The sequence below is a fragment of the Mesorhizobium sp. B2-5-13 genome (assembly GCF_006440535.1).
GTDB lineage: Bacteria > Pseudomonadota > Alphaproteobacteria > Rhizobiales > Rhizobiaceae > Mesorhizobium > Mesorhizobium salmacidum.
Genome location: NZ_VFUI01000002.1, coordinates 393,165 through 622,888, shown reverse-complemented (window position 1 = coordinate 622,888; position 229,724 = coordinate 393,165). Strand labels below are relative to the sequence as shown.

The following is a 229,724-nucleotide window of genomic DNA, read 5'->3' as shown; positions in this document are numbered from 1 at the left end:
GCAGGCGGGCGACCGGCTCGGGATAGTCGTGGCGGCCAAGGATAGCGTCGAGCATCGGCCCGAGCTGGACCGTGCGGCCACGCACGTCGAGCGGACCGACTTCGAAGGGAACGACGTGATCGTCGCCGGCGTAGCCGAACTCGCCGAGTTTGGGGTGATGTTCAGTCACTTGATGGCTTTCCAACATGACAAAGCTCCAGGGCGCGGCCATGGGGCCCTGGTGGGCACATGCGTCCAAACGCGCTTGATTTGCGTGATGCGGCGCAGATAAGCATCGCGCCTCCGTAGATCAAGCGCCTGGGCATTTCAGGCGCCCAGGCATTTCGGGCGCCCAAGACACTTCAAGCACCGAGGCACCAGGCGAGTACGGCCTTCTGGGCGTGGAGCCGGTTCTCGGCCTCGTCGAACACCACCGAATGCGGCCCGTCAATGACCTCGTCGGTCACCTCCTCGCCGCGGTGGGCCGGCAGGCAATGCATGAACAGGGCATCGGGCTTTGCCCTGGCCATCAGCGCTGCGTTGACCTGATAGGGCGAGAAGACATTGTGGCCGCGAGCACGGTGTTCCTGGCCCATCGACACCCAGCAGTCGGTGACGATGCAGTCGGCCTGGTCGACGGCTTCCTCGGGCGAGCGGGTGAAATGCAGCTTGCCGCCATGCGCCTTGGACCAGTCGATATGCTTCTGCGCCGGTTCGCTGCCTTCGGGCACGGCGACGTTGAGGTTGAAGCGGAACCGTGCCGAGGCCTCGAGCAGCGAGTGCAGCACATTGTTGCCGTCGCCGGTCCAGGCGATCGTCTTGCCAGCCACCGGCCCGCGATGCTCCTCGAAAGTCATGATGTCGGCCATCAGCTGGCAGGGATGGGTGTCGTCGGTCAGGCCGTTGATCACCGGAACGGTGGCGTTCTCGGTCAGCTCCAGCAGCCGCTCATGCGAGGTGGTGCGGATCATGATCGCATCGACGTAGCGCGACAGCACCTTGGCGGTATCGGCGATGGTCTCGGAGCGGCCTAGCTGCATCTCGGTGCCGGTCAACATGATGGTCTCGCCGCCAAGCTGGCGCATGCCGACGTCGAAAGAAACGCGCGTGCGCGTCGATGGTTTGTCGAAGATCATCGCGAGCACCTTGCCTTCGAGCGGCTTGGTCCGTTCACCGGCCTTGAGACGCGCCTTTCGCGTCACCGCGTCATCCAGCATGAAGCGCAAATCGCCTTCGGAAACGGTGGAAAGATCAGTGAAATGGCGGACTGACATCAGGAATGGTTCCGGATTACTTCGCGGCGGCGGAGGCCATGGCCTCCGACAGGCCCTTGGCGCCAGCGCGGATGCGATTGAGCGCTTCGTGAATCTCGGCATCGATGACGGTGAGCGGTGGCAGCAGTCGGATGACGTTGTCGCCGGCCGGAACGGCCAGCAAATGCTGGTCGCGCAGCGCCATGTTCACCTTGCCGTTGGGCATCGCGCATTTGAGGCCGAGCATCAGCCCGGTGCCCCTGATATCCTCGACTATTTCGGGGAATTCGTCAGCTATTGACGCAAGCCCCTGCTTCATCAGCAGCGCCTTGCGCTGGACATCCTCGAGAAAGCCATCTTCCAGCACCACGTCGAGCACGGCGTTGCCGACCGCCATTGCCAGCGGATTGCCGCCGAATGTGGTGCCGTGCACGCCGGCGGTCATGCCGACGGCGGCCTCGTCGGTGGCAAGGCAGGCGCCCATCGGGAAACCGCCGCCAATGCCCTTGGCGATGGCCATGATGTCGGGCGTCACACCCGACCACTCATGCGCGAACAGCTTGCCGGTACGGCCGATGCCGCACTGGACCTCGTCATAGATCAACAACAGGCCGTGCTGTTCGCAGAGCTGCCGCAGCCGCTTCAGCGACTGTGTCGGCACCGGACGGATACCGCCCTCGCCTTGCACCGGCTCGATCAGGATCGCGGCGGTCTCCGGCGTGATCGCCTTTTCAGCGGCGTCGATGTCGTCGAAACCGACCTGGTCGAAGCCTTCGACCTTGGGTCCGAAGCCTTCGAGGTATTTGTACTGGCCGCCAGCCGCGATGGTCGCCAGCGTGCGGCCATGGAAGGCGCCTTCGAAGGTGATGACGCGGAAGCGCTCGGGATGGCCCTTGACGAAATGGTAGCGCCGCGCCGTCTTGATCGCGCATTCCAGCGCCTCGGCGCCGGAATTGGTGAAGAACACCTTGTCGGCGAAGGTGGCATCAGCCAGCCGCTCGCCAAGCCTGCTCTGCCCCGGGATTTCATAGAGATTGGAGACGTGCCAGAGTTTCGCCGCCTGTTCGGTGAGGGCCGCGACCAGATGCGGATGGCCGTGGCCAAGCGAATTGACCGCGATACCGCCGGCGAAATCGAGATATCGCTCGCCCTTGTCGGTAACCAGCCAAGTGCCTTCCCCATGGTCGAAGGCCAGGGGTGCGCGAGCAAAGGTCTCGTAAAGCGCCGAACCGCTCATTATATGCGTCTCCGGTACCGGAAAATCAAAAAAGCCGCCAAAGCGGCGGCCTTCTGCGGCTTATCGTGTTTTTCGGCCATGAAGTCAACGAAAACGTCGCGTAGTGGCGCGCGGCAAGCCCCCTGACGCAACGCCGGCTCATGAGCGACCGGGCAAGTTGGGGAAAACCGAAAAAACCGATTCGTGTTGCACTTGGGACTCTTGTCACCGAGTCAGCGCATAGAGTAGTTGTAGTCGAGAAATAACTAGATTTCGTGCGGCGGACCTAATCACCAGATATATGTGGTGTCTGCCCCAGCAGTTGTGCTGGGTCGGGAGTGGATTCTGATTGCCGCACGCTTATGAGGAGCGCGGTCATGAACTGGACTGACGAGCGGGTAGAACTCTTGAGAAAACTGTGGTCGGAGGGTCTGAGCGCAAGCCAGATTGCTGCGCAGCTTGGAGGGGTCAGCCGCAACGCGGTCATCGGCAAGGTGCACCGGCTGAAACTGTCGGGCCGCGGTCGCGCGACGGCGTCGCCGGCACGCCAGAAGAAGGCGACGCAGGGATCGACCGTCCAGAAGTCGGTGGCGCGCGCCGCGAGCACGGCACGCCATGTCACGACTTCGATCGGCGCGACGGCCCTTCAGACGCAATTCGATGCCGAACCCGTGGCGCGGCACTACATCCGCCCGGTCGAGAACGTCGTGGTGCCGATCTCACGGCATCTGCAGCTCGTCGAACTGACAGAGCGCACCTGCAAATGGCCGAACGGCGATCCGCTTTCGGAGGACTTCAATTTCTGCGGCAACGAAGCCGCTGAAACCGGTCCCTACTGCAAATACCATGCCCGCGTGGCGTTCCAGCCAGCGGCGGAGCGGCGGCGGAATCGCTGAGCGAATAGCGAATAGCGAATAGCGAATAGCGAATAGCGAATAGCGAATAGCGAATAGCGAATAGCGAATAGACAGTGATTGAGCTTCCGCGAGGGGGCAATGCGGTTTTTCCCCTAATCGCTACTCCCTATTCGCTATTCGCTCTTTTACAGCCACCCATTCTTCCTGAACCGCCAATACAGGAAGCAGCAGATCAGCGCGATCATGGCCAGCACCATCGGGTAGCCATATTCCATCTTCAGCTCCGGCATGTCGGTAAAGTTCATGCCGTAGATGCCCGCGAATGCGGTTGGCACCGCCAGGATGGCCGCCCAGGAGGCGAGTTTCTTGGAGATCGCCGTTTCCTGGCTTTGACCGACCAGAAGACTGGCCTCGAAGGCGAAGGCCAGCACCTCGCGCAGGCTGTCGATCTTCTCCTGGACGGTACGGATGTGATCCGTCACGTCGCGGAACAGCGGGTGCATGGCCGAATGGATCTGTGGCAGGTCGGCGCTGGTCAGCCGGCGGCAGACTTCCACCAGGGGCAATGCCGCGTTGCGCAGACGCAGGAGGTCGCGGCGCAGCATGTAGAGGCGTTCGATGTCGGGGCCGGTCATCGGCTTCAGCAGGACCTTGTCCTCGATCGCCTCGACCTCGTCCTCGATCTGCTCGAGCACGGGCATGTAGTTGTCGACGATGAAGTCGAGAATGGCATAGAGGACGAAATCCTCGCCCTTGGCCAGCGAATGCGGGCAGCTTTCCCAGTGCTGGCGTACGGCGGCATAAGATGTGGAAGGACCGTGCCTGACGCTGACGATGTAGCCTGAGCCGACAAACAGATGTGTCTCGCCGAAGGTGACGCGCCCTTCGATCAATTGCGCCGTGCGAGCGACGATGAACAATGCATCGCCATATTGCTCGATCTTTGGCCGCTGGTGGGGGTGCTCGGCATCTTCGATCGCCAGCTCATGCAGATGAAACTGCGCCTTGACGCGCAACAGAAGTTCGCGGTCGGGTTCAAGCAGCCCGATCCAGACGACATGTCCCGATTTCTTGGCCCAATCGCCGGCTTCCTCGATGGGAATATCGGCGATACGGTGCCCGGCGGTGTAGACACTACAGGCGATGATGCCCGATGTCAGCGGCGAGGGCTTGAATTCCCGGACATATTCCATCGCGGCCTCCCGAAAGCGTTGCCTTCCCTAGGGAACCGGCAAGCTTATCTCGGGATAGTTTAGCGCAATATGATCAAGCGTTCGAGAGGAGGTGCGTTCACTTCACCGGCAGCGCCGCGGGGAGGCCGATCTTGTCCGTCTTGTCGCTCTTCGGCCGCTCGGCCGGCATCTGGTCGCCGGTGACGATGTAGTAGATGGTCTCGGCGATGTTGGTGGCGTGATCGCCGATACGCTCGATGTTCTTGGCGCAGAACAGCAGATGCGTACAGGGCGTGATGTTGCGCGGATCTTCCATCATGTAGGTCAGCAATTCGCGAAACAGCGACGTGTACATGGCATCGATCTGGTCGTCACGGTCGCGCACGAAGCCGATCTTGTCGACCGAACGCGACGCATAGACGTCGAGGACTTCCTTCAGCTGGGTCAGCGCCAGGTTGGCCAACGCCTCCAGGCCGCGGAAAAGGCTGGTCGGCTGACGGCCGTCGGTGACGGCGACCACCCGTTTGGCAACGTTCTTTCCGAGGTCGCCGACCCGCTCGAGGTCGGCCGAGATGCGGATGGCGCCGACGATCTCGCGCAGGTCCGTCGCCATCGGCTGGCGCTTGGCGATGATGATGATCGCCTTGTCGTCGATCTCACGCTGCCCCTCATCCAGCACGATGTCGTCGCGAATGACCTTCTGGGCCAATCCCGGATCGGCATTGACCAAGGCGGCGACCGCCTGCTCGACCATGCGCTCGGCATGGCCGCCCATCGCTGCGATGCGCTTGGCGAGATATTTCAGTTCCTCGTCAAAGGCGCTCATTGTGTGAACGGACTGCATGGACGAAATGCCTTCCCACGGGGTGTCTTGATCTTGAGTCGTTTCCTCGAATCCCCGCTGATACGCTAACCGGATGACAGAAAAAAGAAACGGTCCAGTGGGAAACTAGGGCAGTATCAGTGCGCCGGCAAATGGACCGAGAAGGCGGCGCCCTTGCCGACCTCGGACTTGATCGTCAGCCTGGCATTGTGACGCGTCAGGATGTGCTTGACGATCGACAAGCCAAGTCCCGTGCCTTTCTGGGTCCGGCTGGTCTCGACATCGATGCGATAGAAGCGCTCGGTGATGCGCGGGATATGCTCCTCGGGAATGCCGGGGCCAAAATCCCTGATCGTCACGTCGATGCCTGGTTCGGAACCATCATCGCCACGCGCGATCGACACCACGACGCGGCCGCCCGACCGGCCGTATTTGCAGGCATTTTCCAAAAGGTTCTCGAAGACCTGGAACAACTCGTCGCGATCACCCGGCACATCGAGCGACCCCTCGGCGAAATCGCGTTCGATGGCGACATTGTTTTCTCGGGCAAGCGGTCCGAGCGAATCGATGACGCTGTCGACGGTCTGGCGCAGATCGACTTCGGTTCCCGGCTTCAGATAGGGCTTCATCTCCAGCCGCGACAGCGACAGGAGATCATCGATCAGTCGCGCCATGCGGCCGGTCTGGTTCTGCATGATCTGGAGGAACTGCTCGCGCGCCGCCGGATCGTTGCGGGCCGGTCCGCGCAGCGTTTCGATGAAGCCAGCGATCGAGGCCAGCGGGGTGCGCAACTCGTGACTGGCATTGGCGATGAAGTCGGCGCGCATGCGGTCTATGCGCCGTGCCTCGCTCTGGTCCTTGAAGACCAGCACATAGAGGTCGGTGCCATGCCCGACCGAGGACGCGCTGACCCGGTAGGCCCGTTCGACGGGAAGTTTCTCGGTATAGTCGACAACATCCGAGGCAACGGTGCCCGACAGAACACTGTCCAGCAGCGCCTGCATTTCCGGCGCCCGGAATTTCAGCGGCAGCGATATGCCGGGCGCGATGCCTCCAAAGGCGGCAAAAGCGGCGGCGTTGGCGTGGACGATGGTGGCGGCCTGGTCGAAGATGATGAGCGGATCGGCGACGGCGGCCGCGAGATATTCGCCGGACAGGCGCTGCAAGCCCATCGCTTCGATTGCCCCGGCGCTCTCGGCGGAATGGCGCGCAGCTGTAACCGGCAATAGTGCCGCCGTCAGCAGCAGGAGCAGTGCCGGTACCAGCACGTAGGCGGAAATACCCGCGAAGCCATAGGCGATCAGGACCGCCACGACACCGGCCGCGAGCAGCCAGCGGCTGGTCCACAGCCGGGCGGCGATCGCTTGCCCCATGCCTTTCTGCTCTGCGCCCAGGTCAGTCATTCGCGCGCCCAGCCTCCACCGGTCACACGGCGGCGAAAACTTCCGCTGGACCGCAAATCAAAAGTGCTACAGCGTCCTTTGCGCGCCCAAATGGACGCGCGGCGCTGTAGTGGCTCCCAATAGCATGAGTCCAGACACTTAAAAGGGTTCGTCTGCATGAATAAGGCCAAGGAAAATTCCGCCTCGCCAACTTCAGGTCCGCTGAAAATCCGGATCGGCGGCAAGGAACGGGAGTTCGATATCGAGAATCCCGAGCTTCCGGACTGGGTCGAGGAGAACAAGCTGACCGCGGGCGGGTATCCCTACGACAAGAAGATGAAAGCCGAGGAGTACGACGATACGCTCGAGCAGTTGCAGATCGAGCTGGTCAAAGCGCAAGCATGGCTGCAGGCGACCGGCAAGCGGGCGATGGCGCTGTTTGAGGGGCGTGACGCCGCCGGCAAGGGCGGCACGATCTTCGTGCTGCGCCAGTACCTCAACCCGCGCACGGCGCGCAACGTCGCGCTGACCAAGCCAACCCCGACGGAGCTGGGGCAATGGTATTATCAGCGCTATACCGACCATTTCCCGACGTCGGGCGAATTCGTCACCTTCGACCGCTCATGGTACAACCGCGCCGGCGTCGAGCCGGTGATGGGTTTTTGCACCCCAGAACAGCACCAGAAGTTTCTCGACGAGACGCCGCATTTCGAACGAATGATCGTCAATGACGGCATCCATTTCTTCAAATTCTGGCTGAACATCGGCCAGGAGACGCAGCTCGAGCGCTTTCACGATCGCCGCTACAGCCCCCTCAAGAGCTGGAAGTTCTCGCCGATCGACATTGCCGGCATCACCAAGTGGGACGACTACACCAAGGCGCGCGACAGTATGTTCGAGCGCACCCACAAGGAGTTCGCGCCATGGATCATCGTGCGGGCCAACGACAAGCGCCGCGCGCGGCTGGCAGTGATGCGTCGCATCCTCCTGTCGCTGCCCTATGAGGGACGCGATCTCGATATCATCGGCAAGGAAGACAGGAAGATCATCGGCGAAGGGCCGTCATTCCTGGGTAAGCAGGACTGACGCTTTTTTTGGCGCCGCGCAGCCAAAGGCGGCGCGGCGCAATTGATGAGGGCCCTTGATCCGGCTCTACAGCATGTCGCGGCGAATGGGATTCGCCCGACCTGCTGTAAGCTTCTGACTTATGCATGTCGTTATCCCGGAACCGAGGACACTTCCGGGCGACATGCATTAGGCCGCCAGGCGTGCGATCCGCTGCAACCGTCGCAGCGTGGCGTCGTCCTGCAGCGCCTGCTGGAACAGCGATATCTCCTCATCGATGCGCTCGCAAAGCGCGGTGGTGTTGCCCTTGAGCAGGCCGCGCGTCTGCAACAACGCCGCAACCGGCTTCTTGGCGAGCTGCCTGGCCCGGCCGAGCGTCGCCTCCTCGACGCTGCCTTCCGGGACGATCTCGGCGACTAGGCCGAGCGCCCTGGCATCTTCGGCACGAAGCGTGTCGCCGAGGCAGAAGAAGCGGAAGGCACCGGCATAGCCGAGCTTCTGCGGCGCCAGGATGCTGGTCGCCGCGTCGGGCACCAGGCCGAAATCGACGAACGGCACCCGGAACGTGCTTTTTTCTGACGCGATCACCATGTCGCAATGGAACAGGATGGTGCAGCCGACGCCGACGGCATCGCCGTCGACACAGGCCAGGATGGGCTTTGGAAACGTTGCCAGCATGCGGAACATGTCGGTGACGGCGGCGATCAGCTTCTGATGCTTGGTGGCGTCCAGGAATTCGGAAAAGTCGCCGCCAAGACAGAAGCAGCCCGCCAGGCCGCGCAGCACGACGACCCGCACCTCTTCGTTCTCGGCGGCTTCCTGAAACGTCCTGGCAAGGCTCTCATAGGCCCTCCTGTCGAGCACCGGCCGGCCGTCATTCGACGACACGGTGACGATCAGCGCATGGTTGCGCAGTTCGGGTTGTGGGTGCGCGTTCATGACGCCCTCCTTTGGCCGAGCATGTCGGGATATCCCCTGGCCAGGACGGGTGCATGGTGATTGCGGCGCGAACGCACCACGTCCAGCGTGTGCTCGTTGAAGGTGAGCAGCGTCGCCACGACCTGCTGGTTGCCATAGGTGCGCTGATAGCCCAGCGGCGTCGCCAGGAAGTGCAGTTGCAATGCGCGCAGCACCCACATCGGCTCGAACTCGATGATGACCTTGTCGACGCCGCGCTTGAGACCCCACTCGACGAAACCGGCTATCAATTCCGTGCCGACCGTCGAGACGCCGCGCCGGCCATCGCGAAAACCCGGAGCCACCGCATAGCGGGTCAACTCCCAGATGTTGGGGCCCGCCGGCGGCGTTCCTTCGGAGAGATCGGTCAACACCTCGGTCAGCAGATGCGGCCGTGTGGTCGGCAACATCCTCTGATAGCCCGCGACTTCATCGCCCCTGATGACGATCTGATGCACCGCCTCGTCATGATCGAACTGGTCGACCTCAAAACCGTCGGGGCGCCGCAGGTCCTCCCATCCCATTTCCTCGACGAATATCCGGTAGCGCAGCCGATGGACGGCCTCCCAGAGGTCGGGGCGTTCCATCAATTCCTTGGTCGAAAGACAAAAAAGCATTCCGTAGTCTCCTGTGTTTCAGGGGAAGATACGGCCGTGCTTCGATGCGAAAATTGCGTGATCACGTAGGCAAGAAGTTCTAGGCCTGCACGGCCGACCTAGCTAATGTATCCGCGCCTTATCGCCTCGGCGACTGCCTGCACCCGGTTGACGGCACCGAGTTTGCTTTTGGCGTTAAGAAGATGTTTCTCCGACGTGTGTTCGGAGATCCCGAGGATTTGCGAGATCTCCCATTCGGACTTGCCGACCGCGGCCCATTGCAGGCACTCGCGTTCGCGCGGCGTCAGTTCGATGTGATCGATGGTCGTGGCCGCCATGGTGTGAAGCTGCATGGCGCGGCCAATGGCATAGGTCGAGACCAGCGAGACCAGGCCGAATTCGGCCGCCGACAGTTCCACGGCCTCGCCACCCAGCGACACCATGACGATTTCGCCATCGAGCGTGATCAGCGGGAAGGCCAGCCCGTCGCGCAGCTTGAAGGCGCCGGCGTCGCCCATTACTTCGCCACTGCTCTTGTCGATGCGAACGCCCTGGGCGGCTTCCCGCCACTGGAACGGCGCCTGCAGCTGTTTCATGTGACTGACGACGGGATCGTGATCGACATAGTTGCGCGTCACATAGCGCTCGAGCCATTCGACCGGCCAGTCGCAAAGCAGCACATGCTGCTTTTGCTGCCCCGTCGGCGTGCCCGGCCGCGGAACGGTTCCGGCCATCAGCGCGGTCAGGCCGAACTCCGATGTTACGCCTAACAGTTTCTCGCATACCGCGGCCGCCGTTGCGGCGTGCTGCAGCTGGTCTATGTATTCCAGCGTCCGATCGAACTGACTCATCGCAACATCAACCCCATGTTGCCTTATGCATTGAAGCCCATGGTCCACGCCATGCCGGCGCTTCGCCACCGACCAGGAATTGCAAAGCGCCCCCTTCCGGTTGTGGTTCTCGACCCTGGTACCCCCACCAGGGCAGCCACCGCTGTTTGCAAACCCACCAAATCATATCCCGAAATCGAAGCGTTGAAATCAAAAAGCATTGTGCCTGTACCATTTTCATACCAAAACCGGCACGAGCACGGTGCGGGGAGTTCTATCGTGGCGTTCCAATGGAGGTTCCAGGTCCTGGCAGCGGCGCTCATCGCGGCACTGGTTTTGGTTCCCGGAGCGCGCGCGGCGGAGCCGCAGGTACCGGTGCTCTGGGACGCCAAGGAGCGGCTGCCCAAGCCGGACCTTTCGGCACTGCCGCGGCTGCGGTTCCTGACGACCACGGATTTTCCGCCCTTCAATTTCCTCGATGGTTCGGGAAAGCTGTCCGGTTTCCACATCGACCTGGCGCGGGCCATCTGCGCGGAACTCGATATCGTCGACAGGTGCCAGATCCAGGCCTTGCCCTGGGCGGAGCTTCAAGGCGCGCTCGAGAAAGGCGAGGGCGAGGCGATCATCGCCGGCATTGCCGCAACGCCACAGTCACGACAGACATACGCCTTCTCGCGCGCCTACCTGCAATTCCCGGCGCGCTTCATTATGCCGAAGAACAAGGCGCTGGCGGAACCGATCTTCGACAAGTTACACGGCAAGCGCGTCGGCGTGATATCAGGCTCGGCGCATGAACGCATGCTGCGTGACTATTTCGGCACGGTCCAGGTCGTCCCCTTCGACAGACCGGAAGCCCTCTACGGCGACCTCAAGGCCGGCAAGATCGACGCTGCCTTCGGCGATGGCATGCGATTCGCCTTCTGGCTGGGCGGCTCCGATGCCGCCGGCTGCTGCCGCTTTGCCGGCGGCCCCTACCTGGCGCCCGAATATCTGGGCACCGGCATGGCCATTGCCACGCGAGCGGACAATCCGGCGCTGGCCGCGGCGCTCGATTACGCGCTGCAGGAGATTTCGATGAAAGGCACCTTCGCCGAATTCTACCTGCGCTATTTCCCGGTCAGTTTCTTCTGATCCGGTCCGTCAGTTTCTTCTAAGCACAGCCGATGTTCAGGTGACTTGAACCCCAACAGTCCTTGTTCAGACCGATGTCAGGTGAGCGTGCGAAGCCTTGCCTTCGCCGCACGGCCGATCGCAGCGACGGTCAACGTGTCGAGATCGAGCTGACGACGGATCAGCTGCAGCACGCGCACCTCTTCCAGCCGCATCTCCAGATCGACGGCGGCGACCTCGAAGGCGGCTGCGTAGGCAGTGTCGCGCAACCGCTCCGGCAGCGCCTCCGCAACCTGGGTCAGGACACCTTCCAGCCCATCCTTCTCATGCAGCATCTTCTGGCAGGCTTGGGCCACGGCAACCAGCCGGTCCTGCCTGAAATCCTCGAACACCGGCCACGAGCGGACGACATCGCCGATCCTGGCCAGTTCGACGTCGGTCATGTCCCGGTCGGAGGCCGAAGTGATGACCATAAGATAGATCAGGGCTTCGTGAGGGGTGGGCGACGGCATTCTTTACTCCTTGAACGGGTTCCGAAGGTAGGAAGGTGAGCCCGAGGCCGCAAGGAAAAAGCGCCCCACGCGTTGACGCTCCGGCCACGCGCGCCTAGAGACCGGTTGAAAATCGACACTTGCAGCCAGAGCGGCGAATAATTTTGGAAAATAGGACCATGGCGGGATCAAACATCATCGATCTCAATCCCGAACTGCTGACGGCCGCGGTCGAGAGCAAGGCATGGCCGTTCGAGGAAGCCAAAAAGATCATCGAACGCTACAAGGGCGCCGACTTTCCAGAATCGATCCTGTTCGAAACCGGCTATGGGCCGTCGGGCCTGCCGCATATCGGCACGTTCGGCGAAGTGGCGCGCACATCGATGGTGCGTCATGCGTTCCGCGTGCTGACGCAGGACAAGGTCGCGACCAAGCTGCTGTGTTTTTCGGACGACATGGACGGCATGCGCAAGATACCCGACAGCGTGCCGGATCGCGCAGCGCTCGAGCCGTATCTGCACAAGCCGCTGTCGTCGGTGCCCAATCCGTTTGACGGCGACTATGCGAGCTTCGCCGACCACAACAATGCGATGCTCTGCCGCTTCCTCGACACGTTCGGCTTCGACTACGAATTCGCCAGCGCGACGCAGTACTACAAGGCCGGCCGTTTCGATGCGATGCTGTTGCGCGCCGCCGAACGCTACGACCAGATCATGGCGGTCATGCTGCCGACGCTTGGGCCGGAGCGGCAGGCGACCTACAGCCCCTTCCTGCCCATCTCGCCGAAGAGCGGGCGCGTGCTCTACGTTCCCATGAAGCATGTGGACGCCAAGGCCGGCACCATCACCTTCGACGATGAAGGCACCGAAACCACGCTGCCGGTCACCGGCGGCAGGGTGAAGCTGCAGTGGAAGCCGGATTTCGGCATGCGCTGGGCGGCCCTCGGCGTCGACTTCGAGATGTTCGGCAAGGATCACCAGACCAATGCGGTGGTCTATGACCGCATCTGCAACATCCTGGGCGGGCGGGCGCCGGAGCATTTCGTCTACGAGCTGTTCCTCGACGAGAACGGCCAGAAGATCTCCAAGTCGAAGGGCAATGGCCTGACGATCGACGAATGGCTGACCTATGCGCCGACCGAGAGCCTGGGGCTCTACATGTACCAGCGGCCGCGGCAGGCCAAGAAGCTCTATTTCGACGTCATCCCGCGGGCCGTGGACGAATATTACACCTTCCTCGCCGCATACTCGCGTCAGGACTGGAAGGAGCGGCTGGGCAACCCGGTCTGGCATATGCATGACGGCAATCCGCCCGCCATCGACATGCCGGTGCCCTTCTCGTTGCTGCTCAACCTGGTCAGCGCCTCCAATGCGCAGAACAAGGATGTGCTGTGGGGCTTCATCTCGCGCCACGTGCAGGGCGTGACGCCTGCCACCCATCCCGAGCTCGACCGGCTGACGGGCTATGCGATCCGCTATTTCGACGATTTCGTGAAGCCGACGAAGACCTTTCGACCGGCCGACGAGGTCGAGCGCGAAGCGCTGCTGGCTCTCGAAAAGGCTCTTGGCGACTTGCCGGCGGGCGCCAGCGGCGAGGCGATCCAGAACGCTTCGCTCAACGTGGCGCGCAAGATCGAACGCTACCAGGATCATTCCAAGCAGAGCCCGGAAGGCGGCCCCGGCGTTTCAGGCGCCTTCTTCCAGATGATCTATCAGGTGCTGATCGGCCAGGAACGCGGCCCACGCTTCGGATCCTTCGCCGCCCTCTATGGCGTCACCGAGACCCGCTCGCTCATTCAGAAGGCGTTGGCTGGTCAGCTGGCTTGAGGACGCCGTGGTCCTCTTCCAGGATCGAACCCGGCGCCTGAGGCGCCGGGGCGGGTGCGCCCGGCGCCGCTGAGATGCCGGCAAGGTTCGGCGCCGATCCGAAAATGCCTTTCTTCGCGCTTTGTGCTTTGTCACCCGCTTCCACATAGGGCCCGCCCTTGGCGGCGCGCGCCCAGCCGTTTTCGACCAGCCATTGACCGACATCCTGCTTGCCGATCCGGCACTCCGCCGCGATCCGGTCGCGACCACCTTCCGGCGGCACCGTGCAGACCACGGCGCGACCGCGCAGGAAGGCCCGGAACGCCGTGCGGGCACGGACACCGCACGGCCAGGATTTGCCATCGGTGGTGCAGGTCTCGTCCTGCCCGACGACATCGATGCCGGAAACGGCGACCGAATAGCCTTTCGCCTCGATCAGGCCGGCGGCCGGGGCGACCGGCTGGAACAGCTTTGTGCCGTTCCAGTCGTCGGGCATCTTCGGCTCGGGCGGCACGGCGAGCGCCAGCTTGCTCAACGGCTCGCGCGGCTCGACCCGCTCGAGCTCTCCGGCGGGCAGTTCCGGCGGCGCGACGACCTGCGGATCGATCGCCCGCGAATGCGCCGCCGGTTTTGGCGGCTGCGGAGCAGGTATGGCTGAGGTGGCAGGTTCTTCTGGTACCGTCCCGGTGTCAGCCCGCGGGATCGTATCGGCGCCGGGATCGATCTGATCCACCGCAACAGTGCTTGCGCTGCCTTTCAGCGTGCGTCCGCCGGCAACGACCAGCGCCGCCATTACCGGAACCATCAGAACCGCCAGGACAAGATGAGGAAGTCGCACCCGCTGCACCTATTGGCTTGCCCAGACGATCCGCGCCACCCATTCGACCTCGCGCATGGGGATGTCGCGATCCGGATGCTCCGGATTGAGCGAGACCAGCTCGATCGACTTGACGGTCTGGCGTTCGAGCACCTTGGCCATCACCTCGCCTGATGTGGTCTTGACGACGACGCGATCGCCCTTGCGGGTGGCGGCGCCCGGCTCGACGATGAGCACGTCACCGTTGCGGTAGAGCGGCAGCATGGAATCCCCTTGCACCTGCAGCGCATAGGAATTCTCGGTCGATTGCGCAGGCAATTCGACGAGATCCCAGCCCTGCCCGGCGGGAAAGCCGGCATCGTCGAAGAAGCCGCCGGCGCCTGCCTGGGCAAAGCCGAGCAACGGCACGGCGCGCCGGCTGGCGGGCGATGCGCCCCGGCCTTCGATCAGTCCCGTGAATTCGTCCAGCGAAGCGCCCGTGGCCTCGATGATCTTGGCCAGCGATTCGGTCGAAGGCCAGCGCGGCCGGCCGTCGGACGAGAGGCGTTTCGATTTGTTGAAGGCGGTCGAATCAAGTCCCGCGCGCCTTGCCAGACCCGAAGCCGAAAGCGAATAGCGCTCGGCAAGAGCATCGATGGCAGCCCAGACGCGGTCGTGCGAGAGCATGACGTGCTCTCCTTCGAAACAGGAAAAAATGCCTCTTCCTGTCTAACGCGCAACCGCTGCGTTGTCCACCAGCGCGGCCGGTGGATCACGAACAAAGCTGTGTGCCGCAACGACGGCACAGTGTCATGGCCGAAGCCGCTATCCGGCCAATGCCGCCATCGCCCTCGGCAAACCCTTCTTGAGCTCGTCGACGTTCATCACCGGGATCAAATCGACGGTGGCATTGAAGGCGAAGAAGAACCGCTCGGCGACATAGGGCATATCCGAACTGTCCTTTACCTCTAGGAAAAGGTAGGCCGTCCGCCAACCACCGTCAGCGGTAAAATAAGCAGCCTCCGGCTTGAGATCGGACAGGGTGTGCTCGATGAACTTGCCCATGCTGCCGTCCTTGATCGCCTTGTTGCCTTCCTCGGCCGGGATGGAAACTCTCAGCATCATACGCATGATGATTAATCCTCCGCCAACTCCACGTTAGCGATACCTAATGTACCATCCGCGCCTGGCTTGGGAAAGTCGATCGAACCCTGCCCGCCGACGGGTTGATCAGCCGGACGATTTGGCCAGGCCGCGCAGTCCCTGGTGCGACGTCATGAAAATCCGTTCCGCCTCTGTCGGTGGCCGCGGGTTCACCGCACGGCCAAGTGCGGCGACAACCTCGTCAATGTCGAGGAAGCGGCGCGCCTTGCGGTCATAGACGCCGGCCGTCGTCAGGATCAGGGCGGCCGTCTCGCCATTGTCGAGGACGAAGCGGTGCTTGCCGATGACCTGGGTGCCTTCCCAAGTCTCGATCGAGGACACCACTTCGAAGCGGCGCCACAGCCGTATCTCGCGGGCGTAGACGGCCTGCAACCCGCCCATCATCGGCGCCCAGCCATTCTTCCTCGCCAGCGTGATGAGGCCGGCACGGACAAACAGATCGATGCGGCCAAGGTCGGCCAGCATCATGTAACGCGCATTGTTGAGATGGATGTTGAAGTCGATGTCGGTCGGCAGGCAGCGAAAGGCCAGCCGGCCTTCGCCGCCCATGAGATAGGGACCACGCCTGCGCGCCGTGGCCAGCATGCGCGCCATGCGCGCCCAGACGTACATGACGCTATGTCAGGCTGCCTGCTTCACATCGCCCTTCGCATGGGGATCAAAGCGTTCGTAGAAGGTCTTACCTTTCTCGGCCATGTCGATGAGCAGCTTGGGCGCCTTGAACTCGGCGCCATACTTCTTCTGCAGGCCCTTGGCGATCTTGAGGAATTGCTTGGTGCCGATCCCGTCAATGTAGGACAGCGCGCCACCGGTATAGGGTGCGAAGCCGAAGGCAAGGATCGAGCCGACATCGGCCTCGCGCGGGTCGGTGACGATACCCTCTTCCATCACCCGCGCCGCTTCGAGCGCGATGGTGACCAGCAGGCGCTGCTGCAGCTCCTCATAGTCGACCTTCTCGGCCGCGAGCTGCGGATAGAGGTCCTTCAACCCCGGCCACAGCTTCTTCTTCGCGGGCTTGGCTGGATAGTCGTAAAAACCCTTGCCGTTCTTGCGGCCGAAGCGGCCGTGGTCGTCGACCATGGTGTTGATCAGCGCCATCTGCCTGGGGTCGACGGCCTTGTCGCCGAGATCCCTGATGGTCTGCTTCATGATCTTCTGGGCGAGGTCGATGGCCGTCTCGTCGGTCAGCGCCAAGGGACCGACCGGCATGCCGGCGGCCTTCGCTGCATTCTCGATCATCGGCGCGGGCACGCCTTCGATCAGCATCTTGTAGGCTTCCGACATGTAGCGCAGCACGCAGCGGTTGACATAGAAGCCGCGCGTGTCGTTGACGACGATCGGCGTCTTCTTGATGGCGCGCACGAAGTCGATCGCGGTCGCCAGCGCCTTGTCGCCGGTCTTCTTGCCGAGGATGATCTCGACCAGCATCATCTTGTCGACCGGTGAGAAGAAGTGGATGCCGATGAAATTCTTCGGCCGCGCCGAATTCTTGGCCAGGCCGGTGATCGGAATGGTCGAGGTGTTGGAGGCAAAGATCGCCGACGACTTCAGCACGGCCTCCGCCTGTTCGGTGGCGTTCTTCTTGACGGCGGAATCCTCGAACACGGCTTCCACCACGAGATCGCAGCCGGCGAGGTCTGCATAGTCTGCCGTCGGCGTGATCAGCGACAGGAGCTTGTCCTTCTCCTCGGGCCTGGCGCGACCCTTCTTGACCTGATCCGAGATCAGGCTGTCGGAATGCGCCTTGCCCTTTGCGGCCGCCTCCATATCCCGGTCGAGCAGCACCACCGGAATGCCGGCCTTGGCGGTGACATAGGCGATGCCCGCGCCCATGAAGCCGGCGCCGAGGATACCGATCTTCTTGAACCTGGTGTCCGGCACGCCGGCCGGGCGGCGCGCGCCCTTGTTCAGCTCCTGCAGCGACACGAACAGCGAGCGGATCATCGCCGCCGCCTCCTTGCTCTGCATGATCTCGGTGAAATAGCGCTGCTCGATCCTGAGCGCGGTGTCGAAGGGCACCAGCAGGCCCTCATAGACGCATTTCAGGATCGCGGCGGCGGCCGGGTAATTGCCATGGGTCTCGCGGCGCAGGATGGCGATGGCCGGCGGCCACAGATTGGCGCCGGCCGCCGAATAGATCGGCCCGCCGGGCAGCTTGAAACCCTTCTCGTCCCACGGCGCCACCGGCTTGAGGCCGTTCCTGATCATCGCCTTCGCGGTCTCGATCAGCTTCGCCGGTTCGGCGATCTCGTGGATCAGGCCCATCGCCTTCGCCTTCTGCGGCGACAGGGTCTGGCCGGAGGTCAGCATCTGCAACGCCTGTTGCTGGTCGGTCAGCCGCGGCACGCGCTGGGTGCCGCCGGCACCGGGGAAGATGCCGATCTTGACCTCGGGGAGCGCCATCTTGACCTTGTCGGAGTCGGCGGCGACGCGGCCATGGCAGGCGAGCGACATTTCGAAGGCGCCGCCCATGCATGTGCCGTTGATCGCCGAGACCCATGGCTTGCCGCAGGTTTCCAGCTTGCGGAACAGGCCGGTCATGATGCCGGCATTGTCGAACAGCGCCCTGGTCGCCTTCTCGCTGACCTTGTCAGTGGCGAAGCTGGTCAGCATCCTCTGCAGCAAGGTGATGTCGGCGCCACCGGAGAAAGTGTCCTTGCCGGAGGTGATCACCGCGCCTTTGATGGCGGCATCGCCGGCCACCTTGTCCACGATGGCGTTCAACTCGCGCATCACCTCTTCGGTGAAGACGTTCATCGAGCGGTCCGGGCTGTTCCAGGTGACCAGCGCGATGCCATCGGCGTCGATGTCGAGGGTGAAATTGGCGTAGCTCATCGTTCTCTCCCCGTCAGACGCGTTCGATGATGGTTGCGGTACCCATGCCGGCACCGATGCACAGTGTCACCAGCGCGGTGTTCAAGTCGCGGCGCTCGAGTTCGTCCAGCACCGTGCCGAAGATCATCGCGCCGGTGGCCCCGAGCGGATGGCCCATGGCGATGGCGCCGCCATTGACGTTGATCTTGTCGTGCGGGATCTCGAAAGCCTGCATGTAGCGCAGCACCACCGAGGCGAAGGCCTCGTTGAGCTCGAACAGGTCGATGTCCGACAGCTTCATCTTGGCACGCCTCAACAGTTTCTCGGTGACGTCGACCGGGCCGGTCAGCATCAGCACCGGCTCGGAGCCGATGTTGGCGAAGGTGCGGATGCAGGCGCGGGGCTTGAGGCCCATCGCCTTACCGGCCTTCTTCGAGCCAAGCAGCACGGCCGCCGCGCCATCGACAATGCCGGACGAGTTGCCGGCGTGATGGACGTGGTTGACCTCCTCGACCTCGGGATGCTTCTGCACCGCCACCGCGTCGAAGCCGCCCATTTCGCCGGGCATGACAAAGGACGGATTGAGCGAGGCGAGCGACTGCATGTCGGTCGACGGCCGCATATGCTCGTCATGGTCGAGAATGGTCAGTCCATTCTGGTCCTTGATCGGTATGACCGAGTTCTTGAAGCGGCCATCGGCCCAGGATCTTGCGGCGCGCTTCTGGCTCTCGACCGCGTAGGCGTCGACGTCGTCGCGCGAGAAGCCGTATTTGGTGGCTATCAGGTCGGCCGAAATGCCTTGCGGCACGAACCAGCCGGGCAGGCCGACCGAAGGATCCATGAACCAGGCGCCGCCGGACATGCCCATGCCGACGCGCGACATCGATTCGACGCCGCCGGCGATGACGATTTCATCGGCGCCCTGCGCGATCTTGGCGGCGCCGAAATTGATGGCGTCCAATCCGGAGGCGCAGAAGCGCGAGATCTGCATGCCGGGTGCCTTGGTGTCGTAGCCAGCCTCGAAAGCGGCGGCACGGGGAATGACGGAGCCCGCCTCGCCGACCGGGTCGACGCAGCCGAAGATGATGTCGTCGACCGTGCCGGTGTCCAGCCCGTTGCGGTCGCGCAGTGCCTCGAGCGTCCTGGCGGCGAGCCGCACCGCCGGCACCTCGTGCAGCGATCCGTCCTTCTTGCCCTTGCCGCGCGGCGTGCGAACGGCGTCATAGACATAAGCTTCGGCCATTTTCATGCTCCTTGGGTTCGCTGAAGAGAGCTGCTCAGAGCGAGCGTCCGATCAGCAATTTCATGATCTCGTTGGTGCCGCCGTAGATGCGCTGGACGCGGGCGTCGCGGAACATGCGGGCGATCGGATATTCATTCATGTAGCCATAGCCGCCGTGCAATTGAAGGCATTCGTCGACGACTTTACCCTGCAGGTCGGAGAGCCAGTACTTGGCCATCGAGGCCGTTACCGGATCCAGCCCGCCATTGATGTGGCGGGTGACGCAGTCATTGTAGAAGACACGGCCGATGGTGGCCTCTGTCTTCAATTCAGCCAGCTTGAACTGGGTGTTCTGGAAGTCGATGATCGCCTTGCCGAAGGCCCTGCGCTCCTTGACGTAGTCGATGGTCAACGCCAGCGCCCGCTCGATCATGGCAATCGCCCCGGTGCCGATCTGCAATCGTTCCTGCGGCAATTGCTGCATCAGCTGGACGAAGCCCTGTCCCTCTTCATGGCCGAGCAGGTTGGAGGTCTGCACACGCACGTCGTTGAAGAACAGCTCCGACGTGTCGTTGGCCTTCAGCCCGATCTTGTCGAGGTTGCGGCCGCGCTGGAAGCCTTCGACCTCATCGGTCTCAATAACGATCAGCGAGGTGCCCTTGGCGCCCTTCTCCGGATCGGTCTTGGTGACGACGATGATGAAGTTGGCCAGCTGGCCGTTGGTGATGAAGGTCTTGGAGCCATTGATCTTGTACTGGTTGCCATCCTTCTCGGCACGCGTCTTGACACCTTGCAGGTCGGAACCGGCGCCGGGCTCCGTCATGGCAATGGCGCCGATCAGTTCGCCGGTGGCGAGCCTGGGCAACCATTTCTTCTTCTGCTCTTCCGAACCGTAATGGAGGATGTAGGGGGCGACGATCGAATTGTGCAGGCCGATGCCGAAACCATCGACGCCGACATGGCCGATCGCCTCGATGATGGCGCTCTCATGCGCGAAGGTGCCGCCGGAGCCGCCATATTTCTCCGGCATTGACGCGCAGAGCAGCCCGGCGGAACCAGCCTTCAGCCAGCTTTCGCGGTCGACCATCTCGTTCTTCTCGAACTCGTCGTAGCGCGGCGCGATCTCCTCCGACATGAAACGGGTAGCCATGTCGTAGAGCATGCCGACCTCGTCGGCCGCCCAGGCTGGCTTCGGCAAAGAGAGCACTTCGGCGGGATTTGTCGCCACGATTTCCTCCGCGTATCGACAGACAGACAGACAGGCCAGCGAGGTTGAGTTTAGAACGCTTCCGCCGACAGGGCCATCAGCGTATCGGCGCCACTAGAAATACGGGCGAGGTGGGCCGAGGTCTCCGGCATGATCCGTTCCATGAAGAAGCGCGCCGTCACGACCTTGTTGTCATAGAACGCCCCCTTGTTTTCAAGGAAAGAGTGGGAACCGTTGGCGCCGGTCTTGCCCTGTGCCGCCTTGGCCATCCGCGCCCACATGTAACCCAGCGCCACGAGGCCGAAGAGATGCATGTAGTCGGTCGAGGCTGCACCGGCATTGTCGGGCTTGGCCATGCCGTTCTGCAGCAGCCACATGGTCGCCGCCTGCAAATCGTTGAGGCCCTTCTTCAGACCCTTGGTAAACGGCGCCATCTTCTCGTCCGCGCGGTTTTCCTCGCAGAATTCGCCGACCTCCTTGAAGAAGGCCTGTATGGCGCGGCCGCCGTTCAAGCCGAGCTTGCGGCCGACGAGGTCGAGCGCCTGGATGCCATTGGCGCCTTCATAGATCATGGCAATGCGGGCATCGCGCACGAACTGGCTCATGCCGTGCTCTTCGATGTAGCCGTGGCCGCCGAACACCTGCTGCGCCATCACGGCGTGGTCGAACCCCTTGTCGGTCAGCACGCCCTTGACCACCGGCGTCATCAGGCCGGTGTAGTCGTCGGCCGCCTGGCGGTCCTTGTCGTCGGCGGAGCGGTGCGCGATGTCGGACTTGATCGCCGTCCACAGCGCCAGCGCGCGGCCGGCCTCGTTGAAAGCCTTCATGGTCATCAGCGAGCGGCGGATGTCGGGATGGACGATGATCGGGTCGGCCTTTTTCTCCGGCGACTTAGGGCCCGACAGCGAGCGGCCCTGCAAACGGTCCTTGGCGTAGGCGACGGCGTTCTGGTAGGCGATCTCCGACAGCGACAGCCCCTGCAGGCCGACGCCGAGCCGCGCCTCGTTCATCATCGTGAACATCGCCTTCAGGCCGCCATTGGCCTCGCCCAGCAGCGTGCCTTCAGCCTCATCATAGTTCATGACGCAGGTCGAATTGCCGTGGATGCCCATCTTCTCCTCGATGGAACCGCAGGAAACGGTGTTCCTTGTCCCCGGATTGCCCGACGCATCGAGCTTGAACTTCGGCACGATGAACAGCGAGATTCCCTTGACGCCTTCGGGGGCGCCTTCGATACGGGCCAGCACCAGATGGACGATGTTGTCCGACATGTCGTGCTCACCGGCCGAGATGAAAATCTTCTGGCCTGAAATCTTGTAGGTGCCATCGCCGTTCGGCACTGCCTTGGTGCGCAGCAAGCCGAGATCGGTGCCGCAATGCGGCTCGGTCAGGTTCATGGTGCCGGTCCAGGTGCCCTCGACCATCCTGGGCAGCCAGGTCGCCTTCTGCTCGTCGGTGCCGTGGGTGATGATGGCCGCGATCGCACCCTGGGTCAGGCCGGGATACATCATCAACGACATGTTGGCCGACACCATGTATTCGGCCACCGCCGTGTGCACGGCATAGGGCAGGCCCTGGCCGCCGAACTCGACCGGAGCCGCCAGGCCCATCCAGCCGCCTTCGCGATACTGGTCGAACGCTTCCTTGAAGCCCCTGGGCGTGGTCACCGAGCCATCGTCGTGGCGCACGCAGCCTTCCATGTCGCCGACACGGTTCAGCGGATGCATGACGTTCTCGGCGAGCTTGGCCCCTTCGGCGAGAATTGCCTCCAGTATGTCGGGCGTTGCGTCGGCGAATCCGGCAAGGTTCGAATAGCGCTGATAGCCCAGCACCTCGTTGAGCACGAACAGCGTGTCCTGGACCGGGGCCCTGTAGATCGGCATGCTTTCCTCCACCATGCGGATAAAGGCCCCGAAATCAAGCCGTGCGCGGCAAGCGGGCCAATGTCGAAGTGGCAATAGCAAATATTGACGTTTGCGTAAACGTCAATATTTTCGATGCGACAAGATTCCGTCGCCACGCGCGCGGAGCCTGGCGTTGCGGCATTGCGCAAGCCAGCGCGAAACAGCAGGCCATGACAGCGAAAAGCCGCGCAGCATGGCCACGCGGCTTTGATGGTGAAAGTCCGACAGTGTCGGAGAGTGGCTTAGCTCGCGACGCTCGCCTGCGGCGTCGAACGCTCGGCCAACATCTGGCGCACCGCCGACATCGAGCCGCCGAGCTCATTGATGGCGTCGTCGATCAGTGCCCGCTGCTTCTGCAGGCGAGCGAGCTGCTTCTCCGACTTGTCCAGCGCCAACCGCAACTGCTTGGTGTTGGAACCGGTCGGATCGTAGAGGTCCATCATCTGCTTGACGTCGCGCAGCGAGAACCCAACCTTTCGGCCGAGCAGGATCAGCTTCAGCCTGGCCTTGTCGCGGCGCGTATAGAGACGGGTCGAACCGTCGCGCTGCGGGTGGAGCAGGCCTTTGTCTTCATAGAAGCGCAGCGTGCGCAGCGTCACGCCATACTTTTTGGCCATTTCGCCGATGCGGGAGAGATCCTCGCCGACTTCTACGGATGCATTATTGGTATTGGCCGCGGTCTCGCCGGCCGAGATAAGTTTCATGGTCACTGGCTTCCCCGTCTGGTGGCGTCGCGGTCCCGGACCATGCGTCGCCTGACTGGAAGCGGGGGCGTGCTTCCAGCCGTGGTTTCAACAAACAAATCGCAAAACAGCACAGTTGATGCGCCATTTACGTTTACGTCAATTCTATACCGATAGCCGCCTCATGACGCAAGGGCGTTCTGAGAACGGTGCCTTATGCCGCACCGGAAATCGCGACAGCCAACTTCCTTGCAACTTCTTAAGCTTGGTTAACGCGTTGTTTACCACGTTGGGCGAAATGTGCGCGTGTCGGCTATCCGTGGTTATCCTGTATCGAATTTTCACGGTTTTTCGGAGCGCGGGTGAAACCCGGGAAGCTTGTCTTCCACCGTGGCATGGAAGCGCGGTCGCCTCGTTCCGGCAGGGACTTGGGGAGCTGGTCGCAAGCCGGCCAATCTGAAAGACGGACGCACCGATGAACAGCAAGCGGTCCTATCTCGATACACTCAATGCCGGCAGGCAGCGCAAGCCGCAGACAACGCTCGAGCAGCTGAACCGCTCGCTGGAGACCCTGGAACAGCGCCTGGGGCAGACGCGTGAGGACGCGACGGCACGGCCCGTTCCTCGCCAATATGGCGCCGACCCGCGTTACCCCGCCGCGGAACCGCGTTATCCCGCCGCGCAGCCGACGGCCCAGCAGCGCTGGTATGAGGATCCGCAGCCGGCACCGCGTGCGCACAACCCGGCGCCCTCGCCTGCCTTCGACCAGAATTACCAGGCAATCGCGCGCGACATCGACCGCGTGCGCGGCCAGGAAGACAGCGTCGCCATGGTCGGCAAGATCGCGGGCGAGCTGCGCGGCATGCGCGAGGAACTGCGCCACCAGGTGACTTCAGGCCTGCAGCGCGAATTCGACGCGCTGCGCAAGGACATCGACCGCGCCTTCCAGGCGAACGCCAAGCCCGGCGCGACAGGCAAGGGCAGCGCCGAACTCGGCGTGGAATTCGAGCGGCTGTCCGGCGCCATCAAATCGCTGTCGGAGAAGAGTGACGACAGGAGCGTCAACCTGCTGCGACTGGAACTCGAGCAGGTCAAGGCCGCGCTCGACACGCTGGCGCGCGAGGAGAGCGTGCAGAAGGTCGACCGCCGCTGGGACGATTTCGATCGCCGCTGGACTGCCTTCGAGGACCGCGTCGACGCCGATCAGCGCAAGCGCTCCGACGATCCCGCCCTTGCGGCCCTGACCGATCGGCTGGAGCAGATCAGCAACGCCGTCAACAACCTGCCGGAATCGCTGTCGCTGCGTTCGCTGGAGGAAAAGGTCCGCACACTGGCTGGGGCGGTCGACCATTTCGCCAACCAGCAGGACAATCGCGGCGGCGGCACGCTGGCCATGATCGACGAGCGGCTGGACGAGATTTCCCGCGCCATCGTAGCCTCGACAGTCGCCGCCCAGGCGAATTCAATCGACCACGAAGCCTTCGAGCGCATCGAGAAGCGGATCGACTCCCTCGCCCAGCAGATCGAGGAAGTGGCGCAGGACCGTCCCGGCAATATCGTGGTCGACCGGTTGAACACGCTGTCGAGCCGGGTCGATGACCTCGCCGGCCGCGCCAACCTGCCCGAGCAGGCGATGGAACGGCTCGCAAAGCAGATCGCGCTGATCGCCGACAAGATCGATCAGGCGCCGGCCATGCCCGACGCCGACTACATCTTCCAGGGGCTTGAGCAGCGTTTCGACGTGCTGTCCGGCATGATGGAGCGTCGCCAGGGCGACGCCATCGAACAGGGCAACATGCTGTTTCGCGATCTCGAGCGCCGGCTGGACGAGGTTGCCGACCGGCTGGACCAGCGCAGCATGGCGCAGGTCGACAGCGCCGGCATCATGGACGCCATCGACGCCCGCTTCACCGCACTGGCCAAGCGCATGGAAACGCGCGCTCCCGATCCCGCCGGCGAGGCGGCGATCCGCGGGCTGGAAAGCAGGCTCGAGGATATTTCAAGCCGCCTGGACGCTTCGGCGGCCCAAGTCGCCGGCATCGATCCGGCGCTGATCCGCAGCCTGGAGGCGCAGGTCGCCGGCCTGTCTGCGCATCTTTCCAAGCCGAGCACGCCGCTGCCGGATTTCGAGGACATCAGCCCGCGGCTCAACGAAATCGAAAAAGCGCTGGCCGGGACCCGCGATTCCATCCTCGGCGCCGCACGCGAGGCGGCTGAGAACGCGGTGCGCTCGCTGGCCGGAACGAGCACCAATACGGCCGCGGTATCTGGCCTCGCCCAGGACCTGAAGACGCTGGAGACATTGACGCGGCGTTCCGACGAGCGCAATTCGCGCACCTTCGAGGCCATTCACGATACATTGCTCAAGATCGTCGACAGGCTGGGTTCGCTGGAAACCAGCGACCCGTCCGAAGCGGTAAGCGAACTCCTCGACGCGGCTCCGATCGAACCGAGTGGTTGGCGGGGCGCACGGCGGCCCAAGATGGCCGTGAACGCACCGTCGATGACGATGGACGAGCCGCAGCCGCTGACCGGCATGGCCGATCTGGACGCGCGTGCCGCGGCCATATTGCGCGCCGAGCCCGGCGAGCCGGCACCGCACGTTGAAACGGGCTTGTCTGCCCGGCCGGGCGCGCGCTCGCCCGCGGAAGCAGCAGCCGCCGCCGCAATGGCCGCACTCGGTTCCGACGCCACCGCCGGAGAGGGCCAGCCTGCTGGCCGCAAGTCGATGTTCGGCGGCCTGGCGCGCGCCTTCAAGGGCAAGAAGGCGGCGGATGTTCCGCCGCTGGCCGGCTCGGCGCCGAGCGCCGATATCCCGAGTGTCGATCTCGACGAGCCGCTCGACCCGAAAGTCGCCAACCGCCCGCTGGAGCCTGGCTCCGGCGCGCCCGACCTCAATGCCATCATGAAGCGCGTGCGCGACGAGCGCGGACAACCGGCAAAGCCCGGCGACAGCGACGCGGCGAAATCGGATTTCATCGCCGCTGCCCGGCGCGCGGCGCAGGCGGCCGCGGCCGAAGCCGACGCCCTGAAGCGCCAGTCGACGATGAAAGGCCCGGTCAAGGCGCTCAGGATAGGCGACCTGCTCAAGGCGCGGCGCAAGCCGATCCTGATGGCTGCGGCAGCGATCATGCTGGCGCTTGCCGGCCTGCAGCTCGGCAAGGCGTTTCTTTCGGATCCCGCCGCCCAGGTGGCAAATAACGACACGGCCCCGATCGTCGCCTCGCAGCCGGTGAAGACGGCATCTGTCGATGCCGCCAGCCAGCCGAAGACCGAAGTCCAGCCGGCGACGACAGACAGCGCGCCGGCCCCTGCCGTCAGGCAGGCCGAACAATCCGCGCTGGCAAGCAAGGACGACATGGCGGCGCAGACCGTCATGGCCACGCCGTCTGATACGGACGCGATGCCGGATACCGCACCTGCCGCCGGGGCCGCTCCGGCATCGGTCGCGTCGGCCATGGCTTCCGGCCCGAGCACAACCGCTCCCGACGCGATAGCATCGGCCGCGCAGGCGCCTGTTGCTCCGATGACCGCTGCTCCTACCATGACGGATCCGGCACCGGCCGCCATCGCCGGCGGTACGCAGACGGATGCCGATGCCCAACCGGCCCCTGCTACGCCAGTCGCGACCGAGGCAACGGCCAACGACACGACTGGCGCCGTTGCGCCCATGGACAAGGCGGCAGCGACTGCCGCGACCAAATTCGACGTCCCGGCCGATGCGGGCCCGGCCGCCTTGCGTGACGCCGCCGCCGGTGGCGACGCCAAGGCACTGTTCGAGGTCGGCTCGCGCTACGCCGAGTCGCGCGGCGTCAAGGAAGACATGGCGGCGGCCGCCAGATGGTATGAGAAGTCGGCGGAACTCGGCTTCGCGCCGGCCGAATACCGCATCGGCAATTTCTACGAGAAGGGCATCGGCGTCGCGCGCGACATCAAGAAGTCAAAGACCTGGTACCAGCTCGCCGCCGCGCAGGGCAACGCCAGCGCCATGCACAATCTGGCGGTGCTGTTCGCCATGGCCGCCGATGGCGTGACCGACAATCAATCGGCCGCGCACTGGTTCCAGGAGGCCGCCGACCTCGGCGTCAAGGACAGCCAGTTCAATCTCGGCATCCTCGCCGCCAAGGGCGTCGGCATGAAGCAGAACCTGGAAGAATCCTACAAATGGTTCGCGCTCGTCGCCAAGACCGGTGACAAGGATGCCGCGGCCAAGCGCGACGAGATCGCCAATGCGCTGCGGCCCGAGCAGCTCGAGCGGGCGCGCGCAGCGACAGAATTGTGGAAGGCCAAGCCGCTCAACGCGACAGCCAATTCGGTGGACATTCCTGAATCCTGGCAGGAAGGCACGCCGCAGACGACCGCCGGCATCGACATGAAGAAGGCGGTCAAGAACATCCAGCTCATCCTCAACAAGAACGGCTATGACGCCGGCGGCGCCGACGGCGTGATGGGCGGGAAGACCAAGAACGCCATCATCGCTTTCCAGACCGCCAACAAGCTGCCGGCGACCGGCGCGGTCGACGAGAAACTGGTCAAGGCATTGCTGGCGCGCAAATAACGGCAGAAGCGTCGTTTCCACGACGCCCTTGCCATATATTTGCCTGTTAACTGATTGAGTTGTCTTTTTGTTTCGGCGCGGTGGCGGGATTTGATCCCGCTGCCGCGTCGTCGCAAGAGAAAATTGGCTTTTCGATGCGATACTGTCCGAAACGGCTTTATTCGCCGACAGGCAAACTGATCGAGACTGACGGGTGGGCATCTATCTCCCGATCGCGGAAATTTCCGTCAACGTCTTCGTGCTGCTGGCCATGGGCGCCGCGGTGGGCTTTCTGTCGGGCATGTTCGGGGTGGGTGGCGGCTTCCTCATTACACCGCTCTTGATCTTCTACAACATCCCCCCGGCGATCGCGGTCGCCACCGGCGCCAACCAAGTCATCGCTTCTTCCGTCTCCGGCGTCCTTTCGCACATGAAGCGAGGCACGCTCGACTTCAAGCTCGGCGGCGTGCTCCTGGCCGGCGGCATCGTCGGGTCCACCGCCGGCATCTACGTGTTCGGCTTCCTGCGCAGGCTCGGCCAGCTCGACCTGTTCATCTCGCTGCTCTACGTCGTGCTGCTCGGCAGCGTCGGCGGGCTGATGCTGGTCGAAAGCATCAACGCGCTGCGCGCCACGCGCAGCGGGGCGGCACCGGTGTTGAAGAAATCCGGCCAGCACAACTGGATCCACCGTTTGCCGCTGAAGATGCGCTTCCGCGCGTCGAAACTGTTCGTCAGCGTCATTCCGGTGCTCGGGCTTGGCGCCGGCATCGGCTTCCTGTCGTCGATCATGGGCGTCGGCGGCGGCTTCATCATGGTGCCGGCGCTGATCTATCTCTTGAAAGTGCCGACCAACGTCGTCATCGGCACCTCGCTGTTCCAGATCATCTTCACCTCCGCCTACACGACGCTGGTTCACGCCACCACCAACCAGACCGTCGATGTGATGCTGGCCTTCCTCTTGATGGCCGGCGGCGTGGCCGGGGCACAATATGGCGCCAAGGCCGGCCAGCGGCTGCGTGGCGAGCAATTGAGAGCCCTGCTGGCGCTGCTGGTGCTGGCGGTGGCGATCCGGCTCGCAACCGATCTGTTCGTCACGCCGCCCAACCTTTATTCGCTGTCCGGCGCGGGCCTCAACTGATGAATGGCCTGAAAGCGTTCGCAACCGTCGCTCTCCTGTCCCTGACCGCCGCGGCGCCGGCGAAGGCGCAGACGCCGCTGACGGAAGGCATCCAGATCGGCCTCTCCACCGACACCGTGTCGATCACCGCCGGTTTTTCCGGCGCCGACCTGACCATTTTCGGTTCGCTGGAAAATCCCGACCCGCTGGTGGCACGCCAGGGCCGTTACGACGTCATCGTCGTGCTCGAAGGGCCACCAAAACCGGTGGTAGTGCGCCGCAAGGACCGGGTGCTGGGCGTCTGGGTCAATCTGGATTCCGAGACCTTCGAGAACGTGCCGGTGTCTTATTCGGTGGCGACGACGCGGCCGTTGCAGGACATCACCGAACCCAACAGCTACAAGCAACTGTCGCTCGGCGCCTCCAACCTCTATATGCAGCCCGCCGATGCCGGTGACAGTCCGGCGACGATCGAGGAGTTCACGGCGGCGCTGCGCGAGCGCAAGGCCGCCGCCGGCCTCTACAGCGAGAATGTCGGCGGCGTGCAATTCCTGTCGCAGAACCTGTTTCGCGCCACCGTCAGGCTGGCGCCTAATGTGTCGGTCGGCACGCACAAGGCGCGCGCGTTCCTATTCAAGAGCGGCCTCTTCGTGAAGGAGAGTTCGGCGCAACTCGAAATCCGCAAATCAGGCTTCGAACAATCGATCTTCCGCGTCGCCCACGACTATTCGTTCCTCTACGGCGTGTTCGCCATATCGCTGGCCATGGTGACGGGCTGGCTCGGTCGGCTGGTGTTCCGCAAAGATTGATGTTGCGGGAAAAGAGGGGTTCCCCTTTTTCCCGCCATGCGATAAACCGCCGCCTCCCAGCCCAGGGGCAAACACGCACATACAATTCGCAAGAGCGGTCCCGGATGACAGCGCGATGCGCCGCCGCTGTTTTGCCGCCGTGAAACAATGACAGGAGGCTGCAATGCATCGGGCATTCGGCGGCATCGACTTCGGCACGTCCAATTCCACGGTGGGCGTGATCCGGAACGGCAAGGCGCGGCTGGTCGCGCTGGAGGGCGAACAACCCACTCTGCCAAGTGCGGTGTTCTTCAACTTCGAGGACGGCCACACCTATTTCGGCCGTCGCGCGATCGGCGATTATACCGACAGTATCGAAGGCCGCCTGATGCGCTCGTTAAAGAGCGTGCTCGGCAGTTCGCTCGCCCACGAGAAGACGCGTATCAAGGCGCGCCAGATCGGCTTCATCGACATTATCGGCCTGTTCATCGGTCATCTGAGGACGCGGCTGGAGGCGGACGCCGGCGGCGTGGTGGAGAGCGTGGTGCTCGGCCGCCCGGTGCAGTTCGTCGATGACGATGCGCAAGCCGACGCGGAGGCGCAAGGCGAACTCGAGAAGGCTGCCCGTGCCCAGGGCTTCAAGCATATCGCCTTCCAGTTCGAGCCGATCGCGGCGGCGCTCGACTACGAGCAGAAGGTGACGCGCGAGGAACTGGCGCTGATCATCGACATGGGCGGCGGCACGTCGGACTTCTCGATCGTGCGGGTCTCGCCGGAGCGCTCGCGATCGATCGACCGCAAGGACGACATCCTGGCCAGCCGCGGCATCCATATCGGCGGCACCGATTTCGACCGGCTGCTGAGCATCGCCCATGTCATGCCGCAGCTCGGCTATCTCTCCGCGACCAAGGACGGCAAACGCAATCTGCCGGCCAGCTACTTCATCGATCTCGCCACATGGCAGCGCATCAACCTGGTCTACACCGCCAAGGCGATGACGCATCTGCGCCAGATCCGCTACGAGGCCGCGCGCGCCGATCTGGTCGACCGCTTCATCCATATCGTCGAGCACCGCTACGGGCACGCGCTGGCGGCGCTGGTCGAGAAAGCCAAGATAGAGCTGACCGACAGGTCATCGGCGGACGTGGCGGTGAAGCTGCCGGACGCGAGTTTCGCCGCGGAAATCACGCGCGACGGACTGGAGGCCACGATCGCCCGGGATATCGAGCGGGTCACCGAAACGGTGGCGCAGACCATCCGCGACGCCGGAGTCAAGCCGTCCGACATCACCGCGGTGTTCCTGACCGGCGGATCGACGGCGATCCCGCTGGCAAGGCGGGAAATCCTGTCGCTGGTGCCGCAGGCTTCCGTCATCGACGGCGACATGTTCGGATCGGTCGGGCTTGGCCTGGCGCTCGACGCGCAGAGGAAGTTCGGCTGACCCTACCCTGACCCGTTCATCTCCGCAGCCAGATGCGCCTTCAGCGCCATCTGGGCCAGGCTTGCCTGACGGTCGCGATGGGTGATCATGGCGAAGTCGCGCTTCGGCAATTCGATCGGCACGGCTCTCAGGCTCCCCTCGGCGACCGCGCGCCCGACGACGAGCTCCGAAATGATGGTCGCGCCGGCGCCGGCCTCGACGGCCTGACGAACCGCCTCGTTGCTGGGCAGCACCAGGAATATCCTGAGGTCGGCAAGCGAAATCCCCTCGCGGCGCGCCAGATCCTCCAGCACCTCGCGCGTGCCGGAGCCGCCCTCGCGGATGATCCAGCGCAGGCCGGTGATGTCGGGGCGGCCCGGCGCGATTTCGACGATCTTGGGATGAGAGCTGGCAACGACCAGCATCAACCGGTCGGTATCGACTTTGGCGCGGCGCAATATATCGGATTCGGTGCGCCCTTCGACCAGGCCGAGATCGGCGGTTCCATCGAGCACGCTGGCCTCGACCTGCCTTGTGTTGCCGATGGTGACGCTAAGCCTGACGGCCGGATGCGCCTCGTGGAAGGAGGCCAGCCGGCGCGGCAGCCAGTAGCTGGCGATGGTCAGGCTGGCGGCGATGGAGAGGCTGCCGGCGACCGTCTGCGAAACATGTTCCAGCACATTGCGGGCGGCAGCGGCCCGCTCCAGCACGGCCTTGGCCTCGGGCAGGAACCGGTGGCCGGTCTGGGCCAGCTCGATGTTGCGGCCGACGCGGTTGAACAGATGGACGCCGTGCTGCTCTTCCAGCGCGCGAATAGCCGCCGACGCGGCCGATTGGGAAATGCCCAGGAGTTCGGCCGCCTTGGTCATGTGGCCGCGCTCGGCGACGGCGACGAAAATGCGCAACTGATCCAGAGTCATGCGCGCATTAAGAACCAATATCGATCGAATTTACAAGAACAACTGATTAGACGGATCGATAGCTTTATTCTACTTTTTCGGAAGAAGTTAGAAAAAATTCGCCAGTGGATCGCGAAGGATAAAATGATCGGGCGGTTCAGATCCCTGCTTGCGCATTGGACCCGCGGCATCCGACGGCGGTTGGCCGGTGATCGATACCACCCGGAAGAGCAGTACATGCGCGGCCCCGGGCCGAAGACGCGAGCCAAATCCGCCGGCCGCGCGAGCAGCACGGGATGATGATGCAAGGACCGCCGCGCGGCGCCAATTCAGCCCCCTCGCAACGCCAGCTTGCCGACACGCGCGCGCCCGATGAGGGCGATGGCGTCGACACCTCGCCTGACGTTTCCGACAGCATCGCCAAGACGACCTGCTACATGTGTGCCTGCCGCTGCGGCATCGACGTGCATATCAAGAACGGCAAGGTCCGCTACATCAACGGCAACAAGGATCATCCGGTCAATCGCGGCGTGATCTGCGGCAAGGGCAGCTCCGGCATCATGCAGCACTACAGCCCGGCCAGACTGAAGAAGCCATTGCTGCGCATCGGCCCACGCGGCTCGGGCGAGTTCCGCGAGATCGAATGGGAGGAAGCCTTCTCGATCGTCACCGGGCGGCTGTCGGATATCCGCCGCACCGATCCTAAAAAACTCGCCTTCTTCACCGGGCGTGACCAGTCGCAATCCTTGACAGGCTGGTGGGCGAGCCAGTTCGGCACGCCGAACTTCGCCGCCCATGGCGGCTTTTGTTCGGTGAACATGGCGGCCGGAGGCCTTTACACGATCGGCGGCTCGTTCTGGGAGTTCGGCGAGCCCGATTGGGACAACACGAAATACTTCATGCTGTTCGGCGTCGCCGAGGACCATGATTCCAACCCGATCAAGATCGGGCTGGGCAAGCTCAAGGCGCGCGGCGCCAAGGTGGTCTCGATCAATCCGTGCCGGACCGGCTACAATGCGATCGCCGACGACTGGATCGGCATCCGGCCCGGCACGGACGGCCTGTTCGTGTTCGCGCTGATCCACGAACTCTTGAAAGCCGGCCGCGTCGATCTCGATTATTTGCTGCGCTACACCAACGCGCATGTCCTGGTTATTCAGGAGCCGGGTGCGGCCGATGACGGGCTGTTCGTGCGCGACAGCGACGGCAATCCGCTGGCATGGGACAGAGTGGCGAAGCGTGCGGTGAACGCCACCGATGCCGACGCCAAACCGGCACTGACCGGCAGCTGCGATGTCGATGGCCGCCGCTGCGTGCCGGTGTTCCAGCTCATTGCAGACCGCTATCTCGACGAGAGCTACGCACCCGATGCGGTCGCGGAGCGTTGCGGCGTCTCCGCCGGAACGATCCGCCGGATCGCGGCCGAACTGGCCCACGTCGCCTTCGAACAGGCAATCGAATTGCCGGTCGCGTGGACCGACTGGGCGGGGCGCCGGCATGAGACGATCAAGGGACGCCCCGTTTCGATGCACGCGATGCGCGGCATCTCGGCCCATTCCAACGGCTTTCATACCTGCCGCGCCATCCACCTGCTGCAGGTTCTGCTGGGTACGGTGGACGTACCGGGCGGCTTCCGCTTCAAGCCGCCCTACCCCAGATCCGCCCCGCCGGGTCCGAAGCCGTGCGGCAAGGACGTGAGGCCGATGACGCCGCTCGACGGCATGCCGCTCGGTTTCGTTTGCGGGCCCGATGATCTGCTGGTCGACGAAGCGGGCACGCCGCTGCGCATCGACAAAGCCTATTCCTGGGATTCGCCGCTTGCGGCGCATGGCCTGATGCACACCGTCATCCGCAACGCCTGGGCCGGCGATCCTTACCCGATCGACACGCTGATGATGTACATGTCGAACATGGCCTGGAATTCCTCGATGAACACGGTCGAGACCATGGCCATGCTCACCGATCATGATGAAGCGGGCAACTACAGGATCCCCTTCATCATCTATTCCGACGCCTACTACTCCGAGACCGTGCCGTTCGCGGACCTCGTCCTGCCCGACACCACCTATCTCGAGCGTCATGACTGTATCAGCCTGCTCGACCGGCCGATCAGCCATGCCGACGGGCCGGGCGACGCCATCCGCCATCCGGTCGTCGAGCCCGACCGCGACGTCAGGCCGTTCCAGTCGGTGCTGATCGAACTCGGCGCGCGGCTTGGCTTGCCCGGCTTCGTCGAAAACGATGGCTCGGCGAAGTACCGCGACTACGCCGACTACATCGTCAATCATGAACGCACGCCCGGCATCGGCCCGCTCGCCGGCTGGCGCGGCAAGGATGAAACCTCGATCGGCAAGGGCGAAGTCAACCCCAACCAGTTGCAACGTTACATCGACAATGGCGGTTTCTGGCACCACGACTTCACCGACGACCAGCGCTACTACAAGATGGCCAACCGCTCCTATCTCGACTTCGCGGTGCAACTGGGCTTCATCCCGAAGGCCGAGCCGATCGTCTTCCAGCTCTATTCCGAACCGATGCAGCGTTTTCGGCTGGCCGCGCGCGGTCATGGCCTGGTGGTGCCGCCCGAGAGCGAACGCGAGCGCGTCGAGACCTACATGGACCCGCTGCCGTTCTGGTACATGCCATTCGAGGAAGCGGCCGTCGACCTTGGAAAATATCCGCTGCACGCGCTGACGCAGCGGCCCATGCACATGTACCATTCCTGGGGTTCGCAAAACGCGTGGTTGCGGCAGATCACCAGCCAGAACCGGCTGTTCGTACATCACCGGACCGCGGCCGGCCTCGGCCTCGCCGACGACGACTGGGTGTGGATCGAGAGCATCAACGGCAAGGTGAAGGGGCAGATAAAGCTGGTCGACGGAGTGAACGAGAGCACGGTCTGGACCTGGAATGCGATCGGCAAAAGGCGCGGCAGCTGGGGGCTGAAGGACGATGCCGCCGAGAGCAATCGCGGCTTCCTGCTCAACCACATTATCGGTGACCAGACTTCTGCTGACGTCAGCGGCAAACGCTATTCGAATTCCGATCCGGTCACGGGACAAGCTGCGTGGTTCGATCTGCGCGTCCGCATCGTGAAATGCAGGGCCGAAGAGATCGGCTTCACCGAACCGCAATTCGAGCGTTTTCATCAGCCACCGCATTTCGGATTCTCGCCGGACAAGCTCACTTTCGGCACCGGGTTCCGGCAGGCAAGAGAGGCAGCCGAATGACCTGTCTTCCGCATCCAGGCGGCAAGAAGCTTGGCCTCGTCATCGACCTCGACACCTGTGTCGGTTGCCAGGCCTGCGTCACCGCCTGCAAAGAGTGGAATACCGGCGGCCACATGGCGCCGCTGACCGACATCGACCCCTATGGCGGCCATGTCGACGGGGTCTGGTTCAACCGCGTACACAGTTACGAGCACATCACCGAGATGGGGGGGCGCACTGTGAACTTCCCGCGCTCCTGCCTGCATTGCGAGACGCCGGCCTGCATCACCGTCTGCCCGACGGGCGCCTCTTACAAGCGGGCCTCCGATGGCATCGTACTGATCGATGAGGACAAGTGCATCGGCTGCAAATTGTGCAGCTGGGCCTGCCCCTATGGCGCGCGCGAATTCGACACGGATGTCGGCGTGATGAAGAAATGCACGCTCTGCGTCGACCGCATCTACAACGACAACCTGGCCGAAGGAGACCGCGTGCCGGCCTGCGTCGCCGCCTGCCCGACCAGCGCCCGGCATTTCGGCGACCTCGGCGATCCCCAATCCCCTGTTTCGCAACTGGTGGCGGAGCGGGGCGGTGTCGACCTGATGCCGGAACTCGGCTATCGCCCGACCAACAAATACCTGCCGCCGCGCGCTCACACGCAACGCGCCGCATCGGTGGCCGCTCCCGCGCTGGAGCAGGTACGGGCCGAGGGCGGTTTCCTTGGCTGGGTCGACCGCATGCTTTCAAGCTGACCATCCATGCATCCAGCTTTTTCGGTCGTCTTCTTCACCACCGCCACGGGTGCCGGCTATGGGCTGCTCGCGCTGCTCGGCGTGCTCGGTCCGCTCGGCTTCATCGCACCCGATTTCTGGCCGGGCTTCGTCGGCATGGGACTGGCGCTCGGCCTGATCGCCGCCGGCCTGTTGTCATCGACCGGTCATCTCGGCAGGCCCGAACGTGCCTGGCGGGCGTTCTCGCAATGGCGCAGTTCATGGCTGTCACGCGAGGGCGTTGCCTCGGTAACCACCTTCGTCCCGGCGGGACTGTTCGGCATCGGCTGGGTCCTTCTTGGCCGGGTCGATGGATGCGTCGCTGCTGCCGGACTTCTTGCCGCGATTGGCGCCATCGTCACCGTCTGCATGACCGGCATGATCTATGCCTCGCTGAAACCCATCGCCCAGTGGCACAGCCCCTACACCTTGCCCGGCTATCTCATCTACTCGGCGATGAGCGGCAGCGTGCTTCTGAACGCTGTGCTGCAAGCATTTTCTCTCGACTCGAAAATGCTTCTGACGGCTTCCGCGCTGCTCACCTTGCTCGGCTGGGGCTGGAAGCTGGCGACCTGGCGCCACAACGACCGGCTTGAAATCCCGACCAACGCCAACACCGCGACGGGGCTGACCGGTGGCACGGTGCAATCCCTGGAATGGCCGCATACAGAAGAAAACTACCTGCTCAAGGAAATGGGCTTTCGCATCGCGCGCAAGCACAGCGCGAAGCTGCGCCGGATCACGCAAATACTGGCCTTCGCTTTGCCCATCCTGCTGCTGATCGTCACCTTCGCGCTGCCTTGGCCCTTCGCGACGGCGTTCTCGGCGCTGGCCGCGATCGTCCAGTTCGCCGGCATGCTGGTCGAGCGCTGGCTGTTCTTCGCCGAGGCCAAGCACACGGTCATGCTCTACTACGGGCGATAGATCTCAGCCTGGCCGCAGCATCGAGTGCGAGATGGCGAAGATGCGCTCGGTGCCAAGCATGTAAGCCATCAACGACTCCAGGCGAAACAGCCCGGCATAGGCGCGGTCGAGCACATTGAGCGAGCCGGTATAGGCACCGAAGGCAGGCATGATCATGCGGCCGCCGTCGCCGGCAAAGCAGCGCCGCCGCACCGAGCGGCCTTGCTGCACAATACGGGCGCAGGGGTGGAGGTGGCCGGATATTTCGCCCTCGACCCGCACCTTCGATGGCTCGTGCCGGAACAGCAGCGAGCCTATGGCCAGTTCCCGCACGGTTTCGCCGGGCAGGTCGGCGGGCGCTTCCGGATCGTGATTGCCGGCGACCCAGAACCAATCGCGGCCTGCCATCAGCGCTTCCAGCCGTTCGCGAAAACTTTGATGCATGCGTTTGGCGCCGCCGCCGTCGTGAAAGGAGTCACCCAGGCTGATGACGATCGACGGCTGGTAATCCGATATCACCGCCTGCAGCCGCAGCAGGGTCGCGCCGGTATCGTAGGGCGGGATCAGCGTGCCGCGCCTTGCCAGCGACGACCCCTTTTCCAGATGCAGGTCCGATACTGTCAGCAGCCTGAGCTCGGGAAAATAGAGCACGCCGCGCGGATCGCAGACCGCACGTTCGCCGGCGATGCCTATCATGTCGGCCTCGGCGATCAGCGATGCGCGCGCCAGCGAAAAGTTCATTCGTCAACCATCCCAGGCCCCATGGCCTCTTCGACCAGCGTCGCCGCATCCATCAGCAGCGTTTCATCGGCCTCGCCGTTCACCGGCATCTTGCCGATCTCAAGCATGATCGGCACGGCCAGCGGCGAAATCTGTTCGAGCGCCTTATGCATGATTCTACCCTGGATGCGCGAGAGCATGTCGGCAAGTCTGCTGACATCGAGCAGGCCGGTCGCCGCGTCGGCACGGGTCGCCTGAAGCAGGATGTGGTCCGGCTCATGGCTGCGCAGCACATCGTAAATCAGGTCGGTCGAAACGGTGACCTGCCTGCCGCTCTTCTCCTGGCCGGGGTGGCGTTTTTCGATCAGGCCCGAGATCAGCGCGCAATTGCGGAAAGTGCGCTTGAGAAGCCAACTGTCGGCCAGCCAGGCTTCGAGGTCGTCGCCCAGCATATCCTGGTCGAACAGCGCGCCGAGTGAAGGTTTCCTGGCTTTGAACATGGCGCCCATGTCGCCCAGCGACCATATAGCGAGCGCATAGTCGGTGGCGACAAAGCCGAGCGGCCTGGCGCCCGCCCTGTCGAGGCGACGGGTGAGCAGCATGCCAAGCGTCTGGTGCGCCAGCCTGCCCTCGAAGGGATAGGCGACCAGATAGTCGCGGTTGCCGCGCGGAAAGGTCTCGATCAGCAAATCGTCGCGCTTGGGCAGCATCGATTTGTCCGACTGGAACCGCAGCCAGTCGGCCACTTGCTCCGGCAGCTTCTTCCAGCGCTGCGGATCGTCCAGCATGATGCGGACCTGCTCGGCCAGATAGGTCGAGAGCGGGAACTTGCCGCCGCCATAATAGGGTACCTTGGCGTCGCTGCCGGGCGCGTTCGAGACGAAGCATTCATTCTCGCGGATACCTTCGAAGCGCAGTACCTTGCCGGCGAACATGAAGGTATCGCCATGGATCAAGGTCTCGAGGAACGCCTCCTCGATCTTGCCGAGCACGCGGCCGCCGTGCGACGCCGAGCCTTTGCTGCCGGCCTTGACGTAACGCACGTTGAGCGCGGGCACCTCGATGATGGTGCCGACATTCAGCCTGTATTGCTGGGCAACGCGCGGATTGGATACGCGCCACAGTCCATCCTTGTTCAGGCGGATGCGGGCGTAGCGCTCATAATTCTTCAGCGCATAGCCACCGGTGGCGACGAAATCGATGACGCGGTCAAATCTCGGACGATCGAGGCCTGAATAGGGTGCCGCCGTTCGCACCTCTTCATACAGGTCATCGGCGCGGAACGGTGCGCCGCAAGCGCAGCCGAGCACATGCTGCGCCAGCACGTCGAGCCCGCCATCGACCAGCGGCGGCGTATCCTGCGCGCCGAGATAATTGGCGTCGAGTGCTGCCCGGCATTCCAGCACCTCGAAACGGTTGGCGGGAATCAGGATCGCCTTCGACGGCTCATCCATGCGGTGGTTGGCACGGCCGATGCGCTGCGCCAGCCGGCTGGCGCCCTTCGGCGCACCGACATGCACGACCAGATCGACATCGCCCCAGTCGATGCCGAGATCGAGCGTCGAGGTGGCGACGATGGCGCGCAGCGCGTTCTCGCCCATCGCCTTCTCCACGCGCCGGCGCTGGGCGACGTCGAGCGAACCATGGTGAAGCGCGATCGGCAAGGTGTCCTCGTTGACGCGCCACAACTCCTGGAACAGCAGCTCCGCCTGGCTGCGCGTGTTGACGAACAGCAGGGTCGTCTTGTGGCGCTTGATCTCGCGGTAGATTTCCGGCGTGGCGTAGCGCGCCGAGTGGCCCGCCCACGGCACGCGCTCCTCGGAATCGAGGATCGAGATTTCGGGCTTCGCACCGCCCGTCACAGTGATCAATTCCGCCATGTCACCCCGCGGGTTCTGACTGACCAGCCAGCGCCGCAATTCGTCCGGCTCGGCCACCGTCGCCGACAGGCCGATCGTCTGCAGGCTTGGGACAAAGCTGCGCAGCCGCGCCAGCCCAAGCGCCAGCAGATGGCCGCGCTTGGACGTCACCAGCGAATGCAATTCGTCGAGCACGACATAGCGCAGATCCTCGAAGAAGCGCCTCGCATCGCCTGCCGCGATCAGCAGCGCCAGTTGCTCCGGCGTGGTGAGCAGGATATCGGGCGGCGCAAGCTTCTGGCGCTGGCGCTTGTGGGCGGGGGTGTCGCCGGTGCGCGTTTCGATGGTGACGGGCAGACCGATCTCCTCGACCGGCTTGCCGAGATTGCGCTCGATGTCGACGGCCAATGCCTTCAGCGGCGAGATATACAGCGTGTGGATACCGCGCCGCGCCTGGCCTGGTTTTCGCCTCGGCCTGACGGCCAGTTCGGTCAGCGACGGCAGGAAGCCGGCCAGCGTCTTGCCGGCGCCGGTCGGCGCGATCAACAGCACAGATTGCCCGGCTTGGGCCTTCGCCAGGAGTTCGATCTGATGCGCGCGCGGCGACCAGCCTTTCTCGCCGAACCATTCTACGAATGGCTCGGGCAAGACGACGGCGGCATTCTGGTCTGCGAGGCGCGGCAGCTCGGTCACCCGCCAGAGGTAGCGCGGCGGCGCGCAATCGCCAAGCAGAATCGGAACAAAAGGGGATCGAAAGCCTTACGGCCGCCGGAACCCTGTCGGCGCGCCATAGAGATAACCGATGCGGGCGATGGCTTCCTTCAGCCCTTCGCGCGACGCCAGCATGGTGTGGCCGTTGGCGTGGATCATGGTCTCGGCGCCGGTCATGATGGCGACATGGCCTTTCCAGAACACAAGGTCACCACGTCGCAGCCCCGTATAATCGGGGCCGGGCTGAAGCGGCTCGCCGACCGAATTGGCCTGCATGTCGGAATCGCGCAGCACCTCCCTGCCGGCCATGCGCATTGCCAGTTGCACCAGGCCGGAGCAATCGATGCCGAAGCCGGAAACACCGCCCCAGAGATAGGGCGTGCCGAGAAACGTCTCGGCCACGGACACATAGTCGCCGGCCACTTCGCCGATCGGCTGCAGATGGCCAGCGATCAAGGCTTCACCGGAGGGCAGCAGTGCATAGTGCGTGCCGCGCGTTTCGGCGGCACCCGTCACGGTTACCGTCGATCCCATCGACAATTGCCCGGAAATCGGAAAGCGCAGATCGGGACCGGGATATAGGAACGTGCGCGGCACCGAGATGATGTGGGTGGGCGCATGGTCCCGCTCGCCCAGCATGGCGTCGGCGACATAGCCGACATAGCCGTCTCGCTCGGCCTGGATCCAGGCCCAGCCCTCTCTATTCTCGAAAACCAGGACATCGTCGCCGAACAGAGCTTGCGTGTTGACGCCCGAATCCAGCGCCGGCGCCTTGCGGATATCGGCCACCGATACCGAAATCCGCGCCGGCCGGCCCGCTACGAAACGGTCGGCAGCGACCTCTCCTTTCAACCTGGCATCGGCGAGATCGGAGCGGAAGGCGTGCAGGCGGGGGTCGTGGGCGGTCAAATCGGCAATCCAGTTAGATAGGAAAATTGTTCAGATCGGCAGGTCGTGGGCCTTGGCAATGATACCATCGCCGAAGCGCTCGACAAAGAGCGCGCCTTCGACGGTGCGCTTGATCAGGACGTTGCGCTTGTCGAGCTCGTCGCGATGACGCGACACCAGCTTCAGCGCGCCCATCGTGTCGAGGGCGCGCGTGATGACCGGCTTGGTGACGTTGAGGCGGGCGGCAAGACCGCGCACCGTATGCGGCGGCGGATCGAGATAGATGGTGAACAGAATTGCCGTCTGCCGCATGGTGAGATCAGGCGCATCCTCGCGCACCTGCGACAGCATCACTTGCTGCCACAGTCGCAAGGCTTGGCTCGGGCGCATCGCAATCGACATCGCGCCAGCATGACGGCAAATTGTTTCGGTTCCGTTTCAGTTTCTGCAATTTGCCGGCCCTGCTTGCGCATCAGCCATAGCGCGTCGACATGATCCGCTCCAACGCCCGGATGCCTTGCGCCTCGCCACCGGCAGGGCCGTAGGGGCGATCGGCGGGGTTCCAGGCGAAGATGTCGAAGTGGGCCCAGCTTGCCGTCTTCTCGACAAAGCGCTTGAGGAACAGCGCCGCCGTGATCGACCCGGCGAAACCGTCCGTGGTGACGTTGTTGATGTCGGCGATCTTCGACGACAGTTTCGCGTCGTAGGGCCGCCACAGCGGCATGCGCCACAGCGGGTCCTCGACCGCGATGGAGGCGGCCGCCAGCTCCGCGGCAAACGCCCCGTCATCGGTGTAGAAGGGCGGCAGGTCGGGACCCAGCGCAACGCGGGCTGCTCCGGTCAGGGTCGCCATGTCGACCAGGAGCTGCGGCTCCTCTTCGTCGGCAAGCGCCAGCGCATCGCCCAGCACCAGCCTCCCTTCCGCGTCCGTATTTCCGATCTCGACTGATATGCCCTTGCGGCTCGCCAGCACGTCACCGGGGCGGAAGGCATTGCCGGCAATCGAATTCTCGACCGCGGGGATCAGCACCCGCAGCCGTACGTTGAGCCCGGCAGCCATGATCATCGAAGCCAGGCCCAGCACATTGGCCGCGCCGCCCATGTCCTTCTTCATCAGGAGCATGCCCGAAGAAGGCTTGATATCGAGGCCGCCCGTATCGAAGCAGACACCCTTGCCAACCAAAGTCACCTTCGGCGCGCCTTGCTGCCCCCATGTCATGTCGATCAGGCGCGGCGCATCGGACGACGCACGACCGACGGCGTGGATCATAGGGAAATTCTGTGTGAGCAGGTCGTCGCCCTTGATGGCGGAGACTTCGGCCTTGTGGGTCCCAGCCAGGACCCGCACTGCCCTCTCCAGATCGTCCGGCCCCATATCGTTGGTCGGTGTGTTGACGAGGTCACGCGTCAGGAAAACGCCGTCGGCGATGCGGCGAACGCGCTGCGCATTGACGCCGGCCGGCAATTCGAAGCGCAGCGCCTTGCCCGGCTTCTTGCCGTAGCGGGTAAAGACATAGCCGCCGAGCGCCAGCGCGACCGCCGCGAGTTCAGGCTCGGCCGGCACCGAGGCGAAGTGCCAGTCGCCTTCCGGCAGGGTTTTCGACAGCGCGCCCAGACCGAGCGCGCCCTCACCGTCGCCAAGACCGAACACGGCGCCGCCGAGCACTCCGTTCTCGCCCGGCACGACCAGCGTCCTGCCGGCCTCGCCGGAAAAACCGTTTGCCTTGGCCCAAGCGACAATAGATGGCGACAGACCGGCCGCGTCCAGCCCGTCCCTGGCGACCAGATGGATCGGCAGCGGGTTCTTCAGCTTGTTCTCGACCAGTTCCACGGACATCAGACGTTTCTCCTGCCGAACTCGCCCGAGTCGGCGTTTCTTAACCCTCCGTTAGGGTTAACAGAATATTTCTGCTGGAGGGAAGATGGCCACGCAATGGCCACGCGCATGAATGGAGGCCCAGGGTGCCGATGCCGACCAACCGCACGATAAACATCCGGGGAAAGCGGCTCATCACCACGGCATTCATGCTGGCGCTCGCGGCAGGTGTCGCGGGATGCGCAACCGACAAGCTCACCACCGGCTCCATCGGACGCACCAGCGGCAAGCCGCTGGAGACGATGTCGGCGGGAGAATTGCACAACGCCAGTGCCGCTCTTGGCCAGTCCTATGCGAGGAACCCCACCGACAAGCGAATCGCCACCAATTTCGCGGCGGCGCTGCAGATGGATGGGGATGCCGACCAGTCGCTTGCCGTGATGCGCAAGCTGGCGATCGCCTATCCCAAGGACCGCGACGTACTCGCCGCCTATGGCAAGGCGCTGGCCGCCAACGGCCAGTTCGAGGCGGCGCTCGATGCGGTGCGCCGCGCACAGACGCCCGAATATCCCGACTGGAGGCTGGTGTCGGCGGAGGCGGCCATCCTCGATCAGACCGGCCAGAAGGACGAGGCGCGCCAACTCTACCGCAAAGCCCTCGAACTCAAGCCGAACGAGCCCTCGATCCTTTCCAATCTCGGCATGTCCTATGTGCTGGAAGGGGATCTGCGTACCGCCGAGACCTATATGCGGTCGGCCGCCCAGCAGTCGAACGCCGACAGCCGGGTGCGCCAGAACCTGGCGCTCGTCGTCGGCCTGCAGGGCCGTTTCGACGAAGCCGAGAAGATCGCCTCGCAAGAACTTTCCCCCGAACAGGCACAGGCCAACGTCGCTTACCTCAGGCAAATGCTGGCCCAGCAGAACGCCTGGAGCCAGCTCAAGGACCAGGACAAGGCGAAACCGGCGAAAACCGCCACCAACTGATCGCCGCGAGCTTACCGCAAATCGTAAAAGCCGCGCTCGATTACAGCGCGGCTTTTTGTTTTCGCAGGCGGATTCTGCGTTGGCTACTGGCTGCTCGACGCGGCCGCCCCGGGATGATCGCCGAAGATACCGCGCTGGCTGACCTGGATGCCCGCCGGCCCCAGGATGATGGCGAACAGCACCGGCAGGAAGAACAAGATCATCGGCACGGTGAGTTTGGGCGGCAGGGCGGCCGCCTTTTTCTCGGCGGCGTTCATGCGCATGTCGCGGCTTTCGGCGGCGAGCACGCGCAGCGCGTGCGCTACCGGCGTACCGTAGCGTTCGGCCTGGACAAGCGCCTGCGACACAGACTTGACCGATTCCAGCCCCGTGCGGCTGGCCAGGTTCTCGTAAGCCTGCTTGCGCTCCTGCAGATAGGAGAGTTCGGCGTTGGTCAGGATGAATTCTTCCGCCAGGGCCACCGACTGCGCGCCGATCTCGTCGGCGACCTTGCGCAGCGCGGCTTCCACCGACATGCCGGACTCCACGCAGATGAGCATCAGGTCGAGCGCATCCGGCCACGCCATCTGGATCGACTGCTTGCGCTTGGTCGCGCGATTGTTGACGTAGAGGACCGGCGCGTAGAAGCCGCCATAGGCAACCAGGACGCAGACGAACAGCCGGACCACCAATGGCTTGTCGGGCAATCCTCCGAGCACGAAAATATAGACCAGACCGAGCGCGAAGCCGACAAAAGGAAGCACCAGGCGGAAGAACAGAAAACGCGTTAGTGGATTCTGCCCGCGAAAACCGGCAACCTTGAGCTTTTGCAAGGTGGCCTCGTCGGCCAACGCACGCCGCAGATCGAGCCGGTCGACAATGTTGCGCATGCCGACCGACTGTTGCTCGCGCAGACCCTTGCGGCGGCGATCGGCCTCGGTCGCAAGCCGCGCGCGCTGCTTGGCGCGAAGCTCATCACGCTCCAGCGCGACCGATTTCATGCGCGCCTTGAGCTGGTTTCCGCCAAGCGCCGGGAGCAGCGTAAAGACAGTTGCGAACACGGCGATAGCGACCAGCAGCGCAATCAGGAAGCTGGGATCCGTCAGTGATTTGATGGCTTGTTCGGTCATGCCGCGGCCCTAGACTTCAAAGTTCATCATCTTGCGCATCACGAAGATGCCGATCGACATCCAGACGGCGGCGAAACCGAGTATCAAATGGCCGACGCTGGTCGTGAACAGCGGCATCAGATAGTTGGGACTGGAGAGATAGACGAGAAAGGCGACGATGAAAGGCAAGGCGCCGATGATGGCGGCGGATGCTTTCGCTTCCATCGACAGTGCCGCGACCTTGGCCTTCATCTTCTTGCGGTCGCGCAACACGCGCGAAAGGTTACCCAGCGCCTCGGAGAGATTGCCACCGGCCTGCGACTGGATCTGGATGACGATACCGAAGAAACTCGCCTCGGTGCACGGCATGGTTTCGGGCATGCGCAAGGTCGCGTCGGGGATCGACAGGCCCATCTGCTGCGAATCGACTATCCGGCGAAACTCGGCCTTCACGGGTTCAGGCGATTCATTGGCGATCAGGCGTATGGCGTCGTTCAGCGGCAGGCCGGACTTGACCGCCCGCACGATGATGTCGAGCGCGTTTGGAAATTCGTTGAGGAATGCCTTGACGCGGCGGGTACGACGAAAGGAGACGAACCAACGCGGCAGGCCGAGCGCTCCGGCGAGCAGCACACCGGGCAAGACAATCATCGGCGCTCCGGCCATGAACGCGACGATTGTCAGCGCGAGGCCGAATATGGCCGAATAGATATAGAAACGCTCGATCGGCACCTTCATCCCAGCCTGGCGAAGCTGGGCTTTCAGCGGCGGCTTCTTGACGGCGGTGTCCTTGGTCTTCTGCTTCTCGTCGAGTTCCTTCAGTGAATCCTGCACCGATTTGCGGCGCTTGGCGGCGTCCGCCGCGCGGTCACGGGTCGCCTTGACAACAGAACGGTCCGTCTCGGCGGCCTTGATCGTTTCAAGCCGCTTTCCGGCCTGTTTCTCATTGCTAATCTGGGTGAACAGGAATGCATAGGCGACCGCGCCGGCGCTGAAGCCGGCGAGCACGACAAACGCCAATACGGTGCCGTCAATTCCAAACATCGACCAGAACCTTCACGCCCGCGGATGCGTCAGTCAGCACGTTTCTCCATAGCCTCGAGCGCTGTGGCGAGACGCTGCTCCTCGCCATAGTATCGGGCCCGCTCCCAGAAATGGGGGCGGCCGATGCCGGTCGAGACGTGTTCACCCAACAGCCTGCCGTTGGCGTCCTCGCCCTTGATGTTATAGAGGACAATATCCTGCGTGATGATGACGTCGCCCTCCATCCCGATTACTTCGGTGATGTGGGTGATGCGGCGCGATCCATCGCGCAGGCGCGCCGCCTGGATGATCACGTCGATGGAGCCGACGACGATTTCGCGCACGGTTTTCTGCGGCAGCGAATAGCCGCCCATGGCGATCATGGACTCGATACGGTTCAGGCATTCGCGCGGGCTGTTGGAGTGGATCGTTCCCATCGAGCCGTCATGGCCGGTATTCATCGCCTGCAGGAGATCGAAGACCTCGGGTCCGCGCACTTCGCCGACGATGATGCGTTCGGGCCGCATGCGCAGGCAGTTCTTGACCAGGTCGCGCATCGTCACCTCGCCCTCGCCCTCAAGGTTGGGCGGACGCGTTTCCAGGCGCACGACATGCGGCTGCTGCAGTTGCAATTCGGCCGAGTCCTCGCAGGTGATGACGCGCTCATCACGGTCGATGTAGTTGGTCAGGCAGTTGAGCAATGTCGTCTTGCCGGAGCCGGTGCCGCCCGAGATGACGATGTTGCAGCGGACACGGCCGATGATCTTGAGAACTTCGGCCCCTTGCGGAGAGATGGCGCCGAACTTGACCAGTTGGTCGAGCGTCAGCTTGTCCTTCTTGAATTTGCGGATGGTGAGCGCGGTGCCGTCGATGGCCAGCGGCGGCGCAATGACGTTGACGCGCGACCCGTCGGGAAGACGGGCGTCGCAGATCGGGCTGGATTCGTCGACGCGGCGGCCGACCTGGCTGACGATGCGCTGGCAGATGTTGAGCAGCTGCTGGTTGTCGCGGAAGCGGATGTTGGTCTGTTCGACCTTGCCGTTGACTTCGATGTAGACGTTCTTGGACCCGTTGACCATGATGTCGGCGATGTCGTCGCGCGCGAGCAACGGCTCGAGCGGCCCATAGCCGAGCACGTCATTGCAGATGTCCTCGAGCAGTTCTTCCTGCTCAGCGATCGACATCGCGAAGTTTTTGATCGCGATGATATCGTTGACGATGTCGCGGATTTCCTCGCGGGCGCTTTCGGGATCGAGCTTGGCGAGTTGCGACAGGTCGATCGTATCGATGAGGGCCGAGAAAACCTGGCTCTTGGTATCGTAGTAGGTTTCGCTCTTTTCGCGGCCTCTCCTCGGTTCCGGCGCCATCGGCGGCGCCTCGACCGCGCGCCTGGCCGGTGGCGCGACAGGCGCGCTCGGCTGAGGCGTGGCCGCGGGCCGGGCAAGAACCGCGGTGTCCGCCGAGACCGCGGCGGCCGGCGCGACCGGTGCCGGCTGGCGAAATTCCGGCGTGAACCGATTGCCGTCGTCGTTGCCTCTTTTACCGAACATGACCGACTACCGACCCCATTGCGTCACTTTTTGTTGCGCGAGAGCTTGCCGAGCAGACTGCCCAGGCCAGCCTTCTTTTTCGCTCTGATTTCGCTGCGGCCGGTCAGCACATGAGCAATCTCGTTGATGGTGGCCACAACCGGGTTCTTGGCATCCATCTCGCCCAGCATGCGTCCGTTGTTTGCGGCATTGCCGAACAGCAAGGGATCAAAGCCGATGACCGACATCGGTGTCAGGCCGAGCGGCTCGGCGAAATCGGATGACGATATCTCCGGCCGCTTCGGCACGCCGGCCTGGTTGATGATCAATTTCGGCGGCGGGTCGTTCGGGCGAAGCCGCTTCAACATGTCGACCAGGTTCTTGGTGTTGCGCAGATTGGCCAGTTCCGGCGTTGCCGTGATGACGATCTCGTCGGCCTTGACCAGCGTGTTCTTGGCCCATCCCGTCCAGACATGGGGAACGTCGAGCACAAGGATCGGCACGCTGCGCTGCGCGGTATCGACAAGCTGCGCGAAGGCATCGGGATCGAAGTCGTAGACGCGTTCCAGCGTCGAGGGCGCCGCGAGTAGCGACAGATGCTCGGCGCATTGGGTCAGCAGCCGGTCGAGATAGACTTCGTCGATACGCTCGGGCGAGAACACGGCCTCGGCGATGCCCTGGGCAGGATCCTGATCGAAATTGATGTTGGCGGTGCCGAAGGCGAGATCGAGGTCAGCGACAACGACCTCGGATTTGAACAGGGAGGACATTGCCCAGGCAACATTGTGGGCGATCGTGGAAGAGCCGACGCCGCCCTTGGCGCCGACGAAGGCGACCGAGCGGCCAAGCGGTTCAGCTTCCGGATCGACGAAGATCGACGACACGACGCTGACGACGTCGGCCATCGACACCGGCGCGATGACGTATTCGGAGATGCCGGAACGGATGAGTTCGCGATAGAGGCCAACATCATTGTAGTGACCGATCACCACCACTTTCGAGGATGGATCGCAGTATTCCGAGAGCTGGGCGAGTTGCTCCAGCAGTTGCTTGGGTTCGCTGCGCGATTCCAGCAGGATCAGGTTCGGTGTCGGCGCCGACTGGTAGAACTCGATGGCGGTGGGAACGCCGCCCATATGGACTTTGAGGTGCGCCTTGGTCATGCGGCGGTCCTCGCCGGCGCGCTGGACCGGATTGGCAACGCCCTCCGTCTCGCAGAATGCCTGGATCGAAATACGCGGAACCGGCCGCAACGCCTGCATCGCGGCAACGTCCTGCGGCGAGGTGTCACCGCCCTCCACGGTGGCGTCATAGGCAAGGTTGCTCATGGTCATGCTCTTTCCGTTGCCTGGTCGTGGCGTCGCTTCTTTCCGAGGGCGGCTTAGTAAGTCACTTCCGAGTTGCCGAGTAATTCATCCGAAATGCCCCTGTCTTGGTAGACACCGATGGCTTTGCTGCGATTTGCCGCATCAATAGTGGTAGATTTGCGCGGCCCGAGAAGATCGCCTGGATTGGCCATCTGGGCGGCAAGATTGTTCTGATAGGAGCAGCCGAAATCGGCGTAGTGCTTGTTCTCCGACGTTTCCACCAGGTCGGCGGGCCAACGTCCGCATTTGTCGGTCTGTGCCCTCACCGCGATGTAGGAGACGCGAACCGGGGCTGATGCCTCGCTCGATCCAGCCTGATAGGAGACCACGACGACCCGGTCGCGTTTGATGCCGGCGGCGACCGCGAGCCGGGCGAAATCGCGGCCGGCCGCCGTCGCGGCGACTTCGTTGGCCGATCCGCTTGGAATCTGGATCGTCAATGCCGGAGCGGCACTCTTGTCATAGCCGTCGAGGAAACCCAGGAGCGTGTCGCGCTGCGAGCCGGTCATGCCGCGGTCGCCGGCGCCGACAGGAAGATCGATCTTCTGGTTCTTCTCCGCGATGACGATTGGATGATTGGTGCGATAGTCGTCGGGGATGGCGCCGACGGTAATGCTGTCGCGGTGGGCACAACCGGCCAGCAGAGCCGATACCGCCACCGCCATGATCGGAAGGACCCGCAGGCTTATCCGAGAACGGCCGGAGCGCATCGCCATGGTCCTTGCCTTCAATGCTGACTGAGACATGTCTGCTTTCCCGTTCACTTGTAGATGAAGCCGACAACGCCGTGATAGCGGCCATTGGGCCTGTCGGTCTGCATGGTGCCGTAGACGCGATTGACACGCCCAAGGAACATGCCCGCCCCGTCGCTCGGAGGGTTGAAATTGTCGTCCGGCTTGGCGAGATCGTTGCGTGCCACGGGTTTCACCAGATAGGGCGTGATGATGATGACGAGCTCGGTCTCGTTGCGCACGAAATCCCTGCTGCGGAAGAGCGCGCCGAGCACAGGAATCTTTGTCAGTCCAGGCAAGCCGTTGACCGCTTGCCTGACATCGTCGCGAACCAGGCCGGCGATCATCATGGAGCCGCCCGAGGGCAGTTCGACGGTCGTATCAGCAAGGCGCTTGCGCAGTGACAGGGCATTCATGCCGATACTCCGATTGTCCGTGGATGCCGAGACGGACCCCTCGGTTGTCGGCTCGGAAACCGAGGTCCTGACTTTCAGGCTTATCCGGCCGGGCGATAAAACCACCGGCTGAAATTCCAATCCGATTCCGTACTCGATCTTATCGACGGAATAGGTCTTCAAGCCGGTCTGGTTGTCTTGCGATACATTCGCGGAGACGTTGGTCACCATGTTGTATTCGCCACCCACCTTGAACGTCGCCTTCTCACCAGATACGGCGGTCAGGGTCGGTTCGGCCAACGTCTTCATGACCCCCGACTGCTCCATCGCGTTTATATATGCCTGGAGTGCGGAGGAGCCGATGCTTAGGCCAGCGTTCGACAACGGCTTTCCGAGACCAGTGAAAGGGTCACTGAGCGCGCCATAGCTGATGCCGTTGCTGCCGCCGCTGCCGACCATATTGACACCGAGCTGCTTCATCACGGAGCGGCTGACTTCGGCCACCGTCACCTTCAGCGTGACCTGATCGTCTCCGATGATCTGCAGCAGATTGACGATTTGGCTGACGCGGCGCTCCTGGTCCGGGTTGTTGATGTCGACACCGCTCTGGGCCGAGCCGCCGGCGGCGGTCTGCGAATATTGTCCCGTCGTCGCTTCACCGCCGGATACAAACATATTTGCCAGCTGTTCGGCGCGCTTAGCATCCAAGGGAGTATCCACGGTGCCGGTCAGAACCACGTTGTCGTTGAGCAGTTCCACCTTGACGGCCGAGGTCGGAATGAAGCGCCTGATATAGTCCTCCAGGCCGGCGACGTCGCGCTCGATGGCCAGGTCCAGGCTGGCGATCTGTTCGCCGTTCGGCCCAAAGACGAAGATGTTGGTTTCGCCGACCGCCTTGCCGAAGAGGTAGATACGCCTTGCGGTGCGGGTCACCGCATCGGCAACGGAGGGATTGGCGACAAGAATGTCGTAGGCATCGCTCGGCAGGTCTATAACCACCGATTTGTTGAGGCCAAGCTTGACGCGCTGGGTGGCTGTCGTGGCCGACACCTTAGTGCTCTTCGCCTCGACGCCCTGCACATTCGCTCCGACGAGCAAAAGGCCGAGTGCCATGGCCACGATTGCCGGCAGTTTAGCGCTTAGCCTCATTTCCTTGCCCCTACTTCGGAGACTTCGCCCGACTTGATCAGCCTCACCGTTCCCCGGCGGCCATTGCCGGAAACGAGATAGTCGGCCTCGTCCACATTCTTTTCCTTGGTGTCCGTGATCGCCCGCAGCGCCAGCGTCAGGCGATCCGCCATCTGTTGGGCGACGGTGATGATCTCGGCCTGTTTGGGTGTCAGCTCCAGCGTGGCGGTCTGGCCCACCCTGGTCTTCTTGCCTTCCTCGTCTTCCTGGATGGTCTGGTCGATTGCCAGGACGCGGATATTCTTCAGGATGGTCTCGGTGCTGAATCCGGCCCCGGTGTTGGCATCGGCCCTGCGGGTCATGATGACGTCGACGAAATCGTTGGGAAGGATGAAGCCGCCGGCCGAAGTGTCCGCCGATATTGTCGTTGCGACCGCCCGCATGCCGGACGGCAGGATGGACGACATGAAGCTTTGTCCCTCGCCGATCAGCTTGGAGCGCCGCACGGGCTCGCCGGCATACATCGGCACACGGGCAATCGACCCTTTCAGCTTCTCCAGGGCATCGGGGGCTGTGGCCTTGGTGATGAAATTCGCGTTGATGCCGTCAGCAGGCCAGGATTGCCAGCCTATGTTGTTCTCGAGCGCGTTGCCCATTGCGACATCGCCCGAGAGCACAAGCACGTCCTGCAGGGCCACCGCGGGGGCCTGGGGGCCAGAATCGACGACGACCTGAGGCGGCGGAGCGACCATGTTTTTCGCGACATAGCCAGCACCGCCCGCCGCGGCCACCGCCACGCTCAGAATAATCAATCGGGATGCTGGCATCTGTCCGAACCCTCGCCCTTGGCAAACCAACCTAGCCAAGCCGGACTTTGCAGCGGCAATCGTCAAAACAAGGTTAATGCAATGCTTACGATCGTGATTAATTTAAGGTTTATATAAATTAGAAAAGATTACGCCGTGAGGCGCGGAAATGCTGGGCCGCCGCTCCGCAAAGCTGGCGTGCAAGGCATATCGGCCGACGAAAATTTAATGAATTCAGCTCGCCAGCCTTGCCAGCGCCCACACCATCAAGGGGGAATCGGGATAGGTCAGCAGGCCACCCAGGCCGAGCGCGATCCCGTAGGGAACACCGGCTGATTCTTCCGCAAAATGACGCAGGAATGGATTGCGTCCGGTGAACATCGCCAGAGGCGATTTCCGGTAAAACAGGATCGCGATTGTCAGAAGGCCGCCGATGATTGTCGAAGCGACAAGATATTCGACGAGGTGGACGTTGAGTCCCATCCACACGGCCGTGGCGGCCAGCAGCTTGGCGTCGCCACCGCCCATGCCACCCAAGGCGAACAGACCGAATGTCACGGCCAGGACAATGGCGCCGGCGGCGAAATGCCAGCCGTAAGCCGCCCATTCCATGCCCGTCAGCGGCGCCACCAGCGCGAAGACGGCGACAAGCAGCACCGGCACGCGATTGGCGATCGTCATCGACAGCATGTCGGAGATCGCTGCAAACAGCATGCAGAACGGAAAGACGACGAAGATCAGGGCTTCAAGCATCGGGGCTATGCCTATTGTCGGATTCCACGGGGCTCAATCTAGGCATGTTCGATTAACGATTGATGAGGCCCGAACGAAAAGACGACTGGTATTGGCAGCGGCATAGAACAAGGGCCGCAACGCGGCGGCCCTTGTTCAGAATGCAGTCCGAGTGTTTAGCAAACGGCAGATTAGCTGCCGCTGCCTGCGGTGTTCATCGCGGTACCGATAGTGGTAAACTTAGCATTGATTGCATTGCCGAGGGCGCCGGCGCCGGTGATGATGGCGAGCGCGATGAGAGCGGCGATCAGACCATATTCGATAGCGGTCGCGCCGGATTCGTCCTTCACGAAACGTGCGATGAGATTAGACATTCGAGAGCTCCTACTCCACGTGTTACAGCACTTCCGTCAACTTCTGTGATGGTTGATCGGATGCTGGCAATCTAGGGAGAAGCTCTTTCAATCGGCTTAATAAACAGCCTTACCGATTCCTTTCCCGGCTCGAACCGAGTGCGTGGTTAACTCCACACTAAGCGCTGGCAAATATTCCGTTTCGCGGGTCAACGCCGTAAAAGGCAAGGGCTTGGGGAAGCTTGCGAGCCCTGCGCGCATCGGGCCATGCGGTAGCCATGTCGACCGCTACATCCGGCGGCGGCAAGCCGACTTAACCGTTGGTTCACCAATCTCGTTCATGTTCCGTTGAACAGTCCGCTTGCGTGGAGCGCCTTGATGGCCGTGCCGAAATCCTCAATCCTGATTGCCGCGCTTCTTGTCGCCGCCAGCTTGATTACGCCCGCCAGGGCTGGCGCCGACATCGAGGTCACCATGAATCAGGCCAAGATCGTGAAACTGTCGCGCCCCGCCGATACGATCGTCGTGGGCAACCCGGCAATTGCCGACGCTTCCGTCCAGGATGCCTCGACGATCGTGCTCACCGGCAAGGGTTTCGGTGTCACCAATCTCGTCGTTCTCGACCCGGACGGCAGCCCGATCGTCGACGCACAGGTTACCGTGGTCCGCCAGGCAGCCTCGTCGGTTCGCATTTACCGGCGCGCGGATGTCCAGACCATGTCGTGCACACCCTATTGCGAAAGCTCCTACAAGAGCGAGGCGGAGAAATCGTCCGAAGCCGAGATGAACCTCAGCAAATAGGCTGCACGGAGTGCGCCATGGCCCAGGTTACCGCCTGGTTAAAACGCCCGCGCCGACTTTAACGATCATTCAAACCGGACCTCAATTGGTTTGCGCTAGTGGACCTGTCAGCACCGTCCAGGGATGGCAGGAACATCGCATGAGCATGGAATTCAGCTCGACAGGTCAGCACAAGATGGAGCGCACCAGATTTTTCAGGCGCTTCGTGCGCGACCGGCGCGGCAGCACTGCGCTGGAGTTCGCGCTGCTTGCAATGCCGTTCGCACTCCTGGTGTTCGCCATCCTCGAAAGCTGCATCTCGTTTGCCAGCCAGGAGGTGATGGCCAACATCACGGACGATGTCGCACGCCGGCTGCGCACCGGCCAGTTGAGGGCTGCCGACATCGCCGGAGATAGTTTGAAGAACATGATCTGCGACAAGCTGGAAATCATCGTTTCCCAGGATTGTCCCAATCAGTTGAGCGTCGATCTTCGCCAGTACACGGCGTTCGCCGACGCGGCTTTGGCCGGCTTCAGGATTCAGGGCGGTGACATCAAGCTGACGAACAGCGGCGCCGATGTGCCCTTTACCGTCACGGCGGGTGCGGCGGAATCAAAGAACATGCTGCGGGTCTTTTACAAATGGCCGATCATGACCGACCTGATGGCGCAATCGATGGGGGGTAACAAAACCCTGCATTTCGCTTCAGTGACCTGGCAGAACGAGCCGTTCGACAATTGAGACTATCACGCAAGCACCAACAAGAAAAAAGGCAATGAGTATGATGCGTGCGGGGGCACATCTGGGAATTGCAGGGCTCTGGGCCAAATCGGTCAGGTTCTGGTCCAATCGCCGCGGCGTCGCGGCGGTCGAGTTCGCGCTTATCGCGCCTATCCTGCTGGTCATGTATTTCATGACCTTGGAGGCTTCGCAGGCCATCGAGACAAGCAAGAAGGTCAGCCGTGTCGGCAGCATGGTCGCCGACCTCGTGACGCAACAGCCGAGCATCGTCAAGGCGGACCTCGATGCCATCATGAAGATCGGCAGCGTAACCCTTCAACCCTACAACCGCTCGACGCCCAACATCACCATCACGGCCATACAGATCACCACCGAAGCCACGCCGAGGGTGCTGGTGGTGTGGTCGCGCAAGGTGGTCAACGGTGTGAACGGCGTCGGAGCCACCGCTGGCACCGCGACCACGGTTCCGGCAACGCTCAGGGTCGCCGGCACCTTCCTCATCCGCGTCGAGAGCAATCTCAACTATTTGCCGATCATCGGCTGGACGACGGACAGCCAGCAGAAGCTTGGAATGACCCCATCTCTCACAACGACGATCCCGATGGGCGAAACCTATTTTCTGCGCCCCCGCAGGAGCGTCACGATTCCTTGCGGCGACTGCTGAAGACCTTATCGCCGCCCACCATCGACCGAGACCAGGCGCACGATGGCCTCCGCCGTGGCATAATCTTTTGAAACCACGGGCATAAAGCCGCCGGCATGCTTCGATTCCAGAAGATCGTAGACATCCGGCGTCGTCGATTTGAGGTTGGTGAGGAACACGGTCAGCCGACGCTTGGCTTCCGGATCGAGATCGCTGCGCACCGCATGGGGACCGTATCTCAGCAGACCCGACGTCCACGCCACCTGGAGGGCCGACGCCGAAAGGCCTGATGCCTCGAGCCTTGCCTGCGTGCCCCCTGACAGCTGCGGCTGGCCGTCGGCCGCTGCCCTCACCCAGCCGAACATGGCGTCGGTCTCGCCGTCGACGAGCATGGTTTCGGCCGCCGACGCCGAAGGGGCATGGACAAGAAACCGTGCATCTTCGGCGATCTCGACGTGTTCGGCAGCCAACCCCGCCAAGGGCAAAAGAGAACCGCCGACGCTATCCGGCGGCGATATGGCGACCCGGTGGGTCTCCATATCGGCCAAGCCGCGCAGTTTGCCATCCCTGGTCAGCAGTACCGAGCGGATGCCGGCCACACCGTCGGAATCGACCGGAGCCACGAGCGGCTCGATGCATCCGCAGCGTTGCAGCGCCGTGGCGTAGGCGGTCGCCGAATAGATGGCGTATTCGATCCGTGCATTGGCCTGTCCCTCGATCAGTGCCGCATAATCGCGGGCAACGACGAACTCGATCTTCATGCCGAGCGCATTGGTAAAGGCTTGCGTCAACACCGCCAGCCCCGGAACGGTGTTGCCGGCGCCGGGCTCGGCGACGATGCCGATGCGAAATGTGCCTATATCATCGCGCCAGTCTGCCCACGCCGGTCCGCACCAGAACGCGTTCACCGCCATGAAGGCGGTCCATGCCTTGAGCGCAGTCGACAGGACCGTCCCGCCTCTTGTTCCGTCCATGGATCCCTCGTCACAACACCCGATCGTTGTGTGAATCTCGTTGCCAAGACCGCCGGGCACATTGGGGCGACATGGAATTGACTATCGCGCCAAGCCGTTGCCGTTTGGTTTCCGAATTGCCAAGGCCGCCGCGGAACCCTATGTCTGGGTGTCCACACTGGCAACAAATAACCCGATGGCGCGTGCTTTCCTCTTCGTCCTGGATTCCTTCGGCATCGGCGGCGCGGCCGACGCTGAAAGCTATGGCGATGCCGGCGCCAACACGCTGGCGCACATCGCCGAAGCCTGCGCCGAAGGGCGCGCGGATCGCGAAGGGCTTCGTCAGGGACCGCTGTTCGTCCCCCATATGGCATCGCTGGGACTTGGCAAGGCGGCCGAGACCGCGACAGGACTGGGGTTTACGCATTTCGGGACGGACCTGCTCGCCAATGCCTTCCACGGCGCGGCGCAAGAGATTTCGCGCGGCAAGGACACGCCTTCCGGCCATTGGGAGATCGCAGGCCTGCCGGTGCGCTTCGACTGGGGTTATTTCCCGGACACGGTTCCCGCCTTCCCGGCCGACCTGACCGAGGCGATCATCCGCGAGGGCAAGGTGCCCGGCATTCTCGGCAATTGCCATGCGCCGGGTACCGAGATCATCGAGCGGCTCGGCGAGGAACATATCCGCACCGGCAAGCCGATTTGCTACACGTCGGTCGATTCGGTCCTGCAGATCGCCGCGCATGAGGTCCATTTCGGCCTGGAGCGGCTCTATGAATTGTGTCAGGTGGTGCGCCGGCTGGTCGACCCGCTGAGGATCGGACGGGTGATCGCGCGCCCCTTCGTCGGCGAGACATCAGCCACGTTCGAGCGAACCTACAATCGCCACGACTACGCCGTGCCGCCACCCGAGCCGACATTGCTCGACCGGCTGACGGCGCGCGGCAGCCGCGTCGTCGCCGTCGGCAAGATCGGCGACATCTTCGCCCATCGCGGGATCTCGCAAGTCCGCAAGGCCGCGGGCAACATGGCCATGTTCGACCAGGCGCTGGTCGCGATGGACGAGGCCACCGACGGCGACCTCGTCTTCGCCAATTTCGTCGATTTCGATACCGAATTCGGCCATCGCCGCGACGTCGCCGGTTATGCCGCCGCGCTCGAGGCTTTCGACCGGAGACTGCCGGAGGCCTTCGCGAAGCTGAAGCAGGGCGACCTTCTCATCCTGACCGCCGATCACGGCAACGATCCGACCTGGCGCGGCACCGACCATACGCGTGAACGCATTCCGGTCATCGGCACTGGACCCGGCCTCAAAGGCGGCGACATAGGGCTTAGGGCGACATTTGCCGATATCGGCGAGACCGTTGCCGAACATCTCGCGCTGACGCGCGGCCGCAACGGCATATCCTTTTATGCCTCGATTGGCGGCCATGCCTGAATTACCCGAAGTCGAAACGGTCCGGCGCGGTCTGCGGCCGGTCCTGGAAGGTGCCCACCTGGCCGAGGTCGAGATGAGACGGCCCGACCTGCGGTTCCCCTTCCCCGAACGGTTTTCGGAGCGGCTGACCGGCAGGACGATCACGGCGCTTGGACGGCGGGCCAAATATCTGACCATGCATATGCTGGGCGGTCCGGTGCTGATCTGCCATCTCGGCATGTCCGGCTCCTTTCGCATCGAGACCGGCGACGACGACGAGACACCTGGCGTGTTCCACCATGAGCGCTCGAAAAGCGCGGCACACGATCATGTCGTGTTCCATGTCGTTTCCGCGGCCGGCAGGCGGTCACGTGTGATCTTCAACGATCCGCGTCGCTTCGGTTTCATGCTGTTTGCGCAAGAGCCGCCGGAGACGCATCCGATGCTCGCCGGACTGGGCGTCGAACCGACCGGCAATGCACTGGACGGCGTTCTGCTTGCCTCGTTGCTGAAAGGCCGCAGCTCGCCGCTCAAGGCAGCGCTTCTCGACCAGAGGCTGATCGCCGGCTTAGGCAATATATATGTCTCGGAGGCGCTCTGGCGCGCCGGCCTGTCACCGCTACGTGAGGCGGGCACCATCGCCAGGCCAGGCAAGAAGGCCAGGGAACAAAGCGAACGCCTCGCCGAGGCGATCCGCTCGGTCATATCAGATGCCATCGCGGCCGGCGGGTCTTCACTGCGCGACTATATGCACACCGATGGATCGCTGGGTTATTTCCAGCATTCCTTCGCCGTCTACGACCGCGAGGGTGAGCCTTGCCCCAGGCCTGGCTGCGGCGGCCATGTCGAACGTATCGTGCAGGGCGGTCGCTCGACCTTCTATTGCCGGACCTGTCAGACGTGAGCTAGACCGGTGTCGAGCAAAGGAGGAACAGCCATGGCCTATGAGACGATCATCACCGAGAGGCGCGGTAAGGTCGGACTGATCACGCTGAACCGGCCAAAGGCGCTCAACGCATTGAATTCCCAGATCCTCGCCGAACTCGTCGCAGCCGTGAATGTTTTCTGCGCCGATCCTGGCATCGGCGCCATGGTTGTTACCGGCTCCGACAAGGCCTTTGCCGCGGGTGCCGATATCAAGGAGATGCAGGCAATCTCCTATGCGGATGCCTACAGCCAGGACTTCTTCGTCGGCTGGGAAGAGTTCACGCGGGCGCGAAAGCCGATCATAGCGGCGGTGGCCGGCTATGCGCTCGGTGGCGGGTGCGAACTGGCGATGATGTGCGATTTCATCATTGCCGCCGACACGGCCAAATTCGGCCAGCCGGAGATTACGCTCGGTGTCATTCCCGGCATGGGCGGGTCGCAACGCCTGACCCGGTTCGTCGGTAAATCGAAAGCGATGGACATGTGCCTGACCGGACGGATGATGGATGCCGCCGAGGCCGAACGTTCGGGCCTTGTGTCGCGGGTCGTTCCGGCCGGCGAGCTGGTCGAGGAGGCCGTCAAGGCGGCGGCCAAAATCGCCGATTTCTCACTGCCGTCGGTGATGATGGCCAAGGAAGCCGTCAACCGGGCTTATGAGACGACGCTTGCCGAAGGATTGCGCTTCGAACGCCGCCTGTTCCATTCGCTTTTCGCGCTCGAAGACCAGAAGGAAGGCATGGCGGCGTTCGCCGAAAAGCGGAAGCCGAATTTCACCAACCGGTAGGGCGTCGGGGGTCAGCGACCGAAACCCGTGGCATCGGCCAAAAAGAACGCCAGGCGGCGTTGACGCGCCGGAAAAGCTGAACTATAAGCCGCACCAACCGAGGCGGCCCCGTGGCTGCCCGTTTGTTTTTTGCGCCCTGCGGCACGCCGCGTGCGCCGACCAGACCAGAAGAGAGGCATCATGGCCAACACATCCTCGGCCAAAAAGGCAACGCGCAAGATCGCCCGCCGCGCGGCGATCAACAAGAACCGCCGCTCGCGCGTCCGCACCTACGTCCGCCAGGTCGAGGAGGCACTCGCCTCGGGCGACAAGGCCGCAGCACAGGCCGCCTTCAAGGCTGCCGAGCCGGAATTGATGCGCGCCGCGACCAAAGGCGTGATCCACAAGAACACGGCGTCCCGCAAGGTGTCGCGCCTCGCCCAGCGCCTCAAGGTGCTGTCGGCCTGACATCGCCTTCTCAGGACGATCTTCTTCGAACCCGGCCGATCACGCCGGGTTTTTTCGTTTGCCGGCAAGTACTTAAAAAGAATAGCCGGAACAACTGCAAATGCAGCGTCCACAGTTTGAAATGGTTTGCCGGCACATTCATGCCCGCTGATGATCGGAACGCTTGAAAAGCGTCGACTTTAAAAACCATGTCCATCAGAAATAACCGATACTTTTCAAATATTTAGCGATGGTCATCCACAGCTTGTCCACAACGCGCCGAAGGGACGGGAGGACAACTGGCTGTCAAGTGAATTATTTCAGAAAATTTCGCGCCGGTCCGGCTTTTTCATATTCGTCGGAAAAGGGTTTGAATCACAATGGCTTTGTTAAAATACAGCACTGCGGCATGGCGCTCCAACCCGCCCGAGGTAACCAGATTCCTTAAAAATCCGTTAGACGTGGCCTTGCCCTATCCACAGCGATTTCGGTAATGTCCGATCTATCGAAGGAGACGGGCCTCTGGCCCTTAACCCAGCCTGACGCGGCCAGCTTAAATTGGCGGGATTTGCGACGCGGATCAAATCCGCGGACGGGTATGGTTTGCTCTTTTTCGATACGGTAGGGGACTGGCGTAACTAGACATGGCAGGTAGGACGGCGCGCCGGCGCTCTTTCGCCGGACGGTGTTGTATTGCCCTGACATACCCAACGCGGGCTGGCTTCCATGAGCCGGCACCGGTTCCCTTGGATGGTGGGCGACGTTCATTGCCGGCGGCGGCAACGGGCATCGTAGCGAAGACACGGTCGCTGGAAAAAGGGTGCAGGAGGCGCATCCCCAGCGAAAAACGGGTACAGAAAGGCAAGGAACTCGATCATGCAGAGCGGCATCGAAAGGGAGCTTACGGGCGACCTCCCATTTCCTGGAACTTTGATCGGAGCAAACGAGATGGCGGTCTCCAGCGACGCGGAACAGAAGTTCGACCGGGTCAAGGCCCAGTTGAAGGCGCGCCTGGGAACCGAAGTCTATTCCAGCTGGTTCGGCCGCATGAAGGTCGCGGAAGCTTCCAAGGGCATTGTCCGCATCTCCGTGCCCACCGCGTTCCTGCGCTCGTGGATCAACGGCCACTATCACGATCTCATTTCCGAGCTGTGGAAGCACGAGGATCCCGAGCTTCTCAAGATCGAGATCATCGTGCGCACCGCGACCCGTCAGGGGCGCAGCCAGCCCGAACCGGAATTGGCGCCGGCGCGCAAGATGACGCGGCAGACGCAGACGGCGCTGGCCGCCGGCACGGTCAGCCCAGGCAGGGTGGAGCGGTCTCCCGTGCCGCGTCCGGGTGTGCCGGTCGAGAGCGAGTTCCGCCACAATGTGCTGGGATCACCGCTTGATCCGCGTTACACGTTCGGCTCCTTCATCGAAGGGCCCTCGAACCGCGTCGCCTTCGCCGCCGCCAAGGCCGTGGCGGAATCTCAGTCGAGCGCAGTGCGCTTCAATCCGCTTTTCCTGCATGCCACCGTCGGGCTCGGCAAGACGCACCTCTTGCAAGCCATCGCCGCGGAATCGCTGAAGCAGAACCCGAAGTCGCGCGTCGTCTATCTCACCGCGGAGTATTTCATGTGGCGCTTCGCCACGGCGATCCGCGACAACAACGCATTGACGCTCAAGGAGCAGCTGCGCGACATCGACCTCCTGATCATCGACGACATGCAGTTCCTGCAGGGCAAGTCGATCCAGCATGAATTCTGCCATCTGATCAACATGCTGCTCGACAGCGCCAAGCAGGTCGTCGTCGCGGCCGACCGGCCACCGTCGGAGCTGGAATCGCTCGAGCCGCGGGTCCGTTCGCGCCTCAATGGCGGCGTCGCGCTCGAAATGTCGGCACCCGATTTCGCCATGCGGCTCGGCATGCTCAAACTGCGCCTAGCCACAGCCAGGATCGACGATGCATCGCTCGACATTTCCGAAGAGATCCTCAACCACGTTGCCCGCACCGTGACCGGTAGCGGACGTGAACTGGAAGGCGCCTTCAACCAGCTCTTGTTTCGCCAGTCGTTCGAGCCGCAGATCACCATCGACCGCATCGACGAGATCCTCGGCCATATCTATCGCACGGGCGAGCCGAAGCGGGTCCGCATCGAGGACATCCAGCGCATCGTCGCGCGCCACTACAACGTCTCGAAGACGGAATTGCTGTCCAACCGGCGCACGCGCACCATCGTCAAGCCGCGGCAGGTCGCCATGTACCTGTCGAAGGTGATGACGCCGCGCTCGCTGCCGGAGATCGGGCGGCGTTTCGGCGGCCGCGACCACACGACGGTGCTGCACGCCGTGCGCAAGATCGAGGACCTGTCCGGCAATGACAACACGCTGGCGCAGGAACTGGAATTGCTGAGAAGGCTGATCAACGACCAGGCCTGACCGGCCCAGAACGGCCGGCTTGCAGGGTTGGCCAGCTTTATCCCCAGAAAGCCCGCGTAACCGGCCCGAACCGGTGGCGCGGGCTTGCGCTCACTGGTTTTTTCCTGTCAGTTTGCGTAGATTCTGAAGCCTGTTCAGACCTTTTGCGGGGCGCCGGTAGCCGGAGACCCGTTCATTCATTCAAGCGAGCCTGTTTCGTCATGCGTGTTATCCTGGAACGGTCAAATCTCCTGAAGTCGCTCAACCACGTCCACCGCGTGGTCGAACGGCGCAACACCATACCGATCCTGTCCAACGTGCTGCTCAGCGCCGAAGGCGCCAGCCTCGAAATGAAGGCCACCGACCTCGACCTGGAGGTGACGGAAGCGACGCCCGCCAAGGTCGAGCGCGGCGGCGCGACGACCGTCCCCGCGCACTTGCTCTATGACATCGTGCGCAAGCTTTCAGACGGCGCCGAGGTGATGCTGAAGACGGATGAGGACGGCAACGCCATGACGGTTACGTCGGGCCGCTCCAGCTTCCGCCTGCAGTGCCTGCCGCAATCCGACTTTCCCGAGCTTTCGGCGGGATCCTTCTCGCATATTTTCCGTCTCGATGCGGTGGCGTTGAAGGGCCTGATCGAGAAGACGCAGTTCGCCATCTCCACCGAGGAGACGCGCTACTATCTCAATGGTATCTACCTGCACACGCATGAAGTCGGTGGCAAGCTGAAGCTGCGCTCGGTGGCAACCGACGGCCATCGCCTGGCGCGCGCCGAGATCGACGCCCCGGCGGGTTCGGAGGGCATGCCGGGCATTATCATTCCGCGCAAGACGGTGAGTGAGTTGCAGAAGCTGGTCGATGATCCGGATGTCGCCGTGACCACCGAACTGTCCGACACCAAGATCCGCTTCACCATCGGCAGCGTCGTCCTGACCTCGAAGCTGATCGACGGCACCTTCCCGGACTATCAGCGCGTCATTCCGACCGGCAACGACAAGAAGCTGATCCTCGACCGCCAGAGCTTCGCTGCCGCGGTCGACCGCGTCTCGACCATCTCTTCCGAACGCGGCCGTGCGGTGAAGCTCTCGATCAGCGAAGGCCAGGTGACGCTTGCCGTCAACAATCCGGATTCAGGCAGCGCCACGGAAGAACTGGCTGCAGACTATTCATCCGACCCGATCGAGATCGGCTTCAACGCGAAATATCTGCTCGATGTCGCCGCGCAGCTGACCGGCACGGAAGCCAAATTCATGCTGGCCGATGCCGGTTCGCCAACACTGATCCACGACATGGCCGACGAGACCGCGCTTTACGTGCTGATGCCGATGCGAGTATAGCCGGACCGGCGTCGCCTGACGATACGATCGGCGGAGGATATTGGTTGCGGTGACTTCCACAGGCGGATAGCGGTTGCCGGTACAAACCCACATAAGTAAGCTTACGCTTACCAATTTTCGCAACTATGCAAGCCTGGCGATAGATGTTGCTCCTGGCGCCGTGATCTTTTCCGGCGACAATGGTGCCGGCAAGACCAATCTCCTCGAAGCGATCTCTTTTTTGACCCCGGGGCGCGGCTTGCGCCGCGCGCCTTACGCGGATGTCGCACGTGAGGGTGGCGATGGCGGCTTTGCCCTGCATGCCCGGCTCCACGGACCTGACGGCGAGGTCGAGATCGGCACCGGCATTTCCGGAGGCGACGCGGCGGAGAGCGGCAGGCGGGTGCGCATAAACGGAGCCGCCGCCCGGGCCGAGGACATGCTGGAGTGGCTGCGGGTCGTGTGGCTGACGCCGGCGATGGATTCGTTGTTCACCGGACCGGCCGCGGATCGCCGGCGCTTTCTCGACCGGCTGGTGCTGGCGATCGATCCCGGACACGGCCAGCGTGCGCTCGACTACGAGAAGGCGATGCGGGGCCGTAACCGTTTGCTGACGGAAGGCTCACGCGATGCCGGCTGGTTCGAGGCGATAGAGACGCAGATGGCGGAGACCGGCGTGGCGATCGCCGCGGCGCGCGCCGAAATGGTGCGGCTGCTGGCCGCCATGATCGGCAGGCTGCCCGACACGGGGCCATTTCCGCAGGCCGATATCGGCCTTTCGGGTGACCTGGAGGCCGGGATTGCCAATGCACCAGCGGTCGATGTCGAGGAGCGGTTCCGACGGGCGCTTGCCGATGGCCGTGACCGTGACCGTGCCGCCGGACGCACCCTCGAGGGCCCGCACCGCTCGGACCTCGTGGTCCGGCACCGGCCCAAGGCCATGCCGGCCGAACTTTGCTCGACCGGCGAACAGAAGGCACTGCTGGTCGGTATCGTGCTGTCGCATGCCCGGCTGACCGGCGAAATGTCCGGCCTGACGCCGATCCTTTTGCTCGACGAGATCGCGGCGCACCTCGATGGCGGTCGCCGCGCGGCACTGTTCTCGATCCTGGAGGAACTGAACTGCCAGGCTTTCATGACAGGAACCGATGCGGCGCTGTTTTCCAGCCTGCATGGCCGCGCGCAGTTCCTGACGGTCGACCATGGCACGATTGGGCCAACCGAAGACCCCTGACAAGGTTTTTCGGCCGCTATATGGTCCTGATATGACCACTGCGCTCACCGCCGACGAGATCGAACGTTATGCCCGCCACATCGTGCTGCCGGAGGTCGGCGGCGCGGGCCAGCAGAAGCTCAAGCAGGCGCGGGTCCTGGTGATCGGCGCCGGCGGGCTCGGTGCGCCGGTGCTTGAATATCTCGCCGCGGCCGGCGTCGGCACGCTCGGCGTGATCGACGACGACACAGTTTCGCTCTCCAACTTGCAACGTCAGGTCATCCATGGCACCGATACGATCGGCATGCTGAAAACCCAGAGCGCCGAGGCGGCAATCGCCCGTATCAATCCCAACATATCAACCGAAACGCACACATTCCGGCTGACCGCGGAGAACGCACCTGCCCTCGTGGCCAAGTACGATATGGTCGTCGATGGGTCCGACAATTTCGAGACACGTTATGTGGTGGCTGATGCCTGCGCGGCCGAAGGGAAGCCGCTTGTGCATGCGGCCGTCGGACGTTTCGACGGCTCGGTGACCGTGCTGAAGCCTTTCGAAAACGGCAGCGACGGCAAGCCAAACCCGAGCTATCGGGATCTGTTTCCCGAAGCCCCGCCGCCGGGCCTGGTGCCGTCCTGTGCCGAAGCCGGAGTGCTCGGCGCACTGACGGGGGTCATCGGCACGCTGCAGGCAATGGAGGCGATCAAGCTGCTGACCGGCATAGGCGAGCCGCTCATCGGCCGGCTGCTGCTCTATGATGCGCTGGCCGCGCGTTTCGAGACGATCCGCTACAAGAGACGCTGATCTTGGAACAATCCCGTATTTCGATCACGCAGATCCCGGCCGATTTCGGCCGCTGGGGTGATGTGCTTGCCCTCATCATGCGTGCCTTCGCCTTCATGGACGGCATCATCGACCCGCCGTCGTCGGCTCACCTGCTCACAGTCGATGCGCTACGCGCCAAGGCCCTGCGGGAGACGGGCTTTCTGGCACTCGACGGCGATGACAGAATCGTGGGCTGCGTTTTTGCCCTTGAAAGGGCTGACGGTTTTTATGTCGGCAAGCTCGCCGTCGCCCCGGACCGCCAAGGGCAAGGCATTGGCCGGCGGCTGATGCAAGCGGCCGAGGATCTGGCCCGCAGCCGCGGCAAGTCCGCCATCGATCTCGAGACGAGGATCGAACTCACCGCAAATCATGCCGCCTTTGCCCGGCTCGGCTTTCGCGAGACCGAACGGACGGCGCATGAGGGTTATGACAGGCCGACGTCCATCACCATGCGCAAAACGATCTCATAAACGGCGAGCCTACGCCTGGAGGGTTTTCAGGTTCTGAGCGGCAGCACGCGGTCTGGCGGGCGATGGCCATCGACGAAGGCGCGGATATTGATGATGACCTTCTCGCCCATGTCGATACGGCCCTCGAGCGTGGCCGAGCCCATATGCGGCAGAAGCACGACCTTGTTCCTGGCGGCGAGCTTCAAGAGCTTGCCGTTCAGGGCCGGCTCGTGCTCGTAAACGTCGAGGCCGGCGCCGGCGATCTTGCCGTCCTGGATCAGCTTGACCAGCGCTTCTTCGTCGATGATGTCGCCGCGGGCGGTGTTGACGATGTAGGCGGTGGGCTGCAGCAACGCCAGCCGCCGTGCTGACAGAAGATGGAAGGTCGCCGGCGTCGACGGACAATTGACCGAGATGATGTCCATGCGGGCGAGCATCTGGTCGAGACTCTCCCAATAGGTCGCCTCCAGTCCATCTTCGACCGCCGGCAGCACGCGATGCCGGTTGTGATAGTGGATGGACAAGCCGAAAGCCTTGGCCCGCTTGGCAACGGCGGTGCCGATGCGGCCCATGCCGACAATGCCGAGCCGTTTCCCCCAAATGCGCCGGCCAAGCATCCAGGTCGGCGACCAGCCGGCCCATTTCTTGTCGCCGGTAAGCACGCTGGCGCCTTCCGCCAGCCGGCGCGGTACGGCCAGCATCAGCGCCATCGTCATGTCGGCGGTATCTTCGGTGAGCACATTGGGCGTGTTGGTGACGGTGATGCCTCTCTTGGCCGCCGCCGCCACGTCGATCTTGTCGACGCCATTGCCGAAATTGGCGATCAGCTTGAGGTTGTCGCCGGCCTGGGCGATCAGTGCGGCATCGATCTGGTCGGTCACGGTCGGTACCAGCACGTCGGCTTCCTTGACCGCGGCGACTAGTTCCGGCTGCGTCATCGGCCTGTCCTCGACATTCAGCCTTGCGTCGAACAGTTCGCGCATGCGGGTCTCGACCGGGTCGGGCAGCTTTCGCGTGATGACCACGAGAGGCTTCTTTTTGCCTGGCATTGTTTCCCTCGTTGAGACCTCTTTAACCAAGACCGGCGAAACTGAAAGCTGGTCGCGGTAGCCGATTTACCCATGTAACAAGCGGTGCCGCCGAAGACAAAGAAAAAGGGGTGCCGCAGCCGTCGGGCCGGCGCCGAAAGGAACGAAAGTGTCTGGTTTCGCGTCGCTTCGCCTGGCCCTCAGCGCAGCATTTCTCGGCGCTCTCCTCTATTCTCCGCTTGCCGGCGCGCAGAGCGCGGCCGCCCCAGCCCAGAGCGCCATCACGCTCGGACCGAGCGGGCTGCCGCTGCCGCGATTCGTCAGCCTGAAATCCGGCCGCGTCAACTCGCGCGTCGGCCCCGGCGCCAACTATTCGGTCGACTGGATGTATATGAAGGCTGGCCTGCCGATGGAGATCATCCAGGAGTTCGATACGTGGCGGCGGGTGCGCGACGCCGACGGCTCGGAAGGATGGATCAACCAGTCGCTGCTTTCGGGCCGGCGCACAGCGATCATCGCGCCCTGGCAGCGCGGCAAGGGCGGCCAGATCAATCTTCTGAAAGGTCCCGACAAGGATGCCAGGGTGGTGGCGATCGTCGAACCCGGCGTGATGGGCATGATCAAGTCCTGCGACGGCCAGTGGTGCGAAATGACGCTCGACGGCCACACCGGCTGGCTTGCCCAGTCGGTCGTCTGGGGCGCTTATCCGGGCGAGCGGGTCAAGGACTGAACGTCTCGCGTTTGCGCCCGATGGGGCCAAGATGGGTGTCCTGAAATCCTGTCGACAGCTTCAAGCCGTAACCCAGTGCACGGTCGATCGCGATATGGGCGATCCAGATCAGTGCGATGGCGCTGCCGACCGCACTGCCGGCGAAATGCCCAGCAAGCAGCAGAAGCACCGGTACGATCAGGGTGTGCAAGGCGTTGTAGGCGATGGCGCCGATGCGCGGGCCACCGAGATAACCCAGCATCGAGAGGTCCGGCGCCAGGATGAGCAACGCTAAGAGCCACCAGGAGACGCCTGTCGCGCCATAGAAGACGACCGCAACCGCCGCCACGACAGCCCATTCGAGCCGGACTATCCAATCGAGGGGCTTCATCCCAGACCGATTATTTGGGCCAGACCGATTATTCGGGCCAGACCGATTATTCGGGCCAGACGGATTGTTCCGGCCCTGGCCCATTATTCCGGCCTCGCCGGTCATACCGGACGCTTGGGACGCAGCCTCACCACGATATCGACATTGGCGATTTCCATGCCTTCGGGCGGGTCCGGCAGATTGGTGACCGTGACCGGGCCGTTGGCGATGTCGAATATCCTGTTTTCGCCTTCGATGTAGAAATGGTGGTGGTCGGAGGTATTGGTGTCGAAATAGGTCTTGGAACCCTCGACGGCGAGGATGCGCAGCAGCCCCGCCTGGGTAAACTGGTGAAGCGCGTTGTAGACGGTGGCCAGCGACACCGGCACGCCGGCGGCCTGCGCCTCCTCGTGCAGTTCCTCAGCCGACAAATGGCGGTCGCCCTTGGCGAAAAGCAGGTCGGCCAGCGCAATCCGCTGACGCGTCGGCCTCAGGCCGGCTTCACGTACCCGCTTGTCCACAGCGACATTTTCCTTCCGGCAGCCCCGGTCCATCTGGTCTTCCAAGCTCACAGTCCCGCTTCAAGACACGCCCAGAATGGCAAAAAAATGAATGTCTGCCGAAACCGGACCCCTGTTGACATATATTCTGTCGCCCGAATGCGATCAATAGCGCGCATTGACCCGGGCGGACTGGCGGGTTAAGCGCAAACGCCGGTTTCCGGCCTGAAACAGATTGTGTTAGGACACCAACGACAAGGGCACGCTACCGCCCGGACGATATGGGGACGAAATTGATGGCGGGTTCGAAATCCAGCTACGACTACGAAGAATTGCTGGCCTGCGCCCGCGGCGAGCTGTTCGGAGAGGGCAATGCCCAGCTGCCCTACCCGCCGATGCTGATGTTCGATCGTATCACCGAGGTCAGCGAGACCGGCGGCGGCTTCGATAAGGGTTTTATCCGCGCGGAATTCGATATCAAGCCGGACCTGTGGTTCTTTGCCTGTCATTTCATCGGCAATCCGATCATGCCTGGGTGTCTCGGCCTGGACGCCCTGTGGCAATTGACGGGTTTTTACCTCGGCTGGCTTGGCGAACCCGGCAGGGGAATGGCGCTGTCGACCGGAGAGGTCAAGTTCAAGGGCATGGTCACGCCATCGGTCAAGAAGGTCGAGTATGGCGTGGATTTCAAGCGTGTGATGCGCGGCCGGCTGGTGCTCGGCATCGCTGATGGCTGGATGAAGGCGGATGGCGAGCCCATATATGCGGCGACGGACCTGAAGGTCGGCCTGTCAAAGCAGTCGGCGGTCGCTTGACCGCAGCCCTGGCCCGCCCATTGGCCAGCATCCCTGGAAGGAGTTGCGAATGAGACGTGTCGTAGTCACAGGCCTCGGCATCGTGTCGTCGATCGGCAACAATGCCAACGAGGTGCAGACCTCGCTGCATGATGCCAGATCCGGCATCAGCTTTTCCGATTCCTTTGCCGAGCATGGCTTCCGCTGCCAGGTCTGGGGCGCGCCGACGCTCGACCCTTCCGCCATGATCGACCGCCGCGCGATGCGCTTCCTGAGCCAGGGCGCGGCCTGGAATCACGTCGCCATGGACCAGGCGATCGCGGATGCCGGTCTCGGCGAGAGCGACATCACCAATGAGCGCACCGGCATCGTCATGGGTTCGGGCGGCCCCTCCACCCGCACCATCGTCGAGGCGGCCGAAACCACGCTCAAGAACGGCAGTCCCAAGCGCATCGGTCCCTTCGCGGTGCCGAAGGCGATGTCGTCGACCGCGTCGGCGACGCTGGCCACGTGGTTCAAAATCCATGGCGTCAACTATTCGATCTCCTCGGCCTGCTCGACCTCGGCGCATTGCATCGGCAATGGTTACGAGCTGATCCAGTGGGGCAAGCAGGACATGGTCTTTGCCGGCGGCCACGAGGATCTCGACTGGACGATGTCGGACCTGTTCGACGCCATGGGCGCCATGTCATCGAAGTTCAACGACAGGGCCTCGACCGCATCGCGCGCCTATGACGCCAATCGCGACGGCTTCGTCATTGCCGGCGGCGCCGGCGTGCTGGTGCTGGAAGAGTTGGAACATGCCAAGGCGCGCGGCGCCAAGATCTACGCAGAGATCGTCGGCTATGGCGCGACCTCGGACGGTTTCGACATGGTCGCGCCCTCGGGCGAAGGCGCGGTCCGCTGCATGCGCCAGGCGCTGGCGACGGTTTCCACGCCGGTCGACTACATCAACACCCACGGCACCTCGACGCCGGTCGGGGATTCCAAGGAAATGGGCGCGATCCGTGAAGTGTTCGGCGAGAAGATGCCGTTCATCACGTCGACGAAGTCGCTGACCGGCCATTCGCTGGGCGCGGCAGGCGTGCAGGAATCCATCTATTCGATCCTGATGATGCAAGGCGGCTTCATCGGCGAAAGCGCCCATATCGAGACGCTCGATCCGGAATTCGAGGGCATGCCGATCGTGCGCAAGCGCATCGACAACGCAGGGATCGACACCGTTCTGTCGAATTCCTTCGGTTTCGGCGGCACCAACGCAACGCTCGTTTTCCAGCGCTATTCCGCATAAGGCCAAGTTTTTTATATAAGGATTTGCCGGCCATGGACGGATTGATGAAGGGCAAGCGTGGGCTTGTCATGGGTGTGGCCAACGATCATTCGATTGCTTGGGGCATCGCCCGGAAATTGTCCGAACATGGGGCGGAACTCGCCTTCACCTATCAGGGCGAGGCTTTCGGCCGCCGCGTCAAGCCGCTCGCCGACAAGCTCGGCGCTTCGCTGGTCGTTCCCTGCGACGTCGAGGACAGCGCTTCGGTCGCCGCCACGTTCGAGACGCTCGGCAAGGCGTGGGGCGGACTGGACTTCGTCGTCCATGCCATCGGCTTTTCAGACAAGAACGAATTGAAAGGCCTCTATGCCGACACCAGCCGGGACAATTTCGTCCGCACCATGGTGATCTCCTGCTATTCCTTCACCGAAGTGGCGCGCAACGCCGCGCCGCTGATGACTGCCGGCGGCTCGATGATCACGCTGACTTATGCCGGCTCGGTCCGCGTCATGCCGAACTACAATGTCATGGGGGTCGCCAAGGCTGGGCTCGAGGCCAGCGTGCGCTACCTCGCCAACGACTACGGCCCACGCGGCATCCGGGTCAACGGCATCTCGGCCGGTCCGGTGCGCACACTGGCCGGCGCCGGCATTTCTGACGCGCGCCACATGTTCTCCTACCAGCAGCGCAACTCGCCGTTGCGCCGGACGGTGACGATCGACGAGGTCGGCGGCTCCTCGCTCTATCTCCTGTCCGACCTTGCGTCCGGTGTCACCGGCGAGATCCACTATGTCGATTCCGGCTATCATATCGTCTCGATGCCGACACTCGATGAGTTGAAGCAGACGGATGGCGGGCGTGACTGAAGCGTCCCCAAGTGGGGTCCTTTGCCAGTAAAGAAAATAATCCTCTCCAGTAAAATTGGAATCATTCGCGGAAACTCATTTTAAGAGGATTTCCGCTATAGAGCTCCCCATCTGGGGACCTTCATGCCTGGCATCAGCAACCCGAAGCGAACACCCGTGTTCCGACTGCTCACGATAGCAAGTTCGGGCATTGGCAGTTTCGTCCTCGGCATCTGGGGCCTGAAGCACGGCCTCGGCGACGGGTTTGCCGGCATATCGGCTGATATGATGGTCTCGGTGATGGCCGCGCTTTGCGCGCTGGCGGCATCGGTGGCGGCAATGTCCTTCTTCGCCGGCATCGATGAATCGGCCGATTTCGTCTTCAACGAAACCCATTTCGACAAGCTGACCGGACTGCTGGCGCGCTCGGCCATGGTCGGCAAGATCGCCGAGGCGGCATGCGCGACAAGCCGCACCGGGGAACCGGTGTTCCTGATCGACATCGACATTGACCGGTTCAAGCAGATCAACGACGCTATCGGCTACACCCAGGGCGATGAACTGATCCGCGCCTTCACCAGGCGGCTGCACGACTGCGTGCCCGCGCGCGCCCTAATCGGCCGCATCGGGGCCGGCGAGTTCGCGGTGCTGCTCCCGGACCATCTGATCCGGGGAACCCTGGAAAGCATGGTCGAGAGGCTCATCGACGAGATGATGGAGCCGTATGAACTCGGCAGTCATCAGCAATCGGTGAGCCTGTCGGTCGGCATCGTGGCGATGCCCAAGGACGGTATCGATCCGGTCCTTATCCTGCGGCGCTCCAACCTGGCGCTGCAGAATGCGCGTGCCAGAGGGGTTGGCAACTGGTCGGTCTTCGACAGCGAGATGGGACGCGTGGCCGACCATCGCCAATGGGTCGAATCCGAGCTGCATAGCGCCTTTGAACGCGGCGATTTCGACCTGCACTATCAGCCGCAGCTCGACCTCCCGACTGGCCGCATCGTCGGCTACGAGGCATTGATCCGCTGGAAGCATCCCGAACGCGGCATGATCCCGCCGATGGAGTTCATCCAGATCGCCGAGGAGACCGGCATGATCAACCCGATCGGCGAATGGGTTCTGCGCAAGGCCTGCAGCGATGCCCGCCATCTGCCTGACGACTGTTTCGTCGCCGTCAACATCTCGCCGGTCCAGTTCATGACCAAGGACTTCGTCGGCATTGTGCGCGACACGATGCGGGCCACCGGCATCAAGCCGTCACGGCTGGAACTGGAAGTCACCGAGACGGCGATGATGCAGGACCGCGACCGCGCGGCCATCATCTTGAAAGAACTTGCCGAGATGGGAATCTCGGTCGCCGTCGATGATTTCGGCACCGGCTATTCCAATCTCAGCTATCTGATCGACTTCTCATTCGGCAAGCTGAAGATCGATCGTTCCTTCGTCAGCCGCATCGATACGGATGCCAGCTCCGGCGCGGTCGTGTCGACCATTGTCGGGCTGTCGCGGGCGCTCGGCGTCAGCATCATCGCCGAAGGCGTCGAGACCGAAAGCCAGGCGACGCTGCTGCGGGCCGCCGGCTGCGAGGTGGTGCAAGGCTACCTGTTCGGCCGGCCAGCACCGCTCAAGATCAGCGTTGGCGACGGGCATGTCGCCGACGACATGAGGCGCGTCGCCAACCTGCATTGATAACCCGCCGCTCCGCATTACCTGCGCGCGGCAAACACCTTGAACATGCCGTCGCGGGCAAGCTCCGCATGACTGGCAAAGGCGGCCGACAGCACCGGCTCGTAAGGAAGCTGCCGGTTGGCGACCATGAACAGGCGTCCACCGGGCTTCAAGGCCTTGGCTGCCGCGCGGATCATGCCGGCACCAATCTCCGGCTCCGCCGCACGGCTGCGATGGAAGGGCGGGTTCATGGCGATGACGTCGTAACGGCGCTCGACAGGCTCGGCGAGCAGATCCATCCAGAAGAAGCCCTGCGCCACGGTGTTGCCGAGATTGCCCCTGGCCGCCTCCAGCGCATCGAAATCGGCCTCGTAAAGGTCGAGGGCCGACAAGCCCGGCGAGCGGGCAGCCATCTCCGCCGCCACGTAGCCCCAGCCGGCGCAGAAATCGGCCGCACTGCCACGCAGATCGCCGGGCAAGTTCTCGACCAGCAGTTTCGAACCGGCATCGACGCGATCGAAGGAGAACATGCCGGGTGCGGTGTGGAACCGCTCGCCAACCAGCAAGGCGGGATTGGCAGCGCGTAGCGCGGCGGCGGCTTGCGTGTCGGCCGGGCGGCGCAGCCAGAAGGCAATGCCGTGATATTTCGGCATGTGGCCATCAAGCGGCGCAAGATCGCCGACGCGCTTGCGCAGGCTGGCGATGCCATCCTCCTTGCCACCGGCAATGACGATCAATCCACCCTCGTCCACGCGCTCGAAAGCCTCGGCGATGCGCAGTTCGTTCTGACCGCGATGGCGGCCGGCGAGCACGAGCGCGGCATCAAAACGGTCGCCGGTCGATTGCGGCGTGACTGTGAAGCCCGCCGCCTGCAACGCACGGAAATACGGCCGGAAGCCCTGTACGAGATTGAGCGTAGCCTCGAAAGCCGGCGGCAAGCGCAGGCCAGGTTCGGCGCCAATGAAGAGGATGTGCTCGCCCTTGCGCGGTGGGGAAAGAGCCTCGGCAGCGAACGGATGAAAAAGCGTCTTCAGCGCTTCAGCGGACATAGCCGTGCTCCATAAACAAAAACGGGCGCGACCTAAGCCGCGCCCGCCTCATTTGCCGTCAGATCGCTCAGGCGGCGTCTTCTTCGCCTTCTGTCTTCTTCTCGCGCGCGATTTCCTTGCCGGTGGCCTGGTCGACGACTTTCATCGACAGGCGGACCTTGCCGCGCTCGTCGAAGCCCATCAGCTTGACCCACACCTTGTCGCCTTCCTTGACGACGTCCGAGGTCTTGGCGACCCGGTCGTTGGCAAGCTGCGAGATGTGGACGAGGCCGTCACGCGGACCGAAGAAGTTGACGAAGGCGCCGAAGTCGGCGGTCTTGACGACCGTGCCTTCATAGATTTCGCCGACTTCCGGCTCGGCAACGATAGTGTGAATCCACTTCTTCGCCGCCTCGATCTCCTTGGCGTTCGAGGAAGCGATCTTGACCGTGCCGTCGTCCTCGATGTTGATCTTGGCGCCGGTCTTCTCGACGATCTCGCGGATGACCTTGCCGCCCGAACCGATGACGTCGCGGATCTTGTCGGTCGGGATGTGCATGACCTCGATGCGCGGCGCGAACTCGCCGAGTTCGGGGCGGGCGCCGGTCAGAGCATGGGCCATCTCGCCGAGGATATGCAGGCGGCCGTCCTTGGCCTGGCCGAGGGCGATCTTCATGATCTCTTCGGTGATGCCATCGATCTTGATGTCCATCTGCAGCGAGGTGATGCCGCCTTCGGTGCCGGCAACCTTGAAGTCCATGTCGCCGAGATGATCCTCGTCGCCAAGGATATCGGAGAGCACGGCGAAGCGCTCGCCTTCCTTGATCAGGCCCATGGCGATGCCGGCAACCGGCTTGGCCAGCGGCACGCCGGCATCCATCAGCGCCAGCGAGGTACCGCAGACGGTAGCCATCGACGACGAACCGTTGGACTCGGTGATCTCCGAGACGACGCGCAGCGTGTAGGGGAACTGGTCAGCGCTCGGCAGCATTGGACGGATGGCGCGCCAGGCGAGCTTGCCGTGACCGATTTCGCGGCGGCCGGGCGACCCCATGCGGCCGGTCTCACCGACTGAGTAGGGAGGGAAGTTGTAGTGAAGGAGGAACTTCTCTTTGTACATGCCGGTCAAGGAATCGACATACTGCTCGTCCTCGCCGGTGCCGAGCGTGGCAACGACCAGCGCCTGGGTCTCGCCCCGGGTGAACAGCGCCGAGCCGTGGGTGCGCGGCAGGACGCCGACTTCGGAGACGATCTTGCGCACGGTCTTGAGGTCGCGGCCATCGATGCGCGAGCCGGTGTCGAGAATGTTCCAGCGCACGACCTTGGCCTGGAGCTCCTTGAACACCGAGCCGATCTGTTCGGAGGTGTACTTGGCGTCTTCGCCTTCGGCGGGGGCAAACGCTGCCTTGACCTTCGCCTTGACGGCGTCGACGGCGGCATAACGCTTCTGCTTGTCGACGTTCTTGTAGGCATCGCTGAGCTCGTCGCCGACGATCTTCAGCATCGCGGCCTCAAGCGCGGAATAATCCGGCGCGGTGAAGTCGCGCGGCTCCTTGGCGGCAACTTCGGCCAGCTTGATGATGGCGTCGATGACCGGCTGGAAACCCTTGTGGCCGAACATGACGGCGCCGAGCATCAGCTCTTCGCCAAGTTCCCTGGCTTCCGACTCGACCATCAGCACGGCGTCGGCGGTGCCGGCGACAACGAGGTCGAGCTTGGATTCCTGCATCTCGTCGACATGCGGGTTCAGCACATATTCGCCGTTGATGTAACCGACGCGGGCGCCGCCGACCGGGCCCATGAAAGGAACGCCGGAGAGCGTCAGAGCGGCCGAGGTGGCAACAATCGACAGGATGTCCGGATCGTTTTCGAGGTCATGCTGGACGACGGTGACGACGATCTGGGTGTCGTTCTTGTAACCGGCGGCGAAGAGCGGGCGGATCGGGCGGTCGATGAGTCGGGAAACCAGCGTTTCCTTTTCGCTCGGACGGCCTTCCCGCTTGAAATAGCCGCCCGGGATCTTGCCGGCGGCATAGGTCTTTTCCTGGTAGTTGACGGTCAGCGGAAAGAAGTCGAGGCCGGGCTTCGGCTCCTTCATCGAAACGACGGTGGCGAGAACCTTGGTCTCGCCGTAGGTGGCGAGCACCGCGCCGTCAGCCTGGCGCGCGATCTTGCCGGTTTCCAGGATGAGCGGACGGCCGCCCCATTCGATTTCTACTTTGTGGTGATTGAACATGTCTTGTCCTTAATAAGCGGAAAGGGGCGCGCCGTTTCACGGTGCGCGGATGCCCTTTCCCTGGCTTCCTTTCTCGGGCAGCCACGGGCAAGACAACGGGAAGCTCGGATGATTTAAGCGCGACGAGCGCGCACGAGCGTCCTGCAATCCTGCCCCATGACCGTCCATGGGCGGTTTCGAGTGGCCCTCTGCACGCTCGAAACCGGGTCTGGCCAGCCGATACGACTGGCAGAATGCGTGACCGGCGGACTTCCCTGGGAAAGTCCGCCGGTCAATTCGTCAACGGCGCAGACCGAGCTTCTCGATCAGTGTCTGATAGCGCGTGTCGTCCTTACGCTTGAGATAATCAAGCAGGCTGCGGCGCTGGGACACGAGAGCGAGCAGACCACGGCGGGAATGGTTATCCTTCTTGTGGTCCTTGAAATGGTCGGTCAGGTTCTTGATGCGCTCGGAAAGGATGGCTACCTGGACTTCCGGAGAACCGGTATCGCCCTTGGCGGTTGCGAATTCACCCATCAATTCCTGTTTGCGCTCGGCAGTAATCGACATCGTGTTTTTCCTTATCTGTTTGAGGAAACGGGTCGCCCACAGCCGGGATGTCGTCCAGCAGGGGCCGTGCATGCAAGGCGTCAAGGCGCTATGCTGCGGCGCATATAGTGCAATTTCCCGAAAAACACCAGCCCAATTCACAAGCCGGCTTTTGACGCTCAAATGGCAGGTTTAATCCCAGTCAAAGCCATTTCTTCCATTTGAAGAATGCAATCAGCCCGACAGCGACGGCAGCCATGAACAGCAGCGACAACGGATATCCGTAGTACGCCTTCAGCTCCGGCATGTTCCATGGCGAGCTCGCGGGGTCGAAATTCATGCCCCAGATGCCAACCAGGAAGGTGAGTGGCATGAAGATGACCGAGACGATGGTGAGATAGGAGATGACGTCGTTGGTGCGGGCCTGGCTCAGCGACAGGTGCATTTCGATCAGGCCGGTCAGCATGTCGCGCTGGGTCTCGACCAGTTCAATCAGCCTGAGCGAATGGTCGAGCGTGTCGTTGAGGAAGACCTTGGTCTCGGCTCCGACATAGGCCACGTTGTTACGGATCAGGGTGGCCAGCGCATCGCGCATGGGCCACAGCACGCCTTTCAGGACGTTGGCATCGCGCCGCAATTCGTGCAACTGCCGCATTTGGTGCTTGTGCGTCGAATGCAACATCTGGTCCTCGATGCTGTCGACAAGGTCGCCGGCAGCCTCGATCGGCGGAAAATAGCTGTCGACGATGGCGTCGATCAGCGCGTAGGCGAGATAGTCGGCGCCGCGTGTGCGCAACCGGTTGGGCGCCGAGCTCTCGATGCGCTTGCGCACTGGATTAAACGGATCGCCCTCGCGTTCCTGGAAGGTGACGACGAAGTTCTCGCCGAGGAAGAGAGCGATCTGTTCGTAGCGATGCGACGTGACATCGTCGATCATGCGCATGACGACGAAGGCGTGATCCTCGAAGAAGTCGACTTTCGGCCGCTGGCCGGTATTGACGACATCCTCCAGCGCCAGCGGATGAAGGCTGAAGATGCGGCCGATCTCCTCGATCAACTGGATGTTGGCGAGGCCGGTGCAGTCAAGCCAGATGACCGGCCATTTCCGGCAATTGGCCCCGACATCGTCGATGCTGGCATTGTCGATCGTCTTGAACTTCTGCGGCGAGATCAGGGTCAGCCGCAATTCGGAGCGCCGCGCCGCTGGATCGGCGATCAATGTGCCCGGCGAGGCGCCGACAGGCGGCCGCCTCGTCTTCACCGGCGCGCGCTTCTTGACCGTGTCAGCCTTTGCCATGGAGCCCCCTGCCGCGATGTCGCACCGACATTAGATGTGTGGCATCACCCGGCAAAGACCCGCTTGGGCTTGAACATGCCTTGCTCGATGGCGCCGATGGCGACCAGCTTGCCACGTGACGTCGCGCAGGCCTCTTCCGCCTCCACTGGTGCGTCACGGCCACGGATGATGACCGGATTGCCGAGGCGGATCTTTGTCGCCGCGTCATCGCTGATGGCGATCTGCGGCAGACAGTCGAGCGCCGCTGACGTGTCGACGAGAAGCCCGTCAATGGCGCCGAAGTCGATCGGCACTTCCACCGCGCCAGCAGAATCTGCTTCTGGGTCCGATTTGTCCTCGCCTTGCGCGCCGAAGCGGGCGGCCTCGAGTTCGGCGATGGTGACGAAGTCCTCCGGCGTGAACGGCTCAACCTCGACCCGGCGCAGCTCGCTGATATGGCCGAAGCAGCCGAGGTCGCGGCCCATGTCGCGGGCCAGCGAACGCACATACGTGCCCTTGCCGCATTCGACTTCGAAAATCGTCTGGTCCGGCTTATGCTCGACAATATCGAGCCGGCCTATCTCGATCTCGCGCGCGGGTATGTCGACCGTCCCGCCTTCGCGGGCGAGGTCGTAGGCGCGCTCGCCCGCAATCTTGATGGCCGAGAATTGCGGCGGCGTCTGCATGATGACGCCGGTGTATTTCGGCAGCAGCGCCCGCACCTCGGCTTCCGCCGGACGCAGCTCGGAGCTCTTCGTCACCGGCCCTTCAAGATCGTCGGTGGAACGCTCATCGCCCCAGGCAACGGTGAAACGATAGACCTTGGCGCCATCCTGCACGTAGGGCACGGTCTTGGTGGCTTCGCCGAGCGCGATCGGCAGCATGCCGGAGGCAAGAGGGTCGAGCGTGCCGGCATGGCCGGCCTTTTCGGCCTGGAACAGCCATTTGATCTTGGACACGGCCTCGGTCGAGCCCATACCGACCGGCTTGTCCAGGACCACCCAGCCGGAGACCGGCCGGCCCTTTTTCTTGCCGCGACGCGCCATTATTCTTCTTCCTTATTGTCGTCGCTATCCAGATCGCGCGCCACTTCGGGCGATTTCAGCAGATCGTTGATCCTGGCGAAATTGTCGAAGGACGTATCCAGCCGGAAGCGGAATTCCGGCATGTACTTCATCTGCCTGAGCGCGCCGGAGACGCGGCCGCGCACGAACTTGGCATGCTTGTTCAGCGCCTCGATCACCGCGTCGGCGTCCTTGGCGCCGAGCGGAGAAACAAAGGCGGTGGCGATCTTGAGATCGGGCGACATGCGCACTTCGGAGACCGAAACAACCGAGTTTTCAATCAACGGGTCGATGATCTCGCCACGCTGCAGAGTTTCGGAGAGCGCATGGCGCACCTGCTCGCCGACGCGCAGCATGCGCTGGGATGGACTTGATGTCGTGGAACGGGGCATTTTTCTCAATCCTGAAAGCGTGAGGCGCGGGATGGGACCGTGCCGCATGTCTCAAACGGTCATTCTCAATAGCACTGAGGCGGCGGTCTTTCGACCACCGCCCGGTATCGACGAGCCACTCGAACTCAGAGTGTGCGGGTCACCATCTCGACGCGGAAGCACTCGATGACGTCGCCGACGCGCATGTCCTCGTAGTTCTGGAAGGCCATACCGCACTCCTGGCCGCCAGGGACTTCCGAAACCTCGTCCTTGAAGCGCTTCAGGGTCTTCAGCGTGCCTTCGTGGATGACGACGTTGTCGCGGATCAGGCGTACGCCCGCGCCACGTTCGACCTTGCCTTCGGTGACACGGCAGCCGGCGATCTTGCCGACCTTGGTGATGTCGAAGATTTCGAGGATCTCGGCATTACCGATGAAGGTCTCGCGACGCTCCGGCGACAACAGGCCCGACAGAGCCGCTTTCACATCATCCACCAGGTTGTAGATGATCGAGTAGTAGCGGATCTCGATGCCCGCGGCCGCGGCCGCGGCACGCGCCTGCACATTGGCGCGCACGTTGAAGCCGATGATCGCCGCGCCCGATGTTTCCGCCAGCGAGACGTCGCTTTCGGTGATGGCGCCGGCGCCGGAATGAACGATGCGCGCACGCACTTCATCGGTGCCGAGCTTGTCCAGGGCAGCATTGATCGCTTCGATCGAACCCTGCACGTCGCCCTTGATGACCAGCGGGAATTCCTTCAACCCGCTCGTCTGCAGCTGCGACATCATCTGTTCGAGCGAGCCGCGCTGGCCGGCATGCCTGGCCACCGCCTTCTCGCGCGCCAGACGCTGGCGATATTCGGTGATCTCGCGGGCACGGGCTTCGTTGTTGACCACGGCGAAGCGGTCGCCGGCCTGCGGGGTTCCCTGAAGGCCGAGCACCTCGACCGGCATTGCCGGCGGCGCTTCCTTGATCTGATCGCCGCGATCGTTGACCAGCGCGCGCACGCGACCCCATTCGTTGCCGGCGACAAGGATGTCGCCCGGCATCAAGGTGCCGGTCTGCACCAGCACGGTGGCGACGGGACCACGGCCCTTGTCGAGCTGCGCTTCGATGACGACACCCTCGGCGGTGCGGTCGGGGTTGGCCTTGAGGTCGAGGATTTCGGCCTGCAGCAGGATCGCTTCGAGCAACTTGTCGAGATTGGTGCCCTTGGTCGCCGACACCTCGACGTCCAGCACTTCACCGCCCATCGATTCGACGAAGACTTCATGACGCAAGAGTTCCGAGCGCACTTTCTGCGGATCGGCATCATGCTTGTCGATCTTGTTGATCGCCACGATGATCGGAACGCCGGCAGCCTTGGCATGGCTGATCGATTCGATCGTCTGCGGCATGACGCTGTCGTCGGCCGCCACCACCAGGATGGCGATGTCGGTGGCCTGGGCGCCACGGGCGCGCATCGCCGTGAAAGCGGCGTGGCCGGGCGTGTCGATGAAGGTGATCTTCTGACCGTTCTTCTCGACCTGATAGGCGCCGATATGCTGGGTGATGCCGCCGGCCTCGCCGGAAACGACATTGGCGTTGCGGATCGCATCGAGCAGCGACGTCTTGCCGTGGTCGACGTGGCCCATGATGGTGACGACCGGCGGACGCGACACGAGGTCTTCCGGACGATCGGCGATGTTGAACAGGCCTTCCTCGATATCGGACTCGGCGACGCGGCGGACCGTGTGGCCGAATTCGGTAGCCACCAGCTCGGCCGTATCGGCGTCGATGACATCGCCCGGCTTCAGAATCTGGCCCTGCTTCATGAAGTACTTGACGAGGTCGACAGCACGCTCGGACATGCGCTGCGCCAATTCCTGGATGGTGATGGTTTCGGGCAGGATCACTTCGCGCATGACCTTCTCGCGCGGCTCATTGTGCATCGCGCGCTTGAATTTTTCCTGGCGGCGACGCATCGACGACAGCGAACGGGCCCGCGCGTCCTCGTCGGACAACGCGGAATTCAGTGTCAGCTTGCCACGGCGGCGATCTTCCTCGCTCTTGGTGGGTTTGGCCGGGCGTGCCACTTCGGGCGTGACCAGGCGGCGCACCGGTGCACCGGCGGTCGCCCGCTTCGGCTTGGCCCCTTCCTCCTCGTCGGCGGTCGCCAACTCAGCGGCTTGCGGTGCGCGGCGGCGTGCTTCTTCCTCGGCGCGACGGCGCGATTCGGCCTCGGTCTGCAACCGGGCCTCTTCCTCGGCCTGGCGGCGTGCGGAGTCCTCGCGTTCGCGCTTGCGGCGCTCTTCGTCCTCGGCGCGGCGCTTGGCCTCGTCGGCTGCGCGCTGACGGTCTTCGACCTCGCGGACCTTCGAGCCCTCGAGCGCCCTGCGGCGCGCTTCCATTTCGCTGCGCGACAGTTCGTTCAGCACCATGCCGCTGCGCTCGACCGGAGGCGGCGGCGGGGGCGGTGCCTTGGGCGCTTCCTGCACGACAGGTGCCGCCACGACTGCCGGCTTCGGCGTGAAGACGGGCGCAGACGCAGGCGGAGCCGCAGCCGGCTCCGGCTTATCGCCGGGCAGCGAGAACTTGCGCTTCTTGGTCTCGACCACGACCGACTTGGTACGGCCGTGCGAGAAGTTCTGGCGCACAGTGCCCTGTTCCATGCCGGGGCGCTTCAGCGTCAAGGTCTTCTTCGGTGTAACACTCAACGTCTTGTCGTCGCCCGATTTCGTATCGCTCATTCCATATCCTCTGCGGCATCATCTTCGTCAGCAACGGCCGCAAGCATTGCAAGATCGTCCGGGGTTCCGCCCCGATATCGGTCGAGCGCAACCATGCGCTTCTGGACCGCCTTACCCGCGTCTCCCGCGAGGACGGCAGCATGTATCACATTTGTACCCCCCAATGCCAAGCTCAACTCGGCCTCGGAGAAAAGTTTGTAGGCAAGGATGGAAGGGCCGCCGATATGGACGGTCGCCCGCCGCGCCTGACTGATCTTGCGTACGCCATCGTCGGACGCTTCGGTGGCGTGGAGCACGAAAAGCGCTAGCCCACCGCGCACCGCGCTCTCGACTTTGGTAGCACCGAGCGAAATCGCGCCTGCCTTGCGGGCAAGGCCCAGCATGCCCAGAGCGGATCTGGAGAGCAACCCGTCGACCATGCCACCGAGATCGGGCGGCACGACCACCTGTGCCTTAAAGGCGCGGGCAAAAAGGTTCTTGGCCGCCGCTTTCTCGATATGTAGGCGGTCGGCACTCACCCAGCAACCACGGCCGGGTAGATTTCTCTTGAGATCGGGAACGACGGCCGAATCCGGGCCGACGACGAACCGGATCAGTTCATCCGGTTCGGCCTGTTTTCGGGTGACGATGCAGGTGCGATCGTTCATCTCGTCCAAGGGCGGGTTGTGTGCGATGCGGTTTCACCTCACGCACCAACGGCTTCGTCAGCCGTTTCTTCTTCGGCCGCAAGCTCGTCTTCGGTGATCCAGCCGGCCTTGAGGCGAGCGGCCAGAACCATCTGCTCGGCATCGGCGCGCGAAACGCCGTGATTGGCCAGCACGCCGGGATAGACCTTGGTCTCGCCGTCCTTGCGTTCCTTCCAGCCGGTGAGGTCGTCGGCGGCATAGCCGGCGAAATCCTCGATCGTCTTCACGCCGTCCTCGCCGAGCGTCACCATCATGGCGGTGGTGACCCCGGGGATTTCGCGCAGATCATCCGAAACGCCCAGCGCCTTGCGCTTCTCGTCGTGCTCGGCCTCAATCTTCTCCAGATACTCGCGGGCGCGGGTCTGGATTTCAGAGGCGGTATCCTCATCGAAACCGTCGATCGAGGCGATCTCGCCGGCATCGACATAGGCGACTTCCTCGACGCTGGTGAAGCCTTCGGAAGCCAGCACCTGGCCGACCATCTCGTCGACATCGAGCGCTTCCATGAACAGCGCCGAGCGCTCGACGAATTCCTTCTGACGGCGCTCGGATTCCTCGGCCTCGGTCAGAATGTCGATGTCCCAGCCGGTGAGCTGCGAGGCAAGGCGCACGTTCTGGCCGCGGCGGCCGATGGCCAGCGACAGCTGATCGTCGGGAACCACCACTTCGATGCGCTCCGCATCCTCGTCGAGCACGACTTTGGCGACTTCCGCCGGCTGCAATGCGTTGACGATGAAGGAGGCGGCCGAAGGCGACCACGGAATGATGTCGATCTTCTCGCCCTGCAATTCGCCGACGACGGCTTGGACGCGGCTGCCGCGCATACCGACGCAGGCGCCGACCGGGTCGATCGAGCTATCACGCGAGATGACGGCGATCTTGGCGCGCGAGCCCGGGTCGCGGGCGACCGACTTGATCTCGATGATGCCGTCATAGATCTCCGGCACTTCCATGGTGAAGAGCTTGGCCATGAACTGCGGATGGGTGCGCGACAGGAAGATCTGCGGGCCGCGCTGCTCGCGGCGCACGTCGTAGACATAGGCACGGACGCGATCGCCGTATTTGTAGTTTTCGCGTGGGATCAGCTCGTCGCGGCGGATGATCGCCTCGCCACGGCCGAGATCGACGATGACGTTGCCGTACTCGACGCGCTTGACGGTGCCGTTGACGATCTCACCGATACGGTCCTTGTACTCATCATACTGGCGGTCGCGTTCGGCCTCGCGCACCTTCTGCACGATGACCTGCTTGGCCGACTGGGCGGCGATACGGCCGAAATCCATCGGCGGCAGCTGTTCGGCGATGAAATCGCCGAGCTGGGCATCGGGATTACGCTCACGGGCCGAGGAAATGGCGATCTGGGTGGCGTAGTCGTCCACTTTCTCGACCACCTCCATCAGCCGCTGCAGCTTCATCTCGCCGGTGTTCGGGTTGATGTCGGCGCGGATGTTGGTCTCCTGGCCATAACGCGAGCGTGCCGCCTTCTGGATCGCATCGGCCATGGCGGCGATGACGATCGACTTGTCGATCGACTTTTCACGCGCGACCGCATCGGCAATCTGCAGCAGTTCAAGTCTGTTGGCGCTTACAACCATGTTCTTTCTCCCGAGCCTGTTCGCCGGACCTTTGCGCCCGGCAGCTCAATCAAATTTCCTGTTCGTGTTCTTCCGTGGCGTCCGGTTCCGCACCCTCGGACACATCGTCGTCCGGTTCACCGCGGCGTCTCTTGGCTTCCTTGCGCGCCCTGTTGTCCTTCGACAACGCTTCGCGAATGAGGTCGTCGGTCAGGATCAGCCGGACATCGGCAATGGTGTCATAGGGCACGCGCACCGTCGGCTCCTCACCATAGGCCGCCTTGTCGCGCTCGATCAGCACGTCGTTCTCACCGGCCTCGGCGATCTTGCCCTTGAAACGCTTGCGGTCAGCGACGACGACCGATGTCTCCATCTTCACCAGATGACCGGTCCAGGTCACGAAATCCGATTTGCGCACCAAGGGCCGGTCGATGCCGGGCGAGGAAACTTCGAGATGATATGCCTTTTCGATCGGATCATCGACGTCGAGCGCCGGCGACACCGCGCGGCTGACCTCTTCGCAATCCTCGACGGTCATGGTGCCGTCCTCACGCTCGGCCATGATCTGCAGCGTCAGCCCGTTCTGGCCGGACAGATGCACGCGCACGAGGCGAAAACCGATGCCGCGCAGCACCGGCTGGACGATCAGCGCAATGCGCGCATCGATGCCGCTTTCGCGGATGATGCGGTCGTCGCCTTCGCTTGCCGTTGCAGTCATCAATTGCCTGTTGTTCGTTTCGACCTATCGGCAGGTAATAAAAAAGAGCGGGACCGGGTGGACCCACTCTTCGTCATCCCGACCAAGAATTTGAGGTCGATATAAACGATCCGGGCTGGTGTTTCAAGCCCGCAGTGCCGGCCTGTCGTAAGCACATGAATTGTCCGGATTAGGTAGCACATGAGTTGTCCGGTTTTCATCCCCAGCCAATGGAGCTGGGAATGGCACGGACAGCATGGCTACAGGGCCGGAGAATGCAGAAGTTCGGGATGTATTGAGCCGCTGGGATCGCGGCGATTTATCGATGATCCCGGCTCCCGGCAGTTGCCGCAGCCGTTGCCGGTCGGGCGGGCTTACGTCCTGATGAAGGTAAGATAGGCCGGCCGGCGACCCTCGCGAATGGCCTTGGCCTCGTAGCGCGTGCCGGGCCAGCCCTCGTAGGAGCGATGCCAGTCCGCCGCCTCATCCGCCTGCCATGCGAAGGCGCCATGCGCCCGGCAATGCAGCAAGGTCCAGTTCACATAAGTGTCGATATCCGACGCAAAGCGGAATTTCGAGCCCGGCTTCAGGACGCGCGCGAAACGGTCGAGATTGACCGGGCTGACGAAACGCCGCTTCCAGTGCTTCTTCTTCGGCCAGGGATCGGGATAGAGAAGGTCGATGCCGTCGAGCGAGGCCGGCGGCAGCCAGTCAAGCAACTGGGTGGCGTCGTCGTCGTAGACCCTGAGATTGGCCAGCGGCGCTGCCCGCACCGCCATCATCATCTTGGCCATGCCGTTGACGAAGGGTTCTACGCCGATGAAGCCGATCGTCGGCGCCTCGGTCGCGCGGTGCAGAAGATGTTCACCGCCACCAAAGCCGATCTCGAGCCGAACCTCCGAAACCTCAGTTTTGAACAAGGTTCGCAATTCCGACGGCGCTTCAGCCGTCAGATCGAGCCGGTAGGCGCCGAGGCCGCTTTCCAGGGCCGCCGCCTGCTGCGGACGAACGGGCTTGCCGCGCCGACGGCCGAAGAAGGCTTCGGTCGTACGGCTTGGCCTGTCTTGCTGGCTCATCTGGGTCGCGTGGTCTGTCGTGGCGATCAGGCCGCGACAGCATCCTTGAGCGCCTTGGCGAGATCTGTCTTTTCCCAGGAGAAAGATCCGTCACGGCCGGCCTTGCGGCCGAAATGGCCATAAGACGACGTCTTGGCGTAGATCGGCTTGTTGAGATCGAGATGACGGCGAATGCCTGACGGCGACAGGTCCATCACGGTGCGCAGCGCGTCCTCGAGCTTTGCCTCATCGACCTTGCCGGTGCCGTGCAGGTCGACATAGACCGACAGCGGCTGGGCGACGCCGATGGCATAGGAAAGCTGGATGGTGCAGCGGTCGGCGAGCTTCGCCGCCACGACGTTCTTGGCCAGGTAGCGCGCCGCATAGGCGGCCGACCGGTCGACCTTGGTGGTGTCCTTGCCGGAGAAGGCGCCGCCGCCATGAGGAGCCGCGCCGCCATAGGTGTCGACGATGATCTTGCGGCCGGTCAGGCCGGCATCGCCGTCCGGACCGCCAATGACGAACTTGCCGGTCGGGTTGATGTACCACATGCAGTCGTCAGCGATCTTGAGGTCACCCAATGCCTCGCGGATATAGGGTTCCACGACCTTGCGGACCTTCTTGGAATCCCAGCTCGAATCGAGATGCTGGGTCGACAGCACGATCTGTGTCGCCTCCGCGGCCTTGCCGTCGACATAGCGGACTGTGACCTGGCTCTTGGCGTCCGGCCCGAGCTTGCCAGCCTCGCCGTTGTTTTCGTGACGGGCGGCGGCCAGAAGCTCAAGGATCTTGTGGCTGTAGTAGATCGGCGCCGGCATCAGGTCCGGCGTCTCGCGGCAGGCATAGCCGAACATGATGCCCTGGTCGCCGGCACCTTCCTCGCCCTGACGGTCGGCGGCGTTGTCCACGCCCTGGCCGATATCAGGCGACTGGCCATGCAGCAGGACCTCGATCTTGGCCGTCTTCCAGTGGAAGCCGGCCTGCTCGTAGCCGATCTCGCGGATCGCCTTGCGGGCGACGGATTTGAACTTCGCCGGATTGACGACCGGATGGCCCGCGGCGTCCTTGAGGACGTTGCCGGCCTTGTCCTTCTTCAAGAGTGTCTCGGGAACGCGCACCTCGCCGGCGATGACGACACGGTTGGTGGTCGCTAGCGTCTCGCAGGCAACACGGACTTTCCACGGGTCCATGCCGGTCTTCTTGGCTTCACGATAGACCAGATCGACAATTTCGTCGGAGATCCTATCACAGACTTTGTCGGGATGGCCCTCGGCAACGGATTCCGAGGTAAAGAAGTAGTTCTGCCGCGTCACGGGTGTCCCCTCTTGAAAAACGATCGGCAGGCTGCCGATTTTGGCGCGCCACGTGTTAGCGGGGCAAAGCGCTGCTCGTCAAGCGTTGCCGCGGGTCTGGCCTGAATGTCGGAAGCGATATCTTGTGCCACCGGCGGTGCACGCCGCCGGTGCGAAGCGCATCGCCGATCAGTCGAGATCGCCCTCGGCGAGCGATTTCACCAGATCTATGATCCTGCGGCGTACCTTGACGTCGGCGATCTTGACAAAGGCCCGGTTGAGCTGAAGCCCTTCGGGACTGCCGCAGAATTCGACGGCGAACGCCATCGAGCTATCCTCGGCAAAGCCACGGTTGGCCGTCAACTCCTGCCCCGGCGCATCCTCGAAAAAGAAGGCGACGGGCACACCGAGTATCGAGGCTATCGCCTGCAGACGGCTGGCACCGACGCGATTGGTGCCCTTTTCATATTTCTGGATTTGCTGAAACGTGATGCCGAGATTCTCGCCCAGCTTTTCCTGGCTCATTCCGAGCATATTGCGGCGAAGCCGAACCCGACTTCCAACGTGAATATCGATGGGATTGGGTTTCTTCTTGTTTTCTTCTGTCATTTTTTCCTCGCCGAATTTTTTCGGCTTTGTGTTTTTTTCCTGCCCAAACAAAGCCGGAGGCGACTGCCCCAACAGAACGATCCACCGGCTTCGAGAAATTTTCAGGCCGTACAGTATGAGTTTCTAATGTGCCAACTGTCAATTCACCCGTAGCTTTTGCCTTACGTTCAACAGCAGCCCTACCAGCGCAAACAGCAACATGATCAGCATTGCGTTAATGCGTCGCTGGTTGGGCGAAATCACCGTCTGTTCGGAAACAGGCACCTTCACATCGATGACCCCACGCGCGTCGATCGCCAGCGCATCGACGACGCGGCCATGCGTGTCGACAACGGCCGAGATGCCGTTGTTGGCAGCACGCAACAAGGGCAATCCGTTCTCCACCGCGCGAATCTGGGCCTGCCTGAAATGCTGATACGGTCCCGGCGTGTCGCCGAACCACGCATCATTGGTAACGTTCACAATAAGCTGCGCTGACGTTGCGTCAACTGCCACCAGATCGGGAAAGATCACCTCGTAACAGATAAATGGCAGGGCACGAATGCCGCCCGGCAGCGCGATGGGATGGCGCTCGTTGCCGGCCGTGAACGTCAGCGGCCCGGCGACGAGCTGTTCGATGCCGAAACGGCCGAGCAGGTCGGCAAAAGGCAGGTACTCGCCGAACGGCACCAGATGGACCTTGTCCACGGCATCTGCGATTTCGCCCTTGTCGTTGATCGCCACAACGGAGTTGTAGTAGCGGCTCTCGGCGCTGGCGGCCGAGCCGCCCTCTTCACGCACGACGCCGGCGATCAGCATCTGGCCGTCGCCCAGCATGTCGCCCAGCGCCGTCAAGGCATCGGGGCGCTCGGTGAAAAGGAACGGCACCGAGGTTTCCGGCCAGAGAATCAGTTGCGGTTTTTCGTGACCTGGGTCCGGAGCCTTGGCGGACAGGCCCAGCAAGGTGGCGAAGATGCGGTCGCGCACCGAGGCGTCCCACTTTTCCGACAGGTCGACGGCCGGCTGGACGATGCGGACATCGAGACTGCGCGTCGCCGGCTTTTCGGGGGCCGTGAGCCTGACATAGCCAAAGCCGACATGGAGTGCGGCGAGTATGACAAACAGCGTGGTGCCCAGCCGAAGATGCCGGCGCGTCGCCAGCAGCGCCGGCAGTGCGAAAAGGAAGACCGCGAGCGCGTTCATGCCGGTCATGCCGGTTACCGAGACGCTCTGCATCAAAATAGGTACCGGCATCGCCGCGTAACCGACGGCATTCCAGGGAAAGCCGGTGAACAGGAAGCCGCGCAGCCACTCCGCCAGCGCAAAACCGAAGGCAAGGGCGGCGATACGGCCGATATCGCTGCTCCACAGGAGCCGGGCGACCATCGTTGCGAAGCCATAGAAGAATGCGAGCGCGAAAGGAATGCCGATCACAGCGAAGGGAAGCGCCCAGGCAAAGTCGTCGGCCTCGACCAGCAGCGCCGAGCCGATCCACCAGAGGCCGGCGAGGAAATAGCCGAAGCCGAACCACCAGCCGACGGCGAAGGCCGGCCGCAGGCGGCGCAACAGGCTGCCGGAGGCTTCGCCAGTCGCGCCGTCGAGCAGCCAGACCAGCACCGGAAACGAAATGAAACAGGCGGCGAAGAAATCGTAGGGCGCCTGGCCCAGCACCGCCAGCGCTCCGGCGAAAAAGGCCACCAGCGCGCGGCGCCAGCCCCAGAGCAGAATTATCCGACCGGCAAGGCGCACCATGAATACTTCCGAGTCGCGAGAATCAGGACGCAAGATTTATCAGGCCGCGGCCTGCAATCCAAACGCCGGCGCCGCCACCCGGCTGCGCTCTACCGGTGCCAGCCTTCGATGCGCAAGCCACCCAACCGCTCGGCCTTCGAGCCAATCCAGCGCCGCACGCGGGTCGCGGTAGAATACGCCAGAACCCAGGACCGGATGCTTGAACGGATCCTCGACCGTCATGGCGCGGAGCTTTTCAGGCCTGTTCGGTGCGCGCCGTGGCGCGCCGGCGGCGCTCGCCCTTCTGGCTCTGCACGATGCGGACACGCTTGACGCGGCGCGGATCGGCGTCAAGCACATGGAACTCGAAGCCGGGAATGGCCTGCACCACCTCGCCGCGCGCCGGCACGCGGCCGAGCGTGTTGAAGATCATGCCGCCAATGGTGTCGACATATTCGCCATGTTCACCCGCGGCGAAATCCTCGCCGATCATCTTGGCGACCTCGTCGATCTCGGCCTTGCCGTCGACGATGAACACGCCGTCACCGGTCTGGGTGATCATCGGCTCGTCGTCGTCGTGCTCGTCCTCGATGTCGCCGACCACCATCTCGACGATGTCCTCGAGCGAGACGAGGCCGTCCGTGCCGCCATATTCATCGATGACCAGGGCCATTTGCGTGCGCGTCGTCTGCATGCGGCCCATCAGGTCGGAAGCAAGCATCGACGGCGGCACGAACAGGACCTGGCGGATCAGGTTGAGCTCCCCGATGGTGCGCGCGAGGTCGACCTGGGCAAGATCGAGAACCGTGGCGACGGGCGTTTTACGGGTCGTGCGGCCCTTCCTGACGCGCGCAATCTTGGTGATATGGGCCAGCACGTCGCGGATATGGACCATGCCGCGCGGGTCGTCGAGCGTCTCGGAATAGACCGGCATGCGGGAATGGCCGGATTGCTCGAACATGCCAAGCAAGTCACCAAGCGTCGTGGCGATCTCGACCGCCTCGATATCGGCGCGCGGCACCATGACGTCCTCGACGCGCACTTCGCGCAGGCGCAGGATGTTGTTGAGCATGGCACGTTCGCCAGGCGAGAAGGATTCGACATCGCTTGTCGTTTCGGCGAGCGCGCCGGCGATCTCCTCGCGCAAGCTGGTGCCGTTGCGTTGCCGGAACAGGCCCAGCACGCGGTTGAACAGGGAGGGACCGGCAGGCGACGGGCCGGTGGCGGCGCTGCCGGTGTTGGCAACACCAGCGGTAACGGTACTGGGACTTGATCCCTCTTCCGACGTATCGGAAGCCTTGATCGCACTGCCGGCATCGGGGCGGGCGGCAGTCTCTGGTTTGTCGTTCATCGTCGTCCGGTCAATTGATCTTTTTAGTTACGCGTAGGGATCGCGAATGGCAAGCCTTGCAAGCGCGGCGCGCTCGACGGCTTCCATCTCCTCGGCCTCGGCGTCAGTCTCGTGATCATGACCCATGAGATGCAGCAGGCCATGGATGACGAGATGGCAGATATGGTTCTCCAGCGGCTTGTCTTCCAGTGTCGCCTCGCGCGCCACGGTTTCGGCGGCAAGCACGATGTCGCCGAGCATCGGCGGCAGCGGACCACCTTTCACATGCGGAAAAGCCGGGAAAGACAAGACGTTGGTGGGCTTGTCCTTGCCGCGCCAGTCCGCATTCAAGGTACGGACATGGGCATCGTCGGAAAAAACAATGCTGAGTTCGGAACGACCCGTCACACCGGTCTCGGCGAAAGCGGCGTCAACCGCGCGATCGACCAGCCGCGTCAGGCTTGCTTCATCGGGCCAGTTGCCCGCTTCAACCGATATATCGATCTCGACGGGACCCGGAAAGCTCCCGCCGCCGGATGTGCTGTCCTCAGGCATGAGGCCGCATCGTCACATCAATTCTCGGCGCCAAGGCCACGAGCCAGCTTGGTGTCCCGGTCATAGGCCCTGACGATTTCGGCCACCAGCGGATGGCGAACGACGTCGACGTCGTTGAAGCGCACGGTTACCGCGCCTGCCACACCGTCGAGCACACGCAAGGCTTCGACCAGGCCTGATTTGGTGCTCGGGGGAAGATCGATCTGGGTGGGATCGCCGGTGACGATCATGCGCGAGTTCTCGCCGAGACGGGTGAGAAACATCTTCATCTGCATCGGCGTGGTGTTCTGCGCCTCGTCGAGAATGACGGCGGCGTGCGCCAGCGTACGGCCGCGCATGAAGGCAAGCGGCGCGATTTCGATCACTTCGGCGGCAATCGCACGCTCGACCTTGTCGGCCGGCATCATGTCGTAGAGCGCGTCATAGAGCGGGCGCAGATACGGATCGACCTTCTCCTTCATGTCACCCGGCAGGAAGCCCAGCCGTTCGCCGGCCTCGACGGCCGGTCGCGACAAAATGATGCGTTCAACCATGCCGCGCTCGAGCAGCATCGCCGCATGCGCCACCGCCAGATAGGTCTTGCCGGTGCCGGCCGGACCGATGCCGAACACCAGTTCGGACCGCTCCAGCGCCCGCATATAGGCATCCTGGTTCAGCGAGCGGGCATAGATGGTCTTCTTGCGGGTAGCGATCTGGGCGGCGGAGACCTTGCCCTTGCGCTCCAATGTCGGCAGCGTGAGCTGATCATCGGCGGCGACAGCCATGCGCACGGCGCCGTCGACATCGGACTGGCCGATATCGACGCCCTTCTGCAGGATGCCGTAGAGATTGTCCAAGGCGCGGCGCGCCTGTTCGGCGGCAGAAGCGGACCCCTTGATGGTCAACTGGTTACCGCGCGAGCGGATGTCGACGCCGAGCTTCTGCTCCAACCGGGCGAGGTTCTCGTCGAACTGGCCGTAAAGGGCGCTGGCAAGCTTGTTGTTGTCGAAAGTCAGAACGATGTGCGCCATGTCAGAAGCCCCGGATGCCGGTACCGGGGGCAGATTCTTCAGCTCCGCTGCGCTCAACCGTCTCTCCTCATCTGCCGAGACCCTCAGGCCAATTCGGCGAACAGGCTGTTGTAGCCCGTCTTCGTGATTCGCACCTTGATAATGTCACCGATTTCGCCGGCCATTTCATCAACAATAACCGGCTGCAGCCAAGGCGAGCGACCAACCTTCTGGCCGGCCTGGCGGCCGGGCTTCTCGATCAATGTATCTATGGTGCTGCCGACCAAACTCAAGCCGAAATCCTGCTGTTGTTTCAACAGCAGTGCCTGCAGGCGCTGCAGGCGCTCATCCTTGACCGCTTCCGGCACGTGGTCGGGCATGTCGGCGCCCGGCGTGCCGGGGCGCGGCGAATATTTGAACGAGAAGGCCGAGGCGTAGTTCACCTGGCGCACCAGTTCCATCGTCGCCTCGAAATCGGTTTCCGTTTCGCCGGGGAAACCGACGATGAAGTCGCCCGACAACGCGATATCGGGGCGCGCGGCACGGATGCGGTCGAGTAGCGCCAGATAGTCGTTCGCCGTATGCCTGCGGTTCATCGTCTTCAGAATGCGATCCGAGCCGGATTGCACCGGCAGATGCAGATAGGGCATCAGCGACGGCAGGTCCCGGTGCGCCGCGATCAATTCGTCGTCCATGTCGCGCGGATGGCTGGTGGTATAGCGCAGCCGCGCTAGGCCAGGGATTTCAGACAACCTGAACAGCAGGCGGCCGAGACCCCATTCCTGACCGTTCTCGCCCTCGCCATGCCAGGCGTTGACGTTCTGGCCGAGCAGCGTCACCTCGCGCACCCCGGCCTCGGCCAGGCGCCCGGCCTCCGCGACGATCTGCGCCACCGGCCGCGACACTTCCGAGCCTCTCGTATAGGGCACGACGCAGAAGGTGCAGAACTTGTCGCAGCCTTCCTGGACGGTGAGGAAGGCGGTGACGCCGCGCTTGATCACCTCGGCACGCTTGGGCTGCGGCAGATGCTCGAATTTGTCCTCGATGGCGTATTCGGTCTCGACGATCTTCTCGCCGCCGCGCACTCTCGCCAGCACGTCGGGCAGACGGTGATAGGTCTGCGGCCCGATGACCAGGTCGACGGCCGGCGACCGGCGGATGATCTCGGCGCCCTCGGCCTGCGCCACGCAGCCAGCGACGCCGATCAGCATCTCGCGGCCGGCGCTGGCGCGCTCGGCCTTCATGTCACGGATGCGGCCAAGTTCCGAATAGACCTTTTCGGCGGCTTTTTCCCTGATATGGCAGGTGTTGAGCAGCACCAGATCGGCCTCGCCGATTGCATCGGTCGCGGTATAGCCGTCGGCGACCAGCGCATCGGTCATGCGCTGTGAATCATAGACGTTCATCTGGCAGCCATAGGTCTTGATGAAGACCTTCTTCGCTGCCGTGGTGCGCACCGCCGGCTGTCCGGCCACGGTGCCGATGTCGTCGCTTTCAATCGTGTTCAAGTCCATCCGGCGGCTTCTAACGCCTTTCCGTGACAAAAAACAGACGATTCTGGCATGCGTCAGCTGGCGCATGCCGGCGGCTAACGGCTCGGGAGCGGATCGGCGAGGGCCGCCTGCATCATCTCGCGCACCCGGCCTTCCATCAGCTTGGCCGTTTCCTTGCGGTTGGAACCCTTGGCAAAGGCGATCGGTTCGCCAAAATGCACCTCCACGTCGAGCGCGCCCTCGGCCATCAGCACCTTGAGATGCGGCATCAGGTCTTCGTCGCCGATCCAGGCGGCGATCGGGCGGTGGCGGCGGCCGAGTGGCACGCCGTGCAGCCGCGTGTAGGCGATCGCCACGGGCTGGATGAACACTTCCTGCGCGGCACCTTCCGAGATCGCCATCGAGGCGGCGCCGAACAGCGTGCTCTTGAAGGGCAGGACGACATTGCCGTCACCGGTCGACCCCTCGGCGAACAGCACCATGGCATCGCCCTTGGCCATGCGGTTGGCGATCTCGCTGGCCTGGTCGCCCGAGGAGCGCTTGCGCTCGCGCTCGATGAAGACGGTGCGCTGCAGCTTCGACAGCATGCCGATCAGCGGCCAGCCTTCCATGTCGGCTCGGGCGATGAACTTCACATCGGCAAAAGAGCCCAGCACCATGATGTCGGTCCAGGAAATGTGATTGGAGGCCACCAGCAAGGGCCGCTTGGCCGACAGCGTTCCCCTGACATGAATGCGCATGCCGAGCGCCCGGATGATCAGCCGGTGCCAGATCTTGAGGACGAAGGCTTCCGGCCACCAGCCCGTCTTCATCGACAGTATCTGCAGCGGCACGAGAACCAGCGACCCGGCGACGACAAGGCCCAGCGCCAGGAAAATCCTGATTTTTCCGATCATATGTCCTGGCCCTACCCGATCCCTCGCTAGCGAAGATCGCGGCGCATGACAAGCGCGCCGGTCGGCCCGCGATCAGGCGACTTGTAGTAATCCGGGCGCTTGCCGACTTCCCGAAAACCCAGCCGACGATAGAGGGCGATCGCGGCGGCATTGGTCTCATCGACCTCGAGGAACAGGGCTTCGGCACGCTGCGAATGGAGTTCGCGCAGCACCGCGTCCATCAACTGCCAGCCCAGGCCCTGGCGGCGATGCGATCGCGCCACCGCGACGGTCAGGATTTCACCCTCGCCCGCGGCCAGCCGGGCGAGGACGAAGCCAACAGGCGGCTTGTCGCCCTGCCCGGTTTCGCGCGCGGCATAGCCAAAGACGGTGTCCTGTTCGAGCAAGGCAGCGAACTCACCGTCGGTCCATGGGCGGACAAAGTCCTCGCGGTGCAGCACCGAGACAGCGGGGCTGTCGGTGACCCTGAGCGGCTCGAGCGCGTAGTCCCGGCGACGCGATTGGAGAAAGGGTATACGCATCAATTCTCGTTTTCTCGCCTGACCATGATCTCTGGACAAACAGGGCCGTTTGTCCGCGAAAACCGGCTTCCACTTTTCGGGATCATGGTCTTTGCCTCGAAAGTATAAATCCGGCCTGTGGCTTGGCATCGGCACCGCGCAGATAAAGCGGCTTCGGCCTTTCGCCCTGTCCCTTTGCGGCAGCCAGCCGGGCGTAGGTGAGGATGTCGGCGGTTGCTGTCCGAGGCCCGATGTCGAAGGTGCGGCCGATCAGCGTCGCTGCCGTACCGGCGAGCACCGCGGAATGCTCCGACGCCATGGCTACCGCGTTCGCAAGCGTGCTCACCGCCGGACCGTAAGTCAACACTGACATTTCATCGTAGAGCGCGGCATGGATTTCCTCGCGTCCGGCATCGAGCGCCGCCAGCACGGCACGGCCTGGAAATGCGGTGGCCGCCTCGGCGGCCAGCGCCTCGAGGGTCGTCACCCCGATTGCCGGCACCTTGAGCGCCAGCGCCAGGCCGCGCGCGGTCGACACACCGACGCGCAGGCCGGTGAAGGAGCCGGGGCCAACGGAAACGGCAATGGCGCCAAGGCCGGCGTAGTCGGTCGCACCGGCCTTCAACGCTTCGGCGATGACGGCCATCAGGTGCTCGGCATGGCCTTTGCCCAGATCGAGCACCGAACGGCCGAGCTCCCGCCCGACCGCCGCGTCGTAGACGCAGGCGGCGCAGAGGCTGGCGGCACAGTCGATGGCGAGAACTTTCATGAAACGACCGGTTCGAGAAACAATTCCCTGTGCCCGCCATAGCGCGCAATCGCAAGGGTATAGTGCACAATTTGTTAAGCGGCTTCGGTTTGGCCTGGCAGAAGAGCTTATGCCGCCTGCTCTATGCGCAGCATGTGGTTGTCCCAGACATAGGCCGGTTCCGACCGCGTGCCACCATTGCCCTCGATGATCTCGCCGGCGCCCGTGGTGGCCATGAAGCCGGCCCGGTCGGGCGCCACGCCGCAGACCTCGACCAGCGCGCTGGAGGAGACGACCCGGCCCCTTCCCGCATCGATCACGACCAGCGAATTACCTTCCGGCGAGGAGACGGCGACGGTACCGGCAACAGGATTGGCGGCGACCGAGCCGATATAGTTGCGGAAACCTGACAGCACGTCCTGCGGCATGTCGAGCAGCCGCAACTCCTTGCCCCGCGCCGCCCGTCCAACCAGAAGCGGACGATCGGTGCCGGGGCCTCGGTACTGGCAACCGAACCAGACGGCGCCGGTCTGGTCGGTATCCATGTGGCGGATCGACAATTGGTGCAATGCAGCCGGCAATTCATGCTTTTCGATCAGGTCGCCGGTGACGCGGTCGACCAGCACATAGGAGGGTTTCATGGTGGCAATGTTAAGCTCGGCGCGGCCATAGTCGGGATGGGTCTCGATGCCGCCATTGGCGACCGCGATCGTCTTGCCGTCGCCCAGCAGCAGAAGTTCGTGCGGCCCCATGCCGTAGGTCGGGAATTCGCCGATGCGACTGAATTTCGCCCGCGCATCGTAGACGCCGACCACGCCGGCCGCGTTGTCGAAATCGTTCTCGGTGGCGTAGAGCAGAGCGCCGTCGGGCGAGAACACGCCGTGACCGAAGAAGTGCCGGCCGGTGATGCTGGCGATGGTTTGCGGAGCGTCGCGCCCCGTGTGATCGAAAACGACGGCGAAGGTGCCGGGCTGGCGGGCGAAGACCACCGAACGCTTCGATATGGGATCGAAGGTGACGTCATGGCCGCGATCGGGCAAGTCGATCGCATGCAGAAGCTTGCCGGCCTCGGACAGGACGGCAGCGCCAAAACTGCCGTCGCGCTTGACGAAGGCGGTGGCGAAGACCGCGTCAGCAGCAAGCGTGTTTGCCCAGACGGAGGGCGTCACGGCGGCGGCGAAGCCGATGCCGGCGGCCCTCAAGAAATCGCGGCGGTCGATGAGCAATCTCTTCATGCTCAGTCCCCATCCAGCGACGAGAAGCCGGCGGTCAGGCCGAACTCGGCGGTCAGCCTGGTGCCGATCAAGGTCGACAGGCTGGAGGTGATCAGGGCGAAATGCTCGAGTTTTTCACGCAGCGCCGGATCGGCGAGCGCCTTGTCGATCGGGCCCCGGACGGCCTTGGCGGTCGCCACGCCGTTGACCAGTTGGATGTGGATCGATTCCGCCATCCAATGCGCATCCGGCGGCAGCGCGTCGCCAAGCTTCGACAGCTGGAACAGCGCATCGACGCCGGCCAGATTTCCAGCCAGCGCATTGGCGGTGTTTTGCGAACGCCAGTAGATCGCCTGTTTTGGCTTGTCGGCATCGGGTCTAGCGCCCAGAAAACCCTTCAGGCGCACATCGCGGACCATTTCCAGCTCGTTGATGAAGACGCCGACCAGTTCGGTGACCGCCTCGTTGCCATCGCGATAGAGCGCATTTTGCGGCCCCGGATTGGCCCAGAGTGCGGCGAAACCGTCCGGTTTGCTCCAGGCCGCGCTGACGTCGGCGGCGATGATTTCGATGTTGCCGGCAACGGCCGCACCATAGGCGCAGCGATAGGGTTCGTCCTTGCCCGTCAAGACATCGGCGCCGTCGCCGTAAAGCACGAATTCCAGCGCGCCGAGCCCCTGCATGGCAACGCTCTTGCCGGCGAGCTGGACAGGGTCGGTGGCGGCTGGATCCTCGTCCGACAACGCCGCCTGAACCTGTTTCAGACCGATGCTCTTGCGGTCCGGCCAGAACAGCATGCGCTCCAGCCTGTTGTTCTCCTTGATCGGCCCAAAACCGATGATCTCGGCCGATGACCAGGCATGAATGGTGGCCGAAAATTCGGCCCGCGCCGCATCAAGCTCCCCTTGCGACGGCGCCTCGCAGAGCTTGTGCATCGCTTTCACGAGGGCTTCCGTATGCTGGTGCAGGTCCTCATAGGCCGGTCGGATAAAGCCGTCGATCGCACGCTGGATGACGTCAGAGGCTTTCACCGCGGCCGATGCGGGCAAGGCCCCCAGCAGGGCCAATGGGAGAACGAGGACCAGCGCGAAACGCTTCGGCATCAAAGTGACTCCAGGAATTTGACCAATGCATCGCGCTCGATGGCGCCGGTGGCGGCAAAGCGGTCGCGCGCCTTCTGCGCCTCGCCACCATGCCACAGGATAGCCTCGACCAAAGAGCGCGCACGGCCATCGTGCAGATAGAAGGAATTGCCGTTGACCGTTTCGGTGAGGCCGATACCCCATAGCGGCGGGGTGCGCCACTCATTGCCGGTCGCCTCGCCCACGGTCTGGCCATCGGCAAGATCCGGCCCCATGTCGTGCAGCAGGAAATCGGAATAAGGCCAGATCAACTGGAACGCCTGCGCCTTGTCAGGCGCATCGCGACGGGTGACGAATTTCGGCGTGTGACAGGCGACGCAGCCGATTTCGTAAAAGACCTTCTTGCCGGCGAGCACATCAGGCGAAGCGAGGCCGCGCCGCGCCGGCACAGCCAGGTTCTGTGAATAGAAGGTGACGAGATCCATTACCGGCGCCGGCGCCTCGGCCGGGCCGAGACGCGCCTGCACGCCGTTGGGCATTGCGAGGCATTTTTCCTGCGCGGCGGTGCAATCACCCCAGTGTTTCGGCTCTTCCGCCGTCGAGATGCCGATATCGCCGGCAAAGGCATCCGCGGCCTGCTGGCGGATCGACGCCGCCTGCGCCTTCCAGCCGAAACGGCCAAGCGTCAGCTCGCCGCTTAGGTCATCACGCACGATGTTCAACTTGCCGGAGATGCCATCGCCGTCCCTGTCGTCCGGGTCGGCATGGGCCACAATGTCGGCCGGCGCAATCTGTTCGATCAGGCCAAGGCCAATCATCGGCGGCGTCAGGCGCGGCGACAGCGTGGTGCGCGGATCGAGCGGCCCATAGGCAAGATCGTCGACCGCGTAGGTGGGTTTGCGCAGGGAAATGACGGTGCCGTCCGTCAGTTCCACCTTGCGTTCCTTATAGTCGACTCGCATCCTGCCTTCTCCCTTGAGGCCAGGGACGGCCAGTTCCTGCAACTGCGTGCCATAGACCGGGTCCGGGAGATTGAGCAGCCTGTGGTCGGCGAGCGCCGCCTTCTCTTCCGCGCTGCTTGCGTCACGCGCCAGCCGCAGGAACATCGAGGTGGTGCCGGCATCGCCTTGCGGCGGTCGGCCGCGGCCATCCTTCAGATGGCAGTTCTGGCAGGCGCGTTCGTTGAACAGGGGCCCAAGCCCATCCGAGGCCTGCGTCGAGGATGGCGACGACACCCAGTTCTTGCGGAAAAGCGCGTTGCCGAGCTTGAAGGTGCCTTCTTCCTCGAAGCTGATGTTGGCTGAGGATTGCGAGAAGGAATCACGGCTGACGTCCTTCCGCGAGGTGCCGGCGCCACCTTGCATCAGTTCGAAAGGCTCGGGTTTGGAGAAATCCGTGGTCGGCCTGCTGACGGCGGTGACGCGCGCCTGATCCTTAGCATTGAGATCGGTGCGCGTGGTGGCGAGGCCGGCCGGTTGAAGGTCGCCGGCGATCGCGGAGGGTGTCAGCGCCAGCACCAGAATAAGGCCACGCCGACCAGCCGGTATCGCTGGCGTTTTCCGAAGGCGCAGCGGACCCTTGGCCCGCCGCAAGCGGCGCAGGACGTCTAAGAGGCGCCGCATTCCCGCATATCCTTAGTCCGCCTCGTCCGCCGATGCGGCGTTGAGCTGGCCGTACTTCTCCTCGCCGATCGAGGCAAGGAGGTCGAGCTGCGTCTCGAGGAAGTCGATGTGGCCTTCCTCGTCGGTCAGCAGTTCCTCGAACAGTTTCATCGATACGTAGTCGCCCGCTTCATCGCAAATTTCGCGCGAGCGCTTGTAGGCAGTGCGCGCGTCATATTCACCGGCAAGATCGGATTCGAGCACTTCCTTGACGTTCTGGCCGATGCGCAGCGGCGCCACGGACTGAAGGTTGGGATGGCCTTCAAGGAAGATGATGCGGGCCACGAGCTTGTCGGCGTGGTGCATCTCCTCGATCGATTCCGCACGCTCCTTCTTGGCCAGCTTGGCGTATCCCCAATCCTCGAGCAGACGGAAATGCACCCAATATTGGTTGACGGCGCCGAGTTCCAGAAAAAGAGCCTCGTTAAGCCGCTCGATGACCTGTGGTTCGCCTTTCATGGGTTCTGCTCCCGTATTGAACGCGCAGGCCTCTGACGCGATCCAGATGTGAAACGATGTCCACGCCGCTCGCCTGCGAGCGGGCGTGGTAGTTCTCGGTGACCCGAATGATCGTTTCGACCACATTTGGGAAGCAGCCGCAACACCGACCCCGTTTGTGCATGGCGTGATAGACTTTTGCCGGCACGATGAGTTGCCAGGGATCCTGATCCAGCAGGCCGATGATCGTCTGCTCGATCTCCTTCTCGGTGATGATGTTGCAATGGCAGATCAGCATTTCGTCGCTCTGGCTGACGGCGCCGGTGCGGCGCCGTTTGGCTTGGGGTAGGCCTACTTGAACACCTTGTCGGGTGCGTCGAGGCTGTCGGAACCTTCGAAGGCAATGGCGTTCAACTTCAACGAACCGACCGCGCGCTCGATCGACTTGGTCTGGTCGATCAACGCGTCGATCGCCGCCTGAACGGTGGCATTGCCCGCCGTATTGCCTTCGGCGATCTGCTGGTCATAGGCCTCGCCGGCCTCGGCGCGCGCCTTGATCGCCTCCATCCTGGCGACGGTGACATCGAGTTTATCAGTCAATTCCTTGTCGATCGCCGGATCGGCGACCTTGACCATATCGGACACCGAGGGACCTGAAACGACGGTGCCATCAAGCCTGGTATAGCTGGCATGGTAAGCGGCGCGGATGCCGACTGCATCATAGAGATGTGAGTTGTAGGTGTTGTCGGAGAAGCAGTCTTGCTCCTCTTCCGGGTCATGCAGCAGCAGGCCGAGCTTCATGCGTTCACCCGCCAGTTCGCCGTAGGAGAGCGACCCCATGCCCGTGAAGATGATCGAGATCGCGGTGTTCGGCTCGCCATCGACGAGGTTCTTGCGCGCGGCGCCGTCTTCCTTCCAGTCGTTGACCATCTTCCGCAGGTCGGAAACCAGAAGGTCAGTTGCCGATTTCAGGTACTGTGCGCGGCGGGCGCAATTGCCGCCGGTGCAGTTCTTGAGGTCGTAGTCCGTATAGGGACGCTCGCCCGCGCCTGGACCGGTGCCGTGCAGATCCTGGCCCCAGAGCAGGAACTCGATGGCGTGATAGCCGGTAGCGACGTTGGCCTCGATACCACCGGCTTGCTGCAAGGTGCCGGAGAGGAATTCCGGCGAAAGCGTCGAGGCGTCGATCTTCTTGCCGTTGATCTCGATGTCCTTGTTGGCGATCACATTGGCGGTATAGAGAGAATTCGCATCGGACTCGGTGCCGTAGCTCTTGGCGACATAGTCGATCAGGCCTTCGTCCAGTGGCCAGGAATTCACCTCACCTTCCCAGTCATCGACAATCTTGTTGCCGAAGCGGTAGACCTCGGTCTGCTGGTAGGGCACGCGCGCCGCCTTCCAGGCGTCGCGGGCAGCATGGAGCGTTTCCGCCGACGGGTTGGCAAGCAGTGCGTCAACCGCCTTGTCGAGCGCCTGCGCCGTGGTCAGCGAATCCTCATATTTGGCAAGCCCGATATCCGCGTAAGTCTTGATGACCGCCTTCGCGTCGGTTTCCGCCCTGGCAGGCAGCACGAATACCGCTGCCGTCAGCAGCGCCGTGGCGCCGATCGCCGCCAGCCTGCCGCCATATCGTGCTGTCATTATCGCTCTCCAGTTCCTCGGAAATTTTCTAAGCGGCGCGCGCGCCAACCCACGCCAGGCCACATTCATGCCATTGGGCGCAAGACATGCCGCGTGATCACGCGGCTCAGGGAAGAAAGACACCAAAATGCCTCCAATCGAACGGGTTCAAGGCCCAGACATCAAAGGGATGCGCCAATGCGCGAGCTTCCTTAAAGCTTCGAGTCCGATGAAAGTCAATGGGAATTGCTGGAAAACCCAATCGAAACAATAGTTTAGAATTATTCTAAACTGCAATAGTCAACTTTATGCGCCCGTTGCGCCGACACTGCACCGAACTGTACGATTGACAGTCGCCGTCCCGGGTGCGACCCGCAAACCCTCTCTTGCGGCGGCGCCAGACAATTGCCACTTGGCAAGACGTCCTAGGATCGAGCGGGATCGGAATGCGATGAAGAACGGCGTGGTCATTGTCGGTGCGGGTCACGCGGGCGTGCAGGCGGCCGCCAGTCTGCGCGAGGATGGCTATGACGGGCCGGTGATCCTGGTCGGCGACGAGAACGAACTGCCCTACCACAAGCCGCCGCTGTCGAAGACCTTCATCAAGGAGGCCGGAGCCAAGCCTCAACCGCTTCGGGGCGAGACGTTCTACACCGGCAGCGCCATTGACTACCGGCCGGGGATGCGGATCGAGCGCATCGATGCCGGCCGCCATAGTCTCGACATTGCCGGCGGCGGCGTACTTGCCTTCGACCATCTGATCCTGGCGACCGGATCGCGCCCGCGCGCCCTGCCGCTGCCCGGCGCGGATCTGTCCGGTGTGGTGTCGCTGCGCTCGCTGGCCGATGCGCGGCTGATCCGGGAGTTGAGCGCGCGGAGCGAAGACGTCGTTATCCTCGGCGGCGGCTTCATCGGGCTGGAGATCGCCGCGACGCTGCGGGCGGCCGGCCGCACCGTGACGGTCGTCGAAGCCGTCGACCGGCTGCTCGGCCGCGCCGTGGCGCCGATGGTGGCGAGCCATGTCCGGCAAAGGCTGGAAGCGACAGGCGTGCGCATCCTCACCGGAACCTCGATTTCAAGGCTCGAAGGCGAAAACGGCCATGTCACGGCCGCGATCACCTCGTCAGGCGAAAGGCTGCCGGCGCGCATGGTCGTGGTCGGCATCGGCGCCGTGCCGAATGTCGAACTGGCGCAAGCCGCGGGCCTTGCTGTCGCCAACGGCATCCGCGTCGATCACCAGATGCGCAGCTCGGCGCCGGAGATTCTGGCCATCGGCGATGCCGCCTCCTACCGGCACTGGTTCACCGGCGGTGAGGTGCGGCTGGAATCGGTGCAGAACGCCACCGACCAGGCGCGGCTTGCCGCCCGGACAATTACCGATCACACCGACGCCTACTCGGCGGTGCCATGGTTCTGGTCCGACATCGGGGACATGAAGCTGCAGATGGTCGGCCTGACCGCCGGCGGCGACAGCCATGTCGTGCTGGGCGACCTGCCCGACAACAAATTCTCGATCTACCACTATGCCGGCGACCGGCTGCTCGGCATCGAATCCGTCAACCGCCCCGGCGACCACATGCTTGGCCGCAAGATGCTCGGCGTCGGTTTTTCGCCGACACCGCAAATGGTGGCAGTGGGTCCCGAGGGGTTGAAGGCGGCTCTGGCTGCCTTTCAGCAGAATGAGCCGGCAAGAGCTGCGGGATAGCCGCCCTCCCCTTGTGGGAGGGTCGCTGCGAAGCAGCGGCGGGGTGGGGTCGGCGCCAAGCCCCCCACCCGGACCTGCGGTCCGACCTCCCCACGAGGGGGAGGTAACGCGGTTCAGGCGGCGCAGACTTCGCGGATCGAGCTTTCCAGAATGTCGAGCGCTTCGTTCATGACCTCGTCCTGGATGGTGATCGGCGCCAGGAAGCGGATGACGTTGCCGTAGACGCCGCAGGTCAACAGGATCAGACCCTTGTCGAGCGCCTTCAGGCGGATCGCGTTGGCGATCTCGGCCGACGGCAAGCCCTTCTTGACATCGTTGAATTCGACCGCGTTCATGAAGCCCAGACCCCTGATGTCGACAATCTCGGGAACGTCGTCACGGATCGACTGCAGACGCTGCTTCAGCCGCGCGCCCAGCGTGTTGGCGCGGTCGCAGAGCTTTTCGTCCTCGATGACATCCAGGACGGCGTGTGCCGCGGCGACGCCGATCGGGCTGCCGCCATAGGTGCCGCCGAGCCCGCCGGGGCTGGGCGCATCCATGATCTCGGCGCGGCCGGTGACCGCCGACAGCGGGAAGCCGCCGGCGAGGCTCTTGGCCATGGTGGTGATGTCGGCCGCCACCTCATGGTGGTCCATGGCGAACATCCTGCCGGTGCGGGCAAAGCCGGTCTGCACTTCGTCCGCGATGAGCAGCATGCCGTGCTGGTCGCAAAGCTTGCGCAGCGCCGTAAGGAGTTCACGCGGCGCGTCGTAGAAGCCGCCCTCGCCCTGAACCGGCTCGATGATGATCGCGGCGACGCGGGCCGGATCGACATCGGCCTTGAATAGCTTGTCGAGCGCGGCCAGCGAATCGGCGACCGAGACACCATGCAGTTGCACGGGGAACGGCACGTGGTAGACGTCGCCCGGCATGGCTCCGAAGCCAACCTTGTAGGGCACGACCTTGCCGGTCAGCGCCATGCCCATGAAGGTGCGGCCGTGGAAGCCGCCGCCAAAGGCGATGACGGCCTGGCGGCCGGTGGCGTTGCGAGCGATCTTGATGGCATTCTCCACCGCCTCGGCGCCGGTGGTGACGAAGATGGTCTTCTTCTCGAACTTGCCGGGCAGCATGGCGTTCAGCCGTTCGGCCAGCCGCACATAGCTTTCATAAGGCACGACCTGGTGGCAGGTGTGGGTGAAGCGGTCGAGTTGCGCCTTGACTGCCTCGATCACCCTGGGATGGCGGTGGCCGGTGTTGACGACGGCGATGCCCGAGGAGAAGTCGATATAGCGGCGGCCCTCGACATCCCAGATTTCCGAATTTTCAGCCCGATCGGCGTAGATCTGCGTGGTCATGCCGACGCCGCGCGAGATCGACTGGTTCTTGCGTTCGGAAATGGCGGAGTTCTTCATGATATCCCTTACCGGGCCGGCGCCCGTTCTGTTTGATGTCGTTGAATTCCCCTTCTGGCCTTATTTCAGATTTTCCTCAAGTCGGCACCGTCACCGGGTCGATTGGGCCTGACCAGTCCGGCGATTCACCGGTTTCCTTTTCTTCGGGATCGATTATCCTCCTGATATCCGGGAGGGGATCGCGATCAGCGACCGGCGCGCGACCGAGGGAACCATGAGCAGGAACGCGACATCGTCCATCTCGCCGCGATCCGCCAAAACTCCCTCTTTGTCTTGTCCAGCCGCTTCGATTCTCGCCTGCACGGCCCTGGTGCTGCTCGCCGGTTGCCAGAAGCAGGAGGCGGCGGAAAAGAAGCTGCCGGTCATGGTGCGCACCGAAACGGTGGCGATGGCCGATTATGCGCCGAGAACCTCGCTGACCGGGGTGATCGCGGCGCGTACGTTGAACAATCTTTCGTTCCGGGTTGGCGGACGCGTCGCGGAGCGGCTTGTCGATGTCGGCCAGCATGTCGATCAGGGGACAGTGCTTGCCCGCATCGATCCGCAGGAGCAGGAATCCGATCTGCGTTCGGCGCAGGCCGATCTCGATGCCGCGCAGGCGCAATTGACACAGGCCGCGGCCACTTTCGAGCGGCAAAAGACGCTGCTTGCCCAGGGCTTCACCACGAGGCGCGACTATGACGTGGCCGACCAGACGCTGAAGGTGGCGCAAGGCAGCGTCGATGCCGCGCGGAGCGCGCTCACCAATGCCCAGCAGAACCTGTCCTTCACCGAACTCAAGGCCGGTGCGGCCGGCGTGATCACCGCCCGGCAGGTCGAAACCGGCCAGGTGGTGCAGGCGGCGCAGACCGTCTTCACCGTCGCCGAGGATGGCGACCGCGACGCGGTGTTCAATGTGCAGGAGACGCTGGTCGCCAGGACGCCGGCCTCTCCGGCGGTGACGATCACGCTGTTGTCCGACCCGCAGGTCAGGGCAACAGGCAAGGTGCGCGAAATCTCGCCGGCGGTCGACCCGGCTTCAGGCTCGATAAGGGTCAAGGTCGCCATTCCCGACACGCCCGCCGGCATGCCGCTCGGGGCAGCCGTGATCGGCTCGGTCGGCGCCAAGCCGGCGAAGGCGATCCTGTTGCCTTGGCAGGCCCTGACATCCAGTGCCGGCAAGCCGGCGGTCTGGATCGTCGATCCCGCGTCCAAGGCAGTCGCGACGACGCCGGTGGAGGTGCTGGCGTTTGATTCAGGTACCGTCGTCATCGCCAAGGGACTGAACGAAGGCCAGAGCGTCGTTACATCAGGCGGGCAATTGCTCAGCCCCGGCCAGACGGTCGAGATATCGGGAGCGGCGCAATGAAGCGGCTGCTACCCGTCCTGCTTGGCCTTGCCGCGCTTGCCGCCTGTTCGAAATCGGACGAGAAGCCGCCGGAGATCGTCCGGCCGGTGCTGTCGGTGGTGGTCGAGCCGCGCACCACGCAAACCTTCGGTTTCGCCGGCTCGGTCGAACCGCAGGTCAGCGCCGACCTTGCCTTCCGCCTGCTCGGTCGCGTCGTCTCGCGCGACGTCAAGGTCGGCGACATCGTCAGCAAGGGCACGACGATCGCGGCACTCGACCCAACCGCGCTGGAGTTGGCCGTCCAGGCGGCCAAGGCCGAACTCTCCAATGCCGAGGCGCAATTCGCCAATGCCGCCGCCAGCGAGGAGCGCCAGCGCCAGTTGCTCACGTCCGCCAATACGTCGCAATCGGTCTTCGATGCCGCGCAGCAGGCACGCAAAGCCGCGGAAGCCAGTGTCGAGCGGGCAAAGGCTTCGCTGGCCAAATCCCGGGAGCAACTCGGCTATGCCAGGCTGTTCTCGGATTTCGATGGCGTCGTCACCGCCGTCGGTGCCGAGGTCGGCCAGACGGTCTCACCCGGGCAGACGGTCGTCACCGTGGCGCGCTCGGACCCGCGCGAGGCAGTCGTCGACATTCCCGACCAGTTGACCGGCGATCTAACGGCCGGCACGCCGTTCCATGTCGTCCTGCAGTCGCTGCCGACAATTCAGACCGAGGCCAAGCTGCGCGAGATCGCGCCCCAGGCCGAGGGCTCGACCCGAACGCGCCGCGTCAAGCTGACGCTGACCGATCCGCCGCAGGCCTTCAGGCTCGGCTCGACGGTAACGGCGATCCGCATGACCAAGGTCGTACCAAGGATCGAGCTGCCCATCTCGGCTTTGCTCGACAAGAATGGTTCCGAAAAAGTGTGGATCGTCGACCCGCAGACCTCCAGCGTGAGCATGCGCGATATCAAGGTCGCGTCGAAGGCCGGCGGCACCTTCACTGTGGCCGAAGGGCTCGAAGCCGGGATGCGCGTCGTCACGGCGGGCGTCCACAACCTGAGCGAGGGCCAGAAGGTCAAAGTGCCCGAGGGAGGGGCCTCATGAAAGGCTTCAACCTCTCCGACTGGGCGCTCAACCACCGCTCGCTGGTCTGGTATTTCATGCTGGTCTTCGTGGTGGCTGGCGTGTTTTCCTATCTCAATCTCGGCCGCGAGGAAGATCCGGCCTTCACCATCAAGACCATGATCATCCAGGCCAACTGGCCGGGCGCATCGGTCAATGAAACGGTGCGGCAGGTGACCGACCGCATCGAGAAGAAGCTCGAGGAACTCGACAGCCTCGACTACACCAAATCAGTCACCACAGCCGGCCAGACTGTCATCTTCGTCAACCTGAAGGACACCACCAAGGCGCGCGACGTCGTGCCGAACTGGCTTCAGGTGCGCAACATGGTCAACGACATCAAGGCGCAATTTCCGCAAGGCGTGCAAGGCCCGTTCTTCAACGACCGCTTCGGCGATGTCTACGGCAACATCTATGCCTTCACCGCAGACGGGCTGACACAACGTCAATTGCGCGACTATGTGGAGGATATCAGGACAAAAATCCTGACCGTGCCCAATGCCGGCAAGGTCGATCTGGTCGGCGCGCAGGACGAGGCCATCTATCTCGAATTCTCGACGCGCCAGATAGCGGCGCTTGGCCTCAACCAGCAGCAAATCGTCGCCAGCCTGCAGGCGCAGAATGCGATCACGCCGTCCGGCGTGATCCAGTCCGGGCCGGAGCGCATCAGCGTGCGCGTCGGTGGCCAATTCACTTCCGAGGAGAGCCTGCGCGCCATCAATCTGCGCGTCAACGATCGGTTCTTCCGGCTGAGCGACGTGGCGACGATCACCCGCGGTTACGTCGACCCGCCGACGGCCTTGTTCCGCTTCAACGGCCAAAACGCGATCGGGCTTGCCATCGGCATGAAGCCCAATGCCAATCTGCTCAAATTCGGCGAGGCACTGCACGAGGAGATGAACAAGGTGCTGGCCGACTTGCCGGTCGGCGTCGGCGTGCATCTGGTCGCCGACCAGCCTGTCATCGTCGAGGAGGCGGTCTCGGGTTTCACGCGTGCGCTGTTCGAGGCGGTAGCCATCGTGCTCGCGGTGTCGTTCATCAGCCTCGGCATGCGCGCCGGCTTCGTCGTGGCGCTGTCGATCCCGCTGGTGCTGGCCATCACCTTCACGGTCATGGAGTATCTGGGGATATCGCTGCAGCGCATTTCACTGGGCGCGCTGATCATCGCGCTCGGACTGCTGGTCGACGATGCGATGATCGCGGTCGAAATGATGGTGGCGCGGCTGGAGGTTGGTGACAATCTGCGCAAGGCGGCGACCTATGTCTACACCTCGACCGCCTTCCCGATGCTGACCGGGACGCTGGTGACGGTCGCAGGCTTCATCCCGATCGGGCTCAACTCGAGTGCTGCCGGCGAATACACCTTCACGCTGTTCGTCGTCATCGCCGTATCGCTGCTGGTGTCATGGATCGTGGCGGTGCTGTTCGCGCCGCTGCTCGGCGTCACCATCCTGCCGGCGACAATGAAGACCAAGCATCACGACCGGCCGGGCCGCTTCACGTCGCTGTTCCGGCGCGTGCTTGTCGGCTCGGTGCGCCGGCATTGGCTGACGATCATCGTGACCGTGCTTCTGTTCGCTGCCTCGATCGCCGGCTTCGGCCTAGTGCAACAGCAGTTCTTCCCGCCTTCCGACCGGCCGGAGCTGATCGTCGACTGGAACCTGCCTCAGAACTCCTCGATTGCCGAAACACGCAACCAGGTGGAGCGCTTCGAACAGCGGGCGCTGGTCGGCAATCCCGACATCGACCATTTTTCCTCCTATATCGGTCAGGGCGCGGTGCGCTTCGTGCTGGCCTATGACGTGCAGCCGGCCAATCCCTATTTCGGCCAGACGGTGATTGTCACCAAGAGCATTGAGGCGCGCAACCGGGTGAAGCCGGCGCTGGAGAAGCTGCTGCGCGCGGAGTTTGTCGGCACCGACGCCTTCGTCAAGCCGCTTGAGCTCGGACCACCGGTTGGACGGCCTGTACAGTACCGCGTCGGCGGCCCTGACATCCAGACGGTTCGAGAACTGGCGCAGCAATTCGCCGGCGTGATCTCAGCCAATCCGAAGCTCGCAGCACCGACCTTCGACTGGAACGAACCGCAGCGTGTGCTGAGGGTCGACGTACTGCAGGACAAGGCGCGCCAGCTCGGCATCACCTCGTCCGACATCGCCAGCACGCTGAACAGCACGGTGGGCGGCGCGACTATCACACAGGTGCGTGACGCGACATACCTCATCAACGTCGTGGCCCGTTCGCGCGAAGCCGAGCGCGGCTCGATCGAGACGCTGCAGAACATCCAGCTGCCGACCGGCAATGGCGAGGCGATCCCCCTCGCCGCGGTCGCCAATTTTCGCTACGATCTGGAGCAGCCCACCGTCTGGCGGCGCGACCGCATCCCGACTATCACGGTGCGCGCCGGCTTGGTTGGCGACGTACTGCCGGCGACCGTCGTCAACGAGTTGAAGCCGTCGGTCGACGCCTTCATCGCCAAGCTGCCGCCTGGCTATTCGGTCGAGACCGCCGGCTCGGTCGAGGAAAGCGCCAAGAGCCAGGGACCAATCGCGGCCGTAGTGCCGCTGATGCTGTTCGTCATGGCGACCATCCTGATGGTGCAGTTGCAGAGCTTCCAGCGCCTGTTCCTGGTGGTGGCGGTGGCGCCATTGGGCCTGATTGGCGTTGTGGCGGCCCTGGTGCCAAGCGGCGCGCCGCTCGGCTTCGTCGCCATCCTCGGCGTGCTGGCGCTGATCGGCATCCTGATCCGCAACTCGGTCATCCTGATCGTCCAGATCGAGGACCTTGTCGCCGGGGGCAGGGATCGCTGGGCCGCGGTCATCGAAGCGACAGAGCACCGCATGCGGCCGATCGCGCTGACCGCCGCCGCGGCCAGCCTGGCCCTGATCCCGATCGCCCGCGAAGTGTTCTGGGGGCCGATGGCCTACGCGATGATGGGCGGCATCATTGCGGGTACCGCAATCACGCTGCTGTTCCTGCCGGCGCTTTATGTGACGTGGTTCAGGATCAAGGAGCCGAAAGACGCGGCGGAAGGCGAAGCGCAGCAGGATGAGGTCCTGCCGGAGAGCGGAGCGGCCTGAGGCGGGAAATACACTTTGCGTCGGACAACTATCGTCGCGTCGGACAACTATCGTCAAACTTGATCGGAGGCGGTTCTCACAAACCCGTCGCTCGCCCTGAGCAGGTTGCGCGTATAATCCTTCGTCACGCGGCGCTCGACGAGGTCGTTCGCCACCAGATTCTCCACCGCCTCGCCGCCCTGCATCACCATCAGCCGCTCGCACATGTGGGTGATGATGGCGAGGTCGTGGCTGACCATCAGGAAGGTCAGCTTGCGCCGCCGGCGGACTTCCTCCAGCAGGTTGAGCACTTCGGCCTGCACCGAGGCGTCGAGCGCCGAGGTCGGCTCGTCGAGCAGCAGGATCGAGGGCTCGAGGATGAGCGCGCGCGCGATCGCCACGCGCTGGCGCTGGCCGCCCGACAATTGGTGCGCATAACGGAAGCGAAAACCGTTGCCGAGGCCGACCTCGTCGAGTGCGCGTTCAATCCGCTTTTCGCCATCGGCAAAGCTGTGGATGGCAAGCGGCTCCTGCAGCAGGCGGTCGACGGTCTGGCGCGGATGCAGCGAGCCATACGGATCCTGAAAAACCATCTGCACTTCGCGGTAAAAAGCCTTGTCGCGGCGCGTGCCGAGCGTCTTGCCGTTGACGGTGATGCTGCCCGAGGCGACCGGCGCAAGGCCGGCTATGGCTCGCAGCAGTGTCGATTTGCCTGAGCCGGATTCACCGACCAGGCCGAAGGATTCACCCGGCTGCACATCGAGGCTGACGCCCTTCAACGCGCGGAAGCGGTCGAAGATCACCTCCAGCCTGTCGACGGCAATCGCGGAAGTCATGCCGCCCACTCTGGCTTGCGGTCGAGCACCGGCAGCGGGTGACGGTCGGCGCCGATCTTGGGCATGCAGTTGAGCAGGCCGCGCGTGTAGGGATGCTGCGCCTGGCTGAGTTCCGAAGCCTTGAGCTGCTCGACCACTTTGCCGGCATACATGACGATGACGCGGTCGCAGAAGGACGAGACCAGACGCAGATCGTGCGAGATGAAGATCAGCCCCATGCCGCGCTCTGCGACCAGCCTGTCGAGAATGCCGAGCACGTCGAGCTGCACCGTGACATCAAGCGCCGAGGTCGGCTCGTCGGCGATCATCATTTCCGGCCCGGCGATCAGCATCATGGCGATCATGGCACGCTGGCCCATGCCGCCGGACACTTCGTGCGGATGCAGGTCGAAGACACGTTTGGGATCGCGGATCTGTACCGCCTCCAGCATGGCCAGCGCGCGCTCGCGCGCCTCGGCCTTGCCGACCTTTTCATGGGTGCGCAAAGTCTCGACGATCTGGCGGCCGATGCTCATCACCGGGTCGAGCGAATATTTCGGATCCTGCAGGATCATGGCGATGCGGTTGCCGCGCAGCGCCCGGCGTTGGCGTGGCGAGACGCCGAGCAGGTCGATGCCGTCGAAGGTCAATTTGCTGGCTGATATCCGGGCCTGCGGCGGTGTCAGGCCCATGATGGCGCGGCCCGTCTGCGACTTGCCCGAGCCGGACTCGCCGACAATGCCGAGCCGTTCGCGGCCGAGCGAAAAGGAGACGCCGCGCACCGCCTCGATCATGCCGGTACGGGTCGGAAAGGTGACGCGCAGATCATCTACCTCAAGCAGTGTCCCCGTCTGGCGGCTCATTGGTCACTGCTCCGGGGATCGAGTGCGTCGCGCAGGCCGTCGCCAAGCAGGTTGAAGCCGAGGCTGACGATGAGGATGGCGAAGCCCGGCGCACCGGCCACCCACCATTGGTCGAGCACGAAGCGGCGCCCCGACGCGATCATCGTGCCCCATTCGGGCAGTGGCGGCTGCGCGCCAAGGCCGAGGAAGCCGAGGCCGGCGGCGGTCAGGATAATGCCGGCCATGTCGAGCGTGACGCGGATGATCAGCGAGGAGATGCAGAGCGGCATGATGTGGCGCAGCACGATACGGAAGGGCGAGGCGCCCATCAGTTGCACCGCCTTGATGTAATCCGAATTGCGCACGGTCAGCGTTTCCGCGCGGGCAATTCGGGCATAGGGCGGCCAGGAGGTGATGGCGATGGCGAGCACCGCGTTCTCGATGCCGGGACCGAGGGCGGCGACAAAGGCCAGCGCCAGGATCAGCTTGGGGAAAGCGAGGAAGATGTCGGTGATGCGCATCAGGATGGCATCGGTCCAGCCGCCGGCGTAGCCGGCGACGGTGCCGACCAGAAGACCGATGGGAGCCGCGATGATGGCGACCAGAATGACCACATAGAGGGTCCAACGCGAACCGTAGAGAATGCGCGAAAGGATGTCGCGGCCGAGGTCGTCGGTGCCGAACCAGTGTTGCGCACTCGGCGCCAGCAGCCGCGCGTTCTTCAAGTCACCGAAGGTCGGCGAATACGGCGCCAGCACACCGGCAAGGGCGGCGACGAGCAGCAGGGCGATGATGATCAGCAGACCGACAAAGGCCAGACGATTGGCGGAAAAGCGCCGCCACGCGACATAGGCGCGACCGAGCCTTGCCTGCATGCGCGATGCCGGCCGCTCCGACAGCAACCATGCGCGACGGGAGAAGGGGCGGGCGTCGGAGACGGTCATGACGATGCCCCTTGAAGCTGTCGACCCCCGCTCCGGTCTGCTTCGCAGACCACCTCTCCCCGGTTCGACGGGGGAAAGGAAAGGCGCCAAGCATGCGACCGCCTTTTCCTCTCCCCCTGGCAGGGGGAGAGGTGGCCCGAAGGGTGACTAGCCGCAGCCAAGCCCGAAATACCTCTACTCATCCTGTCTTGGTCCTCGGATCGAGCACACGGTAGAGCAGGTCGGACAGAAGGTTGATGCCGATGAACACCGAGCCGATGACGATGGTACCGCCGAGCACCGCGTTCATGTCGGCGTTCTGCAGCGAGTTGGTGATGTAGAGGCCGATGCCCGGCCAGGAGAAGACGGTCTCGGTGAGTACCGAGCCCTCGAGCAGCCCGGCATAGGACAGCGCGATCACGGTCACCATCGGCACGGCGGCATTGCGCAACGCGTGGCCCCAGATGATGCGCGTTTCCGACAGGCCCTTGGCGCGCGCCGCGACGACATATTCCTGGGCGAGCTCATTGAGCATGAACGAGCGCGTCATGCGGCTGATATAGGCGAGCGAGAAATAGCCGAGCAGCGAGGCCGGCAGGATGATGTGGCGGAAGGCATCGTAAAAGACGTCCCACTGTCCCTGCATCGCGGAGTCGAGCAGGTAGAAACCGGTGATCGGCGTGAAAGTGTATTCGTAGACGATGTCGAGCCGTGCAGGGAAGGCCACCCACTGCAGCTTGGCGTAGAACAGCACCAAACCCAGCAGACCCAGCCAGAAGATGGGTACGGAATAGCCGATCAGGCCGATGATGCGCACGATCTGATCGATGAGACTGCCGCGTTTGACCGCGGCCAGCACCCCGAGCGGCACACCGAACAGCGCGCCGATCAGTGTCCCCAATGTCGCAAGTTCCGTCGTTGCGGGAAGAGCGCGGCGGATGTCGGTCATGACGGGGTTTGTGGTCAGCACCGAGATACCGAAATCGCCGCTCAGCGCGTGTTTCACATAGATATAGAACTGCTCGATCAACGGCAGGTCGAGGCCCATCTCGCGGCGCGTGCGCTCCACGACATTGGCGGGTGCCCGGTCGCCCAGAACGGCGAGCACCGGGTCGATCGGGATGACGCGGCCAATGAAGAAGGTGACCGCGAGAAGACCAAGATAGGTGGTCACCGCAATGACCAGGAAACGGCCGAGCGATGATGCAAGGGCGACGGCGCGGGCGCTGCCGCGCCCGCCCTCGTTTTCAATCGCGCTCATGCGGCGTGTCCGCGAACACTATTCCTTGGAAACCGGCCCGACGAAGTTGGTGTCGAAGCTCGGACCGAGCGCGAAGCCCTTGAGGTTCTTGCGCAGACCCGCGACTTCCAGCTGCTGGTGGATGATGACGAAGGGGCTGGTGTCGAGAATCTTTTTCTCAAGATCCTTGTACATATCGGCGCGCTTGCCCGAATCCTTTTCCAGGAGTGCCGCTTCCGTTTCCTTGGTCAGATCCGGAATGTCCCAGCTATTGCGCCAGGCGAGCGTGTGGGACTTGCCTGCATCCGAATTGTCCGGGTTCGAGGCAAAGGTCTGCGCGTTGGAGTTCGGATCGAAATAGTCCTGGCCCCAATTGCCGATATAAATGTCGTGGTTGCGGGCGCGGTATTTGGTCAGCGTCTGCTTGCCGTCACCCGGAATGATCTCCAGCTTGATGCCAGCCTGGCCGAGCGTCTGCTGGATCGATTCCGCCATGCCGGTGGTCGGCTGGCCGGTGCGTACATCCATCGTGACGCTGAAGCCGTCGGGCAGGCCTGCCTTGGCCAGCAGTTCCTTGGCCTTGGCGACGTCGAGCTTGAACGGGTTTTCGTCCAGTTCGCCGAGCACGCCCTTGGGCAGGAAGGTCTGGTGGATTTCGCCAATGCCCTTGAGGATGGTCGAGCTCAAGGCATCATAGTCGACAAGGTATTTGAAGGCCTGACGGACCTCGGGTTTGGCGAGGTTCGGGTTCTTCTGGTTGAGGCTGATGTAGTAGACGGTGCCTTTCGGCGCGCTGGTGGTGGTGAGGTCGGCGTTCTTGGCGATGGCGTCGAGGTCATTCGGCTCGAGATTGCGGGCAACGTCGATGTCGCCGGCTTCAAGCGCCAGGCGCTGGGCCGAGCTTTCCTTCATGTTGCGGTAGATGACGCGGGCGAGCTTGGCCTTTTCGCCGTAATAATTGTCGTTGCGCTCCATGACGACCGCCTCGTTGGCACGCCATTCACGCAGCTTGTAGGCGCCCGAGCCGGCATAGCCTGTCTTCAGCCAGGCATTGCCGAAGTCATTATCCCATTTGTAGTCGGCGCTCGGCGTCACCGCCGCGACATGTTCCTTGACCAGCTTGGCGTCGACAACGGAGGCGACGGTGGCCGACAGGCAGTTCAGGACGAAACTTGGCGCGTAAGCCTTGTCGACGGTGAACTGGAAGGTGGTGTCGTCGACCGCCTTGGCCTTTTCGGTGACGTTGTCGCCGCTGATGCCGAACTGATCGATGATGAAGGCCGGGCTCTTGTCCAGCTTGACGGCACGCTCGAACGACCAGGCGACGTCGGCGGCGGTGATCGGGTTGCCGGAAGCGAATTTCAGGCCCGGCTTGAGCTTGAACGTATAGGTCAGGCCATCGTCGGAGACGGTCCAGCTTGCGGCGAGGTCGGGCTTGACCTTGGAGGTGTCGCTGAGGTCGAGGCGCACAAGAAGGTCATAGGTGTTGCCGGTGACTTCGGCGGTCGACAGCTCGAACGCCTCGCCCGGATCCATCGAGATGATGTCGTCGATGGCAAAACCTTCGACAAGCGTGTCGGCGGGCGTGACCGCGCCAGCCGGCGCGCCGGCCAGAAGCAGCGCCGACACCGCGGCGCCCGCAAGCAAGGTGCGGGATCGTAGAGCAAGCTTTTCCATCATCATGATGATTGTTCCCTGTTTTGTTGTTTGTTGACCTGAGTTCCCGGCTCAGGGTTGCGGTGTTCTTTCAAGGCTCGACGAGAGCCTCTGAGCCACCAACGTCGTGGTTTTTGTCCAGTTGGTCAATACCTTATCCGGCGACACCCGGCCCGGCAACGAGGATTTGCGAGACAGCCTCAGTGGAGCAGAATGCACGGCGGCGTGTCGACGCATGCGCGGCCAAATGACGCCGCGGATCGTGAAAAATCTGCTAAAATTTCGAAGCTATTTCAGCGCGGCGACCAGACCGGCATCAGGAAAACAGGTGGCCGCCTGACCATTCTTTTCCTGCCATCTGCCGATCGAGCGGCGGGTCTTGAAGCCCGGCAGGCCGTCGGCGCTGCCAACATCATAGCCCTTGGCTTCAAGGGTCCGCTGCAAGGCGGCGATATCGGAGCGGTGGAGATCGCCGACCGGACCCCAGTTACCGGAAAAATTCTGATCGCCATGGGCAATGCGGTCGGCGCCGTGGCCGATGAACAGCGCATAGAGGTCGCTGGTGTTGTATTCCTTCAGCACGTAGAAATTGGGGGTGGCGATGAAGGCCGGGCCGCTGCGGCCGGCCGGCATCAGCAGGAAGCCTTCCGTCTTCAGCTCGCTCGCCGGGAACGCTTTGCCGCCCACGCGCTTGATGCCCATGGCGGCCCATTGCGAAATCTTTTTGCCCTGGTCCGGGCCTTCCAGCGAGCAGGAGACGCTCTCGGGAACGGTCACCTCGAAACCCCAACCGCGTCCCCTCACCCAGCCATAATGGACAAGGTAATTTGCGATCGAGGCCAGCACGTCAGGCGTCGAATTCCAGATGTCGACGCGGCCGTCGCCGTCGAAATCCACAGCATGTTTCAGGAAAGAGGTCGGCATGAATTGCGGCTGGCCGAGCGCGCCGGCCCAGGACGATTTCATCGCGCCGACCGGGGCCAGCCCGCGTTCGACGATTTCCAGCGCCGCCAGCAGCTCGGTGCGGAAGAAATCCTTTTTCGTCGACATGAACGCCTTGGTGCCCAGCACCTCGAAGGCGTCGTAGGGCATCTTCGCCGCGCCGAATCCGGTCTCGCGGCCCCAGATCGCAAGAAGGATTTCACCCGGCACGCCGTAACGCTTTTCGATCGCGGCAAGCGTGCGGGCATTGGCGGCTTTGCGGGTGCGTCCACCCGATGTCACCGCACGAACCGTCTTCTCGGCAAAATAGGCGCCGGGCGAACCGAACTCGGCCTGGTGCTGCTTTTGCGGCGTCTTCGGCTTCTCGCCTGGCAAGACAAGGTCAGGGAGATCGAGATTGGGCTCGATGCCGGTGAACGCGGCGTCGAACGTGCTTTTGGAAATGCCTTTCGCCTTGGCGTCGGGCCAGAGGTCGGATTGGAGCCATGCGCGGAACTGGTCGTCGATCTTGGCGGCGGATGCGGGGATGGTGAGGAGGACGGCGAGGAGTGCGGCCAGAAAGGAAAGCAAAGCCAACCTGAGAGGTTGGGGGGCGTGCACCACCTGCCTCGAAAGATGCGTGACGGTCATCGTGCGCATCCTCTCCGCCGATCTGGTCAAAACGCCGTGCGCGAGCGCAGCGCGGCGGCCAGAGTACCTTCGTCGAGATAGTCGAGTTCACCGCCGACCGGCACGCCGTGCGCCAGACGCGTTATCTTGACCTCGAAGCCAGAGAGCTGATCGGTGAGATAGTGCGCGGTGGTCTGGCCCTCGACCGTCGCGTTGACGGCGAGGATGACCTCCTTGACCTCGCCGCCGGCTATGCGGTCGACCAGCGAACGGATGTTGAGCTGATCGGGGCCGATGCCGTCGAGCGGCGACAGCGTGCCGCCGAGCACATGGTAGCGCACATTCATCGCCGCCGCCCGCTCCAGCGCCCAGAGATCCGAGACGTCCTCGACGACGATCAGGGTGGCGGCATCGCGGCGTGGGTCCGTGCAGATCATGCAGGGGTCCGAGGTGTCGACATTGCCGCAGGTCGAGCAGATGCGCACCTTGTCGGCGGCCTCGCCCATGGCGGCGGCGAGCGGCGACAGCAATTGTTCCTTCTTCTTGATCAGGTGCAGCGCCGCGCGCCTAGCTGAACGGGGGCCAAGCCCCGGCACCTTGGCCAGAAGCTGGATCAGGCGTTCAATCTCGGGACCGGCGATTCGCTTGGACATCGCACTGATCTAGGATTTTTCAGAGCGGTTTGAAACATCCCTGTCGACGCACGGTCCGCCGCCATGCTGCCATGCGAGAATCAGTTGGTTTCGAGCGGGCGACCCTGGCTGACGATCATCGCGCCTATGGCGTCGGTGTTCTCAGGCGTCGACTGGAATCCCATCGATGCTTCCTGCGGAGCGTCCTGGACCGAGGAGATGACCCTTTTGTTCGAGGTTCCGCTGTTCAAGGTTCCGCCAAAACGGGCGGCGTCCGGCTCTTCCATCGGCTCCTGCATCGCAATTTCGATTGGCTTCGCCTGGACTCGCGCGGACTTTGCCGACGGCGCCGCGGATGCGGTCAGATAGGTCTGCTGCGCGGGGGCAGTGCGAGCGGGCGCCGGCTTGGCCGGTTCCGCCGCTGCGGTCATGTAGACCTGTTCTGCCGGGGCATTGCGGGCGGTCGCCTTGGCCGGGCGCACCATCTCGACGGACGCGACACGCGTCGCGGGTACTCCCGGCAACGCGGCTGGCGACTCGGCCGACGCGACCAGCGGCTCATCCGGCAGCGGCTGCCAGTTGCGGCCGCGCTTTTCGTAGAAGGCATTGCCGCCGGCAACCATGGTGTAGTGCATGTTCTTGTAGGGGAAGCGCAGGCCGGCGGTGTGGAAATACATCGTGTTCTTGAGCTTGGCCTTGCGCTCGCCCTTGAGCACGGCGTCGGCGGCCTCCTCCACATCGGGCATTGCACTTGAATTCATCGCCCTGGTCATGACGCCCGGCGCGAACTGCCCGGGCTCGCCCACCACCTGGCAGATGGTGCTGCCATGATTGCCCGAGCGCAGCCGGTTCATCACCACCGTGCCGACGGCGATCATGCCATCGCGGCTCGACCGGTTGGATTCGAAGAACATCGCCCGTTCCAGGCATTCCCTGTCCTTCGGCGTATGGCTGTAGGCGCGCGAACTCAAGAAGCTCGGCGTGATGGCGTCGGTCAGGCTGGCGACCGACATGCCGTGCGAGGTGGTCTGGCTGCAAGCGGCCAATAAAAGGGGAGACGTGACGACGCCGAGCAATAGCGGCGTCTTCCATCGCGTGGCTATCAACAGGTAACCCTCTCACTTCGATGCCCGCCCCCAGGCTGCGGCAAGAATGAGACACTTTCGGGCAAAATGATGGCCAAAACGTTATTAACGGCGGACTGTTGCCTAATTGACACAAATCGAGGCTTTCCAGATGGATCGGGCCGTCGTTTCCCACGGACGATGACCGCCTTTTCTTCGTTTTGCCGCAATTCCGCTGGGGTAAACGCCATACGCTTTTTGCCGGGAAGAGCGCGCCACGGCTTCCCAGAACAGTCTATCGCCCGGCGGCGATTGCTGCCGGCCAACCGGGTTCGATCTCTTCGATCGTGTCTGAAAACAGGCCCCGCCTGAGAAACAGCGCCCGCGCCTCCTTGGCCGTCGGCGCGATCTTGCCCGGCCAGTCGCTGTCGATGAACTCGGCCTTGGTGAAATCAGGATTTGTTTCGGAGGCCGCCTCCAGGAACTCGGCGATTTCCAGCACGATGGCGCGTTCATCCTTCGAAAGCGCCGACGTGCCGGCCTCGATCGACGGGCGGTGCACGAAATCCTCGAAGAGATTGAAGTAGCCCTTGATGCCGACGAGATCGACACCTGCATCGCAGTCGGCGAGGATCTCCAGAATCTCGTAGATCCTGTTGCGGATACGCTGCTCGATCAGTCTTTCTGACGGCTCGCCGATCATGGGCGCACCGAACGCCTAAAAAGGCAGTTTCATTCCCGGCAGGATGGGCAGGCCGGCGGTCAACGCCTTGGTTTTTTCCTGCATGATCTGCTCGACCTTGGCCTTGGCGTCATTGTGCGCGGCAAGAATCAAATCCTCGAGGATTTCGACCTCGTCTTCCCTGAACAAAGAGGGGTCGATCTTCAGCGACTTGATGTCGAACTTTCCGCTCAACGTGATGCTGACCAGGCCGCCGCCGGCCTGGCCGACGGCTTCGACCGTGGCGATCTCATCCTGCATGGCCTGGAACTTGGCCTGCATTTCCTTCGCCTTGCCCATCAGGCCGAGAAGATCTTTCATGGTCCGATCCTTTGCGGATTAGTGCTGGATATCAGGGTTCGTCGTCATCGGCCGGCGGCTCGACCGGCATTTCGGCGTCGGTCGCGTCGGCGTCCGGCGTATCGGGAATTCGCACATCGATGATCTTGGCGCCGGGAAAGCGGGCCAGGATGGCGGCCACGGTCGGGTCGTTCCTGGCGTCGAGGAAGGCGTTTTCACGCTTCGTCGATTCCATTTCGGCCAACGTCTGGCCGCCGTCTTCCTTCGACAGCGCCACCAGCCAGCTGCGGCCGGTCCAGGCGCGCAGTTTCGTCGTCAGCTCGTTGAGTAGCATCTTGGGCGCGTCATCGGTCAGGCTGACGTCGATGCGGCCGGGTTCGATGTGCACCAGACGGATGCAGCGCTTGACCAGCACCTTGAAGGCGATGTCGCGCTGCGCGTCGGCGAGGGCAACGATGTCGGCCAGCGATTTCAACGGTACGGCTTGCGTCTCCGGCGCAGGTTGCGGGGGCGCTACGAAGGCGGCCGGAGCGGGCGTGGCCTCGACCAGCCGCATGGTCTGCGCGCCGCCCGACCCGCCAGGAATGCGCGCCTGCGCCACGGCGCTGGCGCCATTGCCGCCTGCACCGCCATTGCCGGGGTTCACGGGCGCGCCGTTCGGGCGCGGCGCGGCGCCAGTCGCCGAAGCACCGCTCTCCAGCGATCTCAGCGCCTCGTCCAATGTCGGCAGGTCGGCGGCGTGCGCCAGCCGGATCAACACCATTTCGGCGGCACTGACTGGCCGGTTGGAGGACTGCACTTCGGGAATGCCCTTGAGCAGCATCTGCCAGGTCCGTGACAGCACGCGGACCGACAGCGCCCTGGCGAAATCGGCGCCGCGCTGGCGCTCGTCCTGCGACAGCGAGGCATCGTCCATGGCGGTCGGCACGAAGCGCAAACGGGTGACGAGGTGGTTGAACTCGGCCAGATCGGTGAGCACGGCGGCCGGATCGGCACCGGTGTCGTATTGCGCGCGGAATTCGCCGAGTGCTGCCGCCACATCGCCCTTCATCACATATTCGAACAGATCGACGATGCGGGCGCGGTCGGCCAGGCCAAGCATGGCGCGAACGGCCTCGGCGCTGACGGAGCCGGCGCCATGGGCGATCGCCTGGTCGAGAATGGAGAGCGAATCGCGGGCGGAACCTTCCGCAGCGCGCGCGATCATGGCCAGCGCGTCGTCGTCGACTGAAATGCCTTCCTTGCCGGCGATCGAGGAGAGATGCGCGACCAGCGCGCCGGCGTCGATGCGCCGCAGGTCGAAACGCTGGCAGCGCGACAGGACGGTGATCGGAACCTTGCGGATCTCGGTGGTGGCGAAGATGAACTTGACGTGCGGCGGCGGTTCTTCCAGCGTCTTCAGCAGGCCGTTGAAGGCCTGCGTGGACAGCATGTGCACTTCATCGATGATGTAGACTTTGTAGCGAGCCGAGACGGGCGCATAGCGCACGCGCTCGATGATGTCCCTAATGTCGTCGATACCGGTATGCGAGGCGGCGTCCATCTCGATGACGTCGACATGGCGGCCTTCCATGATCGCCTGGCAATGCTCGCCAAGCACGGCGAGGTCGACCGAGGGCTGGTCAACGGTGGCGGTTTTATAATTCAGGGCACGCGCCAGTATGCGCGCCGTCGTGGTCTTGCCGACGCCACGCACGCCGGTCAGCATCCAGGCCTGGGCAATGCGGCCAGTGGCAAAGGCGTTGGTGAGGGTGCGCACCATCGGCTCCTGGCCGACGAGCTCGGAGAAATTCGACGGACGGTATTTGCGCGCCAGCACGCGATAGGCAGCGGCCTTGCCCGTCGCCAGACTATCGGGCCCCGAATTTCCGGCTTCGCTCATTCGCCCGTTAAGCTCCAAAAGGCCGCCCAAAGGCGCCGATTCCTGCGCATAGTCTCGCCCGCGCTGCAATGCGTCGTCAATGTCGCGAGGAGGGCCGATGAGGTGGGAGGCTGGAACAATGACCCGTTCCGGGCTCGTTAGGGCTGCTTCCTTCCGGACCTGACCCGGTTGGCGAGTGGATCGTCCACCACCAACCTCCCGCTGTCCATATCGGCAATTGCGCGACGAAATGCAAGTGCGCAGGCAAATCGGCACCGCGAACCACGAGATTCGCTTGCAGCCCCGGTGCAGCCGCTTTAGCGTTCAGGGTTTGAGGAAGCCAAGAAAAGCAAGGGAAACGCCGATGCTGCCGGGCCTGAAGGCCGGATTCACGCTGGATGCCCGGCTGGAGGCTGACAGCGAGCAGTTGATGTGGCTTGGGCTGTGCGAATTGCGGGTGATGAACGACCGCCGCTGGCCATGGCTGCTCCTCGTGCCGCAGCGCCCGGGCGCGGAGGAAATCCACGACATGACGCCGCTCGACCAGGCGATGCTGACCTTCGAGACCAACATGGTGGCGCAGGCGCTGAAGAAGGTGAGCGGCTGCACCAAGATCAACACCGGCGCGCTCGGCAACATCGTGCGCCAACTGCATGTCCACATCGTCGCACGGTCCGAGGGCGACCCCGGCTGGCCCGGCCCGGTGTGGGGACATGGCCTGCGAGAGCCGTATGAGCGTTCCGACCTGCGCCGGTTTGCCGAAACGATAAGGGCAGCGCTATAAGCCTTCCCCGTGTCCATCCCAAGCATGTCCATCCCAAAGCAGCAGAGTCCCTATGAGCTTCCGCCTGTTTGACGCGCCCCTGCGCGAGCCAAGCCAGTTCGTCGGCTTTGCCGGCAACACGATCGACCGGCAATCCGAGAACCGCGCAGACGATTCGGTCGACAAGGCGCTGGCCGATCCGACGACGCGGCTGCTTTTGATGAATGGCGGCCGGCTCCACCTGAAACTGGCGGATGGCGGTTTCGACCCTTGGTACCGCGTCGCCGAGAGCGAGCCCTTCCGCCCTTCCTTCGACCAAAGTGTCCTGCTCGGGTTTTCCGAACAGGGGCCGGTGCTGGCGGTCTTGGCCGGCATCGATGCCGAACAGTTGCCTGAAACCGTCAAGGCGATCGATTACCGCTCGGTCTATATGCAAGGGCTGATCGACGAGGCCGCCGCCGGCGCGATGGCGCAAGGGGCGGCCCTGCTGGCCTGGCACGCCAGCCACCGCTTCTGCAGCAAATGCGGCACCGAATCGCAGATGCGGGCGGGTGGCTACAAACGCCATTGCCCCAATTGCGGCACCGAGCATTTTCCGCGCACCGACCCGGTGGCGATCATGCTGACGGCGACGCGGGAGAAATGCCTGCTCGGGCGCGGCCGGCATTTCGGGCCGGGCATGTATTCGGCGCTTGCCGGCTTCATCGAGCCGGGCGAGACGATCGAGGCGGCGGTGCGCCGCGAAACGCTGGAGGAAGCCGGAATACGGCTCGGCCGCGTCGTCTACCACGCCAGCCAACCCTGGCCGTTTCCCTATTCGCTGATGATCGGCTGCTTCGGCGAGCCGCTCAACGACGACATCCAGGCCGATCTCGACGAGTTGGAGGACTGCCGCTGGTTTTTGCGCGACGAGGTGCGCCTGATGCTGGACCGTGCGCACCCCCACGCCCTGGTCACGCCGCCGAAAGGCGCCATCGCGCATCACCTCATCCGTGCCTGGGTCGACAGCGAATTGTGAATATCGAAGTCATTGCAGGAGAGACAAATGATCCGTCACACCGTCGTCTTCACGCTGAAGCACCCGCCGCATTCGCTGGAGGAAAAGCGATTTCTCGTCGACGCCAGGAAAATCCTCTCGGCGATCCGGGGCGTCACGCATTTCGAGCAATTGCGGCAGATCAGCCCCAAGAACGATTATCGGTTCGGCTTCTCGATGGAGTTCGCCGACCAGGCCGCCTACACCAGGTACAACGACCATCCCGATCATGTCGCCTTCGTGCGCGACCGTTGGGTGCCGGAGGTCGGGACCTTCATGGAGATCGACTACGTGCCGCTGGGCTGGTAGCTCAATCCGCCACCTTCCACTGCTCGCGTGACTCGCTGGCCGGATAGACGCCGAGGATCCGCACTTCCCGCGAGAAGAAGCGAAGCTCGTCCAGCGCCAGCTTGACCAGCGGATCGTCGGGGTGGCCCTCGATGTCGGCGTAGAACAGCGTCGCAGTGAAGGCGCCGAGCTGATAGCTCTCCAGCTTGGTCATGTTGATGCCGTTGGTGGCAAAGCCGCCCATGGCCTTGTAGAGCGCGGCCGGCACGTTGCGGACGCGAAAGATGAAGGTCGTCATCATCTTGACGTCGGGTGCCGGGCGCTCGGCCCATTGCTTGCTCTTGGTCAGGACCACGAAGCGGGTGACGTTGCTGTCGGTGTCCTCGACATTCTCCTCGATGACGTCGAGCCCGTAGAGCGTCGCGGCCAGCGCCGGGGCCAGCGCGGCCATGGTGCGGTCCTTGACCTCGGAGACCATCTTGGCGGCGCCCGCCGTGTCCCCCGCGACTACTCCCTTCCAGCCGTTCTTGCGGATGTATTTGCGGCACTGGCCGAGGGCGTGGATGTGGGTGTGCACGGTCTTGATCTCGTCGCGCCTGACGCCGGGCAGCACCATCAGCTGGAAATGGATCGGCAGGAAATATTCGCCGACAATGTGCATCCTCGATTCCGGCAGAAGATGGTGGATGTCGGCGACGCGTCCGGCGATGGTGTTTTCGATCGGGATCATGGCGAGATCGGCCTTGCCGGTCTCGACGGCATTGAACGCGTCCTCGAAGGTCGGGCAAGGCAACGGCTCCATCGAGGGATAGACGTTGCGGCAGGCGGTGTCGGAATTGGCGCCCGGCTCGCCCTGGAAGGATATTCTGTTGGTCTTTTCAGGCATGCGGATATCTCAGTTTGAAAGAATTTCCCTGGCGCGTTCCAGGTCATGCGGCGTGTCGACGCCAAGCGGCAGCGACTGCACGATCTCGGCGTCGATGCGCATGCCGGCCTCCAGTGCCCGCAGCTGCTCCAGCCGCTCACGGCGCTCCAGCGGCGACGGCTTCAGCGCGACGAAACGCTCGAGCGCGGCGCGGCGATAGGCGTAGAGACCGACATGGTGATAGAGCGGCCCCTCGCCCCACGGTGCCGTGGCCCGGGTGAAATAGAGCGCCCGCAACCGCGTGCCGGAGAGCGGCGAGCCGACGATCTTGACGACGTTGGAATTGGTCTTTTCCTCCTCGCGGACGATCTCGACGCCGAGCGTGGCGATATCCACCGTGGCGTCCTCGAACGGCCTGAGCGAGGCGGCGATGATGGCGGGATCGATGGTTGGCAGGTCGCCCTGCACATTGACGATCGTTTCGACCTTGCCCAGGGGATCAAGAGCAACCAACGCCTCGTGGATGCGATCCGAGCCGGACTCATGATCCATGCGCGTCATCACCGCCTCGAAACCATGCGCGCGCACCGCCTCGGCCACGCTCTGCGTGTCGGTCGCCACCACCACCCGGCCAAGGCCGGCTTCGGCCGCGCGGCGGGCGACATGCACGATCATCGGCGCGCCTGATATATCGGCCAGCGGCTTGCCCGGCAGGCGGGTCGAGGCCATGCGGGCCGGTATCAGGATCAAGGTGGACATCGGTCTGGCAAGGCGTCCGAAACGAGGAGGGGAAAAGTGGCAAAAGGTCTCACTGGCAGCGTCCTTATAGGTGTTGCAACGCCCGAGCAAAAGACCTAGTTTCCGCCCGATTTGACCGGCTCTGGAGGGCAGGTCTCGATACCGACGGACGGAGTGGACGGATCAGTCCGCCGGAAAAGGGAGCAAGGGGCGAATGGATTCCAACGAAGTCAACAAACTGCTCGCCGGATTGCTCGGAACTGTCTTCGTCGTTTTCTCGGTCGGCCTGGTGTCGGACGCGCTGTTTGCCTCGCCCGCGCCGGAAAAGCCCGGCTTCGCCATCGAGGCGACCGAACCTGCCGAAGGCGGCGCGGCTGCGCCGGCAGCAGCCGAAAAGCCGATCGCCGACCTCCTGGCCAGTGCCAGCGTCGACCAGGGCGCTGCCATCTTCAAGAAGTGCCAGGCCTGCCATTCCGGCGAAAAGGGCGGCCCAAACAAGGTCGGCCCCGATCTTTGGGATCTCGTCGACCGCCCGGTCGCCGAGCATGAAGGCTTCGCGTATTCGGCCGGCATGAAGGAATTCTCCAAGGGCGGCTCCGAGAAGTGGACCTACGACAACATCAACCACTTCATCACTTCGCCGAAGAAATTCGTGAAGGGCACGGCGATGGGCTTTGCTGGCCTGCCGAAGGAAGAAGACCGCGCCAACGTCATCGCCTATCTGCGCACGCTGTCGGACAACCCCAAGCCGCTGCCGGCGCCGGGCGCCGCCGCGGACGCCTCCGCGCCCGCCAAGCCGGCCGATGGAGCCGCCCCGGCAAAGCCTGCGGCGCCTGCCGCTCCGGCAGCGCCTGCGCCGGCCGCACCGGCAAAATAACCGGAAATACCGTGGTCATCTTGAAAAAGCCGGGTTCTGCCCGGCTTTTTCGTTAGGGAAAACGCATGGTGCGGCGACAAAGCCGCGCATGGCGGTTTTCACGAGCGCCAAATCATCTAGATTGCGTCTGGATGATCCGCAGGCATGGCGAAGAGGATAGTGCATGACGGTTGGCCGAACGCTTCTAAGGTCGTTGCTGGCGGCGGCCCTGCTGGCGGCGGGGTTGCAGGCAACCCGGGCCGACGAGTGGCGGACCACCTCATCGCTGATCGGCGAATCCAAATACGGCGACAATTTCCAGCACTATGACTACGTCAATCCGAACGCGCCGAAGGGCGGCACGCTGAATTCGGTGCTGCTTGGCACCTATGACAGCTTCAATCCCTATATCGTCCAGGGATCGCCGGCGGCGGGTCTCGTCGGATACGGCGGCGGCCTGCTCTACGACACGCTGATGGAGCAGGCGACCGATGAGGGCAGCGTCAGCCATCCCCTGATCGCCGACGCCTACAAATACCCGGCTGACTATTCCTCGGCGACGTACCGGCTCGATCGGCGCGCCAAATGGCATGACGGCCAGCCGATCACCGTCGACGACGTGATCTGGTCGTTCAAGGTGCTGAAGGCGAACAGCCCGCAATACAGCCGCTATTTCGAGAACGTCACCGATGCGGTGGCAATCTCCGACCGCGAGGTCGAATTCCATTTCAACCAGAAGGGCAACCGCGAACTGCCCAAGATCATGGGCGACCTTGCCGTGCTGCCGAAACACTGGTGGGAAGGCACGGACGCCAGCGGCAAGAAGCGCGACGTCACCAGGCCGACGTTGGAAATCCCGCTCGGCTCGGCCGCCTACAAGATCGCCAGCTTCAAGCCGGGTTCGGAGATCGTCTGGCAGCGCGTACCGGACTATTGGGCGGCCAAGCTGCCGGTGAAGGTAGGCCGCGAGAATTTCGACACGCGCCGATACACCTACATCCTCGACGACAATGCCGCCTGGCTTGCCTTCACCAAGGGCGGGCTGGAAGACATCAACCGTGAATACAGTTCCCGCAAATGGGCGACGGCCTATAATTTCCCGGCCATCAAGGCCGGCGACGTCATCAAGAAGGATTTCCAAACCCACTCGCCACAGCCGATGCAGGGCTTTGCTCTCAACCAGAGGCGGCCGCTGTTCCAAGACCGGCTGGTCCGCGAAGCACTGACCATACCGTTCGATTTCGAAAGCATGAATCGTACGCTGTTCTTCGGTTTCAATACCCGAACATCAAGCTATTTCCAGGGTACCGAACTAGCATCCAGCGGATTGCCGCAGGGCAAGGAACTGGAAATCCTGGAAAAATACCGCGACAAGCTGCCGCCGGAACTCTTCACCCAGGAATTCAAGCTGCCTGTCTACGACTCTCCGCAAGCGGAGCGAAAGTACCTGAAGCAGGCCGTCGATCTCTTCGCCAAGGCCGGATGGGTCATCAAGGGCGGCAAGATGGTCAACGCCAAGACAGGCGCACCGTTCAAGTTCGAGATCCTCGGCTGGAATGACACAGACCAGGTGATCGCCAGCCCCTATATAGCCAATCTGCGCAAGATCGGCGTCGACGCTACTCTGCGCATCATCGACCAGACGCAGTACATCAACCGCGTCAACAACTTTGATTTCGATGTCGTGACGGGTCTGTTCGGCCAGTCGGATTCGCCCGGCAACGAGCAGCGCGATTTCTGGAGTTCCAAGGCGGCCGATGCGCCTGGTTCGCGCAACCTGATGGGCATCAAGGATCCAATCGTCGACGCGCTGGTCGATCGCATCATCTTCGCCACCGATCGCGATGATCTCGTCGCCGCCACACACGCACTCGACCGCGTCCTGCTGTGGAACTTCTATGTGGTGCCGCAATATTACCGTTCCGCGGTCTGGCTGGCCTATTGGAACAAGTTCAAGTTCCCCGACAAGCAGCCTGCCTATGTAGGCGCCGATATCGATTCCTGGTGGGTCGATCTCGACAAGGAAAAAGCGCTGGCGGCCAAATACAAGGGCGGCAATTGATGGGTAGAAGATCAATGGCGGTGTTGCCCCGCCGCGATTTTCTCGCCCTTGGCGCGGCTGCCACTGCCGCCGCCTTGCTGCCGCGCAAGGCTTTCGCCGATATTGCGACCGGCACCAAGCTGCACGGTCTGTCCGCCTTCGGCGATCTCAAATACAAGCCTGATTTCCCGCATTTCGACTATGTCAATGTCGACGCGCCTGTTGGCGGCATCTTCAATTTCTCGCCGCCGAATTGGGGCTACAATCAGGATACCCAGACCTTCAACACGCTGAACTCCTTCGCCAACAAGGGCGACGCGCCGCCGCGCATGGAGATGTGTTTCGACGCGCTGATGGTGCGGGCGCTCGACGAACCCGACGCGGTCTATGGCCAGATCGCGGATGGCGTGACGCTCTCCGACGACCGCAATGGCTTCACCTTCTCGCTTCGGCCCGAGGTGCGTTTCCATGACGGCACGCCGCTGACGGCGCAGGACGCAGCTTTCACCTTCAAGCTCTACAAGGAGAAGGGCCATCCCGACCTATCGCTGTCGCTGACGCATATGGTCGATGCCGTTGCCGTCGATGACCGCACGCTGCGGCTTACTTTTTCCGGCAAGCAATCCGCCCGCACCGTGCTCAACGTGGTGGAATTCCCGATCCTGTCCAAAGCCTTCTACACGGCAAATCCATTCGATTCCTCGCAATTGAACGCGCCGCTCGGCTCAGGTGCCTATAAGGTGGGGCGCCTTTCGGCCGGGGCGTGGATCGAATACGACCGGGTGGCGGACTATTGGGGCCGCGACCTTGCGGTCAATCGCGGCCAGAACAATTTCGACCGTATCCGCATCGAGTTCTACCAGAACCGCAACGCCGGATTCGAAGCCTTCAAGAAGGGTGAGATCACGTATCGCGAGGAATTCGTGTCACGCGTTTGGGCCACCGGCTATGACTTTCCGGCCTTGGCCGCCGGCAAGGTGATCAAGCACGAATTCCCGGCCGAGAAGCGGCCGTCCATGCAGGCCACGGCCGTCAACCAGCGGCGCGAGCAATTTCACGATCCCAGGGTGAGGCAGGCGATTGCGCTGTGCTTCGACTTCGAATGGACTCGCCGCAACTTCTTCTACGGCTCCTACGAGCGCTCGCAATCGTGCTTCGAGAAATCGGATTTTCGCGCCGAAGGGCTGCCCTCGCCGCAGGAACTCGCTTTGTTGGAGCCGCTGCGAAGCCATCTCCCGGCAGAGGTCTTCGGCAAGGCAGTGACCCAGCCCGCATCCGACGGCTCCGGCCGTGACCGCAAGCTGCTTGGCCAGGCGGCAAAGCTTCTGTCCGCGGCCGGCTGGAAACGGTCGGGTGACTTCGTTGTCAATGCCAAGGGTGGCAGGCTTTCGGCCGAGTTTATGGTCGACGACGATACCTTCGTTCAGGTCTATTCGCCCTGGGTCGCCAATATGAAGGCGATCGGCATCGACGCCACGATCCGGCTGGTCGATTCGGCGCAATACCAGGCGAGACAGGCGAGTTTCGACTTCGACCTCTTGTCTGCTGCTTTTTCGTTCAGCGCGACGCCAACTCGCGACGATCTCGAAGTCTTCTTCCATTCGAGCACCGCCGGCGTCTCCGGTTCCCGTAACTTGCCGGGTATCTCCGATCCCGCGGTCGACGCGCTGATCAACGCAGTGGGCGCGGCAAAGGACCGTGAAAACCTGACCGTGGCCATGCGTGCGCTCGACCGGGTCTTGCGCGCGCGATGCGATTGGATTCCTAGTTGGTTCCTGGCGAATCACCGCGTCGCCTATTGGGATATGTTCGGCTTTGTCGAGCAAAAGCCCGATTTCGGCTTTCCGGTCGAGACGCTGTGGTGGTTCGATAAGGGCAAGGCGGCAAAAATTGGCAAAGGCTGATATGTTCGCACGAGCAGGACGCATGGCCTGATGGGCGCCTATATACTGCGCCGTATCCTTTTGATGATCCCGACCCTGTTCGGCATCATGGCGATATCCTTCGCCGTCATCCAGTTCGCCCCAGGCGGCCCGGTCGAGCAGGTCATCGCCAAGCTGACCAACCAGGGCGGCAGCGACCGGCTCGGCGGTGGTGGCGGCGACGCGGGCGGCTCCAATTTCGATGCTGCCGGCGATGTCGGTTCGAAATATCGCGGTGCCCAGGGTCTCGACCCCGAATTCATCAAGAAGCTGGAGAAGCAGTTCGGCTTCGACAAGCCGCCGCTCGAACGCTTCGGCATGATGCTGTGGAATTACGCCAGGTTCGATTTCGGCAACAGCTATTTCCGCGATATTTCCGTGCTCGACCTGATACTTGAGAAGATGCCCGTTTCGATTTCGATCGGGCTCTGGATCACGTTGTTGTCCTATCTGATCTCGATCCCGCTCGGCATTCGCAAGGCTGTGAAGGACGGCAGCCCCTTCGACGTCTGGACCAGCGGCGTCGTCATTGTCGGCTATGCCATTCCGGGCTTCCTGTTCGGCATCCTTTTGATGGTGCTGTTTGCCGGCGGCTCGTTCTGGGACTGGTTCCCGTTGCGTGGCATCGTTTCCGACAATTGGGACCAGTTGTCCTGGCCGGCCAGGATTGCCGATTATTTCTGGCACATGACCTTGCCGCTGACGGCGCTGGTGCTGTCGGCCTTCGCCACGACGACGCTTTTGACCAAGAACTCGTTCCTGGAGGAAATCCGCAAGCAGTATGTGGTGACGGCGCGCGCCAAGGGCCTGTCGGAACGGCAGGTGCTTTACGGGCACGTCTTCCGCAACGCCATGCTGATCGTCATCGCCGGCTTCCCGGGCGCCTTCATCTCGGCCTTCTTCACCGGCTCGCTGCTGATCGAGAACATCTTTTCCCTCGACGGGCTCGGCCTGCTCGGCTTCCGGTCGGTGGTCGAGCGCGACTATCCCGTGGTGTTCGCCAATCTCTATATCTTCTCGCTGCTTGGACTGTTCGTCGGGCTCCTGTCCGACCTGATGTACACCTGGGTCGATCCGCGCATCGATTTCGAGCGGAGAGACGTCTGATGTCGGAGGCAAGCGTTACCGCCGGTCTCTTGCCGGAGCGGCTCCCACGCCCGTTCCTGTCGCCGCTCAACAAGCGTCGCCTGCAGAATTTCAAGGCCAACCGGCGCGGCTACTGGTCGCTGTGGATTTTCCTCGTTCTGTTCGTGCTGTCGCTGTTTGCCGAATTCATCGCCAACGACAAGCCGATCATCGCTTCCTACAAGGGCGAAATCCTTTTCCCGGTGATGGTCGCTTACCCCGAGGAAAAATTCGGCGGCTTCTATGCCGTCACTGACTATCGCGACCCGGTAATCCAGGACGAGATCAATGCCCATGGCTGGATGATCTGGCCGCCGATCCGCTATTCCTACCAGACCGTCAACAACGCCATTCCCGAAGCGGCACCCGCCAAGCCGTCGTGGGAATATGACGCCAAGACGCGCTGCAACCAATATCCACAAGGAGCCGATGACCCGGCCTGCAATGTCGGTAACTGGAACTGGCTCGGCACCGACGACCAGGCGCGCGACGTGCTGGCGCGCGTCATCTACGGTTTCCGCATTTCGGTGCTGTTCGGCCTGATCCTGACCGCGGGCTCGGCGCTGATCGGCGTCGGCGCCGGTGCGTTGCAGGGCTATTTCGGCGGCTGGACCGATCTGCTGTTCCAACGCTTCATCGAGATCTGGTCGGCGATTCCCGTGCTTTATCTGCTGCTCATCGTCGCTGCCATCCTGCCGCCGGGCTTCTTCATCCTGCTTGGCCTGATGCTGCTGTTCTCCTGGGTGGCGCTGGTAGGCGTGGTGCGAGCCGAGTTCCTGCGCGCCCGCAACTTCGAATATGTCAACGCGGCGCGCGCGCTCGGCGTGCGCAACCGCACCATCATGTTCCGGCACCTGCTGCCCAACGCGATGGTGGCGACATTGACCTTCCTGCCCTTTTTGCTGAGCGGATCGATCTCGACGCTGACCTCGCTCGACTATCTCGGCTTCGGCCTGCCGCCCGGCTCCGCCTCGCTCGGCGAACTGCTCAAGCAGGCGCAGCGCAACCTCAACGCGCCTTGGCTCGGCATATCCGGCTTCGTCGTCATCTCGCTGATGCTGTCGCTGCTGGTCTTTGTCGGCGAGGCGACGCGCGACGCCTTCGATCCGCGCAAGACGTTCAAATGAGCGACGCCCCCTTGCTCAGCGTCCAGGACCTCAGCGTCGCCTTCAGCCAGGACGGCGGCCAGTCTGTCGCCGTCGACCATATCTCGTTCGACATCGCCAGGGGCGAGACGGTGGCGCTTGTCGGCGAATCCGGCTCCGGCAAATCGGTCTCTGCGCTATCGGTGCTGAAGCTGCTGCCCTACCCCAGCGCCAGCCACCCATCGGGCAAGATCCTGTTCCAGGGCGCCGACCTGCTGGCCATGAGCGAGAAGCAATTGCGGCAGGTGCGCGGCAACAAGATCACCATGATCTTCCAGGAGCCGATGACCTCGCTCAATCCGTTGCACACGATCGAGCACCAGATCGTCGAGATCCTGAAGCTGCATCAAGGCATGAGCGACCGTCCGGCCAAGGCGCGCACGCTGGCCCTGCTGAAAGAGGTCGGCATCCGCGATCCGGAAAAACGGCTCGATGCCTATCCGCACCAGCTTTCGGGCGGCCAGCGCCAACGCGTCATGATCGCCATGGCGCTCGCCAACGAGCCGGAACTGTTGATCGCCGACGAGCCGACGACGGCGCTCGACGTCACTGTTCAGGCACAGATCCTCGAACTGCTCGCGGGCCTCAAAAGCCGCAAGGGCATGTCGATGCTGTTCATCACTCATGACCTCGGCATCGTACGCAAGATCGCCGATCGGGTCTGCGTGATGACCAAGGGCAAGATCGTCGAGACCGGACCGACCAAGGACATCTTCACTAGCCCGCAGCACCCCTATACGCGTCATCTTCTGGCCGCCGAGCCGAAAGGCAAGCCACCAGCCGCCAATGCCGAAGCCAAGGCTGTCATGACCGGCAAGGACATCAAGGTCTGGTTTCCGATCAAGCAGGGCTTCTTCCGGCGCACTGTCGATCATGTGAAGGCGGTCGACGGCATCGACGTCACGGTGCGCGCCGGCCAGACGCTGGGCGTGGTCGGAGAATCCGGCTCCGGCAAGACCACGCTCGGCCTGGCGCTGGCGCGCATGATCTCGTCGACCGGAACCATCAAGTTCAACGGCCGCGACATCAACCAGCTCACCTTCAACGCCATGCGGCCGCTCAGGCGCGAACTGCAGATCGTCTTCCAGGACCCGTTCGGTTCGCTCAGCCCGCGCATGTCGATCGCCGAGATCATCGAGGAAGGCCTGAAGATCCACGAGCCGAAGCTGTCGCCCGACGAGCGCGATGACAAGGTGGCCGCCGTGCTGAAGGAAGTCGGCCTCGACCCGGCGACCCGAAACCGCTATCCGCACGAATTTTCCGGTGGCCAGCGCCAGCGTGTCGCCATCGCGCGCGCCATGGTGCTCAACCCGCGCTTCGTCATGCTGGACGAGCCAACATCGGCGCTCGACATGAGCGTGCAGGCGCAGGTCGTCGATCTCCTGCGCAATTTGCAGGCCAAGCACGACCTCGCCTATCTCTTCATCAGCCATGACCTCAAGGTCATCCGGGCGCTGGCCAATGACGTCATCGTCATGCGCAACGGCCAGATCGTCGAAGCCGGCCCTTCCGAACAGATTTTTGGAAATCCGCAAACCGACTATACTCGGGCGCTGATCTCGGCCGCCTTCAAGATCGAGACGGCGCCGACAGGCGTGGTCAGCGAGTGATCCCTATAAGGAAGGACTGAACGAACCGCGATGGAAAAAGGCCGTATCCTGCTTGCCGTCACCGGCTTTCATCCGCAGCGCTGGCGCGACCTGTTGTCGGCCGAGCGCGAGGTGGTGCTGGAGCCGGACGGCGCCAAGGATCCCTCGATCACCTATGCGGTGGTCTGGAAGCACAAGCCCAACCTGATGTCGTCGCTGCCCAATCTGCGCGCCATCTTCTCGATCGGCGCCGGCGTCGATCATATCTTCGCCGATCCCGGCCTGCCCGACGTGCCGATCGTCAAGGTCGTCGCCCACAACCTCACGCAGTACATGACCGAGTACGTCGTCTGGCGGGTGCTCGACCATCATCGGCAGGGCCTGCTCTACAGGTCGCAGCAACTGAAGAATATCTGGCACGAACCGCAACAGAGGCCGGCCGGCGACATTTCCGTCGGCATCATGGGTCTCGGCAGTCTCGGCCGGGCCGCGGCCTCGGTACTTCTGTCGCTCGGCTTCGCGGTCAATGGCTGGTCGCGCACCGACCGGCCGATGAACGGGGTGGCCACCTATTCCGGCGAAGCAGGCCTGATCCCGTTCCTCAATGCCACCGACATTCTGGTGGTGCTTCTGCCGTTGACGCCGGATACGCAAGGCATCATCAATTACGGCGTGCTGAAGGAGTTGCGCAAGCGCAACGGGCTTGGCGGCTCGGTGCTGATCAACGCCGGGCGTGGGCGCCTGCAGAAGGACGCCGACATCGTGCGGGCATTGGACGACGGCACGCTGAAGGAAGCGAGCCTCGACGTGTTCGAGGTCGAACCGCTGCCGAAGACCAGTCCGCTGTGGCGCCATCCGAAAGTGTTCGTGACGCCGCATGCCGCGGCGACCTCCGATCCCGTGCACCTGGCGCCGATCATGCTGCGCCAGATGGACGCTTTCGAGCGCGGCGAGAAGCTCGACAATCTGGTGGACCGCAAGGCGGGATATTAACCAGGCGTGGCCACGGCGATGTGGTGGATCATGTCCCATTTGATGCTGTCGCGCCCGCCTTCCAAGCCACCGCGCCTCGCCCTCTCGAACAGGGTTCGCCTGAAATAACGCAGCAGACTTGCCGAAGTGGAGATGTCCAGCAGGATCAATCCCGTCGCGCGCTGGAAGCGTTGCGGCATGCAGACCGAGTAGTTTCCGTCCATCACCCACCGCTCACCGGCGATCGCGGCGTCATGCAAGGCAATGAACTCGTCCCTCGGACGCTGCTCCCAATCCGTGTTGGGCAGATGAAAGAGCAGATCGAGATGGATAGGCGTCAGGCCACGCTTGCGCGCGATAGCGTCGGCAAGCGTCGACTTGCCGCTGTTGGACGGCCCCAAAATGCAGATGCGATCGCCGAGGTCCGAGAGGTTCACCGGATGGATCCTAGCAAGATGGACGATTGGTCATCAGCCGGGTAGAGCGAACTTCTTCTGCTTGTCCGGCTTGCCGCAGTCGCGGCGGCCGATGGACCGGTTCATGGCATCGATTTCGCCTGACGCCTTGTCGCTGTCGCGCTGCGCCTTGGAGCGCATGTCGGGCGTGAACGGGCCGAATCCCATGGCGGGATTGGAGAAGGTCGGCTTGGCGGTGGTCGGGAGATTATATTGCTGCGCCAATCCGTTGCGCTGCGCCAGCAACTGATCGCATGGCACGCTGTCATATTGCAGCGAGGATTCGATGTTGGCGTCCTGCCGCTCGGACGCTGAATTGCCGACGCAGCCGGCGGTTGCCAGGCAAGACGCCAAGATCATCATGTTCCAGCGCATCGAAGTGCTCCTCCTGATATCCCGCCCTGATGCGACCAGATCGCAAATATCAATCGCGCACGCAAATCGGACTTTTTCGCAGCAGTACAAAGCAGTGTCGGAATCACCGCCGTGAGTATCATCAGACTTCAAGCCGCGTGCGCCTTCCGTGCCACGACGGCCAGCCCTTTGACGGACTCGCGGCGATCCTGGCGGATGCTTGTTGGCTCCAACGCCACGATCGAGAGGCCGTTGGCCTCGAGGGTCCGCCTGACATAGCCATCCGAATGGGCATAGCGCCGCGACGGCTGCAGTGCCAAGTCGCCGCCATCCGCCAGGCTCTCGACGGAAAAGGCGAACAAGCCGTCCTGGGCGAGCAGGCCGGCGACCGTTCCCACAAAACCTTCGAGCCCGCCGATGTAGATCAGCACATCGGCCGACGTCACCAGATCGGCCTTGTCGCCCGAATAAGAAAAATCCTGCAAATCCGCTTTTGTCAGCGCGTCATAGATATTTTTTGCCCGCGCTTTCCTCAGCATCCTTGCCGAAATATCGACGCCCTCCAGCCGGTCGACGATCGGCCTCAGCCTCTCGCCCATCAGTCCGGTGCCGCAGCCCAGGTCGAGCGCCAGGCGGAAGCGGCCCGGCCTTGCCTTGCGGATGGCGGCGTCGAGCACCTCGGGCAGCCGGTAGTCGAGCTTACCGACCAGCATCTCCTCGAACGTCTCGGCATAGTGGTCGAACAGCGTCTCGACAAAGGCGCTGGGCGGCGCCATTGAGGCCGGACCCTTGCCGATCAGATGCAGTTTGAGAGCCGCGCCCTGACGATCGGCCGGATCGAGTTTCATCGACGTCGTCCAGGCTTGCGCCGCCAGATCGAGCCTGCCTGACGCCTCCTGGATCTCGCCGAGCCGAAACCAGCCCATTGCCCATTGCGGCGCCAGTTCCAGCGCGCCGAGCAGCAACTCGGCTGCGGCAGTGTGATCACCGGAGGCAAAGAGCATTTCGGCATAATCTGCACGGCGATCGGCGTTCGGGTCGCCCGACGAGGTCTGAAGCGGTTTCATGATGATGGTTCCACCGGCGGGGTAGGCGGCCGACCATCTCTGTAGAGCAAAGCATGCCGAAGCTGAACCGAATTGAGCGGGCTTTGCCGGGGAGTCAGCAGTCTCGGGCAACAGGCTTCCCGCGGCGGAATTATATCCTATCTTGGCATCATGCGCGCCAGCGACCTGCTTCATCCCCGGCCCGAAGGCCTCTATTGCCCGCCGGGAGATTTCTTCATCGACCCGGTGCGACCGGTGAACCGGGCGCTGATCACGCACGGCCATTCCGACCATGCGCGTTCCGGCCACGGCTCGGTGCTTGCGACGCAGCAGACGCTCGACATCATGGGGCTGCGCTATGGCGAGGACTTTGCCGGGACGACGCAGGCAGCTGCGTTCGGCGAGACGATTGCCATCGACGGCGTCGATGTCAGCTTTCATCCGGCCGGCCATGTGCTGGGCTCAGCGCAGATATCGGTCGAGCACCAGGGCAGGCGCATCGTCGCCTCCGGCGACTACAAGCGGCAGAAGGACGCGACCTGCGCGCCGTTCGAGCCGATCGCCTGCGACATCTTCATAACCGAGGCGACTTTCGGCCTGCCGGTGTTTCGCCATCCGCCCGACACGGAAGAGATCGCCCGCCTCTTGAAATCGGCGGCGCAATTCCCGGAGCGTTCGCATCTGGTCGGGGCCTACGCACTGGGCAAGGCGCAGCGGGTGATGCGGCTGCTGCGCGACGCCGGCTACGACAAGCCGCTCTACATCCATGGCGCGCTGGCCAGGCTCAGCGAATATTATCAGAGCCAGGGTATCGATCTCGGCGAACTCGAGCCGGCGACGGTGGAGAGCGGCGGCAAGCAGGATTTCGCCGGCGCCATCGTGGTCGGCCCGCCATCGGCCTTCGCCGACCGCTGGGCGCGGCGCTTTCCCGATCCGATCTCGTGCTTCGCGTCGGGCTGGATGCGCATCCGCCAGCGCGCCAAGCAAGGCGGCGTCGAGCTGCCGCTGATCATCTCGGACCATGCCGACTGGGACGAACTGATCATCACCATCAAGGAGACCGGCGCCGAGGAAATCTGGGTCACGCACGGCCGCGAGGAAGCGCTGGTGCGCTGGTGCGAGTTGGAAGGCATCGCCGCACGGCCGCTGCATCTGGTGGGCTATGAGGACGAGGGCGATTGATGGCAATTGCTGATCCGCTAATCACCGGCGCCGCGATCCTTCCCACCCCCCTCTGGCCTGCCGGCCATCTCCCCCGCAAGGGGGGAGATTGGCAGCTTCGACGCTGCGCTCATTCCTGCGACTTTGGAGATTGGCGAAAGCTGTCAGAACATCCGATCTCCCCCTTGGAGGGGGAGATGTCCGGCAGGACAGAGGGGGGCGCCTCGCGCAGACCTCTCCCCTTCGTGCGGTCTTCATCGCCATGAACCGCTTCGCCGAACTTCTCGACCGCCTAGTGCTGACGCCGTCGCGCAACGGCAAGCTGACGCTTTTGACCGATTATTTCCGCAGCGTCGAGGATCCCGATCGCGGCCTGGCGCTGGCGGCCATCACCGGCGATCTCAGGATCGCCGCGGTCAAGCCGGCCATGCTGCGCACGCTGGTCATCGAACGCATGGACCCGGTGCTGTTCGGCTATTCCTACGACTATGTCGGCGATCTCGCCGAGACGGTGTCGCTGGTCTGGCCGCAAACGCCTGGCAGGATCGCGAACCGCGAGCCGACGCTTGGCGAGGTGGTGGCCAAGCTGCAGGCGGCAAGCCGCTCCGACGGACCGAAGGTGCTGACAGGGCTGCTCGACAGCGCCGGCATCTCGGCGCGCTTTGCCATCATCAAGCTGGTGACCGGCGGCCTGCGCATCGGCGTCTCGGCGCGGCTGGCCAAACAGGCGCTGGCCGATTTCGGCAAAGTCGACGTCGCCGAGATCGAGGAGCTCTGGCATGGGCTGTCGCCGCCCTACACGGCGCTGTTCGCCTGGCTGGAAGGCAAGGCCGAAAAACCGCGCAACACGGCGATGGCGCTATTCCGCCCGGTCATGCTATCGAATCCGATCGGCGACGGCGACCTCGAAAAGCTCGATCCGGTGGACTATGCGGCCGAGTGGAAATGGGACGGGATCCGCGTCCAGGCGGTGGCCGAAGGCGGCATCCGCAGGCTCTATTCGCGCACCGGCGACGATGTCTCGGGCGCCTTTCCAGATCTCGCCGACGCCATGCATTTTTCCGCGACGCTCGATGGCGAGTTGCTGGTCGGCGATCCGCGAGAGGCGACGGGAACCTTCTCGGACCTGCAGCAGCGGCTGAACCGCAAGACGGTGACGCCGAAGATGCAGCAGCAGTATCCGGCCTTCATGCGCTGTTACGATCTGCTGCAGATCGGCGCGGAGGACCTGCGCGGACTGTCCTTCCGCGAGCGGCGCGGCCGTCTCGAAGCCTTCATCGGGACGCTCGATCCCAGCCGCTTCGATCTCTCCCCCTTCGTCGAGTTCACGGACTGGCAGGCGCTCGAGGACCTGCGTCGTACGCCGCCGCATCCGATCATCGAAGGCGTGATGCTGAAGCGCTGGGATTCGCCCTATGTCGCGGGCCGGCCGAAGGGTCCGTGGTTCAAATGGAAGCGCGATCCGCACACGGTGGACGCCGTGCTGATGTATGCCCAGCGCGGCCACGGCAAGCGCTCGAGCTTCTATTCCGACTATACATTCGGCGTCTGGTCCGGAGCCGAGGGCGCGGAGGAACTGGTGCCGGTCGGCAAGGCCTATTTCGGTTTTACCGACGAGGAACTGAGGCAGATCGACAAATATGTCCGCGACAACACGGTCGAGCGCTTTGGGCCGGTGCGCTCGGTGCGCGCCGACCGCGACAACGGCCTGGTGCTGGAAGTCGCCTTCGAGGGGCTCAACCGCTCGACCCGGCACAAATCGGGCGTCGCCATGCGTTTCCCCAGGATTTCACGGCTGCGCTGGGACAAGCCGGCCAACGAGGCCGACCGCATAGAAACACTGCAGGCGCTGCTCGACCGCTAGGAGCGGCCGATATGTCGGTCGCAACGGTTCAGGGTTCGATCGAGACGCGGATCTCGTAGACGTTGACCGCCTTGCCCTGTTTGTCGAAATCGGAATTGATGGCGATGGTTCCGGCTGAGCCGGGATGCTTGTCGGGGAACTTCACGTCGAACAGATATTCGTTTTTCTGCTGGCCGACCGCGTAGCGCTTGCGGCCGCAGTCGCCGAGTTCGCCGAAATTGCAGTCGACGGAGATCTGCGTGTCCTTGCCGTCCTCGGCGCGGGCGATGATGTCGAACACGGCGTGCTTGCCGGCGAGCTTTTCCAGCACGCCCTGCCCGACGTCGAAGGCGATCGCCGAGCCGGAGGCGCCGGACTGGATGCGCAGGAACGGCCCGCTGTCGTCCTTCATCACCTCGGCCTTGGCGTCCGACGGGGCGGCGACATGGGTCGGGTCGGTCGGCGAAAACACATTGATCCAATCGCGCGACTGATCCGCGGCACCGGGCTTTGCCGGTGCATTGGCGCCGTCGGCCGGGGTAAAATCGTCGTCCTCGACCGTCGGCGGCGCTTCCGGCGGCGCGGTATTGAGCTGCGCGGCCGTTTTGAACACACCGGTCTGCATGGCGAAGTACAGTCCGATACCAATCGCCGCGAGCAGCGTGACCGTGAAGAAAATGGCGGTCAACGGCAGGCGCCGGCCGCGTATGCGCCGCTCATCGCGGTCGGGCGCCACTTCCGTCGCGGCTCCCGGCGCGGCGGGAGCCGACATGTCGATGGCTGGCGCGCCGGGAAGACTGGCGTCCGGCATTATGTCGGGAACCACCGGCAGCACGCGCGAGCGCGGCGCGTCGGATCCGGGCTGCACGGGGCCGTCGACGGCGACGGCGGGCGATGGCGCCCTCGGGCCGGCCTCGATCGCCGGCGCTGCGCCGCCCTCGGCCTCGCCCGCCGGCGTGTCGATCTGCGGGGCAACGCCGGGCACCGCCGGCAGATACTCGGATTCGATTTCGGTGATTTTCGCCTGGATAGCCTTGCGGCGCTTGATGGCGACTTCCACGGTCACGCCGGGATTGGCCTGGAGCGCACGGTCGAGCGCTGCGAAGGCCGCACGATAGACCCTCTCGCGGAACGCGCGGTCCTCGGCGTTGCCCTTTTCCAAGGCGTTCCGGATCGCTTTTTCGATCGCGTCCAAGCGAGGTCCCTCTGCAAATTGCCACAAGCTTTCATGATGGTTAGCGGCAGGCGACCAATCAATCAACGGGCGGGCAGCCGCATTCTGCCTCGATGGGCCGTTCAAAGTCCATCTCCGCGATGTTCCGGCAAACAAAATCGGAATCTGTCGGCGATTCCAGCATGCAGGGACGCCAGAGCCCCGGGTTCGATCGCGGCGGGCCTCCTGCATGATTTGCCAAGTCGCATCTTGAATTCGCGGCCGGTTGAGTCTATCACCCAGCCCATCTTGGAGGCCTTGGCCTCCCGGGCCGCTTTAGCTCAGTTGGTAGAGCACATCATTCGTAATGATGGGGTCAGGTGTTCGAGTCACCTAAGCGGCACCAGTTCCTCTTGTCCACCTGCATGCTGCAATCAGCACCTGCGTCACTGCCCGTGCAGTGGATCGCGACACCGGCGAAGCATATCCGCCATTGTCGAGACCGGGGTTTGATGTGAAACTCGCGGTGTCAGCATGGGAGGTCCAAATGCCCAACACTTTCAAGACCGGAGACGTCGTCAAGCTGAGGTCGGGAGGCCCGAGGATGACGGTCAGCGACGGCGCCGCTTCCGGCATGTATCTCTGCCACTGGTTCAACCGCGAGGGCGATGTGTGGACCCCGCAACATGCGGGATTCAAGCAGGAGCAGCTGGTAGCCGCCGACCAATCGACGTAATTCCCGCTTCGCCAAGGGATGGCCGGGCCGGCGCGACTCCAGACGCACCGGACGAAGTGTTCTTCCGCTTCCGGGACCGCCACGGTCCGTCATGGCCGGCAAGCGGCGTGATCGACATTGGTGACCGACGGATTTTTATGATCACGACGTTTAACGGCTGAAGCGTGACCGTGGCATTGGGCCATGGCAATGCGCCAACCGGAGACGTGAAGCATGATACGCCGTTCGATCCTTGCCACTGCCTTGAGCGTGCTGACCACCGCGGCTCTGGCTCAGACAGCGATACAGCCACCGGCCGCCGCGTCGCCCGCTGCCACATCGTCGGCTGGCACATCGTCGGCCGGCACATCGTCGGCCGCCAAGTCCGACATCACACTGGCCAAGTTCCAGAAACGGCGGGAGAAGGCGATCATGGCCGCCGACACGGACGGCGACGGCAAGATCAGCCTGCTGGAATGGGAGGCCTTTCAGGCCAAGCGCAACGTCAGGCGCGACCGGGCCAAATCCTTCGCGCGCATCGATTCCAATCATGACGGCTTCATCGACCGGGCCGAGCTCGATGCGTTCTTCGCCAAGCGCTTTGCCAGGCTCGACAAGAATGGCGACGGCATTCTGACGGCCGACGAGAGGCCGAGCCACAAATCCGCTCCCAAACCGGAGCAGTGACCAAGAGGCTATGACGTGTGATGCATATCGGGAGTGCGCCAGCCGATGAGCGCCGATCCGGACGAGGAGCTGGTTCGTCGGGTCGGTGCTGGCGATCCCGCAGCGGTGCAGGCGCTCGTCGCGCGCAAGCTGCCGCGCATCCTTTCGCTTGCCGTGCGCATGCTGGGCGATGCGGCGGAGGCCGAGGATGTCGCGCAGGAAACCTTCGTGCGCATCTGGCGTCATGCCTCGAAGTGGCGGCGTGGCAATGCACGCTTCGACACCTGGGTTCACCGAGTCACGCTCAACCTTTGCTACGACCGGCTGCGCCGGCGCCGCGAATTGGTGACCGACGAGATGCCGGACATTGTCGACCCCGCTCCGCTTCCCGATTCCCATCCTGGCGAAGAGGGGCATCGGGTCGAGCGGGCCTTACAGGCAATCGCGCCACGCCAGCGCGAGGCGATCATCCTGGTCTACTATCAGGAGATGTCCAACATCGAGGCGGCCGCGACCCTGGAGATCAGTGTCGATGCCCTGGAGAGCCTGCTGTCGCGCGGCCGGCGGTCACTGCAGACGATGCTGGCTGGGGATGGCGGCCATGACTGAGAAACGCGCGCGCCCGTATACTGTACGTTCAACCCGCCTTGCGGGCGTCCGGTTGGTCTGCGTTGTTTCCGACCCGCGTGGGCACGCGGCACCGAGGTGCAAGGGGAAAACAAATGGCTGAAGACATCGAAGACGGGCCGGCAATGGATGCCAAGCGTTTCGCGGCGCTGGCGGATGCCTATGGCGGCGATGTGCGCCGCTGGCCGGAAGCGGAACGCGAAGCCGCCGCAGCTTTTGCTTCAAGCGAAGCGGGCCAGGCCATTTCGCGACAGGCCGGCACACTTGACGCCCTGCTCGACAGCTATAGCGTCCAGCATCCCGGCAAGGCGCTGCACGGCAACATCCTGCGCGCAGCCGGCCGGCACCTCGTCCAGCGCCGGCGCCATCGGTTCTGGTGGCTGGGTCTGGGACTCGCCGGCATTGGTCTGGCGGGCGCCGTCGCCGGATTGGCCCTGGTGAGCATTGTCACGCCGGAAGCCGGATCGGATCACTATGTGCTGGATGCCAATATAACGGCGTTCGGCGATGCCGGGCCCGATGCCGAAAACGGCGAGGAGAGCCTATGAGCACGGGCCGCAATCTCATCATCGCATCGGTGGTGCTGAATGTCTTCCTGGCCGGGGCGCTTGCCGGCGGGGCCGTCTGGATAAGAAGCGGCAAGTCCGGCCAGGGCTATTCGCTGGAGGCCGCCGGCGGCCGGCTTCCAGACCAGGAGCGCATGCTGTTCCGCAAGGCACTGCGCGAAGTGCGGCGCGAATCCCGCCAGGCCATCCTCGAGGGTCAGCAGGCCAGGCGCGAGGCAGCCGACCTGCTGCGCCAGCCGGTTGTCGACACGGCGGCCCTATCGGCCGCGCTGGAGCGGGCCCGCAACGCCGACATCGCCGTGCGCACGCGGCTTGAGCAGCGCATCATCGAATTCGCGGCGGCGGGTTCGGCCGCGGATCGCGCCGTGCTGGCGGAAGGGCTGGCCAGGCGGGCCGGGCCGCAGCCGAAGGCAGAGCCAAAAAAACAACCATGACGACCGACGGAAAACGCCTGCAAGGCCGTTTAACCGGGAGAAGGGCAGACCTGCCAGACCAATCGGTGCGAACAGGTCTTCATTTCTCGGAGAACATTCGGAGTAACGTCATGAACCGCCTGACACAGTATGCGGCAGCAGCCGTCCTCGCCTTGACCGGAACCGCAGCAACCGTTGCGACCTCCGCCGCCATGCCGATGGTGGCGCAACCGGCCGCCCCGGCACTGATCGAGCATGTGGCCTGGGGTTGCGGGCCCGGCTGGCATCCCAATCCCTGGGGGCGCTGCGTTCCCAACCGTGTCGTGGTGTATCCGCGCTACCGCTATTGGCACGGCCCGGCTTATTACGGCTGGCATCCGCACCGCCACTGGCACCGCTGGAGCCGCTGGTAAGCGCGTGGGAAGGGCCGGGCGGCACCCGCCCGCCCGGCCGCCTATCCCCGGTTTAAGCTGGGGAAACAGCCCAATCGGGCGTCGCGCACCTCGCATGAGATCCAACCATGGAGCGCTGACATGGCAGCTCAGGCTAAAGATTCCGCGCCGCCGGATCCCGCCCTGATCGCCTTCAACCGCTTCGGCCTCGGAGCCCGACCCGGCGACCGCGACAGGCTGGCGAACGACCCACGCGGCTATCTCAAGGCGGAACTGCGGCGGCTCGACGCCGCCATGATATCGCTCGACGACCCCACCTATGCCGATCTCAAGGGAAGCACGCCTGCCATCCAGGCCAGCATGGCGGCGAATCTCCAACGCAAGCTGGACCGGGAGCGAACGGCGACAGGGCAGCCGGCAACGGGCACGCCAGCCTCGGCTTCGGCCATGCCACCACCCGCCGCTCCGGGCATGTCGCCGGCCGCTGCCCCGGCCGCTGCCAAGATCAAACCCGCCGTGCCGCCTGTCGAAGTCAGTTTGTTTCGGGCCGAGGCACAGGCGCGCTTCGACATGGCAATGCAGGCCGGGGCCGGCTTCGTCGAGCGCCTCGTCTATTTCTGGTCGAACCATTTCTGCGTCTCCGTGGCCAAGGCCAACATCGTGCGCGCCAGCGCCGGGGCCTTCGAACGGGAAGCGATCCGGCCCTTCGTGCTCGGCCGCTTCGCCGACATGCTCGTGGCGGTGGAGCGTCATCCGGCGATGCTGTTCTATCTCGACAACCAGCAGTCAATCGGCCCGGACTCCCGCGCCGGCAAGAACCGGCAGCGCGGCCTCAACGAGAACCTCGCCCGCGAGATCCTGGAACTGCACACGCTCGGTGTCGGCAGCGGCTATAGCCAGGCCGACGTCACCAGCTTCGCGCGCATCCTGACCGGCTGGACGATGGCCGGGCGGGAAGGACGGCTGGGCGAACCCGGCAGTTCCGTCTTCAACGCCAATGCGCACGAGCCGGGCGACGCGGTGCTGCTCGGCAAGACCTATCCGGCCGGCGGCATGGGCCAGGCCGAGACCGCGCTCAATGACATCGCCCGTCATCCGGCGGCCGCGCAACACATCGCCACGCAACTTGCCCGGCATTTCATAGCCGATGACCCGCCGCCGGCGGCGGTCGCCCGTCTCGCAAAGGTGTTCGTCAAGAACGACGGCCATCTCAGGGCACTGGCGGCGGCGCTCATCGACCTGCCGGAGGCGTGGTCGACGCCCCTGGCCAAAATGCGCTCGCCCTTCGATTATGTCGCTGCCATCAGGCGGGCGGCCGGCCCGGGACCGAACGATCCCGGCCAGTCGCTCAACTGGCTCAACGCATTGGGCGAGCCGCTCTGGCAGCCGCCGGGACCGAACGGCTTTTCCGACCGAGCGGACAGCTGGGCATCGGCCGAAGGCATGAAGATCCGCCTCGACATCGCATGGCAGGCCGCCAGGCAAGTGAAAGATATCGGCAATCCCAACGACATGCTCGACGCGGTGATCGGGCCCTCCGCCTCGCCGGAGACGCGGCAGGCGGTCGCCCGCGCCGAGTCCAAGCAGCAAGGTCTGGCGTTGCTGCTGATGGCGCCCGAATTCCAGCGCCGATAGCTCGAGCGATAGGTCCGGCGCCGACAACTCCCATGGAGACGAAGTCATGAGCCTGCTGTGTGAAACCCCTCACCCTTCCCGCCGCGCCGTCTTGGTGACCGGCGGCGCGCTGTTTGCCTGGGCGCATCTGCCCCGCTTCGCCCGCGCCGCCGACAACCGCGACCCGCGCCTGGTCGTCATCGTGCTGCGCGGCGCGCTGGACGGCCTGTCGGCGGTCGGTCCGGTCGGCGACCCCGACTATGCCGGCCTGCATGGCGACATCGCCCTGTCGCTTTCCGGTCCGCATGCGGCGCTGCCGCTCGATGCTTTCTTCGCGGTCAATCCGGCGATGCCGGTGTTTGCGCGCCTGTTCAAGGCGAGTCAGGCGGCGGTCGTGCACGCGGCGGCGACCGGCTATCGCGAGCGCTCGCATTTCGATGGGCAGGATGTGCTGGAAAGCGGTTTTGCCGGCCCCGGCCATGTCGCCACCGGCTGGCTCAACCGGGCGCTGGAGAACCTGCCGGCAGGCGACCGCGTGGCGACGCTTGGCGGCCTGGCCGTCGGACCATCGACGCCGCTGGTGATCCGTGGCGCAGCCCCCGTGCTCGGCTGGGCGCCGCAATCGCTGCCAGCGCCAGCAGGCGACCTTGCGGCGCGGGTTCTCGATCTCTATCAGCACCGCGATCCGGTGCTGGCGGTAGCGCTGCGAAAGGGCCTCGACGCCGATCGCATGGCGCTCGACGACCAGATCGGCGCTAAGGCGATGAAGCCTAGAGGCGGCCTCGACAGCGCCGCCGGCATGCGGCAGGCCGCGCAAGGTGCCGCCAGGCTGATCGCGGCCGATGACGGGCCGCGCGTCGCGGCACTCGCCTTCGACGGCTGGGACACGCATGTCAACGAGGGTGGCGCGACCGGCCGGCTCGCCACCTTGCTCGGCGGCCTCGATGGTGCGTTCGAGGAATTCGAAAAAGGTCTCGGCGAGCGCTGGAAGGATACGGCGATCGTCGCGATCACCGAATTCGGCCGCACGGCGCGGATCAACGGCACGGTCGGCACCGACCACGGCACCGGCACCGTCGTGCTGCTCGCCGGCGGCGCGATCAAGGGCGGGCGCGTCATCGCCGACTGGCCGGGGCTAAAGCCCGCGCAACTCTACCAGCAACGCGACCTTGCGCCGACCAGCGATGTCAGGGCGGTGCTGAAAGGCCTGCTCGCCGACCAGTTCGGACTTTCGGCCGCAGTGCTCGGCGAGAAGGTGTTTCCGGACTCAGGTGCGGTGAAGCCGATGATGAACCTGATTGTCTGACGTCTAGAGCGGTTCAGTGTTTGTTGGAATCGCCGAACCGCTCTAACTCTTTGTTTTCACGCAATTCCGGATGGAAAACCGCTACGCACTTTTCCTGGAATTGCTCTAGCGACGCCGCGTTTTCTGCCGCGGCACCGTCTCGCTCTTGCCGGTGATCAGGCGGCCTCGACCTTGGTGGGCGCGAAGTCTTCGCCGCGCACCAGCCTGGTCACGCCGACGAAATCGATCTTGCCCGAGCCAAGCACCGGCACATGCGCCACGACGCGCACCTCGGCCGGCACCATCAGGTCCATGGCGCCGTTTGCCTTGGCGAAGGCCAGAAACTCGGCGCGCGTCGCCTTTTCGGCTTCGGTGATGAGCACCAGCTTTTCGCCCTTGCGCAGGTCCGGCACTGTCGCGACCGCCGAGAGCGATCCTTTCCACAGCTCGCCCGCCAATGCTTCGACGGCAGCCAGCGAAATCATCTCGCCGCCGATCTTGGCAAAGCGCTTGGCGCGGCCGCGAATGCTGACAAAGCCGGCATCGTCGATGCTGACGATGTCGCCGGTGTCGTGCCAGCCGTCCTGCAGCGGCTCGAGCACACCAGGCTTTTCGGCCCTGAGATAGCCCGCCATGACGTTGGGGCCGCGCACGAACAGCCGTCCGCCACCTTCGACGCCGATCACCGGTTCCAGGCGGTATTCCATGCCGGGCATGATTTTTCCGACCGTGCCTGATTTGTTGTACATCGGCGTGTTGATGGAGATCACCGGCGCCGTCTCGGTAACGCCATAGCCTTCGAGAATGCGCAGGCCGAACTTCTCCATATAGGTTTCACGGGTCGAGGCCTTGACCGGCTCGGCACCGGAAAAGCAATAGCGCACCGAGCGGAAATCATAGGGGTGGGCGGTGCGCGCATAGCCGCTGAGGAAGGTGTCGGTGCCGAAGATGATCGTCGCGTTCGAGGCATAGACCAGTTCCGGCACGATGCGGTAGTGCAGCGGCGACGGGTAGAAATAGACGGGAACGCCGGACACCAGCGGCAGCACCGTGCCCGCCGTCAGGCCGAACGAATGGAAGATCGGCAGTACGTTGAACACTTTGTCGCCCGAATGAAAATCGATGCGCGAGGCGGCCTGCGCGGCATTGGCCAGGATGTTGCGATGGGTGAGCACCACGCCCTTCGGCGTGCCTTCGGAGCCCGAGGTGAACAGGATCACGGCCGGGTCGGTGGCCTTGCGGGCAACCCTGGGCGTAGTCTTGCGCAACAGGCCAAGCAGCTTGTCCTTGAGGCCGATGGTTGCACGCAGATCCTCGAGCCAGACGATGTTGGCCGACCGGCCGACCTCCTCGACGATTGCGCCAAGCTTGGCCTGCTCGACAAAAGCCCGAGAGGTCAGGATGGTGGTTACCTGCGCCGCCTGGCAGGCGGACAGGATGTTGGTGGCACCGGCGGTGAAGTTGATCATCGCCGGGACCTTGCCGGCGGACATGACGCCGAGCAGAGCGGCACAGGCGCCATTGGCGTTGGGCAGCATGATACCAAGCGTGTCCTGTCCGGCATAAAGCGTCTCGAACTTCTCGCCGAGCACCGCGACGCCAGTGAGCAGCTTGCCGTAACTTAGCGAGCCGGCGACCGGATCCTGCACGGCAAGTTGCTTCATGCCGCGCTCGGTCGCCGTCTCGATGATCCTTTCGAGCACGGTCTTGTCGATATGCTGGGTGCGGAAGACGAGATCTGACATCACCTGGTAGAGCGCGGCACCGGCGGCGGCCCGGCGCTTGCGTCCCTTCAGCCCGTCGTCGACCTTGAGCTTGACCGGCGGCAGTATGGTCACCCTGACCTTCGGGAACAGGCGGCGGCGCACGTGCTGCGCCGTCAGCCGCGAGAAGGGGCTTTTCTCCAGCCCCTCGATACGGATCGGCACCACCATCGAGCCGGTCTTGTCGGCCACCATGGCGGCGCCGTCATAGACCTTCATCAGCCCGCCGGTGACGGTGATGCGGCCCTCGGGAAAGATGACCAGCGGGTCGCCGTTCTGCACGATCTTGATCAGCGTGCGCGTCGACATCGGCTTGGCCGGATTGAGCGGCAGGGCGCGGGTCAATTTGAGGAACGGCTTCATCCACCATGCCTGCGCGATCGTGTAGTCGATGGCGAAGACCGGCTCTTCATCGGTCAGCGTCAGCGCCAGCGGGCCGTCGAGGAAGCTGACATGGTTGAGCGCCAGGATCGGCGCCGGGCCCGCGGCCTTGAGGTTTTCCAGGCCCTCCACTTCCAGACGATGGAAGGCACGGAAGAGAATGGAGACGAAGTCGCGGAAAGCGTTGGTCGGCAGGTATTTCAGCATCAGCCAGGCGGCGATGGCATTGGCCAGGGCGAGGCCGAACAGGATACCTCCCGTTGAGACGCCGGCGGCCTGGATGCTGGCGACGAGCAAGCCGCCGACAGTCATGAAGCCGGCGTTGACGATGCTGACCGCGGCGACGACGCGGGCGCGGCGCGCCTCGGGCGACCAGGCCTGCACGGCGGCAAAGGTCGGCACCACCAGGAAGGCGCTGGAGATGGCCATGCCGGCGAGGTCGATGGCAACACGGATCGTGTTTGGCCCGGCGAAGAAGAGGCCAAGGGCTTCGGACCTGGGCGAAGGCTGCATGCTCCAGATGGTCCATGCGAGGTCGAGGCCGAACAGCGCCAGCAGCGCCGTGCCGACCGGTGCGGGCAAAAGCACGATGCGTCCCTGCGACATCCACGCGGCGATTGCCGAGCCGATGGCGATCGAGATAGCGAACACCGCGAGATAGGCGGTGACCGCGATCTCGCCACCGCCGAGCTGATCCTTGACCAGCGTCGGCAGGATCGAAAGCACGATGGCGCCGATCAGCCAGAACCACGAGGTCATCAATCCGGCGCGCCAGATCCGCGTGTCGGTGCGCAATTCGCTGACCTGCCGCCATGTCGAGCGGAAGATGTTCCAGTCGATGGCGAGGTCGGGCGCCGCGGAGCCGGTCGAAGGGATGTAGCGGCTGACGACCCAGCAGCCGACGGCGAGGATCATCATGATCGGCCCGAAGACCGAGACGCCGATGCCATCGGCCGAGACCACGCCGCCAACAATCGTGCCGCCAAGAATGGCGGCGAAGGTCGCCGACTCGATCCAGGCGTTGGCGCGGGGCAATTCGCTGCGCTCGAGATGATCGGGCAGGATGCCGTATTTAATCGGCCCAAACAGCGCCGAGATGACGCCGAACATCAGCAACGCCGTCATCAACACCGGGATCGACGAAAGCGCGATGCCGACGACCGCGACGGCGGCGGCGCCGATCTCGGCAAATTTCAGCCGGCGGGCGATGAGCGCCTTGTCGAAGCGGTCGGCAATCTCGCCGCCCAGCGCCGACAGGAGCAGGAACGGAGCCATGAACACGGCGCCGGCCAAGGTGACCAGCGAAGCCGCCTGATCGGCGGCCAGTGTGAAGAGGATCAGGAACACCAGAGTGTTCTTGAGGAAATTGTCGTTGAAGGCGGACAGGAACTGCGTCCAGAAAAGCGGCGCGAAGCGCCGCGAAAGCATGAGGTGCGTGTTCATGGCGATTTTCCATTTGGGCGGAACCACGCGGCGATGCTCCGGTGATCCCCGCGGTTTCATGCGCTGTTTCAATCATTGTAATAATGTGAGCTGGTTAAACTTCTTGCCGCGTCTGATCTTCCCGGCGATCGCAAGTCTAGGCTCGTTTCGGCCAGCGGCCCTGCCCGGTGTCTGTTGTGGAGCCGTTCAACATTTCCGCTTCTCCCTATGAACAATGTTCACAGCCTCAACCTACCACAACGTGAACAATGTTCAAGTTAAAAATGAACGCCGTTCACAAGAGAGCGGATTGATGAGCGAGGAGATGCAGCGGTGGCGGCCAGCCGTGTTGCCGTGGCCAGAGTCACGAAGGCGGTTGGTCGGCGCGATCGGCGGAGGTCACCCGCTGAAACTCAGGTGACTGGAGATGACCCCAGCGTCGCCACGGTCTTCAGCGCGCCGTCGAGCATGTCGCCATTCTCGTCCTTCAGCGCCGCCTCGCGCAGGCGGCGTATCCAGTCGGCGGCATCGTCGCGGCCCTTGAGCAGGTCGAGAGCAGAGAGTACGCGGTCGAATTTCGACTGGGCGCGCACATGGGTGTCGCTGTAGCCTTTGATCAGCCGGCGGCAGTTGAGGATTTCGATGGCAAGCGCGTACTCTGCCGGCACGTAGCCAAGCGCCAGTGTGTACCAGCGATCGAGATGGGCAAGCTCGACCTTATGGCGCAGCAGGCCGCGGCGCCATCGCCGCAGGCCGCCGATGAGCCACAGGGCGGCAAAGCCGGCAAAGCTGTCGGTGCGGATGCGGCGGCCACGGTTGATGCGGCGGTCGAGAAAGCCGGCGAGCTTGGGCCGGTTCTCGATGTAGCCGCCGAGCCCCGCCGGCAGCGTGCCGCAGAACTCCTCGATGCGCGGATGGAAATACTCGGTCACTTGCAGGACCGAACCGTCCTTGATGCCAACCTCCTTGCGCACCCGCCTGTCGCGGGTCGAGCGCGTTTTCAGATCGGCGACGCGGATCATGTCGTCATAGCACATGGCATTGGCCAGATGCTTGGCCGCCGCGATGGACAGAACATGAGCGTGGCCGGCGCTGTCCAGCGCGACGGCCTTGTCCAGCCGATCGAGATATTCGCGGCCATAGGCGATGTCCTGATAGTCGACGACCTTTCTCAGGCCGCGAAGCGCCATGTCGCGCACGGCCAGGGGCATCAGGTCGATGCGAGCAACCAGCGCCTGCCATCCCTGCAGCAGATTTTGCGGACCGCTCACGCGCCCAGTACCCTGGGCGGATTCGACAATCGCTGGCTCCGCCGGCTTTGACGAAGGTGCTGCCGCCAAGCCCCGCGCGCGATCGAACGCCGCGCTAAAGGCGGCGAGGCTGGCCTTGACGCCACGGCCGCCGGTGCCGATCGCCTGTTCATAACTTTCACGGGTAAACGGCAGTGCGTCGGAGCCGGCCAGCGCGCCAAGCAGGCTGGCCGAGATCATCGAGCCGTTGTCGGCGGCGATCTTTTCCATGTCGAAAGCGATGAAGCGCTTCGACGCGGTTTCCGCCGTGGCGTGAACCTTGGACGACGAGGCGCGGCCGTCGCCCGGTTCGATCTTTTCCGACACGGCGGCGATGCGATGCGAGGAAGCGATCAGCGTCGTGCGGTTGGGGGTGACGAACCCCCTGATGATCGCACGGCCGGCTTCCATCAGTTCGGCGGCGATCAAGATGTCGACATCGCCCTGCGAGGGCGACAGCGCGAAGACCGGCAGGCGGCCGGTGTCGCGGGCCATTTCGATATAGTAGATGGTGGCGCCGGTGCGCTGGGCGACGCCGGCGACCGAAGTCGATTGCGCGACATAGCCATTGCGCTCGGCGACATCGGTGATCCAGTCGGCCAGCACGCCGCCGCCCTGGCCGCCAACGGCCAGCACGGCGAGCTTGATCACCGGCTCATCGGCAGCACCGGACCTGGGATGCAAGGAAGGAACGGGCTCAAGCATCGGCGAATATCAGGCGCCGGCTTTCGCGCCGCCTCTGCAGCAAGCCGATCGTCGCGCGGCGCGTCGCTTCCAGGAAACGGTCCCAGCGGCTTGGATTGTGCACGACATCGGCACGGTAGAAGGACGGGCAGAGCACGGCGGCGTCCGCCACCTCGCCGCAATTGCCGCAGCCGACGCAGTTCTGGTCGATCGATGCGACCGGATCGTCGCGCAGCGGATCGTCGAGCGATTTCACCGACAGCGACGGGCAGCCGGAGAGCCTCATGCAGGCGTGATCGCCGGTGCAGATGTCCTCGTCGACGCCGAACTTCGGCTTGACGACCCTTGTCCCACCCTTGATCGCCTTGTCGACCAGCGGCCTTTCGCGGCGCTGGCGATTGAGCATGCACTCCGACGAAGCGACGATGACTTTTGGCCCCTTCTCGTCCGTCGTCAGCGCCTCGCGCAACGTGTCCTGCATCTTGCCGACATCATAGGTGCGGTCGACATGGCGCAGCCATTTGACGCCCATGCCTTTCACCGCCTCGGTGATCGGATGCTTGGTCGACTTGGTCCTATTGCCGGCACGCGACGACAGGATGTCCTGCCCGCCGGTGGCTGCCGAATAAAAATTATCGACGATGACGATGACGCCGTCATTCTTGTTGAACACCGCATTGCCGATCGAGGAGGTCAGGCCATTGTGCCAGAAGCCGCCGTCGCCGACGAAGGAGATCGAGCGGCGCTTGGCGTCGGGTGAATTGAACGCCGAGGCCGAGGCGGGCCCCAGCCCGTAGCCCATCGTGGTGGAGCCGAGCTCGAAAGGCGGCATGATCGAGAACAAATGGCAACCGATATCGGAAGCGATGTGGTGCTTGCCGAGTTCCTGCTCGACCAGTTTTGTCGCCGCGAAGATCGGCCGCTCGGGGCAACCGATGCAGAAGCCGGGCGGACGGCCTGGCACGACGTTGATCAGGTCAGCCGTGTCGACGCCGTCGCCAACCTTGTTGGGCGCGCGCACCTCGCCCGGCAAAAGATGCGGGGCTTCTGCGCGCAGGAAGGCGCCGATGCCGTCGAGCATGACCTGGCCGGTATATTCGCCGGCCATCGGCAGATGCTCCTTGCCGACCAGCCTGGTGCCGCGCCCCGCCTTGTGCAGCATCGCGGCAAAGGCCTGCTCGATATAGTTGGGCTGGCCTTCCTCGACCGCCAGCACCGCCTGCTTGCCCTCGCAAAAGGCGAGGAACTCGTCGTCGATCAGCGGATAGACGGCGTTGAGCACGTAGAGCGGCACATCCGTGTCGCCATAGGTGTCGGCAAGGCCGAGCCGCTGCAGCGCACGGATGACCGAATTGTACATGCCACCCTGCATGACGATGCCGACCGAGCCGTGGTCCGAGCCGAAGAACTCGTTGATCTTGTTCCTGGTGATGAAATCCACCGCCGCCGGCCAGCGCTTTTGCACCTTCTCCTTTTCGTGCAGGAAGGAGGCGGGCGGCAGCACGATGCGTCCGGTGTCGCGGCGCGGCGCATCGAGTGCATCGGCAACCGTCATCGACGGACGCTTGTTGTCCTTGGCGATGAAATGGCCATGCACGTGGCAGCAGCGAATGCGCACCTGCAGCATGACAGGCGTGTTGGAGATTTCCGACAGCTCGAAACCATCCTCCACCGCCTTGACGATGGATGGCAAATTGGGGCGCGGGTCGAGCAGCCAGACCTGGCTCTTCATGGCGAAGGCATGGCTGCGCTCCTGCATGATGGAGGAGCCCTCGCCATAATCCTCGCCGACGATGATCAGCGCGCCGCCGGTAACGCCGCCGGACGCGAGATTGGCCAACGCGTCGGAAGCAACGTTCGTACCGACCGTCGACTTGAAGGTCGCGGCACCACGGATCGGATAGTGCACCGAGGCCGCCAGCATGGCTGTGGCGGTGGCTTCCGAGGCGCTCGCCTCGAAATGCACGCCGAGCTCGCCCAGAATGTCCTGCGCATCGGCCAACACATCCATCAGATGGCTGATCGGCGCGCCCTGGTAGCCTCCGACATAGCCGACGCCGCATTGCAGCAGCGCCTTGGTGATGGCGAGAATGCCCTCGCCGGCAAATTCCTCGCCGGCGCCGAGCCTCAGCTTTTCGACTTCCTTGGCAAAAGACCGTTCAGCCATCTCTGCCTCCTTCCGTTGCCGCCGACAGCCGGCGGCGCGTACATCTAGATGTCGTGCTTGCGAATGTTCTTCAGCATCTTCAAAAGCGTGGCGATAAGTGCTGCATATTCGGCGTCGTCGATATCGTCGAACATGGCCTCGAAGGCGTCATGCATGGCCGGCCAGGCGCGGGTGAACTCGGCTCGGCCCTCGTCGGTCAGGAACACGTGGCGGATGCGGCTGTCGGTGACGCCCTGCTCGCGCCGCACGAACCCTTGCCCCTCCAGCGTGTCCAGCGTGCGGCTCAAGGTCGACTGCTCGATGACAGTATAGACCGAGAGGTCGTTGACGGTGACGCCGTCGGCGACCGACAGCACGGCGAGCGTGCGCACCTGCGAAATCGTCAGGCCCTGCTTGCGGAAATCATCACGCAGGGTGGCGTTGTAGCGGCCCATGATGCGGTTCATCAGATAGGGCGCGAATTGCTGCAGGCCGATCTGACCGAGGGTCGAAATGCGCTGGCGTTTTTCGGCGACCTTCTGTTCCATCACAGCTTCCCCGCCAGCAGGAAACCGGAGCCGCCGCCGAGACCGGCACCGGGATGGGTCGAGGCCCCGATATGGTAGAGGTTCTTGATGCCGGTCTGGTGGTTGCGGCTGGTCTTGAACGGCCGCCACAGGAACGACTGGTCGATAGCAGAGGAGCCGCCATAAGGGTCGCCGCCGACCAGGTTGATGTTCATCGTTTCGAGATCGGCCGGCGAATAGGCGCGGCGCGCGATGATGCTGTCCTTGAAGCCTTCGATATGGCTGGCGAGGATCGCTTCGACGCGATCGGCATAGGCCTCGCGCAGCGCCTCGGTCCATTGCCCGTCAGCCGGTGCCTGCAGCTTGCCGGCGGCGTCGCCCTTGATGTGGCGCGGCGCCTCGGGCAGTTGCAGCCACAGGATCGCCTTGCCTTGCGGGCAGCGCGACGGGTCGAGCGCATGCGGCTGGCCGACACAGATGGTCGGCACTTCGGGCAGCATGCCGCACGCCGCCTCGTTGCAAGCCTTCGACACGCCGTCCAGTCCAGGCGTCAGATGCAGCAGCGCCACCTTGTCGAGGCCCTCGCCGCGCCAGGACGGCGGCTTGTCGAGGGCGTAGTGGATCTGGAAATTGCCTTTGCCATAGCGGTACTTCCGCGTCGCTTCGACGTCGCCCTTCGGAGCGTTCTTGCCGAGCAGGCGACCGTAAAGCTGCGTCGGCGTGACCGAGCAGATGACGCTCTTGGTGGCGTGAACCATTTCGCCCGAGGCCAGCCGCACACCCGTGGCGCGACCTCCGGCCATGAGGATGGCGGCAACGTCCGCTTCGGTGGAAATGACGCCGCCGCGTTCCTTGATGAGCGCCTCGAAAGCCGACAGCAGGTTCTGCGCCCCGCCCTTGACGATCGGCGCGCCGGCCGCCTCCAGCGCGAAGGCGATCACCTTGGCGATCTGGCTGGAAAAGGCGTCTTCGGGACCAAGCCCGGCATGCAGCACCCACGGCGCCCAGAGCGCACGGACTGTCTCCGACTGATAAGTGCTTTCCAGCCAGCTACGCGCCGGCACCAGCGCGTCGCCGAGAAAGGCGGCAAGCCCGCGGGGACCACGCCGCCAGGCGTCGCCGGCCAGCAGCTTCGCGGTCGGATAGGACCAGAGCGCGCCGCCGAGCAGGCCGAACAGCAGGCCGGCATTGCGCTCGATGCCGCCGACATCTTCCGCGTGGCGGTCGCCGTCGCCAGCAGCGATCCTGTTAAGCGCGGCGATGTTGGCGGCACGGTCGGTGGTGAGCACCGCGTGGCTGCCATCCGGCCGCAGCACTCCGGTCGGCGTGCCGGTATGGCAGAAGTCCAGCCCGTGCCGGGCGAGATCGGCGCCTAGTGCCGCGGATGCCGGAGAGGTGATGAACAGAACGAAAGTCGTCGCCATCACGTCGTGAATGAAGCCGGGCGCGGTGATCTCCTCGGTGCGCATGCAGCCGCCGATGCGGTCGTTGCGCTCCAGCACGAGCACCTTGGCGCCCTTGCCGCCGAGCATCGCCGCGCAGACCAGCGCATTGATGCCGCTGCCGACGATGATGTGATCGGGGGCATTCATTGAAGGTCGCTCCCCGCCGGGAGGCGGAGTTCAAGTGCGCGAGATTGCTTTCCTTCGCGCCCCCCTCTGTCCTGCCGGACTGTCCGGCAGGACAGAGGGGGGTGCCGTAGAGCGCCAGCGCCACGCGGCCGGCGCTCTCCCTTTGTTCCCTTTGTCACTACACCATCACCTGCAACCATGATCTTCTCCCGAAGACCGCCCTCGCCCTATTTGCCCGAAACCAGCGCCAGTGCGCGGATCGGGCTGCCGGTGCCGTGCTCGATCTTGAGCGGGGCCGCGATCAGGATCGCGCCTTTCGGCGGCAGTTGGTCGAGATTGCAGAGGCTGGCAAGGCCGTAGCGGTTGGCCTTGTGCATTAGCGTATGCGCCGGGAATGGCGGCTCCATGCCGCCGGCCTTGCCGGCATCCGTGCCGATGGTCTCCGAGCCCCAGCCCTTGATGTCCTTGCTGATCAGGAACTGGATGGCTTCCGCCGTCGGGCCGGGCGTGTGCGGGCCCGTTTCGTTGGCATTGAGGAATTCGGCTTCCGAGCCGTTGCGCTTGTACCAGTCGGTGCGCATCACCACCCACTCGCCGGCGTTGATCGCGCCATGCCTGGCTTCCCAGGCCTTGATATGGTCGACGGTGAGCAGGAAATCGTGATCGGCGGCGGCCTCCTTCGAACAGTCGATGACATTGACCGGACCGATGAAATTCTGCGCCGGAATGGTGTCGGTGGCGCCGTCCGGATAATCCTTGCCGGAGATCCAATGCTGCGGGGCGTCGAAATGCGTGCCGGAATGCTCGCCAAGCTTCAGCCAGTTCCACGCCCACCATGGACCGTTCTTGTCATAGCGGGAGATCGAATGAATCTCGATCTTCGGCGTGTCGACGGCAAGTTCCGGCGGCAGCTTGATCAGCGGTGTGTCCGGCCCGAGCGGCGCCGTCAGGTCGACCACCTTGATGGCGCCGGAAAGAAGCTGGGCGGCGACTTCGCCGAGGAGTTTTTGGCTGTCCATGGTCTCTGTTCCCTCTTGGCTGACATGATCAAGGCTCGTCTCGGCCCTTAATATCCTACTAGACGAAAACATATGCATCTGCAATTATCTTTAAGCATAAAGGAAATGGGAACGGGGCGTGAGCGAGTTCGACGCCATCTTTGTCGGGGCGGGCCATAACACTCTGGCATGCGCCGCGCATCTGGCGCTCAAGGGCTGGAAAACCGGGGTTTTCGAACGCGGCGCAACAATCGGCGGCGCCGTCCAGACTCGCGAGTTCACCCTCCCAGGCTTCCGCCACGATTTCGGCGCGATGAATCTGAGCCTGTTCGCCGGCTCGGCGTTCCACCGGAAATATGCAAATGAATTGAAAGCGCAGGGGCTGGAATTCGCCCCGGTCGCCGACTGTTTCGCCAGCGCCTTTCCGGATGGGCGCTGGTTCGGCGTCAGCAACGATCTGGAAAAGACCGCCGGCCGCATGGCTGCCTTTTCGGCCGCCGATGCCGCGACATGGCGCAGGCTGGTTGCCGCCTTCCCGGCCGAAGCCGAGCATTTGTTCAAGCTGCTGGGATCGCCAATGAGCGCCCGGGCGATTGCGGGCACCGCATGGAGCCTGTGGCGCAAGAAGGGTGTTTCGGGCGCGCTCGACACCGGCCGGCTGCTGTTGTCTTCGCCGCGTGCCTGGCTGGAGGAAAATTTCGAGTCTCCACACATCAGGGCGACGCTCGCCACCTGGGGCATGCATCTCGACTTCGCGCCCGACATCGCCGGCGGTGCCGTGTTTCCCTATCTGGAATCGATGGCCAACCAGAGTTTTGGCATGGTGCTGGGCAAGGGCGGCGCCGATACGATCATCCGGGCGCTGGCCGGCATGGTGACATCCGCCGGCGGCAGGATCATTGCCAGCGCCGAGGTGGCCGAGATCACGGTCTCCGGCGGCAAGGCGACAGGTGTGCGGCTTGCTTCCGGCGAGACGCATACGGCCACCAGGGCGGTGATTGCAGGCGTGGCGCCCAAGGCGCTGTCCGGCAAGCTGCTGCCCGGCGGTTCCGGCGACACCGGCTTCGACATGGCGATGCAGAAGTTTCGGCATGCGCCGGGCACGATGATGATCCACCTGGCGCTGGACGATCTGCCGGACTGGCGCGCCGGGGCAGAGTTGCGCCAGTTCGCCTATGTGCATCTGGCGCCGTCGCTCGACCAGATGTCGCGCACCTATCAACAGGCGGTGGCAGGCATGTTGCCTGACGAACCGGTGCTGGTCGTCGGCCAGCCGACGGCGGTCGACCCTTCCCGGGCACCTGAAGGCAAACATGTTCTGTGGGTGCAGGTGCGCATGCTGCCCGCCGAAATCGCGGGCGACGCCTCGGCCAAGATCGCGCCAGCGCATTGGGACGAGGTCAAGGAGGCCTACGCCGACCGGGTGCTCGACATCATCGAAACCTACGCGCCCGGCCTGCGCGCAAAAATCCTCGATCGCGCGGTGTTTTCGCCCATCGATCTCGAGCGCGAGAACCCGAACCTCGTCGGTGGAGACCAGCTCTGCGGCAGCCACCATCTGGCGCAGAATTTCCTGTTCCGTCCGGCGCGCGGCCATGCCGGCTGGAACACGCCGGTGACCAATCTGCATCTCACCGGCGCCGCGACATGGCCCGGTGCCGGCACGGGTGCCGCCTCGGGCTTCATGCTCGCGCAACAGCTTGGCGGGAGGTAGGCCAGACGATTTCATGAAGGCGACGAGAGGCAAGGCGCTGCTGCCGACGAAGCCGAACCAATGACCGGACGAAGCTGCGCAACGACAATAACCAACAAGGGGAACGACCATGACAATCAACAGACGCGAATTGCTGGGATACAGTGCCGCGGCACTTGGCGTGGCCGCCGTCGGCCTGCCGAAGATCGCCCGGGCTGCCGCCGGCGAACTGACCATCGCCTACAACGTCAACCTGCCGTCCTGGGATCCGACCACCGGACCGTCGGCCGTCAACCCGACCATCCAGGGCCTCTACCAGTCGGTGTTCGACCAGTTCATCCCGCAGAAGCCTGACCTGTCCTTCGCGCCTGGCCTTTTGACGGAATGGGGCTGGAACGAGGACCGCACCAAGATCATGATGACAGTGCGCGAAGGCGTGAAATGGCATGACGGCTCGCCGTTCACACCGGAAGACGTGGTCTGGTCGCTGCAGCGGGCGGGCGACGAGAAGACCGGGAACCCGATCCAGTTCGTCTGGAAGAACGTCAGCAATTTCAAGATCGACGGCAACAAGATATCAGGCGACGTCGTCCAGTTCGACCCGGTCTATTTCAAATGGATGTCGTTCCTGACCGGCTACATCATGCCGAAGGCCTATTACGAGAAGGTCGGCGCCGAAGGTTTCGAGAAGGCGCCGATCGGTACCGGCCCCTACATGGTCGAAAAATTCGAGCGCAACGCCTTCCTGCGGTTGAAAGCCAATCCCAACTACTGGGGCGGCAAGCCGGCCTTCGAGAATGTGACGATCAAGTTCGTCACCGATGCGGCGAGCCGCGTGGCAGAGATTGAATCCGGCTCCTCGCAGGTGACGCTCGAAATCCCCTACGAGGAGTATGACCGGCTGATCGCCAAGGAGGGGCTCGCCGGCTCGATCAAGAATGTTTCCGATATTGGCATGATCTTCTTCAACGACATCGAAGCCATGCTCGACAAGAACGTGCGCCAGGCAGCCGTCATGGCGGTGGACAAGGAGCTTCTGGTCAAGCGGCTGCTGCGCGGCTATGGCCAGCCGATCGCTACGCTGGAAACGCCGGAATACACGGCCTTCGATGCCTCGATCAAGGTGGAGCACAATCCGGAAAAGGCCAAGGAACTGCTGGCCGCCTCAGGCTATTCGCCGGAAAAGCCGGTCAAGTTCACCATCCAGACGACCAAGGGCTTCAAGCCCAAGGATTATGAGATGATCCAGGCGATCGTCGGCATGTGGCGCAAAGTCGGCATCGAGGCGACGATCGAGGTCTACGAGATCGCCAAGCACTACGAGCTGCGCGCCGCCGACAAGCTCGCGCCCGCGGCCTTCTACAACTGGGGCAACGCCATCGGCGATCCGACCACCTCGACCGGCTTTGCCATGTATGGACCGAGCCCGCATTCGGTCTGGGACAGCCAGGACCTGATCGACATGATCAACCCGCTGTGGGGAGAGAAGGACGAAGCCAAGCGCATCGCCGGGTGGAAGGCGGTCGACAAATACATCGCCGAGCAGGCTTATGTGCTGCCGCTGATGCAGTACGCGCAGCCGATCGTGCATGCCAAGGGCGTCAACGTGGTGCAGCATATTTCAGGCGCGCTGCTGCCGGCGCTGATGACGCCGGCCTGAGACAGACGACAAGGCACGCCGTCGCAAGACGGCGTGCAACTTGCGCAGGCCCTCTCATCCGGCCCTTCGGGCCACCTTCCCCCTCGGAGAGAAGGTGGCCGCGAGGCGTCCGGATGAGGGGCTGCTCGTTAGAACACGCTAGGCCAACGCCAGAATGCTCCTGCAACGATTCCTGATCCGTCTTGCGACGATGCTGATCACGCTGTTCGGCGTGGCCGTCGTCGTATTCGTGGTCATCCGCGTGGCACCCGGCGATCCGATTGCCATGATGCTACCGCCCGGCGCCACCAATGACGACATCGCCCGGCTGCGGGCGCTGTACGGGCTCGACAAGACGATCGTGCAACAATTCTTCATCTGGCTGTCCGGTGTCGCCAGGGGCGATTTCGGCACCTCGATCTCGCTGCGGCAAGATGTGCTCGGCCTCGTCTTCAACCGGCTGCCGGCGACGCTTGAGCTTGCCATCGTCGCGCTTGTCATGGCGGTGGCGATCGGCGGCACGACGGCGATACTCGGCGCCCGCGAACGCGGTAGGGCGGTCGAAGCCGGCATCGACATCGCCAGCGGTGCAGCGCTTTCCATTCCCGATTTCCTCTGGGGCCTGGTGCTGATCCTGCTGTTCGGCGTGCTGGTGCCGATCTTCGACATTTCGGGCCGCGTGTCGCCGCAACTCGACCTGCCCTTCGTCTCCCAGTTCTATTTGTTCGAGAGCCTGCTGCGGCTGCGCTTCGACCTCACCTGGGATCTCTTGAAGCACATGCTGATGCCGGCGATTGCCCTGGCGCTGCCGCTGGCGGCAATCATCTCGCAGCTGTTGAAACAGTCGCTGAAGGAAGTGCTCGACCTCGACTATGTGGTGCTGGCGCGGGTCAAAGGGTTTTCGGAAACGCAGGTCATCCTGCGCGAGGCGCTGAAGAACGCCGCCCTGCCGACGCTGACCCTGGTCGGCGTGCAATTCACCTTCCTCATCGGCGGCACCGTCATCGTCGAACGGCTGTTCTCCTATGAGGGGCTCGGCAACATGGCCATCGATGCCGTCATCAACCGCGACCTGCCGCTGATCCAGGGCATCGTGCTGGTCTTCGCGCTGCTGTTCGTGCTGATCAACCTTGCCGTCGACATGATGTATGCGCTGCTCAATCCGAGGCTGCGCCATGGATGAGGCACGCATCTCGCGACATGGCGCAGGCGTAAAGCTATGGCTGGCGGGAGGCTGGCTGCTGCTGGCGCTGCTGGCAGCGATCTTCGCCCCGCTGGTCGCGCCGCAGGATCCGCTGGCGCAGGACCTGATGCTGGAGCGGTTGCCGCCGTTCTGGCTCGATGGTGCCGAGCCCGGCTATTGGCTCGGCACCGACAGCCTCGGCCGCGACCTGCTCTCGCGCCTGATTTTTGGTGGCCGCATCGCCTTCATCGTTGCTTTCGCGGCGGCCATCGCCGCCTGCGTCGTCGGCTCAATGCTTGGGCTGATCGCTGGCTATTTCGGCGGCTGGGCGGATCGTATCATCTCGCGCATCGTCGACGTCTGGATGGCCTTCCCGCCGGTGCTGTTCGCCATTCTGCTGGTTGCCGTGCTCGGCACCGGCTTAAGCTCCGTCATTCTCGCCATCGCGATCATCGACTGGACGCGCTTCTGCCGCGTGATCCGCGCCGAAGCCATGGGCCAGTCGCGCATGGACTACGTCGAGAATGCCCGCATTGCCGGCTACGGCCGCATCGGCATCATGCTGCGCGAGGTGTTGCCCAATGTGGTGCCGTCGATCGTGGCGCTGCTGTCGCTTGAAATGGGTATCGCCGTCATCGTCGAGGCGATCCTGTCCTTCGTCAATCTGTCGATCTCGACCGACGATCCGACCTGGGGCGGCATCATCGCCGAGGGCCGTCTCTCGATCCATCAGGCATGGTGGGTGCTGGTTTTCCCGCTGACCACGCTGATCCTCACCGTGCTGTCTTTCAGCCAGTTCGGCGAAGCTCTGAAGACCCGTTTCGATCCGGTGCTGCGATGAGCGCCTGTCTCGACATCGCCAGTCTGAGCGCCGTGCTGGCCAACGGCCAGCGCGTGCTGCGTTCTGTTTCGCTTTCCGTGCAACCCGGCGAGGTGCGCGCGCTCGTCGGCGAAAGCGGCGCCGGCAAGACGATGATCGGCAAGGCGGTGCTCGGCGTCTTGCCATCGAGCGTGCGCATCGTCGAAGGCGATATACGGCTCGAGGGCGAAGACCTCGGCAAACTCCAGCCCAAGGCGCGGCGCACGCTGATCGGCGCGCGCACGGCGCTGATCCCGCAGGATCCGCTGACCGCGCTCAACCCCTCGCGCCGCATCGGCCCGCAGATGACCGACCGGCTGGTGCGCATCCTCGGCTGGAGCGGCGACAAGGCCGATCGGCGTATCCGGCAATTGCTGGACGAGGTGCAGATCCGCGACCCCGACCGCGTGCTGAAGACTTATCCGCACGAACTGTCCGGTGGCATGCGCCAACGCGTGCTGATTGCCGCCGCCTTCGCCGCCGAGCCACGGCTGATCGTCGCCGACGAGCCGACCACGGCGCTCGACGTCACCGTGCAGAAGCAGATCCTTCGGCTGATCGTCGCGTTGCAGCGCGAGCACGGCACCGCGATCCTGTTCGTCACCCATGATCTCGGCGTCGTCGCCAAGATCAGCCAGAAAGTGTCGGTTCTTTATGCCGGCAAGGTGGTGGAGGAAGCCGAAACCACTGATCTCTTCGCGGCACCTCGGCACCCCTACACGCGCGCGCTGATGGCCGCGACGCCGCGCTACACCGATCCCTTCGCTTCACTGAAACCCGTGGACGAGACGGTGCTGGCCGGTCTCGCCGCCGAAATCGCTTCCGCCGATCAGGCCTGGAGGTGCCCGCATGGCTGAGCCGCTGTTTTCCGTGCGCGGGCTGAAGGTCGCGCTGCCCGACATGACGCGCAAGCCGCTGATCGGCCGCGCACCTTTGGCCGAGATTCTGAAAGGCCTGAATTTCGACCTGCCCACCGGCTCGGTGACGGGCATCGTTGGCGAATCCGGTTCGGGAAAGTCGACGCTTGGCCGTGCGCTGGTGCGGCTGCTGGAGCCGAGCGCCGGCAGCATCCGTTTCGAGGGCCGTGACATCACCCATCTGCCGGAAGCGGAACTGCGGCCACTGCGCCGCGACCTGCAGATGATCTTCCAGGATCCGATGTCGTCGCTCAACCCGCGCCGCACCATCGCCAGCATCATCGCCGCACCGCTCCGTCAGAACGGGCTTGGCGACAATCTGAAAGCGCGCGTCGCGGAGGCACTGCAACGCGTCGGCCTGCCGCAAAGCTTCGCCAGCCGCTATCGCCACGAACTGTCAGGCGGCCAGCGCCAGCGCGTCGGCATTGCGCGCGCGCTGGCGCTGTCGCCGAAATTCGTGCTCGCCGACGAGATCGTCTCCGGGCTCGACGTCTCGACGCAGGCCCAGATCCTCACCTTGCTGGAGAAGCTTGCGGCGGAGATGGGTCTGACGGTCGCCTTCATCAGCCACGATCTGTCGGTCATCCGGCGGCTGTGCCGGCAGGTGATCGTCATGCGCGAAGGCAGCATCGTGGAAGCGAGCGCCACGGACGCGCTGTTCGACATGCCGCGGCAGGCCTACACGCGCGACCTCATCGCAGCCATTCCGCTGCCCGAAATCGATGCGGGCTGGCTGGACATTCCTTCCGCCGGCAAAGCGCCGACATGATGCGAACGCACGCCGGCAAGCGGGCCTCGGACGTGCGACTGGAAAAGGATCAAGTCCCGCCAAATGGAGGAGGACTGACATGAAGACCACAATCGCACTTGCAACGCTTGCTGCTGCCATCCTTGGCAGCGCCGGCATGGCCTCGGCGGATTCGATCCCCGGCATGCGCGGCCACGATCACACCGGCATCACGGTTCCCGACATGAAGCAGGCGGTCGACTTCTTCACCGAGGTCGTCGGCTGCAAGAAGGCGATGTCGTTTGGGCCGTTCGCCGACAACAAGGGCACCTTCATGCAGGACCTGCTCGGCGTCGATCCGAAGGCTGTCATCGAGCAGGTCACCATGGTGCGTTGCGGCTATGGATCGAACATCGAGCTGTTCAAATATACCGCGCCCGACCAGAAGGATCTGACACCGAAAAACAGCGACATTGGCGGCTTCCACATCGCCTTCTATGTCGACGATGTCGCCGCCGCCAAAGCCTATCTCAATGGCAAGGGCGTCAAGACCAGGATGGGGCCGCTGCCGGTCAAGGAAGGACCCGCCGCCGGCCAGACCATCCTCTATTTCCAGGCGCCGTGGGGGCTGCAACTCGAGGCGATTAGCTATCCCACGGGCATGGCCTATGAGAAGGGTGCCGAGACCGTGCTGTGGAGCCCGAAGAATCCGGAGAAGTGATCTCTCGCGGCGCGCTTGCAGGATGGCCCGGCAAGCGCGCCGCCCACACTCGCATAATCATTTCGACATAAAACTTTAAGCTTGAAATATCTTGCCTCCGGCGCGATACTGAGGCATAGCAAGCGAAGAGGAGATCGCACGGATGAAGGTTGCGGTTCTCGGCGGCGGACCAGCCGGCCTCTATTTCGCCATTTCGATGAAGCTCAGGGACGCCGCGCACGACGTGACGGTTTTCGAGCGCAACCGCGCCGACGATACGTTCGGCTGGGGTGTCGTGCTATCGGCCGAGACGCTCGACAACCTTGCTGAGAATGATCCGGTCAGCGCCGTCTGGATCAAGAAGCATTTTGCCTATTGGGACGACATCGCCGTCATCCATGACGGCGTGCGCACGGTCTCGTCGGGCCACGGCTTCTGCGGCATCGGCCGCAAGCGGCTGTTGATCCTGCTGCAGCGCCGCGCCCGCGAACTCGGCGTCAAGCTGATGTTCGAAACCGACATCGCCGACCCAAAACCCTATATGGAGACGCATGACCTGGTCGTCGCCGCCGACGGGTTGAACTCCAGGGCGCGCAACAGCTTCATCGATATCTTCAAGCCCGACATCGACACGCGCAAATGCAAGTTCGTCTGGCTCGGCACCAACCAGAAATTCGACGACGCCTTCACCTTCATCTTCGAGAAGACCGAGCATGGCTGGGTGTGGGCGCACGCTTACCAGTTCGACAGCGATACCGCGACCTTCATCGTCGAGTGCAGCGAGCAGACCTGGGCCGCCTTCGGCTTCGGCGCGATGTCGCAGCAGGAGTCCATCGCGGTGTGCGAGCGCATCTTTGCCAAACATCTTGGCGGCCACGCGCTGATGACCAACGCCAACCACATCAGGGGCTCGGCCTGGATCAATTTCCCGCGCGTGCTTTGCGAGCGCTGGTCCTACAAGAATCTGGCGCTGATGGGCGACGCCGCGGCCTCGGCGCATTTCTCGATCGGCTCCGGCACCAAACTCGCCTTGGAGAGTGCGGTGGCGCTGGCCGACTATGTCGAGACCGAGCCGGACCTCGAGGCCGCCTTCCGCAAATATGAGGACGCCCGCCGCACCGAAGTGCTGAAGCTGCAGTCGGCGGCGCGCAATTCTCTGGAATGGTTCGAAGAGGTCGAGCGCTATCTCGGCCTCGATCCGGTGCAGTTCAACTATTCGCTTTTGACCCGTTCGCAACGCATCAGCCACGAGAATCTGCGGTTGCGCGATGCCGAGTGGCTGGGCGGCGCGGAAGAATGGTTCCAGCGGCAGGCCGGTGCCGGCGGCAACAGGCTGCGCCGGGCGCCGATGTTCGCGCCCTTCAAGCTGCGCGACATGGTCCTCAACAACCGCGTCGTCGTCTCGCCGATGGCGCAGTACAAGGCCGTCGACGGCTGCCCGACCGACTGGCATTTCACGCATTATGCCGAGCGCGCCAAGGGCGGCGCCGGGCTCGTTTATATCGAGATGACCTGCGTCAGCCCGGAAGGGCGCATCACGCCCGGCTGCCCCGGTTTCTACGCGCCCGAGCACGAGGTGGCGTGGAGGCGACTGGTCGACTTCGTCCATGCCGAATCCGAAGCGAAGATCTGCGCCCAGATCGGCCATTCCGGCGCCAAGGGTTCGACCCGGGTCGGCTGGGAAGGCACCGACGTGCCGCTGGCCTCGGGCAACTGGCCTATCATGGCGGCATCGGCCGTTGCGTGGTCGCCTGAGAATCAGATGCCGAAGGCGATGGACCGCGCCGACATGGATTTGGTGCGCGATCAATTCGTGGCCTCGGCCGAAATGGCCGATCGCTGCGGCTTCGACATGCTCGAGATCCACGCCGCGCATGGCTATCTCCTGTCGTCGTTCATTACGCCGGTCACCAACCAGCGCACTGACGCCTATGGCGGCTCACTGGAAAACCGCATGCGCTATCCCCTGGAAATCTTCCACGCGGTGCGCGCCGCCTGGCCGGCGGAAAAACCGATCTCGATGCGCATTTCGGCCAATGACTGGGTCGGCATCGAAGGCGTGACGCCGGCAGACGCCGTCGAGATCGCGCGGATGCTGCATAAGGCCGGCGTCGATATATGCGACGTCTCGGCCGGCCAGACGTCGGTTGCCGCCAAGCCGGTCTATGGACGCATGTTCCAGACGCCGTTTTCCGACCGTATCCGCAACGAAGTCGGCATGGCGACGATGGCGGTCGGCAACATCTACGAGCCCGACCATGTCAATTCGATCCTGATGGCCGGCCGCGCCGATCTGGTGGCGCTGGCACGGCCGCATCTCGCCGATCCCTACTGGATGCTGCATGCGGCGGTGACGCTCGGCGACCGTGGCGTCAAATGGCCGGATCCCTATCTGCCCGGGCGCGATCAGCTCTACCGGCTGGCCGAGCGTGACGCCGCTGCGGGGCTGAAAGTATGACGGCCGCGACAACGATTCCCGGCAAGCACGCGCTGGTCACCGGCGGCGGATCCGGCGTCGGCCGGGCCATCGCGCTCACTTTGGCCGCGGCTGGTATCGACGTGACCATTTGTGGGCGCCGCGAAGCTGAGCTCACCAAGGTTGCCGGCGAAAACGGCCGCATCCATGGCATCGTCGCAGATGTCACCAGTGAGGCGGCGATGGCGGCGCTTTACGAGATGGCGGAGGCCGCGCGCGGACCGTTCGACATCGTCGTTGCCAATGCCGGCATGGCCGGCAGCACGCCGGCGCACAAGATCGCCCTGGCCGACTGGCAGCGAACGCTCGACGTCAATCTGACCGGGGCGTTCCTGACGGTGAGGCCGGCGCTGGCCGGCATGGCCGCGCGCAAGGCAGGTCGCATCGTCTTCATCGCCTCGACCGCTGGATTGAAAGGCTACGCCTATGTCGCGCCTTATGTGGCGGCCAAACATGGCGTCGTCGGGCTGATGCGGGCGCTGGCCGCCGAGACGGCGAAATCCGGCGTCGCCGTCAATGCGGTGTGTCCGGGCTTCGTCGAGACCGACATGTTGGAGGAGTCCATCCAGCGCATCATCGAAAAGACCGGCCGCTCGGCTGGCGAGGGGCGAGCCAGCCTCGTCTCGACCAACCCGCAAGGCCGCTTCATCCAGCCGCAAGAGATTGCCGAAGCAGTGCTGTGGTTGTGCGGCGACGCGGCGGCGTCGATCACCGGACAGGCGATTTCGATCTCGGGAGGTGAAACATGGTAGCCGGCCCCCTGCCCGTGCCATCGGGTCCCGGCAAGGACCGGTTGCGTCTTTGGATAAGGCTGCTGCGGGCTTCACGCACGATCGAGGCCGAATTGCGCGAGCGCCTGAAGAAGGAATTCGACACGACGCTGCCGCGTTTCGACGTGATGGCAGCGCTTTACCGGGCGCCGGAAGGCATGCTGATGAGCGACCTGTCGCGCTTCCTGCTGGTGTCCAACGGCAATGTTACCGGCATTGTCGACCGGCTGGTGTCGGAAGGACTTGTCGCCCGGGCCCGCCGCAATGGCGACCGCCGTACCTCGATGGTGCGGTTGACCGAGGAAGGCACGAAGTCCTTTGCCACCATCGCCGCGGCGCATGAGGGCTGGATCGGCGAATTGCTGGGCAAGGTCAGCGAGGAGGATGCGCACCGGCTGACCGGCATGCTGACCTCGTTCCGCAGCAACTGGGAGGGACGCGAATGACTGCAATGGCCGGCCTCAAGCCGAAGCATTTCCTGTGGGAAGTCGAGGGCCGGATCGCCAGGGTCCGGCTCGACCGGCCGGAGCGCAAGAACCCGCTGACCTTCGATAGCTATGCCGAGCTGCGCGACACGTTCCGCGATCTCGTCTATGCCGAGGACGTCGACGCCGTGGTGTTCCTCTCCAATGGCGGCAATTTCTGCTCCGGCGGCGATGTCCACGACATCATCGGTCCGCTGGTCAAGATGGACATGAAGCAGCTCTTGGCCTTTACCCGCATGACCGGCGATTTCGTCAAGGCAATGCTCAACTGCGGCAAGCCGATCATCGCGGCTGTCGACGGCGTGGCGGTCGGCGCCGGCGCCATCATCGCCATGAGCGCCGACATCCGCATCGCCACGCCGGAAGCCAAGACCGCCTTCCTGTTCACACGTGTCGGCCTTGCCGGCTGCGACATGGGCGCCTGCGCGATCCTGCCGCGCATCATCGGCCAGGGCCGCGCCGCCGAACTGCTTTACACCGGCCGAACCATGACGGCTACGGAAGGCGAGCGCTGGGGGTTCTACAACAGGCTGGTCGATGCCGCGGCTCTGCAGGCCGACGCGCTGGAGATGGCGGCCCGCATCGTCTCCGGCCCGACCTTCGCCCACGGCATCACCAAGACGCAGCTCAACCAGGAATGGTCGATGGGCCTCGACCAGGCGATCGAGGCGGAAGCGCAGGCGCAGGCGATCTGCATGCAGACGCGCGATTTCGAACGGGCGTACCTGGCTTTCGTGGCCAAGGAAAAGCCGGTGTTCGAGGGGAATTGAGGATGGGTGGATTGTTAGAGACGTGGGCGGGACAGCGCCCCCCTCTGTCCTGCCGGACAGTCCGGCAGGACAGAGGGGGGCGCCGTAGAGCACCTAGCTTGCAGAACAGCGGAGGCCCAAATGCCTGACCGTTCCTTCCTCAACTGGCCGTTCTTCGAGGACCGGCATCGCGAGCTCGCCGAGCACCTGGACACCTGGTGCGCCAAAAACCTTCCCGTCGATCATCATGACGTCGACGCCGCCTGCCGCGAGCTGGTGGCGAAGCTCGGCAAGGATGGCTGGCTGAAGCCGACGGCGCTCGATACAGACAATCCTGGACCGCTCGACGTACGCACCTTGTGCATCACGCGCGAGACGCTGGCTCGCCACGATGGGTTGGCCGACTTCGCCTTTGCCATGCAGGGGCTGGGCACCGGTGCACTCAGCCTGTTCGGGACGCCGGACCAGCAGCAATGGCTTTCGAAGACCCGCGCCGGCAAGGCGATCTCCGCCTTCGCGCTGTCGGAGCCGCGCTCCGGCTCGGATGTCGCCAACACCGAAATGACGGCGACACGCGACGGCGACAGCTACGTTCTCACCGGCGAGAAGACCTGGATCTCCAATGGCGGCATCGCCGACCTCTATGTCGTCTTTGCCCGCACCGGAGAGGCACCGGGTGCCAAGGGGCTTTCCGCCTTCCTGGTGCCGGGCGACGCCATGGGCCTCGGTATTGCCGAACGGCTGGAAGTGATCGCGCCGCATCCGCTGGCGCGGCTTTCGTTCGACCAGGTCCGGCTGCCTGCCTCGGCGCTGATCGGCAAGCCGGGCGACGGCTTCCGCATCGCCATGTCGGTGCTCGACGTGTTCCGCTCGACGGTCGGCGCGGCAGCGCTCGGCTTTGCCCGCCGCGCGCTCGATGAAAGCATCAAGCGCGTGGCCGAGCGCAAATTGTTTGGCGCACCGATGGCCGAGTTGCAGATGGTGCAGGGCCATATCGCCGACATGGCGCTCGACGTCGATGCGGCGGCCCTTCTGGTCTATCGCGCCGCCTGGACCAAGGACATGGGTGCGGCGCGGGTGACGCGCGAGGCGGCGATGGCCAAGCTGTTCGCCACCGACAAGGCGCAGGAGGTGATCGACAAAGCGGTGCAACTGCATGGCGGCGACGGTGTCCGCAAAGGCCACATCGTCGAGAGCCTGTACCGCGAAATCCGCGCGCTGCGCATCTATGAGGGCGCATCGGACGTGCAGAAGGTGGTGATCGCGCGGCAAGTGATGGGCGCGGCCTGAACAGGTCGCGTTGATGGATTGTCTTGAGACGCGGATATTGCGGACCCGATATTGGACAGGCGGAGAGACGACATGCACGAGATCCTGCAGCCGGAAGGCTGGGCAAAACCGGTCGGCTACGCCAACGGCGTGGCGGCGCGCGGCAGGCTCGTCTTCGTCGGCGGACAGGTCGGCTGGAACGGGCAATGCCAGTTCGAGACCGACGATTTCGCCGGCCAGGTGCGGCAGACGCTCCAGAACATCGTCGCGGTGCTGGCCGAGGCCGGCGCGGAGCCACGGCACATCACCTCGATGACCTGGTATTTCACCGACAAGGCCGAATATCTCGGTAATCTCAAGGGGATCGGCGAGGCTTATCGCGAGGTGATCGGCCGGCATTTTCCGGCGATGGCCGCCATGCAGGTGGTGGCGCTGGTGGAGGACCGCGCCAAGGTGGAGATCCAGGCGACCGCCGTCGTTCCGGAATAAAGAATTCGTCTCTCCGGAATATTTTATTCGCGAAGCCCAGCCTGCCTCAGCAACGGCAGCACGTGGTCGCAAAAATAGGGCAATTCCCTGGTGTAGTTGACGAAGGATAGCGCAATGCCCTGATAGCCGTGCGCGGCAATGGCGGCCATCTCGGCGGCAATCGTCTGCGGCGTTCCAACCAGCGGATAGGTGCCGGCGCCGCCGGCGAAACGCTGGCGATAGCGCTCATAGGCATGCGGGTCGTGCGATTGCGAGAATTCCTTCTTGCCGGCCATATGCGCATCGACCGCCTCTTGGTCAGCCAGATCGACTGCATAGCGTGTGTAGTAGGCCTGCGCCTCTTCCATGGTCGGGCGGCAGACGACATGGGCCACGGTGTAGACGCCGACCTCCCGGCCAACCTTGTCGGCCCGTTCGCCGATGTCGGCGACATGCTTGCCGGCATCGCCCATCTCGGAAAAGGTCGTGAACAGATAATCGCATCTGGCGGCGGCGAAATCGCGGCCCGGGCCGCCGAAAGCGGCGTTCATGGTCACCGGGCGCGGAACCTGCAGGCTGGCCGGCCGGCTGACCGCCTCCTTGAGGTGATAATAGGTCCCTTCATAGTCGAGCGGCTCCGCCGATGCGTAGAGCTTCTCCAGAATCTCGATCCATTCGGCCGCCTGGTCGTAACCCTTCTCGACCAGCGGGGTTCCGAACATGCCGAATTCCTTCGGGTTCCAGCCGCAGACGATGTTGAGGCCGGCACGGCCCTGGCTGATGTGGTCGACCGTCGCCAGCGCCTTGGCGGCATAGAGCGGGTGCACCAGCGGCACATGCACGGTCATGAACAGGCCGATGCGGTCGGTGGCCATGCTGAGCGCCGCCGCCCAGGTGAAGGTCTCGAACGACCGCTCGCGCACCTTGTTGCGGCCGCCAAAGCCGCGCCAGCGGGCGATCGGCAGCAGGAACTCCAGCCCGGCGCGGTCGGCGATCTGTGCTGCGGTCAGATTGTCCTGCCAGCTAGCCGTCCAGCGTTCCGGCACGTCCGATATGGCAAGGCCGCCATCGGCGTTGGTCGAGAAGACGCCAAGCTTCAGTTTGTTGGAGCCGTGCAACGGATGTGCTTTGTTCATGTCGCGACCTCCCGGCGAAGATCGCACGCTACGGCTCCGCGAAAATATTTCAAGCATGAAATAGCTTCGCCTGGCACTGGTTTGCCGATATGAATTTGGCGGGATGAGAAAAGGGATAGGCATGAGCGAGTTCCGCCAGAAATGCATCGGCAAGAGCAGTCTCGTCGGCTCCTTCGCCGCCATTCCTCACCCCGTCGCAGTCGAGGTGATGGCGTTGTCCGGCCTCGACTTCCTCTGCATTGACTGGGAGCATGCCCAAATCTCGCGCGACATGATCGAGAGCATGGTGCGCGCCGCCGATGTGCATCGCGTGCCGGCGATGGTGCGCGTTCCCGGCCATGCGCCCGAAGCCATCCAGGCGGCATTGGACAGCGGCGCGCAAGGTGTGCTGGTGCCACGCGTCTCGACACCGGCACAGGCGGCAATGGCGGTGAAAGCGTCGCGCTATCCGCCACGAGGCGAGCGCGGTGTCGGACCCGGCCGCGCGGCCGGCTATGGTTATCGCATTCCCGAATACCTGGCTGGCGCCAATGAGCGGACCGTCGTCGCGATCCAGGTCGAAACGGTCGAAGGATTGGCCAACATCGACGCGATCGCCGCGGTGGAGGGCGTCGACGTGGTCTTCGTCGGACCCGGCGATCTCTCCGTGTCGATCGATGTGATCGGACCGAAGGGCGCCGAGAAGCTCGCGGATGCGATCCGCAGGATCATTGGCGTGACGATCGCGCACGACAAGACCTCCGGCATATTTTGCGCCAGCTCACAGACCGTCGGCCAATGGGCAGCCGTCGGCGCCAGCTTTTTCGTGCTGGCCAGCGACACGATGTTTCTCGGTGCGGGCGCCGCGGCCAATCATGCCGCCGCCCGGGCCGAACTGGCGCGGGAAGACCCGCGCTAGCGCCTAGCCGAGCAGCAGCCGAGCAACTTTTTTAAGCTTAAAACTTTTGCCTTGAAAAGCGCGGCACTTTGGATAAGCATTCAAGATCAATGGCGGCCGTAGGGCTGGAGGGTTTCCGGGCAATTCGTCATTCTGCTCCGGGTAGGAGGGGTTTCAATCCTTGTCGTTTGTGCTGCCCCAGTCATCGTCCAGCGCGCGCTACGCTTGCGATGCGTGCGCCCAGGAACCCGCACACCGAAACCATCGCCAACCTTGCCGCGCGCGTGAACACGCATGCGATCGCGACCAGATCGCGTCCGCGCTCGAGCGCGTGGTCGCCACCATGAATTGACGCCCCGCTGGGAGGCGGGACGGCAACAAACCGTGCGGGGCAGCCCGCCCGATCAACAACCAGAGGGAACACCCCAGAGGGACCACCAATGAAGCTCAACCGTCGCAATCTCATCCTTTTCGCCGCGGCAATCGGCATCGCCGCCGGACCGGCAACCGCCTATGCCGCCGATGTGCTCAATGTCGGCGCCTACCCGACCAACCCGCCCTTCGAATACAAGAACGAGAGCGGCACGTTCGAGGGTTTTGAGGTCGACATCGTCAACGAGGCGGCCAAGCGCGCCGGCATGGCCACCGACATCGCCGATCTCGGCTTCCAGGCGCTGTTCGCCGCGACCACCTCCAAGCGCATCGACGTCGCCATCTCCTCGATCACGATCACGCCGGAGCGGCTGAAGTCGCAGTCGTTCACCCAGCCCTACTATGATTCCGACATGGGTATCGCCACCAAGACCGACAGCGCGGTCAACACCGAGGCGGACCTCAAGGGCAAGATCGTCGGCGTGCTCTCGGGCTCGACCGGCGAGACCTGGGTCAAGGCGCATCAGGAAGCCGACGGCTTCAGCGATGTGAAGGGCTATGACACGCAGCAGAACCTTTTGCTCGACCTCAGCGCCGGCCGTGTCGACGCCGCCGTCAGCGACATTCCCGGCATGGAATATTCCTTCACCAAGATGAAGGACCTGAAGGTCAAGCAGCGCATCAAGACCGGCGAGCAGTACGGCCTGATGATGACCAAGGATCATCCGTTGCTCGGCAAGCTCAACGACGCGCTGACGGCGATGAAGAAGGACGGCACGCTGGCCGCGATCCACAAGAAGTGGTTCGGCAGCGACGCCCCCGCCGATTCCTCGACCGTCAAGGAAATGCCGCTGCCCAAGGCGTGAGCGCCGGCCGACAGGACGAAAGGCGTGCCGGCTACAAAGGGGTCGGCACGTCCCGTTTTCACGCATAGCCTTCCCGGGACCAGCATCCGTTCGGCAAAGCCGATCTTGATATTCCGGGTCGGGCCCTGGCGTCAGATGACGCAACACCGTTCGGGAATGCCCTGATGTCGCTGATCGACACTTTCTTCAACGCCGACGTCATCGCGTCGAGCCTGCCGGCGCTGCTGCGCGGCTTCCTGAACACGCTGCTGCTCGGCCTGCTCAGCATCGGCATCGGCATTCCCATCGGCCTGGTGATCAGCCTTTTGCGGCTCTATGCGCCGAAACCGCTGCGCTGGCTGGCGGTCGGCTACACCGACGTCTTTCGCGCCTTGCCGGTTCTCGTCGTGCTGATCCTGATCTACTATGCGCTGCCTTTCCTCGGCATTCGCCTGTCGTCCTGGGCGTCGGCGGTGACCGCGTTCGCCATCATCATGTCGGCCTATTCGGCCGAAGTGTTCCGGTCCGGCATAGAGAGCATTCCGCGCGGTCAGTTCGAAGCGTCGCAGGCGCTTGGCCTGCCGTTCCTTTTGACCTTGCGCAAGGTGGTGCTGCCGCAGGCGGTGCGCGTCGTCATCCCGCCGATGACCAGCAACTGCGTCTCGATGTTCAAGGACACTTCGCTGGCATCCACGGTGGCCCTGCCGGAACTGCTGAAGGAAGCGACCAACGCACAGTCGCTCTACGCCAATCCCTCGCCGCTGATCGGCGCGGCCCTTGTCTACCTCATCTTCCTTTGGCCGATGGTTCGTCTCGTCAGCCTCCTTGAAGCCCGCTTCAAGGACGAGAAGGCCCGCTAGAGCGGTTCAGTGTTTGTTGGAATCCCCGAACCGCTCCAACTCTTTGTTTTCACGCAATTCCGGACGGAAAACCGCTACGCACTTTTCCTGGAATTGCTCTAGCCACTCACCACAAGCACTTCGCAGGAGATATTCTTGAGCAATCCCCAGGCCACCGGCGGCTTCCCCGTCGACACCATCCGCGCCATGTTTCCTGCCCTGCAGCGAGCCGGCGATTTCATTTTCATGGACAATGCCGCCGGCGCGCAGATCCCGCAGAGCGTGCTCGACGCGGTGACCAACCACCTGGTCTCGCACAATGTCCAGCGCGGCGGCCGCTATGGCCGCAGCGTCACCGTCGACCAGTCGGTCGCCGACGCTCGGACAAGCGTCGCCTTGCTGATCAATGCCTACAGCCCGGCGGAAATCTGCTTCGGCATGAACGCCACCTCCTTCATCCGTCTGGTCAGCCTCGGCATCGGCCAGATGCTGCAAGAGCGCGATGAGATCGTCATCACCGACATGGACCATGATGCCAACATCGCCACCTGGCTGGTGCTGGAATCTGCGGGCGCCAAGTTCAAGTGGTGGCGCATGCGCGAGGACGGAAATCTGCATGTCGACGATTTGCGTCCGCTGGTCTCCGACCGCACCCGTCTTGTCGCCTGCACGGTCACCGCACACTCGATCGGTTCGATCGTGGACGTCGCATCCGTCGCGAAAGTCGCGCATGCCGCCGGCGGCGAAGTGTTTCTCGACTGCGTGCATTACGGACCGCACGGACTGATCGACGTGCAAGCCTGGGACTGCGACTATCTCGTCTGCTCCGGCTACAAGAACTTTTCGCCGCATATGGGCTTCCTGTGGGGCCGCTTCGAAACGCTGAAACGCTTGCCGACCTTCCGCGAGGATTTCATTCCGGACGAGCCGCCCTACAAGGTTGAGGCCGGCACCTTCATCTATGAGAACGTGTCGGGCATGGATGCCGCCGTACAGTATCTGGAACTGATCGGCCGCAATCTCGCGCCCTCCAACAACCGCTCGCGGCGCGAGAACATCGTCGCCGGCATGGGCGCCATCCGCGACTATGAGCTGGTGCTGGCGAGCGAGATGATGGGCGTGCTGAAGGGTTGCGGCGCGACCATCTACGGCGTTGCCGACGAAGCCCGCATCAACGAGCGCGTGCCGACCTTCTGCTTCAACATCGGCAAGCTGTCGCCACAGCGGATCGTCGAGGAAATGGCCGAGATGCAGATCGGCATCCGCGATGGCCACATGTACGCACCGCGGCTGATGAAGCGGCTCAACCTGTCGATGGACAGCGGCGCCATCCGCGCCTCGCTGGTGCACTACAACACGGTCGAGGAGATCCACAAGTTCGGCGAGGCTTTGCGAGGCATCATCGCCAAGCTGTCGTGATCGGCGTCCTGTCAAGGAACGCGCAAAAAGCGACTATTCGTTTCGGGACGACGGGAACGGGGCCGGTAGCGGACAGTCGGCTTTTTGGCGTCCGAGGAACAATAGCGGACCTTCAGCCCGGGCGGGCCCAAGTCTGAAGCTGACCCATTGCTGACTTGCGCCTGCCGCAAGATGGACGGCAGCTTTGCGCCGCAGCCATTCATCGCGCGACAGGTCTTCTCCACACCAGGCGATCAGGCCGATCGGGGAAGGTCTGCCTTGAAGTTGCAACTACCGTCGGCTGAGCTTCAGCGGCCGCGACCGAACGCGGGGGGCAATGCCTATTTCGCGGGATCGGAGTTCCAGATGTCGCGATAGATTTGCCATTTGCCGTCCGGTGCCTTCTTCCAAACCACCATAGCCTTGCCGACGCCGTCCACGGGTTTGGAGTCTTTGCCCGGCATCTTGTACGAAAAAGCGCTTGTTTCAAACGCGAAATCTCCGACTTCTTGCACCTCAACCGTGGTGAGCTTGAGGTCGGAAACGCCGTACTCAATCGCTCCCTGCCAAATCTTTTGAATGTTCTCTCGCCCGTCGACTCGCTTCATATCCGGCGGCAATGCTGATGCATCCTCGGTGTAAAGCGATGCAACGCCCGCCGCATCCTTGCTGTTGATCGATTTCATGAACTTGGCATTGCTGGCTTCAATGCCGTCTTTGGCCGACTGGGCATTGGCTGGTTCGAGAGACAGTGCGGTGATGGCGACGACCAGCATGCAATACTTGAATGTCATTTCATCCTCCTTGCTGGATGTTTTAATGCCCCCAAGAGGGTTAGTTCAGGCGGGTACCGCCACTTTCACTCCTCGGGCAGCCCGGCCTTGCGCAGAGCGTCAACGGCGAATTGCAAGACCGGATGTTCTTCCTTGATCCACTTGATGGAAAGCTTTGGGTTCAGTTTGCGAGCTTCAACTAGAGGAGGCTTCGCCTCCTCGATTTCGCCCTTGAGCGCATGCCCAGCGGCAAGATTGAGATACGCGTAGAACGTCCGGAAGTTGCTATCGATCGCCTTATTGGAGTCCTCTATCGCCGCGTCGAATTGCCCGAGACCAAGTTCGTTCCCGGCCAGTATGCCGTACCAATTGCCTAGGAAGGGGTCATGTGGGCTCAGGCGAATAGCTTGTTGAATATGAGCTTTGCCCTGCTCGAACTGACGCGCAAATTCGTTGGCGAGGGCCCGGTTGGCATGGAGAGGAGCGCTGTTCGGGTCAATCGCAAGCCCCGCGTCAAAGACCCTGAGGGCATCGCCAGGGTGTGATAAAATTGTCAAGTAGCTTCCCTTTACAATATAAGCGCTAGTGTTATTTTGGTCGAGAGCTATAGCCCGATCAGTGTTGCCAAGTATCTTGGCATTATAGTCAATGTCATGACTTTTCCAGCCAAACCAGCAATCAACAACGTACGTCCACGCTTCTAGCGCAAGCGCATCGCTATTATCAGGATCGACCTTGAGCGCCTTCTCAGACCAAGCCCGTACTTCCATATTTCTATCTTTGGTATATGGAGGGTCAATGAGTTTAGAGCCCCGCATGACGAAGTCGATCGCGTCGGGGTTCTTGACTCTTTGGGCCTTCTCCGCCTCAGCGCTGATTAGCTCTCCCCGCAATGGATTGGCGACTCGGGCGACAACTTCGTCCTGCAGCTTAAAGAGATCAACCAAGTCTTCCTCGAAACGGTCCGCCCAAAGATGCGCGCCGGATTCGGCGTCTATGAGTTGGGCGTTGACCCTGACGCGATTCTGGTCGCGCTGCACCGAGCCTTCGAGCACGTAGCGGACGCCGAGTTCCTTGCCGATTTCCTTGGCGTCGACGTTCTTGCCCTTGTAGGTGGAGGCGGTCGCGCGCGCGATGACGAAACTGCCTTTGACCCTCTGCGAGAGATCAGTAGTGAGGTTCTCGGTCACGCCGTCGGCAAAATAATCCTGGTTCGGGTCGCCGGAGAGATTGGCGAATGGCAAGACCACAATCGACAGGTGCGCGGCCGGTTTCACGCCACGGCCGCCGAAGATATACCAGCCACCAGCTGCGGCTAGGAGGAGAAGGGCGACGGTGGCTGCACCGATCGGGCGGGAGAGCCAGCGTGGCTTGGCCATCACCGACTTCGCCTGATCTGTCGGCTTCGTCGCTGGCGCAGGTTTGGCTTGCGCCGGCTTGCCCACTTCGAGCGAATAGGCCCTGACCGGTTCCGTGATGTTCTTCAGTCGGGTCGGGCCGAGATCGGTGACCACGACGTCGAGCCGCCCCTTCACTTGGCGGTAGGCGTCCTCTGACAGACAGATCGAGCCCGGCGCAGCCACGCCCTGCAACCGAGCGGCAATGTTTATGCCATCGCCCATCAGGTCGCCGTCGCTCTCCTCGACAACGTCGCCCAGATGAACTCCTATCCGGAAGACGATGCGGCGATCCTCGGGCACGCCGGCGTTGCGCTCGACCATGGCGTTCTGAACTTCGATGGCGCAGCGCACGGCGTCGACGACGCTGCGGAACTCGACGATCGCGCCGTCGCCGGTGCGTTTAACGACGCGACCGTGATGGACTGCAATTGTGGGATCGATCAGATCGCTTCGCAGGCTTCGTAGCCGCGCCAGGATGCGATCTTCGTCGACGCCGGCAAGCCGGCTATAGCCGACCACATCCGAGCAAAGGATCGCCGCCAGTTTTCGCGTCTCGCTCATAGCGCGAGCTCCCAAACAACCAGACTAGCACAAATTCGCGACCAGAGTAGCCGTATTCAGCTAACGTAGGGCGACCAGGCATTGCTGACCGGCTTCCGATAGCTGCCACTCGACCCTTCGAATGCGAATGTCCGCTCTGTCAAAATGAGTGTTCTCCTTCCGGCCCAATCAAGACCTTGGACGTGTCAACCCGAAGCGTCAGGAGTTGGCGCAACCGCGACCAGAGTGGTCGCCTGCGACCGTCAGCTTCAGGAAACGGCAATGCTGATCTATACGGCCGAGATGAGGGCGCAAAGCGGTCGTCCATGTCATGGCAAGCCGTCTTTGAGTAAAACCCGGTCGTTCAGAGCAGTTGGGCTTTGACTCTAGGCGGCCTTCTTCGCCAACCGCGCTTTAATGCTGGCGACGTCGGCGCGTGGCGTCGCGGCGAACAGCGTCCTGGTGTAGCCGTGCTTGGGGTCGGCGAAGACCTCGTCGCGCGAGCCGTATTCGACGGCCTCGCCGAAATACATCACCATCACGTCGTCGGCGATATAGCGCACCACCGAAAGGTCGTGGCTGATGAAGACATAGGTCAGCTGGAATTCATCCTGCAGGTCGGCGAGCAGGTTGAGCACCTGCGCCTGCACCGACAGGTCGAGTGCGGAGACCGGCTCGTCCAGCACCAGCAGGCTCGGGTTCAGCATCAGCGCACGGGCAATGGCGATGCGCTGGCGCTGGCCGCCCGAAAACATGTGCGGATAGCGGTTGTAGTGCTCGTGACCGAGGCCGACCTTCTTCAGCATCTTCATGGCGAGGTCGCGCCGTTCGGCGGCCGGCTTGTCGGTGTTGATCAGCAGCGGCTCGCCCAGCACGTCGCCGATCTTCTGGCGCGGATTGAGCGATCCGTAAGGGTTCTGGAAGACGATCTGCACCTTGCGGCGCATCTCCTTCGTCAATCCGCCCTTGGCGATGTCGACCTTGTTGCCGTCGATGAACAATTCGCCTGACGTCGCGGGATCGATCAAGGTGATGATGCGGGCGAGCGTGGACTTGCCACAGCCGCTTTCGCCGACGATGGCCAGCGTCTTGCCCTTGTCCACCGTGAACGAGACGCCCTTGACCGCATGCACGGTGCGCGGTCCGGTGAACAGGCCGCCGCCGATATGGTAGTCGCGAACAATGTTCTTGCCTTCGAGGACCGTGGTGCTCATGCGGAGGCTCCCGCTGCCGAGGGGGCAGGCTCGAACAGCATGTCGGAAACGGTCGGCAGCCGGTCGCCGACGGCGTTTTCCGGCAACGCCGACAGCAGCGCGCGGGTGTAATTGCTCTTCGGCGATTCAAAAAGCGACAGCACGTCGGCCTCTTCCATCTTGCGGCCCTTGTACTGGACGATGACGCGGTCGGCGGTCTCGGCCACCACGCCCATATTGTGGGTGATCATGATCAGGCCCATGCCGTATTTGGCCTGCAGCGAGACGAGCAGATCGAGGATCTGCTTCTGGATGGTGACGTCGAGCGCGGTCGTCGGCTCGTCCGCGATCAAAAGCTTCGGATTGCAGGCAATGGCGATGGCGATCATGACGCGCTGGCACTGGCCGCCCGACATCTGGTGCGGAAACGAGCTAAGCCGTTCTTCCGGATCGGCAATGCCGACCAGCTTCATCAGCTCGATGGCGCGGGCCCGGCGCTGGGCGCGATCCATGCCCATGTGGAAGCGCAGCACTTCCTCGATCTGGAAGCCGACCGTGAAGCACGGGTTGAGGCTGGCGATCGGTTCCTGGAAGATCATCGAGATCTCCTTGCCGACAATCTTGCGGCGTTCGGACGGGCTGAGCTTCAACAGGTCGACGCCGTCGAAGGCCATGCGGTCGGCCTTGACGGTCGCGGTGTTTGGCAACAGCCCCATGACCGCCAGCATCGACACCGACTTGCCGGAGCCGGACTCGCCGACGATGGCCAGCACCTCGCGCGGCTCGACCGAAAGATCGATACCTTGCACGGCCATGAACGGTCCGGCGGCGGTGTCGAAGGAAACGGTAAGATTCTTGATCTCAAGCAGGGACATGCTCACGACCTTTTCAGCTTGGGGTCGAGGGCGTCGCGCAGGCCGTCGCCGATCAGGTTAATGGCAAAGACGGTGATCAGGATGGCAAGGCCGGGGAAGGTCACCACCCACCATGCGCGCAGAATGAACTCGCGCGCTTCGGCAAGCATGGTGCCCCATTCCGGCGTCGGCGGCTGCGCGCCCATGCCGAGGAAGCCGAGGGCTGCCGCCTCGAGGATGGCGTTGGAGAAGGACAGCGTCGCCTGCACGATCAGCGGGGCGATACAGTTGGGCAGGATGGTGACCAGCATCAGCCTGAGATGGCTGGCGCCAGCGACCTTGGCCGAGACGACATATTCGCGGGTCTTCTCCGCCATTACAGCGGCGCGGGTCAGCCGGGCGAAGTGTGGCTGCAGCACGAAGGCGATGGCGATCATGGCGTTGACGAGGCCAGGGCCGAGCACCGCGACCAGCACCAGTGCCAGCAGCAGCGACGGGAAGGCCAGGATGATGTCCATGATGCGCATGATCAGCGTGTCGACCCAGCCACGGCAGTAACCGGCGAGCAGGCCGAGGATGACGCCGGAGATCAGCGCCGTGGTGACGACGACGAAGCCGATGGCGAGCGAGAAGCGCGAGCCATAGATCAGTCGCGAAAGCATATCGCGGCCGACGGCGTCGGTGCCGAGCAGGAACTGCGCGTTGCCGCCCGTCTGCCAGGCCGGCGGCGTCAGGAAGAAGTCGCGGAACTGATCGTCCGGCGAATGCGGGGCGAGCAGAGGCGCGAAGATGGCGATCAGGATCAGCAGGGCGAAGACGAAGAGACCGATCACCGCGCCCTTGTTGATCGAGAAATAGTGCCAGAATTCGCCGAACATCTGCAGCCGCGCGTCCTGCGGCTTGACGACGGTCGCGGCTTCGATGACGGCTGGGCCTTCATTGGTCATGTCAATTCGCCCGGATACGCGGGTTGATGACGGCATAGAGCACGTCGACGATAAGGTTCACCGACATGACGATCAGCGCGATCAAAAGCAACCCGCCCTGCACGGTGAAATAGTCGCGCTTGGAAATGGCGTCGATCATCCACTTGCCGATGCCCGGCCACGAAAAGATGCTCTCGGTCAGGATGGCGCCGGTGAGCAGCGTGCCGACCTGCAGGCCGATGGTGGTGACGACCGGGATCAGCGCATTGCGGAAGGCATGCAGACCGATGACACGGCGCGGCGCCAGGCCCTTGGCGCGCGCGGTGCGTACATAATCCTCGCCCAGCACTTCGAGCATGGCCGAGCGCGTCTGCCTGGCGATGACCGCCAGCGGAATGGTGCCGAGCACGACGGTGGGCAGAATGAGGTGCGACACCGCCGAGCGGAAGGCGCCCTTCTGGCCCGAGATGAGGGAATCGATGGTCATGAAGCCGGTCACCGGCTTGAAGAAGTAGAGAAGGTCGATGCGGCCCGAGACCGGTGTCCAGTGCAGCGTACCGGAGAAGACGATGATCAGCAGCAGGCCCCACCAGAAGATCGGCATGGAATAGCCGGCGAGCGCGGTGCCCATGGTCAGCTGGTCGAACCAGGAGCCGCGGCGGATTGCGGCGAAAATGCCGAAGGCGACACCGAAGATGATGGCGAAGATCATGGCGAAGATGGCGAGTTCGACAGTCGCCGGGAACCGCACGAGGAAATCCTTGAGCACCGGCGTCTTGGTGGAAAACGAGGTGCCGAAATCGCCACCGAGGATGTTGGCCAGATAGGTCAGATATTGTTGCCAGATCGGCAGGTCGAAACCGAACTGATGCATCAGCGCCGTGTGGCGTTCGGGCGACAGGCCACGTTCGCCCGCAAGCACCAGCACCGGATCACCGGGCAGGATGCGCACGAAGCCGAAAGCGAGGATGGTTATCCCGATGAAGGTCGGGATGATGAGGGCGAGCTTGCCGAGGATATAACGCAGCATGGCGGGCGAGGTGGGGCGGCGCCCTGTGGCGCCGTCCCGTTTCGCGAACCTTATTCGGCGATATCGACGCCGTCAAAGCGATGGATGCCGAGCGGATCCATCGCAAAGCCGGAGACTGTCTTCTGCATCGGCATGAACACCTTGGAGTGGGCGAGCGTCGCCCACGGTGCCTGCTCCTTGAAGATGACCTGTGCCTGTTCGTAGAGCTTGGTGCGCTCGGCCTGATCGGAAACCGTCTTGGCCTTGTTGATGAGCGCATCGAAGTCCTTGTTGCACCATTCCGCGCGGTTGTTAGAACCGACGGAAGCGCAGCTCAGGAGCACGCCGAGGAAGTTGTCCGGATCGCCATTGTCGCCGGTCCAGCCGACGATGACGGCGCCGTCGTGATCGACCGCCGAAGCGCGCTTGAGGTATTCACCCCAATCATAGCTGACGATGTTGACGGTGACGCCGACCTTGGCGAAGTCGGCCTGGATCAGCTCGGCGGTGCGGCGCGCGTTCGGCATGTACGGACGCGACACGGGCATGGCCCAGACGTTCATCTTGAGGTCCTTGACGCCGGCCTCTTCAAGCATCTTCTTGGCCGCGTCCGGATCGTACGGATCGTCCTTCACGTCCTTGTTGTAGGACCACATGGTCGGCGGGATCGGGTTGATCGCCACCTGGCCGGCGCCCTGGAACACGGCGTCTATGATGGCCTTCTTGTTGATGGCCATGTTGAGCGCCTTGCGGACGCGCACGTCGTCGAACGGCTTCTGCTGGGTGTTGTACATCAGCGCGCCGACGTTGAGGCCTTCCTGCTCCGCGACCGTCAGGTTCGGATCCGCCTGCAAGCCGGCGATGTCGGCCGGCGCCGGGTAGGACATGATGTTGCATTCGCCCGCCTTCAGCTTCTGCGCGCGCACCGCCGGATCGGTGGTGATGGCGAAGACCAGATCGTCGATCTTCTGCTTGCCGCCCCAATAATCCGGGTTGGCCTTGTAGCGGATGGCGGCGTCGGTCTGGTAGTCGACGAAGATGAACGGGCCGGTGCCGACCGGCTTCTGGTTGAACAATTCAGGCGTCTTGTCGGCCTGCAGCTTGTCGGCATATTCCTTCGAGACGATCGAGGCGAAATCCATGCCTAGCGTCGGAATGAAGGTGATCGCCGGCTCCTTGAGGGTGAACTTCACCGTGAGGTCGTCGACCTTCTCGACCTTGGTGATGTTGTCGCCGAACTGATCATTGTAATACTGATAGGCAATGCCCGGTATGTACTGGAACCAGGGGCCGTTCTTGTCGACCTGGCGCTGGAACGAGAACACCACGTCGTCGGCGTTCAGGTCGCGCGTCGGGGTGAAGTAGTCGGTGGGCGCGAACTTGACGCCCTTGCGCAGCTTGAAAGTATATTCCTTGCCGTCGTCGGAAATCGCCCAGCTGTCAGCAAGGCCGGGCGAGACCGAGGTCTTGCCGTGATCGAATTCGACGAGGCGGTTGAAGACGGTACGCGAGGACGCATCGAACGTCTGTCCCGCAGTGTACGGCGCCGGATCGAAACCTTCCGGCGACGCCTCCGCGCAATAGACCAGAGTTTTCGCGTTGGCCACGCCGCCCAGGACGCTTGCAGCCAGCAACGCGGCTGCAAAAGTCAATTTCTTCTTCATTGAGCACTCCCTGATGTTCTTCCAAGCCCCTCTATCAGGCTCGCGAAGCGCGCATATAAGCACCGTTTTTCCGGCTTTGGAACACCCCGTTTGCTTACCCCGCGGGAAGCAGGAAAAAAATCCGCGATTCAGCTAAATGGCAGAAAAAATTAGCAGTTTTTTCTATTCACGATATTATTAACGACCGCATTTTTTTATTGATCCGACGTCCGGCACCAAGGGTGCCGGACGCCGTCTTCATCCGGCCATCAATGCGGAAAAAATGCGGTTCCAAGTACAGCCGGCGGCAACGATTTCCGACGGCAAATCTTTCGGGGTCTTGCCGCAAGGGCAAGACTTGCACCGTCGCCGATAGAGGCAATACATAGGTGCACATGCTGCCGGCAGCGGAGGACGTCTCCATCAATCCGGAGGCGGCGCGGCGCGGCCCAACGAGAAACAGGCGACCAGGGTTGTCGAGGAGGAACGGGTGGCAAAAGCATCGAAGGCGCCAGTGAAGGCGTCGGCCAAGGCGGTCTCGAAACCAGCCGGTGGGCAAGGCAAAGCCGCAGCCGCGAAAGCGGCGGCCAAACCCGCCAAGAGCACCCCCACGGCGAAAGCAGCGGCCACCGCCAGCAAGAAGCCGGCGACGAAAGCCGCGCCGGCAAAGGCGTTCGCGACCAAGGCCGAATCGGGCAAGGCCGGAACGACGAAGAGTTCGCCACCAGCGAAGGCTGCACCTGTATCGAAACCGGCGACCCCGGCCAGCCAGCGGCTGCCGAAGGCGCTCACCGAACTCGCCGCCGGCCTGCCGCAAAAGCCATGGCTCAACAGCTATCCCAAGAACATGCCGGCCGAGATCGGCGCCCTTCCCTACAGTTCCATCGGCGACTTCCTCGTTGGCGCCTGCAAGCAGTTCGCCGGTCAGCCCGCTTTCACCTGCATGGGCAAGTCAATCACCTACGCTGAACTCGAACAGCTATCGGCGGCCTTCGGTGCCTATCTGCAGTCCACCGGATTGCAGAAGGGGGCGCGCGTCGCCCTGATGATGCCGAACGTGCTGCAGTATCCCGTGGCGATGATGGCGGTCGCCCGCGCCGGCTTCACGGTGGTGAACGTCAATCCGCTCTACACGCCGCGCGAACTGGAGCATCAGCTCAAGGATTCCGGGGCGCAGGCCATCGTCATCCTCGAAAACTTCGCCAACACCTTGCAGGCGGTCGTCGCCAGGACCTCGGTCAAGCATGTCATAGTCGCCGCCATGGGCGACCTGCTCGGCGGCCTGAAGGGCTCGATCGTCAATCTGGTCGTGCGCCGCGTCAAGAAAATGGTGCCGGCCTGGTCATTGCCCGGCCATGTCAAGTTCAATGCGGCCCTGAAGGCTGGCCGCGGCATGGCCTTCAAGCCGGCCACGGTGGCCGCCAGTGATGTCGCCTTCCTGCAATATACCGGCGGCACCACCGGAATCTCGAAAGGCGCGACCCTCTCGCACAGCAATGTACTGGCCAATGTCGCGCAGAATGCGCTGTGGCTGCAGGACGCCTACACCGTCAAGCCAAAGCCGGGGCATCTCAACCTCGTCTGCGCATTGCCGCTCTACCATATCTTCGCGCTGACGGTGAATGCGCTGATGGGCATGCAAATGGGCGGCCAGAACATACTGATCCCTAATCCGCGCGACATTCCCGGCTTCGTCAAGGAAATGGGCAAATACCCGATCCATATCTTTCCGGGCCTCAACACGCTGTTCAATGCGCTCTTGAACAATGAGGACTTCCGCAAGCTCGACTTCAGGCCGCTGCTGCTGACGCTGGGCGGCGGCATGGCGGTGCAGAAGGGCGTCGCCGAGCGCTGGAAGGCGCTGACCGGGTGCCCGATCAGCGAAGGCTACGGCCTTTCGGAGACCTCGCCGGTGGCGACGGCCAACAAATTCAGTTCCGGCGACTTCACCGGCACCATCGGCCTGCCGCTGCCCTCGACCGAAATCGCCATCCGCGACGACGACGGCAACAACGTGCCGCTCGGCGAGGTCGGCGAGATCTGCATCAGGGGACCGCAGGTGATGGCGGGTTACTGGAACCGGCCGGACGAGACCGCCAAGGTGATGGCCGAGGACGGCTTCTTCAAATCGGGCGACATGGGTTTCATGGACGAACGCGGCTACACCAAGATCGTCGATCGCAAGAAGGACATGATCCTCGTTTCCGGCTTCAACGTCTATCCGACCGAACTCGAGGAGGTCGTGGCGGCCCATCCCGGCGTGCTCGAAGTGGCGGCGATCGGCGTGCCGGACGAGCATTCGGGCGAAGTGCCGAAGCTGTTCATCGTCAAGAAGGATCCGGCCCTGACGGCCGAAGCCATCACCGCCTTTTGCCGTGAGAACCTGACCGGCTACAAGCGTCCCAGATACATCGAGTTCAGGACCGAATTGCCGAAGACGCCGGTCGGCAAGATCCTGCGGCGGGCTTTGCGCGAGTAGTGCGTGATAGTCCTGCCGACGGCGAGGCGCCGGACAACGATTTGCCGGGCCGGCACCTCCGCCTCGACCCGGCAGCGTTCATCAAGGCGAATATGCGCCTTGTCCCGGTACCAGCGCTTCCCGAAATCCAGCTGTACACCGCTCACCCGGGCAGCGGCTTGAGACGCCTCGTCGACCCTGAAGAGGATGGCGATGAGACGCGGGAACCGCAGCCGCCCTACTGGGCCTATGCGTGGGCCGGCGGCGCCGTGCTGGCGCGCTACATCCTCGACCATCCGAAGATCGTGGCCGGCCCCCGCGTGCTCGACCTCGGAGCCGGGTCCGGCCTTGTCGGCATCGCCGCCGCGAAAGCCGGCGCGCGTGAGGTGATGGCCGCCGAGATCGACCGCAACGGCATCGCCGCGCTGGCGCTGAACGCAGCGGCCAATAGCGTCACGATCACGATGATGGGGGACGACATCACCACCGGGGCACCGCCCGCCGTGGACCTGGTGCTCGCCGGCGACGTTTTCTACGGTCAGAGTGTCGCCCTGGGGATGATGCCTTTCCTCGACCGCTGCCTCGCCGCCGGCATCGAGGTGCTGGTCGGCGATCCGGGCCGGGCCTATCTGCCGCGCTCGCGGCTGCGGCTGCTTGCCGAATACAAGGTGCCGGATTTCGGCGAGGCGAAAGACGCCGCGCTGAAGCCGAGCGCTGTCTTTCGCCTCCAGACCGAACAGTACGCCGGCCTGCCGATCAAGCCGTCTCCTTGACCCGCGCCGAAAGGAGATCCGGCAGGTCGGCAACCGAATCCAGGACGAGGTCGGCGATCTCGGCCAGCGATTCGCGGGTGCCGGTGCCGGAAAGCACGCCGACCGCGAGGCCGCAGCCGCCGGCACGCGCCATTTCGAGATCGTGCCTGTTATCGCCGACCATGGCGATCTCCGCCGGCTTCAGCCCGGTAAGATCGCAAAAGGCCTGGATGGTGTCGGGAGCTGGCTTGGGGTTGGCCACCGCGTCATAACCATAGGCGGCGTCGAACAGTTGCGCGACGCCGAGCGTGACCAAGGTCTTCTCCGCCCCGGTGGTCGAATCGTTGGTGGCGACGCCAAGCCGGTAGGATCGCTTGTGCAGCAGAGCCAGCGTGTCGACAATGCCGGGCAGCGCCACCGCCATCGCCGAGCCCTGCACCGAGGTGATCTCGTTGAAGCGGGCGACGGCAAGCATCTGATCCTCGTTGGACAGGCGGGGAAACCACAGTTCGACAACGTCGAGATTGGTGCCGGAGGCAAAGATGGAATCGGGTTTGAAGCGCCGGTTGGCGAAATCGAAGCCGGCGGCCGCGAGCAACCTGTCGGCCTTCCAGCGGTCGCCCTCCGCTGCGTCCATGGCCATGAAATCGGCCACGCCGAGCCAGGTCGCGTTGAAATCGACAAGTGTCCCGTCCTTGTCGAACAATATGCCCTTGATGTCTGCCAAACTTTTCACTCCGAACCACGCAATTGGTGGATGTATCCCACAAGGCCAGCGGTCGACGCGTCGCGCTTGGCGGCACTTTCCTTGCCTTCCACGACAGGCAGGAGGCCGGTGGCAAGTTCCTTGCCGAGCTCGACGCCCCACTGGTCGAAGGAGTTGATGTTGAACAGCGTTCCCTCGACGAAGACGCGGTGTTCGTAAAGCGCGATCAGCCGGCCGAAGGTGCGCGGGTCGAGCTTACGGTAGAGGATGGTCACCGAGGGCCGATTGCCCGAGAAGACACGATGCGGCGCGATACGGTCGACGTCGGCCGGCTTCATGCCCTTGGCCAGCATCTGCGCGCGCGCCTCCTCCAGCGTGCGGCCCTTCATCAAGGCTTCCGACTGCGCCAGGCAGTTGGCGAGCAGCAGGTCATGCTGGTGCTTGAGATCAGGCTCGTGGCCGACGGCGGCGGCGAGGAACTCGACTGGGATCAAATCGGTGCCCTGGTGGAGCAGCTGAAAGAAGGCGTGCTGCCCGTTGGTGCCCGGCTCGCCCCAGACCAGCGGCCCGGTCGGCGTCGTCACCGCAGTGCCCTCAAGGGTGACGCTCTTGCCGTTCGATTCCATGTCGAGCTGCTGCAGATAGGCCGGCAGCCTGGACAAACGCTGGTCGTAGGGGACGACCGCGCGGGCCGGGTAGCCGCAGATCACGCGGTGCCACCAGCCGACAAGCCCCAGGAGCGCCGGCAGGTTCTTCCGGAGCGGCGCGGTGCGGAAATGCTCGTCCATCTCGTGTGCGCCGTCGAGGAAGGCGCGGAAATTACGCCGGCCTATGGCGATCATGACAGGCAGGCCGATCGCGCCCCACAGCGAATAGCGGCCGCCGACCCAGTCCCAGAAGCCGAAGACGCGATCCTGCTCGATGCCGAACCTGGCCACCAGGTCGAGCGCGGTCGAGACGGCAGCGAAATGCTTGCCCACGGCCTCCTTGCCCAAAGCCTTCTCCATCCATTGCCGCGCGGTCTTCGCATTGGTCATCGTCTCGACCGTGGTGAAGGTCTTGGAGGCGATGATGAACAGCGTGGTTTCGGCGGACAATCCCTTCAGCGTGTCGTGGATATGGGCGCCGTCGATGTTGGAGACGTAGTGCGCGCGCGGGCCGTCATGATAGGGGGCGAGCGCCAGCGTCGCCATGGCCGGACCAAGGTCCGAGCCGCCGATGCCGATATTGACGATGTCGGTGATCTTCTTGCCGGTGGCGCCTGTCGCCTTGCCGGAGCGGATGGCATCGGCGAAGGCGCCCATGGCCTCGAGCACGGAAATGACATCGGCCTTGACGTCCTGGCCGTCGACCGTGACACCCTTGCCGCTGAGGTTTCGCAGTGCCGTGTGCAGAACGGCGCGGTCTTCGGTGACGTTGATCTTCTTGCCGGCGAACATGGCGGCGCGGCGGCCTTCGAGATCGGCGGCGGCGGCGAGCTTTTCCAGGAGATCCATGGTCGCCGCGTCGACGGCGCATTTCGACCAGTCGAGCAGGAGATCGCCATCGGTGGTGGAGAATGTCTTGAAGCGCTGCGGATCGGCGGCGAAGACCTGGCGCATGTCGCCAGGTGCGGCGGCGCGATGATCGCGCAGGGCGGCAAGCTGTTTCTGGAAGGCTGACTGATCCACTGGCGGGGGACTCCTGGCGTTTTGGACGCACCATATCAGACCGGATGTTTCCGGCGCGTGTCGTCGCGCCGAAACTATTGAGCCGAATTCCATGCGGTCAATACGCGGCGATGACGCAGCGCATCACGATGCGATGACACAATGTATCAGCAGGTATCGAGCAGCGAGGCGCCAGCGTCCTGTGTTTCGGGCCTGAAGGATCACTGGCATAAATCCCAAAGATCAGAAAAATTGATTGGCGCAACCCCTTGTGCCACGGCTACGTTCGGCTGGTCCAGCCAAGCGAAAAAAGCTGGCCATCGAGGAACATCTTCCATGCCACAGAGAAACGACACGGCGATATGGTCCGGCCTGTTCCGGATTTCGGCTGAATCCGGCCAGACCCTGCAGGCGCAGATCCGCCAAGCCATCGTGGCCGCCATTCTCGACCGCCAGATCGCCGCTTCGATGCCGCTTCCCTCCTGCCGGATCCTGGCCGAAAAACTCGGCGTGGCGCGCGGAACGGTGGTGCTGGCCTTCCAGCAGCTCGTCGACCAGGGTTTCCTGGTGGCGCGCGAGCGGCGCGGCCATTTCGTCAATCCGGACGTGCTGGCGACACCGGCCAAGCCGCACCAGAAGGCGCCCGACCAAGCCAATGAGATCGACTGGAAGGCACGCCGGCAGATCGCCGCCAGCGACATGCCGCCGCCGGCCAAGCACGAGAACTGGATCAAGTCGTCCTACCCCTTCGTCTACGGCCAGTTCGACCCGGCGCTGTTCCCGACCGCCGAGTGGCGCGAGTGCAACCGCATGGCGCTGGCCGTGCTGGAGATCCGCAACTGGGCGTCCGACATGGTTGACCGCGACGATCCGCTGCTGATCGAGCAGATCCAGGCCCGGCTGCTGCCGAGGCGCGGCATCTTCGCCAATCCCGACGAGATCATCGTCACGCTGGGCGCCCAGAATGCGCTCTACATGCTCGCTTCGCTCTTGATGACCAAGGGCTCGAAAGTGGCGATGGAAGATCCGGGCTACCCCGACGCGCGCTCGATCTTCCGGCTCGCCGGCGCCGACATCGAGCCGGTGCCGGTCGACCAATCCGGCATCGTAACCTCTTCTATTCCCAATGATTCCGGCTTCGTCTTCGTCACGCCGAGCCATCATTGCCCGACCATGGTGCCGTTGTCGGCGGAGCGGAGGCAGGATCTTCTGGCGCGCGCCAACCGGCACAACCAGATCATCATCGAGGACGGCTATGACAGCCAACTTCTCGACGAGGCGCCTCAGCAGGCGCTGAAGAGCCTCGACCGCTCCGGCCGTGTCGTTTATGTCGGCTCGATGTCGAAGACGCTGGCCCCCGGTCTGCGGCTTGGCTACATCGTGGCCTCGGCTGGACTGATCGCCGAACTCAGGGCACTGCGGCGCTTCATGCTGCGCCATCCGCCGGCGAACAACCAGCGCGCCGTGGCGCTGTTCCTGTCGCTCGGCCATCACGAAGCACTGGTGCGGCGGCTGTCGAGCGCCTTCGACGAGCGGCGCAAGCGTCTGGTCCATGCGATTTCCGCCTTCTTGCCGGAGTGGCGCTCGACGGATTCGGCCGGCGGCACGTCGCTTTGGCTGGAGGGGCCACGCGGCACCGATTCGCGCGGTTTGGCCGAGGCCGCGGCCTCGCGCAGCGTCATTATCGAGCCGGGCGACCGGTTCTTCGACCGCACCGAAAAGCCTTCGCGTTTCATGCGGTTGGGCATTTCCTCGATCGCGCTGCAGCACATCGAGCCCGGAATCCGGGAACTGGCCACCGCTGCTGGCCGCAGGCCCGCAGCCGCCTGATTCCACTGACCGGAGCCGCACAATAGCGGCTTCGGCTCCTTTAGCTCTGGCATATGCAACCGGACCGGCTGGCTCATAGGCTGTGCCAATGCCGGCGGCATAGTCGTGGCACAAAGGGGAAGAAGCAGCCGATGGTGGACCAACCGCCGCGCTGTTTCTCGTGAAAGGTGGAGTGCTTCGATGTCTGTGGTTCTTGAAAAGCAGGAAGCGGCAGCGGATCAACGCTCGCGCCGCTCCGGCGGACGCGAAGCGCGCCGCGCGATGCGGGCAGCGCCGTTGGCCGACGACATCAAGCCGGTGCGCGCCGGGCTTGAGGGTGGCAGCTACGGACCACTCAAGGGCAATGATCGCGAGCGCATCCACGAAGCGGTGCTGACGCTTCTGGAGACAGTCGGCTTCGCCAACGCCATTCCCTCCTGCATCGAGGCGCTGACCCAGGCCGGCGCCACCTATGGCGACGATGGCCGCATCCGGTTCCCGCGCGCGCTGGTGCTCGAGACGGTCAAGAAGGCGGCACGGAATTTCACCTTGCACGGCCAGGATCCCAAACACGACATGGTGATCCAGGGCAAGCGCGTGCATTACGGAACGGCCGGCGCCGCGGTTCATCTGGTCGATGTCGAGAAGCGCGAATATCGCGAGTCGCTGCTGCAGGACATCTATGACGCCGCCCGCATCGTCGAAGGGCTCGACAACATCCATTTCTTCCAGCGGCCGATGGTGCCGCGCGACATTCCCGATCCGCTCGAAATGGACTTCAACACGCTCTACGCCTGCGTGATGGGCACGTCCAAGCATGTCGGCACCTCGTTTACGGTGCGCGAGAACGTGCAGCCGGCGCTCGAAATGCTCTATGCCATTGCCGGCGGCGAGGAGAATTTCCGCGCCCGGCCGTTCGTGTCGAACTCGAACTGCTTCGTCGTGCCGCCGATGAAATTCGCCGAGGATGCCTGCGGCGTGCTCGAGGCCTGCGTCGAGGGCGGCATTCCGATCCTTCTGCTGTCGGCGGGACAGGCCGGAGCCACGGCACCGGCGGCGATTGCCGGCGCCGTGGTACAAGCGGTCGCCGAAGTGCTGGCCGGCCTGGTCTATGTCAATGCCATCAAACCAGGACATCCGGCGATCTTCGGCACATGGCCCTTCGTATCGGACCTGCGCACAGGCGCCATGTCGGGCGGCTCCGCCGAGCAGGCCGTGCTGACCGCGGCCTGCGCTCAGATGGCGCAATTCTACGATTTGCCGGGCGGTTCAGCCGCCGGCATGACGGATTCGAAACTGCCCGACATCCAATCCGGCTATGAAAAGGGCATCACCGACGTGATGGCGGGCCTTGCCGGGCTTAACCTGGTCTACGAATCGGCCGGCATGCATGCCTCGCTGCTCGGCTTCTGCCTTGAAAGCCTGATCATCGACAACGACATGCTCGGCCATTGCCTGCGCTGCGTGCGCGGCATCGAGGTGACCGACGAAGCGCTGTCGATCGACACCATCGCCGATGTCTGCCTGAAAGGCCCGGGGCACTATCTCGGCAACGAACAGACGCTGCGACTGATGCAGACCGAGTATTTCTATCCTGCCGTCGGCGATCGCTTTTCGCCGAAGGAGTGGAACGAGAAGGGTCGGCCCGACATCCTGCAGCGCGCGATCATCGAGAAGAAGCGCGTCCTTGCCGAACGCTTTCCGCGCCATGTGCCGAAGCTGCTCGACGACAAATTACGTGCCCGCTTCGGCGACATGATCAAGCTGCCGCGCGGCGGCATGGGCGGTTAAGCCCGCTCCCGTCAAACAATCTAGTCGGCAGCCCCCGTAGCGTTCGACGACTTCGGCGTTGATCAGCTTGGCGTGCAGTGCCATCAGCACGATCCGCGCATCGAAGCTGTCGCCAGTTTCGAGAGCCGCCTCGATCCGGCGCTCCGCGTCGAGCCGCTGTTGCGGACCTTGCGCACGCTCGAAGGTTTCCGGTCCGGCGATGCAATAGCTGAACAGGTTCGCCACCTGCGGATAGGCCTGTGGTGGCGGCTCCTCGGGCCAGTGGTCCTTCATCAGATTGACAATGGTGAGTTTCACCCCTTCGGAGACGAGGGCGGGATGCAGGTCGGCACCACGCAAGGCGGCATCGAGCTGCCGCAAATCACCCGAGCGGCCGAACATGCCGAGAAAGCCGAGGGAGGAGCGTCGTCCCGCCATTGATGGTCCAATCCGTTTTCCACCAGTTAGGTGGTTCGGAAGCGGAATACAAAGGAAGCGGAATATCTAGTTGCCCGCCGCCAACAGCAACACGCCGGCAAGAGCACACCCCGCAAGCGTCGGCAGCACACCGGTTTTCAACTTCAGGATGGCGACCATGGCGGCCAGGGAAAGCAGCGCGGCTCGCCAGTCGATCGACGAAAGCACCGGCACATTCATGCCAAGGCCCGTCATCTGCACCTCGCGGAAGACGACGTGCAAGGCAAACCACAGAGCAAGGTTCATGATGACGCCGACAACAGCGGCGGTGATCGCGCCCAGTGCGGCCGACAACACCTTGTTGCCGCGCAGAGCCTCGATATAGGGCGCGCCGAGGAATATCCAGAAGAAGCAGGGCGCGAACGTAACCCACAAGGTCAGCAGCGCTCCAAGCGATCCGCCGAGCAACGGGTTCAGCGAGCCGGCGTGGCGAAACGCGGCGATGAAGCCGACAAACTGCAAAACCAGAATGAGCGGCCCCGGCGTGGTTTCGGCAAGCCCGAGGCCATCGACCATCTCGCCGGGCGCCAGCCAGCCGAACGATTCGACGGCGGCCTGTGCGACATAGGCAAGAACCGCGTAGGCGCCGCCGAAGGTGACGACCGCCATGAGGCTGAAGAACCCGCCGATCTGCGTCCACACGCTGCTTGTACCGGTGAGCGCCCAGAGCAACAGAACCGGCCCGAGCCAGATCGGCAGCCAGATCGCGACGGTGCGCGGCGCATGCCATCGTGTCGGCCGGGTGTGAGCCAGTTCGCCGCGTTCGAACATCAGGTCGACCGCGCCCCTGATATCGGGAGTGTCGTTCTTGCCGTTCGCCGCACCGGAAAACAGGGCCGGCGCGACGCGGTTTCCCAGCCATCCCACCAGACCTGCAATCAGCACGATGAGCGGGAACGGGATGCTGAGCACATAGATGCCAAGAAATGCGCAAACCGCGATCGCCACCATCACCCGGTTCTTCAAGGCGCGGCGGCCGATGCGGATCACCGCCTCCACGACAACGGCGAGCACTGCCGCCTTGACACCGAAGAACAGCGCCGCGACGAGCGGCACATCGCCATAGAGCGCATAGAAGATGCTCAAGGCGAGCATGACGAGTGCGCCGGGCACCACGAACAGGACACCGGCGACAAGGCCGCCGATCGTCCTGTGCAGCAGCCAGCCTATATAGATGGCCAGCTGCTGGGCCTCGGGACCGGGCAGCAGCATGCAGTAGTTCAAGGCATGCAGGAAACGTTGTTCGCCGATCCACCGCCTCTCCTCGACCAGCTCCTTGTGCATGAGCGCGATCTGCCCCGCTGGCCCGCCGAAGCTCAGCAATCCGATCTTTGCCCAGAGTTTCGTGGCTTCGCGGAAGCTCGGGACCGCCGGCGCCACGACGATGTCGGGCTCTTTCCCCGATATGAGGCTGCTCATGACGGCTTCACCCCACCCGGCCAGTTGTGCGTCTCGTCGGTGGCGTCGCGGCACCAGCGGAAGAACGCGTCATAGAGCATCATGCCGGCGTCCAGCTGCTCCAGATCGTCGCGGAACATGCGTGACAGACCAAGCGAGGCGGCGAGAAATCCGGCGGCCTGGGGAGCCAGGTCAAGGCGGGCGGTGTCGGCCGCGCGCACGATCGTGGCAAGGCGATCGAGCGCCTGGGATTCCAGCCCGAACTCCTCGATCATCGCGTCGAACGTGCAGCGTTCGCCACGATGGCTCCAGAATACATTGTCGATGTCGAAGGGCACGGCCTGAAAGCGGTCGGCGACAGCAGGCACTTCGGCCGCCTCGACAAAGAGAAAGACCGCATGCGGATCGATGAAACGCCGGATCAGCCAGGGGCAGGCGATGCGGTCGATCTTGGGGCGAGCCCTCGTCACCCAGACGGTGCGGCCTTTTTCATCGCGGGACGGTATCTTGTCGGAGCGGACCAGAAGGCCGCCGGCATCGCGCCAGGCCTCGAAACCGCCTTCGAGGGATTCGGCGGCAACGCCTTGGTGCCGCAGCCAGGCGGCCACGCCCTGCGAGAGCTTTTGCCCCTTCTGGCAGACGACGGCCACTTGGCTGCCGGCAAGGTCGGCTGCCCAGGCCGAGACGGTTTTGAAGTTGCGCCGGTGCGAGGCCGGCAGCAGGCGCGGATCGGCGTCGTAATCGTCATCGATGCGGACATCGACGACCACAGGTGCGCCGGGCAGACCAATCAGACGGGATAGTTGCTGTACGGTGATAGCGGTTGTTGACGGCATGGCGTCCACCTCCTGAACAGAGAAGCCTGGACGCGAACATTGGGCTGACGCCTCACGGGGTCGTCGCGATGCACCCCTTGGCGTGATCGTGGAATTGTTGGGCAGGCTTGTCAAGGACCGAGCGTTCCCGGCCTATGGCGGGGGACCGGCGGCCTGATCGATCAAGCCGCCGGTGTTCGCCCATTCATCATCTGTGACCAGCCAGGAATAATCGATGACTATTCCGAGGAATAATCGATGATTATTGCGGGGAATAATCGATGATTATTCCGGGAATAATCAGTGATTGTCGCGAGGCACACCCATGGTGTGCGCGACATCCTGGTATTTCACCGCCGGCTTCAGCACCATGCCGGCCGAGAACTGGTCGACCATACCGCGCTGGATCTCCTGCCATGGCGTCTGGTGCTGGGGATAATGATAGCCGCCATCTTTCTGCAGCTCGGCGCGCCGCCGCGTGATCTCGTCGTCGCTGACGAGGATGTTCGCGGTGCCTTTCCGCAGGTCGATTCGGACGCGGTCGCCGGTCTTGAGCAACGCCAAACCGCCACCGACCGCGGCTTCCGGCGAGGCATTCAGGATCGACGGCGAGCCCGACGTGCCGGACTGGCGGCCGTCGCCGATGCAGGCGAGCGCGTGGATACCCTTCTTGATAAGGTAAGCCGGCGGCTGCATGTTGACGACCTCGGCGCCGCCGGGATAGCCGACGGGACCGGCGCCGCGCATGAACAGGATGGTGTGCTCGTCGATGCCTTGCGCCGGGTCGTCGATGCGGGCGTGGTAATCCTCCGGGCCATCGAAGACCATGGCGTTGCCTTCGAAGGCTTCCGGATCATTCGGGTTCGACAGATAGCGCTCGCGGAATTCCGGCGAGATGCCGCTCATCTTCATGATCGCCGAATCGAACAGATTGCCCTTGAAGTTGATAAAGCCGGCATTGGCCTTCAGCGGCTCGGCCACGGTGCGGATGACGTCGGTGTTCTCGTTGGCGACGCCCTCACAGTTGGCGCCGATCGACTTGCCGTTGACGGTCAGGGCATCGGGATGCGGCAGCATTCCGGCCTTCATCAGTTCGGCCACGACCGCCGGCACGCCACCGGCGTGGTGATAATCTTCGCCGAGATATTCGCCCGACGGCTGCAGGTTGACGATGAGCGGCACGTTGAGGCCGACCTTCTGCCAGTCGTCATTGTCGAGCGGTACGCCGAGATGGCGGGCGATCGCGTTGAGATGGATCGGCGCGTTGGTGGAGCCGCCGATCGCCGAATTGACGACGATTGCGTTTTCGAAGGCCGCGCGGGTCATGATGTCGGACGGTTTCAGGTCCTCGTGCACCATGTCGACGATGCGCTTTCCCGTCTCATAGGCGATCTGGCCACGCTCGCGGTACGGCGCCGGGATGGCGGCCGAACCGGGCAGCTGCATACCGAGCGCCTCGGCCAGCGAATTCATCGTGGTGGCGGTGCCCATCGTGTTGCAGTAGCCCGTGGACGGCGCCGAGGAGGCGACAATGTCCATGAACTCGTCATAGTCGATCTCGCCGGCCGACAGGCGCTGGCGCGATTCCCAGACGATGGTGCCCGAGCCCGTGCGCTTGCCCTTATGCCAGCCATTGAGCATCGGGCCGACCGACAGCGCGATGGCCGGGATGTTGACGGTCGCCGCCGCCATCAGCAAGGCAGGCGTGGTCTTGTCGCAGCCGATGGTCAGCACGACACCGTCGAGTGGATAGCCGTAGAGCACTTCGACAAGGCTGAGATAGGCAAGGTTGCGGTCAAGGGCCGCGGTCGGCCGCTTGCCGGTCTCCTGGATCGGGTGACAGGGGAATTCGAAAGGAATGCCGCCCATCGAGACGATGCCTTCGCGCACGCGCTTGGCGAGCTCGATGTGGTGCCGGTTGCAAGGCGAGAGATCAGAGCCGGTCTGGGCGATGCCGATCAGCGGTTTGCCCGACGTCAGCTCGGCGCGCGTCAGCCCGTAATTCAGGTAACGCTCTAGATAGAGCGCCGTCATACCCGGATTGTCGGGATTGTCGAACCACTCCTGCGAGCGGAACTTTTTCTTTTTCGTGGGGGCGCCGGCCATCATGGTCTCCGTATTTGTATGACAAATCGATATGACAACGCGCGGATGCAGGCAAGGGCACGCGTGATCTGAATCCGGACTTTGGTGCGATAGACAGCTATCGAGCCGCACGCTACGACCAATCCGACATCGGCGATGCGGGAGGTTTAAATGGCTTTGGTGATCGAGGGCGAGGAACGTATCGCCGCACCCGTGCAGAAAGTGTGGGAAGCGCTGAATGACCCAATCGTCCTGAAGGACGCCATTCCGGGCTGTCAGAGCCTGGAAATGAAATCGGCGACCGAGATGGCGGCAACGGTGGTGCTGAAGATCGGTCCGATCAAGGCGACCTTCAACGGCGAAGTGACGCTCAGGAATCTCAAGCCGCCGCATGCCTACACCATCCAGGGCGAAGGCAAGGGTGGCATTGCCGGCTTCGCCAAGGGCGGTGCCGACGTCACCCTCACCGCCGACGGGCCGGACGCGACGGTCCTCAAATATGCGGCCAAGGCAGAAGTCGGCGGCAAGATCGCGCAGCTCGGCAGCCGGCTGATCGAATCGACCTCGAAAAAACTGGCCGGACAGTTCTTTTCGGCATTCGGCGAAAAAGTGGGCGGCTGATCCTCGAGGGGTCACTCAAACACGATGTTTGGCACCGCCGCTTCGGCCGCGCCGCGTTCCTCATTGACCCTGTCCCAAACCTTGGAAGCGATATCGCGATAGATTTTCGCTTCGGCGCCATCCGGTTTCGAGACGACCACCGGCGTGCCGGCGTCCGAGCTTTCGCGAATGCCCATTTCCAGCGGCACCTCGCCGAGGAAGGTGACGCCCAGCCTCTCGGCCTCGCGGCGCGCGCCGCCATGGCCGAAAATATCGTAGCGCTTGCCGGTGTCAGGGGCGAGGAAGTAGCTCATGTTCTCGACAATGCCGAGCAGCGGCACATCGACTTTTTTGAACATATTGAGACCTTTGCGGGCGTCGATCAGCGCCAGGTCCTGCGGCGTCGAGACGATGACCGCGCCGGCCAGCGGCACCTGCTGGGCCATGGTGAGCTGGGCATCGCCGGTGCCGGGCGGCATGTCGACGACGAGCAGGTCGAGCCGCCCCCATTCGACCTCGCGCAGCATCTGGGTGAGCGCCGACATCACCATCGGCCCGCGCCAGATCATCGGCGTCTCCTCGTCGACGAGGAAACCCATCGACATCACCTTGAGGCCGTAATTCTCCATGGGTTTCAGGATCTTGCCGTCGACCGTCTGCGGCCGGCCATGGATGTTGAGCAGCCTGGGCATCGACGGGCCATAGATGTCGGCATCGAGCACGCCGACCCGCAAGCCGTTGGCGGCAAGGCCGAGCGCCAGGTTGACGGCCGTGGTCGACTTGCCGACGCCGCCCTTGCCCGAAGCAACCGCGATGATCGCCTCGATGCCGGGAACGCCGCGCTTGCTATGGCTCTGAGAAGCAGGAGCATGCGGAGCCGCCCGCGGTGCGGCGGCGGGCGGAGCCGGCCTGGGTGCGGGACGCGATGGAACCGGCGCCTCCATGCCGCCGCCTTTCTTTTCAGCCGTCAGCGCGACGACCGCACCGGCGACGCCGGGAATGGCCTTCACCACCCGCTCGGCGGCGGCGCGCAACGGCTCCATCTCCTGGGCCCGCGCGGCGGGAACGGTGATTGAGAAGAAGACTTTCGAATCGGCGATGAAAATCTCCGAAACCATGCCGAGATCGACGATGTTGCCGGTGAAGTCCGGCCCGTTGACGGTCTTCAGGCGCTCGGTAACGATTTCCTTGGTGACGGCCATAACAATTCTTCCTCGGCTTAAGGTGCTGCTCACATAGTGCAGATCGGCGGCTGGTCCAAGCGCCACGCCGCGACATCACCGGGCCAGGCTGAGCGCCAGGTAGGTGAGAGCGGAAATCGCCGCCGTCGCGGGCAAGGTCACGACCCAGGCGACGACGATGTTGCCGGCAATGCCCCAGCGGACTGCGGAAACCCGGCGGGCAGCGCCGACTCCGATGATGGCACCGGTGATGGTGTGCGTGGTCGAAACCGGGATGCCGAGCCAGGTGGCGGCGAACAGGGTGATCGCGCCGCCGGTCTCGGCGCAGAAGCCCTGCATCGGATTGAGGCGCGTGATCTTCGAGCCCATTGTATGGACGATGCGCCAGCCGCCCAAAAGCGTGCCCAGGGCCAGCGCCGACTGGCAGGTGAGGACAACCCACAATGGCACATAGAACGAGGTGCCGAGCATGCCTTGCGAATAGAGCAGCACGGCGATGATGCCCATGGTTTTCTGGGCGTCGTTGCCGCCATGGCCGAGCGAATAGAGCGAGGCCGAAAAGAACTGCAGGACGCGAAATGTGCTGTCGACGGCGAATGGCGTCTGGCGCACGAACAGCCATGAAACCACCAGGACCAGGAGAAGCGCCAGGACGAAACCGGTTGCTGGCGACAGCACGATCGCGGCGACGGTCTTGCCGAGGCCCGACCAGACGATGGCGCCGAAGCCCGCCTTCGCGACCCCCGCCCCGACCAGCCCGCCGATCAGCGCGTGCGAGCTGCTCGACGGAATACCGGCGATCCAGGTTACGATGTTCCAGACAATGGCGCCGACCAGCGCCGAGAAGATCACCGCCGGCGTGACGACGCCGACGTCGACGATGCCCTTGCCGACGGTCTCGGCGACATGAAGGCCGAAGAACAGGAAGGCGATGAAATTGAAGAAGGCTGCCCACAGCACCGCATAATGAGGCCGCAGCACCCGCGTGGAGACGATGGTGGCGATGGAGTTGGCGGCGTCGTGCAGGCCATTGAGAAAATCGAAGAACAGCGCCACGGCAACGAGGCCGGCGAGCAGGGGAAAGGCGATGGTCGCTTCCATCGCCTAGACGTTCTCGATGACGATGCCGCTGATCTCGTTGGCGACGTCCTCGAAACGGTCGACCACCTTCTCGAGCTGGCCATAGATCTCCGAGCCGATCAAATAGGCCATCGCGTCACCGCCATTGTGGCGCTTGAACAGGTCCTTCAAACCCTGCTCATGCAGGTCGTCGGCCCGGTCCTCGGCACGCATGACCTCCTCGGCGAGTTCATTGAGGCGTGCGCTGTTGGCGCCGACCTTGGCGAGCAGCGGGATCGCCTCGGCGACCAGCTTGGCAGCGTCGACGATGACGCCACCCATTTCCTGCATCAGCGGATCGAATTCGTGCTTTTCGAACAGCCGCACCGTCTTGACGGTCTTGTGCATCGTGTCGATGGCATCATCCATCGACTGGATCAGATCCTTGATGTCGCCGCGGTCGAAAGGCGTGATGAAAGACCGCCGCACCGCAAGCAGCACCTGCGCGGTTATGTCGTCCGCCTCGTTTTCGAGATCGATGATCTCCCGGCACCTGCGTTCGATATCCTTGCCCTGGAGAAGCAGCTGGAGTGCCTCGGCGCCGGCGACCACGGTACGGGAATGCTGTTCGAACAGGTCGAAGAAGCGATCTTCGCGCGGCAACAGCTTGCGGAACCAGCCCAGCATGTTCGTCCCTCCCTGCGCACCAGTTGCATCCACATAGCGCCGCACGCGCCCGCAGGAAACAGTAAGCCGGCTGAAAGATGTGGATCGGCGCCGTTTGAAGTCACAACTTGGAGCAACGCGCATGTCATTGACGCTCGTCAAGCGGCTGGGCGACCCTACTTCAGCAATGGCACGTTCGACGCGGACAGGTTCAATGACGAGGGAACAATCAGGAAAGGAGACGATCATGCTTGAAAACAGCAACGCAACGGCCAATCTCGCGGTCAGGGACCTGGCCAAGGCAAAGGCTTTCTATGCGGGAACGCTCGGCCTGAAACAGGTGCACGATGAGGGCGGCGAACTGATCGTGTACAAAAGCGGCAACACCACCATCAATGTCTATCGCTCCCAGTTCGCCGGAACCAACAAGGCGACAGCGGTGACGTGGACGGTCGGCGACGCGATCGGCACTGTCGTCGCCGCGCTGAAATCGAAGGGCGTCGTCTTTGAACACTACGAGATGCCCGGTTTGACGCTGGAAGGCGATGTCCATGTCGGGCAGGGTATGAAGGTCGCTTGGTTCAAGGATCCGGACGGCAACATCCTGAATCTCGTCGACAGGTAGTTTTTTGCGATTGCGCAACGGTTGGGGGGCACGATTGTTAGCTGTAGCAGCAACCATCTGGCGCGGTGCGGCTGCGCCGGTTAGCTTCACCTATGATCGACAAGCTGGAATTCTTCATCGCACTGGCCAAGGAGGAGCATTTCGGCCGGGCGGCTGAAGCGTGCGGGGTTACGCAGCCGACCCTGTCGGCCGGGATCAAACAGCTCGAGGGCCAGCTCGGCGTCATGCTGGTCAATCGCGGCTCGCGCTTTCAGGGGCTGACGCCGGAGGGCAAGCAGGTGTTGGTCTGGGCGCGCCGCATCGTCGGCGACTCCAGGACCATGCGCGAGGAGATGCGCGCCGCCCGCCACGGCCTTTCCGGCCGCATCCGCATTGCCGCTATCCCGACAGCGTTGGCCATGGTGGCCCGATTGACGACGCCCTTTCGAGACAAGCACCCCGGTGTCACTTTTTCGGTGCTGTCGCGAACCTCAATCGAAGTGCTGTCGCTGCTCGGCAATTTCGATGTCGATGCCGGCATCACCTATCTTGACAACGAGCCGCTCGGGCGGGTGACTAGCGTGCCGCTTTATGACGAGCGCTACCAGTTGATCACCGCTATCGGCAATCCCTATTCGGACCGCGACAAAGTGACATGGGCGGAGATCAGTCATTTGCCGCTGTGCCTGTTGACGCCGGACATGCAGAACCGCCGCATCATCGACCAGCACCTGGCGGAAGCCGGCGTGCAGGTGCGGCCGACGCTGGAATCGAACTCGATGATCGTGCTGTTCTCGCACATCCGGACCGGCAAATGGTCGTCGATCATGCCGCTCAACCTTGCGGAAACATTCGGTTTTTCCGAACCGATCCGTGCCATTCCGATCGTCGAGCCCGATGCCAGCCACACGGTAGGGCTGGTCGCCGCGCCGCGTGAGCCGCACACGCCGCTGGTGCAGGCGCTGCTGGACGAGGCGATGGCGCTGGCAGACGATTTCCGCGCCCACCGCTAGGCTAGAGAATTAGGCGGAAGAGCTTGATAGAAAATTTCTATCGAGTAACGGATCAGCTTTATTGATTTCAGGGGTTTCCTCTGATTTTGTAAAGACTTAGCGACAAAGCCATCGACCAGGGAGGGCGCTGCGTGACGATGCAGCCAGCAAGTACCGAGATCGCATCCCGCACGGCGGCGATTGTCCAGGAGTTGAAGGATCTCGAAGGTCCGCTGCTGCCGATCCTCCACGATATCCAGGAAGAATTCGGCCACGTCCCGCAGGACGCCGTGCCGGTCATCGCCGATGGGCTGAACCTCTCCAGGGCCGAGGTGCACGGCGTCGTCACCTTCTATCACGATTTCCGTTCGCGACCGGCCGGCCGGCACGTGCTCAAGCTCTGCCAGGCGGAAGCCTGCCAGTCGATGGGTTCGGGCGCGGTCGCCGCCAGGGTCAAGCAGTTGCTCGGCATCGATTTCCACGAGACCACGCCTGACGGATCGGTTACGCTTGAGCCAGTCTATTGTCTCGGCCTGTGCGCCTGTTCGCCGTCGGCGATGCTGGACGGCGAGGTGATCGGACGGCTCGATGATGACAAGATCGACGAACTCGTCGCCGAGGTGCGCTCATGACCCCCCGCATCTACATTCCCGGCGATTCCGGCGCGCTGGCGCTGGGCGCGGAAAAGGTCGCCAAAGCGATCGCAAATGAACTTGCCGAGCGCGGCATCGAGGCCAAGATCGTGCGCAACGGCTCGCGCGGCGCCTATTTCCTCGAACCGATGGTCGAAGTGGCGACAGCCAATGGCCGCGTCGCCTACGGGCCGGTGAAGCCGTCGGACGTGAAGAGCCTGTTCGACAGCGGCTTCCTCAAGGGCGGGCATCACAAGCGCTGGCTCGGCGCGCCCGACAAGATCCCGTTCCTCGCCAAGCAGACACGGCTGACCTTCGCGCGCTGCGGCATCAACGACCCGCTGTCGCTTGACGCCTACAAATCGCTCGGCGGATTGAAGGGCCTGCAGAATGCGGTGGCCATGGCGCCCGCCGACATCGTCAAGCAGGTGACCGAATCCGGCCTGCGCGGCCGTGGCGGCGCGGGCTTTCCGACCGGCATCAAATGGAAGACGGTTCTCGATACGACATCGGAGCGCAAATACATCGTCTGCAACGCCGATGAGGGCGACAGCGCCACCTTCGCCGACCGCATGATCATGGAAGGCGACCCCTTCGTGCTCATCGAAGGGATGGCAATCGCCGGCATCGCCACCGGCGCGACCAAGGGTTTTGTCTACATCCGCTCGGAATATCCGCACGCGGTGGCTGTCATGAACAAGGCCGTCGAGATCGCCCGCAAGGCCGGTGTGCTCGGCGTCAATGTGCTGGGTTCGCCCAACGCCTTCGACATGGAAATCCGCGTCGGTGCCGGTGCGTATGTCTGCGGCGAGGAAACCTCGTTGCTCAACAGCCTGGAAGGCAAGCGCGGGGTGGTGCGCGCCAAGCCGCCGCTGCCCGCGATACAAGGGTTGTTCGGCAAGCCGACGGTGATCAACAACGTCATCTCGCTGGCTTCCGTTCCTGTTATCATGGACAAGGGTGCCGCCTTCTACAAGGATTTCGGCATGGGCCGCTCACGCGGCACGATCCCGATCCAGATCGCCGGCAACGTCAAGCAAGGCGGCCTGTTCGAAACCGCTTTCGGCCTGACGCTGGGCGAGATCGTCGATGAGATCGGCGGCGGCACGTCCACCGGACGCCCGGTGAAGGCGGTGCAGGTCGGCGGCCCGCTCGGCGCCTATTTCCCGCGCGCCTTGTTCGACACGCCGTTCGACTACGAAGAATTCGCCAAGCGCGATGGACTGATCGGCCACGCCGGCATCACGGTTTTCGACGACACCGCCGACATGCTGAAGCAGGCACGCTTCGCCATGGAATTCTGCGCCATCGAAAGCTGCGGCAAGTGCACGCCTTGCCGCATCGGCTCGACGCGGGGCATGGAAACCATCGACAGGCTCGCCGCCGGCATCGAGCCGGAGAAGAACCTCGCTCTGGTCACGGACCTCTGCAACACGATGAAATTCGGTTCGCTCTGCGCGCTGGGCGGCTTCACGCCCTACCCGGTGATGAGCTCGATCACGCATTTCCCCGAGGATTTCAAGCCCGCGCCAGCGCGCGTGGCTGCTGAATAGGAGCTGGCAGATGAACATCAAGGCCGACTTCCCGACGCTCATCGAAGAACTCGATTACGGAACTCCGCAATCGAAGGCGCAAAAACAGGTCACGCTGACCGTCGATGGCCGCAGCATCAGCGTGCCGGAAGGCACGTCGATCATGCGTGCGGCGATGGAAGGCGGAGTGGAGATCCCGAAACTCTGCGCCACCGACATGCTGGACTCCTTCGGTTCCTGCCGCGTCTGCCTCGTCGAGATCGAAGGGCGCGGCGGCACGCCGGCTTCCTGCACGACGCCTGTCGGCGAAGGCATGGTGGTGCGCACGCAGTCGGACAGGCTCGATGCCATCCGCCGCGGCGTCATGGAACTCTACGTCTCCGATCATCCGACCGGCTGGAACGAGAAGGCCGGAACCGGCGCCAGCGAGTTCGATGTGGTGGCGAAGTCCGTCGGCCTGACCGAAAATCGCTATGGCGTCGAGGGCCGCAACCACGTCAAGGAAGAAGGCGGCGTCGCGCCGGGCCATGGCTCGCTCGCGGTCGACTACATCGCCCGCGATGAATCCAACCCCTATTTCACCTACGATCCGGCGCAGTGCATCGTCTGCTCGCGCTGCGTGCGCGCCTGCGAGGAGGTGCAAGGCACTTTTGCGCTGACCATAGAGGGCCGCGGCTTCGAATCGCGCATGGTCGCCGGCATGCACGAGGATTTCATCGCTTCCGAATGCGTGTCCTGCGGCGCCTGCGTGCAGGCCTGCCCGACCGATGCGCTGCGCGAGAAGACCGTGCTCGAAAAGGGCCTGCCGGAGCGCTCTGCCGTCACCACCTGCGCCTATTGCGGCGTCGGCTGCTCGTTCAAGGCCGAAGTGAAGGGCGACGAGGTCATCCGCATGATGCCCTACAAGGAAGGCATGGCCAACCACGGCCATTCCTGCGTGAAGGGCCGCTTCGCCTATGGCTACGCCACCCACAAGGACCGCATCCTGTCGCCGATGATCCGCGAAAAGGTCAGCGATCCCTGGCGCGAGGTGACCTGGGAAGAGGCGATCGCCCACACGGCCAAGGAATTCCGCCGCATCCAGTACCAGTACGGCCGTACCGCGATCGGCGGCATCACCTCCTCGCGCTGCACGAATGAGGAAACCTATCTCGTCCAGAAGCTGGTGCGGCAGGGCTTCCGCAACAACAATGTCGACACCTGCGCGCGCGTCTGCCATTCGCCGACCGGCTATGGGCTCGGCCAGACCTACGGCACCTCGGCCGGCACGCAGGATTTCGATTCCGTCGAATTCACCGACGTCGCCGTCATCATCGGCGCCAATCCGGCGTCCGCGCACCCGGTATTCGCCTCGCGGCTGAAGAAGCGGCTGCGCCAGGGCGCCAAGCTGATCGTGCTCGATCCGCGCCGCACCGAGATGGTCAAGTCGGCCCATGTCGAGGCGGACTACCATTTGCCGCTGAAGCCCGGCACCAATGTCGCCGTGCTGACGTCGCTGGCACATGTCATCGTGACCGAGGGTCTTTTTGACGAAGCCTTTATCCGCGAGCGCTGCGACTGGGCGGAATTCCAGGACTGGGCGTCCTTCGTCGCCCTGCCGGAGAACAGCCCCGAAACCGTCGGCAAGTTGTCCGGCGTCGATCCCGAGCTGATCCGCGGTGCCGCGCGCCTCTACGCCAAGGGCGGCAATGGCGCGATCTACTACGGCCTCGGCGTCACCGAGCACAGCCAGGGCTCGACCACGGTGATGGCGATCGCCAATCTCGCGATGGCCACCGGCAATATCGGCCGCCCGGGCGTCGGCGTGAATCCGCTGCGCGGCCAGAACAATGTGCAGGGCTCGTGCGACATGGGCTCGTTCCCGCATGAACTGCCGGGCTACCGGCACATTTCGGGCGACGCGGTGCGCGACATCTATGAGAGCCTGTGGGGCGTGAAACTCGACGACGAACCCGGCCTGCGTATTCCCAACATGCTGGATGCGGCAGTCGACGGATCGTTCAAGGGCATCTACATCCAGGGCGAGGACATCCTGCAGTCCGATCCCGACACCAAGCATGTCGCCGCCGGCCTTGCCGCGATGGAATGCGTGGTCGTGCACGACCTTTTCCTCAACGAGACGGCGAACTACGCGCACGTCTTCCTGCCGGGCTCGACCTTCCTCGAGAAGGACGGCACCTTCACCAATGCCGAGCGCCGCATCAACATGGTGCGCAAGGTGCTGGAGCCGAAGGCGCGCTACGCCGATTGGGAGGCGACGCAGGAGCTCGCCCGCGCGATCGGTCTCGACTGGAACTATACGCATCCGTCCGAAATCATGGACGAGATCGCCAAGACGACGCCAAGCTTCGCCAACGTCTCCTTCGACCTGCTCGACCGCGTCGGCTCCGTGCAATGGCCCTGCAACGACAAGGCACCGCTCGGCACGCCAATCATGCATGTCGACGGCTTCGTGCGCGGCAAGGGCAAGTTCATCCGCACCGAATATGTGGCGACGGACGAAAGGACCGGACCGCGCTTCCCGCTGCTGCTGACCACCGGCCGGATCTTGTCGCAGTACAATGTCGGCGCGCAGACACGGCGTACCGAAAATGTCATGTGGCACTCCGAGGACCGGCTGGAAATCCATCCGCATGACGCCGAAAACCGCGGCCTGCGCGATGGCGACTGGGTCCGGCTGACCAGCCGTTCGGGCGAGACGACGCTGCGCGCGCTGATCACCGACCGGGTGTCGCCGGGCGTGGTCTACACCACCTTCCACCATCCCGACACGCAGGCCAACGTCATCACCACCGACTTCTCCGACTGGGCGACCAATTGTCCGGAATACAAGGTGACCGCAGTGCAGGTCGGCGCGTCCAACGGCCCGTCGGAATGGCAGCGCGACTATGACGAGCAGGCCAAACAGAGCCGGCGCATCGCACCGCTGCAGGCGGCGGAGTAGTCTTGGCCGCGCGCCGCAAAGCGACGACGCAGATATCGCGACTGGCGCACCGCGCCGGCGGCACGGCTGCGGCCGACCGCATGGTGCCGGAGGAGACGCCGGTAGCGTTCTCGTTTGCCGGCACCACGCATGCGGTGATGATGGCGAGCCCCGCCGATTTCGAGGATTTCGCGCTCGGCTTCTCGCTGACCGAAGGCATCATCGCCGCGCCTGACGAGATCGAAGCCATCGAAGTGGAAGATCATGGCGCCGGCATCGATATTCAGATCCGGCTGAAGGACCAGGCCAATACGCGCTTCGAAGCGCGGCGGCGGCGGCTTGCCGGACCGGTCGGCTGCGGGCTCTGCGGCATCGAATCCATCGAGGAAGCGATGCGCTCGGTCGATGCGGTCGGTGCGTCGAAACTTACGCTTGAGGCCGACGACATCATCCGCTCGGTCAAGTTGCTGTCGAAGGTGCAGCCGCTGCATACCGAGACGGGCGCCGTGCATGCAGCCGGCTTCTACGTGCCTGGCAAAGGCGTCGTCATGGCGCGCGAGGATGTCGGCCGCCACAATGCGCTCGACAAGCTGGCGGGGGCGCTGGCCAAGGCCAATATAGATGGCGCATCGGGCGCGGTCGTGGTGACCAGCCGTGTTTCGGTCGAGATGGTGCAGAAGACGGCAGCGATCGGTTCGGCCTTCATCATCGCCGTTTCCGCTCCCACCGCCCTTGCCATCCGCACCGCGCAGGAAGCCGGCATGACGCTAGTGGCGTTGGTGCGCGGCGATGATTTCGATGTTTTTACGCACCCTGACCGGGTGATCTCCGGAGTTACCCAGCATGTCGCATGACGAAGAGCACATCATGAGCACACGGGAAAAGCTGGTGCGCATGGCCAACCAGATCGCCGCCTTTTTCCACTCCAGGCCACGCGAGGAAGGCGTTGCCGGCGTCGCCGAACATATCAACAAGTTTTGGGAGCCGAGGATGCGGCGCCAGTTTTTCGAGATGCTGGACAGCGGCGGCGAAGGCTTCGACGAACTGGTTGTGGTCGCTTCGGCCAGGATCAAGCGGCCGATCACGCCGGCGGAGGCCGATCTCAAGCTCGGACTCGAGGCTTTTCCGGGCGACGTCGCGGCACCGCAAGAATAGCCGCGGCGGCCGCACATTCACTTCCGCTAAAATATAAACTGCCGCAACCGGCGCGGCTCTGCTATGGTTGGCGAACAGAAATCGTCAGGCCGGGCGGACACCCTCGTGAGGCCGATCGAGACCCGATACGCCCTTAGCGGCGAGGTGCGGATCGCCTATCAGGTGATCGGCCAGGGGTCGTTCGATCTCATCTTCGTGCCGGGCTTCATCTCCAATCTCGACCTGCACTGGGAAGACGAGGGCTATACCAGGCTCGTGAGGCGGCTTTCGGCGTTCTCACGGCTGATCCTGTTCGACAAGCGCGGCACGGGTCTCTCCGACCGCGTCGACGTCCATCACCTGCCCAGCCTCGAGACCCGCATGGACGATGTGCGCGCGGTGATGGATGCGGCCGGCAGCGGCCGTGCCGCCCTGCTTGGCGCTTCCGAAGGCGCGCCGATGGCGATGCTGTTCGCCGCCAGCTATCCGGAGCGCGCGCGGGCGCTGGCGCTCTATGGCGGCTATGCGCATTTCCACAAATGGGTGATGCCGCCGGAGCGTCTGGAAGCCTTCATCGCGACGGCCGAGACGGCCTGGGGGACAGGCGCCACCTTGCCCAATTTCGCGCCGGGCAGGGTCGATGACGCCCGATTTTCAACCTGGTGGGCGCGGTTCGAACGGCTCTCGGCCAGCCCGACGGCAGCGGCGGCGCTGGCGCGGATGAACGCGGAGATCGACGTACGCGGTATCCTGGCGGCGATCGACGCGCCGACGCTGCTGATCCATCGCCGCAACGACGTGCGGGTCGATCCCGACGCCAGCCGCTTTCTGGCCAGGAAGATCCCCAACGCGCGGCTGGTCGAAATCCCGGGGCGCGACCATCCGATCTGGACCGGCGATGTCGACCGGGTGGCCGACCTGATCGAGGAATTCCTGACCGGCGAGCGCGCCGTGGCCGAAGCCGAACGCGTTCTGGCCGCACTTCTGGTGACACGCATCTACGACACGGCACCGCTTGGCGACAGGATGTGGAGCGAACGCAGCGAGCATTTCCACGAAACATGGCGGACACTTGTGGTGCGCCATGGCGGGCGCTGCGCGGATATGCATGGCGAAATGATGATTTCGCGTTTCGAAGGCCCGGGACGGGCCTTACGCTGCGCGGCGGCGTTGCGCGACGCGGCGCAGCAAATCGGGGTGGCGAGCGCGCAAGGGGCGCATGTCGGCGAGATCGAGTTGCGCGGGCCCCCTGCAGGATTGACGAGCCGCGTGACGATACAACTCGCCGCTCTCGCCGGGCGCGGCGAGATACTGGCATCGAGGCTGGTCGCCGATCTGGCAGTCGGCTCGGGACTTCATTTCGTCGATCGCGGGCGTATCGCCATCGACGAGCTGGACGAGCCGCTGGCGCTTGTGCTTGCGATGTCCGAACAGCACCTGGAACCGGCTTGCCGGCCCAAGACCAGGGCGACCGAACCGGCCTGCCTGACAACGCGCGAGAGCGAAGTCGTGAATTTGATCGCCGATGGCAAGAGCAATGCGGCGATCGCCGCGGAACTCAGGCTGAGCGAGCACACGGTCAAGCGCCACGTCGCCAACATACTGCTCAAGCTCGACCTGCCATCGCGAGCGGCGGCGGCGGCATTTTCCGCCAGGCAGACTGGCCCGGACGGGCCATGAGAGCCATGGCGCTTTCGGGCGAAGCGGGGACACCGATGTAGGCGCTATCAATTCCCCATGCAGGCCAAGGCGGATATCGCCGGGAAAGGCGCTGCGAACGGAGGATGAAATGCCCAAGTCAAAACTGAATGTCAGGTCACTTATGATCGCGGCGGGCATTGGCGCGCTGTTCACGATCACTCCGGCGAAGGCCGAGGATGCGTCGGCGACAGCGGCCTACAAGGACATCGAGGCGACGCTCGGCTCGGTGCCGGATATGTTCAAGACACTGCCTGACGTCGCCATCGCCGGCGCCTGGGCCGAGATCAAGGGCGTCCAGCTCAACCCCAAGACCGCGCTCGACGGCAAGACCAAGGAGTTGATGGGGCTCGCGGTCGCGTCACAGATCCCGTGCCAGTATTGCATCTATTTCCACACCGAGGCCGCCAAGCTCAACGGCGCGAGCGACGAGGAGATCAAGGAGACGATCGCGATGGCGGCAATCGTTCGCCATTGGTCGACGATCCTCAACGGCAGCCAGATCGATCTCGCGACCTTCAAGAAACAAACCGACGGCGTATTCGCTGCCGTAAAGGCGAAGTCGCAGTGAAGACCCCGGCCCGGCGATGAGTGCCGGGCGGCACCTCAAAGCATCAACCGCCCGATCGTGAAGACGGGCATATGGAGGATAAATGCTGACCAAGACCCAAACAGTGGACGGCGCGGCGATCAAGAAGGCGATCGAAGGGCGTGATGGAAAGATGCTGTCGAGCTTCTATGCCGACGATGCGTTGGTGCGGGTGATCGACCGCAACAACCCGCCGAGCAAGCCACGCGAAATCCGCGGGCGCGCGGCGATCACGACGTTCTGGGACGACATCTGCAGCCGGGCGATGACCCACAAGGTCGACACCACCATCGCCGACGGCGACAGCCTGGCATTCACCCAGGCATGCGCCTACCCGGACGGCACCAAGGTGTTCTGCGCGGCGATGCTGGAGTTGAAGAACGGCCTGATCGCGCGCCAGACCGTCGTGCAGGCCTGGGACGAGTAGATCAACCCGCGGCCCGAGCCGCAAATGATGGAGGAGAATCAACATGTTCAGCGCCAGATGGCAGATCGACGCCAAGTTCGGGCACAAGCAGACGGTGCTCGAGTTGATGCGGAAATGGGAACGCGAGATCGGCTCGCAGGTCGGCCTCACGGAACTCAAATTCCAGATCATGACCGGATCGATCGGTGCCCGTGAAGCGACGGTCGAGTCGCATCACCAGGTCGAGAGCCTGGCCCAGTTGGAGGCAATGTTCGCCAAGATCGGCAAGATCGACGCGCACGCCAAATGGGGCAAGGAGATGGAGCCCTATGTCGTGTCGGGCACCAGCCTGTGGAACATCTATCGCATCGTGGAGTAGCGGCTGTGCAACTTACCTCTCCCCTTGTGGCCCGCCCTTCGGGCCCACAAGGGGAGAAGGACGGGCGGCGTCCCGGCTCTTCGCAGGCTCAGGGCGTTAGAAGCTCGAAAAGCCAAGCAATTGGCTTTTCGTCCGCTTCGCGCACCGCTTCTCACCCATGCGCAACCATCACGTGGCGCACGGCGGTGTAGTCCTCCAGCGCGTAGAGCGACATGTCCTTGCCGTAGCCGGACTGTTTCAGCCCGCCATGCGGCATCTCGTTGGTCAGCATGAAGTGGGTGTTGATCCAGGTGCAGCCATATTGCAGGCGGGCGGCGGTCGCCATGGCGCGTGAGACGTCCCTGGTCCACACCGATGACGCCAGGCCGTAGTCGCTGTCGTTGGCCCAGCTCACCGCCTCGTCGACTTCCGTGAAACGAGTGATCGAGACGACCGGGCCGAACACTTCGCGGCGCACGATCTCGTCCTCCTGCAGCGCACCGGCGACGACGGTCGGCTGGTAGTAGAAGCCGGTGCCCTCGCCCGGCTTGCCGCCGGTGGTGATCTCGATGTGCTTCAGCTCCGAGGCCCGCTCGACAAAGCTCGAGACGCGATCGCGCTGGCGGCGCGAGATCAATGGCCCGATTTCGTTCTCGGTGTCGTCGGGTTGGTTGTATTTGATGGTCGAGACGGCGGAGGACAGATCGGCGACCAGCTTGTCGTAGATCTTCTTGCCGGCATAGATGCGGCAGGCGGCGGTGCAGTCCTGGCCGGCATTGTAGTAGCCGAAGGCGCGCAAGCCCTTGACGACGGCGCCGAGATCGGCGTCGTCGAAGACGATGACCGGCGCCTTGCCACCAAGTTCGAGATGCGTGCGCTTGACCGATTTGGCGGCGGCCTGCAGCACCTTCTTGCCGGTGGCGACGTCACCGGTGATCGAGATCATATTGACCTTGGGATGGTTGATCAGCGTGTTGCCGACGCTGTCGCCCCGGCCAAGCACGACATTGACGACGCCCTCGGGCAGCACTTCGGCCAGAATCCTTGCCAGCTTCAGCGCCGTCAGCGGCGTCTGCTCCGACGGCTTGAAGACGACGGTGTTGCCGCCGGCGATCGCCGGCGCCAGCTTCCAGGCCATCATCATCAGCGGATAATTCCATGGCGCGATCGAAGCGACGATGCCGATCGGATCGCGCCGCACCATCGAGGTGTGGCCGGGCAGGTATTCGCCCGCGACCACACCCGGCATGGAGCGGACCGCGCCGGCGAAGAAGCGGTAGCAGTCGACGATGGCCGGGATTTCGTCATTGAGCACTGCGTTGATAGGCTTGCCGCAGTTCAGCGCCTCGAGCGTGGCAAATTCCTTGGCCTCGGCCTCGATGCGGTCGGCAATTTTGAGCAGATAGCCGGAGCGTTGCGCCGGCGTGGTGCGAGACCACAAGACGAACGCTTGTCCCGCTGCCGCAACGGCGGCCTCGATCTGTGCCTGACTGGCTTCGGGCAAGTTGAGAATGGTCGCCCCGGTCTTCGGATTGAGGATCGGCTCCTCGGTCTCGGCGCCCTTCTCGAATTTGGAGCCGATCAGCATCTGGGTGTCCATTGGGGTCTCCTTGGGCAGAGGTGAGTAGTGAGTAGTGGATGAGCTTCCACCGTGGATTCGGCTATTCCCTGCTCACTACTCACCACTCACTTTTTTCATTTCCCGCTTCCGGCGATCTGGTCGCCGTCGCGGGTCAGGTAATAGGCAAACAGGATCGGCAGCAGCGTCACCAGGACGACGACCATGGCCACGACGTTGGTGACCGGACGCTGGCGCGGACGGATCAGTTCCTCCAGCATCCAGATCGGCACCGTCTGCTGCTGGCCGGCGGTGAAGGTGGTGACGATGACCTCGTCGAAGGAAAGGGCAAAGGCGAGCATGCCGCCGGCGAGCAATGCGGTGGCGATATTGGGCAGCACGACGTGGCGAAAAGTCTGGAAGCCGTCGGCGCCGAGATCCATAGAGGCCTCGATCATCGAGCCCGAGGTGCGACGGAAACGAGCGACGGCGTTGTTGTAGACCACGACCACGCAGAAAGTGGCGTGGCCAAGCACGATCGTCCAGAACGAGAAGGGGATGTCTGCCAGCGCGAAGGCCGAACGCAGCGCGATGCCGGTGATGATGCCGGGCAACGCGATCGGCAGGATAACCAGCAGCGAGATGGTTTCGCGGCCGAAGAATTTCGTCCGCGACACGGCGGCGGCGCACAGCGTGCCGAGCACCAGCGCAATCGTGGTCGAGATGGCGGCGACGCGGACCGACAGCGACAGCGCTTCCCAGACGTCGGGCCGGTTCCAGGTGACGGCGAACCATTGCGTGGTCAGCCCGGGCGGCGGCCAGACGAAACTCTTCTCCTCGGTGGTGAAGGCGTAGACGAAGATCAGCAGGATCGGCAAATGCAGGAAGAGCAGGCCGCAGGCAGCGGCGGCCTTCAGGCCGAGCGGAGCGGATTGACCAGGGTCAGAGCGCATCGAAGGCCCCCATGCGCTTGGCGCCCCAGAGATAGAAGCCCATGATGACGATGGGCACCACGGTGAAGGCGGCGGCCAGCGGAATGTTGCCGGCCGTGCCTTGCTGCGAATAGACGGCCTGGCCGATGAACAGGCGCGACGTCCCGATGATCTGCGGGATGATGTAATCGCCCAATGTCAGCGAGAAGGTGAAGATCGAGCCGGCGACGATGCCAGGCAGCGCCAGCGGAAACAGCACGTTGCGGAAGGTCTGGCCGGGCGAGGCGCCGAGATCGGACGACGCCTCGACCAGATTGCCGGGCACGCGCTCGAGGGCCGCCTGAACGGGCAGGATCATGAAAGGCAGCCAGACATAAACGAAGACGATGAAAGTGCCGGTGAACGATACCGACAGCGAATTGCCACCGACCACGGGCAGCGACAGCCAGGCGTCGAGCAGCCACAACAAGTGCAGCTTGGTGAGCAGCCAGGTCAAAATGCCTTCCTTGGCCAGGATCAGCTTCCAGGCATAGATCTTGACCAGATAGCTCGACCACAGCGGCAGCATGACGCCGAGATAGAACAGTGCCTTCCAGCGGCCGCGTGCATAGCGCGCCGCGTAGTAGGCAATGGGGAAGGCGACGATGGCCGAAGCCAGCGTAACCAGGGCCGCCATCGTCACCGTGCGCAGGATGATGTCGAGATTGGCGGCCTGTAACAGGTCGCCATAGGTCTTCAGCGTGAACTGGCGGTTGATGAGGCCGGAGAACTCGTCGATGGAGAAAAAGCTCTGCGCCAAAAGCGCGAACAGCGAGCCGATATAGACGATGCCGAGCCACAAAACCGGCGGCAGCAGCATGAGGAGCAGCAGGACTTTTGGCCGGCGCCAGAAAAGGTCGGAGAGCGCACCGCGCAGACCGCGGCTGCCGGGCAGGATGGCGGGTACGGGATTGGCGTTGAGGGCGACGATGCTCACGGCGCCACCATGTCGATTGGATCAATGGCGGCAAGGCCGAGATCCTTCACACTCCCCTCTGTCCGGCAGGACAGAGGGGAGTGCTTCACGCAAACGTCAATCATGCCGGCTCGTCCATAAGATGCAGGTGCTCGCGGTTGAAGGTGAGCACCACCGCCTCGCCCTCCGCCGGCAGGGCAGTGCCGGCCGGCACCACGGCGTGCAGTTTCAATCCGTCGGCATCGAGCGCCAGCCGGGTGGTGGCGCCGAGATAATTGGTCGAGACGAGGCGCGCGGCGACGCCCTCGCCGCTTGCGGCACGGCCGACGCGAATGGATTCAGGCCGCAGGCTGCCCCAGCGGCTCTGGCCTGAATAACGCTGGACGAAATCCGGCGGCAGCACGTTCGAGGAACCGACGAAATCAGCGACAAAGCGCGTGCTCGGCCGCTGATAGATGTCCTCCGGCGTGCCGATCTGCATGATCTTGCCATCGTTGAAGACGGCGACGCGGTCGGCCATCGACAGTGCCTCGCCCTGGTCGTGGGTGACGAAGACGAAGGTGATGCCGAGCGCCTTCTGCAGCGATTTCAGCTCCTCCTGCATGTTTTCACGCAGCTTGAGGTCGAGCGCGCCGAGCGGCTCGTCGAGCAGCAGCACCTTGGGCTGGTTGACCAGCGCGCGGGCGAGCGCGACACGCTGGCGCTGGCCCCCGGAGAGCTGGCCGGGCCGCCGGGCGCCGTAGCCGGGCAGTCGCACCAGCGAGAGCGCTTCTTCCGCCGCCTTGTGCCGCTCGGCCTTGCTCACGCGCTTGACCATCAGCCCGTAGGCGACGTTGTCGAGCACATTGAGATGCGGGAACAGCGCGTAGTCCTGGAACACGGTGTTGACGTTCCGGCGGTAGGGCGGCACGCCTTCGGCACGCTCGCCGAAGATCGAGATCGAACCCGCCGTCGGCTGCTCGAAGCCGGCGATCAGGCGCAGACACGTGGTCTTGCCGGACCCGGACGGTCCGAGCATGGCGAAGAATTCGCCCGGCACGATGTCGAGGTCGACCGCGTCGACGGCGCGAACGCTGCCGAAATGGCGCGAGACTCTTTGAAAGGAAACGGCTGGGGTCATGGGATGTCAGTCTGTTGCCGGTTGGTTCTGTCGGATTGCCGTAGCACGCCGCTTCACCTCCCCCTCGATGGGAGGTCGCGGCGAAGCCGCAGGTGGGGGTGACCTGCACAGACGGCCGAGCAGCCCCACCCCGACGCTGCGCGTCGACCCTCCCCACGAGGGGAAGGGTAAGAGAGATCACCGTCCGCCGATGACGCCGATATAATCCGACACCCAGCGATAGTAGGGCACGCACTGGTCGTTCTGGGTGACGCATTTCGAGACCGGCGTCTTCCAGAACTTGATCTTGTCGAAATTGTCGTAGCCGTTGGTCTTGCAGCCTTCCTCGCCGAGCAGCTCGTTGCCCTTGCACGCGGCGGGCACGACCGGCAGCGAGCCGAACCAGGCGGAGACATCGCCCTGCACCTTCGGCGCCAGCGAATGCTCGAGCCACATATAGGCGCAGTTCGGGTGCGCCGCGTCGGCTTCCATCATGGTGGTGTCGGCCCAGCCGGTGACGCCTTCTTCCGGTACGGTCGAGGCGACCGGCTTCTTGGCGGCGACCAGCGTATTGACCTGATAGGGCCACGAGCCCGAAGCAACCACGCCTTCATTCTGGAAATCGTCGACCTGGATGGCGGCATCATGCCAGTAGCGGCCAACCAGCGTGCGCTGGACGCGCAGCAATTCGAGCGCCGCCTTGTACTGGTCCTCGTTCAATTCGTATGGGTCCTTGATGCCGAGTTCCGGCTTGTGGAACATCAGGTAGTTGGCGGCGTCGGCGATGTGGATCGGTCCGTCATAGGCCTGGACGCGACCCTTGTTGGACTTGCCGTCCGGCAGCTTCATCTCCTCGAAAACGACGTTCCAGCTCTTCGGCGCTTCCTTGAACACCTCGGTGTTGTACATCAGGATGTTCGGTCCCCACTGATAGGGCACACCGTAATGAACGCCGCCGACAGTAAACCAGGGCGCGTCCTTCAGCCGGTCGTCGACCGTCTTCCAGCCCGGGATGAGATCGGTGTTGATCGGCTGCACGCGCTTGCCGGCGACGAGGCGCAGCGAGGCATCGCCCGACGCGGTGACGAGGTCGAAGCCGCCCTCGTTCATCAGCGAGACCATCTCATCCGAGGTGTTGGCGGTCTTGACGTTGACCTTGCAGCCGCTCTCTTTCTCGAAGGCGGTGACCCAGTCATAGCCCTTGTCGGTCTCGCCGCGCTCGATATAGCCCGGCCAGGCGACGATGTTGACCTCGCCCTCGCCCTTGCCGAGTTCCTTGACCTGGGCGATGGCCTGACCGGAGAGGGTCAGCGCGACCGTCAAAGCAGTGCACGACTTCAGGAATGAATTCATTATCGACTCCCATTTTGGCGCGTGATCCAGAAACCGCTCCGGTTTTCGCTGGATCACGCGCGGACTGAAAAACTTGTCAGCTCGTCCGTTGGACTTGACGCCGCTCTGATGGCAGCTTGTATCCGTGAAACGGAAGGTGCTTTGAAAATTCCGGTTTCGCAAATTCATTTATCAGAAGGCCGATATCGGTTTTTCCGATATCTCTATCACAGACGCTGGCGCACCGTCCGCTGCGACTGGGCAAGGCCGATGAAGTCGCGCGCCGCGGCGGCCAAGCCAGATCCCCGCCGCCAGACCATGCCGACCTGCACCACCGGCAAGGAACCGGAAATGTCGCGCGATTCAATGCGGTCGCCTTCCAGCGACCAGGGCCGGTAGACAAGGTCGGGCAGCAGTGCCACGCCGGCGCCGGTGGCGACGAGGCTGCGCACGGCTTCCACGGAGCGGGTGCGGAAGGCGACATGCGGCCTGGCGCCGATCGCCGTCAGCAGCTTGCCGGTGTTCTCCTCGATCTCGTCGACGGTCAGCATGATCAGCGGCTCGGAGGCGATATCGCCGATGCCGATAATGTCGGCGCCAGCCAAGGGATGGCCGAGCGGCAGCCACAGCCGGTAGGCCGAGACTTCGAGGATCTCCGATTGCAGGGCAGTGCGGTCGCGCAAATTGGAGGTGACCATGACGGCAATGTCGAGCTTGCCACCGATCAGCAGGTGCTCGAGGTAGTCGCCATTGTCCTCTATGGCCGAGACCTCGACGCCCGGATAGGCGCGGCGGTAGCGTGAAAGCAGATCCGACAGCACATAGCCGGCGACCAGCGAGGTGACGCCGAGTTGCAGCCGCCCGCCCGCCACGGCCTGTTCGCCGGAAAAAGAGCGGCGCGCGTCGGACACATCGGCGAGAATCTTTGTCGCATGACGCAGGAACTGGTGGCCCTTGTGGGTGATGTTGAGGCCGCGCGGATGGCGCTCGAACAGTTCGACGCCAAGATCGCTTTCAAGTTCCTTGATCGCTTCGGTGACCGACGATTGCGAAATGGAGAGGTTTTGCGCCGCGCGCGACACCGTACCTTGTTCGGCAACGGCGATGAAGAACTGCAACTGACGGATGGTGAAGGCCATGGGCCGACTAAACACCGGCAGGCAGGCGAAGGAAAGCTGGCTGCGGAGCTTATCGCGTGACCGGAGATTGGTGCAGCGGTCAGCCGAGCATCAGCCTGATGCGGCGTCGCCATGTCGGGCCATAGCGCAACGCAAGCATGAAGGCCGTCTCAAGCGCCACGACGATGACGATGATGCGCAGGCCAACCGCGAAGGAATCCTGGCCACTGCCGCGCATGAGGTAACCGGTCAGGAGAAAGCCCGCATTCCATATGGTGGCGCCAAGCAGTGTCGCGGCCGCGAAAGGCAAGGCAGGCAGACAAAGCGCGCCAGCAGCGATCGGCAGGTAATTGCGCACCGTCGGGATGAACTGCGCCAGCAAGGACACCCTGACATGATTGCGGCGATAGGCCTGGCCAAGCTTGCGATAGGTTTCGGGGCGCAGGAAGACATATCTGCCGGCTCGTCCGATCAGCCTGTCGGCACGGTCGAAGCCGATCCGGCGGCCGACCGCATACCAGACAAGGCAGCCGGCGAAGGAGGCGGAAGTCGTCGCCGCCAGCAGGATCGCCAGCGTCGCATGGTCAGGCGCCGCCGTCATACCGAGGAACAGCAGCAGCACATGCGAGGGCGGAATCGGCAGGATCTTTTCGGTGAAGGCGAGGCAGAAGACGCCGAACAGGCCGAAGCCGAGAATGGCCGACAACGGTCCGGTCATGCGAAGCGCCAGTCGTATGTTTCTGACGTCTTGATCCTGGCGACGCGATAGACCGTCGCCGGCGGGAAGTTGCGAAAGGTATGGCCAACCCGCGTGACCTCGAGATCGAGCCTGTCGAGCAGCGACTGGTCGAACGGGCAGCGCCGTCCAAGCGTGAACTGATAGAGTGCTCCGACCGGGCGAAGGTTGGCGAAAACACCTTCGAGAATGGCGAGCGTCCTGCGCGGCGAGATCAGCCGGAAAGGCAAGCCGCTGACGGCAGCACCAATCACCGGCCGGTGAAAGAGCGACAGATGGCGCAGACCGACAGCATCCATCTCGAATATCCGGGCGGCCGGAAAGCGACGCTTGAGCAGTGCGGCAAAATCCGGATCGGATTCGATCAGCGTCAAATCTTCCTCCTTAACCCCGCGCGACAGCAGCGCTCGCGTGAACGGGCCGGTTCCTGGACCGAGCTCCAGCACGGGACCCGTCTCGGGTCCGATGTCGCGCGTCATCAATGCCGCCAGGCTGGAGCTGGACGGCGTGACGGAGCCGACCCTGAACGGCGCCACGGTCCACGCCACAAGGAAAGACAGAGCATCATTTGCAGGCATGGTAACCTCAATCCCGGACAACAGCACGCCAGATTGTGTGGCCAACTGATTCGTTTCAGCGCCATTTCGTTTCAACGTCGGGCCCGACCTGTTGCATATTCGGGCCCGACGCCTTCACGCCGGCATGGGCGATTCGTGCCGACCGGTGCTGTTTGCCGCGACTGGGTTGCATAGACATTGCGCGATCTCGAAGGCACAGAAAGCGTTTGTCGACCCGGGCCGTTCGGCTTTGCCATGTTTGCGCAATGTTGGCGCGGTAGCGCCCGAAGCTGCTGCTGGAGAATTGTCGATGCGAATCTTGCTGGTCGAGGACGAGCCTGAAATGGTCTCTGCCTTGCGTGCCGCGCTGAAGCGCCACGACATGGTGGTCGATCACGCCGGCTCGCTCATCGAGGCGGGAGGCTTCGTTGCCGCCGACAGCTATGACGCGATCCTGCTCGACCGCCAGTTGCCGGATGGCGACGGGTTGTCGCTGGTGCCCAGATTGCGTTCGGCCAAGAACACCACGCCAGTGCTGATGCTGACGGCGAGAGGCGACACATCGGACAAGGTCGATGGGCTGGACATGGGCGCGGACGACTATCTGGCGAAACCATTCGCCTTCGAGGAACTGCTGGCTCGCCTGCGCGCGCTGCTCAGGCGCCCGGCGCCGATGCAGTCGCAATTCATCCGTGCCGGCGATCTGGTGCTCGATGTCGGGCATCGCGAAGCGTCGATCCGTGCCGAACCGCTCAGCCTGCCGCGCCGCGAACTCCTGGTGCTGGAGGCGCTGATGCGGCGCACCGGCCGCATGGTGCAACGCGAGGCGCTGATGGACGCGGTGTTCGGCCTCGATGACGAGATCCAGTCCAACGCCCTCGACACACATGTTCTCGCGCCTGCGCCGCAAGCTCGCCGATGCCGATGCCGGCGTGACGATCAACGGCATTCGCGGCGTCGGCTATCTCCTGCGCGAGACGACATGAGCGCCAAGCAATGAGCCTCAAGCGCCCGCGTTCGCTGAAATGGAGCCTGGTGCTGCGCATCGCCTTGCTGCAATGCGCGATGCTGACGCTGATCATCGTCGGCATTCTCGTCGCATTGCTCGCCACCGGGCTCATTCCGCACGATTATGAGGACGGCACAATGGACGTGCTGGCGGATGCGGTGGCGCGTGACGCAGGCGGGAAGCTCATCCTGCGCGAGACCTCGGACCTGACGAAGCTGCGATCCGAGGTCCCCGATCTCTGGTTCATCATCCGAGACAAGCAGGGCCAGCGGCTGCAGGAGGGCACCATGCCGCCCATCTTCCAGCCTTTCGCCGGATTGCTGGACACTATCAGCGACGCCCGTATCGACCACGCAATCGGGCAAACCGCGCCGCCGGAGGGGAAGATTCGCTGGACCGATACGGCGGCCGGCAATGTCCAGATCTTCACCGGCACCAAGGGCGGGCTTTCGCTGTTGCGCCTGCTCGACCAGGCGCCGCAATTCTTCCTGCAAGGCATATTGCCGCTCGCCGGGCTGATGGCGCTGGCCACGCTGTTCGCGACACCCTGGGTGGTGCGTGGCGCCCTTTCGGGCCTGGGCCATGCAGCCGCCGAGGCTGAGCTCATCGACATCGACCAGCGGGGTGTCCAGCTGCCGCTGAAGGACGTACCGACAGAGGTGACACCGCTGGTCAAGGCGGTGAATGCGGCCCTTGCGCGGCTCGACAAGGGCTATGAGCGCCACAAACGTTTCCTCACCGACGCCGCCCATGAGCTCAGGACACCGGTCGCCATCCTCAACACGCGCCTCGCCTCGCTGCCGGCGACACCGGAACGGGCACGGCTGCTGCAGGATGCAGCACGGCTCTCGACGCTGACCGACCAGTTGCTCGACCTGCAGCGTCTGGACCGGCAGACATCGCCTTTCGAAAAGGTCGATCTCGTGGCGATTGCGCGAGGCGTCATCGTCGACCTCGCGCCGATGGCATTCTCGGCCGGATACGAGATGTCCTTCGAGCCGGAGAGGGACACGCTTTTTGCCACCGGCGACCGCACCGCGATTGAACGTGCGGTGACCAACATCGTGCAGAACGCCATCGAGCATGGCGGCCGCGCCGGCAAGATCACCGTCAGCGTCACAACGCCCGCCGTCATCGAGGTGCGGGACGAAGGCGACGGCGTGCCACCGGGCGAGCGGGAGCGCATTTTCGAGCCCTTCTACCGATTGCGCCCGCAGGATCATGGCGCCGGCCTCGGCCTCAACCTCGTGCAGGAGATCATGCATCTCCATGGCGGACGCATCGAAATCCTCGACGGCAAGCCCAGCGGCGCCTGCTTCAGGATGAGTTTTCGCGCGTTGGCGGCATAGCGTCGCCGCGAGTTCACACGGACGCCCGCGATGACATCAGTCGATGACAGACAGCAGACAACGAATTCCGGCGTCTATGCCGGAGACGCGGCACGCCGATGCACAACATCGCCTTCGGCTAAATTCCCGCTTCGCCGCCGGCAATGCTGAGCCGCGCGCCGGCCTGTGCGAGGGCGGCGGCAATGTCATGCGGCGGCGCGCGATCGGTGGCGAGTTCGGAAAAGCCGTCGAAGCCGCAGACCTGAACCAAGCCCTGGCGGCCGAACTTCGTGTGGTCGGTGACGACGAGCGAGCGCTGGCCGCGCGACAGCACCATGCGGGCGAATTCCGCCTCGTCCAGATCAAAGTCCATGACACCCGTCGCCGCATCCACGGCGCCGGTGGAAATGATGGCGTGGCTGACCGAGAAGCGGCTGACGAACTCGATCGCCGACGTCCCGAACGCGGCTCCTGAATCGCTGCGCAGCTCGCCGCCGGCCATATAGACCTTGTTGCCGTTGATGGTGGCCAGCGTGCGGGCAATATCAGACGAGTTGGTGACGACCGTCAGGCGCCGGTGGCCGAGCAGTTCGCGCGCCAGGAACGAAGTCGTGGTGCCGGTGTCGAGCATGATCGATTCGCCGTCACGGATGGTGGCGGCAACCATGCGTGCGATGACCCGCTTGGCATCGGCATGCTCGCGCATGCGCCGTTCGAACGGCGCTTCGCCGATCATCGACGGCAGGCCAATGGCGCCATGCATCTTCAGAACCGAGCCGTCGCCGGTGAGCGGCTTGACGTCCCGCCGCACGGTTTCAAGGGAAACGCCCAACCGGTCGGCCAGGCTGGCGATGGTGACGGTTCCCTCTTCCTGCAGCAGCCGCAGGATCTCGCCATGCCGTTTCGAGTGGATCATATGTGCGCGTCCCGGAGTTTGCCCGTTCCCAAGGCATTCCTAACGCTTTTAAAGGAATTGCCCATGCTTTCGGGCAAAATACCCAAAAAAAGTCACATCTTTTTATTGACAGAAGAGCAACCCTGGCGTGAAATCCAACCTTAACAGGGGTTCGGAGCTGCAGCGGGAGGGTGATTGGCAGAGCCGCAACTCATTGACCAGGCAGTCTGCAACGTGTCTGGCGCAAGGAATTTTCAGATCCGCGGGGGCGGATGCCGGGCTCAAAAACCTGGCCAAGGGGCTCGTCGGTGCGGTGCGGGATACCGATCCTGGCGTCCCGCACCGACGAGATCGTTTGCGTTTCTCCCCGCCGTCATTGCGTTGCCCAGGGCGCCTTGGCGAAACCCGGCAAACCAGCCCAGCAAACCAGGGATGATCCCGTGATTGCCGAAGACCGCATCCGCGCCCTGCCCTGCTGGACGGGCGCCATCGTGATCGCGCCGCTGCCCGGCGGCTTGAGCAACGCGAATTATGTGGTCACCGACACGGCCGGCAAACATGTCGTGCGCTTCGGCCAGGATTATCCGTTCCACCATGTCTTCCGCGAACGCGAGGTGATGACCGCGCGGGCGGCTCACGCCGCCGGGTTCGCGCCGGCGGTCCATTATGCCGAACCAGGAATCCTGGTGACGGCGTTTCTTGGCGCCAAAACCTATCTGGCCGAGGACGTGCGCGCCAATCTCGGCCGCGTCGCGGCGCTGATGCGCGGCTTCCACCGGGAGATGCCCAACCATATCTCCGGCGCCGGCTTCATGTTCTGGGTGTTCCATGTCATCCGCGACTATGCGCGCACGCTTGAAGAAGGCGACAGCCGCAAGCGCGGTGACCTGCCGCGCTTCCTGGCGCTGGCCGACGAACTGGAGCGCGCCCAGAAATTGCTGCCGATCGTCTTTGGCCACAATGATCTTCTGCCCGCCAATATTCTCGACGACGGCAGCAGGCTGTGGCTGATTGATTTCGAATATGCCGGCTTCAACACGGCGATGTTCGACCTCGCCGGCGTCGCTTCGAACGCGGGCATGAGCGATGAGGAATCCTTCGCCTTCCTGACCGCCTATTTCATGAAGGAACCGGATGAGGCGATCCGCCGCTCGCACGCCGCCATGCAATGCGCCTCGCTGCTGCGCGAGGCGATGTGGAGCATGGTGTCGGAACTCTATCTCGACGCGCCCGGCATCGACTACGTCGCCTACACCGAGGAAAACCTGGTGAGGCTCGATGCGGCGCTGGAAAGCTACCGGACAAAATACGGGATCCTGAAATCATGACCTTGCCTAGCCAGGCCGCGATCGTCGTCATCGGCGGCGGCATCATCGGCTGTTCGACGGCCTATCATCTGGCGCGCGACCACAAGGCCGACGTGGTGCTGCTCGAACAGGGCAAGCTGACCTCGGGCTCGACGTGGCATGCGGCCGGCCTGGTCGGGCAATTGCGCTCGTCGGCCTCGATCACGCGGGTACTGAAATACTCCGTCGACCTCTACAAGGGGCTGGAAGCCGAGACCGGGCTCGCCACCGGCTGGAAAATGACCGGCTGCCTCAGGCTCGCCACCAATGCCGACCGCTGGACCGAGTACAAAAGGCTGGCGACGACGGCGAGAAGCTTCGGCATGGACATGCAGCTTCTGTCGCCCGCGGAGGTCAAGGCGATGTGGCCGCTGATGGAGACCGGCGATCTGGTCGGCGCGTCCTGGCTGCCGACCGACGGCCAGGCGAGCCCTTCCGACATCACGCAGTCGCTGGCCAAGGGCGCGCGCATGCATGGCGCCAAGCTCTACGAGGGGGTGTGTGTCACCGGCTTCGAGATGAAGGGCGACCGCATCACGGCGGTGAAGACCAATCAAGGCGACATTGCCTGTGACAAGGTGGTGAACTGCGCTGGGCAATGGGCGCGGCAGGTCGGCGCCATGGCCGGCATCAACGTGCCGCTGCAGCCGGTGAAGCACCAGTACATCATCACCGAGAAAATCGCGGGCCTGGCGACCGACGCGCCGACGCTGCGCGACCCCGATCGGCGCACCTATTTCAAGGAAGAGGTTGGCGGGCTGGTGATGGGCGGCTATGAGCCGAACCCGCAGGCCTGGACAACCGGTCTCCCCCGAGGCGACGTGCCCGACGACTGGGAGTTCCGGCTGTTCGACGACGATTACGATCATTTCGAGCAGCACATGGCTCAGGCGATCGCGCGCGTGCCGGCGCTGGAGACGGTCGGCGTCAAGCAGATGATCAACGGGCCGGAAAGCTTCACGCCCGACGGCAATTTCATCCTCGGCGTGGCGCCCGAATGCGCCAACATGTTCGTCGGTGCCGGCTTCAACGCTTTCGGTATCGCCTCGGGCGGCGGCGCCGGCTGGGTGCTGGCGCAATGGGTGGTCGACGGCGAGGCGCCGCTCGACCTGTGGGTGGTCGACGTCAGGCGCTTTTCCAACCTGCACCGCGACCGGCAATGGGTGTGCGAGCGCACGCTGGAAGCCTACGGCAAGCACTACACGATCGGCTTCCCGCACGAAGAATACGTCAGCGGCCGGCCGCGCATCGTCTCGCCGCTGTATGAGCGTTTGGAGCAGCAACGCGCCGTGTTCGGCTCGAAGCTCGGTTGGGAGCGGCCGAACTGGTTCGCGCCGAAGGGCATCGAGCCAAAGGACCTCTATTCGATGGGCCGGCAGAACTGGTTTGCCGCCGTCGGCGACGAGCACCGGCACGTGCGCGAGCATGTCGGCATCTTCGACCAGTCGTCCTTCGCCAAATATGAGCTGAGCGGCCCCGACGCGGCCAAGGCCCTTGACTGGATCTGCGCCAACGACGTCAGCAAGCCGGTCGGCCGGCTGACCTACACGCAACTCCTCAATACGCGCGGCGGCATCGAGGCCGACCTGACCGTGTCGCGGCTGGCCGAGGAAAAATTCTACATCGTCACCGGCACCGGTTTCCGCACCCATGACGCCTCGTGGATCAGCGACCATATTG

General features: G+C 63.5%; 203 protein-coding genes, 1 tRNA gene, 1 other RNA gene and 2 pseudogenes (2 of these 207 cut by a window edge). 91 read left to right on the top strand and 116 right to left on the bottom strand.

All coding sequences use genetic code 11. From position 1 onward, the window contains the following. The 3 genes from FJ434_RS06200 to FJ434_RS06190 all read right to left on the bottom strand — a co-directional run. Nucleotides 1-211, bottom strand: the 5' end (the start) of a protein-coding gene (locus FJ434_RS06200; RefSeq protein WP_140746621.1) for an Hsp33 family molecular chaperone. It extends 821 nt beyond the left edge of the window; the window shows 211 of its 1,032 coding nt (coding positions 1-211); its start codon is at nt 209-211; its stop codon lies beyond the left edge, outside the window. A gap of 130 nt (nt 212-341) precedes the next feature. Next, complete coding sequence (gene argF / locus FJ434_RS06195) at nt 342-1,253, bottom strand: ornithine carbamoyltransferase (RefSeq protein ID WP_140507557.1); 912 nt, start codon at nt 1,251-1,253, stop codon at nt 342-344. 16 nt (nt 1,254-1,269) lie between these two features. Beyond that, a complete protein-coding gene (locus tag FJ434_RS06190; protein ID WP_140507558.1) occupies nt 1,270-2,469 on the bottom strand; it encodes an aspartate aminotransferase family protein in 1,200 nt (399 codons plus the stop codon). 356 nt (nt 2,470-2,825) lie between these two features. On the opposite strand from FJ434_RS06190, the gene FJ434_RS06185 reads away from it, so the two are divergent. Next, nucleotides 2,826-3,344 (top strand): GcrA family cell cycle regulator, encoded by a 519-nt coding sequence (locus FJ434_RS06185; protein ID WP_140507560.1) that lies wholly within the window; start codon nt 2,826-2,828, stop codon nt 3,342-3,344. 146 nt (nt 3,345-3,490) lie between these two features. Here FJ434_RS06185 and FJ434_RS06180 read toward each other — a convergent pair whose 3' ends face one another. From FJ434_RS06180 to FJ434_RS06170, 3 genes are all read right to left on the bottom strand, one after another. After that, complete coding sequence (locus FJ434_RS06180; protein ID WP_140746618.1) at nt 3,491-4,498, bottom strand: magnesium and cobalt transport protein CorA; 1,008 nt, start codon at nt 4,496-4,498, stop codon at nt 3,491-3,493. Between the two features lie 97 nt (nt 4,499-4,595). Then, entirely contained in the window at nt 4,596-5,321 is a 726-nt protein-coding gene (gene phoU / locus FJ434_RS06175) for a phosphate signaling complex protein PhoU (RefSeq protein ID WP_140507564.1), read from the bottom strand. 116 nt (nt 5,322-5,437) lie between these two features. Next, entirely contained in the window at nt 5,438-6,703 is a 1,266-nt protein-coding gene (locus tag FJ434_RS06170; protein ID WP_140746615.1) for an ATP-binding protein, read from the bottom strand. Between the two features lie 156 nt (nt 6,704-6,859). Here FJ434_RS06170 and ppk2 point away from each other — a divergent pair, with 156 nt between their 5' ends. Further along, the gene (gene ppk2 / locus FJ434_RS06165) at nt 6,860-7,768 is read left to right on the top strand and encodes a polyphosphate kinase 2 (RefSeq protein ID WP_140746612.1); all 909 of its coding nucleotides are present in this window, start codon (nt 6,860-6,862) and stop codon (nt 7,766-7,768) included. A 168-nt stretch (nt 7,769-7,936) separates the two neighbouring features. Here the strand turns inward: ppk2 and FJ434_RS06160 are convergent, their stop codons facing one another. The 3 genes from FJ434_RS06160 to FJ434_RS06150 form a co-directional block, all read right to left on the bottom strand. Next, on the bottom strand, nt 7,937-8,686 hold the full coding sequence (locus FJ434_RS06160) for an enoyl-CoA hydratase-related protein (RefSeq protein WP_140716175.1): 750 nt from the start codon (nt 8,684-8,686) through the stop codon (nt 7,937-7,939). Next, nucleotides 8,683-9,321, bottom strand: a complete 639-nt coding sequence (locus FJ434_RS06155; protein WP_140507570.1) for an acyl-homoserine-lactone synthase — start codon at nt 9,319-9,321, stop codon at nt 8,683-8,685. Before FJ434_RS06155 ends, FJ434_RS06160 begins: the two co-directional genes overlap by 4 nt. 98 nt (nt 9,322-9,419) lie before the next feature. Continuing rightward, nucleotides 9,420-10,151 carry a LuxR family transcriptional regulator gene (locus tag FJ434_RS06150; RefSeq protein ID WP_140716171.1) on the bottom strand — a complete coding sequence of 244 codons (732 nt, stop codon included), beginning with the start codon at nt 10,149-10,151 and terminating at the stop codon, nt 9,420-9,422. Between the two features lie 285 nt (nt 10,152-10,436). Here FJ434_RS06150 and FJ434_RS06145 point away from each other — a divergent pair, with 285 nt between their 5' ends. Further along, on the top strand, nt 10,437-11,261 hold the full coding sequence (locus FJ434_RS06145; protein WP_246673872.1) for a transporter substrate-binding domain-containing protein: 825 nt from the start codon (nt 10,437-10,439) through the stop codon (nt 11,259-11,261). 77 nt (nt 11,262-11,338) lie between these two features. Here FJ434_RS06145 and FJ434_RS06140 read toward each other — a convergent pair whose 3' ends face one another. Then, a complete protein-coding gene (locus FJ434_RS06140) occupies nt 11,339-11,752 on the bottom strand; it encodes a tellurite resistance TerB family protein (protein ID WP_027141975.1) in 414 nt (137 codons plus the stop codon). Between the two features lie 158 nt (nt 11,753-11,910). On the opposite strand from FJ434_RS06140, the gene FJ434_RS06135 reads away from it, so the two are divergent. Further along, entirely contained in the window at nt 11,911-13,557 is a 1,647-nt protein-coding gene (locus FJ434_RS06135; protein ID WP_140507577.1) for a lysine--tRNA ligase, read from the top strand. Here the strand turns inward: FJ434_RS06135 and FJ434_RS06130 are convergent. From FJ434_RS06130 to FJ434_RS06090, 9 genes are all read right to left on the bottom strand, one after another. Next, on the bottom strand, nt 13,523-14,374 hold the full coding sequence (locus FJ434_RS06130) for a thermonuclease family protein (RefSeq protein ID WP_348640957.1): 852 nt from the start codon (nt 14,372-14,374) through the stop codon (nt 13,523-13,525). The two genes, FJ434_RS06135 and FJ434_RS06130, sit on opposite strands and share 35 nt — an antisense overlap. Nucleotides 14,375-14,383: 9 nt before the next feature. Further along, entirely contained in the window at nt 14,384-15,019 is a 636-nt protein-coding gene (locus FJ434_RS06125; protein ID WP_140746606.1) for a helix-turn-helix transcriptional regulator, read from the bottom strand. A gap of 138 nt (nt 15,020-15,157) precedes the next feature. Continuing rightward, nucleotides 15,158-15,463, bottom strand: a complete 306-nt coding sequence (locus tag FJ434_RS06120) for a hypothetical protein (protein WP_140507581.1) — start codon at nt 15,461-15,463, stop codon at nt 15,158-15,160. Nucleotides 15,464-15,562: 99 nt separating this feature from the next. Beyond that, nucleotides 15,563-16,108, bottom strand: coding sequence for a thioesterase family protein (locus FJ434_RS06115; RefSeq protein WP_140746603.1), 546 nt, complete (start codon nt 16,106-16,108; stop codon nt 15,563-15,565). Between the two features lie 9 nt (nt 16,109-16,117). Continuing rightward, nucleotides 16,118-18,331 (bottom strand): 3-hydroxyacyl-CoA dehydrogenase NAD-binding domain-containing protein, encoded by a 2,214-nt coding sequence (locus FJ434_RS06110; RefSeq protein ID WP_140746600.1) that lies wholly within the window; start codon nt 18,329-18,331, stop codon nt 16,118-16,120. A 13-nt stretch (nt 18,332-18,344) separates the two neighbouring features. Then, nucleotides 18,345-19,553, bottom strand: coding sequence for an acetyl-CoA C-acetyltransferase (locus FJ434_RS06105; protein ID WP_140746597.1), 1,209 nt, complete (start codon nt 19,551-19,553; stop codon nt 18,345-18,347). A gap of 34 nt (nt 19,554-19,587) precedes the next feature. Further along, the gene (locus FJ434_RS06100; protein WP_140746594.1) at nt 19,588-20,760 is read right to left on the bottom strand and encodes an acyl-CoA dehydrogenase family protein; all 1,173 of its coding nucleotides are present in this window, start codon (nt 20,758-20,760) and stop codon (nt 19,588-19,590) included. Nucleotides 20,761-20,810: 50 nt separating this feature from the next. Further along, entirely contained in the window at nt 20,811-22,622 is a 1,812-nt protein-coding gene (locus FJ434_RS06095; protein ID WP_140746591.1) for an acyl-CoA dehydrogenase, read from the bottom strand. A 263-nt stretch (nt 22,623-22,885) separates the two neighbouring features. Continuing rightward, nucleotides 22,886-23,347 carry a MerR family DNA-binding transcriptional regulator gene (locus FJ434_RS06090; protein ID WP_140507737.1) on the bottom strand — a complete coding sequence of 154 codons (462 nt, stop codon included), beginning with the start codon at nt 23,345-23,347 and terminating at the stop codon, nt 22,886-22,888. A gap of 454 nt (nt 23,348-23,801) precedes the next feature. Between FJ434_RS06090 and FJ434_RS06085 the strand changes: the two genes are divergently transcribed. The 4 genes from FJ434_RS06085 (at nt 23,802) to FJ434_RS06070 (ending at nt 31,209) form a co-directional block, all read left to right on the top strand. Further along, nucleotides 23,802-27,884, top strand: a complete 4,083-nt coding sequence (locus FJ434_RS06085; RefSeq protein ID WP_140746588.1) for a peptidoglycan-binding protein — start codon at nt 23,802-23,804, stop codon at nt 27,882-27,884. A gap of 193 nt (nt 27,885-28,077) precedes the next feature. Next, nucleotides 28,078-29,001: a sulfite exporter TauE/SafE family protein gene (locus tag FJ434_RS06080; protein ID WP_140716155.1), complete on the top strand. Its 924-nt coding sequence runs from the start codon at nt 28,078-28,080 to the stop codon at nt 28,999-29,001. Continuing rightward, nucleotides 29,001-29,789 carry a TIGR02186 family protein gene (locus tag FJ434_RS06075; RefSeq protein ID WP_140746585.1) on the top strand — a complete coding sequence of 263 codons (789 nt, stop codon included), beginning with the start codon at nt 29,001-29,003 and terminating at the stop codon, nt 29,787-29,789. The genes FJ434_RS06080 and FJ434_RS06075 overlap by 1 nt, the downstream gene beginning before the upstream one ends. Nucleotides 29,790-29,952: 163 nt before the next feature. Further along, nucleotides 29,953-31,209: an Hsp70 family protein gene (locus tag FJ434_RS06070; RefSeq protein ID WP_140746582.1), complete on the top strand. Its 1,257-nt coding sequence runs from the start codon at nt 29,953-29,955 to the stop codon at nt 31,207-31,209. A gap of 2 nt (nt 31,210-31,211) precedes the next feature. Here FJ434_RS06070 and FJ434_RS06065 read toward each other — a convergent pair whose 3' ends face one another. Further along, nucleotides 31,212-32,108: a LysR family transcriptional regulator gene (locus tag FJ434_RS06065; protein WP_140507595.1), complete on the bottom strand. Its 897-nt coding sequence runs from the start codon at nt 32,106-32,108 to the stop codon at nt 31,212-31,214. A 278-nt stretch (nt 32,109-32,386) separates the two neighbouring features. Here FJ434_RS06065 and FJ434_RS06055 point away from each other — a divergent pair, with 278 nt between their 5' ends. Genes FJ434_RS06055 through FJ434_RS06045 form a run of 3 tightly spaced genes read left to right on the top strand, consistent with a single transcriptional unit; the run spans nt 32,387 to nt 36,990 of the window. After that, complete coding sequence (locus tag FJ434_RS06055; RefSeq protein ID WP_181165869.1) at nt 32,387-35,317, top strand: molybdopterin oxidoreductase family protein; 2,931 nt, start codon at nt 32,387-32,389, stop codon at nt 35,315-35,317. Beyond that, complete coding sequence (locus tag FJ434_RS06050) at nt 35,314-36,048, top strand: 4Fe-4S dicluster domain-containing protein (RefSeq protein ID WP_140746576.1); 735 nt, start codon at nt 35,314-35,316, stop codon at nt 36,046-36,048. Before FJ434_RS06055 ends, FJ434_RS06050 begins: the two co-directional genes overlap by 4 nt. A gap of 6 nt (nt 36,049-36,054) precedes the next feature. Further along, the gene (locus FJ434_RS06045; protein WP_140746573.1) at nt 36,055-36,990 is read left to right on the top strand and encodes a DmsC/YnfH family molybdoenzyme membrane anchor subunit; all 936 of its coding nucleotides are present in this window, start codon (nt 36,055-36,057) and stop codon (nt 36,988-36,990) included. A gap of 3 nt (nt 36,991-36,993) precedes the next feature. On the opposite strand, the gene pdeM is transcribed toward FJ434_RS06045, so the two are convergent. The 5 genes from pdeM to FJ434_RS06020 form a co-directional block, all read right to left on the bottom strand. Continuing rightward, the gene (pdeM, locus tag FJ434_RS06040) at nt 36,994-37,710 is read right to left on the bottom strand and encodes a ligase-associated DNA damage response endonuclease PdeM (RefSeq protein ID WP_140746570.1); all 717 of its coding nucleotides are present in this window, start codon (nt 37,708-37,710) and stop codon (nt 36,994-36,996) included. After that, complete coding sequence (locus tag FJ434_RS06035) at nt 37,707-40,241, bottom strand: ligase-associated DNA damage response DEXH box helicase (protein ID WP_140746567.1); 2,535 nt, start codon at nt 40,239-40,241, stop codon at nt 37,707-37,709. Before FJ434_RS06035 ends, pdeM begins: the two co-directional genes overlap by 4 nt. A gap of 66 nt (nt 40,242-40,307) precedes the next feature. Then, nucleotides 40,308-41,168, bottom strand: a complete 861-nt coding sequence (locus FJ434_RS06030) for an NlpC/P60 family protein (protein ID WP_140746564.1) — start codon at nt 41,166-41,168, stop codon at nt 40,308-40,310. Nucleotides 41,169-41,198: 30 nt separating this feature from the next. Then, on the bottom strand, nt 41,199-41,549 hold the full coding sequence (locus FJ434_RS06025) for a MarR family winged helix-turn-helix transcriptional regulator (protein WP_140507608.1): 351 nt from the start codon (nt 41,547-41,549) through the stop codon (nt 41,199-41,201). Nucleotides 41,550-41,619: 70 nt separating this feature from the next. Continuing rightward, nucleotides 41,620-42,984: a M17 family metallopeptidase gene (locus FJ434_RS06020; RefSeq protein WP_140507610.1), complete on the bottom strand. Its 1,365-nt coding sequence runs from the start codon at nt 42,982-42,984 to the stop codon at nt 41,620-41,622. A 131-nt stretch (nt 42,985-43,115) separates the two neighbouring features. On the opposite strand from FJ434_RS06020, the gene FJ434_RS06015 reads away from it, so the two are divergent. Continuing rightward, nucleotides 43,116-43,946 carry a tetratricopeptide repeat protein gene (locus tag FJ434_RS06015; RefSeq protein ID WP_140507741.1) on the top strand — a complete coding sequence of 277 codons (831 nt, stop codon included), beginning with the start codon at nt 43,116-43,118 and terminating at the stop codon, nt 43,944-43,946. 83 nt (nt 43,947-44,029) lie between these two features. Here FJ434_RS06015 and FJ434_RS06010 read toward each other — a convergent pair whose 3' ends face one another. From FJ434_RS06010 to FJ434_RS05970, 9 genes are all read right to left on the bottom strand, one after another. After that, entirely contained in the window at nt 44,030-45,055 is a 1,026-nt protein-coding gene (locus FJ434_RS06010; protein WP_140746561.1) for a type II secretion system F family protein, read from the bottom strand. Between the two features lie 9 nt (nt 45,056-45,064). Continuing rightward, nucleotides 45,065-46,078: a type II secretion system F family protein gene (locus tag FJ434_RS06005; protein ID WP_140507613.1), complete on the bottom strand. Its 1,014-nt coding sequence runs from the start codon at nt 46,076-46,078 to the stop codon at nt 45,065-45,067. A 29-nt stretch (nt 46,079-46,107) separates the two neighbouring features. Continuing rightward, nucleotides 46,108-47,607 carry a CpaF family protein gene (locus tag FJ434_RS06000; RefSeq protein ID WP_140716134.1) on the bottom strand — a complete coding sequence of 500 codons (1,500 nt, stop codon included), beginning with the start codon at nt 47,605-47,607 and terminating at the stop codon, nt 46,108-46,110. 23 nt (nt 47,608-47,630) lie between these two features. Next, nucleotides 47,631-48,920 (bottom strand): CpaE family protein, encoded by a 1,290-nt coding sequence (locus FJ434_RS05995; protein ID WP_140716132.1) that lies wholly within the window; start codon nt 48,918-48,920, stop codon nt 47,631-47,633. A gap of 47 nt (nt 48,921-48,967) precedes the next feature. Further along, nucleotides 48,968-49,699 carry a CpaD family pilus assembly protein gene (locus FJ434_RS05990; RefSeq protein WP_140716130.1) on the bottom strand — a complete coding sequence of 244 codons (732 nt, stop codon included), beginning with the start codon at nt 49,697-49,699 and terminating at the stop codon, nt 48,968-48,970. A 14-nt stretch (nt 49,700-49,713) separates the two neighbouring features. Next, on the bottom strand, nt 49,714-51,228 hold the full coding sequence (locus tag FJ434_RS05985; RefSeq protein ID WP_140716128.1) for a type II and III secretion system protein family protein: 1,515 nt from the start codon (nt 51,226-51,228) through the stop codon (nt 49,714-49,716). Beyond that, nucleotides 51,225-52,034, bottom strand: a complete 810-nt coding sequence (cpaB, locus tag FJ434_RS05980; protein WP_140746558.1) for a Flp pilus assembly protein CpaB — start codon at nt 52,032-52,034, stop codon at nt 51,225-51,227. Before cpaB ends, FJ434_RS05985 begins: the two co-directional genes overlap by 4 nt. 213 nt (nt 52,035-52,247) lie before the next feature. After that, nucleotides 52,248-52,766, bottom strand: a complete 519-nt coding sequence (locus FJ434_RS05975; RefSeq protein WP_140507623.1) for a prepilin peptidase — start codon at nt 52,764-52,766, stop codon at nt 52,248-52,250. Between the two features lie 170 nt (nt 52,767-52,936). Beyond that, nucleotides 52,937-53,119, bottom strand: a complete 183-nt coding sequence (locus FJ434_RS05970) for a Flp family type IVb pilin (RefSeq protein ID WP_140507625.1) — start codon at nt 53,117-53,119, stop codon at nt 52,937-52,939. Nucleotides 53,120-53,476: 357 nt separating this feature from the next. Here FJ434_RS05970 and FJ434_RS05965 point away from each other — a divergent pair, with 357 nt between their 5' ends. The 3 genes from FJ434_RS05965 (at nt 53,477) to FJ434_RS05955 (ending at nt 55,284) form a co-directional block, all read left to right on the top strand. Beyond that, entirely contained in the window at nt 53,477-53,899 is a 423-nt protein-coding gene (locus tag FJ434_RS05965) for a pilus assembly protein N-terminal domain-containing protein (RefSeq protein ID WP_027142008.1), read from the top strand. Nucleotides 53,900-54,038: 139 nt separating this feature from the next. Next, nucleotides 54,039-54,620 (top strand): TadE/TadG family type IV pilus assembly protein, encoded by a 582-nt coding sequence (locus FJ434_RS05960; RefSeq protein ID WP_140746638.1) that lies wholly within the window; start codon nt 54,039-54,041, stop codon nt 54,618-54,620. A gap of 40 nt (nt 54,621-54,660) precedes the next feature. Then, complete coding sequence (locus FJ434_RS05955; RefSeq protein WP_140507743.1) at nt 54,661-55,284, top strand: TadE/TadG family type IV pilus assembly protein; 624 nt, start codon at nt 54,661-54,663, stop codon at nt 55,282-55,284. Between the two features lie 5 nt (nt 55,285-55,289). Here FJ434_RS05955 and FJ434_RS05950 read toward each other — a convergent pair whose 3' ends face one another. Then, the gene (locus FJ434_RS05950; protein ID WP_181165868.1) at nt 55,290-56,210 is read right to left on the bottom strand and encodes a phosphate/phosphite/phosphonate ABC transporter substrate-binding protein; all 921 of its coding nucleotides are present in this window, start codon (nt 56,208-56,210) and stop codon (nt 55,290-55,292) included. A 202-nt stretch (nt 56,211-56,412) separates the two neighbouring features. Here FJ434_RS05950 and FJ434_RS05945 point away from each other — a divergent pair, with 202 nt between their 5' ends. The 9 genes from FJ434_RS05945 to FJ434_RS05905 all read left to right on the top strand — a co-directional run bounded on the left by FJ434_RS05945 (nt 56,413) and on the right by FJ434_RS05905 (nt 65,998). Continuing rightward, nucleotides 56,413-57,654: a phosphopentomutase gene (locus FJ434_RS05945; RefSeq protein ID WP_140746553.1), complete on the top strand. Its 1,242-nt coding sequence runs from the start codon at nt 56,413-56,415 to the stop codon at nt 57,652-57,654. Beyond that, entirely contained in the window at nt 57,647-58,537 is an 891-nt protein-coding gene (gene mutM, locus FJ434_RS05940) for a bifunctional DNA-formamidopyrimidine glycosylase/DNA-(apurinic or apyrimidinic site) lyase (protein ID WP_140746550.1), read from the top strand. Before FJ434_RS05945 ends, mutM begins: the two co-directional genes overlap by 8 nt. A 33-nt stretch (nt 58,538-58,570) precedes the next feature. After that, a complete protein-coding gene (locus FJ434_RS05935; RefSeq protein ID WP_140716122.1) occupies nt 58,571-59,344 on the top strand; it encodes an enoyl-CoA hydratase in 774 nt (257 codons plus the stop codon). A 180-nt stretch (nt 59,345-59,524) separates the two neighbouring features. Continuing rightward, a complete protein-coding gene (rpsT, locus tag FJ434_RS05930; protein WP_027026587.1) occupies nt 59,525-59,791 on the top strand; it encodes a 30S ribosomal protein S20 in 267 nt (88 codons plus the stop codon). An 855-nt stretch (nt 59,792-60,646) separates the two neighbouring features. After that, the gene (gene dnaA, locus FJ434_RS05925) at nt 60,647-62,191 is read left to right on the top strand and encodes a chromosomal replication initiator protein DnaA (RefSeq protein ID WP_027142015.1); all 1,545 of its coding nucleotides are present in this window, start codon (nt 60,647-60,649) and stop codon (nt 62,189-62,191) included. 200 nt (nt 62,192-62,391) lie between these two features. Further along, a complete protein-coding gene (gene dnaN / locus FJ434_RS05920; RefSeq protein WP_027142016.1) occupies nt 62,392-63,510 on the top strand; it encodes a DNA polymerase III subunit beta in 1,119 nt (372 codons plus the stop codon). Between the two features lie 73 nt (nt 63,511-63,583). After that, nucleotides 63,584-64,723 carry a DNA replication/repair protein RecF gene (recF, locus tag FJ434_RS05915; protein WP_140746547.1) on the top strand — a complete coding sequence of 380 codons (1,140 nt, stop codon included), beginning with the start codon at nt 63,584-63,586 and terminating at the stop codon, nt 64,721-64,723. 31 nt (nt 64,724-64,754) lie between these two features. Continuing rightward, nucleotides 64,755-65,507: a molybdopterin-synthase adenylyltransferase MoeB gene (locus FJ434_RS05910; RefSeq protein ID WP_140746544.1), complete on the top strand. Its 753-nt coding sequence runs from the start codon at nt 64,755-64,757 to the stop codon at nt 65,505-65,507. Nucleotides 65,508-65,509: 2 nt separating this feature from the next. Next, complete coding sequence (locus FJ434_RS05905; protein ID WP_181165866.1) at nt 65,510-65,998, top strand: GNAT family N-acetyltransferase; 489 nt, start codon at nt 65,510-65,512, stop codon at nt 65,996-65,998. Nucleotides 65,999-66,024: 26 nt separating this feature from the next. Here the strand turns inward: FJ434_RS05905 and FJ434_RS05900 are convergent, their stop codons facing one another. Beyond that, entirely contained in the window at nt 66,025-67,026 is a 1,002-nt protein-coding gene (locus tag FJ434_RS05900; RefSeq protein ID WP_027142020.1) for a D-glycerate dehydrogenase, read from the bottom strand. A 148-nt stretch (nt 67,027-67,174) separates the two neighbouring features. On the opposite strand from FJ434_RS05900, the gene FJ434_RS05895 reads away from it, so the two are divergent. Continuing rightward, nucleotides 67,175-67,735 (top strand): SH3 domain-containing protein, encoded by a 561-nt coding sequence (locus FJ434_RS05895; protein WP_027142021.1) that lies wholly within the window; start codon nt 67,175-67,177, stop codon nt 67,733-67,735. On the opposite strand, the gene FJ434_RS05890 is transcribed toward FJ434_RS05895, so the two are convergent. Together FJ434_RS05890 and irrA are read right to left on the bottom strand one after the other, a co-directional pair. After that, complete coding sequence (locus tag FJ434_RS05890) at nt 67,725-68,105, bottom strand: DUF4260 family protein (RefSeq protein WP_140746535.1); 381 nt, start codon at nt 68,103-68,105, stop codon at nt 67,725-67,727. The two genes, FJ434_RS05895 and FJ434_RS05890, sit on opposite strands and share 11 nt — an antisense overlap. Before the next feature lie 101 nt (nt 68,106-68,206). Next, nucleotides 68,207-68,638, bottom strand: coding sequence for an iron response transcriptional regulator IrrA (irrA, locus tag FJ434_RS05885; RefSeq protein WP_181165865.1), 432 nt, complete (start codon nt 68,636-68,638; stop codon nt 68,207-68,209). A 242-nt stretch (nt 68,639-68,880) separates the two neighbouring features. On the opposite strand from irrA, the gene fabA reads away from it, so the two are divergent. The 4 genes from fabA (at nt 68,881) to FJ434_RS05865 (ending at nt 73,182) form a co-directional block, all read left to right on the top strand. Continuing rightward, a complete protein-coding gene (gene fabA / locus FJ434_RS05880) occupies nt 68,881-69,399 on the top strand; it encodes a 3-hydroxyacyl-[acyl-carrier-protein] dehydratase FabA (protein ID WP_140746529.1) in 519 nt (172 codons plus the stop codon). Nucleotides 69,400-69,448: 49 nt separating this feature from the next. After that, the gene (fabB, locus tag FJ434_RS05875) at nt 69,449-70,669 is read left to right on the top strand and encodes a beta-ketoacyl-ACP synthase I (protein WP_027142025.1); all 1,221 of its coding nucleotides are present in this window, start codon (nt 69,449-69,451) and stop codon (nt 70,667-70,669) included. Between the two features lie 32 nt (nt 70,670-70,701). Further along, on the top strand, nt 70,702-71,514 hold the full coding sequence (gene fabI, locus FJ434_RS05870; RefSeq protein WP_027142026.1) for an enoyl-ACP reductase FabI: 813 nt from the start codon (nt 70,702-70,704) through the stop codon (nt 71,512-71,514). Between the two features lie 123 nt (nt 71,515-71,637). Then, nucleotides 71,638-73,182 carry a bifunctional diguanylate cyclase/phosphodiesterase gene (locus FJ434_RS05865; RefSeq protein WP_140746525.1) on the top strand — a complete coding sequence of 515 codons (1,545 nt, stop codon included), beginning with the start codon at nt 71,638-71,640 and terminating at the stop codon, nt 73,180-73,182. Between the two features lie 17 nt (nt 73,183-73,199). Here FJ434_RS05865 and FJ434_RS05860 read toward each other — a convergent pair whose 3' ends face one another. From FJ434_RS05860 to FJ434_RS05725, 27 genes are all read right to left on the bottom strand, one after another. Beyond that, complete coding sequence (locus tag FJ434_RS05860; protein WP_140746522.1) at nt 73,200-74,210, bottom strand: class I SAM-dependent methyltransferase; 1,011 nt, start codon at nt 74,208-74,210, stop codon at nt 73,200-73,202. A gap of 67 nt (nt 74,211-74,277) precedes the next feature. Further along, nucleotides 74,278-76,425, bottom strand: coding sequence for a polyribonucleotide nucleotidyltransferase (gene pnp / locus FJ434_RS05855; RefSeq protein ID WP_027142029.1), 2,148 nt, complete (start codon nt 76,423-76,425; stop codon nt 74,278-74,280). A 279-nt stretch (nt 76,426-76,704) separates the two neighbouring features. Continuing rightward, nucleotides 76,705-76,974: a 30S ribosomal protein S15 gene (gene rpsO, locus FJ434_RS05850; protein ID WP_027142030.1), complete on the bottom strand. Its 270-nt coding sequence runs from the start codon at nt 76,972-76,974 to the stop codon at nt 76,705-76,707. A gap of 181 nt (nt 76,975-77,155) precedes the next feature. Continuing rightward, nucleotides 77,156-78,250: a magnesium/cobalt transporter CorA gene (corA, locus tag FJ434_RS05845; protein WP_140746519.1), complete on the bottom strand. Its 1,095-nt coding sequence runs from the start codon at nt 78,248-78,250 to the stop codon at nt 77,156-77,158. Between the two features lie 44 nt (nt 78,251-78,294). Then, entirely contained in the window at nt 78,295-79,275 is a 981-nt protein-coding gene (truB, locus tag FJ434_RS05840; RefSeq protein WP_140507651.1) for a tRNA pseudouridine(55) synthase TruB, read from the bottom strand. After that, nucleotides 79,275-79,685: a 30S ribosome-binding factor RbfA gene (gene rbfA / locus FJ434_RS05835; protein WP_027142034.1), complete on the bottom strand. Its 411-nt coding sequence runs from the start codon at nt 79,683-79,685 to the stop codon at nt 79,275-79,277. The genes truB and rbfA overlap by 1 nt, the downstream gene beginning before the upstream one ends. Nucleotides 79,686-79,810: 125 nt before the next feature. Continuing rightward, nucleotides 79,811-82,393 (bottom strand): translation initiation factor IF-2, encoded by a 2,583-nt coding sequence (gene infB / locus FJ434_RS05830; protein ID WP_140716104.1) that lies wholly within the window; start codon nt 82,391-82,393, stop codon nt 79,811-79,813. Continuing rightward, nucleotides 82,390-83,040: an RNA-binding protein gene (locus FJ434_RS05825; RefSeq protein WP_013891268.1), complete on the bottom strand. Its 651-nt coding sequence runs from the start codon at nt 83,038-83,040 to the stop codon at nt 82,390-82,392. The genes infB and FJ434_RS05825 overlap by 4 nt, the downstream gene beginning before the upstream one ends. Nucleotides 83,041-83,078: 38 nt before the next feature. Next, complete coding sequence (gene nusA / locus FJ434_RS05820; RefSeq protein ID WP_027142036.1) at nt 83,079-84,674, bottom strand: transcription termination factor NusA; 1,596 nt, start codon at nt 84,672-84,674, stop codon at nt 83,079-83,081. 49 nt (nt 84,675-84,723) lie between these two features. Further along, nucleotides 84,724-85,371, bottom strand: a complete 648-nt coding sequence (rimP, locus tag FJ434_RS05815; protein ID WP_140746516.1) for a ribosome maturation factor RimP — start codon at nt 85,369-85,371, stop codon at nt 84,724-84,726. Nucleotides 85,372-85,724: 353 nt separating this feature from the next. Next, a complete protein-coding gene (locus FJ434_RS05810) occupies nt 85,725-86,426 on the bottom strand; it encodes a tRNA (guanosine(46)-N(7))-methyltransferase TrmB (RefSeq protein WP_140746512.1) in 702 nt (233 codons plus the stop codon). 26 nt (nt 86,427-86,452) lie between these two features. Next, nucleotides 86,453-87,718, bottom strand: coding sequence for a methionine adenosyltransferase (gene metK / locus FJ434_RS05805; RefSeq protein ID WP_140507658.1), 1,266 nt, complete (start codon nt 87,716-87,718; stop codon nt 86,453-86,455). Between the two features lie 168 nt (nt 87,719-87,886). Beyond that, the gene (locus FJ434_RS05800) at nt 87,887-88,306 is read right to left on the bottom strand and encodes a helix-turn-helix transcriptional regulator (RefSeq protein WP_027142040.1); all 420 of its coding nucleotides are present in this window, start codon (nt 88,304-88,306) and stop codon (nt 87,887-87,889) included. 138 nt (nt 88,307-88,444) lie between these two features. Beyond that, nucleotides 88,445-90,037, bottom strand: coding sequence for an apolipoprotein N-acyltransferase (gene lnt, locus FJ434_RS05795; RefSeq protein ID WP_140746509.1), 1,593 nt, complete (start codon nt 90,035-90,037; stop codon nt 88,445-88,447). A 235-nt stretch (nt 90,038-90,272) separates the two neighbouring features. Beyond that, entirely contained in the window at nt 90,273-91,367 is a 1,095-nt protein-coding gene (locus FJ434_RS05785; protein ID WP_140716096.1) for a hemolysin family protein, read from the bottom strand. A 27-nt stretch (nt 91,368-91,394) separates the two neighbouring features. Further along, entirely contained in the window at nt 91,395-91,901 is a 507-nt protein-coding gene (gene ybeY / locus FJ434_RS05780) for an rRNA maturation RNase YbeY (RefSeq protein WP_140746506.1), read from the bottom strand. Between the two features lie 17 nt (nt 91,902-91,918). After that, nucleotides 91,919-92,911, bottom strand: a complete 993-nt coding sequence (locus FJ434_RS05775; RefSeq protein WP_027142045.1) for a PhoH family protein — start codon at nt 92,909-92,911, stop codon at nt 91,919-91,921. A gap of 83 nt (nt 92,912-92,994) precedes the next feature. After that, nucleotides 92,995-94,404 (bottom strand): tRNA (N6-isopentenyl adenosine(37)-C2)-methylthiotransferase MiaB, encoded by a 1,410-nt coding sequence (gene miaB, locus FJ434_RS05770; RefSeq protein ID WP_140746503.1) that lies wholly within the window; start codon nt 94,402-94,404, stop codon nt 92,995-92,997. Nucleotides 94,405-94,478: 74 nt separating this feature from the next. Further along, on the bottom strand, nt 94,479-95,279 hold the full coding sequence (locus tag FJ434_RS05765) for a 1-acyl-sn-glycerol-3-phosphate acyltransferase (RefSeq protein WP_140507671.1): 801 nt from the start codon (nt 95,277-95,279) through the stop codon (nt 94,479-94,481). Nucleotides 95,280-95,305: 26 nt separating this feature from the next. Continuing rightward, nucleotides 95,306-95,800, bottom strand: a complete 495-nt coding sequence (rimI, locus tag FJ434_RS05760) for a ribosomal protein S18-alanine N-acetyltransferase (protein WP_027142048.1) — start codon at nt 95,798-95,800, stop codon at nt 95,306-95,308. Between the two features lie 82 nt (nt 95,801-95,882). Further along, complete coding sequence (gene tsaB / locus FJ434_RS05755; RefSeq protein WP_140746500.1) at nt 95,883-96,548, bottom strand: tRNA (adenosine(37)-N6)-threonylcarbamoyltransferase complex dimerization subunit type 1 TsaB; 666 nt, start codon at nt 96,546-96,548, stop codon at nt 95,883-95,885. Nucleotides 96,549-96,655: 107 nt separating this feature from the next. Beyond that, a complete protein-coding gene (locus tag FJ434_RS05750) occupies nt 96,656-97,762 on the bottom strand; it encodes a DUF1513 domain-containing protein (protein ID WP_140746497.1) in 1,107 nt (368 codons plus the stop codon). Nucleotides 97,763-97,764: 2 nt separating this feature from the next. Beyond that, a complete protein-coding gene (locus FJ434_RS05745; protein ID WP_140746494.1) occupies nt 97,765-98,844 on the bottom strand; it encodes an imelysin family protein in 1,080 nt (359 codons plus the stop codon). Beyond that, nucleotides 98,844-100,445 carry a di-heme oxidoredictase family protein gene (locus tag FJ434_RS05740; RefSeq protein WP_140746491.1) on the bottom strand — a complete coding sequence of 534 codons (1,602 nt, stop codon included), beginning with the start codon at nt 100,443-100,445 and terminating at the stop codon, nt 98,844-98,846. The genes FJ434_RS05745 and FJ434_RS05740 overlap by 1 nt, the downstream gene beginning before the upstream one ends. A gap of 12 nt (nt 100,446-100,457) precedes the next feature. Beyond that, nucleotides 100,458-100,943 carry a bacterioferritin gene (bfr, locus tag FJ434_RS05735; RefSeq protein ID WP_027142053.1) on the bottom strand — a complete coding sequence of 162 codons (486 nt, stop codon included), beginning with the start codon at nt 100,941-100,943 and terminating at the stop codon, nt 100,458-100,460. Next, nucleotides 100,909-101,220 (bottom strand): (2Fe-2S)-binding protein, encoded by a 312-nt coding sequence (locus FJ434_RS05730; protein WP_140507681.1) that lies wholly within the window; start codon nt 101,218-101,220, stop codon nt 100,909-100,911. Before FJ434_RS05730 ends, bfr begins: the two co-directional genes overlap by 35 nt. A gap of 53 nt (nt 101,221-101,273) precedes the next feature. Then, a complete protein-coding gene (locus FJ434_RS05725) occupies nt 101,274-102,563 on the bottom strand; it encodes an imelysin family protein (RefSeq protein ID WP_140746488.1) in 1,290 nt (429 codons plus the stop codon). 430 nt (nt 102,564-102,993) lie between these two features. On the opposite strand from FJ434_RS05725, the gene FJ434_RS05720 reads away from it, so the two are divergent. Continuing rightward, nucleotides 102,994-104,247 carry an FAD-dependent oxidoreductase gene (locus FJ434_RS05720; RefSeq protein ID WP_140746485.1) on the top strand — a complete coding sequence of 418 codons (1,254 nt, stop codon included), beginning with the start codon at nt 102,994-102,996 and terminating at the stop codon, nt 104,245-104,247. A 113-nt stretch (nt 104,248-104,360) separates the two neighbouring features. Here the strand turns inward: FJ434_RS05720 and FJ434_RS05715 are convergent, their stop codons facing one another. Beyond that, nucleotides 104,361-105,638: a 4-aminobutyrate--2-oxoglutarate transaminase gene (locus FJ434_RS05715; protein WP_140746482.1), complete on the bottom strand. Its 1,278-nt coding sequence runs from the start codon at nt 105,636-105,638 to the stop codon at nt 104,361-104,363. A 214-nt stretch (nt 105,639-105,852) separates the two neighbouring features. Here FJ434_RS05715 and FJ434_RS05710 point away from each other — a divergent pair, with 214 nt between their 5' ends. The 3 genes from FJ434_RS05710 to FJ434_RS05700 are packed head-to-tail and all read left to right on the top strand — an operon-like array spanning nt 105,853 to nt 111,151. Further along, nucleotides 105,853-106,986 carry an efflux RND transporter periplasmic adaptor subunit gene (locus FJ434_RS05710; RefSeq protein WP_140746478.1) on the top strand — a complete coding sequence of 378 codons (1,134 nt, stop codon included), beginning with the start codon at nt 105,853-105,855 and terminating at the stop codon, nt 106,984-106,986. Continuing rightward, a complete protein-coding gene (locus FJ434_RS05705; RefSeq protein ID WP_140746475.1) occupies nt 106,983-108,053 on the top strand; it encodes an efflux RND transporter periplasmic adaptor subunit in 1,071 nt (356 codons plus the stop codon). Before FJ434_RS05710 ends, FJ434_RS05705 begins: the two co-directional genes overlap by 4 nt. Continuing rightward, nucleotides 108,050-111,151, top strand: coding sequence for an efflux RND transporter permease subunit (locus FJ434_RS05700; RefSeq protein ID WP_140746472.1), 3,102 nt, complete (start codon nt 108,050-108,052; stop codon nt 111,149-111,151). Before FJ434_RS05705 ends, FJ434_RS05700 begins: the two co-directional genes overlap by 4 nt. Nucleotides 111,152-111,204: 53 nt before the next feature. Here FJ434_RS05700 and FJ434_RS05695 read toward each other — a convergent pair whose 3' ends face one another. The 12 genes from FJ434_RS05695 to ffs all read right to left on the bottom strand — a co-directional run bounded on the left by FJ434_RS05695 (nt 111,205) and on the right by ffs (nt 122,955). Further along, a complete protein-coding gene (locus FJ434_RS05695) occupies nt 111,205-111,966 on the bottom strand; it encodes an ABC transporter ATP-binding protein (protein ID WP_140746469.1) in 762 nt (253 codons plus the stop codon). Next, the gene (locus FJ434_RS05690) at nt 111,963-112,808 is read right to left on the bottom strand and encodes an ABC transporter ATP-binding protein (RefSeq protein ID WP_140746466.1); all 846 of its coding nucleotides are present in this window, start codon (nt 112,806-112,808) and stop codon (nt 111,963-111,965) included. Before FJ434_RS05690 ends, FJ434_RS05695 begins: the two co-directional genes overlap by 4 nt. Next, nucleotides 112,805-113,731, bottom strand: coding sequence for a nickel transporter permease (gene nikC, locus FJ434_RS05685; protein WP_140716074.1), 927 nt, complete (start codon nt 113,729-113,731; stop codon nt 112,805-112,807). The genes FJ434_RS05690 and nikC overlap by 4 nt, the downstream gene beginning before the upstream one ends. 178 nt (nt 113,732-113,909) lie before the next feature. Continuing rightward, on the bottom strand, nt 113,910-114,971 hold the full coding sequence (locus tag FJ434_RS05680) for an ABC transporter permease (RefSeq protein WP_027142065.1): 1,062 nt from the start codon (nt 114,969-114,971) through the stop codon (nt 113,910-113,912). A gap of 18 nt (nt 114,972-114,989) precedes the next feature. Then, entirely contained in the window at nt 114,990-116,633 is a 1,644-nt protein-coding gene (locus tag FJ434_RS05675; RefSeq protein ID WP_140507704.1) for an ABC transporter substrate-binding protein, read from the bottom strand. A 261-nt stretch (nt 116,634-116,894) separates the two neighbouring features. Continuing rightward, on the bottom strand, nt 116,895-118,178 hold the full coding sequence (locus FJ434_RS05670) for a lytic murein transglycosylase (protein WP_246678264.1): 1,284 nt from the start codon (nt 118,176-118,178) through the stop codon (nt 116,895-116,897). Between the two features lie 26 nt (nt 118,179-118,204). Further along, complete coding sequence (gene recR / locus FJ434_RS05665) at nt 118,205-118,810, bottom strand: recombination mediator RecR (protein WP_027142068.1); 606 nt, start codon at nt 118,808-118,810, stop codon at nt 118,205-118,207. An 80-nt stretch (nt 118,811-118,890) separates the two neighbouring features. Continuing rightward, nucleotides 118,891-119,895, bottom strand: coding sequence for a cell wall hydrolase (locus tag FJ434_RS05660; RefSeq protein WP_140746463.1), 1,005 nt, complete (start codon nt 119,893-119,895; stop codon nt 118,891-118,893). 253 nt (nt 119,896-120,148) lie between these two features. Continuing rightward, nucleotides 120,149-120,556 (bottom strand): hypothetical protein, encoded by a 408-nt coding sequence (locus FJ434_RS05655; RefSeq protein WP_140746460.1) that lies wholly within the window; start codon nt 120,554-120,556, stop codon nt 120,149-120,151. Nucleotides 120,557-120,571: 15 nt separating this feature from the next. Then, nucleotides 120,572-120,895 carry a YbaB/EbfC family nucleoid-associated protein gene (locus tag FJ434_RS05650; RefSeq protein WP_140746457.1) on the bottom strand — a complete coding sequence of 108 codons (324 nt, stop codon included), beginning with the start codon at nt 120,893-120,895 and terminating at the stop codon, nt 120,572-120,574. 31 nt (nt 120,896-120,926) lie between these two features. After that, complete coding sequence (locus FJ434_RS05645; RefSeq protein WP_140746454.1) at nt 120,927-122,756, bottom strand: DNA polymerase III subunit gamma/tau; 1,830 nt, start codon at nt 122,754-122,756, stop codon at nt 120,927-120,929. A 102-nt stretch (nt 122,757-122,858) separates the two neighbouring features. Further along, nucleotides 122,859-122,955: signal recognition particle sRNA small type (gene ffs / locus FJ434_RS05640), an RNA gene on the bottom strand. 144 nt (nt 122,956-123,099) lie between these two features. Between ffs and FJ434_RS05635 the strand changes: the two genes are divergently transcribed. From FJ434_RS05635 to FJ434_RS05625, 3 genes are read left to right on the top strand one after another with little or no spacing between them, the layout of a single operon-like run. After that, complete coding sequence (locus FJ434_RS05635) at nt 123,100-123,519, top strand: HIT family protein (RefSeq protein ID WP_140716064.1); 420 nt, start codon at nt 123,100-123,102, stop codon at nt 123,517-123,519. A 52-nt stretch (nt 123,520-123,571) separates the two neighbouring features. Continuing rightward, nucleotides 123,572-124,516: an NAD(+) diphosphatase gene (gene nudC, locus FJ434_RS05630; protein ID WP_140507714.1), complete on the top strand. Its 945-nt coding sequence runs from the start codon at nt 123,572-123,574 to the stop codon at nt 124,514-124,516. Between the two features lie 27 nt (nt 124,517-124,543). Beyond that, nucleotides 124,544-124,843: a Dabb family protein gene (locus FJ434_RS05625; RefSeq protein ID WP_140746451.1), complete on the top strand. Its 300-nt coding sequence runs from the start codon at nt 124,544-124,546 to the stop codon at nt 124,841-124,843. Between the two features lies 1 nt (nt 124,844). Here FJ434_RS05625 and FJ434_RS05620 read toward each other — a convergent pair whose 3' ends face one another. Both FJ434_RS05620 and FJ434_RS05615 read right to left on the bottom strand, forming a co-directional pair. Further along, nucleotides 124,845-125,708 (bottom strand): prephenate dehydratase, encoded by an 864-nt coding sequence (locus tag FJ434_RS05620; RefSeq protein ID WP_140507718.1) that lies wholly within the window; start codon nt 125,706-125,708, stop codon nt 124,845-124,847. A 9-nt stretch (nt 125,709-125,717) separates the two neighbouring features. Then, entirely contained in the window at nt 125,718-126,446 is a 729-nt protein-coding gene (locus tag FJ434_RS05615; protein WP_140746448.1) for a 3-deoxy-manno-octulosonate cytidylyltransferase, read from the bottom strand. A 193-nt stretch (nt 126,447-126,639) separates the two neighbouring features. On the opposite strand from FJ434_RS05615, the gene FJ434_RS05610 reads away from it, so the two are divergent. The 7 genes from FJ434_RS05610 to FJ434_RS05580 all read left to right on the top strand — a co-directional run bounded on the left by FJ434_RS05610 (nt 126,640) and on the right by FJ434_RS05580 (nt 136,096). Further along, complete coding sequence (locus FJ434_RS05610; protein WP_140716056.1) at nt 126,640-127,302, top strand: cytochrome c family protein; 663 nt, start codon at nt 126,640-126,642, stop codon at nt 127,300-127,302. 163 nt (nt 127,303-127,465) lie between these two features. Next, on the top strand, nt 127,466-129,343 hold the full coding sequence (locus tag FJ434_RS05605) for an extracellular solute-binding protein (RefSeq protein ID WP_140746445.1): 1,878 nt from the start codon (nt 127,466-127,468) through the stop codon (nt 129,341-129,343). Between the two features lie 14 nt (nt 129,344-129,357). After that, entirely contained in the window at nt 129,358-131,226 is a 1,869-nt protein-coding gene (locus FJ434_RS05600) for an extracellular solute-binding protein (protein WP_140746634.1), read from the top strand. Nucleotides 131,227-131,256: 30 nt separating this feature from the next. Then, nucleotides 131,257-132,351 (top strand): microcin C ABC transporter permease YejB, encoded by a 1,095-nt coding sequence (locus FJ434_RS05595; RefSeq protein ID WP_027142081.1) that lies wholly within the window; start codon nt 131,257-131,259, stop codon nt 132,349-132,351. Then, nucleotides 132,351-133,496, top strand: coding sequence for an ABC transporter permease (locus FJ434_RS05590; RefSeq protein WP_140746442.1), 1,146 nt, complete (start codon nt 132,351-132,353; stop codon nt 133,494-133,496). Before FJ434_RS05595 ends, FJ434_RS05590 begins: the two co-directional genes overlap by 1 nt. Next, nucleotides 133,493-135,124, top strand: a complete 1,632-nt coding sequence (locus tag FJ434_RS05585; RefSeq protein ID WP_140746439.1) for an ABC transporter ATP-binding protein — start codon at nt 133,493-133,495, stop codon at nt 135,122-135,124. Before FJ434_RS05590 ends, FJ434_RS05585 begins: the two co-directional genes overlap by 4 nt. 30 nt (nt 135,125-135,154) lie before the next feature. Beyond that, nucleotides 135,155-136,096 carry a glyoxylate/hydroxypyruvate reductase A gene (locus tag FJ434_RS05580; RefSeq protein WP_140746436.1) on the top strand — a complete coding sequence of 314 codons (942 nt, stop codon included), beginning with the start codon at nt 135,155-135,157 and terminating at the stop codon, nt 136,094-136,096. A gap of 2 nt (nt 136,097-136,098) precedes the next feature. On the opposite strand, the pseudogene FJ434_RS05575 reads toward FJ434_RS05580, so the two are convergent. From FJ434_RS05575 to FJ434_RS05565, 3 genes and pseudogenes are all read right to left on the bottom strand, one after another. Further along, nucleotides 136,099-136,512: pseudogene (locus FJ434_RS05575) on the bottom strand (AAA family ATPase); the annotation flags it as partial. Between the two features lie 33 nt (nt 136,513-136,545). Then, complete coding sequence (locus tag FJ434_RS05570; RefSeq protein ID WP_140746433.1) at nt 136,546-136,905, bottom strand: hypothetical protein; 360 nt, start codon at nt 136,903-136,905, stop codon at nt 136,546-136,548. A 128-nt stretch (nt 136,906-137,033) separates the two neighbouring features. Then, entirely contained in the window at nt 137,034-137,951 is a 918-nt protein-coding gene (locus FJ434_RS05565; RefSeq protein WP_140746430.1) for a methyltransferase domain-containing protein, read from the bottom strand. A 150-nt stretch (nt 137,952-138,101) separates the two neighbouring features. Here FJ434_RS05565 and FJ434_RS05560 point away from each other — a divergent pair, with 150 nt between their 5' ends. Both FJ434_RS05560 and FJ434_RS05550 read left to right on the top strand, forming a co-directional pair. Beyond that, nucleotides 138,102-139,112, top strand: coding sequence for a ligase-associated DNA damage response exonuclease (locus tag FJ434_RS05560; protein WP_140746427.1), 1,011 nt, complete (start codon nt 138,102-138,104; stop codon nt 139,110-139,112). Nucleotides 139,113-139,353: 241 nt separating this feature from the next. After that, nucleotides 139,354-140,955 (top strand): cisplatin damage response ATP-dependent DNA ligase, encoded by a 1,602-nt coding sequence (locus FJ434_RS05550; protein ID WP_140746424.1) that lies wholly within the window; start codon nt 139,354-139,356, stop codon nt 140,953-140,955. A 28-nt stretch (nt 140,956-140,983) separates the two neighbouring features. Here the strand turns inward: FJ434_RS05550 and FJ434_RS05545 are convergent, their stop codons facing one another. Further along, nucleotides 140,984-142,129, bottom strand: coding sequence for a hypothetical protein (locus tag FJ434_RS05545; protein ID WP_140746421.1), 1,146 nt, complete (start codon nt 142,127-142,129; stop codon nt 140,984-140,986). 288 nt (nt 142,130-142,417) lie between these two features. On the opposite strand from FJ434_RS05545, the gene FJ434_RS05540 reads away from it, so the two are divergent. The 9 genes from FJ434_RS05540 (at nt 142,418) to FJ434_RS05500 (ending at nt 148,386) form a co-directional block, all read left to right on the top strand. Beyond that, nucleotides 142,418-142,493: transfer RNA gene (locus FJ434_RS05540), tRNA-Thr, on the top strand. Nucleotides 142,494-142,634: 141 nt separating this feature from the next. Beyond that, entirely contained in the window at nt 142,635-142,823 is a 189-nt protein-coding gene (locus FJ434_RS05535) for a DUF2158 domain-containing protein (protein ID WP_027142105.1), read from the top strand. Between the two features lie 213 nt (nt 142,824-143,036). Continuing rightward, entirely contained in the window at nt 143,037-143,489 is a 453-nt protein-coding gene (locus tag FJ434_RS05530) for an acid-shock protein (protein WP_140746418.1), read from the top strand. 45 nt (nt 143,490-143,534) lie between these two features. After that, nucleotides 143,535-144,077 carry an RNA polymerase sigma factor gene (locus FJ434_RS05525; RefSeq protein ID WP_140718490.1) on the top strand — a complete coding sequence of 181 codons (543 nt, stop codon included), beginning with the start codon at nt 143,535-143,537 and terminating at the stop codon, nt 144,075-144,077. 113 nt (nt 144,078-144,190) lie between these two features. Continuing rightward, nucleotides 144,191-144,643, top strand: a complete 453-nt coding sequence (locus tag FJ434_RS05520) for a hypothetical protein (RefSeq protein ID WP_140746415.1) — start codon at nt 144,191-144,193, stop codon at nt 144,641-144,643. Continuing rightward, the gene (locus tag FJ434_RS05515) at nt 144,640-145,095 is read left to right on the top strand and encodes a periplasmic heavy metal sensor (RefSeq protein ID WP_140746412.1); all 456 of its coding nucleotides are present in this window, start codon (nt 144,640-144,642) and stop codon (nt 145,093-145,095) included. The genes FJ434_RS05520 and FJ434_RS05515 overlap by 4 nt, the downstream gene beginning before the upstream one ends. Before the next feature lie 110 nt (nt 145,096-145,205). Continuing rightward, nucleotides 145,206-145,487: a hypothetical protein gene (locus FJ434_RS05510; protein WP_140746409.1), complete on the top strand. Its 282-nt coding sequence runs from the start codon at nt 145,206-145,208 to the stop codon at nt 145,485-145,487. 120 nt (nt 145,488-145,607) lie between these two features. After that, nucleotides 145,608-147,101, top strand: a complete 1,494-nt coding sequence (locus FJ434_RS05505; RefSeq protein WP_140746406.1) for a DUF1800 family protein — start codon at nt 145,608-145,610, stop codon at nt 147,099-147,101. Nucleotides 147,102-147,147: 46 nt separating this feature from the next. Then, a complete protein-coding gene (locus tag FJ434_RS05500; protein WP_140746403.1) occupies nt 147,148-148,386 on the top strand; it encodes a DUF1501 domain-containing protein in 1,239 nt (412 codons plus the stop codon). Between the two features lie 155 nt (nt 148,387-148,541). Here FJ434_RS05500 and FJ434_RS05495 read toward each other — a convergent pair whose 3' ends face one another. From FJ434_RS05495 to FJ434_RS05470, 6 genes are all read right to left on the bottom strand, one after another. Continuing rightward, the gene (locus FJ434_RS05495; RefSeq protein WP_140746400.1) at nt 148,542-151,952 is read right to left on the bottom strand and encodes an acyl-[ACP]--phospholipid O-acyltransferase; all 3,411 of its coding nucleotides are present in this window, start codon (nt 151,950-151,952) and stop codon (nt 148,542-148,544) included. 392 nt (nt 151,953-152,344) lie between these two features. After that, nucleotides 152,345-153,925, bottom strand: a complete 1,581-nt coding sequence (locus FJ434_RS05490) for an indolepyruvate oxidoreductase subunit beta family protein (protein WP_140746397.1) — start codon at nt 153,923-153,925, stop codon at nt 152,345-152,347. Then, the gene (locus FJ434_RS05485; RefSeq protein WP_140746394.1) at nt 153,918-156,071 is read right to left on the bottom strand and encodes an indolepyruvate ferredoxin oxidoreductase subunit alpha; all 2,154 of its coding nucleotides are present in this window, start codon (nt 156,069-156,071) and stop codon (nt 153,918-153,920) included. Before FJ434_RS05485 ends, FJ434_RS05490 begins: the two co-directional genes overlap by 8 nt. Before the next feature lie 44 nt (nt 156,072-156,115). Continuing rightward, on the bottom strand, nt 156,116-156,598 hold the full coding sequence (locus FJ434_RS05480; protein ID WP_140510587.1) for a MarR family transcriptional regulator: 483 nt from the start codon (nt 156,596-156,598) through the stop codon (nt 156,116-156,118). Beyond that, nucleotides 156,598-158,169, bottom strand: a complete 1,572-nt coding sequence (locus tag FJ434_RS05475; RefSeq protein ID WP_140746391.1) for an NAD(P)/FAD-dependent oxidoreductase — start codon at nt 158,167-158,169, stop codon at nt 156,598-156,600. The genes FJ434_RS05480 and FJ434_RS05475 overlap by 1 nt, the downstream gene beginning before the upstream one ends. A 206-nt stretch (nt 158,170-158,375) precedes the next feature. Then, nucleotides 158,376-159,167 (bottom strand): cyclase family protein, encoded by a 792-nt coding sequence (locus FJ434_RS05470; RefSeq protein WP_140746388.1) that lies wholly within the window; start codon nt 159,165-159,167, stop codon nt 158,376-158,378. A gap of 118 nt (nt 159,168-159,285) precedes the next feature. Between FJ434_RS05470 and FJ434_RS05465 the strand changes: the two genes are divergently transcribed. The 13 genes from FJ434_RS05465 (at nt 159,286) to FJ434_RS05405 (ending at nt 173,102) form a co-directional block, all read left to right on the top strand. Further along, nucleotides 159,286-160,860, top strand: a complete 1,575-nt coding sequence (locus tag FJ434_RS05465; RefSeq protein ID WP_140746385.1) for an NAD(P)/FAD-dependent oxidoreductase — start codon at nt 159,286-159,288, stop codon at nt 160,858-160,860. A gap of 109 nt (nt 160,861-160,969) precedes the next feature. Next, on the top strand, nt 160,970-162,499 hold the full coding sequence (locus tag FJ434_RS05460; RefSeq protein WP_140746382.1) for an ABC transporter substrate-binding protein: 1,530 nt from the start codon (nt 160,970-160,972) through the stop codon (nt 162,497-162,499). Between the two features lie 154 nt (nt 162,500-162,653). After that, the gene (locus tag FJ434_RS05455; protein WP_140746379.1) at nt 162,654-163,661 is read left to right on the top strand and encodes an ABC transporter permease; all 1,008 of its coding nucleotides are present in this window, start codon (nt 162,654-162,656) and stop codon (nt 163,659-163,661) included. Beyond that, nucleotides 163,654-164,502, top strand: a complete 849-nt coding sequence (locus FJ434_RS05450) for an ABC transporter permease (RefSeq protein ID WP_140746376.1) — start codon at nt 163,654-163,656, stop codon at nt 164,500-164,502. Before FJ434_RS05455 ends, FJ434_RS05450 begins: the two co-directional genes overlap by 8 nt. Further along, nucleotides 164,499-165,377 carry an ABC transporter ATP-binding protein gene (locus tag FJ434_RS05445; RefSeq protein ID WP_140746373.1) on the top strand — a complete coding sequence of 293 codons (879 nt, stop codon included), beginning with the start codon at nt 164,499-164,501 and terminating at the stop codon, nt 165,375-165,377. Before FJ434_RS05450 ends, FJ434_RS05445 begins: the two co-directional genes overlap by 4 nt. Beyond that, on the top strand, nt 165,370-166,206 hold the full coding sequence (locus FJ434_RS05440) for an ATP-binding cassette domain-containing protein (RefSeq protein ID WP_140746370.1): 837 nt from the start codon (nt 165,370-165,372) through the stop codon (nt 166,204-166,206). Before FJ434_RS05445 ends, FJ434_RS05440 begins: the two co-directional genes overlap by 8 nt. A gap of 79 nt (nt 166,207-166,285) precedes the next feature. Then, nucleotides 166,286-166,885: a VOC family protein gene (locus FJ434_RS05435; protein ID WP_140746367.1), complete on the top strand. Its 600-nt coding sequence runs from the start codon at nt 166,286-166,288 to the stop codon at nt 166,883-166,885. A gap of 142 nt (nt 166,886-167,027) precedes the next feature. Then, nucleotides 167,028-169,322: a bifunctional salicylyl-CoA 5-hydroxylase/oxidoreductase gene (locus FJ434_RS05430; protein ID WP_140746364.1), complete on the top strand. Its 2,295-nt coding sequence runs from the start codon at nt 167,028-167,030 to the stop codon at nt 169,320-169,322. Then, complete coding sequence (locus tag FJ434_RS05425) at nt 169,319-170,092, top strand: SDR family NAD(P)-dependent oxidoreductase (RefSeq protein ID WP_140746361.1); 774 nt, start codon at nt 169,319-169,321, stop codon at nt 170,090-170,092. Before FJ434_RS05430 ends, FJ434_RS05425 begins: the two co-directional genes overlap by 4 nt. Then, nucleotides 170,086-170,556 (top strand): MarR family transcriptional regulator, encoded by a 471-nt coding sequence (locus tag FJ434_RS05420; RefSeq protein ID WP_027142126.1) that lies wholly within the window; start codon nt 170,086-170,088, stop codon nt 170,554-170,556. Before FJ434_RS05425 ends, FJ434_RS05420 begins: the two co-directional genes overlap by 7 nt. After that, nucleotides 170,553-171,365, top strand: coding sequence for an enoyl-CoA hydratase family protein (locus FJ434_RS05415; RefSeq protein ID WP_140746358.1), 813 nt, complete (start codon nt 170,553-170,555; stop codon nt 171,363-171,365). Before FJ434_RS05420 ends, FJ434_RS05415 begins: the two co-directional genes overlap by 4 nt. 120 nt (nt 171,366-171,485) lie before the next feature. Further along, a complete protein-coding gene (locus FJ434_RS05410; protein ID WP_140746355.1) occupies nt 171,486-172,634 on the top strand; it encodes an acyl-CoA dehydrogenase family protein in 1,149 nt (382 codons plus the stop codon). 72 nt (nt 172,635-172,706) lie between these two features. Continuing rightward, on the top strand, nt 172,707-173,102 hold the full coding sequence (locus tag FJ434_RS05405; protein ID WP_027142129.1) for a RidA family protein: 396 nt from the start codon (nt 172,707-172,709) through the stop codon (nt 173,100-173,102). Between the two features lie 23 nt (nt 173,103-173,125). Here the strand turns inward: FJ434_RS05405 and FJ434_RS05400 are convergent, their stop codons facing one another. After that, nucleotides 173,126-174,217: an LLM class flavin-dependent oxidoreductase gene (locus FJ434_RS05400; RefSeq protein WP_140746352.1), complete on the bottom strand. Its 1,092-nt coding sequence runs from the start codon at nt 174,215-174,217 to the stop codon at nt 173,126-173,128. A gap of 121 nt (nt 174,218-174,338) precedes the next feature. Between FJ434_RS05400 and FJ434_RS05395 the strand changes: the two genes are divergently transcribed. From FJ434_RS05395 to FJ434_RS05380, 4 genes are all read left to right on the top strand, one after another. Continuing rightward, complete coding sequence (locus FJ434_RS05395; RefSeq protein ID WP_140746349.1) at nt 174,339-175,115, top strand: HpcH/HpaI aldolase/citrate lyase family protein; 777 nt, start codon at nt 174,339-174,341, stop codon at nt 175,113-175,115. A 419-nt stretch (nt 175,116-175,534) separates the two neighbouring features. Further along, a complete protein-coding gene (locus FJ434_RS05390; protein WP_140746346.1) occupies nt 175,535-176,332 on the top strand; it encodes an ABC transporter substrate-binding protein in 798 nt (265 codons plus the stop codon). 164 nt (nt 176,333-176,496) lie between these two features. Beyond that, on the top strand, nt 176,497-177,171 hold the full coding sequence (locus tag FJ434_RS05385; protein ID WP_027142133.1) for an amino acid ABC transporter permease: 675 nt from the start codon (nt 176,497-176,499) through the stop codon (nt 177,169-177,171). A gap of 135 nt (nt 177,172-177,306) precedes the next feature. Continuing rightward, on the top strand, nt 177,307-178,569 hold the full coding sequence (locus FJ434_RS05380) for a cysteine desulfurase-like protein (RefSeq protein ID WP_181165864.1): 1,263 nt from the start codon (nt 177,307-177,309) through the stop codon (nt 178,567-178,569). Between the two features lie 320 nt (nt 178,570-178,889). On the opposite strand, the gene FJ434_RS05375 is transcribed toward FJ434_RS05380, so the two are convergent. The 7 genes from FJ434_RS05375 to FJ434_RS05345 all read right to left on the bottom strand — a co-directional run bounded on the left by FJ434_RS05375 (nt 178,890) and on the right by FJ434_RS05345 (nt 186,907). Then, nucleotides 178,890-179,342: an SgcJ/EcaC family oxidoreductase gene (locus FJ434_RS05375; RefSeq protein WP_140746340.1), complete on the bottom strand. Its 453-nt coding sequence runs from the start codon at nt 179,340-179,342 to the stop codon at nt 178,890-178,892. 65 nt (nt 179,343-179,407) lie between these two features. Beyond that, the gene (locus tag FJ434_RS30070) at nt 179,408-181,282 is read right to left on the bottom strand and encodes an adenylate/guanylate cyclase domain-containing protein (RefSeq protein WP_246678263.1); all 1,875 of its coding nucleotides are present in this window, start codon (nt 181,280-181,282) and stop codon (nt 179,408-179,410) included. 365 nt (nt 181,283-181,647) lie between these two features. Further along, nucleotides 181,648-182,475, bottom strand: coding sequence for a dipeptide ABC transporter ATP-binding protein (locus FJ434_RS05365; RefSeq protein ID WP_140746336.1), 828 nt, complete (start codon nt 182,473-182,475; stop codon nt 181,648-181,650). Next, nucleotides 182,472-183,329: an ABC transporter ATP-binding protein gene (locus FJ434_RS05360; RefSeq protein WP_140509235.1), complete on the bottom strand. Its 858-nt coding sequence runs from the start codon at nt 183,327-183,329 to the stop codon at nt 182,472-182,474. Before FJ434_RS05360 ends, FJ434_RS05365 begins: the two co-directional genes overlap by 4 nt. Nucleotides 183,330-183,331: 2 nt before the next feature. Then, nucleotides 183,332-184,186, bottom strand: a complete 855-nt coding sequence (locus tag FJ434_RS05355) for an ABC transporter permease subunit (RefSeq protein ID WP_246672893.1) — start codon at nt 184,184-184,186, stop codon at nt 183,332-183,334. Between the two features lie 70 nt (nt 184,187-184,256). Then, nucleotides 184,257-185,264 (bottom strand): ABC transporter permease subunit, encoded by a 1,008-nt coding sequence (locus FJ434_RS05350; RefSeq protein WP_140746329.1) that lies wholly within the window; start codon nt 185,262-185,264, stop codon nt 184,257-184,259. A 50-nt stretch (nt 185,265-185,314) separates the two neighbouring features. Beyond that, nucleotides 185,315-186,907 (bottom strand): ABC transporter substrate-binding protein, encoded by a 1,593-nt coding sequence (locus FJ434_RS05345; protein WP_140509230.1) that lies wholly within the window; start codon nt 186,905-186,907, stop codon nt 185,315-185,317. Between the two features lie 469 nt (nt 186,908-187,376). On the opposite strand from FJ434_RS05345, the gene FJ434_RS05340 reads away from it, so the two are divergent. Together FJ434_RS05340 and FJ434_RS05335 are read left to right on the top strand one after the other, a co-directional pair. Continuing rightward, the gene (locus tag FJ434_RS05340) at nt 187,377-189,365 is read left to right on the top strand and encodes a long-chain fatty acid--CoA ligase (RefSeq protein WP_140746326.1); all 1,989 of its coding nucleotides are present in this window, start codon (nt 187,377-187,379) and stop codon (nt 189,363-189,365) included. Nucleotides 189,366-189,457: 92 nt separating this feature from the next. Beyond that, complete coding sequence (locus FJ434_RS05335) at nt 189,458-190,117, top strand: 50S ribosomal protein L11 methyltransferase (RefSeq protein WP_140746632.1); 660 nt, start codon at nt 189,458-189,460, stop codon at nt 190,115-190,117. Here the strand turns inward: FJ434_RS05335 and FJ434_RS05330 are convergent. Both FJ434_RS05330 and pgi read right to left on the bottom strand, forming a co-directional pair. Further along, entirely contained in the window at nt 190,101-190,823 is a 723-nt protein-coding gene (locus FJ434_RS05330; protein ID WP_140509225.1) for an HAD family hydrolase, read from the bottom strand. The two genes, FJ434_RS05335 and FJ434_RS05330, sit on opposite strands and share 17 nt — an antisense overlap. Nucleotides 190,824-190,828: 5 nt before the next feature. Next, the gene (gene pgi / locus FJ434_RS05325) at nt 190,829-192,472 is read right to left on the bottom strand and encodes a glucose-6-phosphate isomerase (RefSeq protein ID WP_140746323.1); all 1,644 of its coding nucleotides are present in this window, start codon (nt 192,470-192,472) and stop codon (nt 190,829-190,831) included. A 315-nt stretch (nt 192,473-192,787) separates the two neighbouring features. Here pgi and FJ434_RS05320 point away from each other — a divergent pair, with 315 nt between their 5' ends. Both FJ434_RS05320 and FJ434_RS05315 read left to right on the top strand, forming a co-directional pair. Beyond that, nucleotides 192,788-194,281, top strand: coding sequence for a PLP-dependent aminotransferase family protein (locus FJ434_RS05320; protein WP_015314107.1), 1,494 nt, complete (start codon nt 192,788-192,790; stop codon nt 194,279-194,281). A 180-nt stretch (nt 194,282-194,461) separates the two neighbouring features. Then, nucleotides 194,462-196,051: a trimethylamine methyltransferase family protein gene (locus FJ434_RS05315; RefSeq protein WP_140509221.1), complete on the top strand. Its 1,590-nt coding sequence runs from the start codon at nt 194,462-194,464 to the stop codon at nt 196,049-196,051. Here FJ434_RS05315 and FJ434_RS05310 read toward each other — a convergent pair. The 4 genes from FJ434_RS05310 to FJ434_RS05295 form a co-directional block, all read right to left on the bottom strand. Further along, nucleotides 195,995-196,432: a hypothetical protein gene (locus FJ434_RS05310; RefSeq protein ID WP_348640956.1), complete on the bottom strand. Its 438-nt coding sequence runs from the start codon at nt 196,430-196,432 to the stop codon at nt 195,995-195,997. The genes FJ434_RS05315 and FJ434_RS05310 overlap by 57 nt on opposite strands. Nucleotides 196,433-196,534: 102 nt before the next feature. Then, a complete protein-coding gene (chrA, locus tag FJ434_RS05305; RefSeq protein WP_140746320.1) occupies nt 196,535-197,926 on the bottom strand; it encodes a chromate efflux transporter in 1,392 nt (463 codons plus the stop codon). Continuing rightward, a complete protein-coding gene (locus tag FJ434_RS05300; protein WP_140509216.1) occupies nt 197,923-198,741 on the bottom strand; it encodes a sulfurtransferase/chromate resistance protein in 819 nt (272 codons plus the stop codon). Before FJ434_RS05300 ends, chrA begins: the two co-directional genes overlap by 4 nt. 279 nt (nt 198,742-199,020) lie before the next feature. Next, complete coding sequence (locus FJ434_RS05295; RefSeq protein WP_140746317.1) at nt 199,021-200,826, bottom strand: IlvD/Edd family dehydratase; 1,806 nt, start codon at nt 200,824-200,826, stop codon at nt 199,021-199,023. A gap of 150 nt (nt 200,827-200,976) precedes the next feature. Between FJ434_RS05295 and FJ434_RS05290 the strand changes: the two genes are divergently transcribed. Continuing rightward, on the top strand, nt 200,977-201,426 hold the full coding sequence (locus tag FJ434_RS05290; RefSeq protein ID WP_140509213.1) for a carbon monoxide dehydrogenase subunit G: 450 nt from the start codon (nt 200,977-200,979) through the stop codon (nt 201,424-201,426). Nucleotides 201,427-201,437: 11 nt separating this feature from the next. On the opposite strand, the gene FJ434_RS05285 is transcribed toward FJ434_RS05290, so the two are convergent. From FJ434_RS05285 to FJ434_RS05275, 3 genes are all read right to left on the bottom strand, one after another. After that, nucleotides 201,438-202,607 carry an Mrp/NBP35 family ATP-binding protein gene (locus FJ434_RS05285; RefSeq protein WP_140746314.1) on the bottom strand — a complete coding sequence of 390 codons (1,170 nt, stop codon included), beginning with the start codon at nt 202,605-202,607 and terminating at the stop codon, nt 201,438-201,440. Nucleotides 202,608-202,682: 75 nt separating this feature from the next. Then, nucleotides 202,683-203,687 carry an inorganic phosphate transporter gene (locus FJ434_RS05280; protein ID WP_027142150.1) on the bottom strand — a complete coding sequence of 335 codons (1,005 nt, stop codon included), beginning with the start codon at nt 203,685-203,687 and terminating at the stop codon, nt 202,683-202,685. Between the two features lie 3 nt (nt 203,688-203,690). Beyond that, the gene (locus FJ434_RS05275; RefSeq protein ID WP_140509208.1) at nt 203,691-204,332 is read right to left on the bottom strand and encodes a DUF47 domain-containing protein; all 642 of its coding nucleotides are present in this window, start codon (nt 204,330-204,332) and stop codon (nt 203,691-203,693) included. A 226-nt stretch (nt 204,333-204,558) separates the two neighbouring features. On the opposite strand from FJ434_RS05275, the gene FJ434_RS05270 reads away from it, so the two are divergent. From FJ434_RS05270 to FJ434_RS05220, 11 genes are all read left to right on the top strand, one after another. After that, a complete protein-coding gene (locus tag FJ434_RS05270) occupies nt 204,559-204,936 on the top strand; it encodes a VOC family protein (RefSeq protein ID WP_027142152.1) in 378 nt (125 codons plus the stop codon). Nucleotides 204,937-205,028: 92 nt separating this feature from the next. Then, complete coding sequence (locus FJ434_RS05265) at nt 205,029-205,928, top strand: LysR family transcriptional regulator (RefSeq protein ID WP_140509206.1); 900 nt, start codon at nt 205,029-205,031, stop codon at nt 205,926-205,928. Between the two features lie 131 nt (nt 205,929-206,059). Beyond that, the gene (locus FJ434_RS05260) at nt 206,060-206,539 is read left to right on the top strand and encodes a formate dehydrogenase subunit gamma (protein ID WP_140746311.1); all 480 of its coding nucleotides are present in this window, start codon (nt 206,060-206,062) and stop codon (nt 206,537-206,539) included. Beyond that, nucleotides 206,536-208,092, top strand: a complete 1,557-nt coding sequence (locus FJ434_RS05255) for an NADH-quinone oxidoreductase subunit NuoF (protein WP_140746308.1) — start codon at nt 206,536-206,538, stop codon at nt 208,090-208,092. Before FJ434_RS05260 ends, FJ434_RS05255 begins: the two co-directional genes overlap by 4 nt. Before the next feature lie 10 nt (nt 208,093-208,102). Next, nucleotides 208,103-211,015 (top strand): formate dehydrogenase subunit alpha, encoded by a 2,913-nt coding sequence (gene fdhF / locus FJ434_RS05250; RefSeq protein ID WP_140746305.1) that lies wholly within the window; start codon nt 208,103-208,105, stop codon nt 211,013-211,015. A 2-nt stretch (nt 211,016-211,017) separates the two neighbouring features. Further along, on the top strand, nt 211,018-211,848 hold the full coding sequence (gene fdhD / locus FJ434_RS05245; protein ID WP_140746302.1) for a formate dehydrogenase accessory sulfurtransferase FdhD: 831 nt from the start codon (nt 211,018-211,020) through the stop codon (nt 211,846-211,848). Next, a complete protein-coding gene (locus tag FJ434_RS05240) occupies nt 211,838-212,149 on the top strand; it encodes a formate dehydrogenase subunit delta (RefSeq protein WP_027142158.1) in 312 nt (103 codons plus the stop codon). Before fdhD ends, FJ434_RS05240 begins: the two co-directional genes overlap by 11 nt. A 105-nt stretch (nt 212,150-212,254) precedes the next feature. After that, on the top strand, nt 212,255-213,808 hold the full coding sequence (locus FJ434_RS05235; RefSeq protein ID WP_140746299.1) for an alpha/beta fold hydrolase: 1,554 nt from the start codon (nt 212,255-212,257) through the stop codon (nt 213,806-213,808). A 109-nt stretch (nt 213,809-213,917) separates the two neighbouring features. Next, nucleotides 213,918-214,397 carry a carboxymuconolactone decarboxylase family protein gene (locus FJ434_RS05230; RefSeq protein WP_140746296.1) on the top strand — a complete coding sequence of 160 codons (480 nt, stop codon included), beginning with the start codon at nt 213,918-213,920 and terminating at the stop codon, nt 214,395-214,397. An 82-nt stretch (nt 214,398-214,479) separates the two neighbouring features. Then, nucleotides 214,480-214,842: a nuclear transport factor 2 family protein gene (locus FJ434_RS05225; RefSeq protein WP_140746293.1), complete on the top strand. Its 363-nt coding sequence runs from the start codon at nt 214,480-214,482 to the stop codon at nt 214,840-214,842. A 43-nt stretch (nt 214,843-214,885) separates the two neighbouring features. Continuing rightward, the gene (locus tag FJ434_RS05220) at nt 214,886-215,200 is read left to right on the top strand and encodes a hypothetical protein (protein ID WP_015314126.1); all 315 of its coding nucleotides are present in this window, start codon (nt 214,886-214,888) and stop codon (nt 215,198-215,200) included. Nucleotides 215,201-215,351: 151 nt separating this feature from the next. Here the strand turns inward: FJ434_RS05220 and FJ434_RS05215 are convergent, their stop codons facing one another. The 8 genes from FJ434_RS05215 to FJ434_RS05180 form a co-directional block, all read right to left on the bottom strand. After that, nucleotides 215,352-216,779, bottom strand: coding sequence for a gamma-aminobutyraldehyde dehydrogenase (locus tag FJ434_RS05215; RefSeq protein WP_140746290.1), 1,428 nt, complete (start codon nt 216,777-216,779; stop codon nt 215,352-215,354). Nucleotides 216,780-216,874: 95 nt separating this feature from the next. Beyond that, a complete protein-coding gene (locus FJ434_RS05210; RefSeq protein WP_140509190.1) occupies nt 216,875-217,690 on the bottom strand; it encodes an ABC transporter permease in 816 nt (271 codons plus the stop codon). Then, the gene (locus FJ434_RS05205; protein WP_140746630.1) at nt 217,680-218,639 is read right to left on the bottom strand and encodes an ABC transporter permease; all 960 of its coding nucleotides are present in this window, start codon (nt 218,637-218,639) and stop codon (nt 217,680-217,682) included. Before FJ434_RS05205 ends, FJ434_RS05210 begins: the two co-directional genes overlap by 11 nt. Before the next feature lie 106 nt (nt 218,640-218,745). After that, nucleotides 218,746-219,744, bottom strand: coding sequence for an ABC transporter ATP-binding protein (locus tag FJ434_RS05200; RefSeq protein WP_140509188.1), 999 nt, complete (start codon nt 219,742-219,744; stop codon nt 218,746-218,748). A gap of 177 nt (nt 219,745-219,921) precedes the next feature. Continuing rightward, a complete protein-coding gene (locus FJ434_RS05195; RefSeq protein WP_140509186.1) occupies nt 219,922-221,076 on the bottom strand; it encodes an ABC transporter substrate-binding protein in 1,155 nt (384 codons plus the stop codon). Nucleotides 221,077-221,282: 206 nt separating this feature from the next. After that, on the bottom strand, nt 221,283-222,194 hold the full coding sequence (locus FJ434_RS05190) for a LysR substrate-binding domain-containing protein (RefSeq protein WP_140509184.1): 912 nt from the start codon (nt 222,192-222,194) through the stop codon (nt 221,283-221,285). A 79-nt stretch (nt 222,195-222,273) separates the two neighbouring features. Then, nucleotides 222,274-222,891 (bottom strand): DedA family protein, encoded by a 618-nt coding sequence (locus FJ434_RS05185; protein WP_140509182.1) that lies wholly within the window; start codon nt 222,889-222,891, stop codon nt 222,274-222,276. Then, nucleotides 222,888-223,487, bottom strand: coding sequence for an rRNA adenine N-6-methyltransferase family protein (locus FJ434_RS05180; RefSeq protein WP_140509180.1), 600 nt, complete (start codon nt 223,485-223,487; stop codon nt 222,888-222,890). Before FJ434_RS05180 ends, FJ434_RS05185 begins: the two co-directional genes overlap by 4 nt. Nucleotides 223,488-223,776: 289 nt before the next feature. Here FJ434_RS05180 and FJ434_RS05175 point away from each other — a divergent pair. Together FJ434_RS05175 and FJ434_RS05170 are read left to right on the top strand one after the other, a co-directional pair. Continuing rightward, nucleotides 223,777-224,452, top strand: a pseudogene (locus FJ434_RS05175) (response regulator transcription factor). 10 nt (nt 224,453-224,462) lie between these two features. Next, nucleotides 224,463-225,824, top strand: coding sequence for a HAMP domain-containing sensor histidine kinase (locus FJ434_RS05170; RefSeq protein ID WP_140746287.1), 1,362 nt, complete (start codon nt 224,463-224,465; stop codon nt 225,822-225,824). Nucleotides 225,825-225,942: 118 nt separating this feature from the next. On the opposite strand, the gene FJ434_RS05165 is transcribed toward FJ434_RS05170, so the two are convergent. Further along, nucleotides 225,943-226,719 carry a DeoR/GlpR family DNA-binding transcription regulator gene (locus FJ434_RS05165; protein WP_140716541.1) on the bottom strand — a complete coding sequence of 259 codons (777 nt, stop codon included), beginning with the start codon at nt 226,717-226,719 and terminating at the stop codon, nt 225,943-225,945. Nucleotides 226,720-227,138: 419 nt separating this feature from the next. Between FJ434_RS05165 and FJ434_RS05160 the strand changes: the two genes are divergently transcribed. Then, nucleotides 227,139-228,026 (top strand): phosphotransferase family protein, encoded by an 888-nt coding sequence (locus FJ434_RS05160; RefSeq protein WP_140509172.1) that lies wholly within the window; start codon nt 227,139-227,141, stop codon nt 228,024-228,026. Next, nucleotides 228,023-229,724, top strand: the 5' portion of a protein-coding gene (locus tag FJ434_RS05155; RefSeq protein ID WP_140746284.1) for an FAD-dependent oxidoreductase. 752 nt of this gene lie beyond the right edge of the window; the window shows 1,702 of its 2,454 coding nt (coding positions 1-1,702); the start codon lies at nt 228,023-228,025; its stop codon lies beyond the right edge, outside the window. Before FJ434_RS05160 ends, FJ434_RS05155 begins: the two co-directional genes overlap by 4 nt.

Excerpts from the sequence above, each read along its gene's own strand:
- argF (WP_140507557.1), bottom strand. The coding sequence starts at position 1,253 with ATGTCAGTCCGCCATTTCACTGATCTTTCCACCGTTTCCGAAGGCGAT.
- FJ434_RS06190 (WP_140507558.1), bottom strand. The coding sequence starts at position 2,469 with ATGAGCGGTTCGGCGCTTTACGAGACCTTTGCTCGCGCACCCCTGGCC.
- FJ434_RS06185 (WP_140507560.1), top strand. The coding sequence starts at position 2,826 with ATGAACTGGACTGACGAGCGGGTAGAACTCTTGAGAAAACTGTGGTCG.
- FJ434_RS06180 (WP_140746618.1), bottom strand. The coding sequence starts at position 4,498 with ATGGAATATGTCCGGGAATTCAAGCCCTCGCCGCTGACATCGGGCATC.
- phoU (WP_140507564.1), bottom strand. The coding sequence starts at position 5,321 with ATGCAGTCCGTTCACACAATGAGCGCCTTTGACGAGGAACTGAAATAT.
- FJ434_RS06170 (WP_140746615.1), bottom strand. The coding sequence starts at position 6,703 with ATGACTGACCTGGGCGCAGAGCAGAAAGGCATGGGGCAAGCGATCGCC.
- ppk2 (WP_140746612.1), top strand. The coding sequence starts at position 6,860 with ATGAATAAGGCCAAGGAAAATTCCGCCTCGCCAACTTCAGGTCCGCTG.
- FJ434_RS06160 (WP_140716175.1), bottom strand. The coding sequence starts at position 8,686 with ATGAACGCGCACCCACAACCCGAACTGCGCAACCATGCGCTGATCGTC.
- FJ434_RS06155 (WP_140507570.1), bottom strand. The coding sequence starts at position 9,321 with ATGCTTTTTTGTCTTTCGACCAAGGAATTGATGGAACGCCCCGACCTC.
- FJ434_RS06150 (WP_140716171.1), bottom strand. The coding sequence starts at position 10,151 with ATGAGTCAGTTCGATCGGACGCTGGAATACATAGACCAGCTGCAGCAC.
- FJ434_RS06140 (WP_027141975.1), bottom strand. The coding sequence starts at position 11,752 with ATGCCGTCGCCCACCCCTCACGAAGCCCTGATCTATCTTATGGTCATC.
- FJ434_RS06135 (WP_140507577.1), top strand. The coding sequence starts at position 11,911 with ATGGCGGGATCAAACATCATCGATCTCAATCCCGAACTGCTGACGGCC.
- FJ434_RS06125 (WP_140746606.1), bottom strand. The coding sequence starts at position 15,019 with ATGCTCTCGCACGACCGCGTCTGGGCTGCCATCGATGCTCTTGCCGAG.
- FJ434_RS06120 (WP_140507581.1), bottom strand. The coding sequence starts at position 15,463 with ATGCGTATGATGCTGAGAGTTTCCATCCCGGCCGAGGAAGGCAACAAG.
- FJ434_RS06115 (WP_140746603.1), bottom strand. The coding sequence starts at position 16,108 with ATGTACGTCTGGGCGCGCATGGCGCGCATGCTGGCCACGGCGCGCAGG.
- FJ434_RS06110 (WP_140746600.1), bottom strand. The coding sequence starts at position 18,331 with ATGAGCTACGCCAATTTCACCCTCGACATCGACGCCGATGGCATCGCG.
- FJ434_RS06105 (WP_140746597.1), bottom strand. The coding sequence starts at position 19,553 with ATGGCCGAAGCTTATGTCTATGACGCCGTTCGCACGCCGCGCGGCAAG.
- FJ434_RS06095 (WP_140746591.1), bottom strand. The coding sequence starts at position 22,622 with ATGCCGATCTACAGGGCCCCGGTCCAGGACACGCTGTTCGTGCTCAAC.
- FJ434_RS06090 (WP_140507737.1), bottom strand. The coding sequence starts at position 23,347 with ATGAAACTTATCTCGGCCGGCGAGACCGCGGCCAATACCAATAATGCA.
- FJ434_RS06085 (WP_140746588.1), top strand. The coding sequence starts at position 23,802 with ATGAACAGCAAGCGGTCCTATCTCGATACACTCAATGCCGGCAGGCAG.
- FJ434_RS06075 (WP_140746585.1), top strand. The coding sequence starts at position 29,001 with ATGAATGGCCTGAAAGCGTTCGCAACCGTCGCTCTCCTGTCCCTGACC.
- FJ434_RS06070 (WP_140746582.1), top strand. The coding sequence starts at position 29,953 with ATGCATCGGGCATTCGGCGGCATCGACTTCGGCACGTCCAATTCCACG.
- FJ434_RS06065 (WP_140507595.1), bottom strand. The coding sequence starts at position 32,108 with ATGACTCTGGATCAGTTGCGCATTTTCGTCGCCGTCGCCGAGCGCGGC.
- FJ434_RS06055 (WP_181165869.1), top strand. The coding sequence starts at position 32,387 with ATGATGCAAGGACCGCCGCGCGGCGCCAATTCAGCCCCCTCGCAACGC.
- FJ434_RS06050 (WP_140746576.1), top strand. The coding sequence starts at position 35,314 with ATGACCTGTCTTCCGCATCCAGGCGGCAAGAAGCTTGGCCTCGTCATC.
- FJ434_RS06045 (WP_140746573.1), top strand. The coding sequence starts at position 36,055 with ATGCATCCAGCTTTTTCGGTCGTCTTCTTCACCACCGCCACGGGTGCC.
- pdeM (WP_140746570.1), bottom strand. The coding sequence starts at position 37,710 with ATGAACTTTTCGCTGGCGCGCGCATCGCTGATCGCCGAGGCCGACATG.
- FJ434_RS06025 (WP_140507608.1), bottom strand. The coding sequence starts at position 41,549 with ATGTCGATTGCGATGCGCCCGAGCCAAGCCTTGCGACTGTGGCAGCAA.
- FJ434_RS06020 (WP_140507610.1), bottom strand. The coding sequence starts at position 42,984 with ATGTCCGTGGAACTGGTCGAGAACAAGCTGAAGAACCCGCTGCCGATC.
- FJ434_RS06015 (WP_140507741.1), top strand. The coding sequence starts at position 43,116 with ATGCCGACCAACCGCACGATAAACATCCGGGGAAAGCGGCTCATCACC.
- FJ434_RS06010 (WP_140746561.1), bottom strand. The coding sequence starts at position 45,055 with ATGACCGAACAAGCCATCAAATCACTGACGGATCCCAGCTTCCTGATT.
- FJ434_RS06005 (WP_140507613.1), bottom strand. The coding sequence starts at position 46,078 with ATGTTTGGAATTGACGGCACCGTATTGGCGTTTGTCGTGCTCGCCGGC.
- FJ434_RS06000 (WP_140716134.1), bottom strand. The coding sequence starts at position 47,607 with ATGTTCGGTAAAAGAGGCAACGACGACGGCAATCGGTTCACGCCGGAA.
- FJ434_RS05995 (WP_140716132.1), bottom strand. The coding sequence starts at position 48,920 with ATGACCATGAGCAACCTTGCCTATGACGCCACCGTGGAGGGCGGTGAC.
- FJ434_RS05990 (WP_140716130.1), bottom strand. The coding sequence starts at position 49,699 with ATGTCTCAGTCAGCATTGAAGGCAAGGACCATGGCGATGCGCTCCGGC.
- FJ434_RS05985 (WP_140716128.1), bottom strand. The coding sequence starts at position 51,228 with ATGAGGCTAAGCGCTAAACTGCCGGCAATCGTGGCCATGGCACTCGGC.
- cpaB (WP_140746558.1), bottom strand. The coding sequence starts at position 52,034 with ATGCCAGCATCCCGATTGATTATTCTGAGCGTGGCGGTGGCCGCGGCG.
- FJ434_RS05975 (WP_140507623.1), bottom strand. The coding sequence starts at position 52,766 with ATGCTTGAAGCCCTGATCTTCGTCGTCTTTCCGTTCTGCATGCTGTTT.
- FJ434_RS05970 (WP_140507625.1), bottom strand. The coding sequence starts at position 53,119 with ATGTCTAATCTCATCGCACGTTTCGTGAAGGACGAATCCGGCGCGACC.
- FJ434_RS05965 (WP_027142008.1), top strand. The coding sequence starts at position 53,477 with ATGGCCGTGCCGAAATCCTCAATCCTGATTGCCGCGCTTCTTGTCGCC.
- FJ434_RS05960 (WP_140746638.1), top strand. The coding sequence starts at position 54,039 with ATGAGCATGGAATTCAGCTCGACAGGTCAGCACAAGATGGAGCGCACC.
- FJ434_RS05955 (WP_140507743.1), top strand. The coding sequence starts at position 54,661 with ATGATGCGTGCGGGGGCACATCTGGGAATTGCAGGGCTCTGGGCCAAA.
- FJ434_RS05945 (WP_140746553.1), top strand. The coding sequence starts at position 56,413 with ATGGCGCGTGCTTTCCTCTTCGTCCTGGATTCCTTCGGCATCGGCGGC.
- mutM (WP_140746550.1), top strand. The coding sequence starts at position 57,647 with ATGCCTGAATTACCCGAAGTCGAAACGGTCCGGCGCGGTCTGCGGCCG.
- FJ434_RS05935 (WP_140716122.1), top strand. The coding sequence starts at position 58,571 with ATGGCCTATGAGACGATCATCACCGAGAGGCGCGGTAAGGTCGGACTG.
- rpsT (WP_027026587.1), top strand. The coding sequence starts at position 59,525 with ATGGCCAACACATCCTCGGCCAAAAAGGCAACGCGCAAGATCGCCCGC.
- dnaA (WP_027142015.1), top strand. The coding sequence starts at position 60,647 with ATGCAGAGCGGCATCGAAAGGGAGCTTACGGGCGACCTCCCATTTCCT.
- dnaN (WP_027142016.1), top strand. The coding sequence starts at position 62,392 with ATGCGTGTTATCCTGGAACGGTCAAATCTCCTGAAGTCGCTCAACCAC.
- FJ434_RS05910 (WP_140746544.1), top strand. The coding sequence starts at position 64,755 with ATGACCACTGCGCTCACCGCCGACGAGATCGAACGTTATGCCCGCCAC.
- FJ434_RS05900 (WP_027142020.1), bottom strand. The coding sequence starts at position 67,026 with ATGCCAGGCAAAAAGAAGCCTCTCGTGGTCATCACGCGAAAGCTGCCC.
- FJ434_RS05890 (WP_140746535.1), bottom strand. The coding sequence starts at position 68,105 with ATGAAGCCCCTCGATTGGATAGTCCGGCTCGAATGGGCTGTCGTGGCG.
- irrA (WP_181165865.1), bottom strand. The coding sequence starts at position 68,638 with ATGGACCGGGGCTGCCGGAAGGAAAATGTCGCTGTGGACAAGCGGGTA.
- fabA (WP_140746529.1), top strand. The coding sequence starts at position 68,881 with ATGGCGGGTTCGAAATCCAGCTACGACTACGAAGAATTGCTGGCCTGC.
- fabB (WP_027142025.1), top strand. The coding sequence starts at position 69,449 with ATGAGACGTGTCGTAGTCACAGGCCTCGGCATCGTGTCGTCGATCGGC.
- fabI (WP_027142026.1), top strand. The coding sequence starts at position 70,702 with ATGGACGGATTGATGAAGGGCAAGCGTGGGCTTGTCATGGGTGTGGCC.
- FJ434_RS05865 (WP_140746525.1), top strand. The coding sequence starts at position 71,638 with ATGCCTGGCATCAGCAACCCGAAGCGAACACCCGTGTTCCGACTGCTC.
- FJ434_RS05860 (WP_140746522.1), bottom strand. The coding sequence starts at position 74,210 with ATGTCCGCTGAAGCGCTGAAGACGCTTTTTCATCCGTTCGCTGCCGAG.
- pnp (WP_027142029.1), bottom strand. The coding sequence starts at position 76,425 with ATGTTCAATCACCACAAAGTAGAAATCGAATGGGGCGGCCGTCCGCTC.
- rpsO (WP_027142030.1), bottom strand. The coding sequence starts at position 76,974 with ATGTCGATTACTGCCGAGCGCAAACAGGAATTGATGGGTGAATTCGCA.
- corA (WP_140746519.1), bottom strand. The coding sequence starts at position 78,250 with ATGGCAAAGGCTGACACGGTCAAGAAGCGCGCGCCGGTGAAGACGAGG.
- truB (WP_140507651.1), bottom strand. The coding sequence starts at position 79,275 with ATGGCGCGTCGCGGCAAGAAAAAGGGCCGGCCGGTCTCCGGCTGGGTG.
- rbfA (WP_027142034.1), bottom strand. The coding sequence starts at position 79,685 with ATGCCCCGTTCCACGACATCAAGTCCATCCCAGCGCATGCTGCGCGTC.
- infB (WP_140716104.1), bottom strand. The coding sequence starts at position 82,393 with ATGAGCGATACGAAATCGGGCGACGACAAGACGTTGAGTGTTACACCG.
- FJ434_RS05825 (WP_013891268.1), bottom strand. The coding sequence starts at position 83,040 with ATGAACGATCGCACCTGCATCGTCACCCGAAAACAGGCCGAACCGGAT.
- nusA (WP_027142036.1), bottom strand. The coding sequence starts at position 84,674 with ATGGTTGTAAGCGCCAACAGACTTGAACTGCTGCAGATTGCCGATGCG.
- rimP (WP_140746516.1), bottom strand. The coding sequence starts at position 85,371 with ATGACTGCAACGGCAAGCGAAGGCGACGACCGCATCATCCGCGAAAGC.
- FJ434_RS05810 (WP_140746512.1), bottom strand. The coding sequence starts at position 86,426 with ATGAGCCAGCAAGACAGGCCAAGCCGTACGACCGAAGCCTTCTTCGGC.
- FJ434_RS05800 (WP_027142040.1), bottom strand. The coding sequence starts at position 88,306 with ATGACAGAAGAAAACAAGAAGAAACCCAATCCCATCGATATTCACGTT.
- lnt (WP_140746509.1), bottom strand. The coding sequence starts at position 90,037 with ATGGTGCGCCTTGCCGGTCGGATAATTCTGCTCTGGGGCTGGCGCCGC.
- FJ434_RS05785 (WP_140716096.1), bottom strand. The coding sequence starts at position 91,367 with ATGAACGACAAACCAGAGACTGCCGCCCGCCCCGATGCCGGCAGTGCG.
- ybeY (WP_140746506.1), bottom strand. The coding sequence starts at position 91,901 with ATGCCTGAGGACAGCACATCCGGCGGCGGGAGCTTTCCGGGTCCCGTC.
- FJ434_RS05775 (WP_027142045.1), bottom strand. The coding sequence starts at position 92,911 with ATGGCGCACATCGTTCTGACTTTCGACAACAACAAGCTTGCCAGCGCC.
- miaB (WP_140746503.1), bottom strand. The coding sequence starts at position 94,404 with ATGGACTTGAACACGATTGAAAGCGACGACATCGGCACCGTGGCCGGA.
- FJ434_RS05765 (WP_140507671.1), bottom strand. The coding sequence starts at position 95,279 with ATGATCGGAAAAATCAGGATTTTCCTGGCGCTGGGCCTTGTCGTCGCC.
- rimI (WP_027142048.1), bottom strand. The coding sequence starts at position 95,800 with ATGCGTATACCCTTTCTCCAATCGCGTCGCCGGGACTACGCGCTCGAG.
- tsaB (WP_140746500.1), bottom strand. The coding sequence starts at position 96,548 with ATGAAAGTTCTCGCCATCGACTGTGCCGCCAGCCTCTGCGCCGCCTGC.
- FJ434_RS05750 (WP_140746497.1), bottom strand. The coding sequence starts at position 97,762 with ATGAAGAGATTGCTCATCGACCGCCGCGATTTCTTGAGGGCCGCCGGC.
- FJ434_RS05745 (WP_140746494.1), bottom strand. The coding sequence starts at position 98,844 with ATGCCGAAGCGTTTCGCGCTGGTCCTCGTTCTCCCATTGGCCCTGCTG.
- FJ434_RS05740 (WP_140746491.1), bottom strand. The coding sequence starts at position 100,445 with ATGCGGCGCCTCTTAGACGTCCTGCGCCGCTTGCGGCGGGCCAAGGGT.
- bfr (WP_027142053.1), bottom strand. The coding sequence starts at position 100,943 with ATGAAAGGCGAACCACAGGTCATCGAGCGGCTTAACGAGGCTCTTTTT.
- FJ434_RS05730 (WP_140507681.1), bottom strand. The coding sequence starts at position 101,220 with ATGCTGATCTGCCATTGCAACATCATCACCGAGAAGGAGATCGAGCAG.
- FJ434_RS05725 (WP_140746488.1), bottom strand. The coding sequence starts at position 102,563 with ATGACAGCACGATATGGCGGCAGGCTGGCGGCGATCGGCGCCACGGCG.
- FJ434_RS05720 (WP_140746485.1), top strand. The coding sequence starts at position 102,994 with ATGAAGAACGGCGTGGTCATTGTCGGTGCGGGTCACGCGGGCGTGCAG.
- FJ434_RS05715 (WP_140746482.1), bottom strand. The coding sequence starts at position 105,638 with ATGAAGAACTCCGCCATTTCCGAACGCAAGAACCAGTCGATCTCGCGC.
- FJ434_RS05710 (WP_140746478.1), top strand. The coding sequence starts at position 105,853 with ATGAGCAGGAACGCGACATCGTCCATCTCGCCGCGATCCGCCAAAACT.
- FJ434_RS05705 (WP_140746475.1), top strand. The coding sequence starts at position 106,983 with ATGAAGCGGCTGCTACCCGTCCTGCTTGGCCTTGCCGCGCTTGCCGCC.
- FJ434_RS05700 (WP_140746472.1), top strand. The coding sequence starts at position 108,050 with ATGAAAGGCTTCAACCTCTCCGACTGGGCGCTCAACCACCGCTCGCTG.
- FJ434_RS05695 (WP_140746469.1), bottom strand. The coding sequence starts at position 111,966 with ATGACTTCCGCGATTGCCGTCGACAGGCTGGAGGTGATCTTCGACCGC.
- FJ434_RS05690 (WP_140746466.1), bottom strand. The coding sequence starts at position 112,808 with ATGAGCCGCCAGACGGGGACACTGCTTGAGGTAGATGATCTGCGCGTC.
- nikC (WP_140716074.1), bottom strand. The coding sequence starts at position 113,731 with ATGACCGTCTCCGACGCCCGCCCCTTCTCCCGTCGCGCATGGTTGCTG.
- FJ434_RS05680 (WP_027142065.1), bottom strand. The coding sequence starts at position 114,971 with ATGAGCGCGATTGAAAACGAGGGCGGGCGCGGCAGCGCCCGCGCCGTC.
- FJ434_RS05675 (WP_140507704.1), bottom strand. The coding sequence starts at position 116,633 with ATGATGATGGAAAAGCTTGCTCTACGATCCCGCACCTTGCTTGCGGGC.
- FJ434_RS05670 (WP_246678264.1), bottom strand. The coding sequence starts at position 118,178 with ATGACCGTCACGCATCTTTCGAGGCAGGTGGTGCACGCCCCCCAACCT.
- recR (WP_027142068.1), bottom strand. The coding sequence starts at position 118,810 with ATGTCCAAGCGAATCGCCGGTCCCGAGATTGAACGCCTGATCCAGCTT.
- FJ434_RS05655 (WP_140746460.1), bottom strand. The coding sequence starts at position 120,556 with ATGATCGGCGAGCCGTCAGAAAGACTGATCGAGCAGCGTATCCGCAAC.
- FJ434_RS05650 (WP_140746457.1), bottom strand. The coding sequence starts at position 120,895 with ATGAAAGATCTTCTCGGCCTGATGGGCAAGGCGAAGGAAATGCAGGCC.
- FJ434_RS05645 (WP_140746454.1), bottom strand. The coding sequence starts at position 122,756 with ATGAGCGAAGCCGGAAATTCGGGGCCCGATAGTCTGGCGACGGGCAAG.
- FJ434_RS05635 (WP_140716064.1), top strand. The coding sequence starts at position 123,100 with ATGCTGCCGGGCCTGAAGGCCGGATTCACGCTGGATGCCCGGCTGGAG.
- nudC (WP_140507714.1), top strand. The coding sequence starts at position 123,572 with ATGAGCTTCCGCCTGTTTGACGCGCCCCTGCGCGAGCCAAGCCAGTTC.
- FJ434_RS05625 (WP_140746451.1), top strand. The coding sequence starts at position 124,544 with ATGATCCGTCACACCGTCGTCTTCACGCTGAAGCACCCGCCGCATTCG.
- FJ434_RS05620 (WP_140507718.1), bottom strand. The coding sequence starts at position 125,708 with ATGCCTGAAAAGACCAACAGAATATCCTTCCAGGGCGAGCCGGGCGCC.
- FJ434_RS05615 (WP_140746448.1), bottom strand. The coding sequence starts at position 126,446 with ATGTCCACCTTGATCCTGATACCGGCCCGCATGGCCTCGACCCGCCTG.
- FJ434_RS05610 (WP_140716056.1), top strand. The coding sequence starts at position 126,640 with ATGGATTCCAACGAAGTCAACAAACTGCTCGCCGGATTGCTCGGAACT.
- FJ434_RS05605 (WP_140746445.1), top strand. The coding sequence starts at position 127,466 with ATGACGGTTGGCCGAACGCTTCTAAGGTCGTTGCTGGCGGCGGCCCTG.
- FJ434_RS05600 (WP_140746634.1), top strand. The coding sequence starts at position 129,358 with ATGGCGGTGTTGCCCCGCCGCGATTTTCTCGCCCTTGGCGCGGCTGCC.
- FJ434_RS05595 (WP_027142081.1), top strand. The coding sequence starts at position 131,257 with ATGGGCGCCTATATACTGCGCCGTATCCTTTTGATGATCCCGACCCTG.
- FJ434_RS05590 (WP_140746442.1), top strand. The coding sequence starts at position 132,351 with ATGTCGGAGGCAAGCGTTACCGCCGGTCTCTTGCCGGAGCGGCTCCCA.
- FJ434_RS05585 (WP_140746439.1), top strand. The coding sequence starts at position 133,493 with ATGAGCGACGCCCCCTTGCTCAGCGTCCAGGACCTCAGCGTCGCCTTC.
- FJ434_RS05580 (WP_140746436.1), top strand. The coding sequence starts at position 135,155 with ATGGAAAAAGGCCGTATCCTGCTTGCCGTCACCGGCTTTCATCCGCAG.
- FJ434_RS05570 (WP_140746433.1), bottom strand. The coding sequence starts at position 136,905 with ATGCGCTGGAACATGATGATCTTGGCGTCTTGCCTGGCAACCGCCGGC.
- FJ434_RS05565 (WP_140746430.1), bottom strand. The coding sequence starts at position 137,951 with ATGAAACCGCTTCAGACCTCGTCGGGCGACCCGAACGCCGATCGCCGT.
- FJ434_RS05560 (WP_140746427.1), top strand. The coding sequence starts at position 138,102 with ATGCGCGCCAGCGACCTGCTTCATCCCCGGCCCGAAGGCCTCTATTGC.
- FJ434_RS05550 (WP_140746424.1), top strand. The coding sequence starts at position 139,354 with ATGAACCGCTTCGCCGAACTTCTCGACCGCCTAGTGCTGACGCCGTCG.
- FJ434_RS05535 (WP_027142105.1), top strand. The coding sequence starts at position 142,635 with ATGCCCAACACTTTCAAGACCGGAGACGTCGTCAAGCTGAGGTCGGGA.
- FJ434_RS05530 (WP_140746418.1), top strand. The coding sequence starts at position 143,037 with ATGATACGCCGTTCGATCCTTGCCACTGCCTTGAGCGTGCTGACCACC.
- FJ434_RS05525 (WP_140718490.1), top strand. The coding sequence starts at position 143,535 with ATGAGCGCCGATCCGGACGAGGAGCTGGTTCGTCGGGTCGGTGCTGGC.
- FJ434_RS05520 (WP_140746415.1), top strand. The coding sequence starts at position 144,191 with ATGGCTGAAGACATCGAAGACGGGCCGGCAATGGATGCCAAGCGTTTC.
- FJ434_RS05515 (WP_140746412.1), top strand. The coding sequence starts at position 144,640 with ATGAGCACGGGCCGCAATCTCATCATCGCATCGGTGGTGCTGAATGTC.
- FJ434_RS05510 (WP_140746409.1), top strand. The coding sequence starts at position 145,206 with ATGAACCGCCTGACACAGTATGCGGCAGCAGCCGTCCTCGCCTTGACC.
- FJ434_RS05505 (WP_140746406.1), top strand. The coding sequence starts at position 145,608 with ATGGCAGCTCAGGCTAAAGATTCCGCGCCGCCGGATCCCGCCCTGATC.
- FJ434_RS05500 (WP_140746403.1), top strand. The coding sequence starts at position 147,148 with ATGAGCCTGCTGTGTGAAACCCCTCACCCTTCCCGCCGCGCCGTCTTG.
- FJ434_RS05495 (WP_140746400.1), bottom strand. The coding sequence starts at position 151,952 with ATGAACACGCACCTCATGCTTTCGCGGCGCTTCGCGCCGCTTTTCTGG.
- FJ434_RS05490 (WP_140746397.1), bottom strand. The coding sequence starts at position 153,925 with ATGCTTGAGCCCGTTCCTTCCTTGCATCCCAGGTCCGGTGCTGCCGAT.
- FJ434_RS05485 (WP_140746394.1), bottom strand. The coding sequence starts at position 156,071 with ATGGCTGAACGGTCTTTTGCCAAGGAAGTCGAAAAGCTGAGGCTCGGC.
- FJ434_RS05480 (WP_140510587.1), bottom strand. The coding sequence starts at position 156,598 with ATGGAACAGAAGGTCGCCGAAAAACGCCAGCGCATTTCGACCCTCGGT.
- FJ434_RS05475 (WP_140746391.1), bottom strand. The coding sequence starts at position 158,169 with ATGAATGCCCCCGATCACATCATCGTCGGCAGCGGCATCAATGCGCTG.
- FJ434_RS05470 (WP_140746388.1), bottom strand. The coding sequence starts at position 159,167 with ATGGACAGCCAAAAACTCCTCGGCGAAGTCGCCGCCCAGCTTCTTTCC.
- FJ434_RS05460 (WP_140746382.1), top strand. The coding sequence starts at position 160,970 with ATGACAATCAACAGACGCGAATTGCTGGGATACAGTGCCGCGGCACTT.
- FJ434_RS05455 (WP_140746379.1), top strand. The coding sequence starts at position 162,654 with ATGCTCCTGCAACGATTCCTGATCCGTCTTGCGACGATGCTGATCACG.
- FJ434_RS05450 (WP_140746376.1), top strand. The coding sequence starts at position 163,654 with ATGGATGAGGCACGCATCTCGCGACATGGCGCAGGCGTAAAGCTATGG.
- FJ434_RS05445 (WP_140746373.1), top strand. The coding sequence starts at position 164,499 with ATGAGCGCCTGTCTCGACATCGCCAGTCTGAGCGCCGTGCTGGCCAAC.
- FJ434_RS05440 (WP_140746370.1), top strand. The coding sequence starts at position 165,370 with ATGGCTGAGCCGCTGTTTTCCGTGCGCGGGCTGAAGGTCGCGCTGCCC.
- FJ434_RS05435 (WP_140746367.1), top strand. The coding sequence starts at position 166,286 with ATGAAGACCACAATCGCACTTGCAACGCTTGCTGCTGCCATCCTTGGC.
- FJ434_RS05430 (WP_140746364.1), top strand. The coding sequence starts at position 167,028 with ATGAAGGTTGCGGTTCTCGGCGGCGGACCAGCCGGCCTCTATTTCGCC.
- FJ434_RS05425 (WP_140746361.1), top strand. The coding sequence starts at position 169,319 with ATGACGGCCGCGACAACGATTCCCGGCAAGCACGCGCTGGTCACCGGC.
- FJ434_RS05420 (WP_027142126.1), top strand. The coding sequence starts at position 170,086 with ATGGTAGCCGGCCCCCTGCCCGTGCCATCGGGTCCCGGCAAGGACCGG.
- FJ434_RS05415 (WP_140746358.1), top strand. The coding sequence starts at position 170,553 with ATGACTGCAATGGCCGGCCTCAAGCCGAAGCATTTCCTGTGGGAAGTC.
- FJ434_RS05410 (WP_140746355.1), top strand. The coding sequence starts at position 171,486 with ATGCCTGACCGTTCCTTCCTCAACTGGCCGTTCTTCGAGGACCGGCAT.
- FJ434_RS05405 (WP_027142129.1), top strand. The coding sequence starts at position 172,707 with ATGCACGAGATCCTGCAGCCGGAAGGCTGGGCAAAACCGGTCGGCTAC.
- FJ434_RS05400 (WP_140746352.1), bottom strand. The coding sequence starts at position 174,217 with ATGAACAAAGCACATCCGTTGCACGGCTCCAACAAACTGAAGCTTGGC.
- FJ434_RS05395 (WP_140746349.1), top strand. The coding sequence starts at position 174,339 with ATGAGCGAGTTCCGCCAGAAATGCATCGGCAAGAGCAGTCTCGTCGGC.
- FJ434_RS05390 (WP_140746346.1), top strand. The coding sequence starts at position 175,535 with ATGAAGCTCAACCGTCGCAATCTCATCCTTTTCGCCGCGGCAATCGGC.
- FJ434_RS05385 (WP_027142133.1), top strand. The coding sequence starts at position 176,497 with ATGTCGCTGATCGACACTTTCTTCAACGCCGACGTCATCGCGTCGAGC.
- FJ434_RS05375 (WP_140746340.1), bottom strand. The coding sequence starts at position 179,342 with ATGACATTCAAGTATTGCATGCTGGTCGTCGCCATCACCGCACTGTCT.
- FJ434_RS30070 (WP_246678263.1), bottom strand. The coding sequence starts at position 181,282 with ATGAGCGAGACGCGAAAACTGGCGGCGATCCTTTGCTCGGATGTGGTC.
- FJ434_RS05365 (WP_140746336.1), bottom strand. The coding sequence starts at position 182,475 with ATGAGCACCACGGTCCTCGAAGGCAAGAACATTGTTCGCGACTACCAT.
- FJ434_RS05360 (WP_140509235.1), bottom strand. The coding sequence starts at position 183,329 with ATGTCCCTGCTTGAGATCAAGAATCTTACCGTTTCCTTCGACACCGCC.
- FJ434_RS05355 (WP_246672893.1), bottom strand. The coding sequence starts at position 184,186 with ATGTTCGGCGAATTCTGGCACTATTTCTCGATCAACAAGGGCGCGGTG.
- FJ434_RS05350 (WP_140746329.1), bottom strand. The coding sequence starts at position 185,264 with ATGCTGCGTTATATCCTCGGCAAGCTCGCCCTCATCATCCCGACCTTC.
- FJ434_RS05345 (WP_140509230.1), bottom strand. The coding sequence starts at position 186,907 with ATGAAGAAGAAATTGACTTTTGCAGCCGCGTTGCTGGCTGCAAGCGTC.
- FJ434_RS05335 (WP_140746632.1), top strand. The coding sequence starts at position 189,458 with ATGCGCCTTGTCCCGGTACCAGCGCTTCCCGAAATCCAGCTGTACACC.
- FJ434_RS05320 (WP_015314107.1), top strand. The coding sequence starts at position 192,788 with ATGCCACAGAGAAACGACACGGCGATATGGTCCGGCCTGTTCCGGATT.
- FJ434_RS05315 (WP_140509221.1), top strand. The coding sequence starts at position 194,462 with ATGTCTGTGGTTCTTGAAAAGCAGGAAGCGGCAGCGGATCAACGCTCG.
- FJ434_RS05310 (WP_348640956.1), bottom strand. The coding sequence starts at position 196,432 with ATGTTCGGCCGCTCGGGTGATTTGCGGCAGCTCGATGCCGCCTTGCGT.
- chrA (WP_140746320.1), bottom strand. The coding sequence starts at position 197,926 with ATGAGCAGCCTCATATCGGGGAAAGAGCCCGACATCGTCGTGGCGCCG.
- FJ434_RS05300 (WP_140509216.1), bottom strand. The coding sequence starts at position 198,741 with ATGCCGTCAACAACCGCTATCACCGTACAGCAACTATCCCGTCTGATT.
- FJ434_RS05295 (WP_140746317.1), bottom strand. The coding sequence starts at position 200,826 with ATGGCCGGCGCCCCCACGAAAAAGAAAAAGTTCCGCTCGCAGGAGTGG.
- FJ434_RS05290 (WP_140509213.1), top strand. The coding sequence starts at position 200,977 with ATGGCTTTGGTGATCGAGGGCGAGGAACGTATCGCCGCACCCGTGCAG.
- FJ434_RS05285 (WP_140746314.1), bottom strand. The coding sequence starts at position 202,607 with ATGGCCGTCACCAAGGAAATCGTTACCGAGCGCCTGAAGACCGTCAAC.
- FJ434_RS05280 (WP_027142150.1), bottom strand. The coding sequence starts at position 203,687 with ATGGAAGCGACCATCGCCTTTCCCCTGCTCGCCGGCCTCGTTGCCGTG.
- FJ434_RS05275 (WP_140509208.1), bottom strand. The coding sequence starts at position 204,332 with ATGCTGGGCTGGTTCCGCAAGCTGTTGCCGCGCGAAGATCGCTTCTTC.
- FJ434_RS05270 (WP_027142152.1), top strand. The coding sequence starts at position 204,559 with ATGCTTGAAAACAGCAACGCAACGGCCAATCTCGCGGTCAGGGACCTG.
- FJ434_RS05265 (WP_140509206.1), top strand. The coding sequence starts at position 205,029 with ATGATCGACAAGCTGGAATTCTTCATCGCACTGGCCAAGGAGGAGCAT.
- FJ434_RS05255 (WP_140746308.1), top strand. The coding sequence starts at position 206,536 with ATGACCCCCCGCATCTACATTCCCGGCGATTCCGGCGCGCTGGCGCTG.
- fdhF (WP_140746305.1), top strand. The coding sequence starts at position 208,103 with ATGAACATCAAGGCCGACTTCCCGACGCTCATCGAAGAACTCGATTAC.
- FJ434_RS05240 (WP_027142158.1), top strand. The coding sequence starts at position 211,838 with ATGTCGCATGACGAAGAGCACATCATGAGCACACGGGAAAAGCTGGTG.
- FJ434_RS05230 (WP_140746296.1), top strand. The coding sequence starts at position 213,918 with ATGCCCAAGTCAAAACTGAATGTCAGGTCACTTATGATCGCGGCGGGC.
- FJ434_RS05225 (WP_140746293.1), top strand. The coding sequence starts at position 214,480 with ATGCTGACCAAGACCCAAACAGTGGACGGCGCGGCGATCAAGAAGGCG.
- FJ434_RS05220 (WP_015314126.1), top strand. The coding sequence starts at position 214,886 with ATGTTCAGCGCCAGATGGCAGATCGACGCCAAGTTCGGGCACAAGCAG.
- FJ434_RS05215 (WP_140746290.1), bottom strand. The coding sequence starts at position 216,779 with ATGGACACCCAGATGCTGATCGGCTCCAAATTCGAGAAGGGCGCCGAG.
- FJ434_RS05210 (WP_140509190.1), bottom strand. The coding sequence starts at position 217,690 with ATGCGCTCTGACCCTGGTCAATCCGCTCCGCTCGGCCTGAAGGCCGCC.
- FJ434_RS05200 (WP_140509188.1), bottom strand. The coding sequence starts at position 219,744 with ATGACCCCAGCCGTTTCCTTTCAAAGAGTCTCGCGCCATTTCGGCAGC.
- FJ434_RS05195 (WP_140509186.1), bottom strand. The coding sequence starts at position 221,076 with ATGAATTCATTCCTGAAGTCGTGCACTGCTTTGACGGTCGCGCTGACC.
- FJ434_RS05190 (WP_140509184.1), bottom strand. The coding sequence starts at position 222,194 with ATGGCCTTCACCATCCGTCAGTTGCAGTTCTTCATCGCCGTTGCCGAA.
- FJ434_RS05185 (WP_140509182.1), bottom strand. The coding sequence starts at position 222,891 with ATGACCGGACCGTTGTCGGCCATTCTCGGCTTCGGCCTGTTCGGCGTC.
- FJ434_RS05180 (WP_140509180.1), bottom strand. The coding sequence starts at position 223,487 with ATGCCTGCAAATGATGCTCTGTCTTTCCTTGTGGCGTGGACCGTGGCG.
- FJ434_RS05170 (WP_140746287.1), top strand. The coding sequence starts at position 224,463 with ATGAGCCTCAAGCGCCCGCGTTCGCTGAAATGGAGCCTGGTGCTGCGC.
- FJ434_RS05165 (WP_140716541.1), bottom strand. The coding sequence starts at position 226,719 with ATGATCCACTCGAAACGGCATGGCGAGATCCTGCGGCTGCTGCAGGAA.